The organism is Actinomadura sp. NEAU-AAG7 (genome assembly GCF_018603865.1).
In the GTDB taxonomy this organism is placed as follows: domain Bacteria; phylum Actinomycetota; class Actinomycetes; order Streptosporangiales; family Streptosporangiaceae; genus Spirillospora; species Spirillospora litoris.
The window spans coordinates 790,573-1,017,405 of the sequence record NZ_JAHFZY010000001.1 but is presented as its reverse complement, the minus strand read 5'-3'; the positions used below and the strand labels follow the sequence as shown (position 1 = coordinate 1,017,405).

Below are 226,833 nucleotides of genomic sequence, written 5' to 3'. Positions count from 1 at the left end.
GCTCCTGGTCGTATCGGACGACCGGGCCGCGCTCAGTCCCGCGCGGCCCGGGTGAGAGCATGCCGACGAAGCCCGGCGCGGGCCATATTCATCAACCCCCCTCGTCCCAGGAGCGGACAGCGACCAGGAGACTATGTCACGGCTTGGGGATGTACGGCGGAGCCACGCCCCAGTCCCAGTGCGGCATCGGGGCCTGGAGCGGCGGCCTGGCGTCAGGTTGGGAGTTCTCGACGGCGATCCGCGTGCCCCACTCGATGTAGCCGGTGAACGCGGCGCGGAACTCGGGGTCGGAGGGCAGGCCGACCTCGTCCGCGGCGTCCATGAGCAGGCTCACCCAGCGGCGCCGCTGCGGCTCGGTGATGGCCCGGCCGAGGTGCTGCCGCACCATGTGGTCGTAGCCGCCGCGCTCACCGCTGTAGCGCTCGGGACCGCGGAAGACCTCGGCCAGCCACAGCGCGACGTAGTGCGGATGCCCGGCGTCCATGTGGGCGAACAGCGGGCCGATCACGTCGTCCTCGACGACCCGCGCGTAGAAGACCTCGGTGAGCCGCTCGAACGCCTCGGCGCCGCCCGCCCACTCGTACAGGGTCGGGACGGACGAGCCGGTGCCGCGCACACCCGTCCGCTCGTAGTGCCGCATCTCCTCGATCCGCTTCACGTAGGGCTTGATCGCGGAGAAGAACGCGGGGAAGTGCTCGCCGCCGCGGAAGCCCTCCATGTGGTCCTCGGCGGACGTCCAGCGGATGCGCAGAACGTAGGACGCGGGCTCCTCGACGCACCGCGACAGCTCGTAGTCCACGCACTGCGGCGCGGCCGACAGCTGGACGGCGGCCTCGGCGTAGGCGGCCTCGAACGCCTCCGCCTCCCCGGGGTCGATCCGGTAGCGGACATATTCGACGATCATCGCGGCTCCCCCTGGCGTCCGGTCGGGTGACCAACGTAGCGTAATGGAAGTAACGGTGTAATCACCCGACCGGAGGCCCGGGTAGGTCACCCCCGGGCGCGCCTGGCCCAGACGACGCCGCCGCCCGCGAGCGCGACCAGCAGCGCGCCGAGCCCGACCCACAGCCAGCCGGACGAACCGCCCGAGCCGTCCTCGGGCTCCGGCGTCGCCACCCCGGCGGCCGAGACGCCGCCGCCCGCGCCCTGCACCGTGAATTTGAACGTGCCCGTGACGGGGTGGCCGTCCGACGCGACGACGCGCCACCCGACCGTGTACCGTCCGCCCGGCAGGCTCTCGGTGACCGGCACGGTGACCGTGTTGTCGACCGCCTCCGCCTTGCCCGCCGCGTGCCGCGCGCCCGCGCCGTCGGTCAGCACGATCTGCGGCACCATCACCGGGTCGGCGTAGGTCAGGACGATCCTGGACGGCGCGGCCCCGGTCGAGTTCGGCGCCGGGGTCGCCGACCTCAGCGTCGTGTGCGCTGACGCCGGGGCGGCGCCGAGCGCCGTCACCAGCCCGGCGGCGGCCGCCGCCGCCGCGACCCGCGCGATCATGCCCGGCCCCGCGCGCGGGACAGGCCGTACCCGCCGACGCCGAGCCCGATCACGCCGACCGCGACGCCGATGCCGCCGAGCACCCGCGCGGTGCCGTCGCTCGCGTCCTCCTCGGCAGGCGCCGCGGCGGCGGGCTTCACCTGGGCGGTCGGCCCGGTCGCGGCGGCCTGCGCGGCGCCCTTCGGCGTCAGCTTCAACTCCGGCGCCGGGTGCTCGGGCTCGTTCTGCCCGTCGCCCGGGTCCTGGTCCCACTTGACGACCTCGCCGCCCGTGTAGGTCTGCTCGGCCTTGAAGAGCATCCGGGTGGCGTTCGAGGGCAGCGGGCCCATCGACACGTCGAACTCCTGGAACTGCCCGGCGTCGATCTTGCCGCCGCTCCAGGTGATCCGCGAGACGGCCTCGGTGAGCTTGGACCCCTCCATCTCCACGGGGGTCTTGAGCTTGGACTTCTCCACCTTCACCGTCCAGCCGGGAACGGGCCGGACCGACACGAACGCGACCGGCGTGTCGGTCGGCAGGTCCACCTGGACCTTGGTGGTCGAGGCGTCGTCGCGCTCGTTCGGCACCCGGAAGGAGACCTTGGTGAACCCGCCCTGCTCGGCGGTCCCGGGGTTCACGGTGACATGGGCGGACGCGGCGGCGGCGAGCCCGAAGACCGACAGCGCGGCCAGGGCGCCGACCGTCGACAGGCGGCGGGCTGAGACGGTGGGCAGAGCGAAGACAGCAGGCATGGTCGTTTTCCGTTCGAGACGCAGGTGAAAGAGCCGGACGCGCGCCGCGTCCGGTGGCGTGTGGCGCTCAGCCCCAGGCGAGCGCCCTCGAACGGTCCGGCGGCCCGCGCCGGAAGACCTGGTGCCGCAGCACCTCGCCGATCGCCGCGACGGCGTCCGCCGCCACGACCCTGATACGGACGACCGGCGCGACCGGTTCGACCACGAGCAGCCTCGGCAGCGGGACCGGCCGCTCGGCCAGCCGCCGCGCCAGCGACCACGCCGCCCGCTCGCCCCGCCGCAACCACAGCGCCGCGAGGACGGCGGCGGCGACGTGCGCGAGCGTCATCGACACACCCGACCCGCGCGCCGCCGGATGCGCGTCCGACGCGTGGTGGATCATGGGCTGGGTCGCGGCGCCGAACAGCGTGTGCAGCGCGAACTGCCCGCCGAGGAGCCCGCCCAGGAGCGTCGCGAGCGACCGCTCATGCCCGGCGAGGGTCAGCGATACACCCAATACAGCAGCGAACCCGGTCAGCACCGCCCACGCGGGCACCACGTCCCGGGACGAGAGGGAGTGCCCCACCGCCGCCAGCGTCACGCAGACGGTGGCGAACACCGTCGAGCGCGCCGTGCGGAGCAGTGGTTGCGGGAGCACCGACCCATCGTCCCACCCGCGGCGCCGGATGTGGAGGCGCCCTTTGGAAGAAGCCGGGACACGCCCAACATCTGGGGCCCACCAAAGTGCGCTCGCCTACATGTAGGGTTTGAGGCCCGTGCTGGACCGCCCCCGCCGCATTCGGCGGGGGCGATGTGTTCAGAACTTTCCAGGCAGGGCATCCGTTGAACGGACAAGGCCAGGCCGAGGAGGCTGAACGTGGCATCTGCCATCGACCGCATCAGACGATTCATCAACAGCCCCCAGGGACGCAAGGCGCGCGCACGAGCCGAACGCGCCGCGAGGGACCCGCGCACGCAGGCGAAGGTGCGCGGCCTCCTCGCACGGGTGCGCGGCGGCCGCCGCCACTGACCACTCCGGAGCCCGGCCCCGACGGGGCCGGGCTCCGCCGCGTCCGGGGGTGCGAGTTAGACGTACCTGCAAGTCATTTGCAATAGTGGCGGTATGGCTGACTACACGCTTCCCGACCTTCCCTACGACTACGCGGCCCTGGAACCGGCGATCACCGGCGAGATCCTGGAGCTGCACCACTCCAAGCACCACGCCGCCTACGTCAAGGGCGCCAACGACACGCTGGAGAAGCTCGCCGAGGCACGCGACAAGGAGCAGTACGGCGGCCTGGTCGGCCTGGAGAAGACGTTCGCGTTCAACCTGTCCGGGCACGTCCTGCACTCGATCTTCTGGGACAACCTCTCCCCGGACGGCGGCGACCGCCCCGACGGCGAGCTGGCCGCCGCGATCGACGAGCACTTCGGCTCGTTCGAGGCGTTCCAGAAGCAGCTGTCGAGCGCCACGTCCCTGGTGCAGGGCTCGGGCTGGGGCATCCTCGCCTGGGAGCCCCTCAGCCGCCGCCTGGTCGTCGAGCAGGTCTACGACCACCACGGCAACGTCGGCCTGAACACCACCCCGCTGCTGGTCTTCGACGCCTGGGAGCACGCCTACTACCTCCAGTACCGCAACGTGCGCCCCGACTACGTCCAGAAGCTCTGGTCCCTCGTCAACTGGACCGACGTCAAGACCCGCTTCGACAACGCCCGCGCCTGACCCCCGAAGACCACGGCGCCCTCTAGGCCGGGATCGTGCTCAGAACCTTTCCCTCGCGTCCTAGAGGGCGCCGTGCCCTTTTCTCCACGCCCATTGTCGGCGTTGTGCCTTTCCCCGCGCCCCTTGTAGGCGTCGCGCCTTTCCCCCGGGTCGCCGGTCACATGCGGGGGTTGACGACCCTGCTGATCGCCCTCGCCGCCTCCCGCGCGTCGCCGCCGCCCGCGATGTCCTCGCCCCAGGACCAGACGCCCCGGACCCCTCCGCCGCCGTCGAGGCGGCGGGTGCGGACGGTCTCGGCGAACCGGCCGCCGCTCTCGCCCACGACGTGGAGGAAGGGCGCCCCGGTTCCGAACGGCTGCCTGATCGAGGTCTTGAACCCGCCGGCCGCGTCGAGCACCTCGACCACGGCCCGGAGCCAGCTCACCTCGACGTCGTACGGCTGCGCCTCGGCCGGCTGCGGAGTTTGTTGGGACGTGGGGGAATAGTTGTGATTGGTGATTTGTGGGGGGATTTCTCCGCTTTTGGACTGGTCTAACGTCATCGGAAACTCCGGGTCCGGGGGGATTCTGGTGGGGATCTTCGTTGGTGTGCTTCACTGCTTAAACGTTCGTTGTCTCGCTCAGAGTGCTGGACCCCGGACGGACTGGTCAACCAACCATGTCGGAAGCGGCATGAGCTTCAATCAGTTCGGCCACTGAGTGATTGTTCGGCGCAACTGATCGGGGAAGTTGCCGAAGAGTGGAGGAAGCACGCGCATGGCGGGTCTGAGTGCCAACGACATCGCGGCAGTCCTGCGAGATCGGATTCTCAGAGAGAACTCGCCGTACCCCCGGGGCTCGGATTTCCCCAGCCAGCGCGCGCTCGCGGCCGAGTTCGGCGTGAGCGACAGTACGATCAACCGCGCGCTTCAAGGACTGCGCAGGCAGGGCTTGCTCAGCTTGGGCCAAGGACGAAAGACGAAGGTGACCCACATGCCCCAGATCACCAGGGACGCACGCGATCGATACAACGAGGCGAAACGCGTCGAGGATCGCGGCGGGTTCGCCGCCGAGGTGCGCCGTCAGGGAATGACGCCGCGCTCGGAGACCAGCGTGCGCCGGGAGGTGCCGCCGGCCAGGATCGCCGAGTTCCTCGGCATCGACCAGGACGCCCAGGTCCTGGTCCGCGACCGCGACATGTACGCCGACGACACCCTCGTGCAGAAGGCGCCGTCCTACATTCCCGGCGAGATCGCGTTCGGCACTCGGCTGGAGGACCTCACCCAGCCGACCGGCGGCATGCTCACCACGATGAAGGACCTCGGGCACGAGGAGGTCTACGCCGACGAGTACCTGACGCTGTCCCGGCCTCCGACGGGCGGTGAGCAGGAATTCTTCGACATCCAGGACGACCAGCCGGTCTTCGAGCTCTACCACGTCGCCATCGACGTGAACGGTCGCGCGGTCGAGGTCTCCTGGCATCGCGGGCCGGTGCATCTGTGGGGCGAGTTCGTCTACCGCGTCCAGATCAAGAGGTCGTAGCCGGTCGCCGCGGCCCCAGCGGGAAACGTATCCCTGGGGCCGCCGCCACCGATGCGCCGTGCTCGGTCCGAAGCCGTTCCCGACCGCTTCGAATCATGCGGTCATTTGCGTCGGTGTTCGATTCCTTCGATGCCGACTTCCTCCGTCAACGGGACGTGTCCTCGGCGTTCAGGTGCGACCTGAAGCGGCTGTAGGCGAAGTAGACGAGGCAGCCGAGGGCGAACCACACCGCGAAGCGCACCCAGGTTTCCCACTGGAGGAAGGTGATCAGCCAGATCGAGAAGACGACGCCGATGACGGGCACGACCGGCATGCCGGGGGTGCGGAACTCGCGGGGCAGGTCGGGGCGCTTGTAACGCAGGACGATCACGGCGATGCAGACGACGATGAAGGCCAGCAGAATGCCGATGTTGGTGAGCTCGGCCGCTTCCGCGATGGGCAGGAATCCGGCGATGACCGCCGATCCGGCGCCGAGGATCCAGGTGATGCGGGTCGGGACGTGGCGGGTCGCGTGGGTCTTGGCGAACCAGGCGGGGAGCAGGCCGTCGCGGCTCATCGAGAACCAGACGCGGGTGGCGCCCATCATGAACGTGAACAGGACCGTCAGCACGCCGAGGATCGCGCCGACCGCGATGACGGCGCCGAGCGCGTCCATGCCGACGGAGTCGAAGGCGGAGGAGAACGCCGCGTTCGGGTCGATGTCGCGGTAGTCGACCATGCCGGTGAGGACCAGGCAGGCGAGGACGTACAGGACCATCGAGATCGCGAGCGAGTAGATGATCGCCTTCGGCATGTGCTTGCGGGCCTCCTGCGACTCCTCGGCGGCGGTCGACATCGCGTCGTAGCCGAAGACGGCGAAGAAGACGGTCGCGGCCCCGGTGAAGGCCCCCGACCAGCCGAAGGGCAGGAACGGCGAGTAGTTCCCGCTGTGGATCTTGAAGACGCCGACGACGATGACCAGCAGGACGATGCCGACCTTGAGGTAGACCAGCGCGGTCTCGAACCGGGCGGCGTTCTTCATGCCGAGGTTGAGGATCCAGGCGATCAGCAGGCAGAGCAGGGCGGCGAACAGGTTGACCTTGTAGCTGCCGTCCGCGACGCCCTTGGGTTCGGTGCCGGGCGCGCCGACCATCCACAGCGGCAGGTCGATGTCCAGGAAGCCGAGCAGGTCGTTGAAGTAGCCGGAGATGCCGATCGCGACCACCGCCACGATCGCGGTGTACTCCAGCAGCAGGTCCCAGCCGATCGCCCAGCCGGTGAACTCGCCGAGCACCGCGTACCCGTAGGTGTAGGCGGACCCGGCGCGCGGGATGAGGCCGGCGAACTCCGCGTAGGAGAACGCCGCCGCCGCGCTCGCGATGCCGGCGACGAGGAACGAGATCAGGACGCCGGGTCCGGCCTTCTCGTTCGCGACCGCGCCGGCCAGCGAGAAGATCCCGGCGCCGATGATCCCGCCGACGCCGATCGCGGTGAGCTGCCACAGCCCCAGCGTCCGGGTGAGGCCGGAGGGGGCGTTTTCGTCGTCGATCTGCTCGATGGGTTTGCGGCGGAGCATCCCGTCCAACACCGAGGCCATCCGTCTACCTCCCGACGTCTCCCGCGCCAGTGCGGGCCACCGTGACTCTGCCGAGGAATCCCTGACCGGACAAGGCCATCTAGATCACGATTCAGGCAAGTCGGCCCGTCCGCCCCCATCCTGTGTGTATCGACACCCAGGAGGAACCCGTGCCGCACATCGCCCTCGGAAACGACGCCCCGGGCATCCTGTCGCTGTTCGCCTACCGTCCCGAGACCGCGCGACCGATGAACGAGCTGGCCGAGATCCTGCTGCGGGGGCCGAGCACGCTGACGCGCGGCGCGCGCGAGCTGATCGCGGCCTATGTGTCCTCCCTCAACGACTGCGACTTCTGCGCGTCGTCGCATTCGGCGTTCGCGGCGGCGCAGCTTCCCGAGGGCATGGAGCTGGTCGACCGTGTCCGCGCCGATCTGGAGGGCGCGCCGATCCCCGAGAAGCTGCGGGCGCTGCTGCGGGTGGCCGGAGCGGTCCAGGCGAGCGGGCAGGACGTCCGTCCGGAGGACATCGCGGCGGCGCGGGCCGCCGGGGCGACCGATCTGGAACTGCACGACACCGTCCTGATAGCGGCGGCGTTCTGCATGTTCAACCGGTATGTGGACGGGCTCGCGACCACCGTCCCCGACAATCCGGCCGACTACGAGGCCGTCGCCAAGGTGATCGTCGAAGGGGGCTACCAGGCCCTGTGAGCCGGGACGCTCAGGAGAGCACCCTGTGCGTCAGCAGCTGCTCGAAGTCGGCCTCGAAGCGCTCGTAGAGGGAGCGCAGGTCGGGGCCCGGCCACTCACGGGGAAGCAGTTCCGGCGGCAGGATCGGGTCCCGCAGGAGGTGGCGGAGCGCGGCGGCCGCGAGCGTGAACTTCTCGGGCGTCGTGGCGGCGCGGTGGAGGGCGTCGAGCAGGGCGCGGGCGGAGGCCGCCCAGCCGCCCAGGTCCCACAGCGACGCGGCGAGCGCGACGGGGTCGGCCTCGGGGCGCGCGGTGAGGAACGTGCACTGCCGCACCACGGTCCCCGGACGCGGGCGGATCAGGTTCGCCGGACGCAGCCAGGTGCCCTCGCGGAGTTCGGCGAGCCGCAGCCCGGACATCGCCTGGCGGAGCGCGGCGCGCTCGGTGGCGGGACGGCGCTCGGCGGTGATGACGGCGATCTCCCAGGTGCCGTCCCAGTCGCGGGTGTGCGGCAGGCGGCTCTCGTCCTGGCGGGCCTGCCGGGCGAGGAGGCGCTCGGTCAGCGCGTACATGCCCTCGTCCTGGACGAGGTCGCCCGAGGCGACCATCCGCGACAGCGCCACCCGGATCGTGCCCTCCGCGATGCCGAACAGGTCACCGGCGCGCACGAGGTAGCGGGCGGGGAGCCGGGGCGGGTGGACGCCCAGCAGCGTGCTCAGCACCACCGATCGGGCGGTGAGCGGCCGGATCTCCAGGGGGTGAGAGGTCATGTCTGCCCAAAACCCTACCCGCCGGTCGTGCGCCGCGAGCGGGCCTCCGCTCTCTTCCGCACGCCGTCTTCCCCTGTGGCACGTGCCGACCGACCTCGGAGAACCGCCCTACCCGGCGGCGACGCGCGGAACGCGAGGTATGGCCATCCGCGCCGCACCCTGGAAAATGCGGTGAGGGCGCGCAGCGGTTCGCCCGGGGGTACGGCACGGTGGGTGCGCCGGGCCGGGAAGCGGCTCCCAGGTCCCGTTGCGTGCGGGCAACGACGGAGGAGCCGACCACATGATCTTGACCGTGGACGAGGCGGGCCGCGCGCTCGCGGACCCCGCCTGCTACGCCGACGAACGGCGGCTGCACGACGCGCTCGCGCTGCTGCGCCGCGAGTCGCCGGTGCACCGCGTCGAGGCGCCCGGGTACAACCCGTTCTGGGCCGTCACGCGGCACGCCGACATCATGGAGGTCGAGCGCGAGCACGAGGTGTTCCTCAACGCGCCGCGTCCGCTGCTCGCCACCGCCGAGTTCGACGAGATCAACCGGCAGCGGCAGGAGCAGGGCATCGCGCTGCGCACGCTCATCCACATGGACGACCCCGACCACCGGGTCATCCGAGCGATCGGCGCCGACTGGTTCCGGCCGCGCGCGATGCGGGCGCTGGAGCCGCGCGTCCGGGAGCTGGCCCGCCGCTACGTCGACCGCATGGTGGAGTTCGGCGGCGAGTGCGACTTCGCGCGGCAGGTCGCGGTGCATTTCCCGCTCTATGTGATCCTGTCGCTGCTCGGTCTACCTGAGAGCGACTTCGACCGGATGCTGAAGCTCACCCAGGAGCTGTTCGGCGGCGACGACGACGAGTTGCAACGCGGCACCACCAGCGAGGAGAAGGTGGAGGTGCTGCTGGACTTCTTCGCCTACTTCCAGGGGCTCACCGAGGCGCGGCGCGCGCGGCCGACCGACGACCTGGCCTCGGCCATCGCCAACGCCCGGGTCGACGGCGAGCCGCTGAACGACTTCGACACCGCGTCCTACTACGTCATCGTCGCGACCGCCGGGCACGACACGACGAGCGCGGTGATCGCGGGCGGGCTGCACGCGCTCGTCGAGCATCCGGACCAGCTCGAACGGCTCCGCGCCGAGCCCGGGCTGATGCCCCTCGCCGTGGACGAGATGATCCGCTGGGTCACGCCCGTGAAGGAGTTCATGCGGACGGCCGCGCGCGACTACGACCTGCACGGCGTCACGATCCCCGAGGGCGATTCGCTGCTGCTGTCCTACCCGTCGGCGAACCGCGACGAGGACGTCTTCAAGGACCCGTTCGCCTTCGACGTCGGCCGCGACCCGAACAAGCACCTGGCGTTCGGGTTCGGCGTGCACTACTGCCTGGGCGCGGCGCTCGCGCGGATCGAGGTCCGCGCGTTCTTCGAGGAGCTGGTGCCGAGGCTCGGGTCGATCGAGCTCGCCGGGACGCCGGAGAGCATCGCGACGACGTTCGTCGGCGGTCTGAAGCGGCTGCCCGTCCGCTACTCGCTGGTCTGAGGAGCGCGGTGTGCTGATCGACGCCGCGGTGCTGCGCGCGGCCGACGCGCCGTACGCGATCGAGCCGGTCGAGCTGGCCGACCCGGGGCCCGGGGAGGTGCTCGTCGCGATCGCGGGCACCGGCATGTGCCACACCGACCGGCTCGGACGCGTCCCCGGCGATCTCGTCGCCAAGCCGGTGATCCTGGGGCACGAGGGCGCGGGCGTCGTGGCGGCGGCCGGGCCGGGGGTGGCCGGGGTGGCGGCGGGCGACCCGGTCGTGCTGTCGATCGACTCGTGCGGGACGTGCGCGAACTGCCGTTCCGCCCGTCCGGGCAACTGCCGCGACATGGCCGCGCTCAACCTGACGGGCGTTCCGGTGGACGGGACGCCGCGCGCCACCGGCCCCGACGGCGCGGCCGTCCACAACCGCTGGTTCGGGCAGTCGTCGTTCGCGACGCACGCGCTGGCCTCGGCGCGGTGCGTCGTGCCCGTGCCCGGCGACCTTCCGCTGGAGATCCTCGGGCCGCTCGGCTGCGGTGTGCAGACCGGCGCCGCGTCGGTGCTGGTGTCGCTCGGCGTCCGGGCGGGCGACAGCATCGCGATCTTCGGGGCGGGCGCGGTCGGGCTCGCGGCGGTGCTGGCCGCGCGGGTCGCGGGCGCCACCGTGATCGTCGCCGTCGACCGGCACGCCGGGCGCCGCGAGCTGGCCCGCGAGCTCGGCGCCACCCACGTCCTGGACGGCGCGGACGGCGACCTCGCCGCGCGGGTGCGGGCGATCGCCGGGGGCGAGGGCGTCCAGTTCTCGCTGGACACGACCGCCGTCCCCGAGGTCGTCTCGGCCGCGGTCGCGTCGCTGCGCACGACCGGCGTCTGCGGGCTCGCCGGCCTCGGCGCGCCCGAGTACCGCCTGGACGCGACGCTGCTGCTGATGGGACGCACGGTCAAGGGGATCATCGAGGGCGACGCCGTCCCGCAGACGTTCGTCCCGAGGATGATCGAGCTGTGGCGGCAGGGGCGCTTCCCGTTCGACCGCCTGGTCAGGACCTATCCGCTCGCCGAGATCAACCGCGCCGAGGCCGACGCGCTCTCCGGGGAGGTGGTCAAACCGGTTCTGCTGCCGTCCTAGACGAGCCCGTTCCTGGACGAGCCCGTTTCCTAGACGAGGTGGAGAAGCTGCTCGCCGCTCGCCAGGCGGCGGCAGTTCTCGGCGGCGACCGCGAAGTAGCGGGCCCAGGTCTCGCGGGTCAGCCACGCCACGTGCGGCATCACGACGACGTTGTCGAGCGTGAGCAGCGGGTTGGCCGGGTCGACCGGCTCCTGCTCGAACACGTCGAGCCCGGCGCCGCCGAGATGCCCGGACGTCAGCGCGTCCACCAGCGCGGACTCCTCGACCACCGCGCCGCGCGCCGTGTTGACCACGATCGCGCCCGGCGGCAGCAGCGCCAGCCGCCGGGCGTCGAGCAGGTGGCGGGTCTCCTCGGTCAGCGGGATGTGCACGGAGACGACGTCGCTGATCCGGAGCAGGTCGTCCAGCTCCATCCAGGACGGGTCGTCGGGGCGCGGGCGGCGGGAGGTGAACACCACGCGCGCGCCGACCGCCTCCAGCATCCCGCGCAGCAGCCCGGCGATCTCGCCGCCGCCGAGCAGCCCGACCGTCCGCCCGCGCAGTTCGCCGCCGACCAGCGCGCGGCTCGCGGGCCAGCCCTCGCCGCGCCGCGTCCGCGCGTCGAAGGCGACGACGCGGCGCAGCACCGACAGCGCCAGCAGCAGGCTCGTCTCCGCGACGGCCTGGGCGTTGCGCCCCGGCATGTTCGCGACCAGGACGCCGCGCTCGCGGGCCGCGTCGAGGTCGATCGTGTTGACGCCGGTGCCGAGCTTCTGGATCAGGCGCAGCTTCGGCGCCCGGTCCATGTCGGCCGCCGTCAGGGGGCGCAGCACATGCCAGATGACCTCGGTGTCGGGGAGCAGCCGGGCGAGGCGGGCGTCGTCCTGCTCCGAGCAGCTCACGATGTCCAGTCCGGATTCGGAATGGTCCATGTCGTAGTGCAGCAACACCCGCATCCTGCGCCCCTTCGTTCGGCTCCGGTCAGCTATCTTGCCCTCGTGCCCGACTTCGTGAGGTTGGAGAGGCCGATCGTCCAGGCGCCCATGGCCGGGGGGACCTCCACGCCCGCCCTGGCCGCCGCCGTCTCCGACGCGGGCGGCGCCGGTTTCCTCGCCGCCGGTTACAAGACCGCCGCCGCGATGCGCGAGGAGATCGCGGCGACGCGGCGGCTGACGTCACGTCCGTTCGGGATGAACCTTTTCATGCCGTCGTCTGACGATATCGATCCCGGCGCGGTGGACGCCTATCGTCAGCGGTTGGAGCCCGAGGCGGAGCGGTTGGGAGTCGGGCTCGGCGTGCCGTCCAAGCGGGATGACGACTATGACGCCAAGGTCGTCGCGCTGCTCGCCGATCCCGTCGCCTATGCGAGCTTCACTTTCGGGTGTCCGACGCCGGATGTCATTCGCGCCTTCCAGGATCGCGGGATGACCGTCATCGTCACGGTGACCAGCGCCGATGAGGCACGCGCGGCGTCCGCGGCCGACGCGCTGTGCGTCCAGGGATCGGAGGCGGGGGCGCATCGCGGGTCGTTCGCCAATACGTTGGACGATCTGCTCGGCGTGCGGGAACTGCTCCGGCTCGTGCGCGCTGCCGTGCCGCTGCCGTTGATCGCCGCTGGAGGATTGGCCACCTCCGAGGACGTCGCCGAGGTCCTGTCGCTCGGCGCGATCGCGGCGCAGGTGGGGACGGGCTTTCTGCGGTGCCCGGAGAGCGGTGCCGGTGAGGTGCACAAGGCGGCACTCACCGATCCGCGTTTCACGTCCACCGCGATGACGCGGGCTTTCAGCGGACGCCCCGCCCGCGGTCTGGTGAACCGGTTTCTTGCGGAGCATTCGGAGTTCGCGCCCGCCGCTTATCCGGACGTGCACTACCTCACCTCGCCTCTGCGCAAGGCGGCGGCCGCACAAGGCGATCCGGACACCGTCAACCTGTGGGCGGGCGAGGGGTTCCGGCAGGCCACGGACGCGCCCGCCGCCGAGATCGTCGCCGCCCTGACGCCCTGACATGCGGTTCGGGATCCTCGGCGACACCCGGGCGTGGCGCGGCGGCGAGGGCGGGGACGGCGGCGGGGACGAGGTTCCGCTGGGCGGGCCCGCGCGCCGTGCCGTGCTCGCGCTGCTGCTCACCCGGCCCGGGGAGGTCGTCTCGGCGGGGCGGCTGGCCGAGGGCGCCGCGAGTCCGGGCGGCCACGCGTTGCAGGCGCAGGTGTCGCGGCTCCGCGCGGCGCTGGGCGCGGACGCGCCGATCGAGCGAGTCGGGGACGGCTACCGGATCATCGTCTCCCCCGACGCCGTTGACGCGTGCCGGTTCGAGCGCCTCGCCGCCGACGGGCGCGCCGCCCTGCGCGACGGCGCCACCGGACGCGCCGCCGACCTGCTCCGCGACGCGCTCGCGCTGTGGCGGGGCCCGGCGCTCGCCGACCTGCCGACCGCCGTGACCGCCGACGCCGTCCGGCTGGAGGAGCGGCGGGTGGCCGCGATCGAGGACCGGTTCGAAGCTGACCTGCGGCTCGGGCGGCACCGCGCCGCCGTCCCCGAGCTGCGGGAGCTGACCGTCGCGCACCCGCTCCGGGAGCGGCTCGCGGCGCTGCTCGTGCGGGCCCTGCGGGACGGCGGCGACCGCGCCGAGGCGCTCGCGGTGTTCGAGCGGACCCGGCGGCGGCTCGCGGACGAGCTGGGCGCCGACCCCTCGCCCGAGCTCACCGCGCTGCACGCCGCGCTGCTGCGCGCCGACCCGGTCCCCGCCGCGCCGCCCGCGCAGCTCACCTCGTTCGTCGGACGCGGCGCCGAGATGACCGGCGTCGGCCGGCTCCTCGCCGCGAACCGGCTGGTCACCCTGCACGGGCCGGGCGGGGTCGGCAAGACCCGGCTCGCCGTCGAGGTCGCCGCCCAGACCTCCTCGGCGGTGGGCGAGGTGTGCTTCGTGGAGCTGGCCCCGCTGCGCGACCCGGCCGGGCTGCCGCGGGCCCTGCTCGGCGCGCTCGGACTCCGCGAGGGCGGCCTCCGCCGGGACGGCCCTCGCGAAGGCGGTGGAGACGCGGCCGAGCGGCTGGCTGCGGCGCTGTCCGGCCGGGCGCTGCTGCTCGTCCTCGACAACTGCGAGCACCTGGTCGGGGGCGTCGCCGCGCTCGCCGCACGGCTGCTCGCCGCCTCCCCCGACCTGCGCGTCCTCGCGACGAGCCGGGAGCCGCTCGGGATCACCGGCGAGCACCTGTGGCCGGTCCGGCCGCTGGACGGCGACGCGGCGGTGCGGCTGTTCACCGAGCGCGCCGAGGCCGTCCGGCCCGGGGTCGCGGGCGACCCCGGCACGATCCGGCGGATCTGCGCGGCGCTCGACGACCTGCCGCTCGCCATCGAGCTGGCCGCCGCCCGGACGCGCACGCTGGACCTGGCCGACCTCGCGTCCCGACTGGACGACCGGCTGGCCGGTCGGCTGGGCGTCCCCACCCGCGGCGCCCGCACCGCCGACGAGCGGCACCGCACGCTCCGCTCCGTCGTGGCGTGGAGCTGGGACCTGCTCACGGCGGACGAGCGGCGCGCCGCGTCCCGGTTCACGGTGTTCGCGGGCGGCGCGTCCGCCGCGTCCGCACGGCGCCTGTGCGGGGACGCGGCGCTGGAGTCGCTCACCGACAGGTCGCTGCTGGAGTTCGCCGGCGGCCGCTACCGCATGCTGGAGACGATCCGCGCCTACGGGGCGGAGCGGCTCGACCCCGCCGACGGCATCGGGCGCGAGCACGCGTGCCACTACCTCGCGCTGGCCGAGGACGCCGACCCGCATCTGCGGCGGGCCGAGCAACTGGAGTGGCTGCCCGTCCTCGCCGCCGACCACGACAACCTCCTCGCCGCGCTGCACTGGGCGGCCGGGACAGGCGAAACACGGCTCGCGCTGCGGCTGTGCGCGGCGCTGTCGCACTACCTGTGGATCCGGGGGCTGTCGGCGTCGGCGGCGTCCGACGCCGCCACCGTTCTCGCCGAGCTCGGCCCCCACCCCCCGGACGGGCTCGACGAGGAGTACGTGACCTGCGTACTCCTCGCCGCGTACGGCGACGGGGCGTGGGTCCGGCACCGCCCGGCGGCCGAGGCGGCGCTGGCCCGGACGACGCCGCGCACCAGGTATGCGTCCGTCCCCTTCCTGTGGCTGATGCGCAACGCCGACGGCCCGGCCGCGACCGCCGCCTACGCGATCGCCACCGGGGCCCGCGACGAAGGCGACCCGTGGGCCCTCGCCGCCGCCCGGTTCGTCGCGGGCTTCCCCCGGCTCGCCTCCGGTGACACCGGCGGCGCCGGACGGGAGTTCACGGCGTCCGCCGACGGGTTCCGCGCGCTCGGCGACCGCTGGGGCACCGCGCTCGCCCTGGACGCGCTGGCCGGGCTGGCGGCGCTGCGCGGCGACCGCGCGCGGGCGATCGCGCTGACCGACGAGGCGCTCGCCCTCACCGAGCGGGTCGGCGCCCTGGACGAGAGCGCCGACCTGCTGGTCAACCGGGGCGACCACCGCGTCCACGGCGACGTGGCCGGGGCCCGCGCCGACTACCGGCGCGCCGCCGCCCTCGCCCGCCGCGCGGGCAGCCCCACCACGCTCGCGGCGGCGCTGCGCGGGCTCGGCGACCTCGCGCTCCGCGACGGCGACCTCGCCGAGGCGCGCCGCCTCTACGAGGACGCCCTCGGACGGTTCGCGCCGAACTGGGTCAAGAGCGTCGGCCACCGCGTCGGCGCGCTCTTCGGCCTCGGCCGGGTCGCCGCCGCGCACGGCGACCACGACACCGCCCGCGCCCGCTTCCGCGAGGCGGTCGCGTCGGCGGAGCGGTTCGGCGCGTCCGGCGACGGCGCCCGGGGCGTCGAGGCCCTCGCCGCGCTCGCCGCCGCCGAAGGCGACCCCGAGTCGCACGCGCGGCTGCTCGGCGCCGCCGCCGCGCTGCGCGGCGTCCCCGGCCCGGACGCGCCCGGGATCGACCCCGCGTACGCCGCCGCCCACGCCGGGGCCGCCCGGCTGGGCCGCGCGGACGCCCTCCGCCTCGCCGGGCTGCCCGAACCCCTCATCGCGGAGCTGACCGCACGGCAGGCAAACCCCCGGTGAGGCGACGGTGAGGGGACGGCGAGCGCCGCCCGGCAGGCTCAGATCCTGTACGAGGCCACCGAGCACGGCACCGAGTACGTCTTCGGCGACTCCATCACCTCGATCACCGAGGACCCCGGCGGCGTCGAGGTCACCTTCGAGCATGCCGCGCCGCGCCGGTTCGACCTGGTCGTCGGCGCGGACGGGCTGCACTCCAACGTGCGGCGGCTCGTGTTCGGGCCGGAGGAGCGGTTCGTCCGGCACCTCGGCCTGTACCTGGCGGTCTTCACCATGCCCAACCACCTCGGCCTCGACCGCGCCGCGCTCGGCTACCGCACCGCCGACAAGCTCGTCACGGTGTACAGCGCGCGGCACAACACCGAGGCCAAGTCGGTCTTCTACTTCGGCTCCCCACCGCTGGAGGTCGACCGCCACGACACCGGCGCGCAGCGGCGGATCCTCACCGAGCGCTTCGCCGGGAGCGGCTGGGAGACCGACCGGCTCCTCGACTGGATGCGCGACGCCCCCGACCTCTACTTCGACTCCGTCGGCCAGGTGCGCATGGACGCCTGGACGCGCGGCCGCGTCGCCCTCCTCGGCGACGCCGCCTGGAGCCCGTCCGCGCTGACGGGAATGGGGACGGGCCTCGCGATCGTCGGCGCCTACGTGCTCGCCGGAGAACTCGCCGCCGCGCGCGGCGACCACCAGGCCGCGTTCGCCTGCTACGACACGATCATGCGCGAGTATGTGGCGCGCTGCCAGAAGATCGGCGACGGCGTGGCGAAGATGTTGGTGCCCGGCAACCGCGTGGCGGTGGCACTGCTGAACCGTTACTACGCGCTCATCCCGTACCTGCCCGGGAAGAAACTGATGGCGAAGATGGCCCGCAGGACCGCCGAATCCGTCAATCTTCACAACTATCCTCGGGGCATTTCGGATTCTGGGGTCTTCCCGGCCTAGACCCGGCACGGTTACCCTGCTGGTGGCGTCCACGCCGGCCGTATGCGCCTTTCGCCTGGGAGGGTCCCGTCCGCGGGAACTGTTTGGCTCTACGCCGGCTCCTCTGTGTCCCCGCCAGTTGAGGAGTCGACCCGTGAACCACAAGTACAGGCGCTGGTCGGGCGCCGCGGCGGCGCTGGCCGCCGCGACGGCCGCCCTGGTGCTCTCGCTGGGCGCCGTGTTCGTGCTGTCCACCCCCTCGTCCGCCCGAGCAGTGATCACCTGCGACTTCGCGATGTGGGCGGAGGGAACCCAGTACACGGCGGGGACCAAGGTCCACTACCAGAACAACGGCTACGAGGCCCGCGTCACGCACACGGCCTACAACGGCGCCAACTGGACCCCCGCGTCCACCCCGACGCTGTGGCGCGACCTCGGTGCCTGCGAGAACAAGCCGCCGACCGACCCCACGACGCCGCCGACCGACCCGCCGACCGACCCCACCACCCCGCCGACCGACCCGCCCGGTGGCGGCGGTGACACCTGCGCGGTGAAGTCCCGCCCGGCCGGCAAGGTCATCCAGGGCTACTGGGAGAACTGGGACGGCGCGAGCAACGGCGTCCACCCGCCGTTCGGCTGGGTGCCGATCAACGACGCGCGGCTGAAGCAGCACGGCTACAACGTGATCAACGCCGCGTTCCCCGTCATCCTCTCCGACGGCACCGTGCTGTGGGAGGACGGGATGGACTCGACCGTCAAGGTCTCCACCCCCGCCGAGATGTGCGCGGCCAAGGAGGCCGGGGCCACCATCCTCATGTCGATCGGCGGCGCCGCCGCGGGCATCGACCTGAGCTCCAGCTCCGTCGCCGACAGGTTCGTCCAGACGATCGTCCCGATCCTGAAGAAGTACAACTTCGACGGCATCGACATCGACATCGAGACCGGCCTGTCCAGCAGCGGGAACATCAACCAGCTCTCGGCCTCGCAGTCGAGCCTGATCCGCATCATCGACGGCGTGCTCGCCCAGATGCCGTCCAACTTCGGCCTGACGATGGCGCCCGAGACCGCCTACGTCACCGGCGGCAGCGTCACCTACGGCTCCATCTGGGGCGCCTACCTGCCGATCGTCAAGAAGTACGCCGACAACGGCCGCCTGTGGTGGCTGAACATGCAGTACTACAACGGCAGCATGTACGGGTGCTCCGGTGACTCCTACAGCGCCGGGACGGTCCAGGGCTTCACGGTCCAGACCGAGTGCCTGAACAAGGGCCTCGTCATCCAGGGCACCACGATCAAGGTGCCCTACGACAAGCAGGTCCCCGGCCTGCCCGCCCAGCCGGGCGCCGGCGGCGGCTACATGTCGCCCGGCCTCGTCAGCCAGGCGTGGAGGGCCTTCAACGGGCAGCTGAAGGGCCTCATGACCTGGTCCTTCAACTGGGACGGCTCGAAGGGCTTCTCCTTCGCCGACAACGTCCGCTCCCTCCAGGGCCGCTGACGCGGTGACCGGGTGCGGGCGCGTCCCGCCCGCACCCGGTCCCTGAGAGCGCCCCGGTCCGCCTCGTGCGGGCCGGGGCATTCTCGCGTCCCGCGCGGGTTGACATTGACGTCGGTGTCAGGGGTTAGCGTCGTCACGGTCACCGAGAGCCGGGAGGGCCGATGCGGATCGGGGAACTGGCCGCACGGGCCGGGGTCAGCACGCGGACGCTGCGCTACTACGAGCAGCAGGGGCTGCTCTCGGCGCGGCGCGCCACCAACGGGTACCGCCAGTACGAGGAGTCCGACCTGCGGCTCGTCGCCGAGATCCGGACGCTGCTCGCGTCGGGTTTCACGCTGGAGGACGCGCGGCCGTTCGTGGACTGCCTGCGCGCCGGCCACGCGGAGGGCGCCTCCTGCCCGGAGTCGGTCGCGGTCTACCGGCGCAAGCTCGCGGAGATCGACGCCGACATCCGCTCGCTGATCCGGCTGCGGGCCGAGGTGACCGACCAACTGACGCGGGCCTGTCCGGGCTGCATGTTCTCTCAGGAGGCGACGGATGATCACACTGACGACGGAGAACTTCGACGAGCGGGTGCTCCGCTCCGACAGGCCCGTACTGGTCGAATTCTGGGCGGACTGGTGTCCCCCCTGCAAGATGATCGCGCCGATCCTTGACGAGATCGAGGCGGAGTACGGCGACCGGCTCGCGGTCGCCAAGCTCAACGGCGACGACCATCCCGAGGTCGCGGCCCGGTACAACGTGCTGGGCTTCCCGACGCTGAACCTCTACCGGGACGGCGAGGTCGTCCGGCAGATCGTGGGCGCCCGGCCGAAGCGCCGCCTGCTCGCCGACCTGGAAGGCCATTTCTGATTCTTCGGTCGCGCGCCGTCACATGGGCGCGGCGGGCTCCGTCAGTTCGATGCCACCACCGGTGCACGAGGACCGGTGCGACGACATCGATCTCATGGAGCGAGCATGCAAGCGCGAATGAAGAACCCGGCGTTCGTCCTTCCCGACGTGACGAAGGGGGTCGGCACGCTGAGCAAGGCCATCGCCGCCGGCGGCGTGCCCGAGGGGCTGATGGAGATCATCGCCCTGCGGGCCAGCCAGATCAACGGGTGCAGCGTGTGCGTCCACGGCCACGTGCTGAACGCCAGGAAGGCGGGAGAGTCCGAGGAGCGGATCGCCGCGGTGGGGGCCTGGCGGGAGGCGCCGTTCTTCACCGACGCCGAGCGCGCGGCGCTGTCGCTGGCCGAGCACGCCACCCGGCTGGCCGACCGGTCCGACGACGCCGTCCCGGACGCGCTGTGGAACGAGCTCACCGCCCATTTCGAGGAGAAGGAGCTGGCGGCGATCATCCTTCTGCTCGGCATGATCAACATGTTCAACCGGCTGAACGCCATCGTGCGGGAGCCCGCCGGCACGACCTGGTGACACGCCACTGAAAAGGCCCGGCGAACTCCGGCCCGCCGTCGCGGAGCGGAGTTCGCCGGGCGCGGGCACCGTTCGATGCCGCTTTCCGTTCGACTTTCCAGCGTTGCCGTTTCTCAGGACCAGCCGCCGTACGGAACGGTGAGAACTTCCATGGCATGACCACCGGGGTCGGTGAAGTAGACCCCGCGCCCACCGTCACGCGTGTTGATTTCACCCTCTCCGCTGCCGTCGGGATTGGCGTAGTAACGGGCACCCGTTTCCTTGATGCGTGAGAATATCCCGTCGAACTCCTCGTCCGGCACCAGGAACGCGCAGTGGTGCCAGCGGAAGTCGTCGGAATCCATGAAGTCGAGCGTCACCCCGTTCCCCGTCCGGACGGGAAGGAACGGGCCGACCTGCGCACCCACGTCCAGCCCCAGAATCCGGGCGAGGAACTCGGCGGACTCCCGCTTGTCCCTGGCCGGGACGATGATGTGATCAAGTTGGATGGGCATGCGGCCCCCTACCGCCAGGGCCCGGCCGCTCCGGGCCTCCACTTCGACCTTGCCTCCTCAACCGTACTTGAGGTCAACCACCTACTCCGAAAGATCACAAGCGGTGAAGGCGAGTTGACAACAGTCGGTCACCCCTGTTGCTGCGCTTAGTTCGACTGGTCACACTGAGCGCATGACGGGGTCGGAGACACGGTTGTTGGGCGAGTTGAGCATGATCGCCAGAGAGGGCGCGGGAACGGACGAGCTCGCGTGCGCACTGTCAAAGGCGATCGACGCCGTCGTGCCCCATGACGCGGCAAGGCTCGTCGGAACCAGCCCGGCCGCCCGCTCCATTCCGTCCGCCTTCAGCTTTTGGCATGGCTACGAGGCCGACTTCGGCCGGGCATTGCTGCGCGACTACTACGCCGGACACGATCCCGGCCCGCCGGACGAGCTGGCGCTGCGTCCCCTTCCCGTCGCGCTGCTGGGGATCGGGGACGAGCGGCGGCACCTCCGGTTCCGCTCGCTGATGTCCCGCTTCGGCGCGGGCAGCGTGCTCCGGGTGCTGCTGAAGGACGTCCGCGGCATCTGGGGGATGATGGACCTCCTGCGCGGCCAGGACGCCCGGCCCTTCTGCGAGGGCGACGCCGAACGGGCGGCGCGGCTGGTGCCCGAGCTCATCGAGTTCCTGCGCTCCTACGTGACGGGCGGCAGGCTGGCGAGGGTCGCCCCGCCACCGCCCCCGCCCCCGCCCCCTGGGGTGATCATCGTCGGCGCCGACGACGTGATCCGGTCGGCCACCCCGCAGGCGCACCTCTGGCGGGAGCGGCTGGAGTTCTGCTCCCGCTCCCCGCGCTGGACGGGCGAGGTGTTCATGATCGGGCTGGCGATGCAGACGCGCGTGCACGCCCTCGCCCCGCACACCGCCGAACCGCTGATCATCGGCCCCGCCGCCGCCTACGGCCGCTGGCTCGCCTGCCACGGCCAGCCGCTGGGCGACTCCGGGGACGTCGCGATCGTCATCCAGGCGGCGACGTCCAGCCAGATGCTGCCCTCGTTCTGCGACTGGTACGGCATCACGGCCCGCGAACGCCAGATCATCGGCCACCTGCGCGACGCGATGCCGCCCAAGCAGATCGCCCGGACGCTGGAGCTGTCCGTCCACACCGTCAACGACCACCTCAAGGCCGTCTTCCGCAAGACCGGCGCCTGCGGCCGCGACGAACTCCTCGCCGCCCTCGCCGGCTAGGAACGCGGAAGCCGCCGAACATGGCGGTGACCAGCTTGACAACAATGATGACGCAGGTCAGAAAGCCGCGATAAATGCATTGTTGCGAGCCGGACCACTAGATAGATTCCAGCCATGTAAATTTCCACCGCACCAGCGAGGAGAGGTGTCATGGTTCAACGCAGTGTGCTCGTCTCGGGCGCGAGCGTCGCCGGGCCGGCCCTGGCTTCGTGGCTGGCGAGATCGGGCTGGGACGTGACCGTGGTGGAACATTTCGATCACCTTCCCGACCAGGGGCAGAACGTCGACGTCCGGGGCGTCGGACGCCAGGTCCTCCGCCGGATGCGGATCGAGGAGGCCGTCCGCGCGGCGCACACCAGCGAGGTCGGCGTGCGGTTCGTCGACGAGCGCGGCCGCCCGGTGGCCTCGTTCCCGGCCGGCACCGACGACAGCGGCGGCGGCACCGCCGAGATCGAGATCCTGCGCGGCCGACTCGCCGAACTGCTCTACGAGCAGTCCGCCGACGAGGTGGAATACCGATTCGGCGACAGGATCAGCGCCCTGCACGACGACGAGGCGGGCGTGGACGTGGAATTCCGCCACGGCCCCGACCGCCGTTTCGACACGGTGGTCATCGCCGAGGGCCTCCGCTCCCGCACCCGCTCAATGATCATGCCGGACGCGCGCCCGCGCGAACTCGGCCTCTACATCGCCCACCTCGCCATTCCCCGCACCGACTCCGACTCCCGCTGGTGGCGGACGATGCTCTGCGGCCGCGGCCGCGCCATCTTCCTGCGCCCCGACAACGTCGGCACCACGCGCGCGGGCATGTTCTTCACCTCCAACGTGCGCGGCCTCGACCGCCTCGGCCGCGACGACATCGTCGCGATCCTCCGTGAGACCTTCGCCGACGTCGGCTGGGAGGCACCGCGCGTCCTAGAGGCCCTCGACAACGGCTCCCTCTACCTTGAGGACATCGCCCAGACCAGGCTGCCCACCTGGAGCCGGGGCCGGACGGCACTGGTCGGCGACGCGGCGTACTGCGCGACCCCGATCAGCGGAATGGGCACGACCCTCGCCCTCACCGGCGCGTACGTCCTGGCCGGAGAACTCACCGCCCGCGACGATCCCCGCGCCGCCTTCGCCCGGTACGAGCAGTTGCTGCGCCCCCTCGTCACCCAGGCCCAGCATCTGCTCCCCGGCGTCCCGAACGCCGTCGTGCCGCAATCCCGGGCGCAGCGCACCCTGATCCACACCGCCCTGCGCCTGGCCGGCACACCGCTCGCCCGCCGACTCCAGGCCACGGCGGGCAGGTTCACCACCCCGCGAGCCGAAGCGATCACCCTCCCCGACTACCCGATGCCCCCACCCCGCCCCATGGCCGCCTGACCCCGGGCGACGGAACGGCGGTCAGTCCCGGACGAGGATCAGCTGCTTTTCCCTGGTCGATGTGGCGCTGTCCGGGGTCAGCGCCATCAGGGTGGCGAGGGCGGCGCGCAGGGGGTGCGCCAGCTCTCGTGGCGCTCCTTCGCCGCTGACCAGTGCCGCGAGTACACAGGTGACCGCCGGCACCATGTCGCTCTGCCGGACGGGTCGGCTCCGGTCCCACAACGGGGCGGCCAGGCGCAGCGCGTTCTCGATCAGGAAACCCAGAACCGGCACGTTGTGCGTCCCCACGAAGTGCAGTGCGCGTTCGAGTGCCACCGCCGGATCGTCCGCCGGTGGCCACGAGTTGACCGCTCCCAGTTCCTGGTGGAGGAGGTCGGACATCGACGGCCTCAACTCCTGTCCTCTTCCTCTGCGCGGCGTGGTGCTCGTCAGGAGGTGGCGCATCAGCTGGTCGCATGCCCGGCCCAGTCCCATCAAGGAGCTGACGCCCAGGGAAGCGAGATCGCTTCTGGCCAGCGCGCGGGCGAAGGCCAGGTCGAAGTCGAGAGAGAAGTTATGGGTTCCGGCGGAATCAAGGCAGCGGATGAGGTTGAGGGTGTCGTCGACGTCGGCGGTGAGGTCGGGGTCGCGGGCGCGCTCGGAGCTGAGCCCGAAGGTGAAAGCGGACTCCAGGTCGAGCCTGAAGCCGCTGCTGTCCCTCGCGTGATAAGGCGATTCGGTGTTGAGGAAGGAGAGGCTGCGGCTGAGCGCGCGGGCGAGGATGTAGACGCGGTTGGGGTCTGTGTCGTCGATGGTGAGGGTCGGGTGGAGCTCGTGCGTCTTAGCGCGGGCGAAGTCGAGGACCTGGGCGCGGACACGGTCGAGGTCGCGCTCGAACGTGGCGACCCGGGCGCCACCGATATCGCCTCCGAGGAGGTAGCCCAGATCGTGGGCGAGGTCGAGGGCACGGCCGAGGGTGATCGCGCGCCCGCGTCCGAGACCGCGGTCGGCGACGGGGCTCCAGGCGTGCCGGGCGGCGCGGGCGTGGTCGAACAGACTGAGGCGGTCGAGGGTGTGCAGGAGATCGAGCGCGTGCAGGAGTTGGTGGTCGGGATTGGTCAGATCCCGGGCTTGGGCATAGGTGAGAAGCTGCGGGAATTCGAGGGCCGACTGCGGATAAAGCAGGCGGAAGAGAAGGTAGGTGTGATCGAGGATCCGGTCGGGGTAGTCGCGGATCTGCTCCGGAGTGGGACGGTGCGGATGAAGGTGCGGAGCGGCGGGAACGAGTTCGACCGAGCTGGCCCAGCCATAGGTCCCTCCCCACGGGCCGACCTCGGCGTAGAGGGTCGCCCCCGCGCAGAGGTCGCTGTTCAGGGCGAGGCGGGCCTCCGCCGAGGTCGGCAGGCGGTAGCTGATGCCGTCGCCGAACAGGCCGTTGAGCCAGATCAGAAAGTCTTTGAGGTCGGCGGTCCACAGGTCGGCGGGGCCGGACGGCCAGGCGCCGGTGCCGGTGTGGTTGAGGTAGCGGTTCCACAGGTCGGCGGAGATGGGGCGGGAGCAGATACGGGTTCCCTCGTCGTCCAGGGCTTGGGTGTCCTGCAACTCGCGGGCGGCGGCCACGCCGTCCAGGAGCCGCACCTCTTCTGGATTCGCGGGGTCGGTGGTGAGCAGCGCGTCCAGCCGGGCTCGCAGGGCCGGGTCCAGTTCGCCGGCTTCGGCCACGCAGGCGTAGGCGAGGTTGAGGGCGGTCACGGTGCGGACCCTCAGGCATGCCTCGACGACGGGGCCGGGGTCGGCACGGGCCGCCCACAGGAGGGTGGTCTCGCGCCACCAGGGGTCGCCGACGTGGTCGATCAGCAGTTGGCGGCGGGAGGGGTGCCCGGGGATGAGGGCGGCGGCCAGGTATTCCTGGAGGGTGAGGTGTGCGAATCCGTAGCGTCCGTACTGGCGTTCCATGAGCAGGCCGCTGCGCCGGGCCTGGGCCAGGAACGCCTCGGGGGTGAGGTCGGGGGCCGTGCGCTCCAGGATGGGGCGGATCGCGCGCTGGGCGTCCTGCACGGGGATGTCGCGCAGATGGTGCCGCATCATGAAGAGGGCCAGCTCTTGGACGATGCGCTCCTTCTTGTCGCCGTCCAGGCCGTCGGCGAGGTTCTTGGCCTCCTGGCGGCGGTGGAGGAGAACCTGGCAGACCTCCTCGTAGAGCGCGGCGCGGCTGCCGGGGAGGCTGCCCCGGTACCGGTGCACATTGGCGATCATGGTGAGCAGCAGCGGGTTCGCGGCGAGGTCGTAGAGGGCGGGTCGGCCGCTGATCCGCTGGAACAGGTCGTCGGCGGCCTGGGCGGCGAGCCGGTCGATCTCCTGCGGGTCGTCCTGGCGGGCGCGGCGCTCGATGGCGCGGTACCAGGCGTGCAGGAACGTGTGGATCTGGCGGTTGGTGAACCGCTGGACCTGGAGGACGTCGGCGCGGGTCAGCCGGTTGGCGTCGTATCCCTGGGGCCGTGAGGTGATCACGAAGGAGTTGCCGGGGTAGCGGCTGATCTGGGCCTCGACCCAGCGCACGACGCGGGTGCGGTGCCGGGCGTCGGCGACCTCGTCGAGGCCGTCCAGCAGGATCACGCACTGGCCGCGTTCCAGGCGCCGCTCCAGCCAGTCGGCGGAGATCACACCGTTCAGCCACCCTGCGGTGACGGCGACCTGCGGCAACCCCTCGGGCTGGTCGGCCTGGAGCGCTTCGGCGTGGTCGCGCAGGTACAACAGGACCGGCAGGCGGCGGCGAGGCCCGGAGGGCCAGCGGCGCTCGGCCATCTCCAGCGCGGTGTGGCGGGCGAGGGTGGTCTTGCCCGATCCTGCGGCGCCGAGGACGGCCAGGACGCATCCGCTGGTCAGGAAGTCCGCGAGCGGTGCGCGCCGGCCGACCGCCGGGGGTGCGGCCTGCGGGGTGGGGCCGATGCCGCTGTCGGTCTCGGCGGCGGACACGGTCTTGGGCTGGAGCGTCACGTCCACGTAGACCTGCTGGGTGCGCAGGACGAACTCCGCCTGGGTGACGAGGCCGATCGTCTCCATCTGCCCGACGGACGAGCGCACCCGCCGCAGGTAGTCGCGCTGCGATCCTCGTCGTCGGCTGGTGCCTTCCGGCGGTTCCGGCGCGGGCGGGGACGCTTGGGCGAGGGCGCCCAGGACGGTGAACACGAGCGCCAGGTAGCCCCAGCTCCAGCTCAGTTTCCCGCCGTCGAGGATCTGGTTGACCGCCACCCCGGCCACGACCATCAGCGACGCCGCGATGAGGGCGCGTCCCATGAATTTCAGCCGTCGCACAGCACCCGACTCCGGGCAGAGAGGTCAGTTCCCACGAACCCCACCCAATCGCGCGGAAGGCCCGCGTGTCCGGAGCGTCGCCGATCCGATACCGGCCACCGAGAACGGCACCGGGAAAGGGTGCGCGCCGAAACGGCACGCACCCTGGCCCGAAACGCGATTCGGCTAGATGAAGGTGCTGAGGAGGGCGGCCATGGCGAAGCCGACGACGGAGAGGATCGTTTCGAGAACGGTCCATGTTCTGAGGGTGTCGCGGACGGACATGTTGAAGTAGCGGGAGATGATCCAGAAACCGCCGTCGTTGACGTGCGAGGCGATGATGGAGCCCGCGGAGATCGCGATGGCGATGAGCGCGACGTGCTGCTGGGAGTAGTCCTTGTCCTGGACGAGCGGCGCGACGATCCCGCCCGTGGTGACGATCGCGACGGTCGCCGAGCCCTGGGCGACGCGGAGGCCGCAGGCGATCAGGTAGGCGAGGACGATCACCGGGAGCCCCGCGTCCGAGAGCGTGTCGGCGAGGGCCTTGCCGACGCCGGTCGCCGACACGACCGCGCCGAAGAACGCGCCGCCGCCGATGACCAGCAGGATCATGCCGACGGGACGCAGCGAGCGGGCGGCGAGGTCGGACAGTTCGGCGGAGGTGATGCCGCGCCGGATGCCGAGCAGGTACATCGCGAGCAGCACGGCGATCGTGAGCGCGACGACGGGGTTGCCGAGGAAGGTCAGCGTCGGCAGCGCGGGGCTGTCCTCCCACCAGACGGTGCCGAAGGTGGCGAGCAGGATCAGCACCAGCGGCACGGCGATGATCAGCCCGACCAGGGTGAGCGAGGGCTCGGGCTCCGGCTCCTTCGCGGGGACGTCGTCCTTGGAGGGCTCGCCCTTGGTGAGCCCGACCTTCTCCTCCTCGCCCACGACGTACTCCTCGGGCACGTCGACGATGACGCGCTTGCCGATCCACGCGCCCCAGGCGACACCGGAGACGAGGAACGCCGGGATGCCGCAGATCAGGCCGAACACGATGAGCCAGCCGAGCGGGACGCCGAGGAGTCCGGCGGCGGCGACCGGGCCGGGGTGGGGCGGCAGGAACGCGTGCGTCATCGACAGGCCGGACAGCAGCGGGAGCGCGTAGAGGACGAGCGACCGTCCGCCCTGCTTGGCGGTGATGTAGACGAGCGGCGCGAGGACGAAGATGCCGACGTCGAAGAAGACCGGGATACCGAAGATCAGTCCGGCGAGGCCCATCGCGAGCGGCGCGCCGCGTTCGCCCGCGACGCCGAGCAGGCGCCGGGTGAGGACGTCCGCGCCCCCCGAGCGCTCCAGGATCGCGCCGAGGATCGTGCCGAGGCCGACGATCGGCGCGATGTGCCCGAGAAGCCCGCCGAAGCCCGTCTCCAGCAGGGACTTCTTGGAGCTCAGCGCCGTTCCGACGATCTCGTCGACGCTGAGCCCGGCGACGAGCGCGAGCGCGAGGCTGGAGACGATCAGCGCGATGAACGGTTCCAGTTTGACCTTGATGATGAGGAACAGGAGCACCGCGATCGACACGGCGCACAGCAGCAGCAGGCCGCCCGTCTCGTGTTGCAGCCAATGGACCATGAACGTGACCTCTCGGGGGTGGAAGGGTGGATCAGCGGGTCGCCCCGTCGGGGCTCCGGCGGAGGGAGCGGCCCGGCAGGGCGCCGGTGCGGCGCCCCGCGTCGATGACGGCCGTCCCGGCGACGAACACGTGCGGCATGCCGTCGGCGGGCCGGCGCGGGTCGTCGAAGGTGGCCGTGTCACGGACGGTCGAGGGGTCGAACAGGACGAGGTCGGCGTGGTAGCCGGGCCGGATCAGCCCGCGGTCGGCGAGCCGCAGCCGCCGGGCGGCGCGTCCGGTGAGGTGGGCGACGCACTCTTCGAGGGACAGCACGCCGAGGTCGCGGACGTAGTGCCCGAGGTAGCGGGGGAAGGTCCCCCACGCGCGCGGGTGCGGTTTCGCGGCGGCGAGCAGGCCGTCGCTCCCGCCGGTGTGGCAGGGGTGCCGCATGATCGCCTGGACGTTCTCCTCGTGCCCGACGTGCTGGAGGATCGTGGTGGACAGGTCGTCGGCCGCCAGCAGCTCGCGGAAGACCTCGAACTCCGGGCGGCCGGACGCGGCGGCGAGGTCGGCGACCGTCCGGCCGATGACGGCGGGGTCGCGGGACCCGGAGATCTCGATGGTCTCCCACTCGGCGGGGACGCCGTGGCAGCCGTCCGACCCCTCGACCTCCATCGCGTGCCGGATCCGCGCGCGTTCGGCGGGGTCGGCGAGGCGGGCCGCGAGCGCCCGCGGGCCGCCCGCCGCCGCCCAGCTCGGCAGCAGCGCGGCGAGCGTCGTGGAGCCCGGCAGGTAGGGGTAGGTGTCGAGGGTGATGTCGCAGCCGTCGCCGATCGCCTCGTCCAGCAGGGCGAGCAGTTCGGGCGCGCGGCCCCGGTTGACGCCGAAGTTCATCGTGGCGTGCGCGAGGTGGAGCGGGCAGCCGGAGCGGCGCGACAGCTCGACCATCTCGGCGTAGGCCCCCAGCGCGCCCGCGCCGTACGAGCGGTGGTGCGGCGCGTAGAAGCCGCCGAGGGAGGCGACGACGCGGCACAGCTCGGTCAGCTCGTCGTCGCCCGCGTACATGCCGGGCACGTAGGTGAGCCCGCTGGACATGCCGACCGCGCCCTCGCGCATGCCCGCCGCGACGAGCTCGCGCTGCCGGTCGAGTTCCGCCGGGGTGGGCGGACGGTCGTCCCAGCCCATCGCGAGCATCCGCACCGCGCCCTGCGGGACGAGGTAGCAGGCGTTGACCGGGATGCCCTGGTCGAGCCGGTCGAGGTACCCGCCGACGGTCCGCCAGTTCCAGTCGAAGCCGGGCGGGTCGCCGTTCCAGCCCGCGATCGTGCGGCGGATCTCGGGCAGCGTGCCGCCGTCGACGGGGGCGTAGGACAGCCCGTCCTGCCCGATGACCTCGGTCGTCACGCCCTGGCTGACCTTCGCGAGATGCTCGGGGTCGGTGAGCAGCGCGAGGTCGGAGTGGGCGTGCATGTCGATGAACCCGGGGGCGAGGACGAGCCCGCCGCCGTCGACGGTCGTCGCGCCGGACGCGCCGGGGCCGATCTCGGTGATGCGCCCGTCCGCGAACGCGACGTCGGCGACCCGGCCGGGCGCGCCGGTGCCGTCGACCACGGTCGCGCCGCGGATGACGGTCGAGGGCATCAGAACCACGTCCTGATGTAGTCGACGACCACGGGGTGTTCGGCGCGCACGTCGTCCACGACGGGGATGAGCAGCCATTTGTCGAGCGCCGTGCACGGGTGCGACAGCCCGAGCCGGACGACGTCGCCGACCTCGGCGGTCGCGTCCACGACGAACGTGTGCTGGTCGTTGAGCGCGGTGACGCGCGCGTGCTCGACCGGCCCGGCGCCCCGGCCCCGGACGAGCTGCGGCTCGGGCAGCCCCTCGTCGTAGGACAGGTCGCGCTTGCCCGCGTCGACCAGCGCGAGCGCGGGTTCGGGGCGGGACACGACCCGTGCCCAGCCGTGCATCGCCGAGCGCAGCCGCGTCCCGGCCGTGCCGCCGGTGCCGCGCGAGAACGGGGAGCGCTCGCGGTAGAAGCCGTCGTCGTGCACGATGTAGGCGCCCGACCTCACGACGACCGTCCCGCCCCGCTCACCGGCCAGGCCGCCGAGCACGTCCGCGACGACGTCGAAGAACGCGCTGCCGCCCGCCGTCACGATCGGCTCGTCGGTCTCGTACTCCAGGTCGCCGAACAGGGACGCCATGCGGCGCAGGTAGGTCTCGACGGTCGCGAGCCCCTCGGTGTCGGCATCGTGCGCGAGCGCGCCCTCGTAGCCCGCGACACCGGCGAGCCGGAGCGTCGGCGCCTTGCGCACCGCGTCGGCGATCGCCCGCGCGTCGGCCTCGTCGCGCACGCCGGTGCGGCCGTGCGGGCCGCCGAGCTCCACGCACACCTCGATCGGGCGCTCCGCCCCGGCGGCGCGGAGCGCGTCGTCCATCAGCTCGACCGAGCGCGCGGAGTCGACCCACGACACGAACGCGAACTCCGGGTCCTCGGCCATCCGCGCGGCGAGCCAGCCGAGCCCGACCGGGTCGAGCAGCGTGTTGGCGAGCTGGATCCGGCGGACGCCGAACGCCCGCGCGACGCGGATCTGCGGCAGGTTCGCGAGCGTGATGCCCCAGGCCCCGGCGTCGAGCTGGCGGCGCCAGAGCTGCGGCGCCATCGTGGTCTTGCCGTGCGGCGCGAGCGCCAGGCCGGCCGCGTCCGCCCAGCCCGCCATCGCGTGCAGGTTGTGGTCGAGCGCGCCCGCGTCGAGCGTCAGCAGCGGCGTGCCGAAGTCGGCGAGGGGCAGCCGCGCGTCGCGGGCCTGCGCGACCGTCAGCCCGTGCGCGGACGCCGGAATCGCCTTGTGGCGCCAGTCGAGCCGCTCCTCGCCGAGCGCCGCCACCGCGCTGACGTCGATGTTCGCGACCATGATGACCTCCCAGATTGCACTATACGCAACCTCAATTGCGCTATGTGCTGTTGTGGTTGTAGCATCGCCCTCGGGTACGGGTCAACGGTCGGCCGACGATCGTGACCCACTCGGGAGGGCAGGAAGATGGAACGCTTGCCGGCCGCCGTCTGCGTGGGCGAATCGATGGCCGTGCTCCTTCCCGACCAACCCGGTCCCCTTGAGGACGTTTCCTCATTTCACCCTGCTTCCGGGGGCGCCGAGGCGAACGTCGCGCGCGGCCTCGTCGCGCTCGGCGTCCCCACGGCCTGGGTCGGACGTGTCGGGGACGACGGGTTCGGCCGCCGTGTGACACGCGACCTCGCGGCGGGCGGAGTCGACATCCGCGGTGTGTCCGTCGACTCGCGCCGCCCGACCGGCCTCTATGTGAAGGAGGTCGGGCTCGGCGGCAGTGTCCTGCATTACTACCGGGACGGGTCCGCCGGGTCCGCGATCGGCCCGTCCGTGCTGGACGACCCGTCCGCCGGGCCGCTGCTGGGCGGCGCGCGGCTCGTGCACCTGTCGGGCATCACCGCCGCGCTGTCGGACTCCGCGCTCGAACTCACCCGCGAGCTGCTGCTGCGCCCGCGCGACGGGCAGCTCGTGAGCTTCGACCTGAACTGGCGTCCCGCGCTGTGGCGGCGGCGCGGGCCCGGCCGCCCGGAGGCGGTGCTGGCGCCGCTGCTGAACGCGGCCGACATCGTGCTGCTCGGCGCGGACGAGGCCACCGCCGTGCTCGGCACCGGCGACCCCGCCGAGCTGCGCGCGCTGCTTCCCGGCCCGGCGACGCTCGTCGTCAAGGACGACGCCCACCACGCGACCGCGCTCACCCGCCGCTCCACCGGTGCCGGCGACGCGGTCTCCGGAGACTCCTCCGTCACCGAGCCCGCGCTGAACGTGGAGGTCGTCGAGCCGGTAGGGGCGGGGGACGCGTTCGCCGCCGGATACCTCACCGGTACGCTGCGCGGGTACGGTCCACGGCGCTGCCTGCGGCTCGGTCACCTCGCGGCGGCCGCGACGCTGGTCGTACCCGGCGACCACGGGCCGCCGCCCCCGCCCGACCTGGTGGACGGACTGCTCCGCGCGTCCGCCGCCGAGTGGGCGGCGACGACGGTCCGGGCCTCCGGCATCGGCCGCCCGCTGGTGACGGGCCACGCGGTGCCGATGGCGCGGGCCGAGGAAACGGATCGTTCCGGAGCGGCGGACCGCTCGGTGGAGGAGGGGAGCCGGTGAGCCAGAGCCTCGCCCGCGCGCTCGCCATCCTCGGCGACCTGGGCGAGGGCCCGCGCACCCTCGACGAGCTGGCGGCGAAGGTCGGCGTGCACAAGACGACCGTGCTGCGGCTGCTGCGCACGATGGAGGACGAGCGGTTCGTCCACCGCGACGCCGACCACCGCTTCCACCTCGGCGCCGGGCTGTTCGCGCTGGCGGGCGCGGCGCTGGAGCAGCGCGGCATCCGCGACATCGCGGCGCCGCACCTGGCGCGGCTGAACGACGCGACGGGCCAGACCGTCCACCTCGGCGTGTACGAGGGCGGCGACGTCGTCTACCTCGACAAGTACGACTCGCGGCACGCGATCCGCATGTACTCGCGGGTGGGGCTGCGGATGCCGCTGCACGCGACCGCGATCGCCAAGGTGCTGCTCGCCGACCTGCCCGAGCCGCGCCGCCGCCGCGCCGCCGCCGAGATCGACTACGTCCCGTTCACCGAGCACACGATCACCGGTCCGGACGCGCTGCTGGAGGAGCTGGCGCGCGTCGCGGGCCAGGGCTACGCGATGGACGACGCCGAGCACGAGACGTTCATCCGCTGCGTCGCGGCACCCGTCCGGGACGCCTCCGGACGCGTCGTCGCCGCCGTCTCCATCTCGGTGCCCGAGGTCGTGCTGAGCCGTGACGACGTCGTCGCGCTGCTGCCCGACCTCCTCGCGACCACCCGCGCCATCTCCGCCGACTGCGGCCACACCGAAAGGGATTCCCCATGACCGACAAGACGACCGTGCGCACCGACGGCGCCCCCACGCCCGCCTACGCGTTCTCGCAGGGCGTGCGGAAGGGCCCGCTTCTCCAGGTGTCCGGGCAGGGCCCGCAGGACCCGGCGACCGGCGAGTTCCTCTACCCCGGCGACGTGAAGGCGCAGACGCGGCGCGTCCTGCAGAACATCAAGGCGGTGCTGGAGGCGGGCGGCGCGAGCGTCGAGGACGTGCTGATGCTCCGTGTCTACCTGAAGACGCGCGACGACTTCCCCGCGATGAACGAGGAGTACGAGGCGTTCATCAAGGAGAACTGCCCGAGCGGCGTCCTGCCGTCCCGCACGACGGTCGCGGTCGAGCTTCCGCACCCGGCGATGCTGGTCGAGATCGACGCGCTCGCCGTCGTCGGCTAACGCCCGCCGTCAGGCGCGCGTCCGGGACAGCCGGCCGGTCGCGACCAGCTCCAGCGTGATGAGCACCGCGATCGCCTCGATGGCCAGCAGGCCGATGAGGACGAGGAGCTGCGTCGCGCCGGCCTCGACCGGGTCGGCGCCGCCGAGCAGCACGCCGACGAACGCTCCCGGCAGCGTGACGAGCCCGACCGTCCGCGTCTGGTCGAGGACGGGGAACAGCGCGAGCGCCGCCGCCGGGCGGCACACCTCCAGCGCCGCGTCCCGCGCGAGGAGGCCGAGTGCGAGGCCGCCCTCGTACTCGCCTCGGCGCGTGCTCAGCTCGTCCAGCGCACGGCGCCCGGTGAGGCCGGTCGCCGACATCGCGCCGCCGATGAAGATCCCGGCGATCGGCAGCACCGCTACCGGCCGCGCCGGGACGAGTGTCGAGGCCGTCAGCAGCGCGAGCACGGGCGCGACGCCCGCGACGATCGGCAGCGCCGCCCACCAGGCCGCCGTGAGGAAGGCGCGGCCGCGGGCCGAGCCGGTGACGCGGTGGCCCGCCGTCGCGGCGGCGACCACGACCATGCCCGCGATGAACGCCGACGTCCAGCCCGCACTGCCCAGCACCGCCGCGATGACCAGCGACACCGCCGCGAGCTGCGCGGCGGCGCGCACCGCCGCGACGAGCATGTCGCGGCCGAGGCCGAGGCCGCCGAAGCGCGCGAGGACCGCGGCGGCCGACGCGAGCGCGACGAGGACGAGCGCGAGCACCGGCCCGACCTCCGGCGCCGCGTCCACCGCCCCCGCCATGCCGGTCATTATTCCAATTGGGTTGCTTGTGATCTCATAGCGCCCTCCTACCCGCTTAAAACCCCGATAGCGTGGGACTTGTGGAGGATGAGGACGCGGGCGGGACGTCCCGCCGCAAAGCGCTCTGGTTGATGGGCGCGGCCGCCGCCGGGCTCGCGGCGCTCGGAGCCGACGAGGCCCATCCGTCCCAGGGGTCGCGGGCGGCGGCGCAGGCGGTGCCGACACCGCGCGCGCGCCCGGTCATCCATCCGACCCCGACGCCGACCCCCACCCCGACGCCGCGTCCCGCCGTGTGGACCCCGGCGAAGCTCACCGCGACGGAGACGCCGGTGCGTGAGCTGACGCAGCTCGTCCCGGCGCCGCCGCCGAACACGATCGCGCTGACCATCGACGACGGGCCGAGCCCGCTGTGGACGCCGCGCGTGCTGGACCTGCTCGCCGAGCAGCGGATCCACGCGACGTTCTTCATCATCGGCGAGCAGGTGCAGGAGTTCCCCAAGCTCACCCGCCGCATCGCCGACGCCGGTCACCAGATCTGCAACCACACGATGACGCACCCCATCACGATCGGGGGCCTGTCGCGCAAGCGCGTCAACAAGGAGGTCGTGGACGCGCACAAGCGGATCGCCGACGTCACCGGCGTCGTGCCGCAGTTCTTCCGGTCGCCGGGCGGCGCGTGGTCCAAGACCGTCCTTGAGGTGGTCGCCGAGCACTCGATGCTGCCGATCGACTGGGCCGTCGACCCGCGCGACTGGTCGCGGCCGGGCGTCGGGCACATCCGCAGGACGCTGCTGCACGCGAAGGCGGGCAGCATCATGCTCTGCCACGACGGCGGCGGCGACCGCTCGCAGACGCTCGCGGCGCTGAAGACCGTCATCCCGAAGATGAAGAAGCGCGGCCTGACGTTCGTCGCGCTCTAGTCCGCGATCCCGGCGAGCCCGGCGAACAGGTCGGTCTCGGGGGTGGGCGACGCGACGTGCGAGCGGGCCAGGTGGTAGTCCTCGGTCGGCCAGACGTCGCGTTCGACGTCGCGCGGATGCGTCATGAAGCCCGCGCCCGGGTCGATCTGCGTCGCGTGGGCGAGCAGGGCCCGGTCGCGGACGGCGAAGTACTCCGCGCAGCGCACGCGCGTGGTGATGCCGAGTTCGGGGGCGTCGGACGGCCAGCCCTCAAGGATCGGGCCGATCTCCGACGCGAGACCCCGCCCGGTCATGCCGTCGTGCAGCGCCTGGAACCACCGCCGGGAGAAGGCGCCCTGGTAGTAGAGCTTGAGCGGACGCCACGGACGTCCCGTCCCGGGATAGCGGGCGGGGTCGCCGGACGCGTCGAACGCCTCCACCGTCACCTCGTGGGTCCTGACGTGGTCGGGGTGCGGGTAGCCGCCCGTCTCGTCATAGGTCACCACGACGTGCGGACGGAACCCGCGCATCAGCTCCACCAGCGGGCGCGCCGCGTCGGCGAGCGGCGTCACCGCGAAGCAGCCGTCCGGCAGCGGCTCGCCCTCGCCCGGCAGCCCGGAGTCGGTGAACCCGAGGAAGCGGTGCCGGACACCGAGGATCGCGCGCGCCGCCTCCATCTCCGCGCGGCGGATCGCGGGGAGGTCGGCGCGGACGTCCGGCCGGTCCATCGCCGGGTTGAGGACGTCGCCGCGCTCCCCTCCGGTGCAGGTCGCGACCATGACGTCCACGCCCTCGGCCGCGTATCTGGCCAGCGTCGCCGCGCCCTTGCTCGACTCGTCGTCGGGATGGGCGTGCACGCTCAGCAGGCGGAACGTCATCGGGAGACCTTTCGGGCCGGGTAGAAGAAGGCGGGGACGAGCGTCACGGCGGAGAGCCCGACCGCCCACCAGAACGTCGCGCCGTAGGCGGCGGCACCGGTGCGGTGGTCCAGCGAGTGCTGGAGGACGACCGCGAGCACGGCCGTGCCCAGCGACCCGCCGACCCGGTTGACGGTGTTGACGGCTCCGGCGGCACGGGCCGACTCGTCCGGCCGGACCGAGGCGTAGATCGTCGCCATGCCGGGCGCCATCACGACGCCGAGCCCCGCGCCGCGCAGCACCAGCGAGGCGACCAGCAACCAGCCGGGCGGGCCCGCGCCGAGCTGCGTGAACGCGAGCGTCCCGGCGAGCGTCAGCACGATCCCGGTGAGGATGAGCGGACGCGGCGCCACGCGGTCGGTGAGCCGCGAGGCGAAGTACGTCGCGACGGCGGTGCCGAGCGCCTGCGGCGCGAGGAGCAGCCCGGCCTCCAGCGCGGACGCGTGCTCCACCTGCTGGTAGTAGAGCGGCAGCAGCAGCATGGAGCTGTAGAGCGCCGCGCCTTGCAGGAACGAGTTGGCCGTCGCGACCGCGAAGCCGCGCCGCGCGAACAGCCGCAGGTCGATGAGCGCGTTCCCGCGGCGGCGCAGCGCGTGCGCCACGTAGGCGGTGAGCAGGCACGTCCCGGCGGCGAGAGGGACGGCGACGCGCACCGGGGCCGCGCCGCCCGCGTCCCCCAGCTCGGAGAACCCGTAGACGATCGCGGCGAGGCCGGGCGAGAGCAGCGCCAGCCCGAGCGCGTCGAGCCGTCCGCCCTTCCCGCGCTCCCCCGCCGGGTCGGCCGGGACGTGCCGCTTCGCCAGCAGCAGCGTCAGCAGCCCGACGGGGACGTTCACCAGGAACATCCACCGCCAGTCGAGCCGTCCGACGACCAGCCCGCCGATCACCGGCCCGAGGACGGGCGCGAACGTCAGCGGCAGGACCGTGATGCCGAAGACCCGCCCGAGCCGCGCCGGACCGGCCGCGCGGACGACGATCGACTGCCCGATCGGCTGGATCAGCCCGCCGCCGACGCCCTGGAGCACCCGGAACGCGATCAGGCTCCCGGCCGACCAGGCGAGCCCGCACAGCGCGGACCCGGCGGTGAACAGCGCGACCGACGTCATCCACATCGTCCTCGCGCCGAACCGGTCGCTCGCCCAGCCCGCGAGCGGCATCACCATCGAGATCGCGAGCAGGTACCCGGCCGACACCCACTGGAGCGTGCCGACGGGGCTGCGGAACTCGCGGGCGACCGAGTCGAGGCCGACGGTGACGATCGTCGTGTCGAGCATCGCGAGGATCGGGCCGAGGACGAGGACGAACGACGTCTTCAGCAGCGCCGCGTCGAGCCGGTCCTGCGGCGCGGCCGCCTCGGGTGCGCGGCCGGCTGCGGTCTTCACGCGGGACCTCCAAGTAGTTGTGATGAACCTAAAAGTAGGCTCATCACAACTACTTGGTCAAGCAGATATTTATGCTCGTCCTAGATTTCTTGGACGACCGGTGCCGGGCGGCGCTCCCGCGGCGCCTCCTCCTGGACGGCCTCGCCGTGCGAGACGCGGGGCAGCCACTCCAGCCAGCGCGGCAGGTACCAGTTCGCGCGCCCCAGCAGGGACATGAGGGCGGGCAGCAGCACCACCCGCACCACGGTCGCGTCGATCAGCACCGCGACCGCGAGGCCCACGCCGAGCTGCTTGAAGTCCTGCATCGACAGCGTCCCGAAGATCGCGAATGTGGCGATCATGATGACGGCGGCGCTGGTCACCACGCCCGCCGTCGACCGGACGCCGTCCGCGACCGCCTGCGTGGTGGGCAGCCCCCGGTCGTATGCCTCCCGGATCCGCGAGACGACGAACACGTGGTAGTCCATCGACAGCCCGAACAGCACGACGAACACGAACAGCGGGATCCACGACTCCAGCGCCCCCGCGCCCTCCGTCCCGACCAGCGCGTCGCCCCAGCCGTGCTGGAACACCGCGACCATCACCCCGTACGCGGCGCCGACCGACAGCAGGTTCAGCGCGATCGCGCTGACCGCGATCACCACCGAGCGGAAGAACACCAGCATCAGCAGGAACGTGATCCCCATGACGAACAGGAACACGGGCACGATCGCCGACTTGAGCTGGGCGTTGTAGTCGGTCGAGGAGGCGAGCTGCCCGGAGACCGCCGCCTGCGCGACCCCTCCGACCGTCTCCGGGACGATCTTCGTCCGCAACGTCTCCAGCGCGTGCTTGGACGTGGCGTCCGCGCCGGATCCCGCCAGCGGCACGTCGATCCGCGCGATGTTCTCCCGCTCGTGGACGGTGACGTCGATCGGCTCGTTCATCTCCCCGGACGCGACCGCCCGCCGCTTCAGCTCCTCGATCGCCGCCCGCACCTCCGGCGCGTCGATGTCGCGCGCCTTCACCACGACGGCGGCGGGCTCCGGGTTGCCGGGGAAGGCCGCGTTCAACTTGGTGTAGGTGGCCACGATGGGCTCGCCGGAGGGGATCTGCTGGTCGATCGAGAGCCGCTCGGTCCGCATGCCGAGCGCGGGCGCGGCCAGCACCAGCAGCACCCCCGCCGAGACCACCGCCGCGATCCCCGGACGCGCCAGGACGGGCCGCAGCAGAGCCCCCACCACACCGCCGCCCCCGCGGTGACGGTGTGACAGGTGGCCCGGCAGGTGGCCCGACGAGCGGTGCATCCGGTGCATCCGGTGCAGCCGGCCCAGCCGGACGCGGCCGAAGTCGACCTTGTCGCCGAGCAGCGACAGCAGCGCGGGCAGGACGGTCACCGAGCCGAGCATGGCGATCAGCACGACGAGGATCGTCGCGACCGCGAAACCCTTGAACAGCAGCAGTCCGGACAGGAACATCCCCGACATCGCCACCATCACGGTCAGCCCGGACACCAGCACCGACCGTCCCGAGGTGGCCGCCGCGATCGCCAGCGCGGCCTCCCGGTCGCGCCCGCGCGCCCGCTCCTCCCGTTCGCGCTGGAGGTAGAACAGGCAGTAGTCGACGCCGACCGCGAGCCCCATCAGCAGCATCACCGAGTTCGTCGTCTGGTCGACGTGCAGGGCGTGGCTGGTCACCGCGAGCAGCCCGCCCGCCGCGAGGAACGCCGTGAACGCCAGCACCACCGGCAGCACGGCCGCGAGCAGCGCCCCGAACGCCACCAGCAGGATGCCGATCGCGAGCGGCACCGCGGTCAACTCCGCGCGCTCGAAGTCGCTGCCGAGCGCGTGCTCGAACCAGGCGTCGGCGGTCGCGCCGCCGAACTCCCCCATCTCCACCGAGGGGTTGGCGCGCTGGGCCTTCGCGACCGCGGCCTGGACGGCGGGCAGCGGGTCGGGCGCCCCGTCCGGCGCCTCCTTCAGCGTGAACTGGACGATGACGTGCCGGCGGTCCTTGGACACCACGTCCGGGCGGAAGCCGGTGACCACCCCGCTGGCCCGCACGTTCGCGCGGACGGCGGCGGCCGCGCGGGTCATCTCCGGCGACCCGGCGGCGTGGGCGCCACCGGAGATCAGCACGGTCTCCTGGTCGGGGTCCTCGATGCCCGCCTCGTCAAGGATCTTGGCGGCCCGCGCCGACTGGCCGGTGCCCTGCTCATGGTCGGCCATCGTGACCTGCCCGGTCATCCCGCCGAGCACCGCGGCGAGGACGACGAACAGCAGCCAGCCGGAGATGGCGAGGAGGCGGTGGCGCGCGCTCCAGCCGCCGAGCGCGGCGGCGAGGTTCCGTTTCATGGGTGTCCCCCCGAGGGTCAATGGGATGTGCTCGCAAAGGGGGATGCGGCACGCCTTGAACGCTAGGAAGCGGCCCGGGGGAGGCGACATGGCCCTAGATGCCGGACGGGGGTGCACCTGAGTACACCCCACGTCCGGGTTGCGGGCACACTGTGCAGGCAGGACGCCCGCCGGAGACTGGAACCCGGAACGAAAAGGGCGGACGACGGAGGATCTGGTGAACGGTCAACTGGCGCGGCAGAGCAGATATCGGCGGCATCTCCTGGCCCCGGCGCGGGGACTGCGGCTGTGGCTGCTCGCGATCCCCACGATTCTGGTCGCCAGCTGGTTCATCACGGTGGTCTCGATGATCACCGGGTTCCTGGGCGTGCTGCTGTTCCCGTCCGCGACGCTGCTGATGCGCAGGCAGGTCGACCGCTACCGCGACCTGATCAACCGCTGGACCGACGAGCACATCGAGCGGCCCTACCTGCCCGAGCCGCCCCGCGAGCACGGCGTCCAGGGCATCATCAAGCGGTTCGTCGCGCTGCTCACCGACCCGGCGACCTGGCGCGACTACCTGTGGGTGGCCGCCGACCCGGTCGTCGTCCTGTTCACCGCCGCGCTGCCTGGCCTGCTGATCCTGTACGGGGTCTGGGGGTTCCTGCTCGCCGCGTTCGCCGGCGGGATGATCGGCCACTACGGCGGCAGCGACTGGTACGCCTGGGTGCACGTCGACCCCGGCTACGACCGGGACGCCGAGCGCCTCGTCTCCACCCTCGTGATCGCCACCGCCTGCGTCGTCGCCGGCTTCCTCGCCGGCCCGCGGATGATGGCCGTGTACGGGCGCTGGGGCCGGCTGGTGCTCGGCCCGACCGAGAAGTCCCGGCTCGCGCTGCGCGTCCGGCACCTGTCGGAGACCCGCTCGGAGGCCGTGGACGCCTCCGCCGCCGAGCTGCGCCGCATCGAGCGCGACCTGCACGACGGCGCGCAGGCCCGGCTCGTCGCGATGGGCATGACGCTCGGCGCCATCGAGCACCTCCTCGACAAGGACCCCGCCAAGGCGCGGCTGCTGCTGGCCCAGACCCGCGAGTCCTCCGCGACGGCGCTGCACGAGCTGCGCGACCTCGTCCGGGGCATCCACCCGCCGGTCCTCGCCGACCGCGGCGTCGGCGACGCCGTCAAGGCCCTCGCGCTCGACCACCCGCTGAACGTCGAGGTCAACGTCGAGGTCCCCGGACGGCCCGAGCCGCCCGTCGAGTCCGCCGCCTACTTCGCGGTGTCGGAGATCCTCACCAACGCCGCCAAGCACTCGGGCGCGCGGCGGGTCTGGATCGACATGCGGCACGAGGCGGGAATGCTCCGCGTCACGGTCACCGACGACGGGCGCGGCGGCGCCAGCCTCGACGCGGGCACCGGGCTGCGCGGGATCGAGCGCCGGATCGGTACATTCGACGGCGTCCTCGCCCTCAACTCGCCCGTGGGCGGCCCGACCATCGTGACGCTGGAGCTGCCGTGCGCGTTGTCCTCGCCGAAGACCTCGCCCTCCTGAGGGAGGGGCTCGTCAGCCTCCTCGAAACGCACGACTTCGAGATCGCCGCGGCCGTCGACAACGGCCCCTCGCTCCTGAAGGCCCTGCTCGACCACCGCCCGGACGTGGCGGTGGTCGACGTGCGGCTGCCCCCGTCCTTCACCGACGAGGGGCTCCAGGCGGCGCTGGAGGCGCGCCGCCGGGTGCCCGGCCTGCCCGTCCTCGTGCTGTCGCAGTACGTCGAGCAGCTCTACGCCCGCGAGCTGCTCGCCGACGGCAGCGGCGGCATCGGCTACCTGCTGAAGGACCGCGTGTTCGACGCCGCCCAGTTCGTGGACGCGGTCCGCCGGGTCGCCGGGGGCGGCACCGCGATGGACCCCGAGGTGATCTCCCGGCTGCTCGCGAGCAGCACCCGCGACTCCCCGCTCGGCCGCCTCACCCCCCGCGAGGGCGAGGTGCTGGAGCTGATGGCGCAGGGCCGCTCCAACGCCGCGATCGCCGAGAAGCTCGTGGTCACCGAGCGCGCCGTCACCAAGCACACCGCCAACATCTTCGCCAAGCTCGACCTCCCGGTGACCGGCGACGACAACCGCCGTGTCCTGGCGGTGCTCGCCTACCTCAACCGGTGAGGCGTTCCGGGGGCCGGAGGGGCATGATGTAGCTCCGCGAGATGGCCCCTTTGGAGGGTGCGATGACCGTGGTCATGATCCTGCTCTGCCTGGCGATCGCCGGACGGGAGCTGTACCTGGCGTTCGAGCGCAGGCGCGGCGCGGGCGCACCCGAGATCGCCGACATCCGCACCCAGCTCGCCGCGCTGAAGGGCACCCGGGACGAGTTCGGCCGGTTCCGCTCGAAGGCCACCGGGTCGCTGGAGGAGACCGACGCCCGGATCCGCTCGCTGATCGCCCAGATCAACGACCGGATGGTGCCCGACGTCAACGAGCGCCTCGGCCGCCAGCGCGAGGCGGTGGAGCGGCTCGGCGGCGACGTCGCCGCCCTCCGCGCGCATCTCGTCAGGCGGCTCGACCAGGCGGTCGCCGCGTCCCTGGGCGCCGACCCGGTCGACTTCGTCGCGGGGGCGCTGGCGGCGGAGCCGGCCGCGCGTCCCGCCCTCGCCGAGCCGTACGAGCGCTTCGCCGCCCATTACGGGCTGCGCGTCGAGCTGGCCGACCATGACCGCTACTACCTGTCGGGCCGCAGCCCCCGCGCGCTGGAGAGCGACTTCCTCGACCTGCTGACCGCCCTGCGCACCCGGTGCGAGCAAACAGGGGGCGAGCGAACAGGGGGCGAGCGAACAGGGGGCGAGCGAACAGGGGGCGAGCGGTCGGCGAGCCCGCGGGCGGAGGGCACGGGCTCGGAGGGCACGGGCTCGATCGGCACGGGCTCGGACGGCTGGGCCGAGCCGCTGGTGTCGGCGCTGCGCGGCCTCGACCGCGGCGGCGCCGGGATCGGGCCGCTGCTGCTCGCCCGGACGCCCGGATCGCTGGTCTGCGGCGTCCTGCCGCTCGCCGAACTGCTCCGCCCCGAGACCGCCCGGCTGCTGGACGACCCGGACGGCGCCGTCCTCCGCCTGCGCGACCTCCCCGACACCCGCGCCTGCGACCTCTCCTCCTGGCCCGCCCTCCACTGACCCCCCGGACCGGGAATTCGCGGGCTGACCTGCGGATTCTAGATAGTGGGCGAACCCCCGAGGGAACGGAGTCCGTGGTGCCGGAGAGCACGCGCGTCCTCTGGACGATCGACCTGGACGACCCCCTGTCCACCGCGCCCGACCGGGCCGGAGCCGAGGCGGCGGGTCTGGCCCGCGCCGCACAGCACAGGCTGCCGGTCCTGCCCGGGTTCGTGATCCCCGCCCAGTGCGTCGCGCTCGACGGCCGGGCCCCCTGCGAGGACGCGGCGCCCCGCACCCGCCCGTACGTGAACACCCACGATCTTCGCGAGGCGTGGGCGCGGCTGAGCCATGACGGCGCCCGCCCGCTGGTCCTCCGGCCGTCGCCCGCACGGGAGGACGGCGCGGACCCCTCCTCCGCCATGGAGGCGCGGGACTGGTCCGCGTTCATCAAGGCGGCGATGGCGGTCGCGGCCTCGGCGGAGTCCGGGACGGCGGTGCTCGTCCAGCCGCGGCTCGACGCGGAGGTGGCCGGGGTGGTGCTCGGCGCCGACCCGGTGAGCGGACGCACCGACCGTACGGTCGTGTCGGCCGTCCCCGGTGACTCCCGGTACACCCTCACCCGGCGGGGCCATGTGATCAACGTCGACCGCGGCGGCGACACACCCGCCGCCGGCGCACCGCTGACGCCGTCGCGGCTGCGGACGCTGGCCCGGATGGCGGCGCGGGCCGCGTCGGTCCTGGGCGGGCCCCAGGAGATCGAGTTCGCGTTCGATCGCGACGGCCGCCCCTGGCTGCTCCACAGCCGCCGACTCCCCGCCGACCTCGGGGAATGCGCGACGGGCCCCGAGTGCTGTACATTGCAGGCAACGTCCTCGGCTTTCCGCCGTATGCGGCGAGGACGTCTTCACCTTCCCCGCCCGGGCCATCTGAGCGCCCGGTGATCACCGACCTGAGGCGCGCGTCCTTTCTCGCGCCAGGGTCGCGGCAGTAGGGAGCCGACGTCAGCTCTGAGAGCCGAGCTGCATTTCTTCCATTCCCCTCGCGTACGCGCCGCGGGTTCCGCCGCCGTACGCGGGGATCGACACCGGGCCACGCGGACCGTTCCGCGCGGGCCTGAGAAGGGACCCCCATGTCCACTTCCACCATCACCGAACCTTCCACCGCCACCGAGCACAAGCCGCGCCGCGCCGCCCCGCAGGGCTCCCGGCAGCCGGGCAGGCGCTCGGCGGCGGCACGGCAGGCCGCCGAGGAGCAGCCCGCCGTCCCGTTCCACGGCCTGCTCGCCGTCCAGGACAAGCACGCGTTCGTCCGCACCTCCGGCTACCTGCCGGGCCCCGAGGACGTGCACGTGTCGCTCACCCAGGTGAAGATGTACGGGCTGCGCCCCGGGGACGCCGTCTCCGGCACCGCCAGGGCGAGCAAGAGCGGCCGCGACAAGTTCTCCGCGCTCGCGTCCGTCGAGCTGGTCAACGGCCTCCCGCCCGGCGAGGCGGCGAACCGTCCCGAGTTCGCCAAGCTCACCCCGCTGTTCCCGGACGAGCGGCTCCGCCTGGACACCGGCCCGCTCGCGACCCGCGTCATCGACATCATCGCGCCGATCGGCAAGGGCCAGCGCGGGCTGATCGTGTCCCCGCCCAAGGTCGGCAAGACGATGATCCTCCAGGCCGTCGCGAACGCGATCGGCCAGAACAACCCCGACGTGCACCTCATGGTCGTGCTCATCGACGAGCGCCCCGAGGAGGTCACCGACCTCCAGCGGACCGTGCGCGGCGAGGTGATCCACTCGACGTTCGACCGCCCCGCGCAGGACCACACGATGCTCGCCGAGCTCGCGGTGGAGCGCGCCAAACGCCTGGTCGAGCAGGGCCGCGACGTCGTCATGCTGCTCGACTCGATCACCAGGCTCGGCCGGGCCTACAACCTGGCGGCCCCCTCCAGCAGCCGGATCCTCGCCGGCGGCGTCGCGACCACCGCCATCTACCCGCCCAAGAAGTTCTTCGGCGCCGCCCGCAACATCGAGAACGGCGGCTCGCTGACCATCCTCGCCACCGCGCTCGTCGAGACCGGCTCCCGCATGGACGACGTGTTCTTCGAGGAGTACAAGGGCACCGGCAACATGGAACTGAAGCTCGACCGCGGCCTGGCCGACCGGCGTGTCTTCCCCGCCGTCGACATCGAGGCCTCCAGCACGCGCCGCGAGGAGCTGCTGATGAGCCCCGAGGAACTCGCCCTCAACCAGCGCCTGCGCCGTGCCCTTTCCGGCATGGAGCGCCAACAGGCGCTCGAACAGCTCCTGGAGAAGATGAAGGGCACCTCGTCGAACGCGGAATTCCTCCTCCGCGTCCAGCAGACGACCTGATCAGCCCCTCCGCTCCGGCCTGAACGACTTCAGGACGCGGTCGTAGAGGCGCTGTCCGGGCGTCCACTGCGAATCGGGCGAGAAGAAGCAGAACTCATATCCCGCGGCGCGGCCGCACAGCACGTGCCTTTCCGCCGCCGAGCCCTTCTCCTCGTCGTCTTCATCGGAAACGCCGTCTCCCGCGGCGTCCCGTTCCGCGGTGGCGTCACGCCAGGTGAACTCCCATTCCGCCGCGCCCTCGGCGAGTTCGGGCACCGCCGCCAGCCGCAGCCGGCGGTAGCCGGGGTAGCGGTCGTCCGCCACCGCCGCGCGCTCGGCCGCGCGCAACCCCGTGAGGGGGTCGCCGGGAGCCGGGGCGATGCGCAGCACCTGCCCGGAGCCGCCGTCCCACCACTGCGTGATCGGCCCGTTCCGCACCGACCGCCAGCCCGCCGGGACCCGCACCGAGTAGCCGCCCGCCTCACGGTACTTCGCCGTCTTCGCGGGGACCCCCACGGCCGGACGCAGCGCGACGGCGTCGCTCTTGCCGATCGACGTCCAGCGCGCCGCCCACGTCCCCATCCCGGCCGCGATCGCCGCGAGCACGGCCACGCTGAGGACGGCCCCGGGCCGCCACCGCGCGCCGTACCGGCGCTCCCGCCCCCTGAACAGGGCGGGCAGGGACGGCACCGCCGGCAGCGCCGGAACCCGCGCTTCCGGCCGCGACGGGACGCGCCGCCGGGACGGGACGCGGCGCGGCGCCGCCACCAGCGTGGCGCCCGGCGTCTCGGAGGGTCCGGCCGCCTCCCGCAGCAGCGCCGCCGTGGCCTCGCCGGACAGCCGGTCCTCCGGGCGCTGCCGCAGCAGGCCCTCGATGACCGGCGCCAGCGGGCCCGCCCGCGCGGGCAGCGGGTACTCGCCGAGCAGCACCGCGACCATCGAGGCGAGCGCGTGGCAGCGCAGGAACGGGGAGAAGCCCTCGACCGCCGTGTAGAGGGTCGCGCCGAGCGACCACAGGTCCGACGCGGGGACGCTCGGGTGCCCGTTGACGCGTTCGGGCGGCAGGTAGGCGGGCGACCCCTCGATGCCCGCGACCAGCGTCTCGGCGGTCTCGCGGCCCGGGTCGGCGTGCACGGCGAGCCCGAAGTCGGTCAGCAGGACGCGGCCGTCCTGGCAGATCAGCACGTTGCTCGGCTTCACGTCGCGGTGCAGGATCCCGGCGGCGTGCGCGGCGCGCAGCACCGCCAGCACGTCCGCGCCGATCCGCGCGGCGCGCCGCACGCCGAGCGGGCCGCCGTCGGCGATGATCCGGTGCAGCGACCGCGACTCCACGAACTCCATGACGATCCAGGGGCGGCCGTCCTCGACGATCAGGTCGTGGACGGCGACCACGCCGGGGTGCTTCAGCGCGGCGGTGGCCCGCGCCTCGCCGAGCAGGCGCCGGCACAGCACCTTGCGCTCCGCCTCGGTGATGCGTTCGGGAAGGTGGACCTCCTTCACCGCGACGTCGCGGTCGAGCATCTCGTCGTAGGCCCGCCAGACGGTGCCCATTCCGCCCCTGCCGACCACGGACAGCAGGCGATACCGTCGCGCGAGCGGTATCAACCGATCCCCGCTCATGAGGCGGTTATGCGCCCGGAAGCGCTCAAGCCACGCCCCGTCGGCGACAATCATTTCTTGACCGCGCCGCGCTTGCGCCGGGCCCGCCCGGATGCATCCCCTTACCGCGGCGGGGACGGGACGGTAAAGGCGCGTTATGCCATCGCGTCCGCGAACACCTTCTTGGCCCATTTGTAATCGGACTTGCCGACGGCCGTGCGCGACACCTCGTCCACGATCTGGATCTGGCGCGGCAGCTTGTATCCGGCGAGCCGCCCCCGGCAGTGCCCGGTGAGGCCCTCCAGCGTGACGGTCGCGCCCGGCCGCGGCGCCACGACGGCCGCGACCCGCTGCCCGAACCGCTCGTCGGGCAGGCCGACCACGACGACGTCCGCGACGTCGGGGTGGCCCTTGAGGGCGACCTCGACCTCCTCCGGGTACACCTTCTCGCCGCCGGTGTTGATCACCAGGGAGCCGCGGCCGAGCAGCACGACCGTGCCGTCCTCCGCCGGGGTGGCGTAGTCGCCGGGGATCGACCAGCGGGTGCCCGCGGCGTCGGTGAAGAACGTCGCGGCGGTCTTGGCCGGGTCGTTGTAGTAGCCGACCGGGATGTGCCCGGACCGCGCGAGCCTGCCGATCTCCCCGGGCCGGACGGGCTTCAGGTCGTCGTCCAGGACGGCGATCCCCGGCTTCATCCTGAACCGGGCGGTCCCCTCCGTGCCGCCGTCCGCGGCGGGGGTCGCGCCGTCCACCGAGGGCCCGCACGCGCCGGTCTCGGACGCGCCGTAGTTGTCGCGGAACAGCAGGTCGGGCAGGTGGGCGCGCAGTTCGCGGCGTGCGCCCTCGGTCAGCGGCGCGCCGCCGGAGGCGACGGCGAGCAGCGAGGAGGTGTCGTGCCGGCCCTCCGCCATCGCCCGGGCCAGCGGGCGCGCCATGGCGTCCCCGATCACCATCAGCGCGTTCACGCCCTCCGCCTCGACCAGCCGGAGCACCTCGTCCGCGTCGAAGGCGTGCGGGGTGTAGAGGACGACCCGGCTGCCGCCGAACAGCGCCATCAGCACGACCCACTGCCCGGCGCCGTGCATGACGGGCGGGCAGATCAGGGTGGTCAAGCCGGGCTTGGCGGTGTTGGCGGCGAGGTCCTGCGGCGCGCCGACCGGCTCGCCGAGGGGGTTGCCGCCGCCGAGCGCGCCGTAGAAGGCGTCCTCGCAGCGCCACTCGACGCCCTTGGGGTAGCCGGTGGTGCCGCCGGTGTAGACGATGTAGCGGTCGTCGTCGGACCGCTCGGGGAAGGCGTGGCCCGGGTCGGCCGCGGCGAGGGCCTTCTCGTACTCGACCGCCCCCGGGACGTCGTCGTCGGCGCCGTCCTCCAGGACGACGACGTGCCGCAGGGCGGGCAGCTCGGCGCGCACCTCCTGCGCCGTCGCCAGCAGCGAGCGCTCACCGATCAGCGCCACCGAGCCGGAGTCGGCCAGGACGTGCCGCAGCTCGGCGGCGACGTACCGGTAGTTCACCGGGATCGGGACGGCGCGGATCTTGAAGGCGCCGAACATCGCCTCGATCCACTCGACCCGGTTGTAGGCGAGGATCGCGACGTGCTCGCCGGGCCGCACCCCCGCCTCCGCGAGGTGGTGGCCGACCCGGCTCGCCCGCTCGTCGAGCTCCCCGTAGGTGCGCCGCCGGCCCCCGCCCGCGAGCGCGGGACGTTCCGGCCCCGCAGCCGCCATGATCTCCAGCAGGTCGGCCAGATTGTAGGTTCGCGGCATGCCACGTCCTCGCGTCTCGGGGTCCGGTACGACTCCTGCGCATCATCTCCGATCGTACATAAGCGCTCAATTACCTCGGGGTTGTTTCGTGTCGACAGAACGGGTCACCCCGCGCTGGCGTTCCGGTGACCTCGACGAACGGCCGCGATCGGCCGCTATTCAGCGCGGCAGCGGCACGTAGGTGATCGAGGTGCGGATCCCGCTGTCGATGAGGCGGCCGTCGGGGCCGAAGGTCCCGAGCCCGAAGTCGTTGTCGTTGATCACCGCGAGCGTGCGGCGGTCGGCGAGCGCGAGGCCCTCGATCTTGCCGGGGATGCCGGGCACGGCGGCGAGGTCGACGGTCTGCCGCTTGGGCAGCGCGGCGACGCCCTCGGGCACCCCGGCGGACTTCTCCAGCGACGGCGCGGTCGCCGCGTCGTCCCAGCGCGAGCCGAGGATGTCGGTGGCCCCGCGCAGGTCGACGGTGTAGACGCGGGCGACCTTGTCGGTGCGCTCGTCCACCAGGATCCGGTGGTCGTCGAGCGCGGTCAGCCCGGAGATCTTCATCTCGTTCTGGTCGCCGCAGGCGGACGGGTCGAAGGAGCACACGTCCTCGAACCGGTAGACGTACTCGCCCGAGACCTTGCCCTCGCGCAGGTCGAAGCGCAGGATCCGGCCGTTCCGCGACGCCTTGTACGTCTTCTTGTCCGGGTTGGACAGCGGGCTCTGCACCGCCACGTACAGGGACTTACCGTCCGGTGAGATTGTTAGCCCCTCGAAGCCACGGTTGTAGGTCCGCTTGTTAAGGATCGCGGGCAGCGTCGCCTTGACCGGATAGTTCGGCCTGCCCGTCCAGCCCTCGGGGACGTACCGCTCGACCACCCGTCCGCGCCGGTCGAGGTGCAGCAGCGACGGCCCGTACTCCTCGGCGACCCAGAACTCACCGTCCCTGGTGCGGACGAGCCCCTCGGAGTCGATGCCGTCGGCGTTGAACGGGAGCCGCGTCCTGCCGTCGAACCCCCAGGGCGCCTCCTCGCGCCCCTCCACGTTCGGCAGGCCCGTCACCGGGCGCCCCGCGCGGTTCGTGATCGGCAGCGCCCGCGTGACCTTGATCGCGCCCTTGCGGACCCGGAGCTTGACGATCACCGGGTCGAACCCCGGGACGGGGAACGTCACGTGCTCCTCGCCGCCCACGTCCACGCTGCCGTTCGGGCCCCGGTCGGTGATCGCCCAGAACTCGTCCGGCCGGTCGCCGTCCGTGTGGAAGAGGTCGCTGCCGACGCCGCCGAGGGCCACGCCCCGGTCGTCGGCGATCGTTCCGGGCAGCAGCCTGTTCTGGAACTGCGCGAGCGGGATCCGGGGCAGGACGGCGGTCCTGCTCTCCGGGCGGGACTCGGGACGGGCTTGCGGGCGCGCGGCCGCCTGGGCCACACCGGGGACGAGGCTGAGCGCGATCCCCGCGGCGATGGCGGGGCGGAGCAATGAGCGATGTGTCACACGCGGACGTTACGGGCATCGGATGTCCGTCGGGTGAGACGCAGGTGAAGGCCGGGTTCGCGGCCCTGGCCAGGGCCGGACGGCCGGCGCACGCGGCGCGATCGCCGCCGCGCCGGATCCGGCCACGCCGGTCGTTCTTACACGGCTCTTATCCGGGTACCGGCATGCTTGGCCGTAACGATTTCGTATCAGACCGGGGGTAGTGGTGAGCGCAGGCGCGATGGCGTGGACTCCTCCGACTTGGGAGGAGATCGTCAGCGAGCACTCCACGCGGGTGTTCCGGCTGGCGTACCGCCTTACCGGCAACCGGCACGACGCCGAGGACCTGACCCAGGACGTCTTCATCCGGGTCTTCCGGTCGCTGTCCTCCTACAGCCCCGGCACCTTCGAAGGCTGGCTGCACCGGATCACGACCAACCTCTTCCTGGACCGGGCCAGGCGCAAGCAGCGCATCCGCTTCGACGCGCTCGCCGACGACGCCGCCGAGCGGCTCCAGGGCCGCGAACCCAGCCCAGCCCAGGCCTACGACGAGCGGCACCTGGACGCCGACATCCAGCGGGCACTGGACGGCCTGGCGCCGGAGTACCGCGCCGCCGTCGTCCTGTGCGACATCGAGGGCCTCACCTACGAGGAGATCGCCGCGTCGCTGGGCGTCAAGCTCGGCACCGTCCGGTCCCGCATCCACCGGGGCCGCGCGCAGCTCCGCGCCGCGCTGGAGCACCGCCGGCCGATGGAGCCTGTGACGAGCGCCACCGGCGACCTCTGAGCCCCGCCGCCAGGGGCCTGCGGCTCCTGCGGGCCACCGACCGCGCAACGGATCCGCTCCCGTGGGAACACGCCGGGATTGACATGTGTTTGAACCCTCAACTAACCTCCGAGCAGGTTGTTGAAGTTTCAAGCACTACCGCTCACCACCCACCGTCGAGCACCACGGAGATTCCCATGAGCATCGCCACCGTCGCCCCGGGCCTGACCGCCGGCACCTGGAACATCGACCCCGCGCACTCCGAGGTCACCTTCACGATCCGGCACCTGATGTCCAAGGTGCGCGGCAGCTTCACCGAGTTCTCCGGCGCCGTCCAGATCGCCGAGGAGCCCGCGGACTCCACCGCCACCGCCGAGATCACCGTGGCCTCGCTGGACACCCGCAACGCCGACCGCGACGCGCACGTCCGCACCGCCGACGTGCTGGACGTCGAGAACCACCCCACGATGACGTTCGCGACCAAGCTGGTCCGCACCGAGGGCGGCGAGCACCGCCTGGACGGCGACCTGACCATCAAGGGCGTGACCCGTCCGGTCAGCCTGGAGGTCGAGTTCAACGGCGTCGGCGAGGACCCCTGGGGCGGCACCCGCGCCGGGTTCTCCGCGTCCACCACGATCAACCGCAAGGACTGGGGCATCGAGTTCAACGTCCCGCTGAAGGGCGACAAGGCCCTGCTCGGCGACAAGGTCGACATCCAGCTTGAGATCCAGGCCGTCCGCGCCTGACACCCGCCGCACCTCGCCCCGCCTCCCCGGAATGGGCCGTCCGCATGGACGGCCCATTCCGTTTCTCATGTGTGCAGGGGCAGCCGCAGGGCAAAACGGGTGCCGTGGTCGCGGTCCTCGATGCGCAGCGTGCCGCCGTGCGCGTGGGCGATCTCACGGGCGATGGCGAGGCCGAGTCCGGTGCCGCCGGCGCCCCGGCTGCGGGCGGTGTCGAGCCTGGTGAAGCGCTCGAAGACGCGCTCGCGGTCGGCCACCGGGATGCCCGCCCCGTCGTCGGTGACGGCCAGCAGCGCGTGCCCGTCGCGGCTCGTCACCTCGACCGAGACGATCCCGTCGGCGTACCGCTCGGCGTTGTCGAGCAGGTTCCCGAGCAGCCGGACGAGCTGCATCCGCACCCCGCGCACGACGACGTCCCCGGCGAGGTCCGTGCGGATCTTCAGCGCGAACGTCCGGCGCGCGATCTCGGCGGCGGCCATCTCGGCGAGGTCGATGGACTCCTCGGCGGAGGCGCCCGTCCCGATCCGGGCGAGCAGCAGCAGGTCGGTGACGATCGACTCCAGCCGGTCGGTGTCGCGCAGCGCCGAGTCGACCACGGCCCGCAGGTCGTTGTCCTCGGGGTGCATCGAGGCGTCCTCCAGGTTGGCGCGCAGCCCGGCGATCGGCGTGCGCAGCTCGTGGGAGGCGTCGGAGGCGAACTGCCGCTGCCGCCCGACCGCGCGCTCCAGCCGGTCGAGGGTGGCGTTGGCGGTACGGGCCAGCAGCGCGATCTCGTCCTGCCCGGACGGCTGCGGGACGCGGCGGCTCAGGTCGCTGGCGCTGATCTCGGCGAGCTGGGCGCGGATGGCCGCGACGGGGCCGAGCGTCCGCCCGACGACATGCCAGGTGATCCAGGCGGCGAGCGCCGCGAACAACAGCACGCCGGTGCCGAGCAGCACCTCAAGCAGCCCGCTCACCAGGTAGGACGGCAGCGGCTCCCACGCGTACACGACGACGGAGTCGGGCGCGGTCGTCGCCCGGATCGCCTCGATGACCACGCACTCGCGGCGCGGCCACTCCCCCCGGCACTCGACGTAGTCGCGGACGCGCACAGTCGAGGAGGGCCACAGCCGGCTCACGGGCGGCCTGCCGGTCGCGGCGGGCGTCGCGTCCAGGACGTGCCCGCCCGGCCCGACGACCTGCACGAGGATGCGCCCGCCGGTGTCGTCGGGGATCGGGGTGACGAGGCTGCCGTCGCGCACGCCGCCGCTGGAGCGGCGCGCCGCGACCTGGATCTCCTGGAGCAGGTCGGCCTTCACGGTGGCCCGGACGGCGAGGTCGACGCCCACGGCCGTGATCCCCAGCACCAGGACGGCGAGCACCGCGGCGATCAGCGTGTCCCGCGTCCTGATGGACCGTGGGAGTATCCGCATCGACCCTCCCGTTCCGCCGCGCCGGTACGTCCTGCGGCGCCGCCCGGGGGTGGGCCGCCAGGGGGAACGCCCGGCGGCGGCGGTGGGCCTCGCCGTCCATCACAGAGTGTCACGTTTCGCAGTACGCGCACCCAGAAGTCCACCAACGCTACCCAGCGGTCACAAAACGGGGGCCCAAAAAGAGGCGCCGTGTTTTTACCTGCCCGTACCGGGACATCCCGTTTCATGACGGTTCCTTCACAGCACCATCTCCCAAGCACCACCTCCGTAGGCACCATCTCCTAAGCACAGGGACGGACACATGGGCAGGGACGTGGCCTCGGCCACCATCAGCGGCGAGGACAGGCGGCGGTACCGGAACAAGGTCCGCGCCTGCCTCGACGTGCTGGCCCGCATGCTGGGCGAGTCTCAGTTCGACTTCGAGCGACCCCACATCGGGCTGGAGATCGAGCTCAACCTGATCGACGCCCTCGGCGACCCGCTGATGCGCAACGAGGACGTGCTCAAGGCCATCGCCGACCCCGCCTGGGCGACCGAGCTGGGCCAGTTCAACCTTGAGATCAACATCCCGCCCCGAGAGCTGGGCGGGGAGGGGACGGGCGAGCTGGAGGCCGAGGTCCGCGACCAGCTCGAACACGCCGAGGCGCGGGCCCGCGAGGTCGGCGGCCGGCTGGTCATGATCGGCATCCTGCCGACGCTGCGCCGCTCCGACATCGGCGAGGAGATCCTCTCCGCCAACGCCCGCTACAAGATGCTGAACGACCAGATCTTCGCGGCGCGCGGCGAGGAGCTGCACATCGCGATCGACGGTCCGGAACCGCTGCGCATGCACGCCGACAACATCACCCCCGAGGCCGCATGCACGAGCGTCCAGTTCCACCTCCAGGTCAGTCCCGAGCAGTTCGGCGCGTACTGGAACGCCGCCCAGGCCCTGGCGGGCGCGCAGGTCGCGATGGGCTGCAACTCCCCCTACCTGTTCGGCCACCAGCTCTGGCACGAGACCCGCATCACGCTGTTCGAGCAGGCCACCGACACGCGGCCGGACGAGCTGAAGACGCAGGGCGTCCGCCCCCGGGTCTGGTTCGGGGAGCGCTGGGTCACCTCCGTCTTCGACCTGTTCGAGGAGAACACCCGCTACTTCCCCGCGCTGCTGCCGCTGTGCGACGAGGAGGACCCGAACGCCGTCCTGGAGGAGGGCGGGATCCCCGAACTCGGTGAGCTGACCCTCCACAACGGCACGGTCTACCGCTGGAACCGTCCCATCTACGCGGTCGTCAAGGGCCGTCCCCACCTGCGCGTCGAGAACCGCGTGCTGCCCGCGGGCCCCACCGCCGCCGACGTCATCGCCAACGGCGCGTTCTACTACGGCGTCACGCGGATGCTGGCCGAGGAGGAGCGCCCCGTCTGGACGCGCATGTCCTTCAGCAGCGCCGAGGTGAACCTGCACCGCGCCGCCCGCGACGGCCTCGAATCCAGCCTCTACTGGCCCGGCATGGGCGAGGTGCCCGCCGCCGAGCTGATCCTGCGCAAGCTCCTGCCCCTCGCCCACGAGGGCCTGGACCGCTGGGGCGTGGACCCGGCCCGGCGCGACCGGCTCCTCGGCATCGTCGAACGCCGCTGCCTCACCGGCCAGACCGGGTCCGCATGGCAGATCGACACCGTCCACGCGCTGGAGAACTCCTACGGAGCCTCCCGCCACGACGCCCTGCGCACCATGACGCGCGCGTATGCGGAGCACATCCGCGACAACGACCCCGTCCACACGTGGGAGGTCGGCCCCTAGAGGCGGCCTTCACGATTCCTCCACAACTCGCACGCTGAGCACACATCTCGGGCTTCTAGAGTCTGGGCTTGTGACAGCGAGAGCGCCCCGCGTCCTCCTCGTCGAGGACGAGCCGACGATCGCGCGGGCCGTGGTGGACCGGCTCGCGGCCGAGGGCTTCGCGGTGGACGTCGCCGCCGACGGCCCGGCCGCGGTCGACATGGCCCGCGCATGCGAACCCGACCTCATCGTCCTGGACGTGATGCTCCCCGGGTTCGACGGCCTGGAGGTCTGCCGGCGCGTGCAGGCCGAGCGCCCGGTGCCGGTGCTGATGCTGACCGCGCGCGACGACGAGACCGACCTGCTCGTCGGCCTCGCCGTCGGCGCCGACGACTACGTGACCAAGCCGTTCAGCATGCGCGAGCTGGTCGCCCGGATCCGCGCGCTGCTGCGCCGCGTCCAGCGGCCCGCGCCGGACGCGGCGGCCGCGCCACCGGTGCGGATCGGACCGCTGGAGCTGGACGCGCGGGCCCGCCGCGTCCGCCGGGACGGCCGCGAGGTGCACCTGACGCCGACCGAGTTCGACCTGCTCGCCTGCCTCGTCCGCAACCGCGGGACGGTGCTGACCCGCGCCGTCCTGCTCGAACAGGTGTGGGACTGGGCGGACGCCTCCGGGACGCGCGTGGTCGACAGCCACGTCAAGGCGCTGCGCCGCAAGCTCGGCCCCGACCTCATCCGCACCGTGCACGGCGTCGGCTACAGCCTGGACTCCGCATGAGCGTCATCCACAGGCTGTGGGCGAGCCTGCCGCGCCCCCTGGACCCGCTGCGCTCGATCAAGGTCAAGTTCGGCGTCGTGGTCGTGGTCACGGCGTGCGTGGCGGTGCTGATCGTCCTGTGGGGCTACCCGCTGGGGTTCCGCGCGCGGCAGACGATGCCGGTCGGCGTGCTGATCTCGCTCGTCGTGATCCAGCTGCTCGCGCACGGCATGACGGCCCCGCTGCGCGAGATGACCGCCGCCGCGCGGGCGATGGCGCGCGGCGACTACAGCCGCCGCGTCCGCGCCACCTCCCGCGACGAGGTCGGCGAGCTGGCCCACGCCTTCAACCGGATGGCCGCCGACCTCGCCGAGGTCGACCGGCAGCGCCGCGAGTTCGTCGCGAACGTCTCGCACGAGCTGCGCACCCCGATCAGCGCGCTGCGGGCCGTCCTGGAGAACGTCGCCGACGGCGTCACCCCGGCGACGCCCGAGGTCCTCGACTCGGCGCTCGACCAGACCGAGCGGCTCGGCCGCCTGGTGACGCAGCTCCTCGACCTGTCCCGGGCCGACGCGGGCGCCGCGCCGCTCGACCTGTGCCGCCTGGACGTCGCCGCGTTCGTCGCCGACGTGACCGCCGAGGCCGCCGCGAGCCATCCCGGCGCCCGCTTCGTCTCCGACGTCGCACCCGGCCTGCACGCCGCCGCCGACCGCGACCGCCTCCACCAGGTCATCGCCAACCTCCTCGACAACGCCGCCCGGCACGGCCCGCCCGGCACCCCGGTCACCGTCACCGCCCGCCCCGGCGCCGCCCCGGGCGGCCTCGTCCTGGAGGTCGCCGACGAGGGCCCCGGCATCCCGCCCGCCGAACGCGCCCGCGTCTTCGAGCGCTTCTCCCGAGGCGCCCCCGGCACCCGTGTCGCGGCGGCCGTCGGAACGTCCCAGGGCACCCCCGGCGGCGGCACCGGCCTGGGCCTCGCCATCGCACGCTGGGCCACCGACCTGCACGGCGGCGACATCACCGTGCTGGACACCCCCAAGGGGTGCCGCATCCGCGTCCGGCTGCCCGCCGCACCGCTCCCCTGAACCCGGGCGGGTCAGGGGTTCTCGTGGAGGATCAGCAGGGCGTAGGCGGCGACGGAGGAGTCGTCGGTGATACGGCCGTCGCGGATCATGGCCCTGACCTCGGCGCGGCTGAACCAGCGCTGCCGCATGTCCTGCTCCTCCGGCTCGCGGTCGGTCTCGCCCGCCCGCAGGTCGGCGGCGACGAAGACGTTGAAGCCCTGGCCGCTCGTCCCGTGTGAGCAGTTCAGGTAGCCGAGGTGGGTCAGCGACGCGGCGCGCAGGCCCGTCTCCTGGCGGAGTTCGAGGCGGGCGAGCTCCTCCGGGTCGCCCTCCCGGCGGCCTGGGAACGTGCCCTGGGGAAAGTTCCAGGTGCGGCGCCGGATGGGGTAGCGGTACTCCTCGACGAGGTGGAAACCGCCGTTCTCCATCGGGATCACCAGGACGAAGTCGGGCTTGTCGACGACGCCGTAGATGCCGCGCGAGCCGTCCGGCCTTTCGACCTCGTCCTCGCGGACGACCATCCACGGGTTCTCGTACACCACCCGCGTGGCGACCCGCCGCACCGCGTGCTCATCCCCGCCGTTTTCAACGCCGTCGTGCATTCAGGCTCCCGACCCGTATCGGTAGACGAGTTCGTGCCGGTCGCCCACCACCACGCGGTGGGTGACCTCGACCACCCGGTCGTCCTGGTCGCGGGCGCGGCGCCACACGGTCAGGACGGGCTGCTCGGCGCCGATCGCCAGCGTCCGCTGCTCGTCCACCAGCGGCATCCGGCAGGTGACCGCCTCCTCGAAGGTGATGCGGTGGCCGGCCTCCTCCAGCCGCGAGTAGAGCCCGCCCGGCCCCGTGTCGATCTCGCGCAGCACCGGGATCCGCGCGACGATCTCCATGATCACCCAGGTAGTCGCGGTCTGGACGGGCGGCTCCCCCTCGACGCCCTGGACGCGCGCCCGCTCCAGCACCCGCGTCCCGGCGGGCACCGCGAGCCGGCGGGCGACCTGCGCGTCGGCGTCGGTCTCGCGGACCTCGGTGCGGGTGAAGGGGCGCCGCCCGTCCGCCCGCACCGACACATGGAAGCCGCGCCACCCGCCGACCTGCCGGGTGACGTCGGACGCGGCGCGCCGCACCGGCCGCTCCGGCCGCACCTGCACGCCCGCGCCGCGCCTGGCCTGCACGAGTCCCTGTTCGGCGAGCATCCGCAGCGCCCGCCGGACGGTCGAGCGGTCGGCCCCGAACTCGCGCGCCAGCTCCCGCTCGGAGGGCAGCCAGGCGCCCGCCGCCATCTCGCCCTCGACGATCCGGGCGGCGAGCGCGCTCGTGATCGCCTGGGCCTTGGCGGGGGGACGCGGCATACCTGATCTGCTCCGAACTGCGTGCTTTGGTCGTCCAACCTACAGCGTGCCCCGGCGGCGCCGGCCCCCCGACCAGGGGTTGGACCGCCGGGGCGGGCCGGGGTCGGCCGTGGAGCACGGCCGCGCGGCGCCCGGCGATGACCGGTACCGGCCGCGCCGCGCGGGACGTCGCGGATGGGGTCTTCGTCCATAGCCCCCACCGCGTCGGGGCCGCCGACCTAGGGTAGACCTACCATGACACGACCAAGGAGTCCGCGGTGTCGTTAATGAGGTGCATGCCGGGTTGGCACGCCGAGCGTTCGGCGAGGGGGCTCCGGGCGACCCGGGTGACCTCGCTGACGAACTACCAGATCAGGAACGGCTGCCTGAGGGAGCTCGTCGCGGGCGACGAGGGCGAGCTGTGGCTGCTGTGCGACGCGCAGACCCGGCTCGCCGAACGCGTCGCCACCGCCGAGAGGCTGCGCGTCAACCGGAGCGACTCCTGACGCTCGCGTGGCCCGTGGGGGACGAAGCGCGGGCTGACGACCCTCAGGACGCGAAGTCCAGGTCGAGAAACGCCTAATTCGGCACGAAACTGTGAATAAGTACCACAAGCGGGACACTCTGGCTCATCTCACTACTCGGTGCGACAGTGAAGACACAACCGACCGAAGGCGTGAGATGCCATGTCCGGCGACCGCGAACGTCCGAGCGCCTTAGGAGCGACCGGACGCGCGCTGGACGACCGCTTCGGCGGCGCCGCGTTCCTGCGCAAGGCGATCCGCAAGGCGTTCCCCGACCACTGGAGCTTCCTGCTCGGTGAGATCGCGATGTACTCGTTCGCGATCATCCTGCTGACCGGGGTCTTCCTGACCCTCTTCTTCAGGCCGAGCATGCACGAGGTCGTCTACAACGGCTCCTACCGGCCGCTGCGCGGCGTCCGGATGAGCGAGGCGTACGCCTCCACGCTGAACATCAGCTTCGAGGTGCGCGGCGGGCTGCTCGTGCGGCAACTGCACCACTGGGCGACGATCATCTTCATGGCGGCGATCGTCGTCCACCTCCTGCGGAACTTCTTCACCGGCGCGTTCCGCAGGCCGCGCGAGCTGAACTGGCTGATCGGCGTGACGCTGTTCCTGCTGGTGATGCTCAACGGCCTGTTCGGCTACTCGCTGCCCGACGACCTGCTCTCGGGCACCGGCATCCGCATCCTGGAAGGCGTCATCGCCTCGATCCCGCTCGTCGGCTCCTACCTGCTGATGTTCCTGTTCGACGGCGAGTTCCCCGGCGAGATGATCGTCCCGCGCCTGTACGTCGTGCACATCCTGCTGATCCCGGGCATCCTGCTCGCGCTCATCCCGCTGCACGCCGTCGTGCTGACCTGGCGGCAGACGCACACCCAGTTCCCGGGCAAGGGCGGCTCCAACCGGACCGTGCGGGGCTACCCGTTCTTCCCCGTGTTCGTCGCGAAGACGACCGCGTTCTTCCTCTGGGTGTTCGGCGTGACGGCCCTGCTCGCGACGTTCTTCCAGATCAACCCGATCTGGCTGTTCGGCCCCTACGACCCGGGCGCGATCAGCTCCGGCTCCCAGCCCGACTGGTACATGGGCTGGCTGGAGGGCGCCCTGCGCATGATGCCCGCCTGGGAGATCACCACGTGGGGCCGTACGCTCCCGATGAGCGTGCTCGTCCCCGCGCTGGGCGTGCCCGGCCTCCTGTTCACCGGCCTCGCCGCCTACCCGTTCCTCGAACGCTGGGTGACCGGCGACCACGGCGTGCACCACCTCCTCGACCGGCCCCGGGACGTCCCCGCCCGGACCGGCGTCGGCGCCGGCGGCGTCGTCTTCTACGGCGTCCTGTGGGCGGCGGGCGGCAACGACGTGATCGCGGACCGCTTCTCCATCCCCCTGTTCTGGACGACCTGGTTCTTCCGCGGCGCGGTCCTCCTCGGCCCCGTCCTGGCCTACGTGATCGCCTACCGCGTCTGCCTGGGCCTCCAGCGCCGCGACCTCGCCCTCGCCGCGCACGGCCTGGAGACCGGCGTCATCCGCCGCTCACCGTCGGGCGGGTACTCCGAGGTCGAACGCCCGCTGGACGGGGAACGCCTGGCCCCCATCGCGGACGACCGCCCGCCCGCCGCCCTGGCGATCGCCGATGACGTCCGCCCAGGCCGCCTCCGCCGCACCCTGAACCGCCACTTCAGACGAGACCTGCGCGTCCCGCCATCGCGCGACTCCCTGCACTGAACGCCTTTCCAGGCATCGGTAACCACGGAAATCAATGTCCGATTCACCGGGACACGCCGCACACCAGGGATCTCCCCCGAATCCCCGGCACAAATACTTCGACCGCGATGCAATCAAGGCGGCACCGGTTGAAAAAGGCGTCTTGACCGGCTTCTCTGACACGGCTTACCTTCGCGGTGAACTCGCCGGTGCGATATCGCCGCTCGAAAACACACTTCTCGGCCGTCCGGAAACGGGTGGCGGGTGCACCGACCCGTCAATTCGCCACGGAGATCCCGGCCATGAAGAAGACCAGAAAGGCGGCGCTCGCCGCGATCGGCGCCGCCGCCCTGCCCGCCCTGACCGCGCTCCCCGCGTCCGCCGACCCGGCGCCGCCCGCCACCATCCAGGTGGTGTCCAGCCCGGCGTCCTGCCCGGTCGGCACGATGGTCGTCTCGTCCTCTCCGGGGGAGGGCAGGATCAGCCTCCACCCGTCGAACTTCAAGGCGTCCGCCGGGAAGGACGTGCCCGCCGAGGAGGCGCAGAAGTCCTGCGAACTCTCGCTGCGGCTCATCATGCCGGTGAGTTCCACCTGGGCGCTGGAGAGCATCGACTCACGCGGCACCGCGAACCTGGGCCCCGGCGTGGTCGGCGAGGTGTCGCAGTCCTACCACCTCCAGGGAAGCACGCGGCACCACAAGATCGTGCACACGCTCAAGGCCCCGAACGACACGTTGCGGTTCGAGGACGAGACCCCGCTGGAATTCGCCCCCTGCGGACAGCAGCGCGACCTCAACCTTGAGACACGGCTCCGGGTGAAGTCACCCGACGAGGCCGGTGCGGGCTCGGTCGCCATGGAGTTCCCCGGCGGCGGGACGACCTACAACTTCGTCTACAAATCGTGCAAGCCACAGGAGTGACCCACTCATGAAAGCCGCGCTCGCCGCGATCGGTGGCACCGCCCTCCCCCTACTGACGGCTCTGCCCGCGTCCGCCGACCCGCCTCCACGGGTCTCCATTCATGTGGCCTCCGCCAGGGGATGCGGTGGCAATATGGGGGCGGACATCCTCCTTACTCCCCCTTCGGTCGAGGGATTTGGAATCCGCATCTATCTTCCGCTCATGACAGTGTCCGCGGGAAAGGGCGTACCCGCCGAGGAAGCCCGGAAGACCTGCGATATTGCCCTGATCATTAACCTTCCTTTGAAATACACCTGGGCGCTCAAGAGCACCAGAATCAGCGGCATAGCGGACCTGGACCCCGAGGCCACCGGCGAGGTGGCGCACGGGTACCGGCTCCAGGGAAAGGATCCGGGCCGCGAGATCTCGCACCCGATTAAGGCTCCGCAACGCTCCTGGCGCTTCGAGGACGAAACGCCGCTGGAACATCCCTGTGTAGCAGAACGCGCTGTCACGCTTTCCACGCGGCTCCAGGTGAAGGCGGCTGACACAGCCAAGGTGAGCTGGATATCGATGGAGGAGTATCCCGATACCAGAACGGAATACACCTTCACCTTCAAACCCTGTCATCCGTAAAGCCCGCTATCCGGCGGGTGCTCCGGCCCCGCCGCCTCTCCAAGGAGGCCATCGCCATGAAGAAGAGCAGGAAAGCGGCACTCGCCGCGATCGGCGCCACCGCCCTCCCCCTACTGGCGGCACCGCCCGCCTCCGCCACCTCAAAACCGGGGATAAGCTTCGAAATAGTGATCACTCCAATGGCCTGCACGTCGATGGGATTCGACATCACCTCCACTTCGGAGGAAGCAAGGCTGCACCTTTCCATAGGCGGTCTCACCGCGTCCGTCGGACCGGATGTGCCCGCCAAGGAAGCCAGGAAGTCCTGCAAAATCATGCTGAAACCCCACTTCTCGGTGCCGTCCGCCTGGGCGCTGAAGAGCATCGACTCTCGCGGCACCGCCGACCTGGAGCCCGAGGTCACCGGCGAGGTGACGAACGGCTACCAGGTTCAGGGCGGACCGGCCCACGAGATCTCACACAAGATCAACGCTCCGACACGGTCCTGGCACTTCGAAGACGAAACACCGCTGGAATTCGTCCCTTGCGGGCAGGCGCGCAACCTCAATCTTGAAACGCGACTCCAGGTGACGACGACCGACCCGGCCAAGTCAGGCTCCATATCGCTGGACTCCCCTGGCGGCGGAACAACGTACAGACTCGTCTACAAGGAGTGTCGTTCATCATGAAGAACACCAAGAACGCAGCGCTCGTCGCAATCGGCGCCGGCATCCTTCCCCTGCTGACGGCACCGCCGGTTTCCGCGACCTCGAATCCAGGGATAAGCATCACGATAGGGACCATTTCGTGCGCGGTCGGCTCGATGAATCTCCTGCCTGACTCCGACCCAGGGCGATTCAGACTTCGCTTCTCTACGTGGGACTTCGCGGCGTCCGTCGGGAAGGACGTCCCCGCAGAGAAAGCCCGAAAGTCTTGCACGTTCAATTTGATATTCCACTTCTCGGTACCGTCCACCTGGGCGCTTGAGAGCATCAGCTCTCGCGGTACCGCCGACCTGGAACCCGAGGTCACCGGCAAGGTGACGAACGAATACCAAGTCTCGGGCACACCGGCCCACGAGATTTCACATGCGATCAACGCCCCGACCCGGACCTGGCAATTCGAAGACGTAACGCCGCTGGTATTCCTCCCTTGTGGGGCAGAACGCAGTCTCATCCTGAAGACGCAACTCCAGGTGGAGACGACCGACCCGGCCAAGGCGGGCTCCATATCGCTGGATTCCCCGGACGAGGGAGCAACATACAGCATCGCCTACAAGAAATGCCCTGCACCATGAAGAAGACCAAGAACGCGGCGCTTGTCGCGGTCGGTGCAGCCGCCTTGCCCCTGCTGACGGCGTTCCCCGCGTCCGCCGTGCCGGAACCGTCCGCCAAGGCCCAGGTCGTCCGGTCCGCATGTCCGGGCGAAGTCTCCGTCTCGGAAGACGGGGGCAGGGTCAACGTCAAAATCAAGAACTTCAAGGCGTCCGTCGGGGGTGACGTGAACCCCAAAGAGGCTCAGAAATCGTGCAGTTTCAGCATAAGCATCCGCATACCGCAGGGTTTCACCGGGGCAGTCGCGAGTACCGACACCCGCCTCGCGGCGGACCTGGACCCGGGAGTCGTCGGCGAACTCACGCAGAGCTATCGGTGGCGGGGAAGCCCGGGAAGCGACGTCAGCATGCACGCGGTCGCCGGTCACAAGGGCAACCTTCAATTCACCGATATGGTGCCTACAGCACAACTGAAATATGCTCGCTGCGACGCGCCGGAATTCCTTGATCTTGAGACGCGCATCCGGGTGAAGTCATCCGACCCGTCCGAGGAGGGCTGGCTCTCACTGGACTCCCCCGGGGGCGGGATGACGTACTCCTTCGCCTACAAGGTGTGTAACCGGTAGGAGTGGGACCCCTCCCGCGCAGGGCGGTCTACCGTCCGAGCCTGTCCCAAGGCAGGAGGCGGGCGTGGGAGCTACGACACTGGTCACCGTTGTACTGTTCGTGCTGGCGGCGGCGGGCGGCGCGTTCGCCGCTCAACGGCTCCGCGCCAAGTCGCGGCATCCTGGGGTCGCGGAGTTGGCGCGGGGCAAGGTCTGCCTGTTCTGCCTCAGTCCCGTGCCGGTCGACGGGCGCTTCGCCACCCTGACCGAGTCCAAGGCGCGGGAGTCCCTCGGCGCGGCGCCGCCCGAGGGGGCCTCGTTCACCGGCCCCCAAGGGGAGAAGCAGTTCCTCACTCACATCGAGTGCCTGCGCGACGCGCAGGAAGAGGTCTGCATGTTCTGCCTGCGGGGGATCCTGCCGGGTGAGGAGATGGCGTTCATCGAGCGGCCGTACGCGCGGGACGTGCTCGGCGAGGAGCCGGTCGAGCGGGCGGCGGGCGTTGACCCCGGCGGGAAGCCCTGCTTCTTCGGCCACGCGGACTGCACGCGCGAGGCGACGAAGGCGCTCTGCATGTTCTGCCTGACGGAGATGAAGGCCGGCGACATCAGCATCGGTTTCGAGAAGCCACGTGCGCGCGAACTGCTCGGCGCGGAGCCGTCCCCGCGATCCGAGACCACGGAGCCCGGCGGAAATGGATGTCACGTCGCCCACGCGGAATGCGCGCGCGCCGCCGGGGCGGATATCGGCTGAAAATGAATGTGGGGCTCCCGGCGGGGGTTCGGGAGCCCCACATCTGCGGGATGGCTACCGCTTCAGGGTGAGTCCCTGGGACTGGAGCGCCTCGTCCAGCGGCTGGAAGTAGGACTGGAAGCCGCTGCGGCAGCTCCCGGTCGTGCCGCCGGAGGTGATGCCGATGGCCGTGCTGCCCGACTGGAGCGAGCCGCCGCTGTCACCGGGCTGGACGCACGCGGTGGTCTCGATCAGGCCGCTGACCGCGCCCTCCTGGTAGTTGACCGTGCGGTTGTAGCCGCGGATGGTGCCGGACGTCGTGCCCGTCGTGGAGCCCTTCTTCTGGATCTGGGTTCCGGCCTGCGGCTTCCCGACCTGGGTGAGCTGGGCGTTGGTGAGGGAGACCGAGCCCGTCTTGCGGATCGTGCCGTAGTCGTTGCCCGGGAAGCTGCTCGCCTGGCGCGTGCCAACGGTCTGGCCGCCGGACGTCGTCCACGTCGAGCCGATGTTGGTGCAGTGCCCGGCGGTGACGACGTACTCCGTCCCGCCGCTGGCGCCGATCGCCGACACCGAGCACCGCGAGCCGCCGGTGAGGATCGCCTCGCCGGGGCCGAGGGTCAGCCGCGGCGCGGCCGCGACCCGCTTGATCTGGACCGTGTCGCCGAGCGCCCGCGCCCGCTTCACGAACGCCTTGGTCGCGGCGTCGTTGTCGCCCTGCGGGACGCTGATGACGACGGCGTTGGAGATGACGTCGACGCCCCAGGCGAGGCCGACCGTCCCGTCGGTCCCGGCGAGCCGGTCGAGCTTGGTCATCGACGCGGTGAGGGGGGCGATGCCGTGCTTGACGACGCGGGCCTTGGCGCCCGACGCCCTGACCTGCTGCGCTGCCGCCTCACTGGTCACGTTGACGACGAGGTTCCCGGCACCGTCGAGGTAGGTGCCCGCCTGCCGGCCGCCGAGACGGCCGGTGAGCTGGTCGGCCAGCGCGTTGTGGGGGAGTTGGGCGAGCCGAACCGTACCCGCCTCCTGCGGCTGCGCCGAGGCCGGGGCGATCGCCGACACCGACACCGCGATCAACGCGGCGGCGCCGAGCAGTGGGGGGACCACGCCTTTGAGGTGCTCTCCACGGTTCACTTCTGTCCGCCTTTCGCCACCGACCTCTGGGGAGCGTCGGCGGCAACTCGGGGGTTGCGGGGCACGTTCCCGACCGCCGAATCCGCTGGTGCGGGCCCGGACGGGAAAGGCAACGTGTGGTTGCAAAGTACTTCGCCATGCTGCCGCTGAACCAGCTTTCAAGGCACAACTGGAATTTCAACGGCCGGCGCGGGCGCCTGCGGCCGCCATCATCATCGACAGCGCGGCGAAATGCGCTTCGACCAGGTGGTTCGTCGCGACACGACGTCTACTCGCAGCAATTTCTAGGCTGGAATGCCGAACTGCGTTGCCGCCGGTCACGGCGCGTTTTCACAGCACGACGCCCCGTGCGCCTCGGCATGGCGAGGAGGCGCGTCCCCCTGGGGGACCGCGCCTCCTCGGATCGTGTGCGGTTACTTGTCGGGCGGGCAGGTGAGGTCGCGGGCCGGGAGCCGGCCGGTCAGCAGGTAGTCGTTGACGCGCTCACGGACGCAGGTGTTCGGGTATCCGCGCTGGTAGGGAGCGTGGACATTGGCGTCCAGCGTGATCATCCGGCTGCCGCGCATCAGCCGGTGGACGGTCTCGTTGCGCTCGTAGGTGGTGCGGGTGTCGCCGGTCGCGGCGACCATCAGCGCGGGCAGGTCCGCGCCGACCTTGGTCGGCGCCTCCGCCGGACGCGTCGGCCAGAACGCGCAGGGGCCGATGTTGTGGGCGAGCGCCCCGAAGACCGGCGCTCCGCCGCGGTGCGCCTGGACGTCGCGCCAGTAGAACGCGGGGTCGCGGGGCGCGGCGACGTCGCCGCAGATGATGGCGGCCTGACCGCTGCCCTCACGCGAATCGGCGCCGGTCAGCAGGTAGGCCAGTTCGTCGGCGAGGTCCGGCGTGGGCTTGGCGGGGCGTCCGGCCGCCGCGTCCCGCAGCACCCGCACGGACTCCGCGAGACCGGCCCGGGCCGGTTCGTCGTCGGTGCCGAGGTTGTCGACCAGGACGACCGGCAGCATCGAGGCGTCCAGCTTGTACTGACCGATCGCGAGCGGCGCGCGGGCGGACGCCGCGAGGATGCGGTGCACGAGCCCGACGACCTCGTCCCGGGTCTTGCCGAGGCCGTACTCGTCATCGCGCTCGGCCGCCCATCCGGCCCAGTCCGCGAGCGCCTTCTCGTTGGCGTTCTCGGTGCCCGCCAGCAGGCGCGGCCCCCAGCTGTAGGGGTCCTGCGAGCTGTCCAGGAGGACGCGGTCGAGCCGTCCGGGGAACATCGTCGCGTATACGGAGCCGAGGTAGGTGCCGTAGGACGCGCCGTTGTAGGACATCTTCCTCTCGCCGAGCGCGCCCCGGATGACGTCCATGTCGCGGGCGATGTTGCGGGTGCTGATGTGCGGGAGCACGCTCGTGTCGGTCCTCGCGCACCGGTCCGCGAGGTCCTTGGCGTACCGCACCGAGGCGTCGAACGCTTCCCTGGTCGCGCCCGGCCCCTTGATCCAGGTGGCGCTGGGCCAGCCGCAGTCGACACCGGCGCTGCGTCCGAGCGCCCGGGGGTCCATGCCGACCAGGTCGTAGCGCGGCCCGGCCTTCCCCATCAGCTCCCGCATGTAGGGCGGCAGGTCGATGGCCGCGCCGGGCCCGCCGCCGTTGAGCAGCATCATGCCGAGCCGCGGCTCATCGCCGGACGCCTTCAGCCGCGAGATCCCGACCGTGATCGTCCGGCCGCCGGGATCGGCGTAGTCCAGCGGGACGGTGACGTCCGCGCACCGGGCCCCGGCCTTGTCCAGCTCCTTGCCGACCTCGTCGTCCGGGCCCTGTGTGCACGCCTTCCAGTCGAGGCGCTGCTGGTAGAACCGGCCGAGGTCGTTCTTGGTGTGGGCGGTCGCGGACGGGGCCGACACCGCCGACATCGCCGCCGCTCCGGCGGCCGCGGCGCCGACCACCAGCACCGCCGCCCTTCGTGCGTTGATCATGCTCGCTTCCTTCCTCACTCGCACAGGGCGGTCTGGACGAGGTTCAGCTCGTCGTCGAACGCCTCCTGGGACGACGGGTTCTCGTTGAAGGCGAGGGCCACGCGGCGCCCGGACGGCGCGACGCCCGCCATCGAGGTGAAGCCGTCGATGTCACCGGCGTGGCCGAGCCAGGTCCCGCCGCAGCGCAGCGGCGTGCCGATCAGCCCGAGCCCGTACCGCGCGTCCGGCCAGACCTGGTCGGGGTTCAGCTCGACGGTCCGCTTCATCTCCGCCAGGAGCCCCGGGGGCAGCAGGCGCCCGCCGAGCAGCGCGCCGTAGAACGCGTTCACGTCCCGGGGGCTGGAGACCAGCGCGCCCCCGGTCCAGGCCACCGTGGTGTTCATCTCCGTGTAGTCGGCCCAGCGGAGCGTGCCGCCCTCCTCCTGCCGGACGTAGCCGCGCAGGCGGGAGCCCCTGAGCCGGACGTCGTCGCCCGGCCAGTACGTCTCGCGCAGCCCGAGCGGGGCGATGATCCGGCGCTGGATCTCCTCCTCCGCGCGGTGCCCGGTCACCTTCTCGATGAGGAGTCCCGCGATGACGTAGTTGGTGGTGGAGTACGACCACTCCTCCTCCGGCGCGGGCATCGACAGGGACAGCCTGACCAGCTCCTCGGGCTCGAAGTGCCGGAACCGCCATTCCTCGGTGGAGGCGAAGGCGTCCATGTGGTCGGGCAGCCCGCTGGTGTGCCGCAGCAGGCTCCGCACCGTGATCTCGCGCCCGTCGTAGCCGTTCTTGTCGATCAGGCCGGGCAGGTAGCGGTCGACGGGCGCGTCCAGCGCGATCCGCCCCTCGCCCGCGAGCGCGAGCACCGTGGTGGCGGTGAACGACTTGGTGATGCTGCCGACCCGGGTCCGCGTGTCGGCGGTCATGGGGCGCCCGGTCCGCCGGTCGGCGACGCCGCTCGCGGCCGTCCACGTCCCGCAGCGCGGATCGTCCACGCGGACGGCCGCGCCGGTCAGCTTGTGGACGCCGGTGAGACGGTCCAGCACCCGCCGGGTCGCGGCGTGGTCGCCGCAGCCCCGCGTCCCCTGGGTGGGGGCCGCCGCCTGGGCGGGCGCCGCCGCCACTCCGCCGAGCGCGGCGCCCGCGGCGACCACCGCGACCGTCCGGCGGACGCCGCGCCCCCGCTTCGATTCATTCGTTGAGGTCATTGCCGCGAGATTAGAAGTCGGCCCACCCGCGGCACACTGCGGCGATCTCCCCGAATTCGCCGGGGGATACCCGCATTGCGCACCCTGAGGACAGCCCTACTCCCGGAGCCGATCAGAACCAGAATTCGGCGGGGGCGAAGTTATGAATACCCCCATAACAGACTAATCCGGTCATGCTGGGCCCCGGCGCGACGACGCCGCCGCCCCGCTCGCATTGCGGGCGCGGCAGGGGTGTGGAGGGCCCGGCGGGTATCAGCGACGCGGCGACGATGAGGGCCACCACCGTGCCGACGACCACGAACCGCCTCATCGCCCGCCGCTTTCTGCCGTATGCCCCGGACCGCCCTCCTATAGCTACCCTTGGTAATAGCTGACGTACATATCGTCACCGATGCCTTTGTGTCGCCACCGCGAGCACTTAACTCACCGCGCAGGCGTGCTCGCCTCACCCGCGATCGCAGCGCGCGAGGGCAGGGCGACGACCAGCGCCGTCGCGACGAGGGCCCCGCTCGCCCAGAACGGCCCGGCGGTGCCGCCGCCGAGCGCGGCGGCGCCGATCAGCGGCCCGACCACGGCCCCGAGGTTGAGCGCCGCCGTCGCGTACGACCCGGCCATGCGGGGCGCCCCCGCCGCCTCGTACAGCACGCGCGCGATCAGCGTGCTGCCCAGCGCGAACGACAGCGCGCCCAGCACGAACACGAGGACGAGCAGGACGGCCCGCTGGTCGGCCAGCAGGGCCAGCGCGGGCCAGCCGATGAGCAGCGGCGGCCCGCCGACCGCGACGACGAGACCGGGACGCCGATCGGACAGCCGTCCGGCGACGCCGACCCCCGCGAACGAACCGGCGCCGAACAGCACCAGCACGACGGGCACCCACCGCTCGTCGGCCACGATGAGCGCGAGGAAGGTGAAGCCGCAGAACGTCCCCGCGTTGACCAGCGCCCCGAGCAGCATCACCAGGACCAACCGCGGACTCTTCAGCCGCGCCAGCTCGGGCCGCAGCGCCCGCCCGTCGGCCCCCTCCCCCTGGACGGGACGCCCGGGAACCCCCGCGACGATGCCGGCGAGGGCGGGCAGGCAGAGCGCGGCGACGGCCCAGAACGCGGCCCGCCACCCGAACAGCGCGCCGAGCACGGTCCCGCCCGGGACACCGGCGATCGTGGCGACCGTCGTCCCGGCCAGCAGCACGGCGAGCGCCCGTCCCTTCCGCTCGGGCGCGACCAGCGCGGACGCGGTCGTCAGCGCCACCGCGAGGAACCCCGCGTTGGCGAGCGCCGCGACGATCCGGGTCGCGAACAGCAGCGCGAAGTCCGTGGTGAGAGCGCCCGCGACATGCGCCGCCGCGAACACCAGGACGAACCCGGCGAGGCTCGTCCGGCCGGGCCGGTCGCGGATGAGCCCGGCCATGAGCGGCGCGCCGGCGCACATCCCGATCGCGAAGGCGGAGGTGAGGGTGCCCGCCGTCCCGGCGGACACGCCGAGGGAGCCGGCGATGTCCGGGACGAGACCGGCGAGCATGAATTCCGAGGTGCCCATGGCGAAGACGGCCAGGGCGAGCAGGTAGAGCGGCAGAGGCATCGAGTGGGCTCCGAGGTGAGGAGAGGCGAGGACGTCTCGTCACCGCGGTCAGCACCCCGAAGGCGCGCCGAACCCGTCCGGCCGCGAACGCGGCGGAACGGTGGAACTCAGTGGTGCGGGGGGCTGACGGCGTGACCGAAAGCCCCCGCCCTGGATGCCTCGGGGCTCGACATGGCCCGCAACCTACCTGACGTCCACCCGCCGAAGCACGTTGATTTCGCTCGTGACGGCCGTCCGGGCCCTCAGCGGGCGCGGGAGAGGCCCCGGACGGCCGCGGCGGCGGCCAGGACGGCGATCAGCAGGCCGGCCAGGACCGCGTTCAGGACGCCGGGGCCCGTGGTGCCGGTCAGGCACAGGTCGCGGGCGGAGTCGATGCCGTGGGAGACCGGGTTGTAGCGGGCGATCCGGCGGAGCCAGCCGGGGAGGCCGCCGACCGGGACGAACGCGTTGGAGGCGTACATCAGCGGGAACATGACCAGGCCCGCGGTGGCGTGCAGCGCCTCGGTCTGGTCGATCCAGCAGGCCAAAGCGATGAACAGCCAGCCCAGGCTCCAGCTCAGCGCCAGCGACAGGCCGGCGGCGGCCAGCACGCCCCGGACTCCCCCCGCCGGGTCGTAGCCGAACAGGACGCGGGCCAGCGCCAGCAGCACGGCCAGGCGGAGCGCGCCCCTGGCCAGCCCGGCGAGGCTGCGGGCGATGAGGATCGAGCCGGGCCAGACCGGCATCGAGCGGAGGCGGTCGAGGATGCCCGACTGGGCGTCGTCGGTGACCCCGATCCCGGCCTGGATGCCGCTCTGGAGCGTCGTGGTGAGCAGCAGGGCCGGTAGGAGGAAATCGACATAGCGGACGCCGGCGGGGAACCCGGGGGCGTAGGCGAGCCCGGAGAAGACCTGGCCGAAGGCGACCAGCATCACCAGCGATTCGAGCAGCCCGATGATCAGCAGCCGCCGGTTCAGGACCAGGGCGCGCATGGAGCGGGCGGTCAGTATCCCGATCTGGGTGGTCGTCGGCGCGCCGTGCCAGTCACCGGAACCGGTGAGCGGCTCGTGCGGTCGGTCGGTGGTGAGAGGGGCCCGGACGGTCATGGCGCCTCCGTTCGGCGGTGGCCGGTCAGAGCCAGGTACACCTGGTCGAGCCCCGGTTCGGCCAGGGTGAGGCGGGTGGGTTCGATCGCCGCCGCGTCCAGGGCGCGGACGACGGCGGTCAGGTCGCGGTCGCGGTTCAGCGTGACGGTCAGCGCGCGGCGGGGGTGGTCGCACTCGGGGTGCAGTCCCGCGCCGGCCAGGGCGTGGTCGGCGGCGAGCGTGTCGGCCGCCGTGGCCAGGTGGACGGTCGCGCTGCGGCGGCCGATGCGGCGCTTGAGCTCCTCGGGCGATCCGGTGGCGACCACCCGGCCGTCGGCGAGGACGGTGACCGCGTCCGCGAGTCGGTCCGCCTCCTCCAGGTGCTGGGTGGTCAGCACGACCGTGGTGCCGGTGGCGGTGAGCCGCCGCACCATGTCCCAGGTGGCGAGGCGGCTGGCCGGGTCCAGGCCGGTGCCGGGCTCGTCCAGGAAGACGACCTCGCTGCGCCGGACGAGGGTCATGGCGAGGTCGAGGCGCCGCCGCATCCCGCCGGAGTAGGCGCGGGCGGGACGGTCGGCGGCGGCGGTCAGCTCGAACGCCTCCAGGAGCCGGCCGGTCCGGGCGCGGGCGGCGCGGCGCCCGGCGCCCAGCAGCCGCGCGGTCATGTACAGGTTGTCGCGGCCCGACATCGTGAGGTCCAGCGTCGTCTGCTGGCCGGTGACGGCGATGCGGCGGCGGACCTGGGCGGGACGTTCGAGCACGTCGAGGCCCGCGACGCGGACGCTGCCCCCGGTGGGGCGCAGCAGCGTCGCCAGGATGCCGACCAGGGTGCTCTTCCCCGCGCCGTTGTGGCCCAGCAGGCCATGGACGGCCCCCTTGGGAACGGTGAGGTCGACGTCGTCCAGCGCGGTCACGCGGCCGAAGCGCTTGGTCACCCCGCGGACCTCGATCGACGGCGCGGCCGGGGCGGTCACGTCCGGGTCCTGGCGTGGACCCGTCCGAGGACGAGGGTGACGGCGCGGTCGAAGGAGCGCAGCAGCGCCGACGCGGCGGCCAGGCCGATCGCGAGCGCGAGGCCGCGGAGGGCGGGCCCCTCCCAGGCGGCACGGTCCCCGCTCGCGGCCAGGCCCGCCAGCGCGAGCGTCAGGAGCAGGGCGTTGCGCCCCAGCAGGGGGTAGCTCATGGCCGCGCTGCCGCCGAAGCACCCGCACTCGGCGAACACCCTGCCCCGGACGGCCCGGAAGACCACCCCGATGAACAGCGTGAGGAGCGCCGCCGCCGTCCACAGGCCCGCGGGGGCGGTGGCGGGCACGGCGATCAGCACGGCGGTCAGGGCCTCCACGGCCGCGAACGCCCCGGCGACCGCGGCGGTCTCCGGGCCCGAGCGCATCGTCAGCTTGCGGACGGTGGTGGCGAACCGGCCGAACTCCTCCCGGCCCCGCAGCTTGCTGAACGCGGCGAGCGCGAAGACCCCGGCCATCAGGCTCTGGGCCGCCAGCGAGAACACCTCGCGCATCGTCACCGCCCGCCCCGGCGCCGGGCGGGCACCGACATCGTCTTGTGGTAGAGGTGCATGTCGTCCAGCTCCCCGATCGCGGCGCCGTTCGCCTCGACCCACGCGTGCGCGCGGAAGGGCTCGACGCGGACGCCGGTGCACCAGTCCGGCCAGGCCCCGCCCATCCGGCACAGCAGCGCGACGGCGACCGACCGCCGCAGGCAGCCCTGCCCGGCGCACCGGATGCTGACCGCCACGACCGCCTCGCGCGCGGCCAGCGCCTGCGCGGCGGTGGCCGGACCGGCGCCCCGGCGCGCCGCTTCGAGGACGCGCCGCAGCCGCCGCGGCGGCAGCCGCTCCAGCAGCGTCGCGGCGGAGACGGCCGCGAGGGCGGCGGCCCGGCGCCGGCGGGAGACCCGCGGACGCGGTTCGAGGGCCACGGGCATCGTCATGGGAGCAGCACCTTCTCCTCCAGGAGCGATTCGATGAGGGCCTCCACGTCCGAGGCGACCCGGTCGGCGAAGTCGGGGTGCTGGAGCGTCAGGCTCTCCACCGCCTCTTCGGGCGTGGACCCGTCCGCGAGCATGAGCAGCACGGCGCGGGCCGTCCCGTTGAGCGACCAGTAGCGTCCGGTCCGCTCGTTGAGCAGCACCAGGCCGGCGCCGGTGTCGGTGACGGTCACCTCGCCGGACAGCCTCATCGGCCCGCCTCCGACGCGGCGCGCGAGCGCGGCCGGCTCGTGCCGACCGAGCGCAGCCACACCTCGCACGCGAAGGTGTTCAGCAGCGGCAGCAGTTCCAGCGAGATCGGCGGCGGGCTCAGCACGACGGCGCGCAGCGCGGCGGCGTCGACCAGGCCGAGCGAGGCCAGCCGCATCCCGTCGCACAGCTCCAGCAGTTCACGGCGGTTCGCGCGCAGGCCCGCGTAGATGTCGGCGCTGAACTCCGCCTTGGAGCGCCGCCCGAGGCTGCGGCGCGGGACGACGCCGCGCATCGCCTCGACCAGCGCGGGCTTGTACCGGTCGGCCCGCAGGCAGTCGGCGTAGTCCAGGGCCAGCGCCGCCTCGACCACCTGGTCGTCCAGGAAGGGCGCTTCGATGGTGACGCCGTGGCGGGCCGACAGCCGGTCGATCCGGCGCACAAGGTCGCCGCCCTGGCGGATCTGGTGCACGGTCAGGTGCCGCCCGCGCAGCGGCGAGAGCGGCGCCGGGCGTGCCCGCGCGACCTGCCGCAGCGTATGGCGGACCGAGTGCACCGCCTCCGAGGTGGCCCAGGCGGGCATCCGGTAGGCGGGCCCCCACCCCGACAGCGGGGCGGCGTTGACGCCGCGGATCGGGTTCCGCAGGTTCCAGCCGACCTCGTGCCCCAGCCAGTCGGCATAGGAGGTGCGGTCCAGCAGCGCGGCGACGGTGGGACCGGTCCTCCAGCGGTGCACCGCCCGTCCGGCGCGCACCTGCCCGAGCGCCCGCAGCGGCCGGCGGCGCAGCAGGTCGTGCAGGTAGGCGGGGGTGGGGAGGAACAGCTCGTCGCCGCCGTGGCCGGTCAGATGGCGGGTCGAGCCGGCCGCCGCCATCCGGCGCGCCTGGTCCAGCACCATCGCCCGCGTGTGGACGGACGGGAGCGGCGCCTCCAGATCGGGATCGGTGTCCAGCAGCCCGGTGAAGTAGCGCGGGCAGTCCTCCGCCCGGTAGGACGTGTGCTCGGCGCCGGGCAGGGACGTCGCGGCCAGGGCGGCCCAGCGGCCGTCGTCGCCGGCCGGATCGCCGGACTCGCAGACGACCGTCAGCAGCCGGTCGACCCGGCCGGCCGCCAGGAAGCACACGCTGGTCGAGTCCATCCCGCCGGACAGGTCGGCGCTCAGCGTCTTCTGGCCGTGCGTCCGGACCCGCACCGCCCCGGTCAGCGCCTCCCGCACCCGGGGGGCGCCCTCGGCGAGCGGGACCTCGGGCGCCGGCAGGGGTCGGCCGCAGGCCACGTGGCCGCGGCCGTCGGGCCCGATCAGCAGGTGGCCGCCGGGGGGAAGCGCCTGGATCCCCTCCCACAGGCAGTCCTCGCTCAGCGGCCACGGCACGGCGGGCGCCAGCAGCCTGACGGCCAGCGCCTCCTCGGCGATCCCCGCGTCCGTCAGCTCGGCGAGCCCGTCGGGGCGATCGGCCGCGACCGTCACCCCCAGCGCCCGGCCGTGGAAGACCTCCCGCACCGTCGAGAGGTCCCCCTGGACGAACACGACCCGGTCCATCACGGCGGCCGTGTGGTAGCTGCCCGGCAGCTCGCGGCGCAGGTCCGCCAGGGCTCCGAGGTCGCGCTGCCCGGCGATGTACTCGGTCAGCCATGGCGCGCTCGCCTGGACCCGCCCCAGCAGCGCGATCCGCCGGGCGCCCGCCGCGGCCCAGCGGACCTCCTCGTCCTGCCACCGGCCCACGACCCACGGACGTCCCGAGTCGTGCGGCAGCACCCGCAGGTCGGGCCACCGGGTGTGCAGGGACGCCGCGAGCAGGGCACCCTCGGAATTGTCGGGAACCACGAAGAACCGCATGCCTTCTCCCAGCGAGCGGGACGGCTCACCGTGAACGCGTCCCGCGCGAAAGCCGGGCCCGGCGGTGTTCGATGCCGGGCATTTCGAAAGGTGGGCGCCGGCCGTGCCGGTCTTTGACGACCGGCACGGCCCTTCCCCAGGCGCGGGTGCCGGCCGGGGAATCGCGAGCGGGCTACTGCACGCAGTTGTAGAAGGCGCACTGGTTGATGCGGTCGAATCCCCAGGTTTTATCTCCGAGGGTGACCTCGCGCAGGTCGCCGATCACCACGAAGGCGGGCGGCTCGTAAGCCATGCTCATGTCGGGTTCACCTCCTCTCCTGAAGTGGGCGGTCAGCGGTGAGCAACATAGAACCCGACGATCGCTCAGGGTGTATATATCACTACGGACAGTAGTGAATAGGAGTTCGGGTAGGGAGACCTCGCCACCGCCCCGCAAGCCCTTGCAGGTCAGCCGCTGCGCGGGTCACAGGATGTGGCCGGGAATGGCCGGGGTGTGGCGGCACCGCCAGCGCCACCCCACCGGCGGCAGGAGTACCGCCCTGCTCGGGGGTCAGTCGAGGAAGCGCGCCAGGAGTTCTTCGCGGGTGGAGACACCGGTTTTGCGGTAGATGGATTTCAGATGGTCATTGACCGTGTGCGGCGAGAGGCGCAAATGGCGGGCGATTTGTTTGCTCGATAGCCCTTTGAGCATGTGGTCGACGACCATGTGCTCTCTCGGGGTGAGGCCCCGCCAGAAGGCCACCGCCGGGAGCAGTTCCTTACCGGCGGCCGCCTGGATCGTCACGGCGACCGCGCCCGTGGGCATCGGTTGGGCCTGGATGGCGACCCAGCCGCGTCGCGTCGGCACGCGCGTCAGCGTGGCCCGCCCCGAGCCGTCGGAGCGGGCCGCCTGGGTGAGGTGCCAGATGGTGCTCTCCAACGGCAGGTCCGGCGCGGCCAGCGCGGCGGGAGGAAGCGTCTCCAGTTCGCGGATCCAGGCGCGCGCCGACGGGGTGGCGGCCGTGACCGTCTCGTCCGGGTCGATGACCAGCACCCCCGGTGGCGCGTCGAGCCTGTTCGGTTCCGGAGGCGCGCCCGTCGCGTAGCGCCGCAGCGCGGCGACGATGTCGCGGGCCAGACGCTGGGCGCGGGACGCCTCGTCCGGCGAGAAGGGGCGGGCGCCCCGGGGCCGGAGCAGCACCAGGCCGCCCCAGGTCGTCCCGCCGTCGACCAGCGCCAGGCGCAGCTCGCTGCCCACGCCGAGGTCGGTCATCACCGCGCGCATCGCGGCGTTGCGGCGGCGTCCCGGGGCGTCGGTGTTGAGCACGCCCACGTGGCACGGGCCCTCCACCAGGCGCTCGAAGGGGAACGGGTGGTCGCGTTCCCGGCGGTCGCCCAGGGTCAGCCGCCGCGCGGCCGCCGGCGAGTAGCCGTGCTCGCGCGCCAGGAAGCACCCCGCGCCGGTGACGGGGTCGACCGCGGCGAGCATGTAGCCCTCATGCGGCACCGCGCGTCCGACCCACCGGGAGACCACCGCCCCCAACTCGGCGGCCGAGCCGATCTCCGTCGCCGCGCCGGCCAGGGCGGCGGGTGCGCTCCGTCCAGCGCTCACGCGGCCCAGTATCGGCCACGCATTGAAAGCGAACAAGTACGCGTTGCATATCCCAGGATCTGGGGATGGCCGCCCGACCGGCGGCGGCGCGACCGTTGGGGCGGCGGGGAACGCCGGTCGGGCGGGCCCCACGGTCGAAACGGAGAGCACGATGCGCGGATCCTCGATGTTCGCCCTGCTGCCGGTCGTCGTCATGGCCGGCGGGCTGTGGGCCGGCTCGTCGGCCTCGGCGGCGCCCTCGCCCCGTCCGGAGACCCGGCGGGACCTCGCCGGCGTCCTGATCAAGCCTGTGGCGGCCAAGGACCTGTGCCTTGAGGTCGCGGACGACAACTCCGGCAACGGCGCCCTGGTCACCCTCTACACCTGCACCGGCCGCGACAACCAGCGGTGGACGCTCGACGGCGGCATGATCAGGACCGGCCTCCCCGGCCACCGGTGCCTGGACGTCCGGACCGGGAACGGGCGCAACGGGGCCGCCACCAACATCTACGACTGCAACAACACGCGGGGCCAGCAGTGGCACTTCGTCGGCGACAAGCTGGCGAGCGGGATCAACGGCACCTGCCTCACCGTCGTCGCCGGCAACTTCGCCCCCGGGGGCGGGGTCCTGAACTGGGAGTGCGTCGTCAGCCAGGACCAGGCGTGGGAGGTGTCCTGACCGCCACAGGTCACTTCTTGGCGGAGACGAACCACTGGCCCCGCGAGCCGGACGGCTTGGGGGGCCACTTCCTGCCGTAGATCATCACTTCCAGGGCGCCGCCGTTCGTGGCGACGACCTGGAGGGGGGTCTGCTCGTACTTGCGGGTGTCACCGGTGGACAGCAGGGCCTGGGTGAGGATCTCGCCGGTGGTGGCGACGCGGACGACGACGTTGGTCGCCGGGCCGGTCACCCGGATGACCAGGGGGAGCGCGCCCGACGCCGAGGAGGACGGGCTGCGGCTCGGGGCGGACCTGTTCTGGCCCCCGCCGTCCCCGGGGGACGGGGAGACGGTCGCGGGATCGTGGTTGTCGGAGTCGCCCGAGACCGCGTTCACTAGGGAGAGGCCGCCGGCCACGAGGAGACCCAAAGCGGCGACCACGGCTACTACCGCGATCAGTATGCGCGCGAGACCACGAGGGTCCGACCGATGACGTCCCACATGGGGAGGTTAGCGATAACTGTCACCGCTGAGCGACGGACGAGACTCTTCGGGGCCATTATTCTTCGGACGCGAGTGCTTGCCGCCCCCGCGTGAGGCCCGCCGCCCCTTCATGACCTCGCGGATGATCGGGATGACCGACAGCACGAGGATCACGGCGACGCCCGGCAGGATGTAGCGCTCGACGTCGGGCACCTCGGAGCCGAGGAAGTGCCCCAGCAGGAACAACGTGTCGGTCCAGATGACGCCGCCGACGACGTTCCAGATGAGGAACTTGCGGCTGTCCATGCCGAGCATCCCGGCGAGCGGGTTCAGGAACGTCCGGACGATGGGGATGAACCGGGCCAGCACGACCGCCTTCGCGGGGCCGAACCGGTTGAAGTAGTACTCGGCCTTCTCCACCCACTCCTGCCGGAAGATCTTGGAGTCGGGCCGTTCGAAGAGCTTGCGGCCGTAGCGGGCGCCGAGCCAGTGCCCGAGCTGGGCCCCGGCGATCGCCGCCAGCGGGCCGCCGATCAGCAGCCAGGGCAGCGACAGCGACTGGAACTCCTGGCCGTTGACGGTGGAGACCGCCGTGAGGATCCCGGCCGTGAACAGCAGCGAGTCGCCCGGCAGGATGCAGCCGATCAGCAGCCCTGTCTCCGCGAAGATGATGGCGAGGACGCCGATCGTCGCAAACGTGCCGAAGAGCTGCAACCAGGCGGTCGGATGCAGGTACTCGGTGATGTCCAGGGGAAGGGTCGTGAGATCCACATTGCGAGCGTACCCGTCCCGGCGCTCTTAGTACGCGCGAAACCGGCCTGTTCCGGGGGCATGGAGCCTCATCGGCGCCGGAGCGCCGGGCCGGACGCACCGCCCCAAAGCCCTCGACCGGACGCCGGAATCCGGGATACTTGTGCCACCTCGCGGGGCCCCTCTGGAGTGGGCGAGCGCCCCGACGAGATACTGACCGTGGACGGAACGCGCTGCCCGGAACCGCGTGACCAGGCGAATCGGCTGGGTAGGCGGGGGACGGGAGCTACCGCCCGGCCGGATGCCCGGCGGCACCCTGCGTAAGAAAGGACGCTGACAATGCCCATCGCAACGCCCGAGGTCTACGCGGAGATGCTCGACCGTGCGAAGCAGGACGGCTTCGCCTATCCCGCCATCAACGTGACGTCCAGCCAGACGCTGAACGCCGCGCTGCGCGGCTTCGCCGAGGCGGAGAGCGACGGGATCGTCCAGGTGTCCACGGGGGGAGCGGAGTACCTCTCGGGCGCCACGGTGAAGGACATGGTCACCGGCGCGAGCGCCCTCGCCGAGTACGCCCGCGTGGTCGCCGCCAAGTACCCGGTGAACATCGCGCTGCACACCGACCACTGCCCGAAGGACAAGCTGGACGGCTTCATGCGCCCGCTGGTCAAGATCTCGCAGGAGCGGGTGGCGCGCGGCGAGGAGCCGCTGTTCCAGTCGCACATGTGGGACGGGTCGGCCGTGCCGCTGGAGGAGAACCTCCAGATCGCCGCCGAACTGCTCGACCAGTGCGCGAAGGCGCGGATCATCATGGAGATGGAGATCGGCGTCGTCGGCGGCGAGGAGGACGGCGTCGCCAACGAGATCAACGAGAAGCTCTACACGACGCCGGGCGACGCCCTCGCGACCGCCGAGGCCGTCGGCGTCGGCGAGCGCGGCCGCTACATCCTCGCCGCGACGTTCGGGAACGTGCACGGCGTCTACAAGCCGGGCTCGGTCAAGCTCCGTCCCGAGGTGCTCAAGGGCATCCAGGACGCGGTCGGCGAGAAGTACGGCAAGGAGAAGCCGTTCGACCTGGTCTTCCACGGCGGCTCCGGCTCCACACTGGAGGAGATCCGGGAGGCCGTGTCCTACGGCGTCGTGAAGATGAACGTCGACACCGACACCCAGTACGCGTTCACGCGCCCGGTGGCCGACCACATGCTCCGCAACTACGACGGCGTCCTGAAGGTGGACGGCGAGGTCGGCAACAAGAAGCAGTACGACCCGCGCTCGTGGGGCAAGGCGGCCGAGGCGGCGATGGCGGCCCGGGTCGTCGAGGCGTCCGAGCACCTGCTGTCGGCGGGCAAGCGGCTGAAGTGACGTTCCGGCGGGGTCCGGGCCGATGGCGGCCGGGCCCCGCCGCCTTCTCCTCCAGCGGGTAGCCTCGCAGCGTGGCACTGCCCCGTACCTATGAGTCACAGAACTGCTCGATCGCCCGCTCGCTGGAGATCGTGGGCGACCGCTGGACGATGCTGGTGGTCCGCGCGGCGTTCGAGGGCGTCCGGCGGTTCGACGACTTCCAGGACGTGCTGGGCGTGGCCCGCAACGTCCTCACCGACCGCCTGTCGCGGCTCTGCGACGAGGGCATCCTGCGCCGCGTCCCCTACCAGGACCGCCCCGAGCGCTTCGAGTACCGCCTCACCCGCAAGGGCGTCGAGCTCTGGCCGACGATGATGTCGCTGATGGCGTGGGGGGACCGCCACTACGCCCCGGACGGCCCGCCGACGCTCATCGGCCATCGCGGCTGCCCGGGGACGCTCACGGCGAACTTCACCTGCGACGCCTGCGGCGCCTCACTGGGACCGGCCGACGTGGAACCCCGTCCGGGTCCGGGCCGCTGAAAATCGCCAGTTGCTTCACGCAACTCAATGCGGTCCAATGGGTTGCATGACGAAACTCGGTGTGCGGCCGACCGCCCACCTCGCCCCGCCCGCGCTGGAGGACGTACGGATCCGCCCGTACGGGATCACCGACGGGCCCCGGCTGCGCCGGATGTCGGAACGGCTCTCCAAGACCAGCCTCTACACGCGGTTCTTCTCCGGCACGCCGCACATCCCCGAGCACTACGTCCGCCTGCTGGAGCGGCTCGACCACTGGGACCGGGAGGCCCTGGTCGCACTGGACGGGGACGAGATCGCGGGCGTCGCCGAGTACAGCCGGGACCGGCGCCGGCCCTGGTCCGCCGACCTCGCCGTCCTCGTCACCGACCCCTGGCAGCGCCGGGGCGTCGGCAGCGCGCTGGTCCGCTGCCTCGCGCCGCTGGCCGCGCGGCGCGGCATCACCGAGTTCGAGGCCGACGTCATCCTCGGCAACCGGGACGCGCTCCGGTTCGTCCGGCACGGATGGCCCGCCGCACACGCGAGCAATGCGGACGGCGCCGCACATTTCCGGCTGCCGCTGCCCGTCCGGGCCTAGGGCTCGCGGCTCCGCGGCCGCGGCAGTCGGCGCCCCGGGGTGGGCGTGGCGAGGCGCGCCGACCTACGATGACCCGATGACCCACAACCTGCTCGGCGGCGTGCCTCCGACCGAACTGCCGGACAACGCCGAGGCCCGGGAGGCCCTGGCGAACGACGTCGACCCGTTCGAGGTGGCCGCGCGCCACCCGGACTACCCGGGGGCCTGGGCCGAACTGGCCGACCGCGCCTTCGCCAGGGGCGGTGTGATCGACTCCTACGCCTTCGCGCGCACCGGCTACCACCGGGGCCTCGACCAGCTCCGCCGCGCCGGCTGGCGCGGGCAGGGGCCCGTCCCGTGGGAGCACGAGCCCAACCGGGGCTTCCTGCGCGCCCTGCACGCCCTCGGCCGCGCCGCCGCCGCGATCGGCGAGGACGACGAGGCCGAGCGCTGCCGCACGTTCCTGAGCGACAGCAGCCCCACGGCGGCCGACGTCCTCGGCGGCTGATCAGCACCGCTGATCGTTTTCGCGGGGCCCACCCCCGGACGGCGTGCGTTTTCCTCTAGGTCCAGGTACGGGTACGCTTTGATCGCAAGAGGCCCCTTCGCTCTTGCGGCGACCGGGGCCTTCGTCGTGGGAAGGGAACAGCGGCATGCCGGCCATCGTTCTTGTCGGAGCCCAATGGGGAGATGAGGGCAAGGGCAAGGCCACCGACTTGCTGGGCGGGGACGTCGACTACGTCGTCCGCTACCAGGGTGGCAACAACGCCGGCCACACGGTGGTCATCGGCGACAAGAGCTACGCGCTGCACCTGCTGCCGTCCGGGGTGCTCTCCCCCGACGTGGTCCCCGTGATCGGCAACGGCGTCGTGATCGACCCGGCCGTGCTGCTCCAGGAGATCGACGGGCTGCGGGACCGCGGGATCACCTGCGAACGGCTGCTGATCTCGGGGAACGCGCACCTGATCATGCCCCACCACCGGGCCCTGGACAAGGTCACCGAGCGCTACCTCGGCAAGGCCAGGATCGGCACGACCGGGCGCGGCATCGGCCCCGCCTACGCCGACAAGATCAACCGGATGGGCATCCGCGTCCAGGACCTGTTCGACCCGAACATCCTGAACCAGAAGCTCGACCTGTCGCTGCGCGAGAAGAACCAGGTCCTGACGAAGGTCTACAACCGGCGCCGGATCGAGACGGGCCCGATCGTCCAGGAGTACCTGGCCTACGGGGAGCGGCTGCGGCCGTTCGTCGCCGACACCTCGCTCGTGCTGAACAAGGCCCTGGAGGACGACAAGGTCGTCCTGCTGGAGGGCGCCCAGGGCACCCTGCTCGACCTCGACCACGGCACCTATCCGTTCGTCACCTCCTCCAGCCCGACGGCGGGCGGGGCGTGCGCGGGCTCGGGCATCGGCCCCACCCGGATCAGCCGCGTGATCGGGATCCTGAAGGCCTACACGACCCGCGTCGGCTCCGGCCCCTTCCCCACCGAACTGCTGGACGAGCAGGGCGAGTTCCTGCGCACGACCGGCGGCGAGTACGGCGTCACCACCGGCCGCGACCGCCGCTGCGGCTGGTTCGACGCGGTGATCGCCCGCTACGCCACCCGGGTCAACGGGATCACCGACTACTTCCTCACCAAGCTGGACGTCCTGTCCGGCCTGGAGCGCGTCCCGGTCTGCGTCGCCTACGAGATCGACGGCGAGCGGGTCGAGGAGATGCCGACCACGCAGACCGACTTCCACCACGCCAAGCCCGTCCTGGAGCACCTGGACGGATGGAAGGAGGACATCACGGCCGCGAAGACGTTCGACGACCTGCCGAAGAACGCGCAGGCCTACGTCCGGACGCTGGAGGAGATGTCGGGCGCCCAGATCTCCGCGATCGGCGTCGGGCCCGGCCGCGAGCAGACGCTGTCGCTGCGTCCCCTCATCTGACCTCGCGCCTTTACCCCATGTCCACCAGGGCCCGAGGCGCCGGCGCTAGCGTGCGGTGACGTGACGCGAACCGTCGAGGTCCACGGCCACCGGGGGGCGCGGGGGCTTCGTCCGGAGAACACCCTCCCCGGCTTCGCCCACGCGCTCGCGCTGGGCGTGGACGCCGTCGAGCTCGACGTCGGCCTCACCTCGGACGGCGCGGTCGTCCTCGTCCACGACCAGGTCCTCTCGCCGGTGACCCTGTCCGACACGAGGCCGGCGCGTCCCGGTGACCCGGCGTTCCCCTATGTCGGCAAGGCGGTCGGGGACCTCACGCTGGAGCAGCTCAAGACCGTGGACGCGGGCGTCCGGCGACGCGACGACGCGTTCACGGCGACGCAGCTCCCGCTGCCGGGCACCCCGGTCCCGACGCTCGCCGAGACGTGCGCGCTGCTGGCGCCGTCCGAGGTGCGGCTGTCGGTGGAGCTGAAGACCGACCCCACCTGGCCCGACGAAGACATCGCCCTGTTCGTGTCGGCCGTCGCGTCCGTGTTGGAGGGGGCGGGGGTGACCCGTAGGAGCCGGCTGCTGGCCTTCGACTGGCGCGTCCTCGCGGAGGCCCACCGCCACCCGGCGCTCGGCCGCGTGGCACTGGTCGAGCGCAAGACGCTCGTCCCGGGCACCGCGTGGCTCGCCGGACTCGCGCCGGACGACCCGGTCGCCGCCGCCACGGCGATCGGCGCGACCGCGCTGTCGCCCGAACACACGCTGATCACCCCGGCCCTGGTCGATGACGCCCACGCCGCCGCGCTCCCCGTCATCGCGTGGACGGTCAACGAGCCCGAGGACATGTCGCGCCTGACCAAATACGGCGTGGACGCGCTCGTCACCGACTACCCGGACCTGGCTCTCGCCGTCCGCGCCTAGAGCGCGCTGCGAAGTGGCCTCAGCCACCGCGCGGGCGCGTGGCTGAGCGGTGGGGCGAAGCCGGAGGCGAGCCCCACCGGGAAGATCGCGAAGCGATGCCGCGCCCGCCAAGGCACGGTCAAGGTACGAGCCGCCAGGCGAGTGCCTTGGGCCGGGACTTGAATAGTCACAGCCAGCCGTTGCGGCGGAAGCCTCGGTAGAGGGAGAGACAGGCCAGGCCGATGACGGCGAGGATCAGCGGGTAGCCGTAGCGCCACTGCGTCTCGGGCATGAAGTCGAAGTTCATCCCGTAGACCCCGGCGATGGCCGTCGGGACCATGAAGATCGCGCCCCAGGCGGAGATCTTGCGCATGTCCTGGTTGTCGGCGACGGTCACCTGGGTCATGTGGGCCTGGAGTATGGGGTTCAGCAGCTCGTCGTAGGACTCGACCTGCTCGCGGACGCGGGTGAGGTGGTCCTCGACGTCCCGGAGGTACTCCTTGATCTCGGCGGGCACGAAGCGGCGGCCCGACAGGTTGCGCAGCGGGCCGGCGAGCGGGCCGACGGCGCGCTTGAGCTGGATGACCTCGCGCTTGAGGCGGTAGATGCGGCGGGACTCGTCGGTGCGCTCGGGGGAGAAGACGGCCTCCTCGACCTCGTCGATGTCCTCCTGGACGGCGTCGGCGACGCAGACGTAGCCGTCCACCACGCGGTCGGCGACGGCGTGCAGGACGGCCGCCGGGCCCTTGCCGAGGCGGGCCGGGTCGCGCTCCAACTGCTCGCGGACGGGCCCGAGGGCCCCGTGCGCGCCGTGCCGGACGGTGACGACGAAGTCCGGCCCGCAGAAGATCATGATCTCGCCGGTCTCGACGACCTCCGCGCCGCCCGGCCCGCTCGCGACGTAGCCGACGGTCTTCATCACGACGAAGTGCACGTCGTCATAGCGCTCCAGCTTGGGCCGCTGGTGGGCGTGGATCGCGTCCTCGACGGCGAGCGGGTGCAGGCCGAAGACCTCGGCCAGCTCGGTCAGCTCGGTCGCGGACGGCTCGTGGAGCCCGACCCAGACGAAGCCCGCGGAGTCGCCGTCGGCGGTGAGGCGGCCGTCGCGGATGAGGCGCACGGCGTCCTCGACGGTCGCCGTGGAGGCGCGGTGCCCGTCGATGTAGGCGGCCCAGTCGATGACGGCGGAGTCGCGGGGGCGGATCGGCGCGGCGGTGGGGCGCCCGCGCGTCTTGAACAAGCCGCTGGGACGGACTCTGGTCATGGCCATGAGGTGCTCCTAACCCTCCGGCCACACGCGTAACGCGCGCGCTCGACCCGGGCTGGATCAGCTCAGGGAGCGCACGCGAGCGACGGCCGGACGCCAGATGGAGGCGGACGGATGGACAGTCCTGCTCGGACTGTGAGGGTTTTCCGGCGAACCGCAAGGATCACCAGGACTCATCCCGACCACCTCCTTCCGCACCTTCGACAGCGGGCGTCAAGCCCGTCGCAGCTTACCAGCCGATATTTAGGACGCCGGGCGCAATGCGAAGGTTCACCCGTGACCCGTGTGACGGCCGCCTCACCGTCACGCGCCCGCCCCGCGCCCGGACGCGGGCGGCGCGGGACGCGGGCGGGGGGCGGGACCACTAAGCTCGCGTGACGTGCGAGTACTCGTCCTTGGATCGGGTGGCCGCGAGCACGCGCTCGCCCGCGCCCTGCACCGCGACCCAGCCGTCAGCGCCCTCCACTGCGCCCCGGGCAACCCGGGCACGGCGGCGATCGCGGACAACCACCAGCTCGACCCCACCGACCCCGTCGCCGTGACCGAGCTGGCCGGGCGGCTCAGCATCGAACTCGTCGTCGTCGGTCCCGAGGTGGTGCTGATGGCGGGGGTCGGCGACGCGCTGCGCGCGGCCGGCATCCCCTGCTTCGGGCCCGACCGCGCCGCCGCCCGCATCGAGGGGTCCAAGGCGTTCGCGAAGGAGGTCATGGCGGCGGCGGGCGTCCCGACCGCCGACGCGCGCGTCTGCGAGACGACCGCGCAGGTCGAGGCGGCGCTGGACGCGTTCGGCCCGCCCTACGTGGTGAAGGACGACGGGCTCGCCGCCGGCAAGGGCGTGGTGGTCACCGACGACCGGGCGGCCGCCGCCGCGCACGCCGCGTCCTGCGACCGCGTGGTCGTCGAGGAGTTCCTGGACGGCCCGGAGGTGTCGCTGTTCGCGCTGTGCGACGGGGTGCACGCCGTCCCGCTGCTGCCCGCGCAGGACTTCAAGCGCGCCTACGACGGGAACGAGGGCCCCAATACGGGCGGGATGGGCGCCTACACACCGCTCCCCTGGGCGCCCGACGGCCTCGTGGAGGAGATCATGGCGACGGTCGTCCAGCCGACCGTCGACGAGCTGCGCGGCCGCGAGACGCCCTATGTCGGCGTCCTGTACGCGGGTCTGGCGCTGACGTCCCAGGGCCTGCGCGTGATCGAGTTCAACGCCCGGTTCGGCGACCCGGAGGTGCAGGTCGTCCTGGACAGGCTGGCCACGCCGCTCGCGACGCTCCTCCAGGCGTGCGCGATCGGCGGGCTCGACCCGGCGCTGCGTCCCGAGTGGCGGCCGGGCGCGGCCGTCACGGTCGTGGTGGCCGCCGAGGGCTACCCGTCCGCGCCGGTCAAGGGCGACGAGATCACGGGGCTGGCCGAGGCGAACGTGGTCGAGGGCGCCTACGTGCTGCACGCGGGCACCGGCCGCGACGCCGAGGGGCGGCTCGTCGCCTCCGGCGGCCGCGTCCTCGACGTGGTCGGCTCCGGGCCGGACCTGGCCACCGCCCGCGCGGCGGCCTACGACGCCGTCGCCGAGATCTCGCTGCGCGGCTCCCACCACCGCACCGACATCGCGCTGGAGGCCGCCGAGCCGGCCGGCCGGGCCGGCTGAGACCCGGGCGCTCGGGCACGGCGGGCGACCTGGGACAATCGTCGGGTGATCGAGAGGTACACGCTTCCGGAGATGGGCCGCGTCTGGAGTGACGCGCACAAATACGAGCTGTGGTGCCAGGTGGAGGTCCTCGTCGCCGAGGCCCACGCCGAGGCGGGCACCATCCCGCCGGAGGTGGTCGAGCCGGTCCGCAAGGCGCCGCCGCCGACGCCGGAGGCGGTGCACGCGATCGAGGCGGTCACCCAGCACGACGTGATCGCCTTCCTGTCGGCGTGGGCCGACAACACCGAGCCGCGTGAGGCGGCCCGGTACGTCCACTTCGGCATGACCTCCTCGGACCTGCTCGACACCGCGCTCGCGCTCCAACTCGTCGAGGCCACCGACATCCTGCTCGCCAAGGCCGACACGCTCGTCGCGACCCTGCGCGACCACGCGCTCGCGCACCGGGCGACGCTGCGGGTGGGACGCACGCACGGCATCCACGGCGAGCCCGACGTGTGGGGCCACCGCGTCGCCGACTTCGCGTTCGCCATGGCCCGCTCCCGCGACCGCCTGCGCCGCGCCCGCGAGGCCGTCGGCGTGATGGCCATCTCCGGCGCCGTCGGCACCTACTCCAACATCGACCCGGCCGTCGAGCTGCACGTCGCGCGCAAGCTCGGGCTGAAGAGCGCGGACGTCTCGACGCAGGTCGTGATCCGCGACGGGATCAGCGAGTGGGTCTCGGCCCTGGCGATCATGGCGACGGTGTGCGAGGCGGTCGCGCTGGAGGTGCGGCACGGCCAGCGGACCGAGGTCCGCGAGCTGTGGGAGCCGTTCGGCAAGGGCCAGAAGGGCTCGTCGGCGATGCCGCACAAGAAGAACCCGATCATCTCCGAGCGGCTCGCGGGGATGGCGCGGATCGTCCGCGCGCAGGTCGTCCCGGTGCTGGAGGGCATCCCGCTCTGGCACGAGCGCGACATCTCGCACTCCTCGACGGAGCGGATCGCGCTCCCGGACGCCTCGATCGCGCTCGACTACATGCTGAACCTCACGAACCGGCTCATGTCCGGCCTGGTCGTGGACGAGGCGCGGATGCGGGCCAACCTCGACTCGACCGGCGGCCTGATCTACACCTCGACCGTCCTGCTGGAGCTGGTCGAGGCGGGCATGTCGCGCGACGACGAGGCGTACCCGCTCGTCCAGAAGGCCGCGATGGAGACCTGGGAGACCGGCGTCCCCTTCCGCGACACGCTGCGCACGCACGCCGCCGCCGCGGGCCTCACGCTGGACGAGGCGCGCCTGGACGCCGTCTGCCGCCCCGAGCGCTTCGTCGAGCGCCTGTCCCCCGTCTTCGACCGCCTCTCCGCCCTCGCCTGACCCCGCCCGGCGGGATGATCGGGACGGGCGGGGACGTTCGACACGGATGCAACGACCACTGGAGGGGACCTTGCCGGCGACGCTGACCGAACTGAACGTGTATCCGCTCAAGAGCGGCCGCGGCACATCGCTGGAGCGTGCCGAGCTGACGGACCGCGGGGTGCGGTACGACCGCGAGTTCATGCTCGTCACGCCCGACGGCCGCTTCATGTCGCAGCGGACCACCGCGTCGATGGCGTTGATGCGGCCGGCCTACAACGGCGAGGTCCTGTCGGTGGACGCGCCGGGCATGGAGACGCTCGTCCACAAGGCGGCGGACGACGGCGACGTCCTGGACGTGACCGTGCACCGGTACGAGTGCCAGGGCGTCGACCAGGGGGACGAGGCCGCCGCCTGGTTCTCCTCGCTTCTGGGGCGCGACTGCCGGCTGGTGCGCTTCACCGGCAGTCGCGCCACGGGGCGGGGCGGCGGCGTGCTGATGTTCGCCGACGCCTACCCGCTGCTGCTCATCTCCGCCGAGTCGCTCGCCGAGCTGAACGGGCGGCTGGACGAGCCGCTCCCGATGAACCGGTTCCGGCCGAGCATGGTCGTGGAGGGGCTCGGCGCGTTCGGCGAGGACGCGGTCCGGCTGCTGCGCGTCGGCGAGACGGTGGTCGAGCTGGTGAAGGCGCGCGGGCGCTGCGTCGTCACCACCACCGACCAGGACACCGCCGAGCGCGGCCGGGAGCCGCTGCGGACCCTCGCGTCCTACCGCACCAGGGACCAGGAGATCGTGTTCGGGCAGGACGCGATCCCCCGCGCGGTCGGCGCGCTCGCGGTCGGCGACCCGGTCGAGATCCTGGAGTACAAGTGAAGCACCTGCACAGCGGCAAGGTCCGGGACCTGTACGAGCTGCCAGGCGGCGAGCTGCTCATGGTGGCCCGCGACACGGTCTCGGCGTTCGACCACGTCCTGGACACCCCGGTCCCGGACAAGGGCCGCATCCTGACCCAGCTGTCGCTGTGGTGGTTCGAGCAGCTCGCGGACCTGCTGCCCAACCACGTCATCTCGACGGACCTGCCGGACGGCGCGCCCGCCGAATGGGCCGGACGGTCGGTCGTCGCGCGCCGCCTCGACATGGTCAAGGTCGAGTGCGTCGCGCGCGGCCACCTCACCGGCTCGGGCCTCAAGGACTACCAGGCGACGGGGACGGTGTGCGGCGTGCCGCTGCCGCCCGGCCTCGTGGACGGCTCCGCGCTGCCCGAGCCGATCTTCACCCCGACCACCAAGGCGCCGGTCGGCGAGCACGACGAGCCGATGACGTTCGAGCAGGTCGAGCAGGCCGTCGGCGCGGACGTCGCGGCCCGCGTCCGCGAGCTGACCCTCGCGGTCTTCCGGCGCGGCGCCGAACTCGGCCGCGAGCGCGGCATCATCGTCGCCGACACCAAGATCGAGCTGGGCTGGGCGCCGGACGGCGAACTCGTGCTCGCCGACGAGGTCCTGACGCCCGACTCGTCCCGCTTCTGGCCGCTGGACGGGTGGGAGCCCGGCCACGCGCAGCCGTCCTTCGACAAGCAGTTCGTCCGCGACTGGCTGCTGTCGCCCGCGTCGGGCTGGGACCGCGACTCCGGCGCGGCGCCGCCGCCGCTGCCGCCCGAGATCATCGAGCGCACCCGCGCCAAGTACGTGGAGGCCTACGAACGGCTGACCGGCCGCGCCTTCGCCTGAGCGGCGCGGGCGGCTAGCCGACCACCTCGCCGGTCTCGTTGCCGTAGCGGTCGCGCATGGCGGTGGGGACGATCTCGACGGTGAGGCCGGGCAGGGACGCCACCGCCATGCTCCCGGCGGTGGGGCGCAGCGTCGCGGTGAGGTCGTCGAGGGCGGACGGCGGGACGTGCACCTCCAGCACGCCCTCGCCCGGCTGCTCCACGGCGAACGCGTCGGCCGGGCGGAACGCGAGCACGGTGTCCTCGGTCTGGAGGAGCAGTTCGCGGCCGAAGGGCAGGCGTCCGCGCAGCGACTCGGCGACCGCCGTCGCCTGGAGAGCGCCGAGGCGAAGCGTGGTGGCTCCGGCGTCGCGCTCCCAGTGCGCGGTGGTCACGTACAGGAGGCCGCTGTTGGAGCCGTCCCGCGCGATCCCCTCCCGGACGGCTCGCGCCAGCTCCGGTGCGGCGAGCAGCGAGCGGCGGTCGACGTCGGTGACGAACAGCGGCAGGTGGGGCGCGAGCGCGTCCATGAAGGCCCCGGCGTTCCACTGCCGGACCGCCTCGTACTCCTCGGTCGCGAGCCCGACGACCTGCAAGAACTTGACGCTGCCGTGCGGGGTCGCGATCTCGCCCAGCTCGGGGTCGAGGACGAACCCGACGGCGCGGATGTCGGAGTCCTCGCGCTCGGCGGCGATCGGCCCGTTGACGCTCATGTGGTGGCCCGGCTCGAACCAGTTGCCCGAGTTGAACACGTACCGGCCGAGGTTCTGGAGCAGGTTCGCCGCCCAGACCGGCGGCGTCTCCTCGGCCGGGTCGCGGACGAGGCGGAAGGTGAACTCGAACCCCCAGCCCGACTCGTCGGGGTCCTCGGACTCCTTCTCGTACAGCTCCGACATCCCGTAGGACACGAAGTGCCAGTGCGGCACCGGCTCGGCGCGCGGGTAGACGCTGATGCCGTCGAGCGGGTCCGGACCGCCGAGCGACCACTTGTGCACGGTGCCCAGATGGTAGGGCGCGGTGTCCCCGTAGAGGGGGCGCAGGGCGGCGTCGATGGCGTCCCAGCCGGGGGATTCGTCCATGAAGATCACCCTAGTGGCGGGGCGGGCGCGGCGGGTCCGGGCGGTGAATTTGCCCCGGAGGCCGAACCTTTGCGAACCCCCGGGTATCTCACCGAACAGAGCGGCGCCGGGGTGGCGCGGACCGGACGCCCCATCTCCGCCTCGGTGGTTTACTGGGGTCCCGTTGGGCAGGGGGGACACGTTCGGCGCGCCCGGCCCTCGTGATCCGCCAGCAGACCCACGTGATCCGGTAGCACCGTTGACGGCACCCAAAAGGAGTTAGGCGGACATGAGCATGGGCCACGAGGTTCGGTACCGCGTGCGCGGCGGCCGGAAGTTGCAGGGCACGGTCTTCATCCAGGGCGCCAAGAACGCCGTCCTGCCGATGATCGGCGCCTCGCTGATGGCCTCCACGGGCCGCACCGTGCTGCGCAACGTCCCGATCATCGAGGACGTGCGGCGCGCGGTGGAGCTCGCGCGGGCGATCGGCGCGAAGGCCGAGCTGCACGAGACCGAGCGGACGCTGGTCATCGACGCGTCCTCGCTCAGCAGCCCGGTGCTGCCCGCCGACATCGCCTCCCGGTTCCGCGGCTCGTTCCTGTTCGTCCCGGCGCTGCTGCACCGGCTCGGCGAGGCCGTCATCGAGGGCGTCGGCGGGTGCAACCTCGGCAGCCGCAACCTGGACTTCCACTACAACGGCTTCAAGCGGATGGGCGCCACCGTCACCGAGCAGGTGGCCGACAACGGCGACGGGATCATCCACATCAAGGCAGGCGACCTGCGCGGCGGCACGCTGTACTGCGACACCCCCTCGCACACCGGCACCGAGAACCTGATCATGGCGGCGGCGCTCGCCCGCGGCACCACGCTGATCAAGAACGCGGCGCTGGAGCCGGAGGTGCTCGACAACATCGCGATCCTCCAGGCGATGGGCGCCAAGATCAGCGGCGGCGGCACCGGGTTCATCACCGTCGAGGGCGTGGACGAGTTGACCGCCGTCGAGCACAGCGTCATGCCCGACCGGATCGACGCCGGCGTCTTCGTGATGGCCGCCGCGATCACCGGCGGCGACCTGAGCCTCGTCGGCGCGAGCCTGGAGCACCTCGGCGTCGCCGCCGACAAGCTGGAGCAGATGGGCGTCGAGTTCCACCAGCGGGGCGCCGTCCTCCAGGTCCACCGCGACCGGACGCTCCGTCCGATCAACGTCATCACCGACGAGTACCCGGGCTTCGCCACCGACCTCCAGTCGCCGATCATGGCGCTGTCGTGCCTGGCCGAGGGCCCGTCCTACATCTACGAGCGGATCTTCGACGGGCGCTTCAAGCTGGCCCACGAGCTCGGCAAGATGGGCGCCGACATCGAGGTGGACGGCAACCGCGCCAAGGTCAACGGCCCGCGCGGCCTGCGCGGCGCCGAGGTCGAGGCCCACGACCTGCGCTGCGGCAGCGCGCTGGTGCTCGCCGGGCTCGCCGCCGAGGGCGAGACGACGATCACCTCCGCGTACTACCTCGACCGCGGCCACGCCCACACGGCCGAACGGCTGTCCTCGCTCGGCGCCGACATCGTCCGCGAAGCCGAGTAGTCCGCCCATCCCCGAGCCACCCCAAGCCACCCCGAGCCCGTGGGGGCCGCCTCCGGCGCCCCCGCGGGCTCGCGCGTTCTATTCAGTGTCATTTGTATTTCGTATGACAACTGACCTTTCTCGCATCATGACCGAACCTCGTTCGCGTGTCAGACGCGTGCACGGACGGTCACGGACGACCGAGCGGTCACTCGGGCTCCGAGGGCGGCCGCAAGTGGCCGGGCGCGGGGGCCCGACCTGACCAACTCCAAAGTGGGTCCTTACCGGGGTTGTAACCCCCGGCGGCGGTCCGCCCCCAAATCTGCCGACATGGCGTCACCGGCCAACTACACCTGGCTATGGAGTGACGGTTCCATGTCCGCCACGCCGACGCGTTGACCTGGGATGTAAGCTCTGGAACGCTCCCGATGGACCTGACCGTAACGCGGTAAAAAATCACCGCCCCGGAGAGTCACGGCCGCGCGAACGGATCACTCGTATTTCCGGCCGGTCCGACACCGGGTCGGTGGATTTCGGCCTGCGCGTAAACCGATCGGACCGCACAAGGGTCCCTTCAGTGCGCAACAGCGTCAGGAGGGCCCTCTAGCGGCGATTTCGGGTCTTGTTTTTCAACTTCGGACGACCGAAGATGCAGGATCAAGGCTGGCCGAATGGTGACAAATTACTGACTAGGGGGTCGCGTAGGTTACTTTTTCGCCGCACTCTTGATTCGATTTCGCGTCTGGGCGTCACACATCGTCGCCCTGACCCGATCTGCCCACTGAGGAACGAATCGCACGGGAACTGCGGTGCTGGGTCAGAAGGCAGGGGCGACGAGCCATGAGTCAACCGTTGGGCGAAACGTGCGCGAACGCGTGGCTGGGGCCACCGGGTCTCCGCCGAGAGGATGGACCGGAAGCGAGAGATCATCGATGACGGCCGCACGAACGGGGTCGGTGACACCCGATCTCACGATCGGCGTCGTAGGCCCGCATGACCTCGTCGAGAGGGTCATGTTGATGGGCCACGGCCCCACACCGGTACCAAGCCGGCTGGTGGCCGCCGCTTACAGGGACGAACAGGAGGCGGCCGACAAGGTCGTGCGGCTCGGATCGGGTGTGGACGTGTGTCTGTTCGCCAGCCCGGTGCCGTACGACTTCGCCCGCAAGGCGGGGGTTCTCACGATGCCCGCCACCTACGTCCCGTTGAACGGCGCCGCCCTGCAAGGCGCGTTGCTACGCGCATCACTGGACGAGCGCTTCGACCCGTCGCGGGTGAGCATCGACGTGCTCGGACGCGCCGAGGTCGAGGAGGCCTACGCCGAGATCAGCCTCGGCACCGAGCAGGTGCACCTGCGTGAGGAGGCCGCCGGGCCCGGCACGCTCGCCGCCTTCCACGAGCGGCTGTGGCGGCGCGGCGCGACCACGGTCGCGATGACCTGCGTGCACGCGACGGCGGAACGGATGGAGATGGCGGGCGTGCCCACCATCCGCGTCCGGCCGACCGGCGCGGCGATCCGCAGCTCCCTCCAGACGGCGGCGCTGCTCGGCGCCCACCACCGGCTGGAGGAGTCGCAGCTCGTCGTCGTGCTCGTGGACGTCCCGACGCTGCGCGAGACGCCCCGCCGCGTGACCCCCCGTTACTGGCGGGACGAGCTGAAGCTGGCGCTGCACCGCGTCCTGCTCCAGGAGGCGCACCGCATGAACGCCTCGGTGTGGCCGCTGGACGACCACAGCTACCTGGTCATCGCCACGCGCGGATCGGTCACCGCCTCCACCGAGGGCTTCCGGACGCCGCCGTTCGTCGAGCGGGTCCGGGAGGAGCTCGGCCTCGCGATCGAGGTCGGCATCGGCATGGGGCGCACCGCGCACGAGGCGGAGAACCACGCGCGCGCCGCGCTCGCCCGCTCGCAGAGCTCCCAGCGGGCGCAGGGCTTCGCGCTCGACCGCGACGGCCGGGCGCTGGTCCCGGCGCCCCGCACCCCGCCGCGCAGCCAGCCGCAGGCGAAGCCGAAGGGTCTGGAGATCCTCGCGCGCCTCGCCGACAAGCTCGGCGACCAGGACCAACCCCTCATCGTGGACGCGGAGAACGCGGGCAAGATGCTCGGCGTCACCCCCCGCACCGCGCGGCGCCTGCTGCGCACCCTCGTCGAGGAAGGGCTCGCCTGGCCGCTCCCGCCGAACCGGACGCCGCAGCCCGGCCGTCCGCGCCAGCTCTACCGCCTGATCGTCGAGAAGCTCGGCCCGAAGGCCACCACCGGCTGACGGCGGCGGTCACGCCGCCCCCGGACACCGCGGTCCGGGGGCGGGGAGGCGGCGAGGTCAGTTCCGGTGGGGAAAGGCCCTGGCCACGGCCAGGAACGCGTCGTTCTCCTCCGGCGAGCCGATCGAGACGCGGGCGCCCTCGCCCGCGAACGGGCGCACGCTCACGCCCTCCGCGTCGCACGCCTCCGAGAACTCCATGGTCCGCTCGCCGAGCCGCAGCCACACGAAGTTGGCCTCGGTCGGCGGGACCGTCCAGCCGTCCTCGACGAGGGCGCCGCGGACCCGGTCGCGCTCCTTCACCGTGCCCTCGACCCGCGCGAGCAGCTCGTCGGTCGCGGCCAGCGAGGCGATTCCGGCGGCCTGCGCGACGGAGTTGACGCTGAACGGCAGGAACGTCTTGCGGATCGACCCGGCCACCAGCGGGTGCCCGACCAGGTAGCCGATCCGCAGCCCGGCCAGGCCGTAGGCCTTGGAGAACGTGCGCAGGATCGCGAGGTTCGGGCGGTCGCCGATCAGCGTCAGCCCGTCCGGGACCTCCTCGTCGCGGACGTACTCGCGGTACGCCTCGTCCAGGACGACCAGGCAGTCCTCGGGGACGCGGTCGAGGAACGCCTCGATCTCGGCGCGGCCGACGACCGTGCCCGTCGGGTTGTTCGGGTTGCAGACGAAGACCAGCCGGGTGCGGTCGGTGATCGCGTCCGCCATCGCGGCGAGGTCGTGGGTCTCCTCGCGCAGCGGCACCTGGACGGGCGTCCCGCCCGACAGCGCCACCAGCAGCGGGTACGCCTCGAACGACCGCCACGCGTAGACGATCTCGGCGCCCGGCTCCGCGACGGCCTCAAGCAGCATCTGGGACACCCCGACCGAGCCGCAGCCGACCGCGACATGATCGGCCGGGACGCCGGCGTGGGCCGCGATCGCCTCGGTCAGCGCCGTCGCGTTGTTGTCGGGGTACCGGTTGATGTTCGCCGCCGCTTCGGCGATCGCGTCCAGCACCGAAGGCAGCGGGCCCTGCGGCGACTCGTTGGAGGACAGCTTGAACGAGCGGCCCTCGGGCGACACGACGACCTTGCCGGGCTTGTAGGCCACGAACCGGTCGAGGACGGAGCGGAAGCGCGGAGTGGTGACTTCGGACACCGTTGTCCTCCAGATGAACATGGGTGGTCGGCACCCAGCCTACGTATCGCCGCGCTTTGGACATAGTGGACGGTCACCCGAACCGGCGCGTGATCGGAACCGCGGCGTCACCGGAAGCGCGGCGTCACCGGTCCGACCGCAGCAGCCAGCAGACCGCGACGATCCGGACGAACTCCCAGTCGCGGGTGTCGCGCGGCCACCAGCCCCGGTTGAACGCCTGCTCGGCGAAGTCGCGGAGGTAGCCCATCAGCTCGTCGTCGCCGGCGGCACCGAGCTCGTCGCGGAGGGTGGCGACGTGCTGGTCCACCGCCGCGGCCAGGCCGGGCGAACCGGCCATCTCCGCGACGCCGGCGTCCCCGATGTCCCGGACGAGCAGTCCCAACACTTCGGACGAGTCACCGTTCATAGGGTGAGAACCTAGCAACGGCCGCACCGTGCTCGAAACGTCCCCCCAGGTCAAAGGGCCCTTCGCTCGGGCGGGGGGCGGAGCATCGGCGGCCGGAGCTGCTCGGCGGCGCCGCGTCCGTACAGGCGCGCCGGGCGCCCGCCGTCGCGGGTCGTCGTCCGGTCGGTCGGCACCAGGAACCCGTCGGCGCCGGTGACCTTCCGGTGGAAGTTCCGGGGGTCCAGGACGGTGCCCCAGACGATCTCGTACACGCGCCGCAGCTCCGCGACCGTGAACTCCGGCGGGCAGAACGCCGCCGCGAGCGAGGTGTACTCCAGCTTCGCCCGCGCCCGCTCCACCCCGTCGCACAGGATCCGCCGGTGGTCGAAGGCCGCCCGGTCGCGGGTGGTCAGCTCGTCGACCGACGTCCACAGCACCTGCGCGCGGCTGGAGGCGGGCAGGTCGGGCGCCAGCCCCAGATAGGCCACGCTGACGACCCGCTGCCTCGGGTCGCGGTCGGGGTATCCGTAGGTGGCGAGCTGCTCCAGGTGGATGCGGACGTCGGCCAGCCCCGCCCGCTCGGCCATCAGCCGCGACGCCGCGACCGGGAGGTCCTCGTCCAGCTGGATGAAGCCGCCGGGCAGCGACCACGTCCCGTCGTAGGGCGCCCGGTCGCGCCGCCACATCAGGGCGCAGAGGCGCTGCTCCCGCACGGTGAGGACGACAAGGTCGACGGTGACGGCGAGCCGCGGGACGGACATGGGGGAAGTCTATGGCGACCCTTGTGCGCCTCGGCTCCCAATGGCTCAGGCCCCGCCGGGGCGGCGGGGCCTGGGTGGACGGCTGAGGGAGGTCAGTTCTCCTTGGGGACCTCGACGGGCACGGTGGGGATCTGGGCGTTCGCCGGGGCGGCGCCGTTCTGGCCGGTGGGGCCGCTCATGCCGGCGAGGAGCTGGCGCGCGACGCCGAGGCCGGTGCCGCCCAGCGTGAGGGCCTTGGCGAGCATGTCCTCGATGCCCTCGGCGCCGTTGAGCACGACCATGTTGTCGACGTTGCCGAAAACCTTGGCCCCCGCCTCGACGATCTGGGGCCACTGCTCGGCGAGCTGCTGCGCGATGACCGCGTCGGTGTTGCGGGCGAGCGCGTCGGCGCGGGCCTTGATCGCCTCGGCCTCCGCGAGGCCCTTCTGGCGGGTGGCGTCGGCCTGCGCCTCACCGAGGATGCGGGTGGCCTCGGCCTCGCGCTGCGCCTTGAGCTGGATCTCGGTGGCGGCGGCCTGGGCCTGGGCGATGCGCTGCTCGCGGTCGGCCTCGGCCAGCTTGACCTGCTCGTAGGCGCGGGCGTCGGCGGGCTTGCGGACCTCGCTCTCCAGCCGCTTCTCGGTGCGCTCGGCCTCCAGCTCGGCGTTGCGGGTCTCCTTGAGGATGACCTCCTGGCGGGCCTGCTGGGCGGCCTGGTTGACCTGCCCCTCATACTCCGCCTTCTTGATCTCGGTGTCGCGGATCACCGCGGCGTTCTCGCGCAGGGCCTCCTGCTCGCGCTGGGTGGCCTCCTGGTCGCGCTCGGCCTCGGCGATGCGGGCGGCGGAGGCGATGCGGGCGGCGTGCGGGCGGCCGAGGTTGGTGATGTAGTCGGTCTCGTCGTCGATCTCCTGGATCTGGAGCGAGTCGACGACGAGGCCGAGCTTGCTCATCTCGTCGGCGGCGGAGCTGCGCGTCTCGCTGGTGAGCCGCTCGCGGTTGAGGATGAGGTCCTCGACGGTGAGGTTGCCGATGATCGAGCGGAGGTGGCCGGTGAACAGCTCGTGGATCGCGGCGTCCATCGACCCCTGCTGCTCAAGGAAGCGCCGGGCGGCGTTGGCGATCGACACGAAGTCGTCGCCGACCTTGTAGATGGCGACGCCGCGCACCTTCACCGGGATGCCCTGCTGGGTGACGCACTTGACCTCAAGGTTGGCGGCGCGGCTGTCGAGCCGCAGCCGGCGGGCGACCTGGAAGCCGGGCAGCACCGAGGTGCCCTTGCCCGTGACGATCTTGAACCCGAGGCTGTCCAGGCCGTCGATCGGCTTGGACTTGGCGCCCAGCCCGGAGATGATCAGTGCCTCGTTGGGCTCGGCGACCCGCCAGACCATCTTGAACAACACGATCAGCACGATGATGGCGACGACCACGGCTACCGCCGCGACGATCACGGGCATTCGGCTTCCTCCCCTCGGGCGACGGGCCTCTTCGAACGAGTCCGTACGCGTTTCCTCCTAGACGCGGAAAATGATCGAACGGTTCGCGTCCAGGGGAAACTTCGTAAATTTACCCATCCGCCCCCTCTCCCCGGACGGCTGAAACCGGCCAGCGGCAGGTGGAGACAGCGACCGGCCGCCGTGGTTCTCTGATGCACGCGGCAAGGGCCGGGGGGCTGATCCACGCCTGGGGAGTCACGTGAACACGATCGGATCTCCGACTCCGGACGCCCCGGCGGCCGCCGTCCAGCGGACCGCCAGGATCGCCGGTGTCTGGTTCGTCCTCACCTTCGCCTTCTCGATCCCGGCGGTGGTGCTGTACGACCCGGTCCTCAACGACGCGGACTACATCCTGGGATCGGGCGCGGACACGCAGGTGCGGCTGGGCGCCCTCCTGGAGATCCTCACCGCCGTGTCGAACATCGCGACCGCGGTCGTGCTGTTCCCCGTCCTGAAGCGGCAGAGCGAGAGCATCGCGCTCGGCTACTTCGGCGCGCGCATCCTCGACTCGACCTTCATCGTCGCGGGGGTCGCCTGTGTGCTCGCCGTCGTCGCCCTGCGGCACGACCTGGCGGGCGAGGGCGGCGCCGACGCCGTGCTGGTGGGCCGGGCGCTGACGGCGGTCAAGGACCAGACGTTCCTGCTCGGCCCCGCCTTCTGCGCGGGCTTCGGCAACGGGCTGCTGCTGGGCTACCTGATGTACCGGTCGGGCCTGGTGCCGCGCCCGATGGCGCTCATCGGGCTCATCGGGGGCCCCATCGCCTTCGCCACGGCGACCGCCGTGCTGTTCGGCGCCTACGAGCAGACGTCCCCGCTGAACGTCCTGTTCACGGTGCCGGAGATCATCTGGGAGGCGTCGCTGGGCATCTGGCTCCTCACCAAGGGTTTCCGCCCCGCTCCGATCATCGCGGGAACGGCCGCGGAGGCCCCGCGGGAGCCGGGTACGGCCTGACCGCCGTCTAGGCGAGCGCCTGCGCCACGTAGACGGTCCTCGGCGGGTGGTACTCGACCACGACGACGATCGTGCCGACGCCGAACTCCTCGCGCGGATCGACGGGATGCGCGTAGAACGCCTCGACGCCCCCGCGAATCGGGATCATGACCTCCCCGACCAGGCCGGCCCCGATCCTCCCGGTGACCCGCCCCTCCCGCCCGATCATGTGCCCCCTCGCGTTGTCCTCGGCGTCAGGCGCGGAGCGCCTTCCCTCGGCGGGCACCGCGGCGCTCGCCGGCACCGCTTCGAACCCGCCCGGCGGTTCGCTCCGCGAACAGGTTGTCGCAAGCTCGAACCTGCCTTCGGAAGCGGTCGCGCGGCGGGTGTCCGCCGGTTCAGATTACTGGCTCAGGTTGTCGATCACAGCCCCGGCGCCGGGACCGGGGGGCCTTGCTAGCCGAGGATCCGGCGGGCCTGGGTCAGGGACTCCCTGGCCAGGCGTTCGGCCTCCTGGCGGGTGGCGCGGGGGCCGAACACGCTGACCGTGCCCAGGTAGCGCTGGTCCTTGAACACCACGTACCAGGTGTAGGCGCGGTCGCGGCCGGTCACGGTGGTCACCCCGACCGCCCGCGAGCCGCCGCCGATGTCGCCGCGCACGGTCTCGGTCACCCGGTGCTCCGACCACTGCCGGCCCATCCTGGTGTGGAAGGTCAGGCAGCCCGGGGGGACGCGCGCGTTCACCTGCTTCTCGGCGTCGGCGTCCGGGACGCCCATCAGCGTCTCGGTGACCAGTTGGCCGTTGGGGGCGGTGAAGGCGGCCAGCGCGGCGGGGGTGTCGGCCTCGACGTTGCCGACCGGGCCTCCCACGGCGCCCGTCCCGCCGTTCTGGCAGCGCGGCTTGTCGACCGTGAGCTGCTTGCGGAGCTGTTCGAGGTCCTGGAACGCCTTGATCGTTCCGTACTCCCCGGAGTCGGGCTCGCCGTTGCGGCGGTAGCCGGGGGTCTCGACCAGCAGCGCCTGTTCGAGCTGCGCGGCGGTGTACCCGCCGGTGAGGACGGCCTTTCCGGCGCGGACGGGTTGCGCGCGCTCCTCCCCGCCGCCTCCGCAGGCGGACACCGCCGCCAGCGTCGCGACCAGGGTGACCGGGAGCATGAACGGGAGGAGCCTGTGGGCCATGCGGGCGACACTACGGCCCGAATCGCGCGAGATCCTCCGGCGACACGCCCTGGCGCCCGTTCCGGTGGGATCAGCCCTTCTGGTCGGCCCGCTCGTTGTAGACCCCGGCGTACTCCTGGCCCGACATCTTCTGGATCGTCTCGACGATCTCGTCGGCGATGGCGCGGCGGGCCTTGGCGGGCGGCAGGTCGTCGTAGTGGGAGAAGTCCATCGGGGGGCCGATGCGGACGGTCGGCCGGGGCCCGAACACGCGCGGCAGCGAGGCGCCGAGCGGCTGGATCTTCTCGGTGCCCTCCAGCGCGACCGGCAGGACGCGGGCGCCGGAGGTGAGGACCAGCCAGCCGACGCCGGTGCGGGCGCGGTAGAGGCGCCCGTCCGGGGAGCGGGTGCCCTCGGGGTAGATCGCGAACGCGCCGCTGTTGTCGAGGATCTCGGCGGCCTGCTCCAGGGCGCCCATCGCGGCGCGCCGGGCGCCGCGCCGGACCGGGACGTGCCCGAGGTTGGTGAGGAACCAGCGGACGAAGCCCTTCTTCAGCCCGCCGCCCTCGAAGTAGTCGGCCTTGGCGATGTAGGTCACCGGACGCGGGACCGCCAGCGGGATGATGAAGCTGTCGATGAACGACAGGTGGTTGCTGGCCACGATGAGCGGGCCGTAGCTCGGCACGTTCTCGCCGCCCTCCACCCGGGGGCGGAAAAGCAGCCAGAGGATCGGACGCACCACGCGCGTCATGAACGTGTAGAACACCAAGCCTCCCGAATTCGGCACCGCCACTGTAACCTCTGCGCCGATCCGGGCCCGGGTCACCGCCTGCTTTTCCCGCGGGGGTGCCGGTCAACAATGGGCCTGCCGCAGGTCACGTGCGCACCGGCAAGCCTATACTGGGCGGGTCCGTACCGGGGAACGCGGGTCGGCGCCATTGGCCGGGGGCTTCGGGCGGCCACCATTCTTACCGATAAGTAAGTTTCTCTACAGTAGGTTATTGCGCCGTTTCCGCGGCCGCCCGGCGGCGGGACGCGGCGTCCCGCCGCCGGGGCGGGGGCCCGGGGCCGGGCCAGGCGACCTGGTCCTTTGCCTGCACGTTCTTCAAATGCGGGCACGGGTGCGCGATCCTGAGGAGGCACCTGGGACGGGCTCTGGGCCCTCCCAAGTCGGGGCATGAGGTGTCCAAATGGACTTCGACATCCATCTGATGCGCGACGAGCGCTGCACCCTCGCCCGGGTGCGGGGCGACATCGACGTGGTGTCCCGTCCGCGCTTCGAGCAGGCGTTGTTCGAGGTCGTGGACGTGGGCGACCCCCTCGTCGTCGACATGCGGCAGGTCACGTTCTGCGACTCCACCGGGCTGAACGCCATCGTGGCCGCCAACCGGCGCGCCCTCGAACGCGGCACACGGGTCGCACTCGTCGCACTGCCCCCGCGCGTCCAGCGGGTCTTCCAGATCACCGGGGTGGACAAGTTCATCCCGATCCACGAGACGCTCGGCGAGGCGCTCGGGTCGCTGACCGCCGCACCGGAGGACCACCGCACCGGCAGCACCTGACCTCCGCCTTCCGTCCGGCAATTGGCCGTCGCGAAAGGCCGGTTCCGCCATCCCGCGATACGGAAAACGCGCGGCCAAGCTGGCAAATCATGTAATAAGTGGAAACGGCGGCTTTTCCCACGGCAAAATGTCAGGCAAATCGACAGCTTGTCATGCGAGCATCGACTGGCCTGGAGGGAGACGCCCCGTGAGATTCTCTGTCCTGGGTGAGCTGACGGTCACCGACGCCGAAGGGCGGCCACTCGGCTTCGGCGAGGGGCGGGTGCGCAAGCGCGGCGTCAGACACCTGCTGAGCGTGCTCGCGTTACGCGACTGGGCGCTGTCGGCCGAGCAGCTCCGCTCGCTGCTGTGGGACGACGACCCGCCGGAGAGCACGTCCGCCCCGCGAACGCTCGTGTACCGGGCGCGGCGGCTGCTCCCGCGCGGCGAGGAGAGCCTCGCCACCGAGGTCGACCACGCGGGCGTGCAGCGGTACCGGCTCGTCCGCGGCCCCGGGGACGAGTTCGACGTGGAGGAGTTCGGGAACGCCGCGACGCTCGCCGACAAGGAGCGGCGCCGGGGGAACCTGGAGCGGGCCGCGAGCCTGTACGAGGAGGCGCTCGCGCTGTGGCGGAACCGTCCGGGCGAGGCGCCGCTGCCGGACTTCCCGCCGACCGCGGCGATGGACGCCTACCTCGCGCCGCTGCTGACCCGCCGCGTCCAGGTGACCGAGGCGCTGGTCGAGACGCGGCTCGACCTCGGACGGCACGGCCCGGGGCTCGCCGAGCAGATATCGGGGTTCCTCGCCTTCGACCCGCTGAACGAGCGGCTGCACGCGCTGCGCATGCTCGACCTGCACCGCACGGGACGCCGCGCCGAGGCCCTGCTCGCCTTCCGGCACGCGGCCGAGTCGTTCGAACGCCTGCTGGAGACCTCGCCCGGCGCGCGGCTGGAGCGCATGCGGGACCGCATCCGCGCCGACGACCCCGCGCTGCTGTGGCGACCCCGGCAGAAATCTCCGCAGTGCGAGGACGAGCGCCCTCCCGACCTCCGGGCCCGCCCGACCGCGCGGGGGGTCGTGGACGTCACGCTCGGCGGCAAGGACAACTACGCCGCCGACCGCGCGTTCATCGCCAGGATCATCAAGGAGACCGGCACCGACACCTGGAAGCTGTCGGGGGAGAAGCGCGACTGCGTCGTCCGGATGATCCGCTACATCGGCGGGCGCGGCGTCCGGCAGTTCCTCGACCTCGGCACCGGCATGCCCGACCCGGAGGGGCGCGACGTCCACCGGATCGCGCGGCAGGTCGCGCCGGACGCGCGGCTCCTGCTGGTCGACAACGACCCCAACGTCGGCGCCTACGCGAACGCGCTGATGGCCGACGGCGAAGGCATCGTGTTCCGCGAACTCGACCTGCGCGACGTCGACGCGGTGCTGCGCGAGGCCCGCTCGCACCTGGACTTCGGCGAGCCGGTCGGCCTGCTGTGCGTGAACACGCTCCAGCACCTCGGCGACACCGGCGAGGACCTCGGCACCGGCGCGCTCGTCGAGGCGCTCGGCCGCTACTCCGGGGCGCTGCCGCCGGGCAGCCTGATGGCGGTCACCCATATCAGCGACGACGGCCTCGACCCGCGCCTGCGCCCCTACCTGGACGCCCGCGACCCCGGCAGCGTCTTCTCGCTGTACCTGCGCAGCCCCGCGCAGATCGAGCGGCTGTTCTGCGGGCTGCCGCTGGTCGAGCCGGGCCTGGTCGACGTCGGCCGGTGGCGTCCCGACCAGCCGTGGACGGAACGCAAGATGCGCATCATCGGCGGCGTGGCGGAAGTGCGCGGGGGTGCGCGCGCCGCTCGATGACCGCGCGCGTGCGCGGTTCCCGGGCGCCGACGGTGTGACCGACCGTGTGACGGAGGCGGCCTATCGTCCGAGTCATGTCTGGTCTAACTCGCTCCTTCCGGGGCGCGATGAAGCCACGACCCAACGCGGGGGATCAACGGGGGCCGACATCCAGGCCGGCGCACAGCGCGCGCGTATGGGACTACTGGCTGGGCGGAAAGAACTTCTACAGCACCGACGCGGAGGTCGCCATCGAACTGACGGAGATGCTTCCGCATCTCGGCCGGGCCGCACGGGCCCAACGGGGTTTCCAGAGCAGGGCCGTCCGCCATCTGGCGGAGAGCGGCGTCGACCAGTTCCTCGACATCGGCGTGGGGCTGCCCGCCCGGTACGGCACGCACGAGGTCGCGCAGGCCGTGGTGCCCTCCGCGCGGGTCGTGTACGCCGACAAGGACCCGGTCGTCATGGCGCACGCCCGCGCGCTGATGACGGGACGCCCCGAGGGCGCCGTCGCGCACCTGCTCGCCGACCTGCGCGACCCCGACGCGATCCTCCTGGGCGCGGCGGAGACCCTGGACCTCCGGCGCCCGGTCGCGCTGCTCCTGCTCGGGGTGCTGGAGCACGTCGGCGACGGCGAGGAGGCGCAGTGGATCGTGAAGCGGCTGCTGTCGGCGCTCGCGCCCGGAAGCCATCTCGTCGTGGGACACCTGACCGGGGTGCTGAGCCCGGCCGCGATGGAGCGGGCGGTCGCGCACTGGAACACCACGACCGCGCCGGGGGTGGTCAGCCGCACACCCGAGGAGATCTCGGCGTTCTTCGGGGGGACGGAGCCGCTGACCCCGGGCATCGTGACCTGCTCGCGGTGGCGGCCGGGGGCGGGGTCGCGGGTCCCGGCCGTCCACCGCTACGGCGGCGTCGGGCTCCTCTCCCACTAGGCCCAGGCCCTCGCCCGGCGGCGGAGGCCGCGGAGGGCCTCCTAGGTGCAGCCCTCGAACTGGGGGACGCTCGTCGTCAGTTTGAGGCCCGAGTCGCCGAACCACTTGTCGAGCAGGCGTCCGGCCGTGCCGTCCTGGTACATGCGGGTGAGCGCGCGGTTGACGGCCTCGCAGCCCTCCAGGTCGCCCTTGCGCAGGCCGACGCCGTACTTCTCGTCGGTGAACGGCGCGTTGATGATCTTTCCGCCGCGGCCGGCGGCGAAGCCGGCGAGGATCAGGTCGTCGGTGGAGACGGCGTCCAGGCGTCCGGCGGCGAGGTCGTCCATGCAGGCGCCGTAGGTCGGCGCGGTGACGGGCGTGGCGGCGATCTCGCGCTCCTCGACGACGCGCCGCCACGAGTTGGACCCGGTCACCTCGCAGATCCGCTTGCCCTTCAGGTCGCGGACGTCGCGGATGGCGGCGCCCGGCCGGACGAGCGTGTCCTGGTGCGCGACGTAGTACGGCCCGGCGAACGTGACCGCCTTCTTGCGCCGGGCCGTGATCGAGTACGTCGCGAAGATCAGGTCGACGTCGCCCGCCGCCAGCGCCGCCTCCCGGACGGAGGAGTTCGTCGTCCGGAACCGGATCCGGCTCCTCGGCACGCCGAGCCTGCCCGCGACGTAGACGGCGACATCGACGTCGAACCCCGTGTAGACGCCGTCGGGGCCCCGCCGTCCGAGCCCGGGCTGGTCGGCCTTCACGCCGATGACCAGGGACTTCCGGTCGGCGACGGAGCCAGGCCCCGAACTGCCGCACGCCGGGGCCAGGAGCAGCGTTCCGGCCGCGGCGGCGGCGAGGCGGGTGGCGCGCATGGGGTCACTCCTGTCAGCGGAACTCGGCCAGCCGGGGACGGACGCCCGCGACGACCAGCACGGCGATGAGGGCGCCGGCGAGCGGCGGCAGCGCGGTCCAGCCGCGCAGCCCGCCGTCGGCGTCGGCGATCTCGGTGTCGAACGCGCGCTGGTGCACGGCGGTCAGAGCGCTGAGCGAGGCGTCGTAGGTGCCGAAGTCGCGGATCACCGTGGACGTGCGCCCCATCCGCAGGTCCACGGCCCCGGCGCGGTCGCCCTTGGCCGCGAGGTCGCGCATCCGCCGGTCGTAGTCGAGGACGACCCGGTACGCCCGGAGCACCTCCGCGAAGTTCACGCTCGCGCCGCCCCGGGCGCTCGCCCGCGCCTCGTCCCCGAAGAAGCCGAGGAAGGGGTCGGGGTCGCCCGGCCTGTAGCCCGCGATGCCGCCGTTCACGGCCGCGTAGAAGCTCTCCAGGTTCACCGGCCTGGCGCCCATGTCGGGGTAGATCACGGCGAGCGACTTGTCGAGGTAGGTCTGCTCGTAGGTGTCGGCGCGGCCGGGGTCGAGCAGGTAGCGGCTCTCGTCGGCGAACGCGCTGTGGCTGATCGCGCGGGCCCGCGACAGCGCCAGGACGGAGTCGAAGCCGTCCTGCTTGGCCGTCCTGATGTGCCCGGCGAGCGCCGACAGCAGGCCCGCGCCGACCAGGACGAGCGCGAGCGTCACGACCGTCGCCAGCACCAGCGCCGGGTTGAGCAGGCGGCGGAACGTGCGGGCGAGGTACACCTGCCCGGCGATGAGGACCAAGAGCGCGATAGCGCCGGTGACCGCGACCCACGTCCGTCCCGACAGCACCGCCGAGCGCTTCGTCTCGTACGCCTGCCGGACGGCCGCGCCGCTGTCGAGCGTGATGTTGTAGGCCTTCGGCAGCAGTTCGAGCCGCATCAGGTCGGTGGCCTGCCGGTAGGCGTCGATGACCTGTTTCGGCAGCTCCCCGGGCGCGTGGTCGGCCTGCCGGTCCAGCAGCATCGCCCCGCCGACGAGCCGTTCGTAGCGTCCGAGGCCCTGGAGGACCTCCTGGACGGTCGTCCGCAGGTCGGTGTCGCGGCCCGCGAGCTGCGCGGCCTGCACGGCCGCCGCGACCGCCTCCCCGCGGCGCCGCTCGTACAGGCGCAGCGACTCGTCGTAGCCGATGCCGAGCCGGTGCTCGCGCCCGATCAGCAGGATGTTGGCGACCTGCGCGTCCATGTCGCTGAGCGAGAAGTAGAGCGCGCTGGTCGCGACCACCTGCGGGCCCGCGTCGTGCCCGATCGTCTGGACGGAGTCGCGCGCGTTCCCGACCGCCATGGTGAGCACGCCCAGCAGCGCGGCGACCGCGAGCAGCGCCACCACCGCGTAGGCGCGGATCTGCCCGGGGATGGTGCGCAGCCATCGTCCGCGGGCGAAGGTGACCGCCCTGGTCTCCGGCTCGGCCGGCGGGACGGGTGGCAGCGCGCGGGAGACCGGCCGCCTCCGCGTCGTCGTCATGACGGGCCCCCGGGCGGCGCCAGCGTGATCGTCGTCCAGGCGCCGACGTGGATCCGGTCCCCCGCGCCCACCGGGACGGGCACGTTCACCGGGATCGGTTCGGAGCCGCCGTTGAGGGTCGTCCCGTTGGTGGACCCGGGATCGACCAGCACCCACGTGCCGTCGGGCTGCCCGAGGAGGACCGCGTGCAGGTGCGAGACGCCCGGGTCCTCCGGAAGCACGCCGAGGTCGATCTCCGAACCGCCGCGCCGCCCGATCCGCACCTCGCCGCCCGACAGCCGGACGCGCCGCTCCGGGCAGTACGGCGGGAACACCAGCCCCGCCGAGTCGGGCCCCTCCAGCGCGATCACCGAGGTGTGGTAGTCCCGGTCGGCGTTGATCACGGCCGTCAGGGGACCCGGCCTGGCCCTGCCCGGACGCGGCGGCGGGATCATCGGCCTGAGCCAGGTGTGCCGGGGGGCGGCGGGCATCTCGAACGTGGGCGCGCCCACCCGGCCGGGGGTCTCGAAGTCGTGGCCGTCGATCTCGCAGTAGCGGCCCGAGCGTGGCGCGCCGCAGTTCGGGCAGTCCGACATGGGCTCAGCCTCCGCCCTCGTTCGCTTCCCGGTCGCCGTGGCGGGTGCGCACCGTCCGCACGGAGCGCGTGTCCAGCGACATCTCGTCGGCCTTGGACACCCCGCGTTTCAGCCGGACGGTGCCGGTCTCGGGATCGACGACGTCCACGACCCGGTCCAGCAGCCCGGCGATCTGCTCGTTCCCGACCCGCTGGGCCAGCACGACCGCGCGGCCGAGGCGGGTCGTCGCGGTGTCCTCGTCGCCCTCGCGGCGCGCCTCCAGCCCCTCCCGGATCGCGTCGGCCAGCTCGGACTGCCCGGTGTGGTGCGCGACGCGCCCGTTGATCCGGGTGGACTTGCCCTCGTCCTCGGTCCATTCGGCGAGGACGCTGCCGTGCGCCAGCTCCCGCTCGGGCTCCTCGCCCGCCGCCGGGACGACGATCTTCACCCAGGCCGCGCGCATCTGCCGCCCGACGTCGCCCGGCGGCACCTCGACGCACAGGTGGTACTCGCGTTCCTCGGTGCCCCACGCGCCGGTCGGGTAGTCGCCCGTCTGGCGGCCCGACTCGCTCCGGCGGCCGGTGAGGTCCTCCACGAGCGGCACCATCTGCTTCACGAACCGCAGCCGCGCGTGCTGCGGCGTCCACACGCGCAGCGCCACGTCCGCGACCTCCTTGCCCATCGCGTCCCGCGTCATCGACAGGAAGTCGGACTCCAGGTCGGCCGGGTCGGGGACGTCGAGGAACCCGCCGAGCAGCACCGAGGTGATCTTGCGCAGCTCGGCGACGTCCCAGTCGGTGCCGACGCCGCGCGCGTCGCAGACGAAGGCGTCCGCGCAGTGCCGGAGCGCCGCGTCCAGCTCGGCGGCGCTCTCGTGCTGGTTCTTGCCGTCGGTCAGCAGGATCGCGTGCCGGACGGCGTCGCGGTGCCCCTCGAACAGCCTCCCGGCGAGCCGCAGCCACGAGCCGATCGCGGTGCCGCCCGCCGCGTCCAGCCGCCCGATGGCGACGAGCGCGCCGCGCCGCGTCCGGTCCCCCGCCCGGACGAGCCGCTCGCCCTGCGGGTAGATCATCCTCGGCTGGTTCGCGCCGCCGACCACGGCGAAGTGCACGCCGTCGCGCAGCGCCTTGACGGCGGCGCGGGCGGCGCGCTTGGCCGCGACCAGCTTGCCGCCGTAGGACATCGACCCGGAGGTGTCGACGATGATGATCTCGGCCCCCGGGCCGCGGCGCGGCGCCTGCGCCCGCACCGGCGGGCCGGCGCTCGCGGCCTCCACCGAGACGATCGCGTGCATCTCCCGGGCGCCCGCCGGCAGGTAGGGGTTCTGGTCGACGCGGATCGTGAACTCGGGAAGGTCGCTCATGCCGGGCTCCCTGATCGGGTCGGGCAGCGGTTCACACCACGGGGGTTCACAGCACGGGGGTTCACAGCACGGGGGTTCACAGCACGGGGGTTCACAGCACGGGGGTTCACAGCACGGGGGTTCACAGCAGGGTCCTCGGGCGGACGGCGTTGGCCCGCTTCACCATCGCGTGCCGCCGCTCGGGGCCGCCCGCGAGCTTGGCCAGCACCCGGTAGCTCTCCTCCAGCCTCCTCCGGAGTCTCGCCTCCCGCATCGGCACGCCGAGGATCGTCTGCCCCCGCGCCGGACGCGCCGGGTCGCGGTCGGCGCGCACCCACGCCAGCGCCGCCTCCAGCACCTCGGCGGCGAACGCCGCGCGCCGCTCGGTGTCGAGCCGGAGCGCCTGCAACCGGCGGCCGGCCTCGATGAGCGAGGCCGCGTCCAGGTCGCGGGGGCGGCGCCCGCGCACCGCCGCCGCGACCGCCGCGAGCTGCGCGGCGAGGTGGTGGCTGGAGACCCGGGGGATCGAGTCCAGCACGCGCTCGGCCCCGGCCCGGTCGCGGACGCCCAGCCTGACGCGGGCGAGCCCGAACGCGGCGCTCACGTGGGTGGGGTCGGTGCGCCAGACCGTCTCGTAGAAGCGTCCGGCCTCGGCGGTGTCGCCGCGGCACTCGTGGCAGAACGCGAGCGCGAGCTTGGGTGCGTGCTCGCCCGGCATCAGGTCGTACAGGTCGGCGAAGACGGCGGAGGCGTCGCCGGCGCGCCCGTCGGCGAGGGCGCGGACGCCGCGGTACCAGTCGACGCGCCAGTCGTCCGGGCCGTCCCGGGCCAGCTCGTCGAGCAGCGCGCCCGCCTCCGCGAGCCCGCCCAGCTCGATCCTGACCCGGACGAGCGCGAGCCTGACCTCGCGGGAGGCGACCGGCGCCGCCTCCAGCGCGGCGGCCAGGTCGCCGGGGTCGCGGGCGGTGAGCCCCGCGAGGAACGCGGCGGCCGGGTCCGAGCCGTACACCAGCGGGACCGGCAGCGCCACCGCCGCCGCCCGCGCCTCCAGCGGCACGAGGACCGACGCGCAGCCCGCGTCGGGACGCAGCCCCGCCGGTGTGCCCGCGTCCTCGCGGCGGTCCTCGCCGGGGCTGGCGACGACCTCGGCCCCGGCGGTGTGCTGCTCGGGGCCGAACAGCGCCGAGGGCGCCGGGCGGGGACGCCCGTCCTCGGCCGACAGCACCTCCCGCAGCACGCCCGTGAGCTGCTGCGCCATCTCCGCCGCGCTCTGGAACCGGCGCGCGGGGTCGGGGTGCGTCGCCCGCCGCAGCAGCCGGTGGTAGGACTCGTGCCGCTGGAACAGCGGCACCTCCTCGCGCGGCGGCAGGCTCCGCAGGTGCCGCCGGGTGTAGCCCGCGAACGGGATGCTGAGCACGGCGAGCGTACGGCCGACCGTGTAGAGGTCGGAGGTGATCGACGGGCCGCGCGAGCCGATCTCGGGCGCCTGGTAGCCGGGCGTCCCGAAGATCGGGCTGTCGACGTCGAACGCGCGCCGCACCCCGCCGAGGTCGATCAGCTTGAGCTGCTCCTCGGACTGGATCGCGTTGTCGGGCTTGAAGTCGCAGTACAGCAGCCCGACGCCGTGCAGGTAGCCGAGCGCGCTGAGCACCTCAAGGCCGTAGGCGATCACCTGGCCGAGCGGCAGCGACGCCTGCTCGCCCTCCGCGTCGCGGCGCGAGAGCAGGATGTCCTTCAGCGACCGCCCGCCGACGTACTCCATCACGATGTAGCCGGACCCGGCGTGCTTCACGAAGTTGTAGATCTTGACGATGTTGGGGTGCTCGACCTCGGCCAGGAACGCGCGCTCGGCGGTCGCGGCGGCCAGCGAGTCGGCGTCGCCGGTGTCGAGCATGCCCTTCAGCACGACCCAGCGCTCGCTGACGTTGTGGTCGCGCGCCAGGTACACCCAGCCGAGGCCGCCGTGCGCGAGGCAGCCGAGCACCTCGTACTGGCCGCCGATCATCTCGCCCGCGCGCAGCTTCGGCGTGAACGAGAACGGGTGCCCGCAGCTCTTGCAGAAGCCCTCGGTGCGTCCCGGGCGCCCGTCCCGGCCGCGGCCGACCGCCGCGTCGCAGCGGCTGCAGAAGCGGCGGCTCTCCGGCACCCGCGGATCCTGCATGATCGCGGACGCGGGGTCGCGGGCCGGGACCGGCGGCACCTCCACCAGCCCGGCCCCGAGCATGCCGCGCCGCGTCGAGCCGGTGGAACCGGCGGAGCCCGCCGAGCCCGTGGAACCGGTCGGGCCCGTGGAACCCATGGAGCCCGCGGAGCCGGTCGGGCCCGTGGAGCCCGTGGAGCCCGTGGAGCCGCTCGGGCCGGAGGACTCCGAGGCGGGGGCCTCGGGTCCGGCGAGCACCACGACCGGCGCCGACCCGGACGCCCCGGACGCCCGCGCGGCCTCGGTCGCCTCCACCGCCGCCGGGTTCGCCGGCGGCGGCTCGGGCAGCGGCGCCATCCCGCAGACGTCGCAGAAGCCGTCGGCCTCGACGCCGCCCGCGCAGCCGTCCTGGGCGCATCGGATCATGGCGGGGTCCCCGTCTCCTCGGGCCCGCACTCCCTGATCGCGCGCTGGTACTCCGCCACCGCGACCGTCGATCCGCGCAGGTCGCACGGCGCCGTCCACAGCAGGTCGCGGGCCTGCCCGTAGAGCAGGGTGAGCTTGTCATCCTCGGCGAGCCCGAGGCGCGCGGCCTTCGCGCGGTAGGCCTCCAGCCGCCCGCGCAGCTCGTTGCGCCGGTCGAGCAGCCCCGCGCCCAGCCGGAGATCGCTCCAGGCACGTTCCCTGGCGTCCTCCGCCGCGCGCTCCAGCTCGGCGACCCGGCCCGCCATCTCGACCCAGCGGCCCGCCTCGCGGAGCCGCTCCAGCGCGCCGAACCGGTCGCGCAGCCCCGCGGCGAGGCCGAGCCCCGGCTCGGGCAGCATCGGCGACTCGATCTTCTCCAGCACGATCGTGTAGGTGGCGAGGACCCGCCGCTCCAGCGCCTCGACCTCGTCGATGGCCGCGGTGACCTGCTCCATCTGCTCGGCGTAGCCGTCGCGCAGCCGGGCCACGCCCGACAGCTCGCCGCGCAGCGACGACAGCGTCGAGCGGACGCGGTCCAGCCGCGTCGTGTCGGCCTTCCCGTTCTTGACGAGCGACAGCGGGTCGGTGCGGACGAGCCTGCCGAGCGCGGTCAGCTCCCGTCCCAGCCGGTCCAGCTCGGGGTGGCGGGTGCCGTCCAGCGAGTGGGCCAGCCGGGCGGTCTCGCGCCAGCCCTCCTCGGCCTCCTCCAGCGGGACGAGCAGCGCCGACCATGCCGCGTCCGCCGCCGCGACCTCACCGGCGACGAACGCGTACGCCTCCGACATCAGCGCCACCGCCTCGTCCAGGGTCACCCGGCGCTCGCTCGGGCCGAGCAGCGTCCGCGCCTCCAGGGGGATCTCGCCGTCCGGCATCTCCACCGACAGCCCCGACAGCATCCCGGTCAGCTCCACCAGCGTCGCCGCGTCCAGGCGGGAGGCGCGCTCGCGCAGCTCCGACGCCGCGTCCAGGACGCGCTGGTAGGCGTCGAAGATCCGCCACAGCACCGCGAGCCTGGCCTGCGCCGCCTGCCAGCGCCGCCACGTCTCGCCGGTGAGCCGGGCGCCCTTGAGCAGCCGGATGCCGTGGTGGCCGTCGAGGTCGAGCAGGGAGGAGGCGATCCGCTCCCGCTCCTCGTGCAGTCCGCGCAGGGCATGGTCGACGCCCTCCCGGCTCATGGGCGCGGCGGCCCCTGCCCCGCTTTCTTCCACGTCAGTCCCGCGGTCGGCTCTCTCGGTCCCCGTGAGCTCCCCCGGTCCTGGCGGCTCGGGAGCGGGAACCGCTTCCAGGATCGGGCTTGCGCTCACCCATAAGTGTGATCCGTGACACTCTATGAAACAAGCGTCCATCTCCGGCCGCCACCCTCCCCTTTCGCCCCGTTTTCGGGCTTTTCGCCGTCCGGCCGTTCCGCTGCGTACAGGGCGGTGAGCGGAGTGTGTCGGCGCCGCTTTCGGCGGGTGTCCAGCGCGTCCTCGGCCGCCGTCCGGTCGCGCCCATACCCTTGTGCTTCAGGAACCTCGCATCGCAAGGTGGCGTTACGCAGGTAGGTCGTCTACGAGAGGAGTGGTGAGTCCGCGGTGTCGGACCCCAGTCATAGACCCGGTGCCCGATGGTGAGCGCGGCCCTGGGGGTGCTCGCGGTGGTCATCCTCACCGCCGCCACCGGATACTTCGTCGCACAGGAGTTCGCCTACGTCGCCGCCGACCGCGCGGCGCTCCAGCAGGCCGCCGAGCGCGACGCCGCCGCCCGCCGGGCGCTGCGGGTGATCGGCCGGCTGTCGTTCATGCTGTCGGGCGCGCAGCTCGGCATCACGATGACCACCCTGGTCGTCGGCTTCATCGCCAAGCCCGCGCTCGCCGAGCTGATCGAGCCGCTGCTGGAGGTGGCGGGCGTCCCGACCGGCGCGACCGGCGCGATCGCCCTCGCCACCGGCTTCGTCCTGGCGACGCTCATCCAGATGCTGCTGGGCGAGCTGTTCCCCAAGAACCTCGCGCTCGCGCGCGCCGAGACGCTGGCGCGCGCGCTGGCCGCCTCGACCCTCCTCTACCTGGCGGTCGCGGGCCCGCTGATCCGGCTGTTCGACCGCGCCGCCGAGCGCCTGCTGCGCGCCGTCGGCGTCGAGCCCGTCGACGAGCTGCACAGCGGCGCGACGCTGGAGGAGCTCGGCGACATCATCGGCAAGTCGCACAGCTCCGGGCACCTGCCCGCCGACCTGTCCGGCCTGCTGGAGCGCGCGCTGTCGTTCGGCGACCTGACCGCGGACGAGGTCATGGTGCCGCGCCCGCAGGTCAGCACGCTGCCGGGCACCGCCACCGCCGCCGACCTCGTCGACCTGATCCGCGAGAGCGGGCACAGCGTCTACCCCGTCTACGGGCAGGAGGTCGACGACGTCATCGGCGTCGCCGGCGTCCGCGAGGTCGCCGACGACGCGCTCGACCCCGCGACGCCGCTCGCGCGGATCGCCCGTCCGGCGCTGCTCGTCCCGGGCAGCCAGCCGCTGTACGGCGTGATCGAGCACATGCGCGACGCGAACGAGGAGTTCGCCTGCGTCGTGGACGAGTACGGCGGCCTCGCCGGCATCCTCACCTTCGAGGACGTCGCCGAGGAGCTGGTCGGCGAGATCTCCGACGAGACCGACGCCCGCGAGGACGCCCCGACCTCGGGCCCCGACGGCTCCTGGCTGGTCGACGCCGGCATGCGCATCGACGAGGTCGGCCGGCTGACCGGCCTCGACCTGCCCGAGGGCGACGCCTACGACACCCTCGGCGGCCTCGTCATGGCCGAGCTGCGCCGGCTGCCGAGCCCCGGCGACCGCCTCACGGTCGCGCTGGACGGCGCCGGGCAGGTCGAGCTGGAGGTCGTCAGCGTGGCGCGCCGCGTCGCGGAGAAGATCCGCATCCGCGGCTCGGCGCCGCGTCCGGCCGACCCCGGCCCGGTGGCGGTTCCGGCGGAGACCGGACAGGCGGATTCCGGAGAGACCGACGTCGAGCAGGAGGTGTCGTGGACCCGCTGACCTCGCTGCTGATCACCGTCCTGCTGCTGATCGGGAACGGGTTCTTCGTCGCGGCCGAGTTCGCGCTGGTGGCGGCCAACCGCCCGCAGCTCGAACGCGCGGCGGCCAAGGGCAGCCGTCCCGCCGTGGCGGCCGTCGCGGGCGTCCGCGAGCTGTCGCTGATGCTGGCGGGCGCGCAGTTCGGGATCACGATGTGCTCGCTCGGCCTCGCGATCGTCACCGAGCCCGCGTTCGAGCACGTCCTGGAACCGCCGCTGCACGCCGCCGGGGTCCCCGAGGCGGGCTCGAAGGCGATCGCGCTGACCTGCGCGCTCGCGGTCGTGACCTTCCTGCACATGGTCGTGGGGGAGATGGCGCCGAAGTCCTGGGCGATCACCCACCCGGAGCGGTCGGCGCTGCTGCTGGCGCTGCCGTTCCGCGGCTTCGCGAAGGTCTCCCGCCCCGTCCTGTCGGCGCTGAACGCCACGACGAACGCGCTGCTGCGGCTGATCGGCGTCACGCCCCGGGACGAGCTGGACAGCCACACCGACCCGGCCCGCCTCAGCCACCTGCTCGGCGAGTCGCGCCGCCTCGGCCTCATCGGCAGGCACGACCACGAGCTGCTCGGACGCGCCATCTCCGCGCGGGTCGCGACGGTCGGGCCGCTGGTCGTGCCCGCCACGTCGGTGACCACGATCGGCGCGGACGCGACCGCCGCGCAGATCCGCCGCACGGCGACCGCCAGCGGCCACAACCGGCTGCTCGTCCGCGAGGCCGACGGCACGATGACCGGGATCGTGCACGTCCGCGCCGCCATCACCGAACCCGACGGCGAACGCCGCGCGGCCGACCTGGCGCACCCGGCGCCCGTCCTGACGGCGGAGACGACCGTGCTGGACGCGGTCAGCCGGATGCGCCGCACGCGCGCGCCGCTCGCCGTCGTGAACGACGCGCGGAACGAGTTCGCGGGCATCGTCACGCTGGACGACCTCCTGGCGGAGCTGCTGGCCACCAACCCGCACTGACCACCGATCTGTAGCGGCCACCGTGCCGCACCTGCGAGAACACCGCTGTTGTCGAGGTGCTGCAACGCGACTTCTGGGTCATCGTGGGGGGATGAGCGAGCATCGGCACGGGCGGCTGCGCCACGTTCTGCGGCCGCATTCCCACGGGACGGCGGACAGGGTCGGCTCCGCGCTGGAGGGCGGCGCCGATGGCATGCGGGCGCTGTGGATCTCGCTGGCCGGGCTCGGCGCCACGACGCTCGTCCAGGCGGTGGTGTTCGCGTTCTCCGGGTCCGTCGCGCTGCTCGGCGACACGCTGCACAACGCGGCGGACGCGCTGACCGCTGTCCCGCTGGGCGTCGCGTTCGTGCTGGGCGGGCGCCCGCCGACGCGCCGCTACACCTACGGCTACGGCCGCGCCGAGGACCTCGCGGGTGTCGTGATCGTGCTCGCGGTCGCCGCGTCCTCGGTGGCGGCCGGATACGCGGCCGTCCACAGGTTCGCCCATCCACAGCCTGTGGAAAACCTTGGGGCGGTCGCGGCGGCCGGGCTGGCCGGGTTCGTGGGGAACGAGCTCGTCGCCCGCTACCGCGTCCGCGTGGGCCGCCGGATCGGCTCGGCGGCGCTGGTGGCCGACGGCCTGCACGCCCGCACCGACGGCTTCGCCTCCCTCGCCGTCCTGCTCGGCGCCGGGGGCCTCGCGCTCGGCCTCCCCTGGGCCGACCCCGCCGTCGGCCTGCTGATCACGCTCGCGATCCTCGCCGTGCTGTGGCAGACGGCCCGCGAGGTGTGGCGCCGCCTGATGGACGCCGTCGATCCCGGCCTCGTCGACCGCGCCGAGGAGGCCCTGGCGGGGACGCGCGGCGTCCTCGGCGTCGGCTCGGTCCGGCTCCGCTGGATCGGGCACCGCCTGCGCGCCGAATGCGACGTGATCGTCGATCCGCTCTCGACGATCGTCCAGGCCCACCGGGTCGCCGTGGACGCCGAGCACAGCCTCCTGCACGCGCTGCCCCGGCTGTCGGGCGCCCTCGTCCATCCGGATCCGCGGCCGGGCCCCGGCGAAGATCATCATGCCGTTCTCGCCGCACACCGCTGATCCATAAGCTGTGAGACGTTAGTCCGGAGCAGAAGGGGAGAAATACGGCCCCGGGGTCGATCTGGAACGGGATGGCGTCGGTGAAGCAGTCAGCAGAGCCCAACGAGCCGCACGAGGACGAGCGATCTCCTCACGCTCCGGATCCCGTCCCGCTCCCGGAGCGGGCGGCGGAGCCGACCGCGGAGGTCGAACCGCTCGCGGAGCCGGTCGCGGAGCCGGTCACGCAGGACGAACCGGTCTCGGAGCCCGCGCCGATCGCGCAGGTCGAGCCGGTCGCGGAGCCGGTCGCGGAGCCCGAGCCGGTCGCGGAGCCCGCGCCTGTCGCGGAGCCAGAGCCCGTCGCGCGGACCGCGCCGCTCCCGGAGGTCGAGCCCCTCGTGGACGACGAGGCGGGCGTGATCCTGGAGGACGGCTGGGACGGCGCCAATCTGGTCGAGTCCACCTACGGCGCGCTGACCGAGGGTTTCGAGGAGCGTGAGGCGCGGCTGCGGGAGTCCTCGTCCGAGGCGGTCGGGTGGGCGCCCTACATCGCGGCCGTGCGCGCGTTCCGGGAGGGGCGGGTCGCCGGCGACTGGGAGAGCCTGGCCAGGCTGCTCGTCGCCCCGGGCTCCCTGACCTCCGGCGATGACGTCCAGATCGTGGAGACGCGGGACGAGGACGCCGCCGTCCGCGCCGCCGTCCAGGAGTCGCTGGACGCCGGCCAGCGGGCGCTCCTCCTCGCCCCCGACCAGGAGCGGGCCGCGGAACTGCTGCGGAGCATGCGGGACGACGTCTTCGCCCTCCTGATCGAGACGCGCCCGGCGGCGCCCCCGGCCGAGCCGGACGGCCCCACCCCGCGCGGCGAGTTCGGCTCCAACGGCACCGTGGAGTTCAGGCCGCTGAGCTTCGACGACGAGGGCGCCCTCGACATGACCCTCCCCGACCTCCCGAACCCGGCGGAGCCGCCCCGCGAGCCCGAGGAATGGGTGCGCGACGCGGTCGTCCGGCCCGTGGCGGAGGCGTGGCGGCAGTCGTGGGAGACCGAGGCGCGGCTGCTCAAGCGCGGGTTGATGTGGCTGGAGCAGTGGCCCCGCGACGCGGCGGCGCTGCGCGCCGTCCAGGACGAGAACACGCGGCGCCGCGCGGAGCTGGAAGCCGAACTGGCCGCGCTCACCAAGGAGATCGAGGACGCGGGCGCCGCGGAGGCGGCGGCCGAGCAGGGCGCGGTCGACGCCGAGGCGGCGGCGGAGCGGCTCATCACCGTCCAGGACGAGGCGGAGGCCGAGCTGGCGGGCCCGAAGGCGGAGGCCGAACGGCGCCAGGCGGTGGCGGACGCGGCGGCGGCCGACGCGAGCGACCGCACCCGCGACGCCGACGCCGCCCAGGCCCGCTGCGCCGAGCTGCACGCGCGCGACACGACCGCGCAGGCCGAGCTCCAGGCGGCGCGCGACCTTGAGGCGTCGCTGACCGACGAGCTGGAGCGGGCGAAGGAGGCGCTCCCGGGCGTCGCCGCGGAGGCCGAGCGGCTGACGGCGGCCGACGCGGACGCCTCCGGGGAGGGCCACGCGGCCTACTACCGGCTCGTGTCGGCGGAGTCGGCGCTGTCGGCGATGAAGCGGAAGATGACGCTCGGGCAGCGCATGCACGTGGCGTCCCCGCCGTCCGGGCTGAGCGGCATGCGCGCCGAGGTCAAGGCCCGCGCCAGGGAGGCGGACGAGGCGGCCAGGCGCGCCCAGGAGGCCAAGGACGCGGCGGAGAAGGCGGGGCGGCGCCACCAGGAGCTCGCGGCGTTCGTGTCCGACGGCGGCACGCGGCTCGCGCACGCGCGGGAGGCGCAGGAGCGCCTCGGCACGGAGCTCATCTGGCTCGCGTCCGAGCGGGAGAGCGCGGCGGCCGCCTACCAGGAGCAGGCGAGGCTGGCCGCCGAGTCCGTGGACAAGGCGACGCAGATGAGCATGGAGGCCCGCGTCGCGCAGCAGGCCGCGCGGGCGATCGAGGAGCGGGTGGAGGCCGCGCGCGTGGCCCGGGAGGAGGCCCTCGCCACCGCCGGGCGGGCCAAGGCCGCCGCGGAGGCGGCGGCCTCGCACGCGGTCGAGACACGTTCCGCTCTGGAGCGGCGCACGGCGGAGGCCGAGCGGGAGCTGGCGTCCCGCGAGCGGGACCTGGAGACCGCGGTCGAGGCGGAGGCGCGCTCCCGCGAGAACGTCCGGGAGATCTGCGGCGCCGACCCGGTCGGCGATCCCGAGCTGATCAGCACGCACCAGACGCGGGCGATGGCCAGGATCGAACGGCTCACCGCCTACCTGGACGGCGGGGCCGCCGCCGACGGCGCGGCCGAGGGCCTGCTCCGCACCGCCGACCTGGTCGTCGGCACCCCGCTCGGCGCCGGGCTCACCGCCGCCGGGGAGGAGTTCGACACTCTGATCGTGGCTGACGCGGGACGCCTCACCGACGCGGAGCTGCTGGTCGGCGCCGTCCGCGCCCGCCGCTGGATCCTCGTCGGCGGCGCCGGGCCGGAGGAGGAGGACAGTCCCTTCGCCCGAGCCCGCGCCGCCTCGCTCACCTGGGGTTAGCGGCCGGGTCAGTCGTCTTCGCCGCCGAGGACGAGGTGGAGGAGCCAGCCGACGACGCCGACGACGATCGCGCCCCAGAAGGCGGGCCAGAAGCCGGTGACGTGGAAGGGCAGGTCCAGGCGGTCGGCGACGACGCTGGTCAGCCACAGCAGCAGCCCGTTCACCACGAGCCCGATGAGCCCCAGCGTGAGGACGTAGAGGGCGCAGCCGAGCGTCTTGACGATCGGCTTGATGATGGCGTTGACAAGGCCGAAGATGGCCGCGACCGCGACCAGCGTCAGCGCCCGCCGCCCGGCCGTGTCGCCGGAGACCGTGATGCCGTCCAGCAGCGCGGTGGCCACCGCCAGGGCGGCCGCCGTAATGCCGATCTTGAGAAGTATCCGCACACCACGATCATGCTGGTCGGGGACGCGCCTGCCATCCCTCTACATGGCGATTTCGCCGTGCGGCTCACTCATCATCCGGTACGAGGAGGGCTCATTCGTTGCGGTGGAAGAAGGGCGACGCGGCGGGGTTCTGCTGCCGGGACGCGGCCGCGACGGGACGCGTCGCCGCACCCGCCGCGACCGGGACCCCGGTCTCCGGGGCCGCGGGCTGCGCGGCGGCGGGCTGCGCGGCGGCGGCGCTCTGCCGGATGCGCGCGAGTTCCCGCTGGAGCTGGCGCTTCTCCATCTCCAGCGTGCTGAGCGACTCCTCGTGCTCCTCGCGCAGGTAGCGCAGGTCCCGCCGGGCGCGCATGACCCGTCCGGCACCGAGGAACGTGAGCATCGCCCCGGCGATGAAGACGAGGGCGACGGCGGCGCCCGCCAGGAAGACCTGCCACTGGTCGTCCACCCCCGGCACGGTCTCGCCGAAGAGGGTGAGGTGCACGGGACCGGTGTTGTCGAGGACGACGCCGACCGCCACCACGAGGGCCGCCGCGACGAGTAGGAAACCGAGGAACACCATGGGCAGATCTCCTCTGCTGTGACTCCGGAGGGGGGACGGAGGCCCCCCACCATGCCAGAGACCCCCCGGACGACGCCTCCCCCGCGGGAGAACTTCCGTTCGGCTCGTACGGGGGGTTCCCCGGCGATCGCACCGGGTAGTGATCGTTGCCGGGAGACCACGCCGAGCGAGGAGGGGCCCATGCCCGTGCAGGCCATCGTGTTCGACCTGGACGGCGTCCTGATCGACTCCGAACCGCTGTGGGAGGAGGTCCGCCGCGGCTACGTGTCCGCCCGCGGCGGGCGCTGGCTCCCGGACACCCAGGAGCGGCTGATGGGCATGAGCACCCCCGAGTGGGCCGACTACATCGCGACCGACCTCGTCGAGGGCGTCACGGCCGACGAGGTCGCCTACGAGGTGATCGACCAGATGTCCCAGCGCTACGCGGACGGGCCGCCGCTGCTGCCGGGCGCGCGGGAGGCCGTCCAGCGGATGGCCGAGTACCGTCCGCTGGGGCTGGCCAGTTCGTCGCCGCGCGCGCTGATCGACCTCGCCCTCGGCAAGCTCGGGGTGGAGGCCCTGTTCCGCGCCACCGTGTCCACCGAGGAGGTCGACCGGGGGAAGCCGGAACCCGACGGCTACCTCACCGTCGCGGCGCGGCTGGAGGTCCCGGCCGGGGCGTGCGTCGCCGTCGAGGACTCCGCGAACGGCCTGCGCTCGGCGCACGCGGCGGGGATGGCGGTGATCGCCGTGCCGCGCGAGGCGCACCCGCCCGCCCCGGAGGCGCTGGACCTCGCCGCGCACACCGTCCGGCACCTGGACGAGATCACGCCGGAGCTGGTCGGGCGGCTCGGTTCCTGAGGCGTTCCCGGGGACGGGTGTCGGTGGCGGCTCCTAGGATGGGGCGATGGCTTCCCCCGAGGCGCTGGAGACGCTGCGGCGCGTGTTCGGCTACGACGCGTTCCGTGACGGGCAGGGCGAGATCATCGACCACGTCGTCGACGGCGGCGACGCGCTCGTGCTGATGCCGACCGGCGGCGGGAAGTCGCTGTGCTACCAGATCCCCGCGCAGGTCCGGAAGGGCACCGGGATCGTCATCTCGCCGCTCATCGCCCTCATGCAGGACCAGGTGGACGCGCTGCGCGCCCTCGGCGTCCAGGCCGGGTTCCTCAACTCCACCCTGGACCACGACGAGCGCCGCGTCGTCGAGGCCCAGTTCGCGGCGGGCGAGCTGGACCTGCTCTACCTGGCCCCCGAGCGGTTCCGCCTCGGGTCCACGATCGAGCTGCTCGACCGCGGCACGATCGCGCTGTTCGCGATCGACGAGGCGCACTGCGTCTCCCAGTGGGGCCACGACTTCCGTCCCGACTACCTGATGCTGTCGGGCCTGCACGAGCGCTGGCCGGACGTCCCGCGCATCGCGCTCACCGCCACCGCCACCGAGGCGACCCGCGCGGAGATCGCCTCCCGGCTCGGCCTCGAACAGGCCAAGCACTTCGTCGCGAGCTTCGACCGGCCGAACATCCAGTACCGCATCGAGCCGAAGACCGACGCGAAACGCCAGCTCCTGCACCTGCTGCGCAACGAGCACCAGGGCGACGCGGGCATCGTGTACTGCCTGTCGCGCAACTCGGTGGAGAAGCACGCCGAGTTCCTCACCCAGAACGGCATCGAGGCCCTCCCTTACCACGCGGGCCTGGACGCGCGGACCCGCGCCGAGCACCAGTCCCGCTTCCTGCGCGAGGACGGCCTCGTCATCGTCGCGACGATCGCGTTCGGCATGGGCATCGACAAGCCCGACGTCCGCTTCGTCGCCCACCTCGACCTGCCCAAGTCCGTCGAGGGCTACTACCAGGAGACCGGGCGCGCCGGACGCGACGGCCTCCCCTCCACCGCCTGGCTCGCCTACGGCCTCCAGGACGTCGTCAACCTCCGCAAGATGATCGACGGCGGCGAGGGCGACGCCGCGCACCGCCGCCGCCAGGCCACCCACCTCGACTCGATGCTCGCCCTCTGCGAGACCGTCGAGTGCCGCCGCGTCCAGCTCCTCAACTACTTCGGCCAGGCCGGCGGCGAACCCTGCGGGAACTGCGACACGTGCCTGTCACCCCCGCAGACCTGGGACGCGACCGTCGCCGCGCAGAAGGTCCTGTCGGTGATCGTCCGGCTCGACCGGGAGCGCCGCCAGAAGTTCGGCGCCGGGCACATCATCGACATCCTGCTCGGCAAGAAGAGCGCCAAGGTCATCCAGTTCGACCACGACTCCCTCAAGCCGTTCGGCGTCGGCGCCGACCTCCGCGAGGCCGAGTGGCGCGGCGTCGTCCGCCAGCTCCTCGCCCAGGGCCTGATCGCCGTCGAGAGCGACCACGGCACCCTCCTCCAGACCGAGGCCAGCGCCGAGGTCCTGCGCGGCGAGCGCAAGGTCATGATGCGCCGTGAGGCCGAGCGCCCGGCGGCCAAGGCCGCGAAGACGTCCAAGGCCGCCAAGGCCGTGGTCGAGCTGGCCCCCGAGGCCGTCCCGGTCTTCGAGCGCCTCCGCGCCTGGCGCGGCGCCACCGCCAAGGAGCAGGGCGTCCCCGCCTACGTGATCTTCCACGACGCGACGCTGCGCGAGATCGCCACCGCCCTGCCGTCCTCCCTGGCCGAGCTGGGCCGGATCAGCGGCGTGGGCGAGAACAAGCTGGCCAAGTACGGCGACCAGGTCCTGGAGGCCCTGGCCGCCGGCTGATCCGGGGTCAGGTCGTCCGGTCGTAGATGCCGACGGCCCAGGCGCCGTCCCACAGCCCCGTCTCGGACGCGATGAGCGCGACGCTGGCCGGGCTGGTCTCCGTGGTGACGGGCGCCTGCGGCGGCAGCACCCAGACCTCCAGGGTCCGTACCGACCCGACCCACCCCGGCCCCGCCGACCGCTTGTCGAGCTGCGACACGTTGTCGTCCGGGCCGCACCGTCCGACGCTCCCGGGACGTCCGGGCGTGTCGAGGCGGGTGATCAGCCAGGAGTTCGGCACCGCGCACCGCACGTTGAACAGCGTGTTCGCGCTCCGCGCGGTGAAGCGGAGCGCGGCCATCTCCCCCATCCGCTGCCGCCGCACGCTCTGCACCAGCGACAGCGCCTCGCTCCGCCGCGTCGCCTCGGGCGCCGCGACCCTGAGGGGCAACCGGACCGCGACCGGCACGGCGTCGTCCACGGGCCGGTTCCCCGTCCCGGGGCTCAGGGTCAGCGCGGCCACGGCGGCGACCGCCATCGTCCCGGCGGCCAGCCCCCCGCCCCGCCGCCGGCGCCGGATGGCCCGCCCTCTGCGCACGACCTGGTCGACGCGGCCAGGGTTGGGGGAGGCGCCCCCGCTGAGATCCCGTAGAACGGTCGCCAGTTCTTCCTCTGCGTAAGGCACCGCTACCTCGTTTCCTTCAACACGTGCAGGGACGGATCCACCCGCAACCGGATAAGAGCCCTACGGAGCTGCGTCTTCACCGTGGAACCCGTGCATCCGAGGACGACCGCGACGTGCTCGACCGACATCTCCTCGAAGTAGTGCAGGACGACCACCGCACGCTGCCGGGGCGAGAGCCGCCCGAGCGCGTCCCACATGACCTCGCGGTCGTCCACGGCCTGCGAGATGTCCGCGCCGGGCACCTCGGGCAGGTGCTCGGTCGGCACCTCGCCCCGCCGCCGCAGCCGCCACCAGGACGCGTGCGTGTTCGTCAGGATCCGGTAGACGTACGGGCCCGGGTCGTCCTGGATCCGCCCCCACGCGACCCACGCCTTGGCCAGCGCCGTCTGGAGCAGGTCCTCGGCGCGAGCCCAGTCCCTGGTCAGCAGGTACGCGGTCCTGAGCAGACGTTCCGAATGCTCCTCGACGTAGTCGGTGAAACAGGCACGATCCGTCATCCCGTCCTCCGCCCCTCGTTCACCGTCCCTACTCCCGGCGCACCCGGAACGGAGGACACCTCACCCCAAACTGAGACCCACATCACAATCCCCTCGAAGGAGGCACGCTCCCTCTTCGCCGCGCCTTCCACGAAACCGAGCGCCGATTCCCAGGGTTCTCCCAGGATTCTGGGAGGGCTTCTGCCAGGCATCCCCGGTTACATGTGGCCATGCGCACCAACAAGAAGACCCTCGCGGCCGGGATAGGGTCGGCGGGCCTCCTCGGCCTCGGCCTCTACCTGGCGGTACCGGCGGCGGCGAACCCGACCCCGAGCCCGTCCGCATCCGAGTCGCCCTCGTCCAAGCCGTCGGGGGCGCCCTGGAGAATGCACCAGCGAAACGGCGACGCCCACCCCAGGTGGCACGGCATGGGCGACTTCCGAGGCGTCCACGGCGAGGCGACCGTCCGCCGCGAGGACGGCTTCCACCTCTCCACCTGGCAGCGCGGAGCGGTCACCGCCCGCTCCGGCGCCACCCTGACCGTCCGGAGCGAGGACGGCGTGTCCTGGACCTGGACCACCGACGCGAAGACCGTGATCCGCAAGGAGGGCGACAAGTCCGCGCTCTCCGCACTGGCCAACGGCGACCAGGTCCTCGTCTTCGGCGAGCGCTCCGGAAACACCCGCATCGCCAAACTGGTCCGCGCCCCCAAGAAGCCCTGACCGGCCCGCCCCAGCGTGCGCCGGCACTGGACGGGAGGCGGTGGCGGGCACCAGGCTGAACCCGAGACCGGCCGCGGAGCCCTGGAGCCGGTGAGCGGACGACAGGCGTGAAACCGAGGGCGGGCGGGGGCCGATGAGCGAGAGCCGGCGGGTGCTCGTCGTGGACGACGAGGCGAACATCCGCGACCTCATCGAGGTGGCGTTGCGCTTCCACGGCTTCGCGACCGCCACCGCCGCCACCGGCGAGGACGCGCTGCGGGAGGTGGCCGAGAGTCGGCCCGACCTCGTCCTGCTGGACGTGATGCTCCCCGACTTCGACGGTTTCGAGGTGTGCCGGCGGCTGCGCGCGGACGGCGACCAGGTCCCGGTGGTCTTCCTGACGGCACGGGACACGCCGTCCGACACCGTCCGGGGGCTGACGCTCGGCGGCGACGACTATGTCACCAAGCCGTTCTCGATCGAGGCGCTCGTCGCGCGGGTCCGGGCCGTCCTGCGGCGGACGGCCCCGGCGGGCACCTCCCCGCCCGGCGACGACGGGGTGCTGCGCGTCGGCGACCTCGAACTCGACGAGGCGCACTGGACGGTCCGGCGCGGCGGCGCCCGGGTCGACCTGTCGCCCACCGAGTTCAGGCTGCTCGCCCACCTGATGCGCAACGCCGGGAAGGTCCTGTCGCGCACCCAGCTCCTGGAGAGCGTCTGGGGCTGGGAACACCATGGCAACGCCCAGGTCGTCGAGACCTACGTCAGCTACCTGCGCCGCAAGCTCGACCCGCTCGGCACGCCGATCATCCACACCCAGCGCGGCGTGGGCTACGCGCTGCGGCCATGACCCTCAACGCGCGGCTGCTGACCGGGCTGCTGGCGGTCACGCTCGCCGGGCTGGCGATCATGGGCCTGGTGAGCGCGCTCGTCCTGCGCGGCTACCTGATGCACCGGGTGGACGGGCAGCTCCAGGCCACCCGCGACCGGGCCATCGGGCGGATCGCCCACTTCGGCCCGCCCCAAGGGGGCGCCGCCCCAGCGCAGTTCGTGGTGCTCGCCGTCACGCCCACAGGCCAGGTGCGGGTGCTCAGCGGCGACGCGCCGAACCCCGACCGGGCCGTCGCCGAGGTGCGGCGGATCGACCGCGCCACCCTCGACGCCCGCGCGAGCGACCTCGCCCCCTTCTCGCTCCCGGGGCTGCGCGCCGTGGCGCGCCCCTGGCGCAACGGCATCGTGATCGTGGCCGCGCCCCTGACCGGGATCACCTCGGCGGTCCGCAACCTCGTCCTCACCGAGGTCGCCACCGCGGCCGTCCTGCTCGCCGCCCTGGCGCTCCTGGGCCGCCGCCTGATCGGCCGCGGCCTGCGTCCGCTCGACCAGATGGCCGCCACCGCCCACGCCATCACGACCGGCGGCGACCTGCGCGCCCGCATGCCGGGCCCCGGCAGGCGCACCGAGGCCGCCCGCCTCGCCGGTGCGATCAACGTGATGCTCGACCGGATCGAGCAGGCGTTCTGGGCCCGGAGCCGCTCCGAGGCGCGCGTCCGCGAGTTCGCCGCCGACGCCTCGCACGAGCTGCGGACACCGCTCACCACGATCCTCGGATATGCCGAGCTGTACCGGCACGGCGCCCTCGGCCCGAACGAGCTGCCCGACGCGATGCGCCGCATCGAGGACGAGGCGCACCGCATGAACAACCTGGTCAGCGACCTGCTGGAACTCGCCCGCCTGGATCGCGGGGCGGCGCTCCACCCCGTCCCCACCGACCTGGTCGTCCTGGCCCGGGACGCCGTCGCCGACGCGACGGCCGCCTCACCCGACCACCCCGTGCGGCTGGACGCCCCGGACACCCTCATCGCGACCGTGGACGAGGCGCGCCTGCGCCAGATCTTCGCGAACCTCCTGGCCAACGTCCGCGCCCACACACCCCCCGGGACACCGGCGACCGTCCGCCTCGCCCCCGGCGTCATCGAGGTCGCCGACGAGGGCCCGGGCATGTCCCCGGACGACGCAGCCCGCGCGTTCGAACGCTTCCACCGAGCCGAGCAGGGCGCCACAGGCGCGGGCCTGGGCCTCCCCATCGTCGCCGCGATCGCCGCCGCCCACCACGGCCACGCGCAACTCCTCTCCGCCCCCGGCACCGGAACCACCGTGAGAATCACCCTCCCCCCACCCCCCTGACCCCCAAACACCCAGCCCTCCCGACCCCCCACCGGCGACCCGGCGCGAGAGCGGTGTCCATCAGCGTTGGGCGGCGCCGCCTCCGTCACTGGCGAAACAGCCCAAGCTCCCGCCAGGCAGCGTCCTCAAGCCGCCCTAGCCCTCCCGGTGAGGGCATGCAGGCAGCTATGGCACCGCCAAGGACCGGACGCCACCATCCCCCCACGACAGGCCCCTCGCCGAGCCGCCGATCGCCTCGGCGCCGCGACCGTCCAGCCGACGGGACTCTCAGACGACACCAGCGAAAAGACGTGGACGGGTACGTCACCGGATGCGACGTCACCCGTAGCGCGCCGTCCGCGCGCTCATGGGCCTGTCCGGCCGGTACGCCGCACGGCGCCAAGAACCTGGAGAGGCTCGGACGCGGCCACCGCCACACGCGGCCCTAGGCGCCGTAGAAGACGCCGGCAAAGGCACCTTGGCGATACTTCGCCCCCATGCTGTGCCTCTGAGCCGCCACAGACGGCGCCTCGGCGCCGCAACCGTCCGGCGCCCTTCGCGCAACGCCTCCCGGCGGAGGGGGTGATCACCCACCCTGGGCCCGGGCGCGGGTCGGGACGGCGGGCGGGTGGTGTTCGAGGGGACGTCCGGGGATCTGGTCGCGGCGCGCCAAGCGGGACCCGCAGGCGGCACCGACTTATGTGGGCGGAGAATTCGCTCCTCATGCTGCGGCCTTCAGGCGTCCCAGACGCCACCTCGGCACTGCTGCCGGCCGGCGGAGGGTCGGTGGCGAAGCCGGGCGTGACGGCTAGGCGTCGTAGACGGTCACCTCGACGCCCCGCTCGGTGAGATGCCGCTCCACCAGCGGTTCGACCAGCTCCCACTTCCCCCCGGCGAGCCCGCAACCGACACGTGGCATGTGGACGCTCGCTTCGAGTTCGACCGCTCTGCCTCCGAGCACCTCCAGACACCGTCCGAGCGCCTCGTACCGGATCGGCGGCCCCCTACGGCTCCGCTTGACCCCCCGCTGCGCGACCATGTTCGCGACCCACACGTACTTCTCGACCTGGACGAACTGCACGGCCCCCAGCCCGAACCCGCTACTCGCCCGCTCCCGGTACCAGCGGCGGTACTCCGCCTCGGGCTCCTTCCAGCGCCGCGACACCGCCAGGACGAAGCCCTTCCCCCAACCGCCCAGGTCGTTGCAGACATGGGCGACGATCTTCACCCCCTTCGCCTGCGGGGACGTCGCGTCCCCCTTGAGATACCTGACCCCCACGTGTCGGCACGCTACCCTCCGCCACCGACATTTCAGCTGACGGGCGCGTCCCAGGCGGCCCGCCACGTCGCGGGCCCGACGACGCCGTCCACACCGAGGTGCTTCTCCTGCTGGAACGCGCGGCAGACCCGCTCCGAATCCGCGCCGTACGCACCATCGACGCTGATCCGCCACCCGCGCTTGTGCATCTGCCTCTGCCACGTCCGGACGTCATCACCGTGCATGACGGGCGGCTGCGTGAGGTGCCGGCCGGGCCACTTCGGCGCGTGCGACGAGGGAGGCTTGGGGGCCCGGTCGACCTGCCACTGCCCGTAGTCGTCCTTCATGGCCCGGTTGTAGTCGACGCCCACACCGTTGACGGTGTGATCGTTCGAGTACTGCTGGAGGTGCGCCCGCGAGTCCCAGCGCCCGCCCGACCACGCGTACGTCTGCCACCCGTAGGTGATCTTCTTGGCGTCGAACGCCCGCTTGATCGGCCCGTATCCCGCGTAGAGACCGATCCGCTTGCGTCCGAGAACGGACGCCGCGCCGTCCAGATAGGCGTTGATCGCCGACTGGTGGCCGGACTCGGCGTCGAAGTCCACGGCGAAGTAGATCGGACGATCCGACGGCATCCCGCAGGCCCGCGCCTGCTTGGCGGCGTCCTCCGCGTCCGCGACGCCGCCGTCCTTGCCGGACAGCGCCCGCGACGCCGCCGTCTCCCAGACCACGACCAGCCAGAGGCCGCCCTCCGACAGCTGCTCCGCCTCGGCGCGCGTCAGGTTCTTCCCGGTCGCGTCATGCGACAGGTAGCGGCAGACGAACTTCGCCCCCGCCTTCCTCAGCGCGGACGGGCCGGGCCGTCCCCACGCGTAATCCACTCCGAAGACGCTCATTCCGCCATCCCTTCTGTCATGACGGGCAGGCAACACCGCGTCGGGCAACGCACGCAGGCATATTGACAAACTCACACAATTCGTTCAACCCATGTCCACCCCGAAGTCTGGGCAGGCACACCCTAAAAAGCGAAATAGAGGTCGACACCACCACATAACCGACAAGCCAGGAGCCCCAACGCAGCGCACGTCCGGGGCCCAACCCACCGGGCATGTTGATCAGAACGCCACACCCATCGATCAACTCCCAAATATGAAACCCACCCTGGTAGACAACTACCTTCCAACCCCTCCGGCTGATCATTTGCGGTAAAACACCTGAACAACCTCCGCATATCCCCCGACCACGACGAACGCTGAGGCGGCCTAAGCCCGGAGACACGGTCGGGCGCCACGTCGGCCTACAGCGCCCAACCGAAGGCCGACTCGCCACCAAGCCGGTTCATCGGAGGATCGGGGCAGCACCGGTCGCCGCGACGGAGAGGTCCCAGAGCCGCGCGGCCGACTCGGGAGCGATGGCGTATTCGCGGACGCCGCCGTCGTCCATGGGCTCGCCGGGGGCGGAGACGCGGGCGACGTCGCAGTCCTCAAGGTAGATGCCTCCGCGGTCGGCCAGCAGCGGAGAAGTGGCTGCCCAGAGACCGGTCGCGACGCCCTGGGAGGGCGTCTTGAAACCGGCGCCGACCACGTTGCCGCACTCGTCCACCCAGCCGCGGTCGATCTGCTCCTGGAGGCTCATCTCCCGCTGGAGACCGGTGATGATCTTGCCCGGATGCAGGGCGAACGCCCGGATGCCGTCGTCGCGTCCGAGGGCGTCGAGGTGGACGGCGAACAGGGTATTGGCGGTCTTGGCCTGACCATAGGCAAGCCATTTATCATAACCGGTTTGAAAATGCGGGTCAATCCAGCGGATGTCGGTCAGAGTATGCCCGGCAGAACTGTTGACGACAACACGCGCACCGCCAGCGACCAGGAGCGGATAAACCTCACACGCGAGAGTGAAGTGTCCGAAATGATTGGCGGTGAGCTGGCCCTCCCATCCACCGGGGCCGATGCGCAACTCAGGAGTGGCCATGACCCCGGCAAGGGCCATAAGGAAGTCGATCCTGTCGAGGGATTCGCTGATTCGCGCGCCGGCAACGCGGACGCTACCGAGGTCCGTCAGATCCATAGGGATCACTTCGCAGCCGTCCAGGCCCTCAAGGGCGGCGCGGGCGACACCGGGCCGGCGTGCCGGAATGATGACGCGGGCCCCCGCGGCCGCCATGGCCCGAGTGGTCGCCAGGCCGAGCCCGGAGTATCCGCCGGTCACGACGGCGGTCCTGCCGGAGAGGTCGATGCCGGCCATGACGTCCTCGGCGGTACTGGCAGCGGAGAACGGGGAGCCGAGCGACTGCTGATCAGTGGTGGTCATGCCGACGACGCTACGAGCTAGAGCGAGGTCTAGATCAAGCCCTAGGCTGGACGGCATGGAAACCGCCGAAACCCGCGCGGAACAGCTGAGCATCGGCGAGGTGGCCGAACGCACCGGGCTCAGCGTCCACGCACTGCGCTTTTACGAACGCGAAGGGCTGCTCGTCGGGCCCGTCCAGCGCACCGCGGGCGGACGACGGCGCTACACCCCCGTCGATGTCGACTGGCTGCTGATCTGCGTCAAACTCCGCGAATCCGGCATGCCGCTCGCCGACCTCAAACACTTCGCCGAGCTGGTGCGCCTCGGTCCGGGCAACGAGGCAGACCGCCTACGGCTCCTCGACGCCCATCAGCAACGCGTGGAGGCACAGATTCAGGCCCTGGAGGAGTGCCGCACCCTCATCGCCTGGAAAGCCGGTGTCTATGCCGAACACCTCGCTCGCGGCGAGGCGGGCGGCCTCTGGGACCCGACGGGCTGAGCCGGCGCCCCTGCCGTGCGCAGGCTCGTTGTGCAAAAGTGGATCATGGTTCGCTGTTTCAGCGGAGGAGGCAGCCGGAGATGTACGAATCGGACCAGACCTGGCGCGAGGTCGACGCCTACTTCGAGGACGCCCTCGTCGCCGAAGACGACGCGCTGACCGCGGCCCGAGCATCCGGGACGCGCACCACCATGCCGCGAGCGGAGGTGTCCCCCAACCAGGGCAAGCTACTGGGGATGCTCTGCCAGATGGCCGATGCCACTCGCGTTCTGGAGTTCGGCACCCTCGCCGGATACAGCACGGTCTGGTTGGCACGCGCCGTCGGCGAGGGCGGCCATGTGACCACCCTGGAACTGGAGGAACAGAACGCCGAGGTCGCCCGGCAAAACCTCGAACGCGCGGGCGTCACCGACCGTGTCGAGATTCTGACGGGCCCCGCCACCGAATCGGCACAGCGCCTCATCGACGACGCGGTTGAGCCCTATGACTTCGTGTTCATCGACGCCGACAAACCGAATAACCCGGCCTACCTCCGGGCCTCACTGGCACTGACACGCCCCGGCGCCGTGATCGTGATCGACAACGTCGTCCGCAACGGCACGGTCACCGATTCCGAGACCCTCGACGCCTCCGCTCAGGGCGTGCGCGCGGTCGTGGCGGAGATCGCCCGTGATCCACGTCTGCACGCCACGGCGATCCAGACAGTGGGCGCCAAAGGCTGGGACGGCTTCCTCCTGATCCGCCGGACAGCCTGACCGCCGCCCCGCTGTTGCCACAAGCACGGCGCGCGAGCCAGGATCCGATGTGGCCTACCACCTGTCATTCTTCTGCCGCAGCGGCGAGGAGAACGCCTCGTCCGCACTCGTGAACCTCACCGAATCGGCGGGGCCTCCCATCCTGGCGAAACCCGGCACGGGCGACTACGTCGACGAGATCGCCGCCTGCCATATCGCCACGGGCTGGATCGGACTGGAGACGCATGCGGGTGTCGCCTTCATCGCCGAAGAGGTGATCGACGCTTCGCCGGACAACGCTCACGGAGTCTGGGGAAGCGACCCCAAAGTGCAGCTCACCCTGAGCGGCGAGATGGACGACGCCCTCGTCGATCGCATCTGGCGGACGTTGACCAACAGATGGGCAGCCGTCGCCTGGGACGAGTCGTCCGGATTCGACATCAACAAGGACCCCCACCAGTCGTCGGGAAGCGCCATGGTCACAGGCCATCCCGAGAAACGTCCTTGTCGAGGGATACCTTCGGGCTCTTGGACAGGGAGCGCAGATGAGCTACCACGTGCAGTTCTTCGCCAACGGGGCGAGGTCGCGGCCTCTGACGCCCTCGATCAACTCATCGCGGCGGTCTCTGAGAGCGGTGGCCCCGTCCTGGTGCGGGAAAGGGGCGAGGAGCCCGGCGCTTCCTGGTGCGATCTCTTCGACAAGAAGACGACGACCAGCCCGCTCATCATCGAGCTGTGGACCGGCGCACGTGAGCTGGCCGAGGAGATCCTCGAACTCACGCCGGACGGCGACACCCACGGCATCCGGGGAAGTGACCTGATGGTCTCCGTCCAACTCCTGAGGGAAGCCGACTGGTCACTGATGCGCCGCGTCTGGGATGTCCTGGTGAAGCAGTGGGGCGCCGTCCCCTACGATTCCATATCGGAGTTCTCGCTCACCTTCTAAGGCACCGAGCGCGCCCGGCGGTCCCGCCGCGTCGTCCGCGCGATGGGTTTCCTACGATGCGTGCGTGCGAACCTTGGTGCTCTGGGACATCGACCACACGCTGATCAGTGTCCGCGGACTCAGCGCTGAGATCTATGCCACCGTGTTCCACCAGCTCACCGGCCGCGCCATCGAGCGGGTCGCGGACATGGCCGGTCGCACGGACCGGGCGATCACCGCTGAGACCCTGCGCTATCACGACGTCGAGCCCACGGTCGACCTCATGCTCAGCTTCACCGACGCGCTGGGCAGGGCGTTCGCCGCCAGGCAGGACGAGATCAAGGCGCGGGGCAGCGTCCTGCCAGGAGCACGGGCAGTGCTGGAGGCGCTCAGCGCAAGGTCCGACGTGGTGCAGTCCGTGCTGACCGGCAACATGAGGCCGATAGCGGAGTGCAAACTGAGCGCCTTCGGGCTGGAGCGGTTCGTCGACGTCGAGGTCGGCGCGTACGGCCTGGACCACGCCGACCGCCCTCCCCTGGTGAGGCTCGCGCAGGACCGCGCGGCCCTCAAGTACGGCGAGACGTTCGACGCGTCCAGGACGGTCCTGGTGGGCGACACCCCTCATGACGTGCACGCCGGCCACCAGGGCGGCGCCCGCGTGGTGGCGGTCGCGTCCGGCGCCAGCAGCGAGGCCGACCTGAGAGCGGCCGGCGCGGAGATCGTCCTGACCTCCCTGACCGACACCGACGCCGCGGTGCACGCCATCCTGAACGTCAGCCGCCCATGACCCACGTCCCCGAGGCTCCGAAGGACGTCTCGACACGTCCGACCGCGTCGCCCCACCAACACCAAAATCCCTCGCGATGATCGCCAGGAGCCTCTGACCAGTGCGCGCCCGAAGGGATTCGAACTCCTAAGGGAGCCACCGCCCAACCCCGCGTGGCCGACGTCCCTCCTTCCGGATCGTCCGAAGTGCAGGGGAGGCTGTTCGCCGTGATGTGCTCGGTGAGCCGTACAGTTCTGGCGGTCAAGGCCCGTGGGCCATGGCTGGTCCTGGTGGGCAGCACGTGGGCCGTGGACACCGAGAACGAGTCCCGCGTTCGACTCAGCCGGGGCCGCATGTGGTTGCTACCGCTCCTGGAGCGTCCACGGATTGACGTCGAGTCCGAAGCGCGGGCCCGCCTTGGGGCCGGCGATCCCGACGTAGGCGAAGCGCTGAGGGCCGTGATCGACATGGGCCTGAACGCTTGGTCGGACCACTGGCTCTCCAAGGCCGTGGCCTGGACGACGGACGAGGAAGTCGTCATCTTTTCCGAGCGTCTCCACGAGATCGCACTGGAAAGTACCGGGCCTCAGTCCCAAGACACCCGGCACGCGGCGAAACGACGGCTCAAGCGACTCGGACTGTGGTCGCCTAGTCGCGGGTGAGCTGTGAACGCCGTCCTCACCGAGGCAAGCGGGAAGCGTCGCAGCTCCTCACGAGGCGGCCGAAGAGGGGCGAACGCCCACGATCGACCAGGCAAGAAGTCGCCGTTCATCGCAATCACAACTGCCTCGACCTGAGGTGCGGGGAGGGCGCGGTCGCACGTCGTCCGCCGATCCTTGGGCCCACGTCCATCGCGCTCACGACGAATAGGTACGGCCATCGGCTCAACCAGGCGGCGGCGGAGGCCACGAATGGAGCCCTCTTCGGGACCTGATCAAATCCCAAGCCCCACGCAAGAAGCCCCTTCCAAGATCGGAAGAGGCCTCTGAACTGTGCGCACCCGAAGGGATTCGAACCCCTAACCTTCTGATCCGTAGTCAGATGCTCTATCCGTTGAGCTACGGGTGCTTGCCGCCTGGCTCTCACCAGGAGTTTTACCAACGGGGCGAGAGTCTAGCAGCTCTCACGTGGGTGATTGCGCATATGATTCCTCGGCCCCGCGCCCCTCCAGTGTAGGGCACTCGCACCTGTGGACCGTCCCGCTGTCGCCACCGACCCGCGCTCGGGGACGTCACGCCCCGCGACTCAACGTCCAGCGCCACGGCGACACCGGCCGCCCTGCGTGCTGCCTCCCGAGCGCCCGATGACCCGACGCATTGTGATCTGGGTCACGGAACCGTTTGTGGCGGGATGGCGCCAAAGGGGTAATCGAGACGTGAGTGACCTGCGAGGTCTACCCTCGTCCGATGTCCCAAACCCCCCTAGAAGGAGAAACCCCTATGCGCATGTCTGCCACCAAGCTCGTCGGCGTCCTCGCCATCGGTGGCGTGCTGCTCGGTTCTACGGCGTGCGGGCCGATCGACTCCGTGACCGGCGGAGGCAAGAAGAAGACCGCGTGCAAGAACATCGAGTCTGAGCTGCGCAGCGTCGCCTCCGGCGGCGCGTCGAGCGGGTCCGCGGCGAACGCCCAGAGGTTCGCGGACGCGGCGTCCAAGATCCGCACCGAGGGCCAGAACGCGGGCGGCGACGTCCAGACCGCCGCGACCAAGTTCGCGAGCGACCTCGACGACACGGCCGCCACCCTGCGACGTCTCAGCTCCGGCAACCTCTCCGGCGGCTCGCCCAACTTCACCGCGATGCAGCAGCACGGCAACGAGCTCGGCAAGGCCTGCGGCTACACCGGCTTCCGCCTGGGCTGAATCGCGACGCTCCGCTCCCGCGGCCCCGGGAGCGGAACCCCGCGATCCGGACTAAGCTCAGGCCACCCCGGGCCAGACTTTGCCGGTAGGCGCGCCGAACCGGTAGCCTGTCCTGAGCCTGAGGGCAACTGGAGGATTCGCCTAGTCCGGTCTATGGCGCCGCACTGCTAATGCGGTTTGGGTTTACCGCCCATCCGGGGTTCAAATCCCCGATCCTCCGCCACCTGACCAGGGGTTTCGCCGAAGATCGCATTCTCCGGCGAAACCCCTGTCGCGTTCCATATGTCCGTTTTGCTGGCCCTGGATAGCACATGGTGAGCACGAGATGTCGTGGCGGTGTCACCGAGCCCAGGTCAGAGCCACCGAACTGGATCATGAAGTGACTACCCTGCGTGTTCATCTCGCTTCTTGCGTCGATCGGCCAGCGAGATCACGTTCGGTGGGACAGGAGGAGCGTCCGCGTGCGGCTCTCCGACCAGGTCGGCGCCGTAGGCCAGATACAGATCCTGCCGCGCGTCGGCGGACCCGATCATCGGCTGAAAGCTGTACAGGAACTCCACGCTGCGAGGGCGCCAGCCGGTCTCCTCCTCGGCCTCCCGCACAGCGGCGGCGGCCGGATCCTCTCCCGGATCGACGTACCCGCCGGGCACCTCCCAGTCCCAACGGTCGATGATGAACCGATGCCGGTAGATCAGCAGGATGTTCTCGCCGGCCTCGTCCAGCACGGCGGTCATGACGCAACGGGGCAACCGGATGACGTACTGATCGAACCGGACTCCGGTGGGCAGCTCGACGCTGGCCACCGACAGGCGGATGTGGCGGTTCTCATCGACCGCTCCGGAGGCACGTCCGCGGCCGCTTCCGAATCCGAAAGAACCTCGTCGATCGCTCGCGGGAAGCCCTCACCTGCGGGATCCAGCCGCGCGTCCTCCGCTTCCGTCAGCTCCGCGACCACATTCTGGACGGGCGGCGGGAGTTCCCCGGCATCCGAACCGTGGATGGGAGCGAGCGCGCTTGCCGCCCGACGGAAACTGTCTCGAAGCTCGGCCGATTGCTCGACCGCCCGACCAAGCACATCGTGCGCGGTCGTCACAGCGGCAACGGGATCCTCTCCACGGTCGTGCCCGAGCCGACCGGCTTCAAGTTCCCGCGTCAGGAAGGCGTCGATCTGCTCGGCCGTCTCGGCCAGCTCGTAAGACGTCTGGGCAAGGTTTCCCAGAATCGTGTAGGCAGCGGCCGGCTCCGTGAGGCCGGGCAGGCCCTGGGCCAGCCGGTTGAGCGACCGGACACGCTCAGGCAGGTCACCGGCAAGGAACTCGATGTTCTCATCCGAACTGATCTCGTGTTCGTCCACGTGAGGTGTTCTAGGAAGCTGCGCCAGCAGGTGCCTGGCTGCCCCGACCGACGCCGGGTCGGAGATCACCGATGGGCGCATGCTGTTCGAGCGGGCCGGGGTGAGCTTCCTTGCGTAAGCTCACCCCATGCACGACGACCGCCGACCCCGCACCCGTTCATCTCAAAACGGTAACGACCCCACGTAACCCCAGGTCGCCAAGTGTTCTCCCCGCGCGAGCGGGGGTGGTCCGGCGATCAGGTCTAGCGGCGCCGGTGCCTTCCCGTTCTCCCCGCGCGAGCGGGGGTGGTCCGATTCTGGAGAGCCTGCCGCGCGACATCTGGCGGTTCTCCCCGCGCGAGCGGGGGTGGTCCGCGGACACGGCGCTGACGCCCACGGTCAGGAAGGTTCTCCCCGCGCGAGCGGGGGTGGTCCGGAGGGGACGCTCACGCTCCCTCCCGCATCTCGGTTCTCCCCGCGCGAGCGGGGGTGGTCCGATCCTGGCTCTGATCGATGACGCCGACACCCGGTCCCCGCGCGAGCGGGGGTGGTCCGCCGGGCTCTCCGAGGCCTCCGAGGCCGACCTGGTTCTCCCCGCGCGAGCGGGGGTGGTCCGGCGTTGTAGCGGTCCTGGGGCGCGGGCTCGGTGTTCTCCCCGCGCGAGCGGGGGTGGTCCGCCGGAGCCCCCTACCTGCGGATCTATGTCAACGTTCTCCCCGCGCGAGCGGGGGTGGTCCGTTCACGCACCGTCCATCACCATCGCCTCCTGCGTTCTCCCCGCGCGAGCGGGGGTGGTCCGAAGGCGGCCGGGTCCTCCGACGGGGCCCGGACGTTCTCCCCGCGCGAGCGGGGGTGGTCCGCGCTGAACCTCGCCGTTCGTGACCTTCCCCGGGTTCTCCCCGCGCGAGCGGGGTGGTCCGGTGGCCTGCGCGACGCGCTCGGTGGCGTAGGCGTTCTCCCCGCGCGAGCGGGGGTGGGCCGCTGTGGACGGGCGCCACGGCGGCGCGTCGCCTGTTCTCCCCGCGCGAGCGGGGGTGGTCCGGGCGAGAGCGTGCAGTGGTGGACGGCGGAGCGGTTCTCCCCGCGCGAGCGGGGGTGGTCCGGCGGGGTGTCGTCGAACGTGATCGTGGGTGGGCTCCCCGCGTGCGCGGGGGTTGCCTGGGTTGGAACCAGCTTGGGCTGGCGCCGCCGTAGTTCTCCCGATGCAGCGGGAGTTTCTACGATCCGCTGCGCCTGCAGGGTGGTCTTCGGCGGGGGTTGGAATGCGTCCTATTGGCGTGGTGACGTTAGGTGGTTTCGGGGTCGTTTGTTGTTTCGGCGGGGTTGAGGGCGATGAGGGTGAGGCCGTCGAAGTCGATGGGGACGCGTCGGCGTTGGCCGGCGGTGTGGAGGGTGAAGCCTTGTTCGTTGGCGTCTGGGTGTAGGAGGAGGGCGGCGCCGTCGTCGATGGAGGCGGCGACGGCTGTCCAGAGTTCGGTGCGGACGCGGGCGGAGACGGTGCCGACGTAGAGGCCGGGCATGGGTTCGGTCATCCATCGGGTGAGGGCGCCGCGCAGGTGGTCGGGGATGGCGGTGGTGGCGATGACGGTCATGTTGGCCATGTCAGTCGAATCCGTAGTTGGTGCCGCCGCTGACGCGTCCGAAGTCGGGGTCCCAGAGGTCGACGAGTTCTTCGGTGGCTTCTTCGGCGCCTTCCCGGCGGGTGCCGTCGTCGGGTTCGAGGAGGGTTTGGATGTCGGCGACGATGCGGGGCAGTAGACGGAAGAGGCGCAGGCCGTCCCGGAATGAGCGGCGTGCTTGGCCGTCGGGGTCGGTGGAGTCGTGGAGGGTGAAGGCCAGCGGGAGGGTGAGTTCGGCTTTGTAGAGGTCGGCGATGTCGTATACGAAGGAGTTGCTGGTGCCGGTGTGGACGAAGCCGAGTCCGGGGGAGCAGCCGATGGCGTTGATCGCGGCGTGGGTGATGCCGTACAGGCAGGTGTTGGCGGCTGAGAGTGCGCGGTTGACGGGGTCTTGGGAGTCCCAGTCGTCGGGGGCGTAGGAGCGTTTGAAGGGGCGGACGCCGTTGCGTTCGGCGAGGAGGCGGTAGAGGGCCTTCATGCGTTGGCCTTCGAGGCCGCGGAGTTGGGCGATGGTGGCGTCGGCGGGTGCGGTGTCGCCGAAGCGTTGGAGGTACATGCGGCGGGCGACGGCGGTGCGTTGGGTGTCGTCGGCCCAGGCGCGGGCTTGGGTTTCCAGCCAGCGGGTGGGCAGGGAGTCGGGGACGGTGGCGGCGTAGCAGCGCACTCCTGCGGTTCCGGTGCAGACCACGGTGGTGCCGTGGCGGGCGAGGGTGGATAGCGCTCGGGTGGTGATGGAGACGCCTGGGCCCAGCAGGAGGCAGCCGAGCGCGGCGGTGGGCAGGGCGACGCGGCGGACGTCTTCGCCGATTTGGAAGTGGGCTTTGACGCCGGTGTCGTCCTGGACGATGCGTGCGACGTCGATGTAGAGGAAGGACAGCGAGTCGCCGATGCGGGGCAGCATCGCGGCGGTGGGGGCGGCCAGCCGTTGCCGTGCGGTGCGGGGCGCCGAGGTGCTCATGCGGGTGCGATGGTGAGTAGGCCGCAGCCGAAGGATTTGCCGCGTCCGATGCCGGTGCGGATTCTTTCGGTCAGCGCTTGGGGGTCGGTGACGGTGGCGGTGCCGTCGAACCGGGTGCGGGCATGGGTCATGCGGGCGTCGCCGCGGCGGCCGGTGGCGCTGGGGAGTGGGCTGCTGTGCAGGCTATGCAGGACGAGCCCGGCGGTGGCGGCTTGCCGCTGCCACCAGTGGTCGAGGTCGGTGCCGGTGAGGGGGACGACCTGTTTTGGACGTCCGGCGGTGGTGTTCTTGCCGAGTTTGCTGGTGGCGTTGGCGATGATCCGGTAGTGGACGTTGACGCCTTCGCTCAACCGCCCCAGGAGGGGGGTCAGGGATTTGGTGCGGGCGGTGCCGTAGCCGGTGGGCAGGTTCGCCAGGACGGGCTTGATCCCGCTCTGTACGAGGATCCCGAACCCGGTGGGCTGCTCTTCGAGTCGGAACAGGGCTGCGGCTTGGTGGCGGGCCTGGGTTCCGAGGCCCTCGGGGAACAGGGTCATGATGCGGCGATGCAGGTGCGTCGCGTCGCGGAGGTCTTTCAGGACGGCGCGGTCGCGGGTGTTGGGGATGATCTGTGTGATCCACAGGTCGGTGGTCATGGGGTGGTCTTCCCGGTGGGCTGGTCGAGGTAGGCGGTGAGGCTGGTCAGGTAGTCGATCCCGAGGCCGGCGCATTGGGCGGCGGGGAGCGGGAGGTGGCGCCGGTAGATGGGTCGGGTCCGGTAGTGGCGGCTGCTGGGCGCGAACGAGACGGGGTCGTCCTGGATCTGAGTGTGCGCTTGCTGGTGTTCGGAGGGGTCGGGGCCGTCCGGCCAGGAGCCGGTGAAGGCGGCGTCCGCCTGGAATTCCACGTTGACCGACTCGGTGTGCGCGGGGGCGGTGCGGGCGAGCGGCAGCCTGATCAGGTGGGTGATGGGGTCGTCGTGGACCGCGTCGATCAGGAGGGGGGCGTTGGGTGGGCAGGACCGGCGGCCGAGGTAGGGCGGCCACGTCGGTGCGCGCAGTGCGCGGGCGCAGGTGTCGAGGAGGTCGGGGTCGGGTGCGGTGACGGCGACGGTGAACGCGGCGTCCTGGAGGTAGTAGCGGTTGGAGACCAGGGTCGCGGTGTCGGCGGAGCGACGTTTTCCCTCGGCGGTGATCACGGTGAGGTGGCGGGGCATACCGCCGCCGACGGTGTGGAAGTCGCGTAGAAGGGTGCCGGGGCGGTCGATGCGGGTGGTGAACCGCAGCGGGGTCAGGTCGTCGAGGGGCTGGTCGCGGCGGCGGCCGAGGGCGGCGGCGATCAGGCCGATCAGGCCCGACCGGGTGGGGGCACGGGAGGTGTCGCGCTGGTTGAAGCGAGACCGCTCCCCCCATGACTGAAGAGGCCCGCTCAGGTGCAGCAGCAGTGCGGTGGTGGGCCGGGCGTCGGGCTGGGCGCTCACACGGTTTCCTTCACCAGCACGGCGCCGTCCAGTGCGCTGTCGAGGGCGCCGTCGATGAGCGCGTCGAAGGAGGGGACGCGTTCCCCCAGGCCGCTGGTGTCGGCGGTGGAGAGGGTGGCGTGGGCGTGGTGGAGGAGTCCGCTCGTGCCCAGCAGGCCGTTGACGGCGGTGGCGTAGTCGCTGAGCGCCTTGACCGAGGGATCGGTGTGACCGCCGCCGGAGTAGCCCGCGGCGACCGGCTTTTCGAAGGCGGCGGCGTAGGAGACCGGGCGGTCGGCGCGCACGGTCAGGTGCGCCAAGGCCGGGATGGTGTTCGGCGCCGTCGAGTTCTTCTTGGCGTGGGGCAGTGACAGCAGCGCGGCACGGATCACGCCGGCGGCCAGTTCACGTGTGTCGGCCAGGCCGCCTCCGAGGTTGCGGTGCAGATCCTGCAGGTCGACCACGATGTTGCGGTAGAGCACGCCGGCGCTGTGCTCGGCGTGACCCATGTGGGCGCTGCCGGTGGTGTCGGCCCATTCGGAGGTGACGTCGTCGACGGCGCTGAAGTAGTCGACCTCGGTGTCGGTGGCGTGGGTGGTGAAGCAGTGGGCGACCTGCACGGCGCCATCGACCTTGGCCTCGTCGACCTGGGCGAGCATCCGCCCGAACAGGTTGATGATTCCGTTCCGGCTCCGCAGGATCGCGTCGACCTTATCGGTGGGAATGACCACGTGCTTGCGCTCGAACTTGGCGGGCTCCTTGGCGTCCTCCAGCTTCTCGCGGTGCTCGATGGCCAGTTCGGCGAGTTCGGCTACTGCCGCGGCGGGGATGTAGACCATCGCGGCGGTGGCCCAGGCGTTGGAGGCACCGTTGGATTCGGCGTTCTCGTCCTTCTTCTTCTTGGGTGCCTCGGCGCCGACGCTGCTGGCAACGGCGATGTGTCGTCCGGCGCGCTCGGCCAGGTCGGCGGGCCAGGCGTGGTGGTTCTGCAGGTGCTGGGCGATGAGTTCGGGCAGGCGGCGTGTGCGCAGGGCGGTCTGCCCGAGGTGCTGCTGAAGGTGCAGCCGCATCGCGCGCTTCCAGCACTGGCTGCTGACGCGGGTGCGGTCGGCGCCTCCCCACCGCACCGTCTTGATCGCGTTGGTGTCGTCGCGGTTGAGATTGGCGAACGGGATGGGCTGCAGGACGTGAACCTCGATGAAGCGGCCAGGGATTGGCGTCATGGTGTCTCCGACATTCGGACGTGGATAAGGGGAAGGACGAGGGCTATTCGGGGACGGACTCGTCGTTTTCGGCGCGGTCGGCCTCTTGGGCCGCTCGCATTTCGGCGGCGGACCGGGTGCGGTAGAACGACTGCAACCAGCGGCGCGTGATCTGGTCGCGGTACCTGTCCCACCAGCACAGATCGACCAGGAGTTGCACCCAGTCCACCGCCGTCGGGCGGTCGGCGAGGATGCGGACGGCGGCGGGCAGGTGTCGGTGCACACCGTCGAGGCTCTGTCGGGTGAGCAGGCTCAAGCGCGCCTCGGCGGTGTTCTCCCGCAGCACGCCGCGCCCGACACCTTCGGCGAGGCACTGGCCGAAGGTGCGTCGCCGCGTCGCGCCGTCCTCAGGTCCGGAGTCGTCCTGGGGGGCGGACTCGGCAGTCGTGGGTTCTTCGGGGGCATCCGGTGCGGGCCTGCGGGCCTGGGGCGGGAGTGCGGCGATCATGGCGGCGACCGCGTAGTACGCGCGTTCGGTGTTCGGGTTTCCTTCAGGGACGCGGGCGGCGATGACCTGGTGCATCCGGTGGCAGCGGTCAAGGGGGCGTCCCAGCCCGCTGCGAAGCGCGGCTCGTTTGCCGGGGTCTTCGCACAGCTTGAAGACGGCGGTGACGAACTCGTCGGCTTTGGTCGCGGTGCTCTTGGTACTCGTGAGAGGTGGCGTGGTCATAGTTCCTGCCAGTGAGGGGACGGGCCGACGTCAGCTCTGCGGCTTGGGCTTCCCTGCGGTTTTGCGGCGCCCGCCGTGGAGCTCCAGGCGGGCCTGCTCGATGGCGCGGGCGTTGCGGACGTCACGAGCGTGTTCCCGGGTGATTTCCTCGAACGCGGCCGTGGCCGCTTGTAGGAACGGTCGCCAAGAATCGGTGTAGTCCTCGCGGCGCATCCGATCCCAGAAGATGTCGGCGGCCGGCGGCCAATAGGCGGCTGCGGCTTGTTCAGCCCAGGCGCACTCGGCGACCTTGTCCTCTTTGTTCACCAGGGCCCACGCCCGCTTGGCAGCGTATTCGAGGCGCCTTCCGTAAAGCTCTCCGTACATGCGCAGATCCCCGATCCGCCGCGCGACGTGAGGCTCCTTCTCCTGGATCTCGAACACCAGATGCGGGGTGGTCGCCGACACGAACTGGACGTCCTTGGTCTTGCCGTCCTGCTCGAACCCCAGCGCCCGCACCTTGAAATCCCCCAGATCATCAACGGTCGCGAACACCTCCGGGCGACGTGGATTAGCGGAGCTGGTGGTCTGGAGCTGCAAGAGTCCGTCCAGGTCACGCCACAGGTCCCGGTTCGCGTCGGCCGGCCGCGCGTACGGGTTGCCCTGCTTGCTGATCTGGTGGATCAGATACGCGTCATTGGTGGACGGCTGCTTGTCACGCCGCCCCCAGGTGATGAAGGCGTCGGTCACGTGGTCGCCCGTCCGGTCGGGCACCAGCAGGAGCGCGTGCTGCCAACCACCGGTCAGGCGGCTCCGCGGCCCCGGATAGGGCTCGGGCACCCGTGGCGGGGCCAGCGGATCGGGCAGCTCGGCGAGCTCCCAGGGGCACAGGTCGTCGTCTGGGTTCAGCTTGCGAGGCGGAGGCGTCAGGCCCGCCAACAGCGTGTCCAGCAGCGTCGCGCCTTCGGGGTGGTAGGAGAGGCTGGAGCGGAGCGGTCCCGCCGACACATCCGCAGCCGAGACCGAGCCGTGATTGCGGGTCGCGCACCGGCCGGACGGCCCGTAGTAGAGCCACACCAGCAGCGCGGCGAACGCTTCCACGGTCGGGACCGGAGTCGGCGCGGCATCCCAGTGGTGTCCGAACCACACCGAGTTGTTCCCTGCCGGACGGCCCAGCGCCAGCTTGTTCACCCCGGCGCTCTTGGGACACACCTGCGGATCAGCCAGCCGTGGATCCTGGAGGAAGGGACGCTCGGAGTCGAACAGATCCAGCCGCCCGTCCATCTCCTCGAAGTAGCGATCGACCGCAGCCGGATTCAGGGGGCGGCCTGCAAGCTCTTCCCGGCGAGCCAGCCAGTCCCCCTCGTGCTCGCCGAGAGTGTCCAGCCCCGTGATGCGTGACGTCATCGCGTACAACAGCCGATACATCGCCGACAGGACGGGCGCCGGAGTGAGCGTCAACGCCTCAATCTCATGAGCGTGGACGAACAGATCCCGCAGACCGACCCGCGACGGACGCTCCGCCGAAGGCTCCAGCCAGGAGACGTCCGCCCATGGCCTTTGAGTGAGATCGAAGCTGACCCCACGTACCATCAGCCCTCCTTTCTTGTGGAAAAACCAGCCGGTAGGCTGCCGCATGGCCGCCGAGCCGGAGAGTCACCCTTATCGGCGGCAGTAGTCCCGCCGTCCTACAACCGCCGACGTCATAGGACGGTGAGCCCGGGTTCTGGCGGGCTATGTCCCTGCTAAGCGGGGGTGAGCCAACTGTCAGGGGCAGCCTTGCGGTGGCTCTGCTACCAGTCCCTGCGCAAGCGGGGGGCGCACCCGAGGCGGCCTGGAGTGATGTATCCGGACGCCTCGGCTGTCACTGCCTAGAACACTGGGGGTAGAAAGATCCAATCCAGCGGATTCCCCATACTCGACCGGGCCTGACCGGACTCGGCCACGCCACCGACCTGCGGGGTCGAGGCGCATCGGCAGCAGGGACCAGTCCGCCAACACAGAGTTCGCCTCCCACGCACGCGGAGTAGGCAACAGCTCGGTGTCACCCTCGATCCACGCTCCCCGGACGGGGATCATGTGGTGGGCGATCAGCCGCGCGTCGGCAGCAGACACCTTCGCGACACCGCGTATGCCCGGCACCGGGATCTCACCTTGCTCGTCCAGCGTCCAGCGACCGGGTTCCTGCTCGTAGGCGCACACCAACCGCGCCGAATCCGGCGACAGCCGGGTCTTGACCAACGACGGATCGGTTCCGGCTTCGGCGTTGCTCATATTCCACAGGTCGTTCAGCAGCCAGTTGTCCGGCGGCTTGATCTTGGCCAGTTTGGACAGTTGCAACTGGGCGGCCTGGTCGGCCAGTCGCTCACCGTCCGCGCGCCAGAGCTTGGCCTTCGTTGCCTCGTCCATCTCCACGACGCGCGCGAAGTCTGCGGCGTACACCGCGTCCACCAACTCCTGCACGGCGCCGGGCACCGCGATCGGAGCATCGCACCGGTCATGCAAGAGCCGGCTGGTCCGGTGCAACAAGGACTCGTCGTAGACGTCGCCCCAGCACCCCGGGACTTCGAACGTGCCGTCGGCGTTCACAGGATCCAACACCACGATCCGCGGATCAGCCCCGATCCAATCCGGCCGCAGTTCGCGATGCAGATCGTGGTGCCTCCCTCGGTGGCGCTGACACCGTCCCGCGCGCTGTAGCAACAACGCCATGGGGGCCAAGTCGGTGATGAGCAGATCGAAGTCCAGGTCCAGGGACTGCTCAATGATCTGGGTGGACACCAGCACCGTCCTCGGCCGAGCGCCCGTCTTTCCGAAGTCGGCCTCACATCCGTCGGTGATCGCGGCACGGTCCCGAGCCCGGAACCGCGAGTGCAGGAGCCGCAGCTCAGGCGGCCGCTCACCGGCATCACGCAGCCGGGAGAACCAGGCTGCGAGCTCCGTGTAGGTCTCCTGGGCTTCCTTGACCGTGGTGCAGCACACCAGCACACAGCCCCGATCGCCGCGCACGACCGGTTCCAACAACTCCTGGATCACAGCGATCCGGTGTCCAGAGCGGCTGGAATCCTCGCCCCGCCGCACGGGTACCACGTCGAACGTCAGATCACGCTCCCGCTCACTGGGCACTTCACGCGGTTCGCACACCTCACCCGTGACCGCGTCGGCGAACAACCATCCCGGGTAGCACGGACGTACCTGCCCGCCGTCGTCATGACCGCTGCCACGCAGATAGGCGTCCACCAGCGACCGAGCGGACGAACCGGTAAGCGTCGCCGACAGCAGCACCACAGGGACCTTCAACGCCCCCAGCCACTCCAGCAAGCGCACCAACAGCGCATGCATCCACACGTCATAGGCGTGGGCCTCATCGACGACCACGACCTTGCCCGCCAACCCCAGCAGCCGCAGCATGTTGTACTTCACGGGCAGCACACCGGTCAGAGCCTGATCGATGGTGAAGGTGCTCAACGGAGCCAGCAGACCCCGCCGACTGGAATGCAGCCACTGGGCCGCCTCCACCGACGCCTCAGGATCAGACACCACCGCCCCGGCGTCCGCGGCCGACCCCGCCGCATCGGCTGCCGCGTCCTGCGACAACCACGCCATACTGTGCACCCGCGTCAGCGCGGCGTCCCCCAACAGCGCCCGACTGGCAAACTCAGCCACCCGTTTGTGCATCGCATCGGTCGTCGCCATCGTCGGCAAGCAGAATCCAAGCCCGCCCACACCGCAGGCCCGGGCCAGGACCGTCGCCGCGTAGAGGGCGACCTCGGTCTTACCATCGCCAGGCGGAGCGGTCACCAGCAGCAGCCCCGGCCCGCGAACCAAGCTAGGAAGATTTTTCGCCACCGACGCCTGCAACGCGTTGGGCTCGAACGGGAACAACTCGCTGAAAGAGCGCTCGCCGAACCGCGCCCGCCCCAATCCAGCGGCCCGAACCACATCCGGTGCCTCGGCCACCGCCCGCTCCCAGTGAGCGCGCACCTCAGCTTGCGTGGCCCGCCACCCCGGGGCAGGGAGCCGAGCGGAGATGAACTCCTCCTGACTCGCCAGCCAGTCCGCGACGATCACGATCCCCAGCACCACGACGCCCGCAGGGATGGCAAGCCGCTCCCCCAAGGGTTCATACGCCCCCGTCAACTCCTGGAGAACCTGGGCATGAGCCTCACACTGCTGCCTCCACGCCCCCTTCCCCACGCCGTCGCGCTGAGGATTCCGAAGCTCGGCACGACTCAGCGCGGGACAGAAGCGCCCATGGTGCCCCCCGAGTAACTGGGCGATCTGATGCGCCACACTCAGCCGGAACGACGTGTCGCCCGGGTACCCCAGACTCCGAAGAATTTCGACGAGCACCCACTGCGTCACCTCGTTGTGCCGCAAGCCGGCGACCGGCTTGTTCGCCTCCCCCGCGTACTCCGGCGCCTCCCGCAGCAACTGCTGGTAAAGATCAGCCACCGACACCTGAAACGACGGCGAGACCTTCCCGAGGTCATGCAGTCCTGCCCAGAAGCAGACCAGCTTCCGCATCTCGGAGTCAGACGGCACCTCGGTCCCCGCGCCGTCCCGCAGAACCGCGATCCCCTCAACCCACGCATCCCACAGCGCACCCGCGATCGCGGCCGTGTCGATCAGATGACAGATCACCGGGTATGGGGCCAGCAGCCCTTTTTCCTTCCCCCACAGGCGGGCATCCACAGCCGGCACCGATCGGTCCGCCTGATCATCTTGCGGCATGGCCCCAACTCCAAGTCCGTCCTGCGTGCTGCTCCCGCCACTGGACCACACGGCACCGACAAAACCATCGCCCTTGCGTAGGCTCACCCCATGCGCAACACACACCATCCCGCGCCCCATTCATCTCAGAACGGTAACGGCCTCACATAGCCCCAGGTCGCGAAGTGTTCTCCCCGCGCGAGCGGGGGTGGTCCGGCGCCGAGCGCGGCGGCCGCCGACCCGTAGGCGTTCTCCCCGCGCGAGCGGGGGTGGTCCGGGACCGGCCGGGTCGCTGGAGGCCGATTTCGAGTTCTCCCCGCGCGAGCGGGGGTGGTCCGGCGCCGAGCCCGTCCGCGTCGCGGCGTTCAACGTTCTCCCCGCGCGAGCGGGGGTAGTCCGCGCCGTGACGCTAGGACGCCCGCCAGGAGGCCGTTCTCCCCGCGCGAGCGGGGGTGGTCCGCCATTTCATGGCGTCACCGGGGGTGACCATGTGTTCTCCCCGCGCGAGCGGGGGTGGTCCGGCAATGCCGTGTCCGCGTGGGAGACCTACATCGTTCTCTCCGCGCGAGCGGGGGTGGTCCGGATCTCGCCGCCGCTGAGGACGCCGCTTACGAGTTCTCCCCGCGCGAGCGGGGGTGGTCCGCGCCCTTGCGGCCCGTAGCCCGGTGTGATCCCGTTCTCCCCGCGCGAGCGGGGGTGGTCCGGCGTCCGGAATCGCGATGGCGATGTTCAGGACGTTCTCCCCGCGCGAGCGGGGGTGCTCCGATGGCCCACCACGTCAGGTCGTGCTTGATCTGGTTCTCCCCGCGCGAGCGGGAGTGCTCCGTTCGACTTCGCGGCGTTCACGCCCGCGCTGCTGTTCTCCCCCGCGCGAGGGGGGGTGGTCCGATCTAGCAGACGCTCGACTCGTCGGACCTGTCGTTCTCCCCGCGCAACCGGGGTGGTCCAGCGGGACGCGCGGACGGCCCGTCGGTGGTGGTGTTCTCCCCGCGCGAGCGGGGGTGGTCCGAAACCCTTCGGACTTCGGCGTGTCGCTAGTCAGTTCTCCCCGCGCAAGCTGGGGTGGTCCGCGGTCCACGACCGTGACGCGAAACGCGACGGGGTTCTCCCCGCGAGCGGGGGTGGTCCGAGCGCGAGAAACGTTGCGGGGAGGCAGCTTTCCGTTCTCCCTGCGCGAGCTGGGGTGGCCCGGTCATCCGGCCCGAGCAGATTGCCGTGGTCGGGTTCTCCCTGCGCGAGCGGGGTGGTCCGTCCTTCCGCAGCCAGTGGCCGAGGCCGTCCGGGCTCTCCCCGAGCAAGTGGGGAGTGTCCGTGCTCGATAGGGCGTCTCGGTGGGCTGCGGGCTACAGCCGGAGGTAGGCGTTGGCCGGAGCCACTCCATGCACGTCTCGGCGATTACGGAGAGTGATTGGTGGAGGTGGTCGTCGGGGCGGGGTGGTGAGCACAGGGTGGGCACCAACTGTGGTGGATCATGGTGAACTGGGGTGCACCTTGTGGAGTTTTGACCTGCAGAAACGTGAATACGAAGGACGACGAATTACGTCATAGTACGCGTGACATGGAACTGCTAATGCGGTTTGGGTTTACCGCCCATCCGGGGTTCAAATCCCCGATCCTCCGCCAGCTGACCTGCGGGGATGCATCGCTAGACGCATCCCCGCAGTCGCGTTTCGGGGCCCGGAACAGGCCCGTGGCTGCGCAATCGGGTCAACAGCGGAAAATCCGCAGGTCACGCCCCTAGCTGGGCTGCACACGAGGTGCACAGCCGCACGTCGGCGCTGTGCTCGGGAGCCGGGGCGAGCGCCGACCTTCCCGGCGCTGGAGAAAGCCGGAGATCGACATTGCGGCCTGCTCGGCGTTTCCTCCGCCACCACCGCGTAGACGTTCGCGGTGAACGCCTCGTCCGCATGCCCGAGGATTTCCGAGACGACCTTCATGCTGACTCCGGCCGCGTGCGCCATCGTCGCCGCGCCATGGCGCAGGTCGTGGAAGCGGACCGGCGCAGAACGGGCCCGTTGATCGCGGCCTGAACCCGTTCGGGCGTCGTGCGATGCCAGCGGGAGATCTTGTCGAGGTCCCAGCCTTCCTCCTGGTGACGGCGGCCGATGGCGTTGTAGAGCTTGAAGACCTCGTTGAACAGCTCGGTGCTATAGCGGGGCAGACAGGCATACGGCTCGGTGCGAAAGCCCGACAGTCCGGCCAGGTCCGCGTTCGCCGGAGTGCGGGTGTTATCGCAGGTCGTGACGCTTGGGCGAACGGCTGCCAGAGGGGGGTGCACGGCCGTCGTCTCCGTTCTCGGTGGTCCTTCACACAGACCCGCGAATGAGACGACGGCCGCCCGGCGACGAGCCGTCCCGACCGAGATATCACTTATGCGGCATTGATTCAGGTCAGGCGTTATCAAAAGGCTAAGGATAGTTAGGACCCCCATAGCCGTGGGAACGACAGACACTCCTGGCGGCCACGAAAAGGGGGGCTTGTGACTGGCATCGACTGTAGTGCCGGGCCGGGGCCGTGAACACCGCTCCCGACGGCCTCGTGGGCCCTGTGATCGGCGCCTGGCCACATGCTTGGACGTGACCGGCGTCGCGGCGGCGCGACCGCCGTACCCGCCTTTCCGGCGAGGCTCTGGCGGGCCCTGGAGCGAGCGCGCCCGCCCGGGTTCGGCCGGACCCGGGCGTGGCGCAGCCCGTTGCGCGGGCCGTGGCTGACTTCGATGTTCGGGTCGGTTCTGCTGGCGGCGCTCCCTGTAGTGATCGTCACAGGGCTGGTCTCCTACGTGGCGTATGCGCCGTGGTTCGGGCAGGCCTACCCGGCCCATGTCGGCTGGCTGCGCCTGCCGTACTTCACCTGGCCTACGCGGCCGATCTGGTTGTACCGGCTGAACCAGGGTCTGCACGTCGGCCTGGGACTGGTCCTGATACCGGTCGTCCTGGCCAAGTTGTGGTCGGTGGCACCGAGGCTGTGGGCTTGGCCGCCCGCTCGTTCGCTCGCCCAGGTCCTGGAACGGCTCTCGCTGTTGTCGCTGGTGGGCGGCATCCTGTTCGAGATCGTCACCGGCGTCCTGGACATCCAGTACTGGTACGCGTTCCCGTTCGACTTCTACACCGCCCACTATTTCGGCGGATGGGTGTTCACCGGCGCGTTCCTCGCCCACGTCACCATCAAACTGCCGAAGCTCGTCCGCGCGCTGCGCTCACGCTCCCTCCGCCGGGAGCTCCGGACCTCCCGCGCCGACACCCGTCCCGAACCCCCCGACCCCGACGGGCTGGTAGCGGCCGAACCGGCGCCGGCGACCCTCAGCCGCCGCGGCGCGCTGGCCGTGGTGGGCGGCGGCAGCACCCTGATCGCCGTCATGGTCGCGGGCCAGAGCATCGGCGGTACCGCCCGGCGGGTGGCGCTGCTGGCTCCCCGGGGCGGCTACCGGGACACACCGGAGGACTTCCCGATCAATCAGACCGCGGCCGCGGCCGCGATCATGCCCGCCGACATCGGCTCGGGCTGGCGCCTGACCTTGACCAGCGGCACGCGCACCGTTCAGCTGGAGCGGCCGCAACTGCTCGCCATGGCCCAGCACACCGCCGCGCTGCCCATCGCCTGCGTCGAGGGCTGGTCCACCATGCAGACCTGGACCGGTGTACGGCTGCGCGACCTCGCCGCCCTGGTCGGCGCCGGGCACCCGTCCTCGGCGCACGTCCGGTCGCTCCAGCGCGGCGGGGCCTTCAACCAGGCCACGCTTCAGCCCAACCAGATCCGCGCCCCTGACGCGCTGCTGGCCCTGAAGGTCAACGGCACTGACCTGCCCCTGGACCACGGCTATCCCGCCCGCGTCATCGTGCCCGCGCTGCCGGGCGTCCACAACACCAAATGGGTACGCTCCATCGACTTTCGGGATAGCTGACATGCGGCACAGGCTGGCGGCGATCAAGAACTTCTACGGCGCCGCCCCGCTACACCTGCTCGCCTTGGCGGTGTGCTTCGCGCTGGCCGGATACGCGGCCTCGCAGGTCCTCTCCGCTCCGCACTGGCCGTGGATCTTCGTCTGGTTCGCCGGTGCCGTCATCGGCCACGACCTCGTGGCGTTCCCCCTGTACGCCCTCGCCGATCGTTCCCTGGTCCGGGCCCTGCGGGCACTGCACCGCTCCCCCGCCCCGACACCGCCGCTCGTATCGGCGGTGAACCACGTCAGGCTGCCGGCGCTGGGAGCCGGGCTGTTGTTGCTGCTCTTCCTCCCCGTGATCATCCAGCGGGGGCGTCCGAGCTACACCGACGCCACCGGACGCACCCAGCAGGACTATCTCGGCCACTGGTCGCTGGTCACCGCCATCCTGTTCGCCGTCAGCGCCGTCGTCTACGCCCTGCGGCTCGGCCGCGCGCTACACCACCGCCGTGCCCCGGACGATGATCCGGCACCACTGTGACGCGGCGTCGGCGTGCCATGGGTGCCGCCGGTCGTGACGCGGTCTTTGCCAGGCCGACCCGGTAGGTCAGCGGCAGGCCGGGGCAAGGCGCGATTGAATAGAAAGGGGGCGTTTTATCCTAGCCGGGGAGAGTTCCACCCTTGAAATCATCAGTACCCGGAACGCGCAACCACGGTCTGGGGGCTGAATACGCATCGGCGGAGAATGGCGTCCCAGCAGACGCGGCAGCGCATCCTGCCCAGTTCGACGACCCCGTCCCAGCTAGGAGCATCACAGACTCACCGGAGCCGGGCACCTATTCCTCGATCTGCTCGCCAAGGGAGGCGCTCAGCTTCAGGGCCTTACACGTCCAGTACGAGGGTGCCGAGCAACGCCGCCGCGACCGAGAGGTTCGGGTGCGCGTAGTTGAGCCGATCTTCGAGCCCGTCGACGAACCCGGCGGGCTTTGAGCTTCGTCGGAGCGTGTGCAGTGCCCTGGAGGGCGTACAGGCGATGGCGGGCCGGCGAGCAGGCCCAGGACAGCGAAGTTTGCGAACGCGTAGTAGGTGAAGAAACGCTGCGCCGATCCGCGGCTGATCAGGTAGGTGGTGTGTGTGACGCGGACGCCGTCGAACCACCAGAATCCGCCGATGGTGGGCAAGGCTGGGACGGCGACCAGGCCGCAGGTCAGCGCGACCAGGATCGGGAGGCGCGGGCGGCCGAGCACCACCACCGTCAATGGCACGGCGTAAAGCGGCAGCAGGCCGTAGCTGAGGCAGGGAAGCGCGCCGAGCAAATTCCCGCCGAGCATGGCGGCTACAAGAGCGCCGGACCGGGAGCTGCGGCAGGCCGCCGCCATGCGCGAGCCGCTCGCCCAAGCCGTCGCCGCGCTGCGCGACCACGTGGAACCCCTCCAGCAGCCACGCCCCGAGGATGCCAGCGAGCGCGAGGGTGCGGCGGCTGGCGGCGACCGCGGCGAGGGTGTCGGCCAGCGCCGCCTCAGGCAGCGCCGCGGGCGGCTAATGCGGTTTGGGCTTACCGCCCATCCGGGGTTCAAATCCCCGATCCTCCGCCACCTGACCAGGGGTTTCGCCGAAGATCTCGTTCTCCGGCGAAACCCCTGTCGCGTTCCATGCTGGCTCTGGATGGCACATGGTGAGCACGAGACGTCGTGACAGGGCAACCGAGCCCAGGTCAGGGCTCCCGGCCGGGTCCTGGAAGTGGCTAGCCTGCGCGCTCGACTCGCCTCTCGCGTCGAGCCACCAGCGAGATCACATCCGGCGGGGCAGCGGAACGGGAGCCGTGTCGGCCTTCGTCGAGGCAGGCGTCGCTCCGGCGGCGAGGCGCTCCTCCTCTCGGTGCCTGTGCCAGGCCAGCAGCACCGATACGGCCGTCGTGTCTAAGGCGACCGTGCGCTCCTCGGCGGCACCGGCGAGAGTCACGCCCTCCTCATCGAGGAAGGCGTTCTATAACGTTGCAAGTCAAAGCTCCCGGGGGGTCAGGGTGTCGCCTGTTTGACCGGTGTGCGGAGGGTCTGGTCGAGGGCATCGGCGAGCAGGCCGATCTGCCGGGGGTCGCCCGTGCAGGGCAGCAGTACCAGGTCGTCGGCGCCCGCCGCGGTCAGGCGGTCGATCTCCAGCCGTAGTCGCTCGGGGTCGGTCAGCACGTCGGGCTGGATGTGAGGAAGGTAGTCGGGGCCGTAGTAGTGCGTCACGTAGGCTTCGGCGGTTTCGGCCGCGCCGGGTCCCAGGCAGAAGTAACGCTCGACGATGACGCGGGGCCGTCCGGGGCGTGCGGCCTTGGCCCATTCCCGATGGACGGCCTCGACGCCCTGTTCGAGGGTTTGCAGGCCGAAGGACGGGGCCACCCAGCCGTCCGACAGGCGGGCGGCGCGAGCGAACCCGGCGGGGACCAGGCCGGCCAGGAGCAGTCCGGGTCGGCCTTCGGGGAGGGCGGGGACCGGGCCGGAGGCTCCGGTCGTCTCGCCGCGCCACACGGCGCGCATCGCCGCGAGGCCGGCCTCGAACGCTGCGCCGCGCCCGGTCATCGACACACCGCTGGCGGCGTAGTCCTCGGGCCAGCCGCCCATGCCCAGGCCCACGGTCAGCCGTCCGGCGCACAGCCGCTCCAGCGAGTCGATCTGCTTGGCCAGCAGTACGGGGTTGGCGCGGTAACCGGCGTTGAGGACGGTGGTCAACAGCTCGATGCGTTCGGTGCGGGCCGCCGCGGCGGCCAGCGCGACCAGCGGGTCCAGGTTGTCGTACACCAGCCGGTCGATCACCCCCAGGGAGGCGAAGCCGCGCTCCTCGCTCTCCGCGGCCCAGTTCCCGATGACCGTGGCGTCCGTGTCCGGCACTGCGGCGGGCAGCCCTATTCCGACTCTCAAGACTTCTCCAAGTGATTGTGAACGTGTGCAAGTTCGAATGCGGTGCCGTAGGGGTCGGCTCGTCTAGGGCGCCGACGTGGCCCCTATCGCGTCAGAGCGGGGCTGACCTGAACTGGATCCGGCCGCGCCGTCATTCCGGCGTCCCCTTCGGGGGGATGTTGAAGTTGATGCGGAAGACGTTGCCGGGGTCGTGGACGGCCTTGAGTTCGGTCAGGCGGGTGTAGTCGGCGGGCCGGTAGGCGGTGCGGACGATGTCGGGGGCGGTGTCCTCCACGCCGGCGAAATTGATGTTGGTGCCGCCGGTGCTCCAGGGACGCAGGTCCATCAGGAGCCGGTCGCGCGACTCCAGAGCTGGCGTCGCCTCGGTGAGCGTCGCACCGGTGAACAGGCAGAAGGTCGCGTCCCGGCCGCCGACGCAGTTGGGGACCTCGGGTGGACGGGCGTAGGCGCCGCCGAAGTGCCGCAGCTCGGTGATGAACGGGGGCTGCGCGTCCGGCCCCGCGTGGGCCAGGAGCGTGTCGGCCGCGTCCTTGTCGATGTCGTGTAGGAAAACGTTTCGGTCATAGGCCACGTAAGGGGCGTCGGTGGGCTCGTGGTGGATGGTGCCGACCTCGGTGTAGGGCATGTCCCGCACCGTGTCCATCAAGGTGGGGCCGATCTCTCGCAGCGGCCGCACCAGTTCCTCTCCGCCTTCGGCACCGCTGAAGGCGATCCGTACATGGGTGACGAACCTGCCGCGCAGCGGCTCTGGCACAGCGGGCAGGTCCGGGTTCTGCGCCAGCAGCACCGAGGAGGCCATGTGCTCGGGCAGTGATCGGGTCCATTCGGTGTAGGCGTGCAGGACGTCGCCGGTGGCTTCGGCAGGGAAGTAGAGACCGCCGCCATACAGCCGCGCCACTGGGAACAGCTCGACCTCCATGCCGACCACGACACCGAAGTTGTCCTTGCCGCCGCGCACCGCCCAGAACAGGTCAGGGTCGCTGTCGGGACCGACCTCGCGTAGACGGCCGTCGGCGGTGACCATGCGCAGCCGTCGCACGTGGTCGGCGGCAAAACCGAAGCGGCGGCCGAGCAGACCCGCGCCACCGCCTGTCGTGTAGCCGACCGCGCCCACATTCGGGCTGGAGCCGTTGAGCGGCGCCAGGCCATGCGCGCCGGCCCGCTCCACGACCTGCCGCCACCGCGTCCCCGCCTCCACCCAGGCGGTCCTGGCCTGCGGGTTCACCTCCACACCGTTCATCCGCCCGGTATTGATCAGCACGGCGCCGTCCGCCGCCACCGTCGGGCTGTGCCCGGTGGCCATCACGCCGACGGCCCGTTCCTCCGCCACCGCCATCCGCACAGCGGCGACCACATCGTGTTCGCTCGCGGCGCCGACCACGTATTCCGGACACGACTCCACCGCCCGGTTGAGCCCCAGCCGCTCGTCGTCATATTCAGGCTCACCAGGTCGAAAGACCTGGCCCAAAGGTAGGTTCATGCAGGTCAACGTATTCACGCAGGGGACGCCGGTCTTGTAGGAATCGGACACCAGGCGCCCGGCGAAGCCACCGGCCCCCCGATCCGCACCGCCCGAAAACAACGCCCCTCGCGGCTCCAGCGTTCTGCGGGGGCTGCGCTGCTGCTCTTGGAGCTTTCGATCCGCGGGGCCTGGCCGTGCGGCCGCTTCGCGCCCAATGACGTCGCGAAGCTCCCGAGGGTCGGAGCCTGCGGCACCCTAGCCCCGCCGCTGTCCCCCCGGCCCCAAGGCCCAGACGGCCAGCCCCGGCCTCCACCCGGTCCGCTCCGCCTCCTGGGCCGGCAAGCTCCGGAGCGACGCTCGGGCCCACACCCGTCCGCCCACGCGGATGGCAGCCTTGCGGCACGCGAGGACTAGCGCCTGGACGTCGGCGAGGCGGATGTTGTCCGTTCCTCCAGAGGGCGGCGTCCTGATCTGGAGTTGGTAGGTCTCTGGATCAGTACGGCACGACGATGCCGAACTCGCGGAGACTCGGCAGCGCTTGGGAGAGGCATTCGCCTACAGTGCGGTCGTCGTTCGGACACCGGAGCTCAACGGGCCACTGTTGGCGGCGAACGTCCAGGCGGGCTTGTTCTGGGCCAGCTGTTCCGGATCCATCCTGATGAACGCGTTGACGCCCTGCTCGCTCAGCCGCTCCAGGATGGGCAGACGCGCAGCGATGAAGTCAGCGGCCGCGTTCCGGAGAGTTCGCGCGCGGCCGGACCAGGCTCCGGCCGCTCAAACCGACCATGTCCGCGCTCTTGGCCGGCTGCGTGGCCCACGGCAGGCCATAAGTTCTGCTACTTCTCTGACGGTATTCGGTGATTCAACATTTTCGGACCCAACTTTAAGTGATCACTCGTATGGCGCGGCAGCGAAAGTACAGGTTTACCACGATGACCATCGGGGCGAGCAATGGTCACCGTTGTGTCCATCCGACAGGAAGGACAAGCATGGCCATCAAGAGGGCGATCTCCTACGCTGTCGCCACAGTGGCGGCCGTGGCTCCACTCGCGATCACGTCCAGTGCATCGGCCGATACGCCGGCAAGGACAGCCACCGCACCGGCCGCCGCGTGCCACTTCGGGGCCAACCCGCCGTACTTGTCCGGCAGGGAAGTCTCCGCCAGCGTCTGGTCCACGCGCGGTTGCCCGAAGTCGGGCAGTTACACGGGCAACCTCCAGCGCAAACGCTGGTACGGATGGCAGACCCTGCGCCACAAGAAATGGTGGGGCGCTGGAGGCTACTCCTTGACCAAGGGCTGCAAGAAGGGCAGCACCTACACCTACCGGTCCTACATATCCAGGTGGCCGGATGGCCGCCATGTATACAGCGCCCAGCGCAGACTCAAGTGTCGCTAGCGAAAACGGACAACTGAGGTCAGCCTCGATGCGGCAGCGCACCGGGCGGCCATGGGAACGGCGCCGACCGCAGTGGTCGGCGCTGTTTTCGATCAGGAATTGTTGCGTCCGTTTCCTGCCTGGTGGGCGCGGGTCAGGAGTGGTGGGCTTGGTGGACGGCTTCGCGGACGGTCCAGATCAGGTCCGGGACGAAGGCGGCGCGGGCTGAGCCGGCCCGGTCGAGGAGGCCGCCCGCGACGAGCAGGGCGCCGTGGCGGTCCTGCTCGTCGATGAACGCGCTGTCGATCGGTGCCAGGCCCCACGGCATGCGGCGGAGCATCGCCTCCCAGGTGCGGGCGGAGCCGCCCCAACTCGCCGCGTCGTAGCGCCGTTCGGCGGCGCGCCGTTCGGCGGCGCGGGCGTGGTCGGCGACCACCCAGCGGTTCGCCCGCTCCATCGCGGTGAGGACGGTGCGCAGCGTGTCCCGGCTCTCCTCCGCGAAACGCCTGGTGGCGGCGAACAGGTGCCGGTTGGACACCGCGCTGTCGGTGGGCACGAGGTGCCGCACCCGGCCGGTCTCCTCCGCCTCGATGAGGCGGGGGCCGAGGATCGTGGCGGCGTCGATCTCGCCCGCGAGGAGCCGTTCGAGGTCGGCGTCGCCCGCCGATTCGACGGTCTCGACGTCCCTGATCGTCAGCCCGGCCTGGTCGAGCGCGCCCGCGACGAGTTGGGCGGGCCAGGCGGGCGGGGGGAAGGCCACCCGGCGGCCTTTCAGGTCGGCGGGGGTGTGCACCGGGCCGTCGGCGCGGACGACCAGCGCCCCTTGCAGCGGCCGGTTGGCGGACGAGGCGACGTACACGAGGGGCAGGTCGTCGGCGTGCGCGCGGAGCATGGGGGTCTGGCCGCAGCCGACGAAGTCCAGGTCGCCGCCCAGCAGCCAGGGCGCGCGGGGGCCGGGCGAGTACGGCACCCATTCGACGTCCAGTTCGGGCTCCAGCAGCCCGAGCGTGGACAGGAAGTACAGCACCGGGTCGTGCCCGTTGACGCCGATCCGGACCGTCATCGGGAACCCCCGGCGGTCCGTTCGCGGACGAGCGGGAGCAGCCGTTCGCCGAGTTCGGTGTGGGTGTGGTGGCGGGCGCCGAGCACGAACCGGGTGGCGCCGGTCTTCCGGTGGTAGTCGGTGATCGTGTCCGCGACCGTTCGCGGCGTGCCGACCAGCAGGGTCCCGGGGGCGACGTCGGGGCCTGTCGCGTTGGCGCGTTCCCGCGCCTCCTCCTCGGTGTCGCCGAGGACGGGGTCGAGTTCGATCGCGAACTCGATGGTGCGGCCGTGTTCCGTGGCCGCCTGCCGGATCCTCGCGAAGTCGGCGAGGGGTTCGGCCGGGGTCACGTGGACGTCGGAGTACCGGGCCGCCAGTTCCAGGGCCTCGGGCGACGTGCCGTCGGAGAAGATCAGCGGGGTCTGCACCGGGCGGATCTCGGAGAAGGCGTCCCGCACCTGGTAGTGCACGCCCTCGTAGTCGAACGGCTCGGGTTCGGTGAGTTCGCGTCCGAGGATGTCCAGGTACTCGCGGGCGCGGGCGTACCGGTCGTCCTCGGGGAGGAAGTCGCCGTCACGGTGCCGATCGTCGGTGGACCACCCGGCGATGACCTGGAGGGACGTCCGGCCGCCGGAGAACTGGTCGAGGGTGGCGAGCTTGCGGGCGGCCACGGTCGGGGCGACGACCCCGGGCCGGTGCGCGATGAGGATCTTCAGCCGGGTGGTGGCGCGCAGGGCCTCGGCGGCGACCAGCCACGGGTCCGGCGAGGAGCTCCCGGACGTCAGTATCACCCGGTCGAACCCGGCGGCCTCGGCCTCCTGCGCGGCGCGGCCGCCAGGGGCCGGCCCGTCGTCCACATGACCGATGAACTCGATCGTCATCTCTCGGCCTCCTTTCAGTTCCGGCCGGCCGGAGCGGACGCCCGGGCAGCGATCCGTTCCCGGGCGAGCGGCAGCAGTTCCCGGCCGAGTTCGGGGGCGGGCGTCCCGTAGGTCATGATCAGGAAGTGGTGGACGCCCAGCTCGTGGTAGTCCGCCAGGGCCTCGGCGACGGTCTCGGGGGTGCCGACCAGCGCGGAGTGGTTGACCGGGGAGCCGGTGGCGCGGGCGATGCCGAGGAACAGGGCGCGGTCGTGCCGGTCGGCCCGTTCGGAGAACGCGACGATGCGGCGGGAGCCCTCGTTCTCGGGCTGCTGCGTTCGCTTGGCCTTGGCGCGACCGTCGGCTTCGGCCGCCGCCCGCAGTTCGTCCGCCCGCCGCCACGCCTCCTCCTCGGTGTCGCCGAGGATGGGCCGGAAGCTGGACATGAACCCGATCTCGCGGCCGTGCGCGGCGGCCAACTCGCGCACCCGGGCGATCTGCGCGGCGGTGTCGGCCAGCGGCTCGCCCCAGGTGGCGTACACGTCGGTGTGCCGGGCGGCCAGCTCCAGCGCCTCGGCCGAGGACCCGCCGGAGAAGATCGTCGGGTGCGGGGTCTGCACCGGCCGGATCTCGGAGAAGGCGTCCCGCACCCGGTAGTGCTCACCCTCGTAGTCGAACGGCTCGGTGGCGGTCAGCTCGCGTTTGAGCAGGTCCAGGTACTCCTCGGCGCGGGCGTAGCGCTCGGCCTTGGGCAGGAAGTCGCCGTCGCGGCGCTGGCCGTAGTCGGTGGAGCCGGCGATGACGTGCAGCGCCGCCCGTCCGCCGGAGTACCGGTCCAGGGTGGCCAGCGAGCGGGCGGCCAGGGTGGGCGCGTGGAAGCCGGGCCGGTGCGCGACCAGGGTGCGCAGCCGGGTGGTGGCGGCCAGCACCTCGGAGCCGACGAGGAAGGTGTCCGGCCAGTTGCTCTCGTACACCAGCAGCGCCTGGTCGAACCCGGCGTCCTCGACCGCGCGGGCGGTCTCGGCGATCTCGCCCTGCCGGTAGTCGCGGATCCGCCGGTCGCCGGGCACGAACGCCGAACCGCCGGACATGTCCAGGCCGGAGCCGACGACGGTGGTGAAGCTGACCTCGCTCATGCCTTCGGCCCCCCGAAGATCGCGGTCCACCGCGGCTGGTTCTGCTTCAGCAGCCCGGAGAAGTCCTTGGCCGGGATGGACTTGAGCTTGTAGCCCGACAGGTCGGGGAACCCGGGCGGCGCGGACGAGCCCGGGATCGTGCCGTAGTTGTAGGAGTACTCCGCGATCTGCTTCTGGGCGGTCGGGGTGAACAGCCACGTCTCCAGCAGCTTGGCCGCGTCCGCGTTGGGGGCGCCTTCGAGGACGCCGTAGCCGGGGCCGTTGAGCACCCAGGCGTCGGTGAGCGAGCCGACGGCGATCGGGGCGCCCCGCTCCTTGGCGTTGGCGGCGATCTGGCTGGGGCCCCAGATGGTGAGGCCGTACCGGCCCTGCGCGACGGCCTGCACGGCGTCGACGACGCTCTTGTACCGGTTCTCCACCGGGACGAGCGTGTTGAGCTGCTTGAGCTGGTCCTCGTTGAGGAGGCCGTTGGTCTTCAGGGTGGCCAGCGAGAAGTCGGTGGGGCTGACCCCGTTCGGCTGGCCGAACGTCAGCCTGCCCTTCCACTTCGGGTCGAGGACGCCGGCGAGCGTGGTCGGCGCCTCGCCCTTGCGCACCAGCCGGGTGTTGTAGACGAGGCCGAACAGGCTCTGGAACGGGACGTTGTAGCGGTGGTCCGGCTCCTTGAAGTCCGCGGCGAGCTTCGCCGCCGTCGGCGGGTCGTAGGCGGCCAGGCGCTTTTGACCGAGGAAGTAGCCGACGTCGCTCGGGCCGCTGAGCACCGCGTCGGCGGTGCGCTTGCCGCTGGCGAACTCGCCGTCCACCTTGGCGAACAGCTGCGCGCCGGACAGCAGTTGGGCGTCGACCTTGATGCCGGGGTAGGTGGCGGCGAACGTGGCGAACACCTTGCCGAGGGCCTCGTTCGGGTCGGACGGCGCGTACGGCGAGTACAGGTGGACGGTCGTCTTCCCGGACGACTTGGCCGCCTTGTAGAGCCGGTCGAGTTCGGCCTTGCCGGCCGCGTCGACCCCGGCGAGGTCGTCCGCCTTCGCGGGGCCGGCCGAGCCACCGCCGCCGGCGGCGTCGGAGCCGCCGCAGGCCGCGAGCAGGGCGATCAGCGGTGCGATCGCCGCGCCGGCGAGCAGCTTCCTGCGTCGTATCCTGGTCACTTCGTCTTCCTTAGGGTTGTGCGGCCCGGTGCAGGCGCGGTCAGATCCGGTTCAGGCCCGGAGCAGGACGAGAGCCGAGGGGTCGAGGCGGAGATCGACGGGGTCGCCGACGGCGGAGGGCGGCACCGCCCCGGACGTGGGGACGTGGGCGGACAGCCGGATCGGGCCGTCCGTGCCGTCCGGGCTCAGCGCGTAGTGCACGGCGTCGCCGGAGTAGGCGGCGTCCTCGACCCGTGCGCGCAGCGCGTTCGGCCCGTTCGCGGACGTGCCGGCGATGCTGAGGGCCGAGCCCCGGAAGGCGACGGTGACGCTGTCGCCGGCCCGCACCTGGCGGTCCGAGGACACGTGCAGCTCGCCGGGGAATCCGGTGGGGCGCACGGTGACGGCGTCGCCGTCGGTCCGGGTGACGGTGCCGCCGACCAGGTTGTCGTAGCCGAGGAACCGGGCCACGAACTCGGTCTCCGGGCTCTGGAACACCTCGGCGGGCGTGCCGGTCTGGAGGATCCGTCCGGCGTCCATCACGACCACCCGGTCGGACATGGTGAGCGCCTCGACCTGGTCGTGCGTCACGTACAGCGTGGTGCGCGGGCTCGCCCGGTGGATGCGGCGCAGTTCGGCGCGCAGCTGGGCGCGGCGCTGCGCGTCCAGGTTGGACAGCGGCTCGTCCAGCAGGAGGACGGCCGGGTCGGCCACGATCGCGCGGGCCAGCGCGACCCGCTGCTGCTGGCCGCCGGACAGCGCCATCGCCTGCCGCCGCTCGGTGCCGGCCAGCCCGACGAGGGCGAGCGCGTCCGCGACCTTCGCCCTGATCTGCGCCTTCGGCGTCCTGCGGACCTTCAGCGGGTAGGCGACGTTGCCGAACACGGTCAGGTGCGGCCAGAGCGCGTAGCTCTGGAACACCAGGCCGAGGTTGCGCCGGTTCGGCGGGACGCGGACGCCGCGTCCCGGGTCGGAGACGGTCTCGCCCGCGAGGCTGATCACGCCGCCGTCGGGATGCTCCAGCCCGGCGAGGCAGCGCAGGATCGTGGTCTTGCCGCAGCCGCTGGGGCCGAGCAGGGTGACGAACTCCCCTTCGGCGATGTCCAGCGAGAAGTCGGGGACGACGACGGCCGCGCCGTAGGACTTGCGGACGCCGGTGAAGCGGACCTCGCTCATGCGGAGACTCCTGTGGGGAGGGGCTGCTCGGGCGCGACGAGACCCGGCTCCACCAGGGGGACGTTCCTGCGGGACGCGGCGCGCCGGGCCACCGCGCGGACCGCCGCCGCCACCAGGCCCAGCAGGACGCCGGCGCCGACGGTGAGCGTGAGCAGCGCCGCCGACTGGCCCTGGTTCTGGTCGTTGAAGAACAGGTAGGTCTGCACGGAGACGGTCCGCGTGCCCGACCCGGACAGCACCAGCGGGGCGTCCAGGTTGCCGGTGATCAGGATGGCGGCCAGCAGCCAGCCGGAGAGCAGGCTGGGCAGCAGCAGCCGCACGGTGACCGTGAGCAGGGCGCGCAGGGCGGTGGCGCCCGCGATCCGGGCGGCGTCCTCCAGCTCGCGGTGCAGCTGGGCGATCGCGCCGGAGGCGATCTGCACGGTCACCGGCAGCACGGCGACCACCACGGCGATCATCAGCAGCCAGACCGTCCCGTACAGCTCCCGCAGGCCGGGGACCGTGGCGTACGCCCAGGTCATGGCGATCGCGGCGATGACGCCCGGCATGGCGAGCGGGAGCAGCGTGACACCGCGCAGCACCGCCCCGCTCCGCCGTCCGGCGCGGGCGCCGAGCACGGCCAGCAGGAAGGACAGCGACGCGGCGGCCAGCCCGCCGAGCACCGCGAGCAGCAGCGTGGTCCGGACGACGCCGGGGATCTCCGGGTTGTTGAACAGCGCCGTGTAGTTCTTCGTCGACAGGTCCCCGACCACGCCGGGGAACGGCTGGAACGAGGCGAACACCACCGACCCGAGCGGCAGCAGGACGGCCAGCACCCCGTAGGCCGCGACGAACGCGCCGCCGAGGATGCGGGCCCGGCCCAGATGCCAGACGTCCGTCCGGTACGACTTGCCGGTGACGATGGTGTAGGACCGGTGTGCCAGCACCCGGTGCTGCACCACGGCCAGCAGCACCACGACCAGGGCGAGGCCCAGCGCGATCGCGCTCGCGTCGGCGTACCGGGGCGGGTTGTGCTCGGTCAGCAGGTCGTAGATGCGCGGCGACAGGAACCCGAGATCGGCCGGGGTGCCGAGGATCAGCGGCTCGTCGAACGACTCCAGCCCGCTGACCAGGCCGATCAGGACGACGCTGGACAGGATCGGGGCGAGCAGCGGCAGGTTGATCCGCGAGAAGGTCCGCCACCGTCCCGCACCGGCGGCCGCGGACGCCTCCTCGTGGGTGCGGTCCAGCGCCCGGAACGGTCCAACCAGGTACAGGTAGACGAACGCCGAGGCGTGCAGCGAGGAGACGCACACGATGCCCGGCCAGCTCTCGACGTTCACCACGTGCCCGTCGGTGCCGAGCAGGTCCTGCGCGGCGACGTTGAGCGTCCCGGTGTACTTGTTGGCGAGCAGGTCGTAGGCGATGGCGTAGAACGCGGGTGAGATCAGCACCGAGACCAGCACCATCGGCCGGATCAGCCGGCGCAGCCAGGTGTCGGTCCGCTCCGACAGGAACGCCAGCACGACCGCCAAGGCCACCCCGAGCACGGTGGACAGCACCGCGAGGATCGCCGAGTTGCGCAGCGCGCCGTTCCTGGTGGCCTCCTCGTCGACCCGGCCCAGCGCGTCGGCGCTCCACCCGCCCGGCACCAGCGGCGAGCTGGTTCGAAACGTTCCAACACCGAGCATCACCAGGGGCCAGAGCAGCAGAAGGAACAGCAGCAGGCCGAGCAGGACGACCCCGACGGCGCGACCGGGCGACGTCCGGGCGGCGCGGAACACCCTCATGGACGAGCACCCCTCGCGTCTCTCAGGCCAGAGAACGCCCGTTCTGGGACGAACTTCGCCATGACCATATACCAACTATAACTATAGGAAAACTATGAAATCGGTCGCGACCAGGTGCCGCTGCTCACATACGCCCCCACGCCCCCGGTCCCGGCCACCCTTCCGGCCGCGGAGGAGCCATCGCTCAGCGCCGCCGCGTCCGCCCGCACTCCCTCCGGCACGGGGCAGTGGGGGGAACGCGAAAACGCGGAGGGGCGGTCCTTTCGACCGCCCCTCCGCGCGCCGCGGGATCAGGTCATTCGACCGGTTTGAGGGCTCCGGCCGTTCGCGCGAGGTGGGCGCGTGCCGCCTCCGCCGCGCCCTCGGCGTCGCCGCGCTCGATGGCGTCGACGATGGCGCGGTGCTCCGCGACGACCGCCTCCAGGCGGCGCGGAAGGCTCAGCGCCTCGTAGCCGATCAGCCACATCGCGCCGCGCAGGCCGACCATTGTCGCGTGGGTGCGTTGCAGACCGAGGATCTGCGTCTGCAACAGGTGGAACCGCTCGTCCAGCGACAGGAACTCGGACTGGTCGCCGGTGGCGGTGAGGGCCTCCTGCGCGTCGATCAGTTCGCGCAGCCGGCTCACGTCCTCGCCGGTGGCGCTGTGGGCCAGGCGGCTCGCGGTGAAGCCTTCGAGCAGGGCGCGCAGGTCGAAGATCTCCTGCCGCTCGGCCTCCGACAGCTCTCGGAGCCGGAACCCGCGCTGGGACTCGATGACGATGATCCCCTCGCGGTTGAGGGAGATCAGCGCTTCGCGCACGGGAGTCCTGGACATGCCGAGGGACTCGGCGAGTTCGTTCTCCGAGTACAGCGCCCCGTGCGTGATGAGACCGTCCCGGATCGCCTGCTGTATCTGGAGATAGGCACGCCTGCCCAGGGTCGGTGGACGCTCGACCGCCTCGATGCCGCTCAGCCTCGCCATCGACTCAGCATATCAGGCGTAGCGCATCACGTACTTGTATACTACGTACCAGTTACAGTAGCGTGCGTCGCGTCACAGTCCATCCCGGCACCAGGAGCGTTCCACGATGGCTCTCCCTGTTGAAGACAAGCTGGCGATCATCGAGCTGTCCAACGCGCAGATGCGGTCGCTCGACGACCACGACGTCGACGCCTGGGTCGGGGCCTGGGTCCCCGACGGCTCGTTCGTCGCCACCTACGGCACGTTCACCGGGCACGACGCGATCAGGGACTTCATCAACGGCCACATCGCCGCGGGCAAGGAGGACGGCGCCCGGCACCTGATGACGAACTACGTCGTCGACGGGGACGGCGACACCGCCACCGCGACCTGCGCGGTCACCAAGCTCCAGGTCGAGAAGCCCCCGTTCGTCATGGCGACGGGCATCTACACCGACATCGCGGTGCGCACCCCCGAGGGCTGGAGGTTCCAGTCGCGCCGGCTCGACATCGACAACGGCGCCTTCGCGCGGGCCAAGGCCGAAGCCGAGGCGCAGGCCGCCGACGCGGCCTCGCGGCGCTGAGAGGAGTGTTCTCGTGACCGAACTCGCAGCGGAGCGGTGGGGGGACTCCGGCCCCCGTGTCGTCATGGTGCACGGGAGCCTGAGCTCGGCCGCCGCCGCCTTCGGTGAGCAGCGGGTCCTGGCGGACCGGTTCCAGATCATCGCCCCCTACCGCCGGGGGTACAGTCCCAGCCCGGGCACGGAGCGCATCGACCCCGACCGCGACGCGGGCGAGATCGTCGAGCTGCTCGGCGACGGCGCCCACCTCGTCGGGACGTCCATGGGCGGCGTCGTCGCCATGCGGGCCGCCGCGCTGGCGCCGGAGAAGGTCTGGTCGCTGACGGTGGTCGAGCCGCCCGCGATGCCCAACGGCGCCGGCCGGCCCGCGGCGGACCGGCTCATCGCGGCACTGCGCGACCACTGGGCCGCGGCCGACGGCACCGATCTCGCGTCCTTCGCCGACGGCTTCCTCAAGGTGCTCGGCGTCGACCTGCGGCTGCCGTCGCCGCTTCCGCCGCCGCTCGCGGAGGCCGTCCGCAACCTCACGACCGAACGGCCGTGGGAGACGGGCGCCCCCGCGGAGGAGCTCGCGCGGGCCCCGTTTCCCAAGCTCGTGGTCACGGGCGGCGGGACGCCCGGTTTCGAGGACGTCGCCGACGCCCTGGCCGAGGCGTTGCCGGCCGAGCGCGTCCTGTTCGAGGGGAGCCCGCACGCGGTGCAACGGATCGGCCGGCGGTTCAACGAGCGACTCCTCGCCCATCTGGAAGCCGCGGGAATCCCGTCGGCGTAAGCCGCTCACGTGGGCCGAGGCCGATTTCGGTACCGCCCGGAAAGGAAGGGTCGATGCGCGTAGCGCTCCTCCAGGTCGCCAGCCCCGATGACGAATCCGTGGCCGATCGGGTGCGCCGGGTCGGCGATGCCGTCCGCCATGAAAGCGGTTTGGGCGCGACCGACCTTCTGGTGCTGCCCGAACTGTGGAACGTCGGCTATTTCGCCTTCGACGAGTACGGCGCGCGGGCCGAGCCGCTGGCGGGCCCGACGGTCACGGCGGCCCGCGCATGGGCGACGGACCTCGGCCTGTACGTGCACCTGGGCAGCATCGTGGAGGTCGACGAAGCCCGGCGGCTGCACAACACCTCGGTGGTGATCGCCCCCGACGGATCGGTGCTGAGCACGTACCGCAAGGTGCACGTCTTCGGTTACGGCTCGCGCGAACAGGAGCTCCTGACCCCGGGCGCCTCCGTGTCCGTCGACCCGATCGCCGGCATGCCCACGGGCATCACCACCTGCTACGACCTCCGGTTTCCCGAGCTCTACCGGAGCCTGGTCGACCAGGGCACGGAGTCGGTGGCCGTCTGCGCCGCGTGGCCCGCCGGACGCCTTGAGCACTGGCGGCTGTTCACCACCGTGCGCGCGGTGGAGCAGCAGGCGTACCTGGTGGCGTGCAACGCCGTCGGCGAGCAGCACGGCGTGCTCCTCGGCGGCCGGAGCCGCGTCGTCGACCCCTGGGGACAGGTGCTGGTCGAGGCCGGCACCGAGGAGGGGTTCACCTTCGCCGACCTCGACCCCGACCTGCCCGAGCGCGTGCGCGCCGAGTTCCCGGCGCTGGCGGATCGCCGCTGGCCCGCCGTCCCGACGACGCAGGAGAGATACGCGTGACCACCGCGACCACCAGGCTCCGGCTGCGGACCGACGCGGGGGACGAGCTGCCCTTCGCACCGTCCCACCTCGTCGTGGCCGGATACACCGGCCGTGACCTGGACGCCGTCCGGCGCCACATCGAGGAGCTCGCCGCGATCGGCGTCCCCGAGCCGGACGGCGTCCCGGCCTTCTACGAGATCGCCGTCGACCGGCTGACCACCGACGCCTCGATCACGGTGGACGGGAGGTCGACCTCGGGCGAGATCGAGCCGGTCCTCCTGCGCGCCGGAGGCCGCCACTACCTCACCGTCGGCTCCGACCACACCGATCGCGAGCTGGAGCGCCAGGACGTCCACCTGTCCAAGGCGGCCTGCCCCAAGCCCATCGCGTCCACCGTGATCGACCTCGGCGACGACCCGGCCGCGGTCGCCTGGGACGACATCGTCGCCCGCAGCTGGGTGGACGGCACCCCCTACCAGGAGGGCACCCTCGCCCAGATGCTGCCGACCGGCCAGGTGCTCGCCGAGTGGGACCGGCGCGGTGCCGGCGGCACCGCACTGGCGCTCTTCGGCGGCACGATGCCGCTGCTGGACGGCGGCTTCCGCTACGGCACGGACTGGCGCATGCGCCTCCAGGTCCCCGGCCGCGCCCCCCTAGAACTGGCCTACTCCGTCACTGTAAGGAATGGATGATGCGCACCAGCACCGACTATCTGGCCTCGCTCGACGACGGCCGCCGCGTCATTGTCGACGGCGCCCCCGTCGGACACGTCGCGAGCCACCCCGCGTTCGCTCCGATCGCCCGCACCATCGGCGGCCTCTTCGACCTGGCCGCCGACCCCGCGAACGGCATGCAGGTCGCGGACGAGGCGTCCGGCCGTCCGGTCAACCGGCTCTTCCTGCCCCCGCGCGGCCCGGAGGACCTCCGGGCCTTCCGCGCCGCCGCCCAGGTCTGGGCCGACCACACCCACGGCTGGGTGGGCCGCTCCCCCGACCACGTCGGGGCCTTCGTCGCCGCGTTCTCCGCCCATCCCGAGGCGTTCGCCGAGGAACGCGGGCTCCGCGGCAACGTCCTCGCCTACCACCGCAGGATCGTCGAGAACGACCTCTACGTGTCCTATGCGATCATCCCGCCGCAGGTCTCCCGGGCCACCACCGCGCACGCGTGGGAGGGCGACTTCATCCAGGTCGGGGTCAAGGAGGAGCGCGAGGACGGCATCGTCGTCCGCGGCGCCCAGATGCTCGCCACCGGCGGCGCGGTCGCCGACGAGATCCTGGTCTCCTGCATCAAGCCGCTCCAGCCCGAGGACGAGGACTTCGCGGTCAGCTTCACCGTCCCGGTGAACGCCTCCGGTCTCGCCCTCTACTGCCGCCGCCCCTACGCGCCCGGCGCGACCAGCGGGTTCGACTACCCGCTCAGCTCGCGCTTCGACGAGAGCGACGCGCTGCTCGTCTTCGACGACGTGTTCATCCCGTGGAAGGACGTCTTCGTCTACAAGGACGTCCCGGGGCTGCGGAAGCAGTTCTTCGACACCGCCGCGCACGTGCTCGGCAACTGGCAGGCGCAGATCCGCTTCGCCACCAAGCTGAACTTCCTCGCGGGCATCGCCCGCAAGGTCGCGGCGGTGAACGGCGTCGACAGGTTCCCCGGCGTGGTCGAGAAGCTCGGCGAACTCGCCGGCCTCGTCTCCGTCGTCGAGTCCGGTGTGCTCGCCGCCGAGCACACCGCGGCGCCCGACGCCCAGGGCCTCTGGCGCCCCGGCGCCGCGTCGCTGTACGGCGCGATGGGCCTCCAGTCCGAGATCCACCCGCGGGTCATCGGCATCGTGCGCGACCTGGTCGGCGGGGGCGTCCTCCAGGTTCCCTCCAGCGTCCACGAACTGCTCAACGCCGGCACCCGCGAGGACATGGAACGCTACGTCAGCAGTCCCGGCGTCTCCTCGGTGGACCGGGTCAAGCTGTTCAAACTCGCGTGGGACGCGGTGGGCAGCGAGTTCGCCGGACGGCACCAGCAGTACGAGCTATTCTACGCCGGCGCCCCGTTCGTCGTGAAGGGCTACGCGTTCCGCAACTTCGACTACGACACCCCGGTGCGCACGGTCGAGGAGTTCCTCGCGTCCTACGACGCGCCCGGACTGCCCGTCGCGGACCTGAAGGAGGAGGCGCCGGCGTGAGCAAGCCCGAGTACGAGTTCTTCCCCGTGACCGACGTCGAGTTCACGGTCTGCCCCGGCGACGACCCGCTCATCACCGAACGGATCCTGAGCAGGGACCCCGAGAGCGGCGTGGCCACCCGGATCCTCCGCTACGCCCCGGGCGCGGACTCGACGCCGATGGGCGTGCAGAGGCATGACTTCTGGGAAGAGGTCTACATCCTCGAAGGCTCGTTCGTGGACCTGACGCTGAACCGGACGTTCTCCGCGGGCGAGTACGCGTGCCGTCCGCCGGGCATGCCGCATGGTCCCTGGCGTTCCGAGCAGGGCGTCCTGACCTTCGAGGTCCGCTACCCGGCAGGCGGTAAGGAGTAGGAGATGACCACGGCACCGTCACTGATCGACCCGCTGCTGATGCGCCAGACCATGGGCAGGTTCGCCACCGGCGTCGCCGTGGTCACCACCGAGTTCGACGGCGTCCCGCACGGCATGACCGTCAACTCGCTGACCTCGGTCTCCCTCGACCCGCCGCTGCTGCTCGTCTGCTTCAACCACGGCGCCCGCAGCGTCGAGGCCGTGACGACCGCGGGCGGATTCGTCGTGAACGTCCTCTCCCGGCGGCACCAGGAGATCGCGCTCCGCTTCGCCCGGCGGGGAGAGGACCACTTCGCCGGACTCGGCCTGGAGTACGAGGGCCACCGCGTGCCCGTCGTCCCGCAGGCACTGGCCCACCTCGAATGCGATCTGGAGCGCACCGTCGAAGCGGGCGACCACACGGTCGTGTTCGGCGCGGTGACCGGCGTCTGCACCCGCGAGGGCGATCCGCTCGGCTTCTACGGCGGCCGGTTCAGCGACATCGTCCCGCACGGCCAAGCCCTGGACCCCTGGTTCTTCTGACCCACCCGGCGCGGAGAGGCGCGCCGTCACGCGCGTGCCGCGCGGCTGCCGGGCCATGGTCGAGCGGTCAGGCGGGCTGCCACAGCTCCACCCGGTTGCCCTCCGGGTCGGTGACCCAGCCGAACCGGCCGACACCTTCCATGTCCTGCGTTTCCTCCGCCACGTCCGCTCCCTTGGCGCGCAGTTGCGCGAGCATCGCGTCCAGGTCGCGGACGCGGAAGTTGAGCATGGCCTGCTGGGTGCGGGACCCGAAATAGTCGGTCTCGGACTCGAACGTCGCGAATACCGTCGGCCCGTCATCCTGGCGCCACAGGCCGTTGTTGTCCGTGTCCAAACCCAGGCAATCGCGATACCACGCGTTGAGGGCCGCCGGGTCGGCGGCCCTCATGAAGTACCCACCGATTCCAAGCACACGTTCCATGCCGCGGATTGTGCCAGCAACGGCGATCGGACGGGCGGAAGCCAGGGGAAAACGTTTGGCTTCCGCTCTATGGCGAGCCCTAGAGGATGTCGGTGGGGGCGGGTTCGGCGGCGCCCCAGGCGTGGCGGACGGGGGTTGTTCCTGGTGGGAAGGTGTAGACGATGACGTTGTCGTAGGTGAGGTCCAGGAGGGTTTCGACCTCTGATTGGAAGCGGCGTAGTTGGGCGGGGGTGACCTGGCCTTCGAAGACGCTTCGCTGGACGTGGTGCAGGTACTTGCGGCAGGTTCGCAGGATGCGGGGGTTCCGCTCGGCGGCGGTGTCGTAGACGACGATGACGTGCACGGTTCACCACCAGATCCGGAAGGGTTTGTAGGGGGTGCCTTCGAGGCATCGCCGGGTGAGGGCCAGGGCGTCGAGGTAGAGCAGTTCGTCGTAGGCGACGGGCCGGTTCAGGGTGCGGTGGGCGACGGTGACGGACAGTTCGTCGCGGACGGCCTGGACGACCAGTTTGCGACCGGTTTCGCTGAGCATGGCCTGGTTGGCTCCGCTGTCGAAATGGTGCTCCTTGAGTTGGTTCCGTTTGCTCATCCGCAAAAGCAGGCGTTCGGCGAAGAGGGGCCTGAACATCTCGGAGATGTCGAGCACCAGGGAGTGGCGCTGGCGTTCCATGCTGCTGTGCAGGAAGGCGATACCGGTGTGCAGGGGTGTCAGGCGCAGGGCCGTGAGGGTTCGGGCGTAGGTGATGCCGTTCACGTAGCTGACGAACGCGTTGCCGGCGTTCTTGGGCGGGCGGCGGCTGCGGCCGCAGAGCTGGAGCCAGCCGGGGAGTTCGGTGTCGAGGACCTCCCATGCCGATCGGCGGAAATTGCCCTCGATGCCCATGAGGCGGGCGGAGCTCTCGGCGGCTTCGAGTTCCTTCCGCAGGACGTCGTAGGGGTGGGCGAGGAGCTTCCGGTCGATGACGCGGCGGACGTTGAAGGCGGTGGAGGCGACGATGGCGCGGGCGACCTGGAGTGCGGCCTCGGGGTCCTCGGCCAGCCGAGCCTGGGCGAGGACGGTCTCGCCGGACGTGCTGGTGTCGGAGGTGAGGAGCGATCCGGCGTAGTCGCCGTAGTGGCTCAGGAAGTGGACGTTGACGCGGTGGCGGTTCAGGAGCGCGATGACCGAGGTGTTGATGTCGGTCTCGGCGCAGGCGACGATGTCGCGGACGTCGGTGATCGGGATGTGGACCTTGCCGGTGCCCTCGCGCTCGATGACGAGCGACTCGTCCTTGCGGCGAATGCGGCAGGGGCCGGTGAGCCAGTAGGTGCGTGCGGCGGCGGGCATGTCATTCCGTCCAGCAGTAGTCGGTGTAGCCGCAGCCCCGGCAGGCCGAGCGTGCCAGGCGGGTGGGTGAGGTGCTCTCGGCGGCGACGGCGAGGACCTGGGCGATGTCGGCCTGGGCCAGCCGGGCGGCCTCCGGTGTGTAGGGATGGCGGTGGGTGCGGCGGGTTCTGGGGTAGTGCAGGATCGCGCCTTGGGCGTCGATGCCGATGTGTTCGAGCCGGTAGCAGTAGTGCCGCCCCTGCGCCTCGTCCGCGGGGGTCGGACGGGCCGATGACTTGACCTCGTGGACCCAGCGCCGGCCGTCGATAAAGTCGAGTCTGGCGGCGCCGAGGTCGACCGGGCCGCGGCGGGTGTACGAAGTCTCGTGTACGGCCTCGCCGAGCCGCACGCTGCCGCTCAGATGTTCGGGGCGGACCCCGCGCAGGTAGAGCCACAGTTGGCGGCGGCAGTGGTAGAGGTATTTGATGTGGACGCCGCCGACATCCTCGGCCTCGATCAAAGGATCTCACCCGGTTCGTATTTTTGATGTGGATCGGGATGGATGGCCCGTAAGCCCAGGTGTTCGTCATAGTCGCCTTCTACGACGCATATCTTGAGACGTTTGTCATAGCCGCCAAGGGATGTGCACCATGACGGGACGGGGATGAGGTACTGGTCGGCGTGCAGGCGGGAGACCGCCTTGTCGTCCGCCTGCTCCAAGGAAGTTCTGTAGTCGTCATGGTCTTGCCGAAGAATCACTTCGGATCCTTCGAATTGGCGGTCGAACACCTCTGCGAGGTGGGAGCGGTCGTCGAAGGGGTGCGAGAATTCCAGGAATGCATCTTCGAACTCCTGGCGGTGGTATTCGACCCTTTCGGCCCAGGTGCGGCCCCAGGGGCCGGCGTAGATCTCGTCGAGCCACCCGGTGATGACCTGTTCGTCGATGGTCCGGCCGTCGTGGCGGGTGAGGATGTCCCAGCCGTGCAGGGTGGGCTCGGCCTCGTAGACGCCGTCGGCCCACAGCTCGCCGCCGCGGGTGGCATAGGCGGGCTGGTGGACGACCACCGGGACGGGTGCCAGGGCGCCGAGCCTGTTGGCTCTGCCGAAGCGCTGGACGAGGGCTTCCAGGTCGGCGGCCGAGGTGTGGCAGGAGTCCAGGTCGAGGTCGAGGGAGACTTCGAGTGCCTGGGTCCCGACCAGCAGGCCCGGTCGGCGGGGCGTTCCGCTGGCGAAGCGTTTCCGAACGGCGGTCTCGATGGCGGTCCGGTCCATGCGGCGGTAGCGCGAGTGCAGTAGGTGAGCGGAGCCTTCGCCGTGGAGTTCTGCGCAGAAGGGACCGAGGGCTTCGTAGAGGCCGATCGCGTCGCGGATGTTGTTCGCGACGACGAGAACGGATTGGCCGTGGGTGAGTCGTTGACGTATCTCGGCGAGAGACCTCTCGTCCGTGAGGTGGGCTTGGCGGGTGTGCAGCCGGTGACGGACGGGAGGCTGGAGCTCCGCCGGCGGTTGGACCAGGGTCGTCCGGCCGTCCAGGGCTCGGGTGACCAGGTCGGCGAGGGCGGTGGGCATGGTCGCGGAGAGCACGGCGACGCGTCCGCCGATGCGGTGCCAGAAGCCGAGGATGGCGAGGATCATGCCGAGGCGGCGCGGGTCGTAGGCGTGCAGCTCGTCCAGGATGAAGACCGAGTTGGCGCTGTCGGTGAGGATGCTGGAATGGACGGGCCCCGCCAGCGCGCCTCGGAGGAGTTGGTACGGGGTGCCGATGCGCAGGAGTTCGCGGAAGTTCTTGGTGGCCTCCGCGCGGGAACGCGCTTTGGCGGCGGCGTCGGTGAGGTCGGTGTCATCACCGGTGCATCCGTCCGAAAGGGACCGGGCGAGGTGGTAGGAGGCCGCCTTGGAATGAGCGACGCCGATTCCGTCGGGTGAGTGCAGGTCCTCGGCGAGGCGACCGGTCATGGCGTTGATGCTGGCCAGGTAGGGCAGTAGGTAGAAGACCCGGGGATTTCCGTTCGTGCGGGCTGCCAGGTCGTCGATCTGGGTGGTCGCCCACAGGAGAACCGCTTCGGTTTTGCCGCTTCCCGTCCAGGAACGCAGGAGGAGGTTGCCGAGGGTGGCGGCGGCCTGTCGTTGCTGCGGGCGCAGGGCGTGGCCTTGGCCGGCGAGGCGCTCCGCCAGCCGGACGGGATAGTTCTCGTTCAGCGGGTTCCGGCCGGCCAGGGGCGCGTGCGCGGAGGACAGGTGGTCGGCCATGGTGACCGCGCCCAGCAGCAGGACGGCCGTCGTGCCGCCGGCGTCGCCGGGCGGGAGTTCCCATTCCCAGCGGTCCATGACGTTCTGGAATTGCCGATGGGCGGCGTCTGTCAGTTGCCGGATGTCATGGGCCGGGACCGTTTCGGGGAACGGCAGCCGGTAGCGGCGGCCGGTGGCGTGCAACCATTCCATGAGTGCGGTGAGGCGTTCCGGGGACGCGGGTGTGAACTTGCCGGCGAAGTCCTCGGGGCGGTCGTCGGCGTACTGCGTGAACAGCGGCAGCTTGGACACCCTTTCCAGACCCGAGGTGAAAGGGCGGTGATGACCGGCCACCACCGCCGCCACACGGTCACGTTGCTCGGCGGGCAGGTCGGTCAGGAGCAGGCGCACGAATCCCAGGGACAGCACTTCGTGCCGTTCACCCCAGACGACCGGCTTCTGCCGGGCGAGGTTGCCGATCATCCTTTGGAAGCCGTCCGGCACCTTGCCCGCGTCGTGGAGCAGCGCGGCGAGCGCCGCCGACGTCCAGAATTCGGCTGGCATGCCGGGGATGTCACCCACCCGGGCGCGGATCACCCGCACGGCGTCCAGGGTGGTGAGCAGATGGCTGGTCAGCAACTCGCCGGGGACTCCCGGCCTGGGCGAACTCTTCGCTCTGAGGTCCGTCACGGCCACGGTCTCAGGTGCTCCGGTCCGGGTGGACGGGTGGGAGGAGCGCGAGGGCCTGCCCGCCCCCGGTGGCGAGGCCGGTGTCGATCTCGGTGCGCGCGCCGGCCGGGTCGTACCGGTAGTCGTCCCAGGTGAAGCGGGCGCGGTCGGCGGAGATGGCGGTGGTCAGCCGCATCGCCGTGCCGGTCGCGTTCGGCAGGCCGAACGGGACGACGGCGCGGTTCTGGCGGCCGGTGGACGTGGTCAGCTCGACGCGGCGGGCGGTGACGGCGACCAGGTCCTGGCTGCGTCCAAGGCGCAGCGGCCAGACCGGGCGGCGGATCGCGCGGGCCCACAGGCCGATGTCCTCGGTGAGCCAGACCGTCAGCGTGACGAGGGCCAGGAAGTCGCGGTCCTTGATGGTGGCGTTGGTCGTGGTGCCGGGGCTGCCGAGCGGGTGGTAGGTCTCCAGGTCGCGGCCCGATCCGGCGGCGTGGAAGGTCATGGCGAACCGGGTGTGCGGGGGGACCCGGTCCCATCCTCCGGCGGCGGCGGCCAGCATCCCGCCGACGGTGGACGGCGGCGGGCAGGGCAACTCGATTTGCAGCCCGTCATAGAGGGGGTTGCGAAAGCTGACGACCGGAGCCGTGACGGTCACTTCCAGGGCTTCGGACATGGGCGTACTCCTAGCGGACGGCGCGGGCGCGCTATCGCGGGTCGTCGAACCAGTGGTCGTGGTCGCCGCGTTCGATCTCGTCGGCCAGGGTGTTCAGGACGGTCCGGGGGTGCCCGAGGACGAGCCGCCCCTCCTTGACCAGGTCGGCGAGGTCGCTGCCGGCGCGGTCGCGCTGGCTGCCGAGGAACCCGGGAGCCCACCCGACGCGTACCGGGCCGTCCAGCTCGTCGGCCCACGCCTCGATCTCCTCGCGCAGGACGTCGGCGTCGAAGTGGGTCGCCTTCTCGCGCTCCCGGACGACCCGGGTGAACGGGTTGGTCCCGCCCTTGACCGGCGCGAGGATCACCAGGCCGGGCGTCCGGTCGCCGTAGTGGGCGGACCGCTTGGCACCGCCCTTGACCACCGTCATCGTCCGCAGCAGCACCGCGATCCGGCGGCGCCGCTCCTCGATCGGCAACCGCACGCACCGCACGTCGCGCAGGACGACCTCGCTGCCGCCCCGCTCGACCACCTCCTTCGCCAGGCCGCCGGGCAGCGCGGCCTTGGTCGTCCTGCCGCCGGTCTCGAAGGTTCCGGCGCGCGGCAGGTCGAGGAGCAGGTCACCGGCCAGGTCGGCGGTGTACATCTCGTGCTCGTGGATGACGGGGTTCGTCCCTGGCCCGAAGTCGCGGCTCATCGTGCCGAAGTCCATGACCGGGTTGCTGGGGACGACCGAGACCAGGGTGCCGGTCGCCAGCACCGTGTCGCGCATGAACGTCTGCGACCTGCCCGCCTCGTCCGCCCTGACCGCGATCATGTAGCCGAACAGGTCGTCGTCCAGGTAGAGGTCGGGACGGCCGCGCGTGTACGCCTGCTGCTTCTTCCCCTCCCCGCTGCGGATCACCGGCGAGGTCGGCTCACCGGCGGGCAGGCTGTCACGCAGCCACCGGCGTCCTGCCTGCGCGGACACATACGGATACCTGTCCCCCCGGCCGGTCGAGAACTTCTTGACCATGCCCCGGTTGTCCTCGCCCCGCCCGTTGTTGGGCGCACCGGCCTTGATCTGGAGAACCTGCTGCCCCACCAGGAACGTCACCGCTGTACCCCTTCCTCCTGGCCGCCGCCGACGGCGTCGACCAGTTCCTTGATCTCCTGGAGTTCCTCCTGCGGGCCCTTCGGCTCCCATCCCGCCTCGGCCAGCGCCTCCAGCACCGCGAAGACCAGCAGCCGCCGCCAGGACCAGGACCGCTCGTCCTCGAACAGCAGCCGGTAGTCCCGCACCGGCAGCAGGACGGGCGGGGTGTCCTTCGGCCGCTCGAAAAGGAGCCAGTCCACGCCCTTGGAGCGGAACCAGCCGTGCAGGTTCCCGCCCTTGCCGTTGGCCTGGATGAATTCGCGGAACGGCCCTCGGCGACTGTCCTGCCCCAGCAGGGCGGCCAGACGGCGGGCCAGTTCCCTTATCCGCTCGACGTCCTTGTCGTCCATGGTCAGTACCTCACGGCAGTAGGCGTAAAGGAGTGGGCCCAACACGGTCGTTTCGGCGGGAACCAGGGCCGCCGCCGAGATCTGCTTCAGCACATGTCCGATCGCGAAGTCCAGAACCTGCGCCGGACGGGTGAAGGCGCGCTTCGCCAGAAACGCCTCTCCCGGAACCTGCTTCGTCCCCTGGGTCGCTACCAGCACCGGATACGCGGCACTGCGCTTGGGGTTCTTGTTGGTGGACCGGAGGAATTCCGCGACCGGCTGGCTCAGTTCCTGCGTGGCGAGCAGCTGCTCCTTGTTGGAGTTGGACAAGACGATCAGCTCCACACCGGAGGTGATCCGCTGGCCGTAGGCCCGCACGGCTTGCAGCACCCACAGCTCACGCGCGTACGGGCCGGGCTTCTGCTTCTCGGACGGCCCGGCGGAGGCCTGACGCAGGGTCCGCGTGACCGTCGTCGCGGTCATCCTCGCCAGGAAATCGTCGTCCCAGGAATGCATCAGCGCGGCCCGGCCGCCCGACAGCGACGCCCCGTACGGGAAGGCCCACAGGCTCGCGACACACGGGTAGCACAACGGCGTGCCCTCGTGACCTGGCGCGGTGGTGTTGCGGTGCGCGGCGCTCGCGCCCAGGGGGATGTCGACCTTTCCGTACCAGTCGCAGGCCGGGCGTCCGCAGTACGCGCACGGCGCCCCCGGCCATCCCGCCGGATCCGGATATGCCCGCCACTCCCGGATCAGCCGGTCGCGCTCCGAAAAGGACTGCTTCCCGCGTGCGGTCGGGTTCAGCTTCGAATTCGGCCACAGCAGGTAACTGGCGCCGAGCCAGAATCCGCCGGGATCCGCCGCCTTCGCCACCTTGACCGTCTCCAGGAGATGGCCTGTCATCCGTCCGACGGCGTCGTGGAGGACCTCACCTGACACCTCACGTGGGTGCCCCGCCTTGGCGAGTGCCGCCAAGGCGAACGCCCCTACGCGCTGCAAAGGGCTCGCGGTCAGCACCAGGGCCGGGTTCGACGCGGTGTCAGGCACCGATCCAGCCCATGCCGGTGCTGTTGGCCTGTCCGAGCCCCCACGAGTGCAGGGCCGAGAGGGTCTCCGGCGCGCCGGACACCATCACCTCGACCCTGGCGCCCGGCTTCTTTCCGCCGCCGCCGCTCCCCACCGCGAATGAGCGCTTCGGCCCGATCCAGCCGACGCTTTCGAGGGTGACCTCCGGATCCAGGCCGAGGGTCGCCGCCTTGCGCCGCAGATTGCCCTGCATGTAGACGTCCCACTCGGGCTCGCCCGGAAGGCACCACGACTGCCGGTGCGTGCGGGCGCCGGAATCATCCCGTCCGGAGCTCTTCATCACCACCGGCGTCTCGGTGCGGAAGACGGCCTTCCCGGACTCGAACCTCGGCGCCTCGACCGGCTCGACGCCGTCGACGATGAACGCGGTCGCTCCCCAGGCCAGCACGGGGATCGACGCCAGCGCGGCCGCCCACCCCTCGACCACCGCGACCAGCGGGCTGCCGAACTCCACGATGCCGGGGCCGTCCGCGGCGTAGACGCCACGCCGCCGCCGCGCCGCGGGGAACACCGGGGCGCCGTACCCGAACGGGGCGAGCCCGAGCGGACCCCACCCGTTCGCGTGGAGGGCCTTCCCCAGCTCGGGGGCGCCCCGCTCCAGCAGCGCATACGACAACGCCCGGCCAGGCGCCAACACCTCCTCCCACGGAAGCTCCCGGGCCCCCGTATGAACAGTTACTCGCAAACGCATCAAATCGGTCCTTTCTCGCGAACAGGAGACATGAACTTCAGGAGGGACTGATGGACGACGTTTTGTCAGACCCCCGTGCGAGCGTGGATCCCGGCTCTTCGACCACGTCGCGGGACGTTACGCGGCCCCCGGCGCGCACGATCGGCCTTCAATAAACTCGATCACGACATCGCCTGTCCGGATGTGGCCTGGCGCGCGGGAGTGGATATGCTGACCTGGGAGATCGACCCACTCGAACGGCATTTGCCGGGGTCGCAACTGATCGAGTTTTTTGTCGGATTCGTCCGCAGGCTCGTGCTCATCGCCCCTCAGAGGGGTCACCACAAATCCCCACTTTTAGTGAAATCCAGACCTTTACGCGCTATCGGACGGGAAGGGCGTATAGGTGCTGGAGGCGTTGTCGAAGTCGAAGGCCGTCCAGCGGTCGGGCTGGATGTGCGCGAGCCGGGCGCCGAGGGCGATGGAGACGGCGACCGGCCCGGTGAGGAAGGCGGAGTGCCGCCCGGTGCGGGCCGCCGCCGGCAGGGCGGCATCCCGCCACGCACGGCAGACCTGCTCCACGATCGCGGTGTAGGTCTCGGCGGTCTCGTCCAGCAGGCCGGTGGTGTGCCGGCGGAGGAGCAGCAGGTTGCCGATCCCGTGCTCGCGGCAGGCGGCGCGAACGGGCTGGACGAAGTCGGCACCGAGATTCTGCAGGTCCACGGCGAGCGCCGCACGCGACTCGTCCCCGCCCCCAATGGCTTCCACCGGCTCCACGGTGAGAGGTCCGGTCGTGAGCGGGCCCTCCCGGAGACTGATCGCCGCGAAATAGGACGGGTCGCCGTCCCCCTGCCGGACCGCGTGGACGACGATCTCGCGAGGGTGGGTGTGGCCGATCCTGGCGCCGAACCGGAACCCGGCCGGCAGCGGCATCGTCGGGATCACGTTGACGCGGGTGGCGCCGCTGACCAGCCGTTCCGCGATGTCCGCCGCCGCGAGCGTCTCGTCGGCGAGCGCGTCGACGCCCTCCGCGGGCCACGGCCGGGTCTCGGAGAGCGCGAGCCGGGTCCGGACGGTGACCGAGCAGGTCCGCCGGCTGTACTCCACGGCCTTGTTCTCCAGCGCCGCGGCGCGCGTGGCACCGCGTCCGCTGTCGGAGGCGGTGACGACGAGCCCGATCCGGGTCCTGCCGGACGCGCGGACGCGCAGCCACCCGCCGAGCCCCAGACAGGCGAGCCCGGCGAGGCAGCCGAGCACGAACCACCCGCGTCCGGCCGGGGCCCCCGTCATGATCGACTTGGCGGCCTCGATACCGAACCCGCCCGCGCCCGCACCACCGAGTCCGCTCCAGGTGGCCCCGTCGGTGATCACGCGGTGGGTCCGCGACGGGGTCGCGGCGGGCCCCCCGACCACCGTCATCGTCGGTGCGTTCGTTGTCTCGGTCATCGCGCCTCGCCTCCGTCGCCGTGGACGCGACGTACTGATGGACGGAGGCCGCACCCAGGGCCCGCTGCGGCGCCGGCGCCGTGCAACGGCTCGGGCGGCCACCGTTCTGATGCCAGGGAGACCCACGGGGACGGACCGTGCGTCCCGGGGGCCGGAGTCGGTCACCGTCGGTGTTCGGCGGAAGGCGGTCGATCGGCGCGTTCAGCACGCCGCTCTGAACGACCGTCGGGGCCCGTCGCGGGTCCGTCCATCAGTCCCTGTCGATGGTGCCGGTGAGAAGGGGGCGCGGGTGGACGTGTACGCGGTCGTGTTGAGCACGGCGGGCAACCAGAACTACATCTTCGGGTCGAACAAGCGTCGCGAGAACGTCGGCGCTTCGCATCTGATCACCTGCGTCGAGGGCGAGTGGCTCGACAGAGCCCTGGCGGAGGTGGGGGCGCCCGGCGTGGACGGCCGCGAGCAGCGCGTCGAGGAGCACGGCATCGAGGTGGTGACCGCGAACGCGGGCGGCGTGACGATGCTGGTCAGGGACGAGAACGTCGGCAGGAAGGTCGTCGGGATCATCACCGGGGCCGCCTTGCGCGAGGCGCCGGGCCTGGACGTGTGCGGTGCGGTCAGCGAGGCCGTCACATGGGGCGACACCGAGGTGGTCGCCCGGTGCATCGCGGACGCCCGGGAGCTTCTCGTGGTCGCCCGAGCGGGCAGGCGCGGGCCGAGGCTGCGGTTTCCCGGCGTGCCGATCGCGGCGCGGTGCGGGTCCAGCGGGCTTCCGGCTCGCGGTGTCGTCGAGTTCCCCGAGGGCGGGCCACCCCCGGGCAGACGGCCTCCCGCGGCAGGAGAGCGGCCTGTGGAAGAACAGCCGCTCATACAAGGGCGGCTGCCTGCCGAGGGACGGCCACCTGCGGAAAAGCAGCCGTCCATGAAAGCGCGGCCACTCACGGAACGGCGGTTGCCTGCGGAGGGGCGGTCGCCTGCGGACGGGCGGCCACTCACGGAACGGCAGTCCCCTGCGGAGGAGCGGCCGCCTGCGGACGGGCGGCCACTCACGGAACGGCAGTCCCCTGCGGAGGAGCGGCCGCCTGCGGACGGGCGGCCACTCACGGAACGGCAGTCCCCTGCGGACGGGCGGCCACTCACGGAACGGCGGTTGCCTGCGGAGGGGCGGGTGCCTGAGGCTCGGTCGGCGCCGAGCCTGGCGAAACTGCACGCCTTCGATCGGGCGCTGCTGCGGCTGGCGGTCAAGATGGGGCTCTGCGTCGAAGCCGACGACGAGGCGGTGGCGCGTCGCAAGCTCTCCTCGATCGTCGACCATCTGAACCACAAGGCGGAGTGGGTCGCGGTGGTCCATGCCGACGGCAACGGCATGGGGAAGGTGTTCGAGCGCTTCCCGTCCCTCATGGCGGCGCAGGGCGTCAGGCTCGCGGCGGACTACGTACGGAGGTACCGCGCCCTGTCCGAAGGCGTGGACGAGTGCGCACGGGACGCCTTCCGGTCGGCGCTGGAGAAACTGCGCGGCGCCGGATGGTCGGCGGGCACGGACGAACCGCCGGTCCTCCCGCTCGTTCTCGGCGGCGACGACCTCACCGTGGTCTGTGACGGTGAGCTGGCTCTGCGGTTCGCACGCGACTACCTGGAGGGGTTCACCCGGCTGGCCGGCGAGCACGACGCGGTCGGCGGGGTGCTCGAACATGTGGAGGACCTGCGCGGGCTGGGTGCTTGCGCCGGGGTCGCCATCGTGAAGCGCGCCTATCCGTTCCACCGCGCCGTCCATCTGGCCGGCGAGTTGACCGACGAGGCGAAGGTGGTGAAGAAGGAGCTCGGGCAGGACAGGAGCGCCCTGTCGTTCCAGGTCCTCTTCGAGAGCGCGTACGCCGACCTGGAACGCCTGCGCGAGCAGCAGACCGTCGATGGCGGGGGCACGTGCCTGACCGGGCAGCCCTACGTCGTCGGGGACGGCGGCGATGCCGAGTGGGCGCGGCACCGGCACTGGCGCGACCTGGAAAGACAGGTCGCCGCCCTGACCGCCAGGGAGGACGGGGGCCTCGTCATCTCGGCGGCCCAGGCGCACGAACTGCGGTCCGCCCTGTTCCGTGGACGCGAGGCCGCGCAGTCGCGATTCCAGATGGTCTCCACATGGCTGGGGAAGGACGCGGTGCAGGGGCTCGCCCACGATGGCTCACTGTTCTGGCAGGACGGGAGTACGCACCGCACGGGGCTCCTGGACGCGTTGAACGCCGCCCCCTTCCTGCGTTCGAAGGACGCGTCATGAGCCATTCCGTATCGCTGACCTTGCGCATGCTGAGCGACTGGCACATCGGCGCGGGCACCGGGCAGTACGGCCGGCTGAGCCGGCAGGTGCTGAAGGACGAGCAGCACGGGCTGCCGTTCGTCCCGGCGAAGTCCCTCAACGGCGTCTGGCGGGACGGTTGCGAGATCGCCGCACGCGCCCTCGACACCGAGACCACGACCGGCATCTGGCATTCCTGGGTGGACTACCTGTTCGGCTACCAGCCGGCCTTCCTGAGCGCCGAGGCGGGCGAGACACCGGCGGCACCGGCGCGGCACCCGCGCCCGGCCGCGCTGCGCTATCTGGGTCCGCTGCGCCTTTCCGGCGGACTCGGCCCGGCCATCGCGGGGGACCGGCGCCTGCTCGACGCGGTGACGTTCGTGAAACCCGGTGTCGCGCACGACCCGTCGACCGGCGCGGCCAGGGACGACATGCTGCGCTTCGACGAGATGGCGCGCGGCGGTGTCACGCTGGAAGGCGCGGCGGAGCTCCCGGCCGGGCTTACGGAGGAGGAACTCGGCTGCGCTCGCGCGCTGCTGTGGGCGGGGGCGCGGCTGGTGGAGGGGATCGGCGCGAAGCGGCGCAGGGGGTCGGGCCGGTGCCGTCTCGATCTCGGGGGCGCAGGGCTGCCTCCGAGCGGTGACGATCTCGCGCGCCGGACGGCGAGCCCGGTGCCGCCGCCGGACCCCGAAGGCCCTCCGCAACCCGACTCCGCTGGAAGACCCGTGGCGGGCGACGGCTGGGAGCACGTCGTCATGCGCATGACGCTCGACGCACCGCTGCTCGCGCATCACCGCACCGTCGGGAACCTCGTCGAGGGCCGTGACCATGTACCCGGCTGGATACTGCTGGGGCCGGTGCTGAAGCGGCTCGGCTCGCCCGCCGCCGCCGCGGCGGCGCGCTGCGGCGATCTCGTGGTGACGCCCGCGACCCCGCAGGTGGGCGGGGCGCGGGGGCGACCGGTCCCCCGCGTCTTCGAGCGCGACAAGGAGGACAGGGACGTCTACCTCAACCGCATGGCCGAGGGGCACCCCAAGGGCAGGTCGTTCAAGCGGGTGCGTGAGGGCTATGTCACCGCCGCGCCGAACGTGGCGGTCGAGACACCCGAGTTCGTCCTGAGGATGCACAACACGATCGAGGACAGGTCGCAGCGTCCCGCCCAGGCGCTCGGCGGCGTCTACGTCTACCAGGCGCTCAAGCCCGGGACCGTGCTGGTGGCGGAGGTCAGGGCCCGGCGCGGCATCCTGGCCGACGGCTGGTGGACGAGCCTGGAGGGCCGGTGGCAACTGGGGCGGTCCCGCAAGGACGACTACGGCCTGGTGTCCGTCACCGCCGAGCCCGCCGAGCCCGTCGAGCCGGCGTCCGAGGCGGTGCCGATCACGACCGGGGACCGCCTGAGCGTCTGGCTGCTGTCGGACGTCCTCGTCCGCGACGGCAGGCTCGCGCCGAGCGACGACCCGCGTGACCTCGCCGCTCTCCTCGTCAGAACGTTCGCGGCCGCCGGAGCGGAGGGGGTGAAGCTCGTACCGGTCCTGCACGAGCGCGACCGGACGCCGACCAGCTACGAGGTCGCCCGAACCGATTCCTGGCACCGGAAATGGCGGTTGCCGAGGCCGGTCCTGCTCGGGTTCGCGGCGGGCGGCTGCCTGACCTTCGCGGTGAAGGCGGGCCGCATCGGCGCGGACGTCCTGGCGGAGGTCGAGCGGTCGGGCATCGGCGAGCGGCGCGGCGAGGGCTTCGGCCAGATCCGTATCAACGACCCCCTCCTCATGAACAAGGTGCCGGAAGGCGGCGGCGGGCGGCCGCACGAGCAGCCGGGTCCGGCGGCGCGAAAGCTGCCCACGACCGACCCGGGGCACGCCGGAGCGCGGCTGATCGAGACGGCCGCGTGGCGCTCGGAGATCTGGCGGCTCGCCGAGGAGCGGGCCGCCCGGCCGGACGAGGTGCTCGGCGCGATCGTCGACCTCTCGGCGACCCGGCTGAACGCGCTCCGCCGCCTGTTCGACCACCTCGGCGAGGAGCCGGACGCGCTTGAGGCCCGCGTCGTCCGCCTCACCGGACGGTGGAACGCGCCGCACATCACCACGGCGATCCGCACCCTGCTGGCCAGGCAGGACGTCTGGGAGACGTTGGGATTCGACGATCGGGGCGGCCTGTGCCTGACCGTCGACGGCCCGGACGCCCTCCCCCGCGAGCTGCGAGCGGAGGCGCTGCGCTCGCTGCTCACGGCATGCCTGGCCGCCCACGTCCGCAGGAACGCCCACGCCCGCAGGAACGCGCACGGCCGCAGGGAAGCCGGCACCCGGAAGGAAGCCCGCCCCGAGGAGGCACGCGCATGACCGGACGTCCGATGGACCGGAGGCTCCGCGTGCGCGGCTGGCTGCGCACCCAGACGCCGCTGCACGTGGGCGGTGTCGCACTCGATCCGGCCGAGGCGCTGCCCGTCGCCGTGGACGGGCAGGACCGCGTCTACGTCCCCGGCACCAGCCTCGCCGGGGTCCTGCGCGACTGGATGCGCGGCGCCGATCCCGAAACTTCACTGCTGGACGACATGTGGGGATACATCCGGGACGGGGAGCCGGACTCCGGCCAGGCCAGCCGGATCGTCGTCCGCGACGCCGTCGTCACCACCACGACCGGGACCGACGGAGACGGAATCCCGAACGAACCCCTCAGACCGCATGCGCTGCCGGTCGTCCACGGCGTCGGCATCGACCGTGTCACCGGCGCCGCCGCCTCGGCCTTCCTGTACGCGCGCACGATCGTCCCGGCCGGGCACTTTCTGTCGTTCGACCTCGACGTCGAGACGACCGGCCACACCCTCGACCGTGACCGCGCCCGCCTGCACGCCTTGCTGGCCGCCCTGAAGGCCGAGGAGATCGGGGTCGGCGCCGCCAACGGCAGGGGCCTCGGCGTCGTGACGCTGATGGCGTCGCCACTCGACGTCCACGAACACGACTTCACCGGCCGAGCCGGCCTCCTCGCCTTCCTCGGCGGCGAGCCCGAGGTGTTCGAGGAGTCGCGCGTGGACGCGGGGGCCGCCGCCCTGCCCGCGCGCCGCGAGACGTTGACCGTCCAGCTCCGGTGGAAACCGGACGCGCCCGTCATGGTCCGGGCCGCCGGTGAAGGCGCGGCGATCAAGACGCTGCCGCTGACCACCCGGCTCGGGTCCGACATGCTGAAGCTCACGCTGAGCGGCGGCTCCATCAAGGGCGCCCTCCGCAGCCACGCCGAACTCATCGAACGCACCGCCCGCGGCCTCGACGCCCCGCGTCCTCCGATCGAGGACGCGGCAGGCGACACGGCAGGCGACGCGGCCGCGCGGCGGCACGCCGAAGCCTTTCTCGAACAGCTCGACGGGCTGGACGCCGTCTGCGTCCTGTTCGGGGCGGCCCGCCGCGAACCGTCCACCCACCCGTGGGGCGCGGGGGCGCTGACCGTCCACGAGTGCGTGAGCGAGACGGTCGTCCCCTCCGAGGTGTGGGACGTCGTGGTGAACGGCGCGCCGGACCCCGACGACGCGAAGGACCTGCCGCCCTCGATCCGCGACGCGCTCGCGGCCCGCGGGCTCGACCAGGCCGACCACGTCGCGATCGACCGCTGGACGGGAGGCGCCGCCGACCACCTGCTGTTCAGCGTCCTCGAACCGCACGGCGTCGACTGGGAGCCGATCCGGCTGACCGTCGATCTCACCCGGCTCGGAGGCCACAGAAATGTGGCCCTGGCGCTGCTCCTGCTGGTCCTGCGAGATCTGGAGCAGCGCCGTGTCCCGCTCGGGGGCATGGTCAACCGGGGTTTCGGCGATGTCGCGATCGAGTCCATCGAGTTCTCCGGCAACGGCTGGACGTCGCGGACCACTCTCGAAGACGCCCTTCGGCACGGCGACATCGCGGCCGCGTGGCGCGAATACGCGGGAGGGGCGCGATGACCGGCACGACCTTGCACGTCGCCGCATGCGACGGCCTCACCTTCACCGCGGCCATGGAAAGCGCACCGGACGGGTTCGCGCTGCTCACCACGCCATGGCGCTATGCGATCGTCACCACCGCCGAAGCACGTCGCTCCACTTTCCAGGGTGTCTTCGAGGCCCGCGCATTCGACGAGCACACCGAACTGCGCTGGCTTCAGGATTCCGGACGCACGGTCCTGCTCACCGAGGACCCGACGGCGTTGCCTCCGTCCTTCACCCCGTGCGATCCGGTGAACGCCGCCGGCACCGTGGACGGCGGCTACCTGCTGTGGGGGAAGGCCGTCATGACGTCGGACGGCTGGACGACGCTCGCCACGGAACGCATCGGCAGCCTGCGCGTTCCAGGCGAATTCGGCCGAGGCGACCGCGTGGAGTTGGCGACCCGCGAGTACATCGCCCACGACAGCGCGCACGGCAACGCCTACATCGCCGAAGAACGCCTGCTGTCCTTCGAAGTCTCAGAACCGCTGCGCGGAGGGAAGGTATGACCGAGGCAAGGCCGCCCAAGCCCAGCGATGTCTTCTTCCGCAGAAAGCCCGTCGGAGGATCACAGCCGCCGAGGGCCAGGAAGGCGCCCACCAAGAAGGCACGTGCGACGCCGTCCGCCAAACCCGATCCGCGCGGACGCGGAGAGCCGTTCCTCAACCCCTACACCTTCGTCCCCGCCTTCTCCCGCGAGGGTATGACGGATTCCTTCGCCGACGCCGTCCCGCAGGGCGCCGACCGGCTGCACGAGGAGAACTGGACGGGCACGATCGGCGTCCGGCTCACCGTCCGAACACCCTTGTTGCTACTCGACACAGCCCGCGCCCACAACACGCCGGGCGCCGAGGAAGGACACCTCACCTACCCGGTGCTGCTGCGCGACGGCCGCCCTCATCTACCGGCCACCGCGCTCAAGGGAATGCTGCGCACCGCCTACGAGGCGATCACCAACAGCCGGTTCGGTGTGTTCAACGGCCACGACGAACCGCTGGGCTGGCGGCGAATCGCCGACGACGCGCGCTACATGCGCCCGGTCCGCGTCGGCGCCGACGGCAGAACGCTGGAGTTCTGGGGCGCCGTCAAGCTCTCCTCCTACCGGGACAGGCCCGGCCCCCGGTATTCGCCGAAACGGCCCCCGGAACACGGCGATCGCGTCTGGGTCAAGACGAGGCGCGGCAAGAACGCCGAAGAGGTCACCGACATCAGGCCGTACTCCGGCAGCAGACCCGGCGGCTGGGTGGAGGGGTATGTATTCATCACCGGCCAGAACGCGGAGAAGAAGCTTGATGAGCGGGTCTTCATCAAACAGAATCCGAACCGGGTCAAGCTGACCGACGAACTCCGGGAACGCTGGGACGCTCTCATGGAGCACCACCGCCGACATGAGCAGGACATCGAGACCGGCGGCGAACTCGACATCAGCCCCCACCGGAACAACGAGGACCGGCGCAGGCTCACACCGGGGACCTTCTGCTGGGCGTACATGCCCACAGGGCGAATCGAGGCGCTCTATCCGGTCATGATCCCGCGCGACCTCGCCAGTGCGAGTCCGGCCGAACTGGTTCCGCCCAAGGTGGAGCCCGCCCCCTCTTTCCGAGACCTGTCCCCGGCCGACCGCGTGTTCGGCTGGGTCGCGCAGGAGGGATCCGGCACCCGTCCGGCCGCGTACCGGGGCAGGGTGCGCGTCAACGGCGTCACCTGCGTCACCGCCCCCGGCCAGGCCGTCAGACGGTTCCCGGGAGACGGGCTGCCGCTGTCGATCCTCGCCCAGCCGAAACCCACCCAGGGCCGCTTCTACCTCTCCGAGAGCGCCGCCGAACCGGACCGGCCGATCAAAGACGGCACGCCCAAGAACGAGGTGCACCGCGACCCCGACCGTGCCCTCCGCGGACGCAAGGTCTACTGGCATCATCGGCGGGCGGCGACGGCCGAGTCCTACTGGAATGAGCCCGAATCGACGGGCGACCCCACGCAGGAACTCATCGACGGCGAACTGTACCGGGAGTACCGGCGGCCGAACGCGCCCGCCGACGAACGCCTCACGCGCGACGGGACGGCGTTCCAGACGACCGGCGAGCCGCGGCGCGACAAGCAGAACCGCTCCGTGCGCGGCTGGATCGCCGAGGGCACCGAGTTCACCTTCGGCATCGGCGTCCGCGACATTCCCGAGGTGGAACTGGGCGCTCTGCTCTGGCTGCTGACACTCGGCGACGACCACCACCACCGCCTCGGCCTCGGCAAACCGCTCGGGTTCGGCAGCGTCCGCCTTTCCCTGGACCCGAGGGAAACGAAACTCCACACCGGCGCGCAATGGTCGGAGTACTATCGCGACCTCGCGGGAGAGCTCCCCGACCCGTCCGCCGAAACCGTGGTGGAGAACTGCGTCCGGGCCTTCGAGCGGGAAGCGGCGAACCAGCCGGGGTTCGCCACGATCGAAGGCGCGTTCCGCGCGGCCGCGCGGGGCAGAGCCGATCTCCCCGTCCACTATCCCCGTGCGCGTCCCAAGGGCCTACGGACGCCGCGCACACCCCCGAATCCCGCCGGAGAGTCATACGCCTGGTTCACCGCCAACGAGAAGGTCAAGGACGGAAGCGTCGCCCCAGGCCGAGGCCGCTCCCTCCCCTCCGCGGGCGACCCCCGAGGCCGCGATCTTGACGTCCACGACGAAGAGAGTTCCTGAGCCGGACGCGGCGCCGCTGCTGATCCACCCGATCGGCGGCGGCGACCTCGGCCGGCCCCCGCTCGCGACGACCCCCGGCCCGATCGACTTCCACGGAAGCGCCGGCGACCGCAGACCCCTGCGCAAGGTCTTCGACGGCCTCGCCGAGACCGGCACCGACATCAGCGGCCTGCTCATCATCGCGACCACGAACACCCACAATTTCTCGCGCCGCCCCTTCGCGGAACACGCGCGGCACATGAAGGAGCTCCTGTGCTCCGCCGACGGCCTCTGCGGCCGCACGTTCGCACGCGACAGGCTCCACATCGTCCAGGTCGCCGAGCCCACCGTCCGGCACGGCGTCGATTCGCTCAAACCCGTGCTCACCGCGCTCGCCCCCGGCGAATGCCTGCTGACCTCGGGGGCCGGCTCCTACGCCCTCGGCGCCGGGGTCCTGCTCGCGGGCATCGAGACGGGTGTGCCGATGACCCTGCTGCCGGTGGACGATCCGTCCGCCGCCTACCGGCTCCGCGACCTGATCGACCCGCATGACACGCTTCGCGACTGGCTGCTCCGGCATCGCTTCTGGGACGAACTCGCCACGGTCGACCCGTCGAACGCGGACCTCTGGCGGCTCCTCGCCGCCCGCCAGCGCGCCGACATCAGCCTGGCCGAGGGCACCGTCCCCGGCATGGACGCGGGGACGCTCACCAAGTTCCGCGAACTGTGGCCGACCGTCCAGGCCGCCTTCTTCGAGCGTCTCGCGCGAGGCGAGGCCATCGACCACGCCCTGCTCCGCACGTGGTTCACCCAGCGGATCAGCAAGCCGTCCCGCAAAGAGGACGCCGCGGTCTCCGAATCGGCACGACGACTACTGCAAGAACTCGCGAGAAAGCTGAGCGACCCGGAGCGCCACGGCGGCGCCGCTCTGATCGGAGAAGCACGCCGCAGGCTCTCGCCCATTCCCCGAACGCACCACGCGGCCCTGGTGGGCGACGCGCAGTTCATCAGCCTTTTCGAGGACAGCGCCAAGCACCAAGCGCACCTCGCCCCGCCCGAGGCGCGCCGCCTGCCCGGCTCGCTGCTCGCGAACGCCGACCAGTGGGAGAAGGCCGACCCGGTGCCCGGCCTGGTGAAACAACGGGGCATGACGGCATGGCCCGTCCTCGGGTCGGGCGACGTCCTCGTCCTGATGTGCGTCGGGAAGACCCCCGAGGACGACCCGGCCGACAGGGACGGGCACGCCGCCGTCCACAAGGTCATGGACTGGGCGTCCCACCGCTGCGGCGCCCTCGCCCGGCCCGGCCGGATCAGGCTGCGCCTGCTCGCCAGCGGCGAGACGATGGAGCGCGCCCGGTCCTGGGTGACGCTCGCCCGCGCCACCGCACCCGCCGGCAGCCTCGACGCCGCGGCCCTCGGCCCCTTCTCCACCGAGTCGGGCGACGCCGCCGCGATCAACGCCGCCCTCCTCGCCGCGCTCGGCGAGGCTGAACCGACCGGCCGGTACGGCTCGACCAGCCTCCGGGACGTGGACGAGGTCCTGCTCGTCATCAACTCCGGAAAGCCGGTCGCGGTCAACGGCATGGTCGCCGCGGGCGTGCAGTGGTCCCTGAACGCCGCCTGCCCGCTGCGCGTCGCCGAACTCGGCCGCGACCGGGCGCTGCGCACGGTGCTCAACGAGGCCGGCCTCGCCCTCTGCCGCCTCGGCATGGACGCCCGCCTCGCCCGGCTCGCCTCGTCGGCCGTCCGCCGCCTCGACACACGCACCGCCTGGCAACTCCTCGACACCGGCTCACCGGCCCTCGCCGCCGCCCGCGACACGGCAGCCCGACTCCACCACGACCTGTACGGCCACGCGGCGCCGACCACGAACATGGACACCCGCCGCGAAATGGCCCGCCGACGCCTCGAACTGATCGCGCACGTCCTGGCGGACGAGCCATGGCCGGCCTGCTACACAGCCGTGGAGGTGCTCCGCCCGGGCCTCTTCGACTGGGACGCATGGAAATCCCTGAGGCAACGCCTCACACCGCTCGCAAGACTGAACGCCTACCGCAACGAGACCCCCTACGCGCACCTGCTCGACAGACTCCGCGAAGAACAACTCGGCCGGGGCACACGAAGACCGTCGAAGAAGCCACCCGCCCCCGAGGCGGTCCTCGAAGAGCTACGTCGAGCCATCGACGCACTCGACCGGCCACGCAGCGACCCGGGCCCGATGCTCGTCGCCGACTACACACGCCTCCGCTCCCAACTCGAAGAACTGGGAGCGGACGCCCGGTGATCACGCACGGCCCCGGATCCGGTAAGCCGCTTGACGTTAACGGAGGGTCACTCCGATACTGGTGAGCGTTCGACGGCTGCGGCCGAAGAGCGTTTCGAGGCCCTCGCGCCTCCTGAGGAAGACCGGGTCCCCGGATTCATGTCCGTGGGACGGCCGGTCTGTTCGGACTACCTCAGGAGGTTCCGTGCGGCCCCTCTCCCACCTGGCCCACCCCGATGGCGACATCGCGTTCGACGCGTTCCACGCCTTCATCTCCCCGGCGCTGCGCGCGGCAGCGCGCGGACCACTGCTCCGGGCAAGGCATGCCGGCCGTGCCTGCGGCGCGCCGACCGGGTCGAGGTGGTGCGCCGACTGCGAGGCGACGGCCGACGACCTGCTCATGGCGAGCTTCAAGCGGCTGCGTTCCGCCCTGGACAAGGTCCCGGCGACCCGCGCGGGGCGGCCCGTCCGAGAAATGGCCCTGCTGGGGGACCACCTGCTGTCAGCAGACGCACAGGGTCAGGACTCCAGCGCGTGGGCGCCCAGGCTTCGGGAAGCGGGGAACATCGCCGAACCCGCGTGGCTGCGGGCCGCACGGGCGCAACTCGTCCACTACCCGTTGCGGCATCTGGAGGCGCAGACGCGACGCGCGGACGCGGTTCGCCGGGGCGCGGCGGCGCGTCCGGACCGGGACCTGCGCCAGGCGGTCTGGGCCGCCCCGTTGCGCGAGGATCCCGCGGGTCTGGAGATGCTCATCATGGTCGTGTTCCGCATACGCCGCAGGGTCTCCGACCCGTTCCAAGTACCGGACGACCTGCGGGAACGCCACGGCCTGACGCACGCGGAGGCGTCCCGGCGCATGGGAAGGGCGCTGTCCGCCCTCCGCACGGCCAACCCGGGCTTCTTCGCCGCCAACATCGAGGAGCCGGTGAACATCGAGCCGCCCACAGACCCGCAGGACGCCTTCGCAGCGGACCGGCTCCATGCCCGCGCGACGCTGACCCGCCTGCTCACAACCCGCGCAGACGAGCCCGACCCGCACGCGACGCGCCGCAGAACGTACCGGAAGGTCACCACCGCCGTATGCGCGATCGGTATCGGCCACCAGGCCGACCCGGTCGCCGTGGCGACCCAGGACCTGGGCCTCGCACCAGAGCCGGCCGGACGGATGGTGCGCCGCCTCGCGCTCCTGGTCGCCACCGCGGGCGTGGACTGGACGGACCGGGTAGCGGAGTTCGCCGACACGTCCGTCCGATGACCGACGTCCGCACACGGCCTCCCGTACTCGACGACGGCACACCTCAGAAGACCAGTGCCGACCACGAAGCCGCCGATCTCAGCTCGAACGGCCAGAACTCGGCGCACCGCAGGTGTAGATTTCAGCACCCCACCGGGCCCAACGGCACAACCAACGGATCGCTGCAAAACCCGCTCCAACCCGCCCCCTCTCCCCACAACCGACGTGCAGCTTTACCGTGGGCTCCTCATCGCCCCTACGAGGGTTCGCAACATGACGATCAGGCCGGATCCGTAGCCCCGGATCATCCACCTCCTCATCGCCCCTACGAGGGTTCGCAACGACACGATGATCCTGGGCTGCCCGTCGCGGGAGATGAGTCCTCATCGCCCCTACGAGGGTTTGCAACAACGAGACGATGTTGCCGTCGTACCCCTCGGCTGGTGTCTTCATCGCCCCTACCTGGGTTCGCAGCCTCCACCCTCGGACGTCTATGTGGAAGTCCTGGAGCGTCTGCGGTCGCCGGTGTCAGCAAGCAGGCCATGTACAGCGACTTACGGGGTCCTGGAGTTGGCCGAGGCCGCGCGGGTCGCACTATTGCGGTGCGGCTATCGCGAACCGTTCCGGCTTCACGAGTCGAGCTCCGCATCAGGATCGCCGAGCTGAACCGCCATCCCGAGTTGCAGCGAATGTGGCGGGACAATGAGGGTTCCGCCGCCCATGAAGGGCTGGCCGAGTACTCGGCCGGATGCGCTCAGGACGGTCGGCTCGACGTGCCCGCGCCTGGTCGCGGTGCCCGCCAGTTCCTCCTGCTCCTTGGCGGCGAGTCCGGGTTCGGCTCGCAGCCGCTCCCACTTCGGCAGCAGCGAGACCACGGATTTGATCCTGCGCGCTCACCGTCCGCGATAGGGGAGCAGGGCACGCGAAGGGTCCCGACACGACGGGAGCCGCGCCCCCGGCTGCCATGGGCGTTCAAATCCCCCCGCCAGGGGCCGCGACCACTCCTCATCCGCCCTGGCGAAGGTCGGCAGGGCGGATGGCCTCGGCGGTGCCTCGGTGTTGAGCGCCGAGCGGGCGGGTGTGTGCACGGAGAGTGATCGATTCAGGACTTGTTGTCAACGGAACTGTGCCATTCAGGACAGCCCACGTAAATATGCAGTGGCTGACACTTCTAACCGCCAAGGTATTCAACGGTCGGCGCCGTCGGATTTGGGCGCCGAACCGCTCGGCACGGAAAGCCGCCTCGGCCAGGAACAGGGCGAGGACCAGCGGAAACATCGCTCGGCGTGCGTCGCCGATGACGTCGCGGAGACTCATCGGTAGGGCTCCGCCCTGATTCTCCGCTTCCGATGATGATCAAGGAACGGCCATCATCGGTTATGATCTTGGTTAGAGGCGGGCGCGTTCGGCGCGGCGCCGCCCGCCTCAGGCATGTTCGGCGCAAAAAGACCCCCGAGGAGAGGACAGCGCCGCGAAAGCGCCGCTGCCTGGCCATCAGGGGCGCGCCACTCGCCCTTCATCCGCTGCACATACGTCGCGACCATCGCGCTACCCACACATCTCATTGGAATGCCTGGATAAGTCGGCGTGCCCGGATGTGATCCAGCTATCGGTCCGTCATCAACGGCATAGCCGACTTCCGCGCGCCCAATTTCTCATGAAAGGTGCAAGAGTTGCCTCGCAACATTCATAAAAGGCTGCTGGTAGGGGCCGTTCTGGGCGTGACCACCCTGTCCTTGACGGGGCTCGGTCCTGCCGCGTCGGCCGCGGCGCCAGCCCCGGCGGACGGCGGCCAGGCGATTGCCACCGGCGGGCCGCAGCGGGCGCAGCGCGCCGGCGTCGAGGCGCCCGTGCTGGCCGGAGACGTCACGTACTTCAGGACCAGGGGCGACAACCCACACATCACGCGCGGGGAGGTGTCGGTCCACGGCTGGTGGGAGAAGATCTCCGGCAAGGCCACCAAGGCGAAGGTCACCGTCTGGCTCCAGGCGCACAAGGGCGCGAAGTGGAAGACGGTCGCCACGGGCAAGCGCACCGTCGGTCCGGGGAGCAGCAAGCGAGCGAACGCGCGGGAAAAGTGCAAGAATCGTACGACCAAGGTCAAGTTCCGTACCGTGGTCGATGTCGACATCATCGGTTACACCGACGGTCCAGAAAAGTGGTACTCCAATGGCTTCACCCTTAAGTGCAAGGTCTGACGCCGAACCCTTGTCGAGAGTGAGGCGCCGTGGCCCGGGGTCCAAGATATGCCGACGTGGAGCGGCACGAACTGTTCCTTGGGCTGCATGGGGTGCTGCGTGTGAACCCCGTCGTCACCGAGCGCTGGCGGCTCGATGATGTGGAGAGCGTTGAGGATGGTGTCAACGCTCTCGCCCTGAGCCGGGCGGACGCCTACGGATGGCCGTCCGTCCGGCGTTGGTCGCATCTGGAGGCCGGTGGAGACTGGACACAGGACCGGCGAATCCGTGAAATCGCCTGGTACCAGGTCAGGGTCGGCCCCCATCCCGCCCAGCGGCTTCCGTTTCATCCGCTCGCGGCGGTCCTCAGGGACACGCTCGACGCCGTCGGCACGTGGGAGCTGGCCGGAGTGCACGCGGTCGTGCCCATGAAAGTGGCCGCCGACGCTCGGGAGGCGCTTGCCTCGATCAACGAGTGGCATGAACTGACGGACTTCCTTCAGCCGGAGAACGAGGTGACCGTCACCGTCGCGGGCCTGCCTCCCGGCGTGGACGTCCATGCCATCGCATCGGCGGTCGAGGAGGCGGGGCAGGGGAAGATCCGCGTCAGCGCCAGGGGCGACCTCGCGCATCCCCTGGGAGCGGTCACGGGTTGGGAGGATCGGCAGGGCGACCGTGCCAAGTCTTTCGGCTGCTCCGTTCGCGGATGGCGGTGGGACGTCGCGGCCTGGGTCATCGAGGTCTTCACCGAGGCCCTGCGCCGGGCTTCGCTCTCGTCGCACGTCCTGGTCATGGTGGCGCGGAACGCGGTCAGCCGCTAACTTGCGGGGGTTTCGTCGTCGTAGAGCCGGGTGGTGATCTTGCCGTCCGCGGTGATGTAGCCGTTGATGATGCCCTTGGTGCTGTGCGGGGTGGCGAGGTTGCCTCTGGGGTCCAGGGCGATGACGCCGCCGGTCGCGCCTAGTGCGGGGACCTTTTCGTTTACCACCGTCGCGGCGGCCCTGGCCACGGGCATGTGGGCGTACTGCATGAGCGCGGAAATGTCGTGGGCGGCGACGCTGCGGATAAAGGCTTCGCCGGTGCCGGTGGAGGAGATGGCCGCGGTGCGGTTGTCGGCGTATGTTCCGGCGCCGATGACCGGGGAGTCGCCCACCCGGCCGGGTTGCTTGTTGGTCAGGCCGCCGGTCGAGGTGGCGGCGGCGAGGTTGTGCGAGCCGTCCAGGGCGATCGCGCCTACCGTGCCACCGGTTTCGGTCTTCGCGCCGGGCTTCGGGTGCTTGGCCTCCATGAGCTGGTTCCAGCGGCGCTGCGTCCAGAAATAGTCCTGGGTGGTGTACGGGACGCCATTGCGGAGTGCGAAGTCGTCGGCGCCCTTGCCCGCCATGAAGACGTGCGGGGATTTCTCCATCACCAGCCGGGCGAGCGAAATGGGGTTCTTGGTGTGGTGGACGCCGGCGACCGCGCCCGATCGCAGGTCGCGGCCGTTCATGATGGAGGCGTCCAGTTCCTGTTCGGCGTCGGCGTTGAACACGGCGCCCTTGCCCGCGTTGAAGTTCGGGTCGTCCTCCAGGACGTTGACGGCCTTTTCGACCGCGCCCAGTACCGGTTCACCCTTCTTGATCTGCGCGTAGCCGGTTCGCAGGGCCCTGGTCAGACCGTCGCGGTACGCCTTTTCCTCTTCGGGTGTCAGGCTGCCGCGGGGCAGGGAGCCGGCTCCGCCGTGGACCGCCAGCACGACGTGTGCCAGAGGCGCCCGGGTGGGCGTCGCCGTGGCGAGTTGGGAGCCGGACAGGGCGATGACCAGCGCGGCGAGGCCGGCGGACACGGGCAGGGAGCGGCGCATGGGAGACCTCCTGAGGTGAACGACCACCGACGTCGTCCCCGGCCCGGCTCCCGCAACACGTTCAATACCTGCCAAACGTCGTGCTCATCGGCGGCGGCGGATGTCATGATCGGCGGTGTGCTGTTCTGTGTCGTGCGGGGGTGCCATGGTTGAGCCTGCGAACGTGCTGCTGTCGGGCATTGTCGGGTCCACCGCCTATGGGCTGGCGGGGCCCGGTTCCGATATCGACCGGCTCGGCGTGTACGCGGCGCCGACCGTCGAGTTCCACGGTTTGACCCCGCCCGCCGGACGCGCGGCGACGACGGTCACGACGAAACCCGATGTGACCTTTCATGAGGCGGGGAAATTCGCCGCGCTCTCCCTTCAGGCGAATCCGACCGTCACCGAGCTGATGTGGTTGCCCGACGAGCTGTATGAGGCCCGTTCCGCTCTCGGCGACCAGCTCATCGGGATTCGGACGGCGTTTCTGTCGGCGGCGCGGGTGAAGGACGCCTATCTGGGATACGCGACGCAGCAGTTCAAGCGAATGGAGACCCGCGGGGACGGGTCCTTCAGCGCCGACACCCGCAAGCGGACCGCCAAGCACGCCCGCCATCTCGCGCGGCTCGTCCACCAGGGGCTCGGCCTGTACCGGACGGGTGAGCTGGACGTGCGGCTGTCCGATCCGGGGTGGTATCTGGGCTTCGGGGAGCGCGTCGCCGCCGGTGACCTCGCCGAGGCCCGCCGGGTTCTGGCGCAGGCCGAGGACGATTTCGCCGCCGCCCGCACGCCGCTGCCGGACGAGCCGGACCGCGACCGTGTCGAGAGCTGGCTGCACGACGTCCGCGCCGCGCATCTGGCGAGGCCCGCCGCGCGGGGGCTCTACCTGGTCGATCTCGACGGGACCGTGGCCCTCCGGCAGGACACCGACGACGTCCGCTCCCCTTATGACTGGAGCCGCGTCGGAGAGGACGTCCCGCACACGCCGATCGTGGAGGTCGTCCGCGCGCTGGACGCGGCCGGGCACCGGATCATCTACCTGTCGGGCCGGTCGGAGGAGTGCCGCGCGGCGACCGGTGTGTGGATCGCCGCGCACGTCGGTGTCCCGGGTGAGGCGCTGCTGATGCGGCCGGCCGGGGACCACCGGCCCGACCGGGTCATCAAACGCGCCCTCTATGAGAGGTTCGTGGCACCGGTCGGGCCCGTGACGGCGGTCCTGGACGATCGCGCGTCGGTCGTGCGGATGTGGCGCGCCGACCTGGGCCTCACCGTGCTGCAGGTCGCCGAGGGCGACTTCTGACCCTGCTCAGGCGTGCGGGCCCGGCGCGGCACTTCCGCTGTATTCGCCCAGGTCGGAGACGAGGCGGGTGAGTTCGGGGACGCGGTCGTAGCGGCGCTGGTGCAGGGCCGCGATCTTGGCGCCCATCCCGGGGTCGAGGTCGTCGGTGATGTCGAACGAGGCGAACCTGTCGACGAGCGGCAGGCCGATCCGGTCCGTCCGCAGGTGGGAGGGATGGGTGAGGTACTCCCAGTAGCCGTCCAGGTCCTCGATGAGGAAGGTGGCGCCCCATTCGTACTCGCCACCGTGGTCGCGTCCGACGGTGAAGGACGTCACGGCCGGGATGGACCGCCCCTGGTTTCGCAGGCTCTCCAGGGCCTCCTCGACCTGCTCGGGGGAGGCGCCGGGCTTGAACGTGAAGCGGTTGCCGTGCACGATCATGATCCTTTTCCCTTCGGGCGAGAGAGTGAGTGGCTGGTCACTCACTCCTACTGAGATTCAGAACCTGGAGCGAACGCGTCCTATTCCTGGGCTACGGGTGGCGGATTCCGGCGTCCAGCAGCCGCGCCCATCCCTCGGGGATCTCGTCGACCCCGGCCGTCACGATCAGGTGGCAGAGTTGGCCGTAGGCCATGAACCGCTGGACGGCCTCGTCGGGCGCTCCGGAGCGGGCCCTGGCCAGCTCGACCACCCGCTTGAGCCCGGCGCGCAGGCCCGCGCCGATCTCGGGGACCTCGGCGACCGACTGCGCGTGCACCTGGAGGAGGAGCAGCGTGCGGTCGGCGATGAGCTGCGCGTAGGCGTCGCCCATCGCGTCGAGGATGTCCGCCGGGTCCGCCGAGGCGGCGGCGCCCGCGCCGCGTTCGAGCGCGTCCACGACCTGGTCGAAGCAGGATTCGAGGGCGGCGGCGAACAGCTTCTCCTTGCTCGGGAAGAACTTGAAGACGTAGGCGGGCGAGATCTTGGCCGCGCGCGCGACGTCCGCGACGGTCGTGCCGTGGTAGCCGCCGTGGGCGAAGGCCCGGACGGCGGTCGCCGCGACGACCGGTCGGCGGAGTTCGGCGGTGGAGAGGATGCCTCGGGCCATGTGAGTGACCGTACAATCACTCATGGCTCTCGTAAAGCGAGACCTCGGCGGCGGCACACGGTGAAAACGAAGCCGGCAAGCGCCCGGCTATGGCGAATCGGCCGCGCCGGCGGCATGCTCAGACCATGATCGATGACGCTGGACCGAGGGGGACGCGGCGGTCCGTGGCGTCGATGTTCGTCACCGCGGCGAGCCTCGCCCTGCCGCTGGCGCTGCTCGCGGGGGCGGTGTACCTGCTCGTCTTCGCGGTCGAGGAGGGCGGCGCGACGCGTGACGCCGCCGCCGGGCGCGGGCGCCCCGGCGTCCTCCTCGCGGAGAAGTGGCGGTGCGCGCGGCGGTGCTCCTGGTACGGCCGTTTCACGCCGCAGACCGGGAACGAGGTGAGGTACGGCGTCGAACTGCGAGGAGCGGACGACGGCGCGGTCAAAGCGGGAAACCGGCTGCCGGGACGCGACGTCGGACGTTTCGTCCAGGCGGACGGCGGCAAAGGCGAATGGGGCTCCACCATCGGCGCCGCCGTCGGCACCTTCCTGCTTCTGGCCTTCGCGGTGGGCAGCCTGGTCGCCTTCTTCGCAGGCAGGGACACCGCGCCCCGGCGACGATCGGTCACGTGATCGGGGACGGCAGGGCCCCTCGCGTCCTCACCGAAGGCCATGATCCCGCCATTGCGGGCCTCGCTGAGAATGCCGTGCGAGTGGGTGGTCAGGGAATCCACATCCAGGCGTCCGTGTGCGTCTCCTTCACGTCGACCGGGATCTTTTCGAGCTGCGTGTCGTCGAGCAGCCGGTAACCGCGGACGACCTCGTGGAGTTCGTTCGATGTGATCACAGCGAACTCGGCCTTCCGCGCGGTCATCCTCGCCTTGAACTCGGGCGCGTCCAGCATGCGGCACGCCCGATTGAGCGCGATCCCCGAAAAGCCTTCGGCGTCTTTGAGGAGATGGCCCGCGTCCAGGGCCAGACGGAGTTGTATCTTCTCGGCGGGCGAGGCGAGCATGTTGTATCCGCGCACCGCGCCTCCGAGTTTGGCGATGAAGTCGCGGAACAGCACCTCGACCCCGACCCTTCCGGTGACGACCAGGACGCCGTCGCCCCGGTCGATGTTCTTCTGCGACCGCCAGGGGACGTTCGCGGCGTCGGACGCCGCCTTGACCATCTCGTGCATGGCGGTGCGGACCTGCGCCTGGTGCACCGCGTCCCGGCTGGTGAAACGCGAGATGTCGACCGCGAAGCAGGTCCTGTACCGGGGTTTCATGACCTCGTGTCCTCGGTGGTCTCGCTCGTCGGCGCCTTCCAGGGCGCCGTCCCGTCCGCGGCCTCGGCCCAGAATTCGATCAATTGCTCGGAGTCCAGGCCGTGCAGGGCGGGGTACTGGTGGAGCCGTCTGCCGGTGACCAGCATCCAGGTCGTGGTCAAGACGATCGCCAACTCGACCTCCTCTGGGCAGCGTGGCGCCGCGCCATGGCGGCGGCTCACGGTAAAGAAGCTTTTTCGTAAGGCGTGACCATTGCCTCTGCCAAGGAGGAGGTTCAGCATCGTGGGGAGACTCCGGACGAGCGAATGAACACCCATACCCTTGCGCACCGACCCTGGATTATGTACCGGTTTGGCCGGAAAAAACAAAGTGAACCACCAGGTCGCGGCAGGAAAAGCCACGAAACGCCAAGAAACGCTGATCGGGCTGACGAGAACAGATCACGAATCGAACGGGTCAGTCCTCAAGGAGCGGCGCCGTCTTCCTGGCCCCGGGAATGACGGCGCGGTCGACGCAGCCGGAGAAGAAGAGCGCGGCGTCCTCGTCGCCCGAGTAGGCGGCGGCATGCTCCAGGACCCGCGCCTGCTGGACGGTCAACTGCGCCCGCGCGGCGCAACCCACCTTGCAGGCCATGAGCAGATCGGTGGCGGGCGACACCCCGGCGGCGGCCGCGTTCGCGGCGAACGACTCCGCGCGCTGGTCATAGGGGTCGCCCGAGGCGAACAGGGCGAGGGCCACCTCGAACAGGACGCCGGGGTCGCCGGTCGCGGCCCGGACGGCGAGCGATCGGGCGTAGGGCCCGAGCGTCGTCAGGCCGTGCAGCTCGATGCTGGTCATCTCGACCGGCTCGGCCCTGGTCAGCGCGCGGGACGGCTCGGAGCCCGGCCCCGGGACGGGCAGCCGCACCGGCTCCTCGGGGTAGGGTCGCGCGTCCCGCAGGAAGATCCCCTGGCGTTCCTGCTCCTTGTCCAGGGTCCGCGCCTCGCTCAGCAGCGCCTGCCAGCCGGGCAGGGTCGAGAGCCCGGGATTGCTGCGGAGCACGCCGTCGGCCCAGGCCAGGTGCTGGAAGGCGAGGATCAGCCGGGACAGCTGCACCGCGCTCGGCAGGCTGTGGTGCGAGCCCATGATGATCTTCTGGATGTTCGCGGTGGACGACAGGCCGGTGCCGTCGGCGGCGCCGGCGAAGTCGGTGTACAGCTCGGGAAGCCGCTTCAGCGTCCGCAGGATCTGTGGAAGCGGGGGTTGTCCGTGCTGGATGTGCGAGTGGTACAGGCAGTTGACCATCAGCTGGTGGGCCGGGGTCCGTCGCGGCGTCGTTGCCATCGGTCCGTCCTTGCGCTGGCGTGCGGACAGGTGCTGAACGTTGCACGTCGCCTCGGCGCGCCGCGTCCACTCGGCATCGGAGGATACGTCCGTCGAGGCTGTCGGTGAAGCGAGCGGGATCGCCGCGCACAGGTGATCGTCCAGGACGGGATGGCCCTGTCGCCACTGGCCAGCCTGTCACGCCCGCCGAGTCAATTCTGTGGCATACGAGACATTTGTCCCCAGCCGGATCACAGCGCGGAGATCATCTCCCGCAGCAGGCCGGGCGTGTGGGCGGGGGGCTCGGCGATGACCGCCAGCAGGTCCATCGCGTACAGGTGCCGCTTGTGATCATCCGGATAGTAGGCGGCGTTGAACTGTTGCAGGAAGACCACCTGCCGGACGTCCTGGTCGTGCAGCACCCGCACCAGCGTGATCGGGCTGCGCGGCAGGTCATGCCCGACGGTCAGCGGGATGATCTGGATCGTCACATGCGGCAGCTCGCACAGGTCCAGCAGGTGGTCGAGCTGGCGGTAGGTGGTCTCGGGGGTCCCGACCCGGCGGCGGAGGGCGGTCTCGTCGATGATCGCCCACAGCCGGGGCGGGTTGCGCTCGTGCAGGACGCGCTGGCGCCGCATCCGCAGTTCCAGGCGTTTGGCCAGCTCGCCGGCGTCGGCCCCCGGGTTGGCGCCGCGGATCACGTGCGCGGCGTAGGCGGGATGCTGGAGCAGGTCGGGGACGGCGCCGACCGTGTAGCAGCGGATGATCTCGGCGGCCTGCTCCGCGCCGAGGTAGGGCAGGAACCACGAGCGGATGAACGGGCGGTACGGCTGCCACCAGCCTTCCTGCCGCGAGCTGAGGGCAAGTTGCAGAAGTTGCAGGCGGGCGGCGTGGTCGGTCAGGTCGTACAGGGAGGCGAGCGCCATCACGTGGTGCGGGTCGGACGCGGTCACCCCCCGCTCCATCGCCTTCAGCAGGGGCAGCGACCCGATGGCCGCGCCCGCCGTCTCGGACGTCACGCCGTTGCGTTCGCGCAGGTCACGTAGCTTGGCCGCCAACAGCAGCCGGGGGCGCGTCAGCGCGTCGGGGTCTTCCGTCGGCAGCCACAGTGTGTGCACGCCTCACCTCCCCTGGACGCACCGCCGGTCGAGCCCCGGTTGCCACCGGTTTCCGACGGCCGACCCCGGTTGCCGCCTGGCCGACTCCGGTTGCCGTCGGTCGCCCCGCAAGCTTGCCTGATCGCCGCGCGCCTGGAAACCCCGACCGAAATACGGGCAGGAATGCGCAGGCGGTCATGCCGGGAAGGTCAGGGCTTTCGGCCCACGCCACCGAACTGGTCGACCTCATCCGGCAGGAGGTCGGTGGTTTCGGGCCGCCATCGATTGCAGGACACGATGCCCGGCTCCAGCAATTCCAGGCCCACCGCGCCGAACAGATCCTCCAACTGGCGCTTGGAACGCCAGACGCCCTTGGGGGTGGCGTCCCGGTTCCACATCTCGACGGCGTCCCGCGCCCGCACGCCGGTGACCTCGTCGGTCTGGTGGCTGATCGCCAGATGGCTGCCCGGGGCGAGCCGCCCCATCAGCCGGCCCAGGATCCGGCGCGCCTGCTCGTCCTCCATGATGTGCCAGACGACGCCGAGCATGGTGACGGCCACGGGCCGGTCGAGGTCGAGCGTGCGGCCCGCCTCGTCCAGGATGTGGTCCGGGTCGTGCAGGTCGGCGTCCAGGTAGGCGGTGACACCCTGCGGCGTGCTGGTCAGCAGCGCGCGCGCATGCGCCAGTACGAGGGGGTCGTTGTCGACGTAGACGACCCGGGCGTCGGGGCGCAGGCGCTGGGCGACCTCGTGGGTGTTGTTGGAGGTCGGCAGGCCCGTCCCGATGTCGAGGAACTGGCCGATGCCCGCCTCTCCCGCGAAGAACTCCACGACCCGGCTCAGGAACAGCCGGTCGGCCCGCGCCTGCGCGACGATATCGGGCAGCACCCGCTCGATCTCGTCGGCCATCGCCTTGTCGGCCTCGTAGAACTGGTGGCCGCCGAGCCAGTAGTCCCACACGCGAGCGGAATTGGCGACGTTCGGATCGAGGCCCGGAACCGATGGCAGATGCTCCTCGAAACGCTCACCCATGATCATCCCACCAAACCAGACAAAAGTTGTTTTCAGGCTAAACAATCCGAGCGGCGGGCGCGAGGGCCTTAAGTGGAGGGCACCGCCGATTGGCAGAGGACAACGGTCTCACCCGGCACAATACAGCGCCGCCGCCTCACCCCTTGGCCGATCCCCCTCCGTGACTCCCGGCATTCATCGCGCCATGGCCCCCAATGCGCCGATTGGACAACAGCAGCCGCAGGTCCACCCGCGCGGCTCCCACCTGCGCACCCCGGGGACGCGGACGGCTTCGATTAACTTCAAGGGCCGGGACGCCGGGCTTGGACGGGTCCACCTTCGCCGGACCGGCCCATGGAGACCTATCGATTTTATGGAGAAGACGCTCACCCGCGAAGAAGCGCTTTTACGAAAACAGCCCATCACCTTCGGCCACGAGCGCCTTTCGATGCGTGAGCACAAGCAACCGTTTGCGTGATTGACCGATCACCGGGAGTCGGTCGCGCGGCGGTCGGGCGGCCCTCTGGAAGCGCTGCTTCGGTCAGCGATCAACAGGAGTTTCGGCCGCCCCTTTCCAGGAGGATGGAACGTTCGAGGCTGGTGGGGCGGGTGGGAGCATGAGATCGAACTGCCTGGGACGCCGATGTTTAAAAAAGTTAAGACAGAAAGTCTATCGAAAAAGACGCCGTTGACCCCCTTCCTCGGATAGGAATACGGTCACGAACGATTACCGGCTGCGAGGTGATCGCAGGAGAAGTCGCGAGCGACGGCAGCCAGGAAATGTCCGGGCGACCAGCAGGGCCGCGCCGGTCCCCCTCCCGATTCGGTTGGAAGCCCAACACATGATGAATTCCAAACCTGCGGCGACGGCGTTAGCGGGTACCCTCGGCCTGACCGCCCCGACGGCTGCTCCCACGTCCGCGGCACCGGCGCCGGCCATGCCGGAGGGCGCTAGCATCGAGGTGGTCTCCGTCAACGGCTCCGGCTGCGCGAAGGGGTCGGGGACGGTCGTGATGTCCGAGGACAGGACCGGCTTCACCGTCAACCACAGCCGCGATCTCGCCTACGCCGGCAATGACGCGCCGGCGACGGCCTCCCGGAAGAACTGCCAGATCAGCCTCCTGGTCAAAGCCCCGCACGACTACACCTACGCCATCGGCGGCGCCGACTACCGCGGTTTCGCCGGGCTGGAGCGCGGCGCGAGCGTCCGGCTGCGAACGCGCTACTATTTCCAGGGACTACGGGACGATTCGAAGGTCGATCACGCGCTCCAGGGCCCGTATTTCGATGGTTGGCAGTTCACCGACGTGATCTCCACCCCCCACCTCGCCTACAAGGCATGCGGCGAGGATCGCGCCCTTAACATCAACACCGAGCTGCGCGTGGATCCCGGAACCTCGGGCAGCGACAAGATGAGCTTTGTGTCGATGGAATCCACGAGCAGTAGTGCACGCTATGACTTCGCGTGGAAGCGCTGCCCCTGACTCCTGGACCTGGTCCCCTGGCAAATGATCCACAGGTGTTTCGGCTGCCCTCTTTTCGGCCGCCCCCCAGTGGGGCCGGTCGGGCGGCCGTGAGTTCGAGATCGGGCGGCCCCGGACCCGGGTGTTTAAAACAAGTTACGACAGAAACTTTATCGAAAAAGCCGATGTTGACCCCCTTCCGTCCGCGGGAATACCGTGACAAACGATTACCGGCTGCGAGGTGATCACCGGTAAATCCGTAAGCGACAGCAGCTAGGAAATGTCCGGCCGACCAGCAGGGCCGCGCCGGAACCCTCCCCGATTCGCGTGAAAGACCAACACATGATGAATGCAAAACGAACGGCGATCGTGCTGGCAGGCGCACTCGGCCTGGCCGCCCTGACGACTGCTCCCGCGTCCGCCGCCCCGCCCATACCCGACGGCGTCAGTGTTGAGGTGGCGGCCGTCAACGGCTCCGGCTGCCCGCAGGGCACGTCGTCGGTGGTGATCTCCGAGGACAGGACCGCCTTCACCGTCAGCTACAGCGACTACCTCGCCTACGACGGCGGCAACGCGCCACCGGCCGACTCCCGGAAGAACTGCCAGATCAGCCTGCGCGTCAACGCTCCCGACAACTACACCTACGCCATCAGCGGCGTCGAGCACCGCGGCTTCGCCGGGCTGGAGCGCGGGACGAGCGGCCTGCTGCGCACGAACTACTACTTCCAGGGACACCCGGGCAACCAGCTGGTCGATCACGCGCTCAAGGGCCCGTATGTCGACGGCTGGCAGTTCGACGACCAGATCCCCGTCCAGCAGCTCGTCTACAAGCCGTGTGGCGAGTCCCGCAACCTCAACCTCAACACCGAACTGCGCGTGGACGCCGGAAGCTCCGACGGCGACAAGATGAGCTTCCTGTCGATGGACTCCACCCACGGCAGCGCGCGCTACGACTTCGCTTGGAAGCGCTGCCCCTAGCTCCCAGATCGAGACCCTCGGCGAATGGCCGGGGCGACCGGCAAAGGCCGCCCCGGCCTCCCACCCGATTCGCGCGGAAGACAACACATGATGAATGCCAAAAGTACGACGGTCGTGCTGGCAGGCGCCCTCGGCCTGGCCGCCCTGACGACCGCTCCCGCCTCCGCGGCCCCGGCTGCCCCGGAAGGGGTCAGCATCGAGGTCGCCTCCGTCAACGGCTCCGGCTGCCCGCAGGGGACGTCGTCGGTGGTGATCTCCGAAAACAGGACCGCCTTCACCGTCAACTACAGCGAGTACCTCGCCTACGCCGGCGGTGAGGCGCCACCGACGGCCTTCCGGAAGAACTGCCAGATCAACCTGCGCGTCCGCCACCCGGCCAACTACACCTACGGCATCATCGGCGCCGACCATCGCGGCTTCGCGGGGTTGCAGGCCGGGGCCACCGGCCTGGTGCGGACGAGCTACTACTTCCAGGGATCGCCGACGAACCAGGTGGGCGACCACCAGCTCAAGGGTCCCTACGCCGACGACTGGCAGTTCAGCGACAGGTTCTCAGACGTGCGCTACAAGCCGTGTGACGAGGAGCGCAATCTCAACCTCAACACCGAACTGCGGGTGAACGCGGGAGGCTCCGACAGCGACAAGATGAGCTTCCTGTCGATGGACTCCACCCACAGCAGCGCGCGCTACCTCTTCGCGTGGAGGCGCTGCCCCTAGTTCTCAGTGCGAGGCCCCCGGCGAATGGTCGCAGCGACATGGCCGCGCCGGGGGCCCCTCCCGCTTCGTGTGGAAGGCGGAGACATGATGAATGCCGAACGCACAGCGATGGAATCCCTTCGCAGCAGCGCACGCTATCTCATCGCGTGGAAGCGCCGCCCCTAGATTTCAGGTCGAGGCCCCCGGCGAATGCCGGGGGCCTCCCTGTCGGCGGAGCCATTCGTGCATGGCGGAATAGTCGGCCCCGGTGAGCCCTTCCCGGGCGTCGACACGGTGGAGGAGGGCCTTGCCTTCATGGTGGGCGGCAACCCAGGAACGGTCGGCCGGGGTGATCTCGTCATCGACCCACACGAACGGCCGCCCCGCGGCCCAGGCGACAAGCGGCCGGGTCTTCCAGTGCATCCCGCGACGCGCGTCCAACTCGTCCAAGTCGCTGGGCTCGGACAGCTGTGTTCCTATTGGATTCCAACGGGGTTCCAGCGGGGCTGCGCGATCATCTTTGCTGCCTGCGCGGTGCGGGTGGGAAAGGTGAACCCCGACTCTCCTGGGAAATGGCATGGGACGCGTTTCGTCCATGCCGGTGAAGGCGGCCTTGTGTGCGGGCCGCCTTCACTCTTGGTGACGCCCGGTGACGGCGGTTCGGCCCGGTCCCGTTCACCGCGGCGTTGCCTCCCTTCATTGAGCCGTCGCCTTCCTGTGGCGTTCGCGTACGCGTCGCGGGGTGTTCCCCGGCACCTGCTGCTCTGGTGCCCCTCAGTCGCTCCAGAAAGGCACCCCGGCCATGGCTGAACTCGATCGGCGGCGTTTTCTGCAACTGGCAGGCGGGACGGCGGCGCTCTCGGCGCTGCCCGAGAGCATCGCGCGGGCGGAGGCGATCCCCGCGCACCGGCGTACCGGCACCATCCGCGATGTCGAGCACATCGTGGTCCTCATGCAGGAGAACCGGTCCTTCGACCACTATCTCGGCGCGCTGCGCGGGGTTCGGGGCTTCGGCGACCCCCGGCCGGTGACGCTGCCGAACGGCAGGACGGTCTGGCACCAGCCGGACGGCGGCCGGGAGGTGCTGCCCTTCCGCCCGGACGCCGACGACCTCGGGCTCCAGTTCATCCAGGGCCTCAACCACGATTGGACCGGTGGGCACAAGGCGTGGAACCAGGGAAGGTACGACCAGTGGATTCCCGCCAAGGGAACGACCACGATGGCGTATCTGACGCGCAAGGACATCCCGTTCCACTACGCGCTGGCGGACGCGTTCACGGTGTGCGACGCCTACCACTGCTCGTTCATCGGGAACACCGACCCGAACCGCTACTACATGTGGACGGGATACACGGGCAATGACGGCAAGGGCGGCGGCCCCGTCCTCGCCAACGATGAGCGCGGTTATGACTGGACCACCTATCCCGAGCGGCTGGAGCAGGCCGGGGTGTCGTGGAAGGTCTACCAGGACGCGGGCGACGGCCTCGACGCCAAGGGCTCATGGGGTTGGACGAACGATCCGTACATCGGCAACTACGGCGACAATTCGCTGCTCTACTTCAACAGGTACCGCAACGCCGCCCCGGGCGATCCGCTGTTCGAAAAGGCGCGGACTGGCACGAACGCCAAGGCCGGTGACGACCTGTTCCGCATTCTCCGCTCAGATGTCCAGAACGGGAGGCTCCCCCAGATCTCGTGGATCGCGGCGCCCGAAGCCTTCAGCGAGCACCCGAACTGGCCCGTCAACTACGGCGCCTGGTACATCGCGAAGGTGCTGGACGCGCTGACCGCCGATCCGGAGGTGTGGAGCAGGACCGCCCTGCTCGTCACCTACGACGAGAACGACGGCTTCTTCGACCACGTCCCGCCGCCCTATCCGCCCGACTCGCGGGAGCGGGGCGGCTCGACGGCCGACATCACGACGGAGATCTACCCGGGGTCGTCCACGTACGCGCGCGGGCCGTACGGGCTGGGGCAGCGCGTTCCGATGTTCGTGGTGTCGCCGTGGAGCAAGGGCGGCTGGGCGTGCTCGCAGGTGTTCGACCACACGTCCGTCATCCGGTTCATGGAGCGGCGTTTCGGCGTCCGGGAGCCGAATATCTCGCCGTGGCGGCGCGCCATCTGCGGTGACCTCACCTCGGCGTTCGATTTCGCGCGCCCGGACAAGCGGCCCGCGACGCTGCCCGACACCAGCCGTTACGCGCCCAAGGACCACGACCGGCACGAAGACTACGTGCCCAAGCCGCCGGCGAATCCCGCTCTCCCCAAGCAGGAGCCCGGTCTGCGTCCGGCGCGGCCGCTGCCGTACACGCCGTCGGTGGACGGAAAGGCCGCCGGCAACGAGTTCACCCTCCGCTTCTCCTCGGGCAGCGGCGAGGGAATCTGCTACCTGGTGACCTCGGCGAACCGGACGGACGGCCCGTGGAGCTACACCGTCCACAACAGGCGGACGTTGACGGAGACCTGGAGCACCGGCGGCGCCTACGAGTTCTCGGTGTTCGGCCCCAACGGGTTCCTCCGCCGGTATTCGGGCGAGGGCGCCGGGCCCGAGGTGTCGGTGCATCACAGCGGCGGCTCGCTCCGCCTCGTCCTGGTGAACAACGGACGGGCGTCCCGCCGCCTCACGGTCAGCGACGGCTACAACGACCGCTCGGTGAGCTACTCGATCCGGCCGGGCGGGCGCGCCGTCCACCGCGTGCCCCTGCGCCGGACCGGTTCCTGGTACGACGTGTCCGTGACCTGTTCCGGCGACGCGTCCTTCCTGCGGCGGCTGGCCGGTCATGTCGAGCACGGCAGGCCGAGCACCACCGATCCCGGGATCGGCTGAGAAAACCTCCGGCGCGATGTCGCAAACGCGGTGTCCGGTTCGACCTATGTGTGCAGCAACCCTCTGAGAAGGAGCCCATCATGCACGCAGGAACCGCCGCCGCCGTCCGCGACCTCCCCCTCTGGCTGGTCGGAGCCGTCGCGGGCGCCGCGGCCTGCGCCGCCACCGAGGTGTACGGCCTGGCCGCGCGGGTCGCCGGCGTCCCGATGGAGGCCGGGAGCATCGGCGCCTCGACCGCCGACCCGGTCACCGTCGGGATGTTCGCGATGGGCACGGTCATCGGCACCGTCCTCGGCACCGTCCTGGCGCTAATGCTCGCGCGCTACGCGTCCCGTCCGGCCCGGATCTTCGTGGCCGTCACCGTCGCGCTGGCGGCGCTGTCGCTGGTCAGCCCGCTCGCGGCCGGCGACACCGCGGTCTCGACCAAGGTCATGCTCGCGCTCGCGCACGTGCTGGCGGCGGCGATCGTCATCCCGATGATCGCGCGCCGCCTCGCCCGTTCGTGACCGCGCGCCGCAGCAGGCGGGGGCGGACCCTGCCGAGCCCCTGGAGCGGGCGGGGGCGCAGATCCGTCACGTCGTACCCGCCGGACGGGAGCGCCGCCGCCAGCGCGCCGTCGACCAGCACCGTCCCCGCGCGGGCGGTCGCGGTGAGGCGCGCGGCCAGGTTGACCGGCGTGCCGAAGACGTCGCCGAGGCGCTGGATGACCTCGCCGTACGCCATCCCGACACGGACCTTGGGGACCTCGGGGTCGGCGTTGAAGCGCTCGGCGATCCGCAGGCCGATCTCGGCGGCGGCTCCCGGGTCGGACGCGACGAACAGCACCTCGTCGCCGAGGGTCTTGACGACGCGTCCGCCGTGCTCGGCGACGGCCTCGGCGGCCGTGGACTCGAAGCGCTCCACGAACGCGGCCAGCGCGTCGCCGTCCAGGCGGCGGCTGAGCTGGGTGAACGAGACGACGTCGGCGAATCCGACCGAGAGCCAGGCGACGCCCGCGGCGGGGTCGGCGCTCGCCGACGCGGTCGTCGCGGCGGCGCGCATCCCGGCGGCGGCGAGCTGGCGCCGCCAGCCGTGCAGCAGCAGGCGCTCGAACGCCGGGCGCAGCTCGCCCGTGGCGGCGAGCGCGGCGGCGACGTCGGCGGTGGCGGCCTCGCCGAGGCGCTGGAGCCACACGTCCCCGAGCCAGCTCGCGAGCCGTCCCATCGTCTGCCCGACCGCGCGGGCGAGCTGGAGCACCATCTCCTCGTCGATCAGGTCGTCCCGGAGGAGGTCCTTGATCTCGCGGAGCGCGTCGGCGTCGCCGTCGGTGAAGGCCACCTCGTCGTCCGGCGGCGTGGGGAAGCCGAGGGCCTGCCAGATGCGGCGCGCGTAGTCGTCGGACACGCCGCTGAGGCGCTCGACCTCCGCGCGCGTGTGGCGGAGCGGGCCGCCGAGGAGGATCTCCTCGATGTCCTGGGGACGGCCGTCATGTGTCATCAGTCGATGTAACACCAGCGCGCGGGACGATCACCAGCCGCCCCGGCGGATCACAGGATGCTGGCGCCCCACACGACGCTCACGGTCTGCTCGGTGCCCTCGGCGTCCGTGAACGTGAGCGTGCCGCGTCCGGGCAGCCCGATCAGCGTGGTGTGCAGGGTGAGCGTCAGCTCGCTCGTCCCGTCCTTGGGCATGCCGCCCTCCGTCTGCGACAGCGTGATCCGCTCGCTGGAGGAGCCCGCCGTCCAGGTGACCGGGCCGCTCTTGGCCGCGAGCCGCACGGTGGCGGTCTTGGTCCCGTACAGCTCGACCTTCGCGGGGGAGACGAGGAGGTCGCCCGGCCCCTGCTGCGGGGGGTCGGACGAGGGAGGCGGCGTCGGCGAGGGGCCGCCGGGCGCCGTCGACTCCTGCCCCTCCGTCCCCTGCCGGAGGGTCGGCGACCCCGCGCCCGGACCCGGCACGACGGGCGCCGCCTGCCCCTGCCCCTGCCCCTGCCCCTGCCGCTTCGGCTCGCGCGGGTCCCGGCCGGGGCTCGGGCCGCTCGACGGGACCTGGTGGGTGATGGACGGCTGCGGACGCGTCCGCAGCGGCGGCCACGACAGCGGGTCGCCGCCGAGGCCCGGCCCCATGACGAACACGGCCACGAGCGCGGCGACCAGCGCGCCCGCCATCCCGCCGCCGGTGATCAGCCACTTGCGGGTGAACGGGGAGGGCACGTCCGGCTGGCTCGGCAGCCCCTCGGGCGTGAGCGTGCCGCCGCGCGCGGCGATGTCCGCGCGGTATCCGGCCAGCTCGGGGTCGGTGGCGGTGTGCATGACGCGGTGCCGGAGCGCCGCCGGGAGCACCGGCGCGGGCGCCCTGCCGAGCAGCGCGGCGGCCCGCACCTGCGCGCGCCTGCGGCAGTCCGGGCACTGAGCGATGTGCGCGTCGAGCACCGGGTCGCCGGACGACTCGGGGATCTCGCCGCGCCGGTGGGCGGTCCGCCAGAGCGCGCCGGACCGCGGGCCGCGGCGGTGGGGGACGGGTTCGCGTAGGGCGGGGGCGGCGTCCGTGCCACCGGCGGCACAGGCGGCGACGGCGTTGTGCAGCTCGTCGGCGACCGCGGCCTCCAGCGCGTCCCCGCCCCGCCGGATCCGCAGCGCCGCCCGCCGGGTGGACAGGCCGAGCGCGGCCCCCAGCCTGGTCGGACGCAGGCCATGCCGGAAGGCCAGCACCACCACCTCCTGGTCGACCGGCTCCAGCCGCGCCATGCCCGCGCGGAGCAGCTCGTGCAGCTCCTCCGACGGCGGCCACTCGTCGTCGGGCTCGCCGGTGCCCGCGCGGTCCATGAACGGGGCGTCGGGGAACTCGGCGTCCGGGTCCCAGTACGGCTCCTCCGCGCGTCCCTCGCGAAGGCACCGGCGCCGGGACGCGCCGTACAGCCACGAACTCAGATGCAGGTGGTCGCGCATGCGCGGCGCGCGGCGGCAGGCGTCGATGAAGGTGTCGTGGACGATGCCCGACGCGGCCTTCTCGTCCCCCGTCATCGACAACGCGTAGTCGTAGAGGCGCTCCCCGTACTCGTCATAGAGCGCGGCGAGAGCGGCCTCGTCGCCTTCGTTCAGCCCTTTGACCAACCTGCGGTCGGCCACGGGCTCGGAGGGGGACACCCTGGGCATTCACGCTCCCGGCAACGGCGTGGAAGTCCGCCCCAGTGGGGTCGTCCGGACACTCGGCCCACCCTGCATACACCCGACCACCCCTTAACCACCACAAGATCGCCAAAATCGACATGGACGATGACAGCGGGATCAATCCCCGCCCCACAGCGTGACCGTTCAACCAACGCACCGGCGAGCCCCGCGGCGCCCACCCGGACGCGCGCGGGGGTCAGCCGACGGTGTCGTCGTTGCGCAGGCGGGTCATCGCCCGGGAGACCGTGCTCTTCACCGTTCCCACGCTGACGCCGAGGATTTTGGCGATCTCGGTCTCGGACATGTCCTCGTAGTAGCGGAGCATGACGGCGAGGCGCTGGCGTTCGGGGAGGCGGCGGAGGGCGCGGGTCAGGACGTCGTGGAGTTCGCTGCGGCGGGTGTGGTCGTCCACGGGGCGGTCGGGGAGTTCGTCGGTGGGATAGATCTCCAGTTTGCGGCGGCGCCACCAGGAGATCTGCGTGTTGACCATGGCGCGGCGGACGTAGCCGTCGACGGCGGCGCGGTCGTTGATGCGGTCCCAGGCGAGGTAGGTCTTGGCGAGGGCGGCCTGGACGAGGTCCTCGGCCTCGGCGCGGTCGCTGGTCAACTGGGACGCGGCGCGCAGGAGCGCGGGGCCTCGGTCGGCCATGTACTCGCGGAACTCCTCGTGGCGCGTCCTGTTCACGTCATCACCGAGCCAGGGGTTGTGGAGCGGCGCCCCGCCGGACCTTTCTGGATCTTGACTGCGCGTGCTTCCGGTACAGTTGACGATCTCAGCCCGAGCGTAATTGTGGGCCTACTAAAACCATAATTTCGGGTCAACCAGTGCATAATTTACAACCGACGTCTATGCATCGTCCCCCGCCGAACGACTTATCGCGACAAATCCGTCGACTGCGAGGTCACGGCGCGTGAAGCTTGACTCGCCGTCCTAACTACCGTGACCGAGTCAAGATCGATGCCGGAGTCCCCGCCATGCCGCTACCCCGCCCTCGTGGAGCAAGGCGCCGCCGACACCGTGAGGCCGTGTTCGGAGGGGCCCCCGCCCTCCGCTCCGGCCTGCCGGAGAGATCGGATCCCGCGCTGGAGGTCACCACCGGGATGATCTTGGACGCGAGCCCGCACCTGCTCGTGCTGCGCACCGCCGACGGCGAGGCGCGGCTCCCGATGACCGATGCCACCAGGATCTGGCATGGCGGGCGCGGGGGCCTCGCCGCGCTGCGTCCGGGACGCGAGGTGATCGTGCGGCCGAAGGCCGACGGGCTCGGCGCCGACCGGGTGTGGGTGGACATCGCGCGGGTGACCGGCACGATCCTGGCATGCGGGGACGACACCGTGGACGTCGACATGGGCCCCCATCGCGGACGCGCGCACGTGGTGATCCCCCCGCATGCCCTCGGACGGGTGCTGGTCCGGCATCCCCGGCTGGAGCCCGGCTACCTGATCGACGTGGTGTGCGTGCGGTCCGCCGGAGGACCGCAGGCGGTGCGTCCCGGTACCTCCCAGCCGGGGTACCGTGCCGACGATCTCGCCTCGCCCGAGGCGTCCACGCCCGTCCCGGACGTGCTGCACGGGACGGCGACCTGGTTCGGCGACGTGGCCACCCGCGGCGGCACCTGGCCCGACGCCGGGCAGAGGGGGTCCGACGTCGGCCAGGTGCCGGGGGGCTTCGGGGCCGCCTATCCGGCGGTCGATCCCGAGGGGGACGGCGGCGGGTGCCCGGACGCGCCGTCCGGGTGTGTGGCGCTCCCCTACCTCTCGCTCGGCAGCGAGGTCACGGTCCACAACGAGTGCGGCGGACGGACCGCCACGGTGCCCGTCGTGGAGTGCGGCTGCGTGGCCGCCCGGTACTGCGACCGGTGCGTGGAGTGCGGGACGTCGCCGCGCGGGCGCATCGCCGAGCTGACCCCGGCCGCGTTCGTCGCCCTCGGCGGCGACCTGGAGGCGGGCTGCTTCAACGCGGTCGTGCGGCCCCACGTCCCGGCGGCGACCGCGGCCTCGGCCGAGGGGAGGGCGCGGTAATGGTGACCTCGATCCAGAACACGCAGGTCCTGCTGCTGGCGACCGTGCTGCTGGCCGCCTGCCTGGCCAAGCTGATGATCCGCGAACGCGCGCTGGACGTCCCCGACCACGTGCACGGGGTCCCGGTGCCCGCCGGGCTGACGGCGCTGCGCCGCAGCCGGGGGCTGAACGTGGGCCTCGGGCTCGGCGAGGGCCTGCTCGGCCTCGCGCTGCTGGTGACCTCGCACGTGTCGGTGCGGCTGGCGACGACGGTCGCGTTCGCCGCGGCGACCTGGGTGGTCGGCGAACTCCGGGCGCACCGGCCGGACGCGGGGTGCGGCTGCTTCGGCGGGCTGAGCGGCAAGCGGGTCGGTGTGCGCACCGTCCTGCGGGCCGTGCTGTTCACCGCCGCCGCCGTCGCCTCGCTCGGCGCGCCGCTCGCGGGGCTCCAGGTGCTGCGCGACGTCCAGGCGCAGGTCGGGGTCGTGCTGCTGGCGGAGCTGGCGCTGTTCGCGGCGCTGTCCCCCGAGCTGTCGGCGCTGCTGGAGCGGGGCGGGTTCGCGCCGGGGCGGGGCCGGCCGCCGATGCCGTGCGAGCGGCGGCGCAGCCCGATCGCCGAGACGTACGCGACGCTCTATGAGAGCGGGGCGTGGGCCGAGCACGAGAACCTGGTCTCCAGCGCCCTGCCGCTGGACGTGTGGCGCGAGGGCTGCTGGCGGTTCGTCGTCTTCCCGGCCCGGGTGGACGGGCGCGACACGGAGATCGTGTTCGCCGTGTCCACCGGCGAGCGCGACCGGGTCGTCCTGTCGGCGTTCGCGCAGCCCGAGGAGGCGGGCGCGGGCCCGCTGTCCGCGGTTCTCTAGCCGTTTCTTGGACACGTCCAAGAAACGGCTAGAGAACGCTCGTCACCAATCCTCGTCCTCGGCGCGGATGCCGTCGTCACCGTGGGGCGGCTCGTCGTCGCGGGACGCGAGGCGGCCGTCGCCCATCGTGTCCTCGTCGCCCATGCTGCCCACGGAGTACGACATCGCGTCCCCGGTCGAGTACTCGTCGTCCGGGTCCTTGTTTCGGTACTTGTACTGGTCAATGGTCATGTTTCCCCCCGCGTCACCTACGCCATACCCACCTGGCCCGGCACGACGCCCCACCGGGGTCTGCTGCTCTATAAGCCTTGCTAGTAAAAACGCTAGAAATACTTAGAAAGGCCCAGAGGCATGCCAAGGAGAATCTACGACTATCTACGTCCAGAGCTAGAGAGTCGAATATTCACCGGACGCGCGAGCGTCGATGCGACTTTCTACGGCCTTCTAGCCGGTCGTCTAGAGGGCTGTAGAGAGCGGTAGGGCTAGGCGGGCTGGGAGCGGAGGAACTTGCCGAAGTGCGGCACCGTGAACGCGACCATGCCGCGCTCGGCGCTGTAGATGAGCCCCTTCTTGATCAGGCCGTCGCGGGCGGGGGAAAGGCTGGACGGTTTGCGGCCGAGCTCGTCGGCCACGGCGGCGGTGGGCACGGGGTCGTCGCCGAGCCCGGCCATCGCGCGCATGTAGTCGCGCTCGGCCGGGGTCGCGCGCTCGTAGCGGCTGCCGAAGAAGCCGACCGCCAGCTCGCTCTCGGCCTCCGGGGCCGCGACCTTGATGTCGTCGGCGGTGATCGGGGTGTCGGGCGCGACGTCCCAGACGACCTTGGCGTAGGCCTGCACGAAGTAGGGGTAGCCGTCGGCGGCGCCGTACAGCGCGTCGAGGGCGTCCTCGGTGAAGGTGACCTCCTCGCGCTCGGCCGGGGCCAGCAGCGCGACGTCGGCCGACTCGCGGTCGAGCCGGTCGATGCGGGCGTAGCGGAACAGCCGCTCGGAGTAGGACTTGCTCGCCGACAGGACGGCCGGCAGGTGCGGCAGCCCCGCGCCGACCACGATCAGCGGGCCGCCGACCTGCGACAGCTCGTGGCAGGCGGCGCACAGCGCGGAGACGTCGTCGGCGGGGATGTCCTGCATCTCGTCGACGAACAGGGCGATCCCGACGCCGACGTCGGTGGCGACGGACGCGGCGTCCACGAACAGCTCGGTGAGGTCGATCTCCAGGTCGCCGGAGTCGGCCCGGCCGCGCGAGGCGGGGACGTCGATGCCCGGCTGCCAGCGGTGCACCCGGGCCTTCGACCTGCCCGACGGCTCGGGCCCCGCCTGCGCGAACGCCTTCAGCACGCCGAGGAACCCCTCGATACGGTCGGGCGCGCGGTGCCGGGGCGCGAGCTCGCGGACGGCCATGTGCAGCGCGGAGGCGACCGGCCGCCGGATCGACTGGTCGGGCCGGGCCTCGATCTTGCCCGTCCCCCACAGCCGCTGGATCGCCATCGACCGGAACGCGTTGAGCAGGACGGTCTTGCCGACCCCGCGCAGCCCGGTGATGATCATGCTGCGCTCGGGCCGGCCGCGGGCCACCCGTTCGAGCACGACCTCGAACTGCTTCAGCTCGCGGTCGCGTCCGGCCAGCTCCGGGGGTCGCTGCCCGGCTCCGGGGGCGTAGGGATTGCGCACGGGGTCCACGCTCTCGGACTCTATGAGGCGATATAGCTGCGGCCGTAGATTTGCGTAGAAACCGCTGCGGCGTGTCGCGTGCGGCTCCTGCCGCCGGCACCGCGCCGTGGCCACCGTCGCCACCATGCCGCCTCCCGGGCGAACGCGCTGAGATCGAGCAAGTCGAATCTCTGTTCGACCATTCGAACACAGTAGCGCACGCCCGCCCGGTCCGTCAGCCGGACTCCGGTCACGGCGCGAGCGGCTCGTCCTCGGAGGAGCGGTGCGGGATCGCCTCGGCCGGGATCGTCCCCATCCGTCCGGCCTGGAAGTCCTCGAACGCCTGGACGATCTCCTCGCGGGTGTTCATGACGAACGGCCCGTAGCGGGCGATCGGCTCCCGGATGGGCAGGCCGCCGAGGACGAGGATCTCCCAGCCGTTCGCGCTCGCCTGGGGCTGCTCGGCGGCGGCGCGGACGACCAGCCCGTCCTCCGAGCCCTGGTGGTGGGAGCCCCCGAAGATCGCGAGCTGGCCCTCGTCCACCGGCGCCTCCTCGACACCGGCCGTGCCGCGCCCGGACAGGACGTACACCAGCGCGTTGAACTCGCGCGGCCACGGAAGCGTCAGGCGGCCGCCCGGGGCGACGGTCGCGTGCAGGTAGTTGATCGGCGTGTAGGTCACGCCAGGCCCGTCGAACCCCGCGAGCGAGCCCGCGATGATCCGGACGAGGGACGAGCCGTCGTCGGCCGCGAGCAGCCGGACGTCGCGCGCCTTGATGTCCTGGTAGCGCGGCGGGACCCACTTCTGCGAGCGGGGCAGGTTGACCCACAGCTGGACGCCGTGGAACAGGCCGCCCTTGGCGACGAGGTCCGGCGGCGGCTGCTCGATGTGCTGGATCCCGGACGCGGCGGTCATCCACTGCGTGGCGCCGTCGGCGATCAGGCCGCCGCCCCCGGTGGTGTCCTGGTGCTGGAACGCGCCGTCGATGATGTAGGTGACGGTCTCGAACCCCCGGTGCGGATGCCACGGGGTGCCCTTGGCCTCACCGGGCGCGTACTCGACGGCGCCCATGTGGTCCAGGAGCAGGAACGGGTCGGCGAGGGACAGGTCGATCCCCGGGAACGGGCGGCGGACCTGGAAGCCCTCCCCTTCCACGTGGCGCTTGGCGGTCACGACCTTGGCGACGCGGCGCCAGCCGGTGCCCTCCTCGGGGAGTCGGGGCAGGCGGGGCAGGGTCAGCGGGTCGGCCATCACGGCGGGCATGGGGTGCCTCCCATCGGTTCCGTGCCGTCCTCGCGGGCGGCTCGACCGCTCCGGGGCGGAGCGTTCATCCGTCCCCAACCTAGTTGATGGTTCAACTATTTCCGGAGCAGGGCGCCGGTTGCGGTAGCGTCGTCGGCACGGGGATCCCGCCACGATCCGTGAGCAAACTAGTTGAAGCTTCAACTTTTATCGTATAGTGGACCCCATGAGCGAACCACGCTGGCTCGATGCCACCCAGCAGCGCGATTGGCGGGCCTACGTGGACGGCAGCGTCCGGCTCACCGAGATCATGGACCGCGACCTCAAGGCCAAGCACGGGCTGTCGGTCTCCGAGTACGAGATCCTCGTCCGGCTGTCGGAGGCCCCCGAGCGGCGGCTGCGGATGGCCGAACTCGCCGCCAACGCCAGCCAGTCGCGCAGCCGGCTCTCCCACACCTGCTCGCGGCTGGAGTCCAAGGGCCTGGTCAGGCGCGACAGCTGCCCGAGCGACAAGCGCGGCGTCATCGCCGTGCTGACGGCCGAGGGCTTCGCGGCCCTCGAACGGGCCGCGCGCGACCACGTGGAGACCGTCCGGAACCACTTCATCGACGTGATCGAGCCGGACGACCTGGAGGCCATCGGGCGCGCGTTCACCGCCGTCCTGAAGAAGATGACCGGCGGCGCCTGACCGCCGCGACGATCACAGCGCGAGGATCACAGCGCGACGATCACAGCGGGACGCTGAGGCCGGTCAGGAAGCCGACCGAGACCAGCGTCAGGAACACCCACGCGATCATCATCCCGAGACCGAACGCGCGCCACCGCCCGCCGACCTTCACCACCAGCAGCCCGCCGAGCCCGAACGCGAGGACGAGCAGCGTCACGAACTGCGGCGCGAGGCTCTGCCGACGGCTCATCATCAGCGGCGCCCACATCATCAGCGCGTCCACGAACGTGAAGATGCCGAAACCCGCCGCCAGCGCGCCGACGTCGCGGCCGACGAACTCCCGGGTGCGCTCCGCGAGGTCCTGCGCCCGCTCGGAACTCAGCCGCAGGCGCGGCTGCCCCTGCGCCGCCTGCTCGACCTCCACGCTGTGCGCCACGGCGAAGATGTCGTCTTCGAGGCTCGGGAGGTCGCTCCCGTCCGAATCCGCCATGCCCGCTCCCCTAGGCCGGTGGTCGTCGCCGGATGACATGCCCGGCGTACGGACGAGTTCACGGCGCGTCCGCCCCGGCCCCGTCTCGGCGGAAACGCCCTCCCTCGAACGGTAGCGAATCAAGGGTCCGACGCGAAGGGCACCCGACGTGCGATCCTGCGAACATGCCAGGCAGAGGGCCCCTTCGCAGCATCGCGTTCGCCGCCGTGTTCCTGACCGCGTCGTCCGCCGCGACCGGTTGCGGACGGGGATCGGACGAGTCCCACGAGAGCGGGTCGCCGAGCCCGTCCAGCCCGCCGGGGACGGCGGCCTCCCCGTCCCCGACCCCGACCGCGTTCAGCGCGCGGGTCAAGCGGGTCACGGCCCGCGACCTGAAGTACTCCTGGCGCAAGGGCTGCCCGGTCGCCCCGTCCGGGTTGCGGATGATCGAGATGACCTATTGGGGCATGGACCGCAAACCCCATCCGGACGGGAGGCTCGTCGTCAACGCCAAGGCGTCGGGCGACCTCGTCAAGGTGTTCAGGAAGCTGTACGGCATGCGCTACCCGATCAGGCGGATGGAGCCCGTCGACGTCTACAAGGGCAGCGACTTCGACTCGATCGAGGCGGGCAACACCTCGGCGTTCAACTGCCGCAACGCGACCGGCTCGACCTCGTTCTCCCAGCACGCCTACGGCCTCGCCGTCGACCTCAACACCTGCGAGAACCCCTACGTCTACGCCGACGGGCACGTCGCGCACAAGGACTGCCGCAAGTACCGGAACCGCAGGAACGACGACCCGGGCGTCATCCACGCGGGCGACAGGGTCGTCAAGGCGTTCGCGTCGATCGGCTGGGGCTGGGGCGGCGAGTGGAGCGGCGCCAAGGACTACCAGCACTTCTCCAGCTCGGGCCGCTGAGGGTCCGCTGAGGGGTCCGCTGAAGGATCACAGCATCAGCAGGGCGGCCACGGCGATCGCGACGACGGCCACCACGGCGACGGCCCCGATGATGAGGCCCATGTTCGGGCCCGAGGACTTCTCGGCCTGGCCCCGGTTCTGGAAGTTCTGGAACTGGTGGGTGGTACCGGCCGGATCGTTCGGTGTCTGCGCCATGCCGAAGAGGGTAACGGACGACTCCGTACGGATTCGTGGCGATTCGTCCGACCGGCACGTCACGGGCGGCGATCCGTTCGGCGGAGAGTGTGGGATTCGAACCCACGAGGACTGTCCCCAGCCCTGGGCGCTTTCAAGGCGCCTGCACTAGTCCACTATGCGAACTCTCCAGGTGACCACCGCCCACGATAGCGGTCCCCGACACCCGCCATCGACCGCATAACGGGTGTTCATACGAGGTGTGACGCAGGGTCAGGCGTCCCCGGCCGGGACGGCGTAGCCGGGGATCGACGGCCAGCGGACGGTCATGACCACCGACTCCTCCTCGGCGTGCCAGGAGTGGTCGACGCCGCGTCCCCACACGACGTAGTCGCCCTGCTCGCTGAGCACGACGTCGCGGCCCGGGAACCGCATCCGGAACCGTCCGCTGATCAGGACGAGCAGCGCGGTGCGCTTCTCACCGCTCGTCCAGCGGGCGCGGGCCTCGCCCTTCGGGTGCACGCCCCACTTGACCTCGACCTCGTCGCTGTTGCGCGGGTCGCCGGACGGCTTGAAGTGCCCGAGCAGCCAGCCCCGGTCGGCGGCCGCGTCGACGGCCGCCCTGCCCACGTACACGCCGTCCTCGTCCGCCACGGGCGTGACTCTAGCGCCCGCCGCCCCTCACCGCTCGGGACGCGGGAACGCGAACCCGTCGCCGACCACGGCCGCCAGGTTCAGGTACGCCTCGCGCGTCGCGGGGGCGAGCTGCTCCAGCTCCACCTCGGCGCCTTCCTCCAGGTGGTCGTCGTAGGGGATGCGGACGACCGCGCGGCAGCGGCTCTCGAAGTGGGCCTGGAGCTTGTCCAGGTCGACCTGGCTGCGCGTCCTGTTGCGGACCATCGACAGCACCACCACGCCGTTGCGGACGAGGTGGCCGTGGTCGTGCGCCTCCAGCCAGTCGAGCGTCGCGCTGGCGGACCGCGCGCCGTCCACCGACGGGGAGCTGACGAGGACGAGCTGGTCGGCCAGGCTGAGCACGCCCGCCATCGCCGAGTGCAGCAGACCCGTCCCGCAGTCGGTGATGCAGATCGAGTAGTACTGCTCCAGGACGACGGCGACCGCGGCGTAGTCCTCGGCGCTGAACGCCTCGCTGACCGCCGGGTCGCGGTCGGAGGCGAGCACCTCCAGCCGCGCGATGTTCTGCGAGGTGAAGTTCCGCACGTCGGCGTAGCGGGTGATCTTGTCGCGGTTGTTCAGCAGGTCCCGGACGGTCGCGGCCGTCTCCAGCTTCACCTTGTCCGACAGCGTGCCGCGGTCGGGGTTGGCGTCCACGGCGATGACGCGGTCGCCCCGGTAGGTGCCGAGCATCGAGCCGAGCCCGGTCGTCGTGGTGGTCTTGCCCACGCCGCCCTTCAGCGACATGACCGCGACCCGGTGGTGGCCGCCCGCGACGGTCGTCCGCGCGCGGGCGACGAGGTCCTTGCGGCGCAGGTCGCCCTGGGACTCGCCCGGGTGGATGCCGCCCGCCGTCGCCTTGTAGACGGCCCGCCGCCAGCCCGATGACGGCGCGATCCGCCGCTCGCCCAGGAGGTTCTCGGAGCTGAGGCTCTCCGCGTCGTGCGGGCCCTGTGGCTGCTGCTGTTGTTGCTGTGCCGGGTAGCCCTGCTGCGGCGGGGCGGGCATCTGCTGGTACGCGCCGTGCGGGCCCTGCGGGGGCGGCCCCGGGGGTTGGCCCTGGGGCGAGCCCTGCGGCGGCCCGTAGGCGTAACCCTGCTGCCCCTGGGGGTAGGGCTGCCCGGTGTTGGGGTCGTAGGCGTAAGCCTGCTGCCCCTGCTGCCCCATCGCGTTCGGGTCGGGCGCGTAGGGCTGGCCCGTGTTCGGGTCGACCGTGGGGTAGTTCGGCGGGAGAGGCGCGTTGGGGCCCTGCGGGTACGGCTGCCCGGCGTTGGGATCCACCTGCGGAAACTGCGGCGGGACGCTTGCGTTCGGATCCTGCTGGTACGGCTGGCTCGCATGCGGATCCTGCTGGAACTGCGGGGGAACACCCGCGTTCGGGTCCGGCGGGTACGGCTGGCCCATGGTGGGGTCGGCCGGCGGGAACTGCGGCGGGGCGCCCATGGACGGGTCGGCGTAGGGCCGGCCGGTGTTCGGGTCGACCGGCGGGTGGCCCGGGGGGTGGTTCGGGGGTTGGTTCGGGGGTTGGTTCGGGAGGTGGTTCGGCGGGACGGGAGCGTTCGGGTCGGGGGCGAACTGCTGCTGCCCGGCGGCCGGGTCCATCTGCGGGTACTGCGGCGGGACGGGGGCGTTCGGGTCCGGGACGACGAACTGGTCGGACCGGTAGGGCGGGAGCTGGTCCAGCGGGGGCGCGCCCTCGCCGGGCGCGTCGGCGGGCGGCGGCGGCGCGACCTCCCACGGCGGCCGAGGCTGGATCGAGGGGTCACCGGGAGGCGGCGGCCCCTGGAATCCGGCGGGCGGTGGGGGGAGCATGCTCGGGTCGAAGGGCTGCGGAGCGGGCCCGCCCTCGAAGGGCGGCCCGTCCTCGAAGGGCGGGGGCGCCGGGACGCCGGGGAACGCCGGCGGCATGGCCTGCTCGGGAGTGGGCGCGCCCAGCGGCGGCGGACCCTCCGGCGGCGGCCCCTGCGGCGGGCCGAAGCTCTCGGGAGGCCCCTGGAAGGGCGGCGGGGCGGCGAGCCACGGGTTGTCGTGCTCGGCGGGCTCGGCGGGCGGGTCCGCGACGGTCTCGCTTTCAGTGGCGGACGGGGCGGCGGGCGGGGCGGCGGGCGGAGTCGCGGGCGGTTCGGCCTGGCCGGGCGGGTCGTCGCTCATCGCGTCCAGCGAGGCCAGCCGCTCCTCCAGGGAACGCCCGTCGTGCTCGTTCCTTGCCACCGTTTCTCCCTCGGCACTCATCGACGATCACTTGCGGAGCAGGTAGGCAAAACGGCCCCTTTGCAGCTTACCGGTGCGCCAATACCACGCATCCCTCGCGTAGATCCACATTGCCCAGAGAACGGGCACGGACGGCACGGCCGGTAGCGTGCACGTATGCGTGCGATCGTGATCCGCGAGCCGGGGGACCCCGAGGTCCTGGAGTGGACGGACGTCCCCGACCCGGCGCCGAAACCAGGCGAGGTGCTGATCGAGGTGGCGGCGAGCGCCGTCAACCGCGCCGATGTCATGCAGCGCAAGGGCTTCTATCCCCCGCCGGAGGGCGCCCCGCCCTATCCGGGCCTTGAGGTGTCCGGACGGATCGCCGAGGTCGGCCTCGGCGTGACGGACTGGCGGGCCGGGGACGAGGTGTGCGCGCTGCTGTCCGGGGGAGGGTACGCCGAACGGGTGGCCGTGCCCGCCTCGCAGGTGCTCCCGGTGCCGCGCGGGGTGGGCCTCGTCGAGGCCGCCGGGCTGCCGGAGGTGGCGTGCACGGTGTGGTCGAACGTCTTCATGCTCGGCGGGCTGTCGGCCGGGGAGCGGCTCCTCGTGCACGGCGGCGGCAGCGGGATCGGCACGCTGGCGATCCAGGCCGCCAAGGCGCGCGGCGCGCACGTGACGTGCACGGTCGGCAGCGCGGAGAAGGCGGAGCGCTGCCTGGAACTCGGCGCGGACGTCGTCGTTAACTACCGCGAGGACGACTTCGTCGAGAGCGGGCCCTTCGATGTGATCCTGGACCTGATCGGCGCCAAGTACCTCGCCCGGAACGTGGAGGCCCTCGCCACCGGCGGACGGCTGATGGTCATCGGCCTCCAGGGCGGCGCGCGGGCGGAGCTGGACCTCGGGAGGCTGCTGACCAAGCGGGCCCTCGTCCACGCGACCAGCCTGCGGGCGCGTCCGGCGGAGGAGAAGGCGGAGATCGTGGCCGCGGTCCGGGCGTATCTGTGGCCGCTGCTGGAGGCGGGCGACGTGCGTCCGGTGATCGACCGGGAGGTGCCGATGGCGGACGCGGCGCACGCGCACACGCTGCTCGAACGCAGCGGACATGTCGGCAAGATCCTGCTGACCGTGTGAGGATGAGGGGATATGAACGAGCCTTCGAAGAACCAGTCTGACCAGGAACCGCAGGTTCTCATCGTCGGCCCGGGCGGCATCGCCATGGAGGGCACCGGTGACGGCGGATCCGAGGGCAAGTCGGTCACCGAGATGGTCGAGCAGCCCGCGAAGGTGATGCGGATCGGCGGGATGATCCGGCAGCTCCTGGAGGAGGTCAAGGCCGCCCCGCTGGACGAGGCGTCCCGCGCCCGGCTGCGCGAGATCCACAAGTCGTCGATCGCGGAGCTGGAGGACGGCCTCGCCCCCGAGCTCGTCGAGGAGCTGGAGCGGCTGTCGCTGCCGTTCACCGAGGGGACGATCCCGAGCGAGTCGGAGCTGCGGATCGCGCAGGCGCAGCTCGTCGGCTGGCTGGAGGGCCTGTTCCACGGCATCCAGACGACGTTGTTCGCCCAGCAGATGGCGGCGCGCGCGCAGCTTGAGCAGATGCGCCGGGCGCTTCCGGCGGGCATGGTCCCGCCCGAGGACGAGCAGCCTGGTCCGCGCCACTCGTCCGGCCCCTACCTGTAGCCCCTGTAGCCCTGTCGACCGCGCGGCCGTGCCTCAGGGCACGGCCGCCGTCACGGGAAGAGGCGTTCGAGCACCTCGGCGACCCCGTCGTCGTCGTTGCGGGACGTGGTGTGCGTGGCCGCCGCGAGCACCAGCGGATGCGCGTTGGCGACCCCGTAGGAGGTGCCCGCCCAGGTGAGCATCGGCAGGTCGTTGGGCATGTCGCCGAACGCGACGACGTCCCCGGACGGGATGCCGTGCTCCCCGCACAGCTCCGCCAGCGCGCTCGCCTTGGTGACGCCGTGCGCGCTCATCTCCAGCAGCCCGCGCCCGGACGAGTGGGTCACCGTGACGAGGTCGCCGACCGCCTGGAGGGCCTTCTCCGCGAGCGGGTCGGGGTCGGCGCTGGGGTGGAAGGCCAGCAGCTTGGTGCCGCCGCGGGCGACCAGCTCCTCCTCGTCGACGGGGCGCCCGCCGAAGCCCTCGGCGTCCCAGCCGCCGAGGTCGTAGTGCCGCTCGAACACGAACCCGTGCGGGTACTCGACGGCGAACCTCAGCTCGGGCGAGATCATGCGGAGCCGCCCGACGGTCTCGGCGAGCACATCCGGCTCGATCACGTGCGCGCGGACCACGGACTCGTTGTGCAGGTCGTAGACGACGGCGCCGTTGGCGCAGATCGCGACGCCGCGGTGGCCGACGGCGGCGGCGATGTCGGTCATCCAGCGCGGCGGCCGGCCGGTGACCATGACGAGCATCCGGCCCGCGCGCTCGACGCGGGCGAGGGCGGCGACGGTGCGGGCGGAGATCGTCCCGTCGGTGCGCACGATCGTGCCGTCGAGGTCGGTGGCGATCACACGGGGCGAAATCTCGGTCATGTCACCTTCCAGTGCGGATGGGACACACCCTAGGCGACGCCGTCCAGCTCACAGCCGCGGCCCCGGCCCTTGCGAACGGCGAAAGCCCGCCCCCTGCCGGAGGCGGGCTTCGCGCGGGCCTCAGCGCTTGACGGGCTCCAGCACGTCCAGCCCGATGAACTTGCGGAGCGCCTCGGGGACGTGGACCGACCCGTCCGCCCGCTGGTGGTTCTCCAGGATCGCGACCATCCACCGGGTGGTGGCCAGCGTCCCGTTCAGCGTCGCGACCGGCTGGTTCTTGCCGTCGGCGTCGCGGTGCCGCACCGCGAGCCGCCGCGCCTGGAACTCGGTGCAGTTGGACGTCGAGGTGACCTCGCGGTAGGTGTTCTGCGTCGGCACCCACGCCTCGCAGTCGTACTTGCGCGCCGCGCTGGCGCCGAGGTCGCCCGCCGCGACGTCGATCACCCGGTAGGGCAGCTCGACCTTCGCCAGCATCTCCCGCTCCCACTCCAGCAGCCGCAGGTGCTCGGCGTGGGCGTCGGCCGGGTCGCAGTAGGAGAACATCTCCACCTTGTCGAACTGGTGGACGCGGATGATGCCGCGCGTGTCCTTGCCGTAGGACCCGGCCTCGCGGCGGAAGCAGGACGACCACGCCACGTACCGCCGCGGCAGCTCGTCGAGGATCTCGTCCATGTGGTAGGCGGCCAGCGGCACCTCGGACGTGCCGACGAGGTACAGGTCCTCCTGGCGGAGCTGGTACACCTCGGCGGCGTGCGCGCCGAGGAACCCGGTGCCCTCCATCGACTCCGGCTTCACCAGCACCGGCGGGTACATCGGGACGAAGCCCGCCTCGATGGCCTGCTCCATGGCGAGGTTCAGCAGCGCGTGCTGG

214 protein-coding genes, 3 tRNA genes, 3 pseudogenes and 3 CRISPR repeat arrays (1 of these 223 only partly in view) are annotated in these 226,833 nt (G+C 71.5%); of the genes and pseudogenes, 103 read left to right on the top strand and 117 right to left on the bottom strand.

Features of this window, described 5'->3' with window-relative positions:
• Positions 1–136: 136 nt before the first annotated feature.
• From KLI87_RS04785 to KLI87_RS04770, 4 genes are all read right to left on the bottom strand, one after another.
• The gene (locus tag KLI87_RS04785; protein WP_214615961.1) at positions 137–904 is read right to left on the bottom strand and encodes a group II truncated hemoglobin; all 768 of its coding nucleotides are present in this window, start codon (positions 902–904) and stop codon (positions 137–139) included.
• Positions 905–990: 86 nt separating this feature from the next.
• Positions 991–1,497, bottom strand: coding sequence for a copper resistance protein CopC (locus KLI87_RS04780; RefSeq protein ID WP_214615960.1), 507 nt, complete (start codon positions 1,495–1,497; stop codon positions 991–993).
• Positions 1,494–2,228 carry a YcnI family protein gene (locus KLI87_RS04775; RefSeq protein WP_214615959.1) on the bottom strand — a complete coding sequence of 245 codons (735 nt, stop codon included), beginning with the start codon at positions 2,226–2,228 and terminating at the stop codon, positions 1,494–1,496. Before KLI87_RS04775 ends, KLI87_RS04780 begins: the two co-directional genes overlap by 4 nt.
• Positions 2,229–2,295: 67 nt before the next feature.
• On the bottom strand, positions 2,296–2,865 hold the full coding sequence (locus tag KLI87_RS04770) for an MFS transporter (protein ID WP_214615958.1): 570 nt from the start codon (positions 2,863–2,865) through the stop codon (positions 2,296–2,298).
• 219 nt (positions 2,866–3,084) lie between these two features.
• On the opposite strand from KLI87_RS04770, the gene KLI87_RS04765 reads away from it, so the two are divergent.
• On the top strand, positions 3,085–3,237 hold the full coding sequence (locus tag KLI87_RS04765) for a hypothetical protein (RefSeq protein WP_173390635.1): 153 nt from the start codon (positions 3,085–3,087) through the stop codon (positions 3,235–3,237).
• Between the two features lie 93 nt (positions 3,238–3,330).
• Entirely contained in the window at positions 3,331–3,930 is a 600-nt protein-coding gene (locus KLI87_RS04760; RefSeq protein ID WP_156214665.1) for a superoxide dismutase, read from the top strand.
• A gap of 157 nt (positions 3,931–4,087) precedes the next feature.
• Here the strand turns inward: KLI87_RS04760 and KLI87_RS04755 are convergent, their stop codons facing one another.
• A complete protein-coding gene (locus KLI87_RS04755) occupies positions 4,088–4,354 on the bottom strand; it encodes a hypothetical protein (protein ID WP_156214666.1) in 267 nt (88 codons plus the stop codon).
• A gap of 331 nt (positions 4,355–4,685) precedes the next feature.
• Between KLI87_RS04755 and KLI87_RS41825 the strand changes: the two are divergent.
• A pseudogene (locus tag KLI87_RS41825) lies at positions 4,686–4,883 on the top strand (GntR family transcriptional regulator); the annotation flags it as partial.
• Between the two features lie 18 nt (positions 4,884–4,901).
• Positions 4,902–5,450, top strand: coding sequence for a UTRA domain-containing protein (locus KLI87_RS04750; protein WP_242882412.1), 549 nt, complete (start codon positions 4,902–4,904; stop codon positions 5,448–5,450).
• Positions 5,451–5,595: 145 nt separating this feature from the next.
• Here the strand turns inward: KLI87_RS04750 and KLI87_RS04745 are convergent, their stop codons facing one another.
• Positions 5,596–7,026 carry an amino acid permease gene (locus KLI87_RS04745; RefSeq protein WP_214615956.1) on the bottom strand — a complete coding sequence of 477 codons (1,431 nt, stop codon included), beginning with the start codon at positions 7,024–7,026 and terminating at the stop codon, positions 5,596–5,598.
• 149 nt (positions 7,027–7,175) lie between these two features.
• Between KLI87_RS04745 and KLI87_RS04740 the strand changes: the two genes are divergently transcribed.
• Positions 7,176–7,712, top strand: coding sequence for a carboxymuconolactone decarboxylase family protein (locus KLI87_RS04740; RefSeq protein ID WP_214615955.1), 537 nt, complete (start codon positions 7,176–7,178; stop codon positions 7,710–7,712).
• 10 nt (positions 7,713–7,722) lie between these two features.
• Here the strand turns inward: KLI87_RS04740 and KLI87_RS04735 are convergent, their stop codons facing one another.
• On the bottom strand, positions 7,723–8,460 hold the full coding sequence (locus KLI87_RS04735; RefSeq protein WP_214615954.1) for a PaaX family transcriptional regulator C-terminal domain-containing protein: 738 nt from the start codon (positions 8,458–8,460) through the stop codon (positions 7,723–7,725).
• Between the two features lie 280 nt (positions 8,461–8,740).
• Here KLI87_RS04735 and KLI87_RS04730 point away from each other — a divergent pair, with 280 nt between their 5' ends.
• Positions 8,741–9,988, top strand: a complete 1,248-nt coding sequence (locus KLI87_RS04730; RefSeq protein WP_214615953.1) for a cytochrome P450 — start codon at positions 8,741–8,743, stop codon at positions 9,986–9,988.
• A gap of 10 nt (positions 9,989–9,998) precedes the next feature.
• A complete protein-coding gene (locus KLI87_RS04725; RefSeq protein ID WP_214615952.1) occupies positions 9,999–11,096 on the top strand; it encodes an NAD(P)-dependent alcohol dehydrogenase in 1,098 nt (365 codons plus the stop codon).
• A 29-nt stretch (positions 11,097–11,125) separates the two neighbouring features.
• Here the strand turns inward: KLI87_RS04725 and KLI87_RS04720 are convergent, their stop codons facing one another.
• Entirely contained in the window at positions 11,126–12,031 is a 906-nt protein-coding gene (locus KLI87_RS04720; RefSeq protein ID WP_214615951.1) for a 2-hydroxyacid dehydrogenase, read from the bottom strand.
• Between the two features lie 42 nt (positions 12,032–12,073).
• On the opposite strand from KLI87_RS04720, the gene KLI87_RS04715 reads away from it, so the two are divergent.
• From KLI87_RS04715 to KLI87_RS04685, 7 genes are all read left to right on the top strand, one after another.
• Entirely contained in the window at positions 12,074–13,078 is a 1,005-nt protein-coding gene (locus KLI87_RS04715) for a nitronate monooxygenase (protein ID WP_308165846.1), read from the top strand.
• Position 13,079: 1 nt separating this feature from the next.
• Positions 13,080–16,151 carry a BTAD domain-containing putative transcriptional regulator gene (locus KLI87_RS04710; RefSeq protein ID WP_214615949.1) on the top strand — a complete coding sequence of 1,024 codons (3,072 nt, stop codon included), beginning with the start codon at positions 13,080–13,082 and terminating at the stop codon, positions 16,149–16,151.
• A gap of 42 nt (positions 16,152–16,193) precedes the next feature.
• Positions 16,194–17,090 carry an FAD-dependent monooxygenase gene (locus KLI87_RS04705; RefSeq protein ID WP_214616615.1) on the top strand — a complete coding sequence of 299 codons (897 nt, stop codon included), beginning with the start codon at positions 16,194–16,196 and terminating at the stop codon, positions 17,088–17,090.
• A gap of 133 nt (positions 17,091–17,223) precedes the next feature.
• Positions 17,224–18,564, top strand: coding sequence for a glycosyl hydrolase family 18 protein (locus KLI87_RS04700; protein ID WP_308165845.1), 1,341 nt, complete (start codon positions 17,224–17,226; stop codon positions 18,562–18,564).
• Positions 18,565–18,725: 161 nt separating this feature from the next.
• Positions 18,726–19,220 (top strand): MerR family transcriptional regulator, encoded by a 495-nt coding sequence (locus KLI87_RS04695; RefSeq protein ID WP_156214676.1) that lies wholly within the window; start codon positions 18,726–18,728, stop codon positions 19,218–19,220.
• Entirely contained in the window at positions 19,102–19,416 is a 315-nt protein-coding gene (gene trxA, locus KLI87_RS04690; protein WP_156214677.1) for a thioredoxin, read from the top strand. Before KLI87_RS04695 ends, trxA begins: the two co-directional genes overlap by 119 nt.
• Positions 19,417–19,521: 105 nt before the next feature.
• Positions 19,522–19,980, top strand: coding sequence for a carboxymuconolactone decarboxylase family protein (locus KLI87_RS04685; protein WP_156214678.1), 459 nt, complete (start codon positions 19,522–19,524; stop codon positions 19,978–19,980).
• Between the two features lie 113 nt (positions 19,981–20,093).
• On the opposite strand, the gene KLI87_RS04680 is transcribed toward KLI87_RS04685, so the two are convergent.
• Positions 20,094–20,474 (bottom strand): VOC family protein, encoded by a 381-nt coding sequence (locus KLI87_RS04680; protein WP_156214852.1) that lies wholly within the window; start codon positions 20,472–20,474, stop codon positions 20,094–20,096.
• A 211-nt stretch (positions 20,475–20,685) separates the two neighbouring features.
• On the opposite strand from KLI87_RS04680, the gene KLI87_RS04675 reads away from it, so the two are divergent.
• On the top strand, positions 20,686–21,702 hold the full coding sequence (locus KLI87_RS04675; RefSeq protein WP_214615948.1) for a helix-turn-helix transcriptional regulator: 1,017 nt from the start codon (positions 20,686–20,688) through the stop codon (positions 21,700–21,702).
• A gap of 150 nt (positions 21,703–21,852) precedes the next feature.
• Positions 21,853–23,070, top strand: coding sequence for an FAD-dependent monooxygenase (locus KLI87_RS04670; protein ID WP_156214680.1), 1,218 nt, complete (start codon positions 21,853–21,855; stop codon positions 23,068–23,070).
• A gap of 21 nt (positions 23,071–23,091) precedes the next feature.
• Here KLI87_RS04670 and KLI87_RS04665 read toward each other — a convergent pair whose 3' ends face one another.
• The 4 genes from KLI87_RS04665 to KLI87_RS04650 form a co-directional block, all read right to left on the bottom strand.
• The gene (locus KLI87_RS04665) at positions 23,092–26,346 is read right to left on the bottom strand and encodes an NACHT domain-containing NTPase (RefSeq protein ID WP_214615947.1); all 3,255 of its coding nucleotides are present in this window, start codon (positions 26,344–26,346) and stop codon (positions 23,092–23,094) included.
• Between the two features lie 183 nt (positions 26,347–26,529).
• Positions 26,530–27,960: a GntP family permease gene (locus KLI87_RS04660; protein WP_156214682.1), complete on the bottom strand. Its 1,431-nt coding sequence runs from the start codon at positions 27,958–27,960 to the stop codon at positions 26,530–26,532.
• A gap of 31 nt (positions 27,961–27,991) precedes the next feature.
• Positions 27,992–29,581 (bottom strand): amidohydrolase family protein, encoded by a 1,590-nt coding sequence (locus tag KLI87_RS04655; protein WP_214615946.1) that lies wholly within the window; start codon positions 29,579–29,581, stop codon positions 27,992–27,994.
• Positions 29,581–30,858, bottom strand: a complete 1,278-nt coding sequence (locus tag KLI87_RS04650) for an alanine racemase (RefSeq protein WP_214615945.1) — start codon at positions 30,856–30,858, stop codon at positions 29,581–29,583. The genes KLI87_RS04655 and KLI87_RS04650 overlap by 1 nt, the downstream gene beginning before the upstream one ends.
• Before the next feature lie 126 nt (positions 30,859–30,984).
• On the opposite strand from KLI87_RS04650, the gene KLI87_RS04645 reads away from it, so the two are divergent.
• Genes KLI87_RS04645 through KLI87_RS04635 form a run of 3 tightly spaced genes read left to right on the top strand, consistent with a single transcriptional unit; the run spans position 30,985 to position 33,262 of the window.
• Positions 30,985–32,109 (top strand): sugar kinase, encoded by a 1,125-nt coding sequence (locus KLI87_RS04645; RefSeq protein WP_156214685.1) that lies wholly within the window; start codon positions 30,985–30,987, stop codon positions 32,107–32,109.
• A complete protein-coding gene (locus KLI87_RS04640) occupies positions 32,106–32,861 on the top strand; it encodes an IclR family transcriptional regulator (protein WP_214615944.1) in 756 nt (251 codons plus the stop codon). The genes KLI87_RS04645 and KLI87_RS04640 overlap by 4 nt, the downstream gene beginning before the upstream one ends.
• Positions 32,858–33,262 (top strand): RidA family protein, encoded by a 405-nt coding sequence (locus KLI87_RS04635; protein ID WP_156214686.1) that lies wholly within the window; start codon positions 32,858–32,860, stop codon positions 33,260–33,262. Before KLI87_RS04640 ends, KLI87_RS04635 begins: the two co-directional genes overlap by 4 nt.
• Positions 33,263–33,271: 9 nt before the next feature.
• On the opposite strand, the gene KLI87_RS04630 is transcribed toward KLI87_RS04635, so the two are convergent.
• Positions 33,272–34,051: an ABC transporter permease gene (locus KLI87_RS04630; protein WP_156214687.1), complete on the bottom strand. Its 780-nt coding sequence runs from the start codon at positions 34,049–34,051 to the stop codon at positions 33,272–33,274.
• Positions 34,052–34,131: 80 nt separating this feature from the next.
• Here KLI87_RS04630 and KLI87_RS04625 point away from each other — a divergent pair, with 80 nt between their 5' ends.
• Positions 34,132–34,971, top strand: coding sequence for a polysaccharide deacetylase family protein (locus KLI87_RS04625; RefSeq protein WP_308165844.1), 840 nt, complete (start codon positions 34,132–34,134; stop codon positions 34,969–34,971).
• Here the strand turns inward: KLI87_RS04625 and mca are convergent.
• The 3 genes from mca to KLI87_RS04610 all read right to left on the bottom strand — a co-directional run bounded on the left by mca (position 34,968) and on the right by KLI87_RS04610 (position 39,582).
• Positions 34,968–35,828: a mycothiol conjugate amidase Mca gene (gene mca / locus KLI87_RS04620; RefSeq protein ID WP_156214688.1), complete on the bottom strand. Its 861-nt coding sequence runs from the start codon at positions 35,826–35,828 to the stop codon at positions 34,968–34,970. The two genes, KLI87_RS04625 and mca, sit on opposite strands and share 4 nt — an antisense overlap.
• Positions 35,825–37,249, bottom strand: coding sequence for an MDR family MFS transporter (locus KLI87_RS04615; RefSeq protein WP_214615943.1), 1,425 nt, complete (start codon positions 37,247–37,249; stop codon positions 35,825–35,827). Before KLI87_RS04615 ends, mca begins: the two co-directional genes overlap by 4 nt.
• Before the next feature lie 80 nt (positions 37,250–37,329).
• Entirely contained in the window at positions 37,330–39,582 is a 2,253-nt protein-coding gene (locus tag KLI87_RS04610; protein WP_214615942.1) for an MMPL family transporter, read from the bottom strand.
• Between the two features lie 217 nt (positions 39,583–39,799).
• Here KLI87_RS04610 and KLI87_RS04605 point away from each other — a divergent pair, with 217 nt between their 5' ends.
• The 5 genes and pseudogenes from KLI87_RS04605 to rho all read left to right on the top strand — a co-directional run.
• Positions 39,800–41,113, top strand: a complete 1,314-nt coding sequence (locus tag KLI87_RS04605; RefSeq protein WP_308165843.1) for a histidine kinase — start codon at positions 39,800–39,802, stop codon at positions 41,111–41,113.
• Entirely contained in the window at positions 41,077–41,721 is a 645-nt protein-coding gene (locus tag KLI87_RS04600) for a response regulator transcription factor (RefSeq protein WP_214615941.1), read from the top strand. The genes KLI87_RS04605 and KLI87_RS04600 overlap by 37 nt, the downstream gene beginning before the upstream one ends.
• A 62-nt stretch (positions 41,722–41,783) precedes the next feature.
• Entirely contained in the window at positions 41,784–42,722 is a 939-nt protein-coding gene (locus KLI87_RS04595) for a hypothetical protein (protein WP_214615940.1), read from the top strand.
• 77 nt (positions 42,723–42,799) lie between these two features.
• Positions 42,800–43,645: a hypothetical protein gene (locus tag KLI87_RS04590; protein ID WP_214615939.1), complete on the top strand. Its 846-nt coding sequence runs from the start codon at positions 42,800–42,802 to the stop codon at positions 43,643–43,645.
• Positions 43,646–43,902: 257 nt separating this feature from the next.
• Positions 43,903–45,063 (top strand): annotated as a pseudogene (rho, locus tag KLI87_RS04585) (transcription termination factor Rho); the annotation flags it as partial.
• Here the strand turns inward: rho and KLI87_RS04580 are convergent.
• From KLI87_RS04580 to KLI87_RS04570, 3 genes are all read right to left on the bottom strand, one after another.
• A complete protein-coding gene (locus KLI87_RS04580; RefSeq protein ID WP_214615937.1) occupies positions 45,064–46,662 on the bottom strand; it encodes a serine/threonine-protein kinase in 1,599 nt (532 codons plus the stop codon).
• A 134-nt stretch (positions 46,663–46,796) separates the two neighbouring features.
• Complete coding sequence (locus KLI87_RS04575) at positions 46,797–48,407, bottom strand: acyl-CoA synthetase (RefSeq protein ID WP_156214694.1); 1,611 nt, start codon at positions 48,405–48,407, stop codon at positions 46,797–46,799.
• Between the two features lie 159 nt (positions 48,408–48,566).
• A complete protein-coding gene (locus KLI87_RS04570) occupies positions 48,567–49,883 on the bottom strand; it encodes an esterase-like activity of phytase family protein (RefSeq protein ID WP_214615936.1) in 1,317 nt (438 codons plus the stop codon).
• A gap of 220 nt (positions 49,884–50,103) precedes the next feature.
• On the opposite strand from KLI87_RS04570, the gene sigE reads away from it, so the two are divergent.
• Positions 50,104–50,649, top strand: a complete 546-nt coding sequence (sigE, locus tag KLI87_RS04565) for an RNA polymerase sigma factor SigE (protein WP_156214859.1) — start codon at positions 50,104–50,106, stop codon at positions 50,647–50,649.
• A gap of 176 nt (positions 50,650–50,825) precedes the next feature.
• Positions 50,826–51,374 (top strand): YceI family protein, encoded by a 549-nt coding sequence (locus tag KLI87_RS04560; RefSeq protein WP_156214695.1) that lies wholly within the window; start codon positions 50,826–50,828, stop codon positions 51,372–51,374.
• Between the two features lie 65 nt (positions 51,375–51,439).
• Here KLI87_RS04560 and KLI87_RS04555 read toward each other — a convergent pair whose 3' ends face one another.
• On the bottom strand, positions 51,440–52,783 hold the full coding sequence (locus tag KLI87_RS04555; protein ID WP_156214696.1) for an ATP-binding protein: 1,344 nt from the start codon (positions 52,781–52,783) through the stop codon (positions 51,440–51,442).
• Between the two features lie 301 nt (positions 52,784–53,084).
• On the opposite strand from KLI87_RS04555, the gene KLI87_RS04550 reads away from it, so the two are divergent.
• From KLI87_RS04550 to KLI87_RS04540, 3 genes are all read left to right on the top strand, one after another.
• Positions 53,085–54,566: a glutamate--cysteine ligase gene (locus KLI87_RS04550; protein WP_156214697.1), complete on the top strand. Its 1,482-nt coding sequence runs from the start codon at positions 53,085–53,087 to the stop codon at positions 54,564–54,566.
• A 70-nt stretch (positions 54,567–54,636) separates the two neighbouring features.
• The gene (locus KLI87_RS04545; protein WP_308165842.1) at positions 54,637–55,323 is read left to right on the top strand and encodes a response regulator transcription factor; all 687 of its coding nucleotides are present in this window, start codon (positions 54,637–54,639) and stop codon (positions 55,321–55,323) included.
• Positions 55,320–56,387 (top strand): HAMP domain-containing sensor histidine kinase, encoded by a 1,068-nt coding sequence (locus tag KLI87_RS04540; RefSeq protein WP_214615934.1) that lies wholly within the window; start codon positions 55,320–55,322, stop codon positions 56,385–56,387. The genes KLI87_RS04545 and KLI87_RS04540 overlap by 4 nt, the downstream gene beginning before the upstream one ends.
• Positions 56,388–56,398: 11 nt before the next feature.
• Here KLI87_RS04540 and KLI87_RS04535 read toward each other — a convergent pair whose 3' ends face one another.
• Positions 56,399–56,968 carry an NUDIX hydrolase gene (locus tag KLI87_RS04535; protein ID WP_214615933.1) on the bottom strand — a complete coding sequence of 190 codons (570 nt, stop codon included), beginning with the start codon at positions 56,966–56,968 and terminating at the stop codon, positions 56,399–56,401.
• Complete coding sequence (locus KLI87_RS04530; RefSeq protein ID WP_214615932.1) at positions 56,969–57,718, bottom strand: GntR family transcriptional regulator; 750 nt, start codon at positions 57,716–57,718, stop codon at positions 56,969–56,971.
• A gap of 275 nt (positions 57,719–57,993) precedes the next feature.
• Between KLI87_RS04530 and KLI87_RS04525 the strand changes: the two genes are divergently transcribed.
• The 8 genes from KLI87_RS04525 to KLI87_RS04490 all read left to right on the top strand — a co-directional run bounded on the left by KLI87_RS04525 (position 57,994) and on the right by KLI87_RS04490 (position 64,066).
• Complete coding sequence (locus KLI87_RS04525; protein ID WP_156214702.1) at positions 57,994–58,203, top strand: hypothetical protein; 210 nt, start codon at positions 57,994–57,996, stop codon at positions 58,201–58,203.
• Positions 58,204–58,383: 180 nt separating this feature from the next.
• Positions 58,384–59,943, top strand: a complete 1,560-nt coding sequence (locus KLI87_RS04520; RefSeq protein WP_214615931.1) for a ubiquinol-cytochrome c reductase cytochrome b subunit — start codon at positions 58,384–58,386, stop codon at positions 59,941–59,943.
• 281 nt (positions 59,944–60,224) lie between these two features.
• Positions 60,225–60,842 carry a DUF4360 domain-containing protein gene (locus KLI87_RS04515; RefSeq protein WP_214615930.1) on the top strand — a complete coding sequence of 206 codons (618 nt, stop codon included), beginning with the start codon at positions 60,225–60,227 and terminating at the stop codon, positions 60,840–60,842.
• A gap of 7 nt (positions 60,843–60,849) precedes the next feature.
• Entirely contained in the window at positions 60,850–61,458 is a 609-nt protein-coding gene (locus tag KLI87_RS04510; RefSeq protein ID WP_214615929.1) for a DUF4360 domain-containing protein, read from the top strand.
• Between the two features lie 56 nt (positions 61,459–61,514).
• Positions 61,515–62,126 carry a DUF4360 domain-containing protein gene (locus KLI87_RS04505; RefSeq protein WP_214615928.1) on the top strand — a complete coding sequence of 204 codons (612 nt, stop codon included), beginning with the start codon at positions 61,515–61,517 and terminating at the stop codon, positions 62,124–62,126.
• On the top strand, positions 62,123–62,734 hold the full coding sequence (locus tag KLI87_RS04500; protein ID WP_214615927.1) for a DUF4360 domain-containing protein: 612 nt from the start codon (positions 62,123–62,125) through the stop codon (positions 62,732–62,734). Before KLI87_RS04505 ends, KLI87_RS04500 begins: the two co-directional genes overlap by 4 nt.
• Complete coding sequence (locus tag KLI87_RS04495) at positions 62,731–63,336, top strand: DUF4360 domain-containing protein (protein WP_173390637.1); 606 nt, start codon at positions 62,731–62,733, stop codon at positions 63,334–63,336. The genes KLI87_RS04500 and KLI87_RS04495 overlap by 4 nt, the downstream gene beginning before the upstream one ends.
• A 64-nt stretch (positions 63,337–63,400) precedes the next feature.
• Positions 63,401–64,066 carry a hypothetical protein gene (locus KLI87_RS04490; RefSeq protein ID WP_214615926.1) on the top strand — a complete coding sequence of 222 codons (666 nt, stop codon included), beginning with the start codon at positions 63,401–63,403 and terminating at the stop codon, positions 64,064–64,066.
• A 54-nt stretch (positions 64,067–64,120) separates the two neighbouring features.
• Here the strand turns inward: KLI87_RS04490 and KLI87_RS04485 are convergent, their stop codons facing one another.
• From KLI87_RS04485 to KLI87_RS41410, 13 genes are all read right to left on the bottom strand, one after another.
• Positions 64,121–65,179, bottom strand: a complete 1,059-nt coding sequence (locus KLI87_RS04485) for a S1 family peptidase (RefSeq protein WP_156214710.1) — start codon at positions 65,177–65,179, stop codon at positions 64,121–64,123.
• Positions 65,180–65,592: 413 nt separating this feature from the next.
• Entirely contained in the window at positions 65,593–67,134 is a 1,542-nt protein-coding gene (locus tag KLI87_RS04480; protein WP_156214711.1) for an alpha/beta hydrolase, read from the bottom strand.
• A gap of 14 nt (positions 67,135–67,148) precedes the next feature.
• A complete protein-coding gene (locus KLI87_RS04475; RefSeq protein ID WP_214615925.1) occupies positions 67,149–68,324 on the bottom strand; it encodes a serine hydrolase in 1,176 nt (391 codons plus the stop codon).
• A gap of 112 nt (positions 68,325–68,436) precedes the next feature.
• Positions 68,437–68,622, bottom strand: a complete 186-nt coding sequence (locus KLI87_RS04470; protein ID WP_156214713.1) for a hypothetical protein — start codon at positions 68,620–68,622, stop codon at positions 68,437–68,439.
• 125 nt (positions 68,623–68,747) lie between these two features.
• On the bottom strand, positions 68,748–69,902 hold the full coding sequence (locus tag KLI87_RS04465; RefSeq protein WP_214615924.1) for a Cmx/CmrA family chloramphenicol efflux MFS transporter: 1,155 nt from the start codon (positions 69,900–69,902) through the stop codon (positions 68,748–68,750).
• Positions 69,903–70,144: 242 nt separating this feature from the next.
• Positions 70,145–70,987 carry an ABC transporter permease gene (locus KLI87_RS04460; protein WP_250903478.1) on the bottom strand — a complete coding sequence of 281 codons (843 nt, stop codon included), beginning with the start codon at positions 70,985–70,987 and terminating at the stop codon, positions 70,145–70,147.
• Positions 70,984–71,940 (bottom strand): ABC transporter ATP-binding protein, encoded by a 957-nt coding sequence (locus tag KLI87_RS04455; protein ID WP_214615923.1) that lies wholly within the window; start codon positions 71,938–71,940, stop codon positions 70,984–70,986. Before KLI87_RS04455 ends, KLI87_RS04460 begins: the two co-directional genes overlap by 4 nt.
• Positions 71,937–72,482: a MauE/DoxX family redox-associated membrane protein gene (locus KLI87_RS04450; RefSeq protein WP_250903613.1), complete on the bottom strand. Its 546-nt coding sequence runs from the start codon at positions 72,480–72,482 to the stop codon at positions 71,937–71,939. Before KLI87_RS04450 ends, KLI87_RS04455 begins: the two co-directional genes overlap by 4 nt.
• A gap of 2 nt (positions 72,483–72,484) precedes the next feature.
• Positions 72,485–72,913: a lasso peptide biosynthesis B2 protein gene (locus KLI87_RS04445; RefSeq protein ID WP_156214717.1), complete on the bottom strand. Its 429-nt coding sequence runs from the start codon at positions 72,911–72,913 to the stop codon at positions 72,485–72,487.
• The gene (locus KLI87_RS04440) at positions 72,910–73,161 is read right to left on the bottom strand and encodes a lasso peptide biosynthesis PqqD family chaperone (protein ID WP_156214718.1); all 252 of its coding nucleotides are present in this window, start codon (positions 73,159–73,161) and stop codon (positions 72,910–72,912) included. Before KLI87_RS04440 ends, KLI87_RS04445 begins: the two co-directional genes overlap by 4 nt.
• The gene (locus tag KLI87_RS04435; RefSeq protein WP_214615921.1) at positions 73,158–74,996 is read right to left on the bottom strand and encodes an asparagine synthase-related protein; all 1,839 of its coding nucleotides are present in this window, start codon (positions 74,994–74,996) and stop codon (positions 73,158–73,160) included. The genes KLI87_RS04440 and KLI87_RS04435 overlap by 4 nt, the downstream gene beginning before the upstream one ends.
• A gap of 172 nt (positions 74,997–75,168) precedes the next feature.
• The gene (locus KLI87_RS04430; protein ID WP_156214720.1) at positions 75,169–75,294 is read right to left on the bottom strand and encodes a lasso RiPP family leader peptide-containing protein; all 126 of its coding nucleotides are present in this window, start codon (positions 75,292–75,294) and stop codon (positions 75,169–75,171) included.
• A gap of 252 nt (positions 75,295–75,546) precedes the next feature.
• Positions 75,547–76,587 carry a helix-turn-helix transcriptional regulator gene (locus tag KLI87_RS41410; RefSeq protein ID WP_156214721.1) on the bottom strand — a complete coding sequence of 347 codons (1,041 nt, stop codon included), beginning with the start codon at positions 76,585–76,587 and terminating at the stop codon, positions 75,547–75,549.
• 151 nt (positions 76,588–76,738) lie between these two features.
• Between KLI87_RS41410 and KLI87_RS04420 the strand changes: the two genes are divergently transcribed.
• Entirely contained in the window at positions 76,739–77,245 is a 507-nt protein-coding gene (locus KLI87_RS04420) for an RICIN domain-containing protein (RefSeq protein ID WP_214615920.1), read from the top strand.
• A gap of 10 nt (positions 77,246–77,255) precedes the next feature.
• Here the strand turns inward: KLI87_RS04420 and KLI87_RS04415 are convergent, their stop codons facing one another.
• Positions 77,256–77,642: a hypothetical protein gene (locus tag KLI87_RS04415; protein ID WP_214615919.1), complete on the bottom strand. Its 387-nt coding sequence runs from the start codon at positions 77,640–77,642 to the stop codon at positions 77,256–77,258.
• A gap of 93 nt (positions 77,643–77,735) precedes the next feature.
• A complete protein-coding gene (locus KLI87_RS04410; protein WP_214615918.1) occupies positions 77,736–78,479 on the bottom strand; it encodes a DedA family protein in 744 nt (247 codons plus the stop codon).
• Between the two features lie 318 nt (positions 78,480–78,797).
• Between KLI87_RS04410 and fbaA the strand changes: the two genes are divergently transcribed.
• The 6 genes from fbaA to KLI87_RS04380 all read left to right on the top strand — a co-directional run bounded on the left by fbaA (position 78,798) and on the right by KLI87_RS04380 (position 83,737).
• Positions 78,798–79,820 carry a class II fructose-bisphosphate aldolase gene (fbaA, locus tag KLI87_RS04405; protein WP_156214724.1) on the top strand — a complete coding sequence of 341 codons (1,023 nt, stop codon included), beginning with the start codon at positions 78,798–78,800 and terminating at the stop codon, positions 79,818–79,820.
• Positions 79,821–79,891: 71 nt separating this feature from the next.
• Positions 79,892–80,341 carry a helix-turn-helix domain-containing protein gene (locus KLI87_RS04400; protein WP_214615917.1) on the top strand — a complete coding sequence of 150 codons (450 nt, stop codon included), beginning with the start codon at positions 79,892–79,894 and terminating at the stop codon, positions 80,339–80,341.
• A gap of 46 nt (positions 80,342–80,387) precedes the next feature.
• On the top strand, positions 80,388–80,915 hold the full coding sequence (locus tag KLI87_RS04395; RefSeq protein WP_214615916.1) for a GNAT family N-acetyltransferase: 528 nt from the start codon (positions 80,388–80,390) through the stop codon (positions 80,913–80,915).
• A gap of 76 nt (positions 80,916–80,991) precedes the next feature.
• Complete coding sequence (locus KLI87_RS04390; RefSeq protein ID WP_156220199.1) at positions 80,992–81,402, top strand: DUF3151 domain-containing protein; 411 nt, start codon at positions 80,992–80,994, stop codon at positions 81,400–81,402.
• 145 nt (positions 81,403–81,547) lie between these two features.
• On the top strand, positions 81,548–82,831 hold the full coding sequence (locus tag KLI87_RS04385; RefSeq protein ID WP_156220200.1) for an adenylosuccinate synthase: 1,284 nt from the start codon (positions 81,548–81,550) through the stop codon (positions 82,829–82,831).
• A 60-nt stretch (positions 82,832–82,891) separates the two neighbouring features.
• The gene (locus tag KLI87_RS04380; protein WP_214615915.1) at positions 82,892–83,737 is read left to right on the top strand and encodes a glycerophosphodiester phosphodiesterase family protein; all 846 of its coding nucleotides are present in this window, start codon (positions 82,892–82,894) and stop codon (positions 83,735–83,737) included.
• A 166-nt stretch (positions 83,738–83,903) separates the two neighbouring features.
• Here the strand turns inward: KLI87_RS04380 and KLI87_RS04375 are convergent, their stop codons facing one another.
• On the bottom strand, positions 83,904–84,986 hold the full coding sequence (locus tag KLI87_RS04375) for a magnesium and cobalt transport protein CorA (protein WP_214615914.1): 1,083 nt from the start codon (positions 84,984–84,986) through the stop codon (positions 83,904–83,906).
• 376 nt (positions 84,987–85,362) lie between these two features.
• Here KLI87_RS04375 and purD point away from each other — a divergent pair, with 376 nt between their 5' ends.
• From purD to KLI87_RS04355, 4 genes are all read left to right on the top strand, one after another.
• On the top strand, positions 85,363–86,625 hold the full coding sequence (gene purD / locus KLI87_RS04370; RefSeq protein WP_214615913.1) for a phosphoribosylamine--glycine ligase: 1,263 nt from the start codon (positions 85,363–85,365) through the stop codon (positions 86,623–86,625).
• A 45-nt stretch (positions 86,626–86,670) separates the two neighbouring features.
• Complete coding sequence (gene purB, locus KLI87_RS04365; protein ID WP_214615912.1) at positions 86,671–87,981, top strand: adenylosuccinate lyase; 1,311 nt, start codon at positions 86,671–86,673, stop codon at positions 87,979–87,981.
• A 70-nt stretch (positions 87,982–88,051) separates the two neighbouring features.
• Positions 88,052–88,834, top strand: a complete 783-nt coding sequence (locus KLI87_RS04360) for an MOSC domain-containing protein (RefSeq protein WP_214615911.1) — start codon at positions 88,052–88,054, stop codon at positions 88,832–88,834.
• Positions 88,831–89,688, top strand: a complete 858-nt coding sequence (locus KLI87_RS04355; RefSeq protein WP_214615910.1) for a phosphoribosylaminoimidazolesuccinocarboxamide synthase — start codon at positions 88,831–88,833, stop codon at positions 89,686–89,688. Before KLI87_RS04360 ends, KLI87_RS04355 begins: the two co-directional genes overlap by 4 nt.
• Before the next feature lie 13 nt (positions 89,689–89,701).
• On the opposite strand, the gene KLI87_RS04350 is transcribed toward KLI87_RS04355, so the two are convergent.
• Positions 89,702–90,745 carry a suppressor of fused domain protein gene (locus KLI87_RS04350; RefSeq protein ID WP_156220204.1) on the bottom strand — a complete coding sequence of 348 codons (1,044 nt, stop codon included), beginning with the start codon at positions 90,743–90,745 and terminating at the stop codon, positions 89,702–89,704.
• Between the two features lie 274 nt (positions 90,746–91,019).
• Between KLI87_RS04350 and murA the strand changes: the two genes are divergently transcribed.
• Together murA and KLI87_RS04340 are read left to right on the top strand one after the other, a co-directional pair.
• The gene (gene murA, locus KLI87_RS04345) at positions 91,020–92,306 is read left to right on the top strand and encodes a UDP-N-acetylglucosamine 1-carboxyvinyltransferase (RefSeq protein WP_156220411.1); all 1,287 of its coding nucleotides are present in this window, start codon (positions 91,020–91,022) and stop codon (positions 92,304–92,306) included.
• Positions 92,307–93,217: 911 nt separating this feature from the next.
• The gene (locus tag KLI87_RS04340) at positions 93,218–94,549 is read left to right on the top strand and encodes a transcriptional regulator (RefSeq protein WP_156220205.1); all 1,332 of its coding nucleotides are present in this window, start codon (positions 93,218–93,220) and stop codon (positions 94,547–94,549) included.
• A gap of 57 nt (positions 94,550–94,606) precedes the next feature.
• Here the strand turns inward: KLI87_RS04340 and hisC are convergent, their stop codons facing one another.
• From hisC to KLI87_RS04320, 4 genes are all read right to left on the bottom strand, one after another.
• Entirely contained in the window at positions 94,607–95,707 is a 1,101-nt protein-coding gene (gene hisC, locus KLI87_RS04335) for a histidinol-phosphate transaminase (protein WP_214615909.1), read from the bottom strand.
• 103 nt (positions 95,708–95,810) lie between these two features.
• The gene (locus KLI87_RS04330; protein WP_214615908.1) at positions 95,811–96,092 is read right to left on the bottom strand and encodes a DUF6401 family natural product biosynthesis protein; all 282 of its coding nucleotides are present in this window, start codon (positions 96,090–96,092) and stop codon (positions 95,811–95,813) included.
• Positions 96,093–96,142: 50 nt separating this feature from the next.
• Complete coding sequence (locus KLI87_RS04325) at positions 96,143–96,832, bottom strand: NUDIX domain-containing protein (RefSeq protein WP_156220208.1); 690 nt, start codon at positions 96,830–96,832, stop codon at positions 96,143–96,145.
• 92 nt (positions 96,833–96,924) lie between these two features.
• Entirely contained in the window at positions 96,925–98,268 is a 1,344-nt protein-coding gene (locus KLI87_RS04320) for a flotillin family protein (protein WP_156220209.1), read from the bottom strand.
• Between the two features lie 238 nt (positions 98,269–98,506).
• Here KLI87_RS04320 and KLI87_RS04315 point away from each other — a divergent pair, with 238 nt between their 5' ends.
• The gene (locus KLI87_RS04315) at positions 98,507–99,259 is read left to right on the top strand and encodes a DUF4386 domain-containing protein (RefSeq protein WP_214615907.1); all 753 of its coding nucleotides are present in this window, start codon (positions 98,507–98,509) and stop codon (positions 99,257–99,259) included.
• 7 nt (positions 99,260–99,266) lie between these two features.
• Here KLI87_RS04315 and KLI87_RS04310 read toward each other — a convergent pair whose 3' ends face one another.
• The 3 genes from KLI87_RS04310 to KLI87_RS04300 all read right to left on the bottom strand — a co-directional run bounded on the left by KLI87_RS04310 (position 99,267) and on the right by KLI87_RS04300 (position 101,162).
• Entirely contained in the window at positions 99,267–99,467 is a 201-nt protein-coding gene (locus KLI87_RS04310) for a hypothetical protein (protein ID WP_156220211.1), read from the bottom strand.
• A 227-nt stretch (positions 99,468–99,694) separates the two neighbouring features.
• A complete protein-coding gene (locus KLI87_RS04305; RefSeq protein WP_156220212.1) occupies positions 99,695–100,417 on the bottom strand; it encodes a hypothetical protein in 723 nt (240 codons plus the stop codon).
• 70 nt (positions 100,418–100,487) lie between these two features.
• Positions 100,488–101,162, bottom strand: a complete 675-nt coding sequence (locus tag KLI87_RS04300) for a 1-acyl-sn-glycerol-3-phosphate acyltransferase (RefSeq protein WP_214615906.1) — start codon at positions 101,160–101,162, stop codon at positions 100,488–100,490.
• A gap of 424 nt (positions 101,163–101,586) precedes the next feature.
• Here KLI87_RS04300 and KLI87_RS04295 point away from each other — a divergent pair, with 424 nt between their 5' ends.
• The 3 genes from KLI87_RS04295 to KLI87_RS04285 all read left to right on the top strand — a co-directional run bounded on the left by KLI87_RS04295 (position 101,587) and on the right by KLI87_RS04285 (position 104,706).
• Positions 101,587–101,958 carry an STAS domain-containing protein gene (locus KLI87_RS04295; RefSeq protein WP_156220213.1) on the top strand — a complete coding sequence of 124 codons (372 nt, stop codon included), beginning with the start codon at positions 101,587–101,589 and terminating at the stop codon, positions 101,956–101,958.
• A gap of 187 nt (positions 101,959–102,145) precedes the next feature.
• Positions 102,146–103,792: an SAM-dependent methyltransferase gene (locus KLI87_RS04290; RefSeq protein WP_214615905.1), complete on the top strand. Its 1,647-nt coding sequence runs from the start codon at positions 102,146–102,148 to the stop codon at positions 103,790–103,792.
• A 74-nt stretch (positions 103,793–103,866) separates the two neighbouring features.
• Entirely contained in the window at positions 103,867–104,706 is an 840-nt protein-coding gene (locus tag KLI87_RS04285) for an SAM-dependent methyltransferase (RefSeq protein WP_242882490.1), read from the top strand.
• Positions 104,707–104,747: 41 nt separating this feature from the next.
• Here the strand turns inward: KLI87_RS04285 and KLI87_RS04280 are convergent, their stop codons facing one another.
• The 6 genes from KLI87_RS04280 to KLI87_RS04255 all read right to left on the bottom strand — a co-directional run bounded on the left by KLI87_RS04280 (position 104,748) and on the right by KLI87_RS04255 (position 112,737).
• Positions 104,748–105,557, bottom strand: a complete 810-nt coding sequence (locus KLI87_RS04280; RefSeq protein WP_214615904.1) for a glutamate ABC transporter substrate-binding protein — start codon at positions 105,555–105,557, stop codon at positions 104,748–104,750.
• Between the two features lie 13 nt (positions 105,558–105,570).
• Complete coding sequence (locus KLI87_RS04275; RefSeq protein WP_250903476.1) at positions 105,571–107,061, bottom strand: hypothetical protein; 1,491 nt, start codon at positions 107,059–107,061, stop codon at positions 105,571–105,573.
• A complete protein-coding gene (locus tag KLI87_RS04270; protein ID WP_156220217.1) occupies positions 107,058–107,636 on the bottom strand; it encodes an FHA domain-containing protein in 579 nt (192 codons plus the stop codon). The genes KLI87_RS04275 and KLI87_RS04270 overlap by 4 nt, the downstream gene beginning before the upstream one ends.
• Before the next feature lie 4 nt (positions 107,637–107,640).
• The gene (locus tag KLI87_RS04265; RefSeq protein WP_214615903.1) at positions 107,641–108,978 is read right to left on the bottom strand and encodes a VWA domain-containing protein; all 1,338 of its coding nucleotides are present in this window, start codon (positions 108,976–108,978) and stop codon (positions 107,641–107,643) included.
• Positions 108,979–109,099: 121 nt separating this feature from the next.
• The gene (locus KLI87_RS04260; RefSeq protein ID WP_214615902.1) at positions 109,100–111,523 is read right to left on the bottom strand and encodes a serine/threonine-protein kinase; all 2,424 of its coding nucleotides are present in this window, start codon (positions 111,521–111,523) and stop codon (positions 109,100–109,102) included.
• Positions 111,520–112,737 carry a hypothetical protein gene (locus tag KLI87_RS04255; protein ID WP_156220220.1) on the bottom strand — a complete coding sequence of 406 codons (1,218 nt, stop codon included), beginning with the start codon at positions 112,735–112,737 and terminating at the stop codon, positions 111,520–111,522. The genes KLI87_RS04260 and KLI87_RS04255 overlap by 4 nt, the downstream gene beginning before the upstream one ends.
• Before the next feature lie 431 nt (positions 112,738–113,168).
• On the opposite strand from KLI87_RS04255, the gene KLI87_RS04250 reads away from it, so the two are divergent.
• From KLI87_RS04250 to KLI87_RS04235, 4 genes are all read left to right on the top strand, one after another.
• Positions 113,169–114,572: a hemolysin family protein gene (locus KLI87_RS04250; protein WP_156220221.1), complete on the top strand. Its 1,404-nt coding sequence runs from the start codon at positions 113,169–113,171 to the stop codon at positions 114,570–114,572.
• On the top strand, positions 114,560–115,576 hold the full coding sequence (locus KLI87_RS04245; RefSeq protein ID WP_214615901.1) for a hemolysin family protein: 1,017 nt from the start codon (positions 114,560–114,562) through the stop codon (positions 115,574–115,576). Before KLI87_RS04250 ends, KLI87_RS04245 begins: the two co-directional genes overlap by 13 nt.
• Positions 115,577–115,667: 91 nt before the next feature.
• Positions 115,668–116,651 carry a cation diffusion facilitator family transporter gene (locus KLI87_RS04240; protein WP_156220222.1) on the top strand — a complete coding sequence of 328 codons (984 nt, stop codon included), beginning with the start codon at positions 115,668–115,670 and terminating at the stop codon, positions 116,649–116,651.
• 80 nt (positions 116,652–116,731) lie between these two features.
• Positions 116,732–119,203: a hypothetical protein gene (locus tag KLI87_RS04235; protein ID WP_214615900.1), complete on the top strand. Its 2,472-nt coding sequence runs from the start codon at positions 116,732–116,734 to the stop codon at positions 119,201–119,203.
• An 8-nt stretch (positions 119,204–119,211) separates the two neighbouring features.
• On the opposite strand, the gene KLI87_RS04230 is transcribed toward KLI87_RS04235, so the two are convergent.
• Positions 119,212–119,589, bottom strand: coding sequence for a phage holin family protein (locus tag KLI87_RS04230; RefSeq protein ID WP_214615899.1), 378 nt, complete (start codon positions 119,587–119,589; stop codon positions 119,212–119,214).
• A gap of 91 nt (positions 119,590–119,680) precedes the next feature.
• Positions 119,681–120,151, bottom strand: coding sequence for a hypothetical protein (locus KLI87_RS04225; protein WP_214615898.1), 471 nt, complete (start codon positions 120,149–120,151; stop codon positions 119,681–119,683).
• A gap of 180 nt (positions 120,152–120,331) precedes the next feature.
• Here KLI87_RS04225 and KLI87_RS04220 point away from each other — a divergent pair, with 180 nt between their 5' ends.
• Positions 120,332–120,991, top strand: coding sequence for an HAD family phosphatase (locus KLI87_RS04220; protein WP_156220224.1), 660 nt, complete (start codon positions 120,332–120,334; stop codon positions 120,989–120,991).
• 46 nt (positions 120,992–121,037) lie between these two features.
• On the top strand, positions 121,038–122,858 hold the full coding sequence (gene recQ, locus KLI87_RS04215; RefSeq protein WP_156220225.1) for a DNA helicase RecQ: 1,821 nt from the start codon (positions 121,038–121,040) through the stop codon (positions 122,856–122,858).
• A 7-nt stretch (positions 122,859–122,865) separates the two neighbouring features.
• On the opposite strand, the gene KLI87_RS04210 is transcribed toward recQ, so the two are convergent.
• Both KLI87_RS04210 and KLI87_RS04205 read right to left on the bottom strand, forming a co-directional pair.
• On the bottom strand, positions 122,866–123,522 hold the full coding sequence (locus tag KLI87_RS04210) for a hypothetical protein (RefSeq protein ID WP_214615897.1): 657 nt from the start codon (positions 123,520–123,522) through the stop codon (positions 122,866–122,868).
• A 2-nt stretch (positions 123,523–123,524) separates the two neighbouring features.
• Positions 123,525–124,019, bottom strand: coding sequence for a SigE family RNA polymerase sigma factor (locus KLI87_RS04205; RefSeq protein ID WP_156220227.1), 495 nt, complete (start codon positions 124,017–124,019; stop codon positions 123,525–123,527).
• A 209-nt stretch (positions 124,020–124,228) separates the two neighbouring features.
• On the opposite strand from KLI87_RS04205, the gene KLI87_RS04200 reads away from it, so the two are divergent.
• The 4 genes and pseudogenes from KLI87_RS04200 to KLI87_RS41820 all read left to right on the top strand — a co-directional run.
• Complete coding sequence (locus KLI87_RS04200) at positions 124,229–124,720, top strand: DUF5666 domain-containing protein (protein ID WP_214615896.1); 492 nt, start codon at positions 124,229–124,231, stop codon at positions 124,718–124,720.
• Positions 124,721–124,853: 133 nt separating this feature from the next.
• Positions 124,854–125,549 (top strand): response regulator transcription factor, encoded by a 696-nt coding sequence (locus KLI87_RS04195; protein ID WP_214615895.1) that lies wholly within the window; start codon positions 124,854–124,856, stop codon positions 125,547–125,549.
• Positions 125,546–126,883, top strand: a complete 1,338-nt coding sequence (locus tag KLI87_RS04190) for a cell wall metabolism sensor histidine kinase WalK (RefSeq protein WP_214615894.1) — start codon at positions 125,546–125,548, stop codon at positions 126,881–126,883. Before KLI87_RS04195 ends, KLI87_RS04190 begins: the two co-directional genes overlap by 4 nt.
• A gap of 574 nt (positions 126,884–127,457) precedes the next feature.
• Positions 127,458–127,667 (top strand): annotated as a pseudogene (locus KLI87_RS41820) (hypothetical protein); the annotation flags it as partial.
• Between the two features lie 3 nt (positions 127,668–127,670).
• Here KLI87_RS41820 and KLI87_RS04185 read toward each other — a convergent pair.
• The 3 genes from KLI87_RS04185 to KLI87_RS04175 form a co-directional block, all read right to left on the bottom strand.
• Positions 127,671–128,141, bottom strand: a complete 471-nt coding sequence (locus KLI87_RS04185; RefSeq protein WP_214615893.1) for a macro domain-containing protein — start codon at positions 128,139–128,141, stop codon at positions 127,671–127,673.
• 32 nt (positions 128,142–128,173) lie between these two features.
• Positions 128,174–129,016, bottom strand: a complete 843-nt coding sequence (locus tag KLI87_RS04180) for a glycoside hydrolase domain-containing protein (protein WP_214615892.1) — start codon at positions 129,014–129,016, stop codon at positions 128,174–128,176.
• A 442-nt stretch (positions 129,017–129,458) separates the two neighbouring features.
• Entirely contained in the window at positions 129,459–130,430 is a 972-nt protein-coding gene (locus KLI87_RS04175; RefSeq protein ID WP_214615891.1) for an SDR family NAD(P)-dependent oxidoreductase, read from the bottom strand.
• 46 nt (positions 130,431–130,476) lie between these two features.
• Here KLI87_RS04175 and KLI87_RS04170 point away from each other — a divergent pair, with 46 nt between their 5' ends.
• The 4 genes from KLI87_RS04170 (at position 130,477) to KLI87_RS04155 (ending at position 133,354) form a co-directional block, all read left to right on the top strand.
• The gene (locus tag KLI87_RS04170; protein ID WP_374225429.1) at positions 130,477–130,908 is read left to right on the top strand and encodes a MerR family transcriptional regulator; all 432 of its coding nucleotides are present in this window, start codon (positions 130,477–130,479) and stop codon (positions 130,906–130,908) included.
• 80 nt (positions 130,909–130,988) lie between these two features.
• Positions 130,989–131,663 carry an O-methyltransferase gene (locus KLI87_RS04165; RefSeq protein WP_214615890.1) on the top strand — a complete coding sequence of 225 codons (675 nt, stop codon included), beginning with the start codon at positions 130,989–130,991 and terminating at the stop codon, positions 131,661–131,663.
• Positions 131,664–131,712: 49 nt separating this feature from the next.
• Complete coding sequence (locus tag KLI87_RS04160) at positions 131,713–132,588, top strand: hypothetical protein (protein ID WP_214615889.1); 876 nt, start codon at positions 131,713–131,715, stop codon at positions 132,586–132,588.
• Between the two features lie 64 nt (positions 132,589–132,652).
• The gene (locus tag KLI87_RS04155) at positions 132,653–133,354 is read left to right on the top strand and encodes a haloacid dehalogenase-like hydrolase (protein ID WP_214615888.1); all 702 of its coding nucleotides are present in this window, start codon (positions 132,653–132,655) and stop codon (positions 133,352–133,354) included.
• Positions 133,355–134,328: 974 nt separating this feature from the next.
• Here the strand turns inward: KLI87_RS04155 and KLI87_RS04150 are convergent.
• Positions 134,329–134,401: transfer RNA gene (locus tag KLI87_RS04150), tRNA-Arg, on the bottom strand.
• A 377-nt stretch (positions 134,402–134,778) separates the two neighbouring features.
• On the opposite strand from KLI87_RS04150, the gene KLI87_RS04145 reads away from it, so the two are divergent.
• Positions 134,779–135,192, top strand: coding sequence for a hypothetical protein (locus tag KLI87_RS04145; protein WP_246250787.1), 414 nt, complete (start codon positions 134,779–134,781; stop codon positions 135,190–135,192).
• Between the two features lie 130 nt (positions 135,193–135,322).
• Positions 135,323–135,415, top strand: a tRNA-Ser gene (locus tag KLI87_RS04140).
• A 160-nt stretch (positions 135,416–135,575) separates the two neighbouring features.
• Here KLI87_RS04140 and KLI87_RS04135 read toward each other — a convergent pair.
• The 12 genes from KLI87_RS04135 to KLI87_RS39725 form a co-directional block, all read right to left on the bottom strand.
• Complete coding sequence (locus tag KLI87_RS04135) at positions 135,576–135,926, bottom strand: NUDIX domain-containing protein (protein ID WP_250903475.1); 351 nt, start codon at positions 135,924–135,926, stop codon at positions 135,576–135,578.
• Positions 135,923–136,546, bottom strand: coding sequence for a hypothetical protein (locus tag KLI87_RS04130; RefSeq protein WP_214615887.1), 624 nt, complete (start codon positions 136,544–136,546; stop codon positions 135,923–135,925). The genes KLI87_RS04135 and KLI87_RS04130 overlap by 4 nt, the downstream gene beginning before the upstream one ends.
• Positions 136,547–136,749: 203 nt before the next feature.
• Positions 136,750–137,682: direct repeats of the CRISPR family, unit length 25 nt; unit sequence GTTCTCCCCGCGCGAGCGGGGGTGG.
• Positions 137,683–137,811: 129 nt separating this feature from the next.
• Positions 137,812–138,126, bottom strand: coding sequence for a type I-E CRISPR-associated endoribonuclease Cas2e (gene cas2e / locus KLI87_RS04125; RefSeq protein ID WP_214615886.1), 315 nt, complete (start codon positions 138,124–138,126; stop codon positions 137,812–137,814).
• 1 nt (position 138,127) lies between these two features.
• Positions 138,128–139,102 (bottom strand): type I-E CRISPR-associated endonuclease Cas1e, encoded by a 975-nt coding sequence (cas1e, locus tag KLI87_RS04120; RefSeq protein WP_214615885.1) that lies wholly within the window; start codon positions 139,100–139,102, stop codon positions 138,128–138,130.
• On the bottom strand, positions 139,099–139,737 hold the full coding sequence (cas6e, locus tag KLI87_RS04115; RefSeq protein WP_214615884.1) for a type I-E CRISPR-associated protein Cas6/Cse3/CasE: 639 nt from the start codon (positions 139,735–139,737) through the stop codon (positions 139,099–139,101). The genes cas1e and cas6e overlap by 4 nt, the downstream gene beginning before the upstream one ends.
• Positions 139,734–140,561 (bottom strand): type I-E CRISPR-associated protein Cas5/CasD, encoded by an 828-nt coding sequence (cas5e, locus tag KLI87_RS04110; RefSeq protein WP_214615883.1) that lies wholly within the window; start codon positions 140,559–140,561, stop codon positions 139,734–139,736. Before cas5e ends, cas6e begins: the two co-directional genes overlap by 4 nt.
• A complete protein-coding gene (gene cas7e, locus KLI87_RS04105; protein WP_214615882.1) occupies positions 140,558–141,763 on the bottom strand; it encodes a type I-E CRISPR-associated protein Cas7/Cse4/CasC in 1,206 nt (401 codons plus the stop codon). The genes cas5e and cas7e overlap by 4 nt, the downstream gene beginning before the upstream one ends.
• Before the next feature lie 43 nt (positions 141,764–141,806).
• A complete protein-coding gene (gene casB / locus KLI87_RS04100; protein WP_214615881.1) occupies positions 141,807–142,472 on the bottom strand; it encodes a type I-E CRISPR-associated protein Cse2/CasB in 666 nt (221 codons plus the stop codon).
• Between the two features lie 30 nt (positions 142,473–142,502).
• A complete protein-coding gene (gene casA, locus KLI87_RS04095) occupies positions 142,503–144,044 on the bottom strand; it encodes a type I-E CRISPR-associated protein Cse1/CasA (protein WP_214615880.1) in 1,542 nt (513 codons plus the stop codon).
• A gap of 174 nt (positions 144,045–144,218) precedes the next feature.
• Positions 144,219–147,185, bottom strand: coding sequence for a CRISPR-associated helicase Cas3' (cas3, locus tag KLI87_RS04090; protein WP_214615879.1), 2,967 nt, complete (start codon positions 147,183–147,185; stop codon positions 144,219–144,221).
• Positions 147,186–147,351: 166 nt separating this feature from the next.
• Positions 147,352–148,471: direct repeats of the CRISPR family, unit length 29 nt; unit sequence GTTCTCCCCGCGCGAGCGGGGGTGGTCCG.
• 294 nt (positions 148,472–148,765) lie between these two features.
• Positions 148,766–149,125: a hypothetical protein gene (locus KLI87_RS04085; RefSeq protein ID WP_250903474.1), complete on the bottom strand. Its 360-nt coding sequence runs from the start codon at positions 149,123–149,125 to the stop codon at positions 148,766–148,768.
• Positions 149,098–149,442: a hypothetical protein gene (locus KLI87_RS39725; RefSeq protein WP_250903473.1), complete on the bottom strand. Its 345-nt coding sequence runs from the start codon at positions 149,440–149,442 to the stop codon at positions 149,098–149,100. Before KLI87_RS39725 ends, KLI87_RS04085 begins: the two co-directional genes overlap by 28 nt.
• 438 nt (positions 149,443–149,880) lie before the next feature.
• Between KLI87_RS39725 and KLI87_RS04080 the strand changes: the two genes are divergently transcribed.
• Together KLI87_RS04080 and KLI87_RS04075 are read left to right on the top strand one after the other, a co-directional pair.
• Positions 149,881–151,065, top strand: coding sequence for a molybdopterin-dependent oxidoreductase (locus tag KLI87_RS04080; RefSeq protein WP_214615878.1), 1,185 nt, complete (start codon positions 149,881–149,883; stop codon positions 151,063–151,065).
• 1 nt (position 151,066) lies between these two features.
• Complete coding sequence (locus tag KLI87_RS04075; RefSeq protein ID WP_214615877.1) at positions 151,067–151,585, top strand: hypothetical protein; 519 nt, start codon at positions 151,067–151,069, stop codon at positions 151,583–151,585.
• A 295-nt stretch (positions 151,586–151,880) separates the two neighbouring features.
• Here the strand turns inward: KLI87_RS04075 and KLI87_RS04070 are convergent, their stop codons facing one another.
• From KLI87_RS04070 to KLI87_RS04020, 11 genes are all read right to left on the bottom strand, one after another.
• On the bottom strand, positions 151,881–152,375 hold the full coding sequence (locus tag KLI87_RS04070) for a hypothetical protein (protein ID WP_214615876.1): 495 nt from the start codon (positions 152,373–152,375) through the stop codon (positions 151,881–151,883).
• A gap of 460 nt (positions 152,376–152,835) precedes the next feature.
• Positions 152,836–153,006 (bottom strand): hypothetical protein, encoded by a 171-nt coding sequence (locus tag KLI87_RS04065; protein WP_214615875.1) that lies wholly within the window; start codon positions 153,004–153,006, stop codon positions 152,836–152,838.
• A 56-nt stretch (positions 153,007–153,062) separates the two neighbouring features.
• Positions 153,063–153,950 (bottom strand): LLM class flavin-dependent oxidoreductase, encoded by an 888-nt coding sequence (locus KLI87_RS04060; RefSeq protein ID WP_214615874.1) that lies wholly within the window; start codon positions 153,948–153,950, stop codon positions 153,063–153,065.
• A gap of 130 nt (positions 153,951–154,080) precedes the next feature.
• Positions 154,081–155,481, bottom strand: a complete 1,401-nt coding sequence (locus tag KLI87_RS04055; protein ID WP_214615873.1) for an FAD-binding oxidoreductase — start codon at positions 155,479–155,481, stop codon at positions 154,081–154,083.
• A gap of 1,461 nt (positions 155,482–156,942) precedes the next feature.
• Positions 156,943–157,851: an ABC transporter substrate-binding protein gene (locus tag KLI87_RS04050; RefSeq protein WP_214615872.1), complete on the bottom strand. Its 909-nt coding sequence runs from the start codon at positions 157,849–157,851 to the stop codon at positions 156,943–156,945.
• A complete protein-coding gene (locus KLI87_RS04045; RefSeq protein WP_214615871.1) occupies positions 157,848–158,711 on the bottom strand; it encodes an LLM class flavin-dependent oxidoreductase in 864 nt (287 codons plus the stop codon). Before KLI87_RS04045 ends, KLI87_RS04050 begins: the two co-directional genes overlap by 4 nt.
• A 14-nt stretch (positions 158,712–158,725) precedes the next feature.
• Positions 158,726–159,826 (bottom strand): LLM class flavin-dependent oxidoreductase, encoded by a 1,101-nt coding sequence (locus KLI87_RS04040; protein WP_214615870.1) that lies wholly within the window; start codon positions 159,824–159,826, stop codon positions 158,726–158,728.
• A complete protein-coding gene (locus tag KLI87_RS04035) occupies positions 159,823–160,974 on the bottom strand; it encodes an ABC transporter substrate-binding protein (RefSeq protein WP_156220250.1) in 1,152 nt (383 codons plus the stop codon). Before KLI87_RS04035 ends, KLI87_RS04040 begins: the two co-directional genes overlap by 4 nt.
• Before the next feature lie 51 nt (positions 160,975–161,025).
• Entirely contained in the window at positions 161,026–162,129 is a 1,104-nt protein-coding gene (locus KLI87_RS04030; protein ID WP_214615869.1) for an ABC transporter ATP-binding protein, read from the bottom strand.
• Positions 162,126–163,898 (bottom strand): iron ABC transporter permease, encoded by a 1,773-nt coding sequence (locus KLI87_RS04025; protein WP_214615868.1) that lies wholly within the window; start codon positions 163,896–163,898, stop codon positions 162,126–162,128. Before KLI87_RS04025 ends, KLI87_RS04030 begins: the two co-directional genes overlap by 4 nt.
• A 295-nt stretch (positions 163,899–164,193) precedes the next feature.
• Entirely contained in the window at positions 164,194–164,859 is a 666-nt protein-coding gene (locus KLI87_RS04020) for a GntR family transcriptional regulator (protein WP_214615867.1), read from the bottom strand.
• 106 nt (positions 164,860–164,965) lie between these two features.
• Here KLI87_RS04020 and KLI87_RS04015 point away from each other — a divergent pair, with 106 nt between their 5' ends.
• The 7 genes from KLI87_RS04015 to KLI87_RS03985 are packed head-to-tail and all read left to right on the top strand — an operon-like array spanning position 164,966 to position 170,089.
• Positions 164,966–165,421, top strand: coding sequence for a nuclear transport factor 2 family protein (locus tag KLI87_RS04015; RefSeq protein WP_156220254.1), 456 nt, complete (start codon positions 164,966–164,968; stop codon positions 165,419–165,421).
• A gap of 13 nt (positions 165,422–165,434) precedes the next feature.
• Complete coding sequence (locus KLI87_RS04010; protein WP_214615866.1) at positions 165,435–166,190, top strand: alpha/beta fold hydrolase; 756 nt, start codon at positions 165,435–165,437, stop codon at positions 166,188–166,190.
• A 53-nt stretch (positions 166,191–166,243) separates the two neighbouring features.
• Positions 166,244–167,059, top strand: coding sequence for a carbon-nitrogen family hydrolase (locus KLI87_RS04005; RefSeq protein WP_214615865.1), 816 nt, complete (start codon positions 166,244–166,246; stop codon positions 167,057–167,059).
• Positions 167,056–167,733: a DUF2848 family protein gene (locus KLI87_RS04000; protein WP_214615864.1), complete on the top strand. Its 678-nt coding sequence runs from the start codon at positions 167,056–167,058 to the stop codon at positions 167,731–167,733. Before KLI87_RS04005 ends, KLI87_RS04000 begins: the two co-directional genes overlap by 4 nt.
• Complete coding sequence (locus KLI87_RS03995; protein ID WP_214615863.1) at positions 167,733–169,214, top strand: 4-hydroxyphenylacetate 3-hydroxylase family protein; 1,482 nt, start codon at positions 167,733–167,735, stop codon at positions 169,212–169,214. Before KLI87_RS04000 ends, KLI87_RS03995 begins: the two co-directional genes overlap by 1 nt.
• Positions 169,211–169,567 (top strand): cupin domain-containing protein, encoded by a 357-nt coding sequence (locus KLI87_RS03990; RefSeq protein WP_214615862.1) that lies wholly within the window; start codon positions 169,211–169,213, stop codon positions 169,565–169,567. Before KLI87_RS03995 ends, KLI87_RS03990 begins: the two co-directional genes overlap by 4 nt.
• 3 nt (positions 169,568–169,570) lie before the next feature.
• Positions 169,571–170,089, top strand: a complete 519-nt coding sequence (locus tag KLI87_RS03985) for a flavin reductase family protein (protein ID WP_156220258.1) — start codon at positions 169,571–169,573, stop codon at positions 170,087–170,089.
• Between the two features lie 67 nt (positions 170,090–170,156).
• Here the strand turns inward: KLI87_RS03985 and KLI87_RS03980 are convergent, their stop codons facing one another.
• From KLI87_RS03980 to KLI87_RS03930, 11 genes are all read right to left on the bottom strand, one after another.
• The gene (locus KLI87_RS03980) at positions 170,157–170,510 is read right to left on the bottom strand and encodes a VOC family protein (RefSeq protein WP_214615861.1); all 354 of its coding nucleotides are present in this window, start codon (positions 170,508–170,510) and stop codon (positions 170,157–170,159) included.
• 79 nt (positions 170,511–170,589) lie between these two features.
• Positions 170,590–170,853 (bottom strand): CRISPR-associated endonuclease Cas2, encoded by a 264-nt coding sequence (gene cas2, locus KLI87_RS03975; RefSeq protein ID WP_214615860.1) that lies wholly within the window; start codon positions 170,851–170,853, stop codon positions 170,590–170,592.
• 3 nt (positions 170,854–170,856) lie between these two features.
• Complete coding sequence (gene cas1, locus KLI87_RS03970; protein ID WP_214615859.1) at positions 170,857–171,837, bottom strand: CRISPR-associated endonuclease Cas1; 981 nt, start codon at positions 171,835–171,837, stop codon at positions 170,857–170,859.
• Position 171,838: 1 nt separating this feature from the next.
• Positions 171,839–172,336 (bottom strand): CRISPR-associated protein Cas4, encoded by a 498-nt coding sequence (locus KLI87_RS03965; protein ID WP_156220261.1) that lies wholly within the window; start codon positions 172,334–172,336, stop codon positions 171,839–171,841.
• Positions 172,333–174,684: a CRISPR-associated helicase Cas3' gene (gene cas3 / locus KLI87_RS03960; protein WP_214615858.1), complete on the bottom strand. Its 2,352-nt coding sequence runs from the start codon at positions 174,682–174,684 to the stop codon at positions 172,333–172,335. The genes KLI87_RS03965 and cas3 (KLI87_RS03960) overlap by 4 nt, the downstream gene beginning before the upstream one ends.
• A 61-nt stretch (positions 174,685–174,745) precedes the next feature.
• Positions 174,746–175,390: a CRISPR-associated protein Cas5 gene (gene cas5 / locus KLI87_RS03955; protein ID WP_214615857.1), complete on the bottom strand. Its 645-nt coding sequence runs from the start codon at positions 175,388–175,390 to the stop codon at positions 174,746–174,748.
• A gap of 31 nt (positions 175,391–175,421) precedes the next feature.
• Positions 175,422–176,465, bottom strand: coding sequence for a type I-B CRISPR-associated protein Cas7/Cst2/DevR (gene cas7i / locus KLI87_RS03950; protein WP_214615856.1), 1,044 nt, complete (start codon positions 176,463–176,465; stop codon positions 175,422–175,424).
• Entirely contained in the window at positions 176,462–177,880 is a 1,419-nt protein-coding gene (locus KLI87_RS03945) for a hypothetical protein (RefSeq protein WP_214615855.1), read from the bottom strand. The genes cas7i and KLI87_RS03945 overlap by 4 nt, the downstream gene beginning before the upstream one ends.
• Positions 177,873–178,556 (bottom strand): CRISPR-associated endoribonuclease Cas6, encoded by a 684-nt coding sequence (locus KLI87_RS03940; RefSeq protein ID WP_308165841.1) that lies wholly within the window; start codon positions 178,554–178,556, stop codon positions 177,873–177,875. The genes KLI87_RS03945 and KLI87_RS03940 overlap by 8 nt, the downstream gene beginning before the upstream one ends.
• Positions 178,557–178,964: 408 nt before the next feature.
• Positions 178,965–180,035, bottom strand: coding sequence for an SAVED domain-containing protein (locus KLI87_RS03935; RefSeq protein WP_214615854.1), 1,071 nt, complete (start codon positions 180,033–180,035; stop codon positions 178,965–178,967).
• Positions 180,036–180,368: 333 nt separating this feature from the next.
• Entirely contained in the window at positions 180,369–180,698 is a 330-nt protein-coding gene (locus tag KLI87_RS03930; protein WP_156220268.1) for a hypothetical protein, read from the bottom strand.
• Positions 180,699–181,200: 502 nt separating this feature from the next.
• Here KLI87_RS03930 and KLI87_RS03925 point away from each other — a divergent pair.
• The 10 genes from KLI87_RS03925 (at position 181,201) to KLI87_RS03880 (ending at position 195,434) form a co-directional block, all read left to right on the top strand.
• Positions 181,201–182,304, top strand: coding sequence for a hypothetical protein (locus KLI87_RS03925; RefSeq protein WP_214615853.1), 1,104 nt, complete (start codon positions 181,201–181,203; stop codon positions 182,302–182,304).
• The gene (locus KLI87_RS03920) at positions 182,301–184,661 is read left to right on the top strand and encodes an RAMP superfamily CRISPR-associated protein (protein ID WP_214615852.1); all 2,361 of its coding nucleotides are present in this window, start codon (positions 182,301–182,303) and stop codon (positions 184,659–184,661) included. The genes KLI87_RS03925 and KLI87_RS03920 overlap by 4 nt, the downstream gene beginning before the upstream one ends.
• Positions 184,658–186,250, top strand: coding sequence for an RAMP superfamily CRISPR-associated protein (locus tag KLI87_RS03915; RefSeq protein ID WP_214615851.1), 1,593 nt, complete (start codon positions 184,658–184,660; stop codon positions 186,248–186,250). Before KLI87_RS03920 ends, KLI87_RS03915 begins: the two co-directional genes overlap by 4 nt.
• Positions 186,247–186,780 carry a CRISPR-associated protein Csx19 gene (gene csx19, locus KLI87_RS03910; RefSeq protein WP_214615850.1) on the top strand — a complete coding sequence of 178 codons (534 nt, stop codon included), beginning with the start codon at positions 186,247–186,249 and terminating at the stop codon, positions 186,778–186,780. The genes KLI87_RS03915 and csx19 overlap by 4 nt, the downstream gene beginning before the upstream one ends.
• Positions 186,777–188,957 (top strand): TIGR03986 family CRISPR-associated RAMP protein, encoded by a 2,181-nt coding sequence (locus KLI87_RS03905; RefSeq protein WP_214615849.1) that lies wholly within the window; start codon positions 186,777–186,779, stop codon positions 188,955–188,957. Before csx19 ends, KLI87_RS03905 begins: the two co-directional genes overlap by 4 nt.
• Positions 188,929–191,220 (top strand): hypothetical protein, encoded by a 2,292-nt coding sequence (locus KLI87_RS03900; protein WP_214615848.1) that lies wholly within the window; start codon positions 188,929–188,931, stop codon positions 191,218–191,220. The genes KLI87_RS03905 and KLI87_RS03900 overlap by 29 nt, the downstream gene beginning before the upstream one ends.
• Before the next feature lie 184 nt (positions 191,221–191,404).
• Complete coding sequence (locus KLI87_RS03895) at positions 191,405–192,457, top strand: hypothetical protein (RefSeq protein WP_214615847.1); 1,053 nt, start codon at positions 191,405–191,407, stop codon at positions 192,455–192,457.
• Positions 192,458–192,679: 222 nt separating this feature from the next.
• Positions 192,680–192,911: a CRISPR direct-repeat array (repeat unit 30 nt; unit sequence CTCCTCATCGCCCCTACGAGGGTTCGCAAC).
• A gap of 67 nt (positions 192,912–192,978) precedes the next feature.
• Entirely contained in the window at positions 192,979–193,533 is a 555-nt protein-coding gene (locus KLI87_RS41815; protein ID WP_374225411.1) for a TetR/AcrR family transcriptional regulator C-terminal domain-containing protein, read from the top strand.
• A 624-nt stretch (positions 193,534–194,157) separates the two neighbouring features.
• Positions 194,158–194,634: a hypothetical protein gene (locus tag KLI87_RS03885; protein ID WP_214615845.1), complete on the top strand. Its 477-nt coding sequence runs from the start codon at positions 194,158–194,160 to the stop codon at positions 194,632–194,634.
• 56 nt (positions 194,635–194,690) lie between these two features.
• Entirely contained in the window at positions 194,691–195,434 is a 744-nt protein-coding gene (locus KLI87_RS03880) for a hypothetical protein (RefSeq protein WP_214615844.1), read from the top strand.
• On the opposite strand, the gene KLI87_RS03875 is transcribed toward KLI87_RS03880, so the two are convergent.
• Complete coding sequence (locus KLI87_RS03875) at positions 195,431–196,456, bottom strand: isoaspartyl peptidase/L-asparaginase family protein (protein WP_214615843.1); 1,026 nt, start codon at positions 196,454–196,456, stop codon at positions 195,431–195,433. The two genes, KLI87_RS03880 and KLI87_RS03875, sit on opposite strands and share 4 nt — an antisense overlap.
• Before the next feature lie 145 nt (positions 196,457–196,601).
• Here KLI87_RS03875 and KLI87_RS03870 point away from each other — a divergent pair, with 145 nt between their 5' ends.
• A complete protein-coding gene (locus KLI87_RS03870; RefSeq protein ID WP_214615842.1) occupies positions 196,602–197,735 on the top strand; it encodes a DNA polymerase beta superfamily protein in 1,134 nt (377 codons plus the stop codon).
• Between the two features lie 6 nt (positions 197,736–197,741).
• Here KLI87_RS03870 and KLI87_RS03865 read toward each other — a convergent pair whose 3' ends face one another.
• Together KLI87_RS03865 and KLI87_RS03860 are read right to left on the bottom strand one after the other, a co-directional pair.
• Positions 197,742–198,155 carry a Dabb family protein gene (locus KLI87_RS03865; protein ID WP_214615841.1) on the bottom strand — a complete coding sequence of 138 codons (414 nt, stop codon included), beginning with the start codon at positions 198,153–198,155 and terminating at the stop codon, positions 197,742–197,744.
• A gap of 91 nt (positions 198,156–198,246) precedes the next feature.
• On the bottom strand, positions 198,247–198,801 hold the full coding sequence (locus KLI87_RS03860) for a TetR/AcrR family transcriptional regulator (RefSeq protein ID WP_214615840.1): 555 nt from the start codon (positions 198,799–198,801) through the stop codon (positions 198,247–198,249).
• A gap of 125 nt (positions 198,802–198,926) precedes the next feature.
• Here KLI87_RS03860 and KLI87_RS03855 point away from each other — a divergent pair, with 125 nt between their 5' ends.
• Positions 198,927–199,415: a hypothetical protein gene (locus KLI87_RS03855; protein ID WP_156220283.1), complete on the top strand. Its 489-nt coding sequence runs from the start codon at positions 198,927–198,929 to the stop codon at positions 199,413–199,415.
• An 88-nt stretch (positions 199,416–199,503) separates the two neighbouring features.
• Here KLI87_RS03855 and KLI87_RS03850 read toward each other — a convergent pair whose 3' ends face one another.
• The 5 genes from KLI87_RS03850 to KLI87_RS03830 form a co-directional block, all read right to left on the bottom strand.
• Positions 199,504–200,055 carry a hypothetical protein gene (locus KLI87_RS03850; RefSeq protein ID WP_214615839.1) on the bottom strand — a complete coding sequence of 184 codons (552 nt, stop codon included), beginning with the start codon at positions 200,053–200,055 and terminating at the stop codon, positions 199,504–199,506.
• A complete protein-coding gene (locus KLI87_RS03845; protein WP_156220285.1) occupies positions 200,052–200,228 on the bottom strand; it encodes a hypothetical protein in 177 nt (58 codons plus the stop codon). The genes KLI87_RS03850 and KLI87_RS03845 overlap by 4 nt, the downstream gene beginning before the upstream one ends.
• 283 nt (positions 200,229–200,511) lie before the next feature.
• Positions 200,512–201,378 (bottom strand): hypothetical protein, encoded by an 867-nt coding sequence (locus KLI87_RS03840; RefSeq protein WP_156220286.1) that lies wholly within the window; start codon positions 201,376–201,378, stop codon positions 200,512–200,514.
• Positions 201,379–201,608: 230 nt separating this feature from the next.
• Positions 201,609–202,475, bottom strand: coding sequence for a DUF5753 domain-containing protein (locus tag KLI87_RS03835; RefSeq protein WP_156220287.1), 867 nt, complete (start codon positions 202,473–202,475; stop codon positions 201,609–201,611).
• 188 nt (positions 202,476–202,663) lie between these two features.
• Positions 202,664–203,485: an SAM-dependent methyltransferase gene (locus KLI87_RS03830; protein ID WP_214615838.1), complete on the bottom strand. Its 822-nt coding sequence runs from the start codon at positions 203,483–203,485 to the stop codon at positions 202,664–202,666.
• 821 nt (positions 203,486–204,306) lie between these two features.
• On the opposite strand from KLI87_RS03830, the gene KLI87_RS03825 reads away from it, so the two are divergent.
• The 3 genes from KLI87_RS03825 (at position 204,307) to KLI87_RS03815 (ending at position 206,622) form a co-directional block, all read left to right on the top strand.
• Positions 204,307–204,948, top strand: a complete 642-nt coding sequence (locus KLI87_RS03825) for a DUF4360 domain-containing protein (protein ID WP_214615837.1) — start codon at positions 204,307–204,309, stop codon at positions 204,946–204,948.
• Between the two features lie 348 nt (positions 204,949–205,296).
• Positions 205,297–205,905: a DUF4360 domain-containing protein gene (locus KLI87_RS03820; protein ID WP_308165840.1), complete on the top strand. Its 609-nt coding sequence runs from the start codon at positions 205,297–205,299 to the stop codon at positions 205,903–205,905.
• Between the two features lie 87 nt (positions 205,906–205,992).
• Complete coding sequence (locus KLI87_RS03815; RefSeq protein WP_246250790.1) at positions 205,993–206,622, top strand: DUF4360 domain-containing protein; 630 nt, start codon at positions 205,993–205,995, stop codon at positions 206,620–206,622.
• Positions 206,623–206,790: 168 nt separating this feature from the next.
• On the opposite strand, the gene KLI87_RS03810 is transcribed toward KLI87_RS03815, so the two are convergent.
• The gene (locus KLI87_RS03810; protein WP_214615836.1) at positions 206,791–207,051 is read right to left on the bottom strand and encodes a hypothetical protein; all 261 of its coding nucleotides are present in this window, start codon (positions 207,049–207,051) and stop codon (positions 206,791–206,793) included.
• A 352-nt stretch (positions 207,052–207,403) separates the two neighbouring features.
• Between KLI87_RS03810 and KLI87_RS03805 the strand changes: the two genes are divergently transcribed.
• Both KLI87_RS03805 and KLI87_RS03800 read left to right on the top strand, forming a co-directional pair.
• A complete protein-coding gene (locus KLI87_RS03805) occupies positions 207,404–209,428 on the top strand; it encodes a phosphocholine-specific phospholipase C (protein WP_214615835.1) in 2,025 nt (674 codons plus the stop codon).
• 80 nt (positions 209,429–209,508) lie between these two features.
• Entirely contained in the window at positions 209,509–209,934 is a 426-nt protein-coding gene (locus tag KLI87_RS03800; protein ID WP_214615834.1) for a DUF6069 family protein, read from the top strand.
• On the opposite strand, the gene KLI87_RS03795 is transcribed toward KLI87_RS03800, so the two are convergent.
• From KLI87_RS03795 to KLI87_RS03785, 3 genes are all read right to left on the bottom strand, one after another.
• On the bottom strand, positions 209,897–210,904 hold the full coding sequence (locus tag KLI87_RS03795; protein WP_156220294.1) for an adenylate/guanylate cyclase domain-containing protein: 1,008 nt from the start codon (positions 210,902–210,904) through the stop codon (positions 209,897–209,899). The two genes, KLI87_RS03800 and KLI87_RS03795, sit on opposite strands and share 38 nt — an antisense overlap.
• 50 nt (positions 210,905–210,954) lie before the next feature.
• Positions 210,955–212,562: an RNA polymerase sigma factor gene (locus tag KLI87_RS03790; RefSeq protein ID WP_214615833.1), complete on the bottom strand. Its 1,608-nt coding sequence runs from the start codon at positions 212,560–212,562 to the stop codon at positions 210,955–210,957.
• A gap of 211 nt (positions 212,563–212,773) precedes the next feature.
• Positions 212,774–213,262 carry a SigE family RNA polymerase sigma factor gene (locus tag KLI87_RS03785; protein WP_214615832.1) on the bottom strand — a complete coding sequence of 163 codons (489 nt, stop codon included), beginning with the start codon at positions 213,260–213,262 and terminating at the stop codon, positions 212,774–212,776.
• 341 nt (positions 213,263–213,603) lie between these two features.
• On the opposite strand from KLI87_RS03785, the gene KLI87_RS03780 reads away from it, so the two are divergent.
• Both KLI87_RS03780 and KLI87_RS03775 read left to right on the top strand, forming a co-directional pair.
• A complete protein-coding gene (locus tag KLI87_RS03780; protein ID WP_308165839.1) occupies positions 213,604–214,599 on the top strand; it encodes a hypothetical protein in 996 nt (331 codons plus the stop codon).
• Positions 214,599–215,441 (top strand): MauE/DoxX family redox-associated membrane protein, encoded by an 843-nt coding sequence (locus KLI87_RS03775; RefSeq protein WP_156220297.1) that lies wholly within the window; start codon positions 214,599–214,601, stop codon positions 215,439–215,441. Before KLI87_RS03780 ends, KLI87_RS03775 begins: the two co-directional genes overlap by 1 nt.
• Before the next feature lie 42 nt (positions 215,442–215,483).
• On the opposite strand, the gene KLI87_RS03770 is transcribed toward KLI87_RS03775, so the two are convergent.
• The 3 genes from KLI87_RS03770 to KLI87_RS03760 all read right to left on the bottom strand — a co-directional run bounded on the left by KLI87_RS03770 (position 215,484) and on the right by KLI87_RS03760 (position 218,351).
• A complete protein-coding gene (locus tag KLI87_RS03770) occupies positions 215,484–215,672 on the bottom strand; it encodes a hypothetical protein (protein WP_156220298.1) in 189 nt (62 codons plus the stop codon).
• A 251-nt stretch (positions 215,673–215,923) separates the two neighbouring features.
• Complete coding sequence (locus tag KLI87_RS03765; protein ID WP_214615830.1) at positions 215,924–217,117, bottom strand: ATP-binding protein; 1,194 nt, start codon at positions 217,115–217,117, stop codon at positions 215,924–215,926.
• A 220-nt stretch (positions 217,118–217,337) separates the two neighbouring features.
• The gene (locus KLI87_RS03760; protein WP_214615829.1) at positions 217,338–218,351 is read right to left on the bottom strand and encodes a pirin family protein; all 1,014 of its coding nucleotides are present in this window, start codon (positions 218,349–218,351) and stop codon (positions 217,338–217,340) included.
• A 205-nt stretch (positions 218,352–218,556) separates the two neighbouring features.
• Between KLI87_RS03760 and KLI87_RS03755 the strand changes: the two genes are divergently transcribed.
• Positions 218,557–219,018, top strand: coding sequence for a MarR family winged helix-turn-helix transcriptional regulator (locus KLI87_RS03755; RefSeq protein ID WP_156220300.1), 462 nt, complete (start codon positions 218,557–218,559; stop codon positions 219,016–219,018).
• Between the two features lie 40 nt (positions 219,019–219,058).
• Here KLI87_RS03755 and KLI87_RS03750 read toward each other — a convergent pair whose 3' ends face one another.
• Complete coding sequence (locus tag KLI87_RS03750) at positions 219,059–219,487, bottom strand: hypothetical protein (protein ID WP_156220301.1); 429 nt, start codon at positions 219,485–219,487, stop codon at positions 219,059–219,061.
• A 164-nt stretch (positions 219,488–219,651) separates the two neighbouring features.
• On the opposite strand from KLI87_RS03750, the gene KLI87_RS03745 reads away from it, so the two are divergent.
• A complete protein-coding gene (locus KLI87_RS03745) occupies positions 219,652–220,386 on the top strand; it encodes a M15 family metallopeptidase (RefSeq protein WP_214615828.1) in 735 nt (244 codons plus the stop codon).
• Positions 220,387–220,413: 27 nt separating this feature from the next.
• Here the strand turns inward: KLI87_RS03745 and KLI87_RS03740 are convergent, their stop codons facing one another.
• From KLI87_RS03740 to KLI87_RS39715, 4 genes are all read right to left on the bottom strand, one after another.
• Entirely contained in the window at positions 220,414–220,581 is a 168-nt protein-coding gene (locus tag KLI87_RS03740) for a hypothetical protein (RefSeq protein WP_173390943.1), read from the bottom strand.
• A gap of 81 nt (positions 220,582–220,662) precedes the next feature.
• Positions 220,663–220,751: transfer RNA gene (locus KLI87_RS03735), tRNA-Ser, on the bottom strand.
• Between the two features lie 82 nt (positions 220,752–220,833).
• Positions 220,834–221,214 (bottom strand): signal peptidase I, encoded by a 381-nt coding sequence (locus tag KLI87_RS03730; RefSeq protein ID WP_242882726.1) that lies wholly within the window; start codon positions 221,212–221,214, stop codon positions 220,834–220,836.
• 27 nt (positions 221,215–221,241) lie between these two features.
• Complete coding sequence (locus KLI87_RS39715; protein ID WP_308165838.1) at positions 221,242–223,446, bottom strand: AAA family ATPase; 2,205 nt, start codon at positions 223,444–223,446, stop codon at positions 221,242–221,244.
• A gap of 156 nt (positions 223,447–223,602) precedes the next feature.
• Between KLI87_RS39715 and KLI87_RS03720 the strand changes: the two genes are divergently transcribed.
• Positions 223,603–224,559 (top strand): NAD(P)H-quinone oxidoreductase, encoded by a 957-nt coding sequence (locus KLI87_RS03720; protein WP_214615827.1) that lies wholly within the window; start codon positions 223,603–223,605, stop codon positions 224,557–224,559.
• 12 nt (positions 224,560–224,571) lie between these two features.
• On the top strand, positions 224,572–225,108 hold the full coding sequence (locus tag KLI87_RS03715; RefSeq protein ID WP_214615826.1) for a bacterial proteasome activator family protein: 537 nt from the start codon (positions 224,572–224,574) through the stop codon (positions 225,106–225,108).
• 50 nt (positions 225,109–225,158) lie between these two features.
• Here KLI87_RS03715 and KLI87_RS03710 read toward each other — a convergent pair whose 3' ends face one another.
• Together KLI87_RS03710 and serS are read right to left on the bottom strand one after the other, a co-directional pair.
• On the bottom strand, positions 225,159–225,962 hold the full coding sequence (locus KLI87_RS03710; protein WP_214615825.1) for an HAD family hydrolase: 804 nt from the start codon (positions 225,960–225,962) through the stop codon (positions 225,159–225,161).
• 120 nt (positions 225,963–226,082) lie between these two features.
• Positions 226,083–226,833, bottom strand: the 3' portion of a protein-coding gene (gene serS / locus KLI87_RS03705) for a serine--tRNA ligase (RefSeq protein ID WP_214615824.1). The gene runs 509 nt beyond the window's last position; the window shows 751 of its 1,260 coding nt (coding positions 510–1,260); its start codon lies beyond the right edge, outside the window — the gene reads right to left on this strand; its stop codon occupies positions 226,083–226,085.

Coding starts and splice junctions, on each gene's coding strand:
- KLI87_RS04785 (WP_214615961.1), bottom strand. CDS start 904: ATGATCGTCGAATATGTCCGCTACCGGATCGACCCCGGGGAGGCGGAG.
- KLI87_RS04780 (WP_214615960.1), bottom strand. CDS start 1,497: ATGATCGCGCGGGTCGCGGCGGCGGCGGCCGCCGCCGGGCTGGTGACG.
- KLI87_RS04775 (WP_214615959.1), bottom strand. CDS start 2,228: ATGCCTGCTGTCTTCGCTCTGCCCACCGTCTCAGCCCGCCGCCTGTCG.
- KLI87_RS04760 (WP_156214665.1), top strand. CDS start 3,331: ATGGCTGACTACACGCTTCCCGACCTTCCCTACGACTACGCGGCCCTG.
- KLI87_RS04750 (WP_242882412.1), top strand. CDS start 4,902: ATGCCCCAGATCACCAGGGACGCACGCGATCGATACAACGAGGCGAAA.
- KLI87_RS04745 (WP_214615956.1), bottom strand. CDS start 7,026: ATGGCCTCGGTGTTGGACGGGATGCTCCGCCGCAAACCCATCGAGCAG.
- KLI87_RS04735 (WP_214615954.1), bottom strand. CDS start 8,460: ATGACCTCTCACCCCCTGGAGATCCGGCCGCTCACCGCCCGATCGGTG.
- KLI87_RS04730 (WP_214615953.1), top strand. CDS start 8,741: ATGATCTTGACCGTGGACGAGGCGGGCCGCGCGCTCGCGGACCCCGCC.
- KLI87_RS04720 (WP_214615951.1), bottom strand. CDS start 12,031: ATGCGGGTGTTGCTGCACTACGACATGGACCATTCCGAATCCGGACTG.
- KLI87_RS04710 (WP_214615949.1), top strand. CDS start 13,080: ATGCGGTTCGGGATCCTCGGCGACACCCGGGCGTGGCGCGGCGGCGAG.
- KLI87_RS04695 (WP_156214676.1), top strand. CDS start 18,726: ATGCGGATCGGGGAACTGGCCGCACGGGCCGGGGTCAGCACGCGGACG.
- trxA (WP_156214677.1), top strand. CDS start 19,102: ATGATCACACTGACGACGGAGAACTTCGACGAGCGGGTGCTCCGCTCC.
- KLI87_RS04685 (WP_156214678.1), top strand. CDS start 19,522: ATGCAAGCGCGAATGAAGAACCCGGCGTTCGTCCTTCCCGACGTGACG.
- KLI87_RS04680 (WP_156214852.1), bottom strand. CDS start 20,474: ATGCCCATCCAACTTGATCACATCATCGTCCCGGCCAGGGACAAGCGG.
- KLI87_RS04675 (WP_214615948.1), top strand. CDS start 20,686: ATGATCGCCAGAGAGGGCGCGGGAACGGACGAGCTCGCGTGCGCACTG.
- KLI87_RS04670 (WP_156214680.1), top strand. CDS start 21,853: ATGGTTCAACGCAGTGTGCTCGTCTCGGGCGCGAGCGTCGCCGGGCCG.
- KLI87_RS04665 (WP_214615947.1), bottom strand. CDS start 26,346: ATGGGACGCGCCCTCATCGCGGCGTCGCTGATGGTCGTGGCCGGGGTG.
- KLI87_RS04660 (WP_156214682.1), bottom strand. CDS start 27,960: ATGGTCCATTGGCTGCAACACGAGACGGGCGGCCTGCTGCTGCTGTGC.
- KLI87_RS04655 (WP_214615946.1), bottom strand. CDS start 29,581: ATGCCCTCGACCGTCATCCGCGGCGCGACCGTGGTCGACGGCACCGGC.
- KLI87_RS04650 (WP_214615945.1), bottom strand. CDS start 30,858: ATGGTCGCGAACATCGACGTCAGCGCGGTGGCGGCGCTCGGCGAGGAG.
- KLI87_RS04645 (WP_156214685.1), top strand. CDS start 30,985: ATGGAACGCTTGCCGGCCGCCGTCTGCGTGGGCGAATCGATGGCCGTG.
- KLI87_RS04635 (WP_156214686.1), top strand. CDS start 32,858: ATGACCGACAAGACGACCGTGCGCACCGACGGCGCCCCCACGCCCGCC.
- KLI87_RS04630 (WP_156214687.1), bottom strand. CDS start 34,051: ATGGCGGGGGCGGTGGACGCGGCGCCGGAGGTCGGGCCGGTGCTCGCG.
- mca (WP_156214688.1), bottom strand. CDS start 35,828: ATGACGTTCCGCCTGCTGAGCGTGCACGCCCATCCCGACGACGAGTCG.
- KLI87_RS04610 (WP_214615942.1), bottom strand. CDS start 39,582: ATGAAACGGAACCTCGCCGCCGCGCTCGGCGGCTGGAGCGCGCGCCAC.
- KLI87_RS04595 (WP_214615940.1), top strand. CDS start 41,784: ATGACCGTGGTCATGATCCTGCTCTGCCTGGCGATCGCCGGACGGGAG.
- KLI87_RS04580 (WP_214615937.1), bottom strand. CDS start 46,662: ATGAGCGGGGATCGGTTGATACCGCTCGCGCGACGGTATCGCCTGCTG.
- KLI87_RS04575 (WP_156214694.1), bottom strand. CDS start 48,407: ATGCCGCGAACCTACAATCTGGCCGACCTGCTGGAGATCATGGCGGCT.
- sigE (WP_156214859.1), top strand. CDS start 50,104: ATGGCGTGGACTCCTCCGACTTGGGAGGAGATCGTCAGCGAGCACTCC.
- KLI87_RS04560 (WP_156214695.1), top strand. CDS start 50,826: ATGAGCATCGCCACCGTCGCCCCGGGCCTGACCGCCGGCACCTGGAAC.
- KLI87_RS04555 (WP_156214696.1), bottom strand. CDS start 52,783: ATGCGGATACTCCCACGGTCCATCAGGACGCGGGACACGCTGATCGCC.
- KLI87_RS04550 (WP_156214697.1), top strand. CDS start 53,085: ATGGGCAGGGACGTGGCCTCGGCCACCATCAGCGGCGAGGACAGGCGG.
- KLI87_RS04540 (WP_214615934.1), top strand. CDS start 55,320: ATGAGCGTCATCCACAGGCTGTGGGCGAGCCTGCCGCGCCCCCTGGAC.
- KLI87_RS04535 (WP_214615933.1), bottom strand. CDS start 56,968: ATGCACGACGGCGTTGAAAACGGCGGGGATGAGCACGCGGTGCGGCGG.
- KLI87_RS04530 (WP_214615932.1), bottom strand. CDS start 57,718: ATGCCGCGTCCCCCCGCCAAGGCCCAGGCGATCACGAGCGCGCTCGCC.
- KLI87_RS04525 (WP_156214702.1), top strand. CDS start 57,994: ATGCCGGGTTGGCACGCCGAGCGTTCGGCGAGGGGGCTCCGGGCGACC.
- KLI87_RS04520 (WP_214615931.1), top strand. CDS start 58,384: ATGTCCGGCGACCGCGAACGTCCGAGCGCCTTAGGAGCGACCGGACGC.
- KLI87_RS04515 (WP_214615930.1), top strand. CDS start 60,225: ATGAAGAAGACCAGAAAGGCGGCGCTCGCCGCGATCGGCGCCGCCGCC.
- KLI87_RS04510 (WP_214615929.1), top strand. CDS start 60,850: ATGAAAGCCGCGCTCGCCGCGATCGGTGGCACCGCCCTCCCCCTACTG.
- KLI87_RS04505 (WP_214615928.1), top strand. CDS start 61,515: ATGAAGAAGAGCAGGAAAGCGGCACTCGCCGCGATCGGCGCCACCGCC.
- KLI87_RS04500 (WP_214615927.1), top strand. CDS start 62,123: ATGAAGAACACCAAGAACGCAGCGCTCGTCGCAATCGGCGCCGGCATC.
- KLI87_RS04495 (WP_173390637.1), top strand. CDS start 62,731: ATGAAGAAGACCAAGAACGCGGCGCTTGTCGCGGTCGGTGCAGCCGCC.
- KLI87_RS04480 (WP_156214711.1), bottom strand. CDS start 67,134: ATGATCAACGCACGAAGGGCGGCGGTGCTGGTGGTCGGCGCCGCGGCC.
- KLI87_RS04475 (WP_214615925.1), bottom strand. CDS start 68,324: ATGACCTCAACGAATGAATCGAAGCGGGGGCGCGGCGTCCGCCGGACG.
- KLI87_RS04465 (WP_214615924.1), bottom strand. CDS start 69,902: ATGCCTCTGCCGCTCTACCTGCTCGCCCTGGCCGTCTTCGCCATGGGC.
- KLI87_RS04460 (WP_250903478.1), bottom strand. CDS start 70,987: ATGACCGTCCGGGCCCCTCTCACCACCGACCGACCGCACGAGCCGCTC.
- KLI87_RS04450 (WP_250903613.1), bottom strand. CDS start 72,482: ATGCGCGAGGTGTTCTCGCTGGCGGCCCAGAGCCTGATGGCCGGGGTC.
- KLI87_RS04445 (WP_156214717.1), bottom strand. CDS start 72,913: ATGACGATGCCCGTGGCCCTCGAACCGCGTCCGCGGGTCTCCCGCCGG.
- KLI87_RS04440 (WP_156214718.1), bottom strand. CDS start 73,161: ATGAGGCTGTCCGGCGAGGTGACCGTCACCGACACCGGCGCCGGCCTG.
- KLI87_RS04435 (WP_214615921.1), bottom strand. CDS start 74,996: ATGCGGTTCTTCGTGGTTCCCGACAATTCCGAGGGTGCCCTGCTCGCG.
- KLI87_RS04430 (WP_156214720.1), bottom strand. CDS start 75,294: ATGAGCATGGCTTACGAGCCGCCCGCCTTCGTGGTGATCGGCGACCTG.
- KLI87_RS04420 (WP_214615920.1), top strand. CDS start 76,739: ATGCGCGGATCCTCGATGTTCGCCCTGCTGCCGGTCGTCGTCATGGCC.
- fbaA (WP_156214724.1), top strand. CDS start 78,798: ATGCCCATCGCAACGCCCGAGGTCTACGCGGAGATGCTCGACCGTGCG.
- KLI87_RS04395 (WP_214615916.1), top strand. CDS start 80,388: ATGACGAAACTCGGTGTGCGGCCGACCGCCCACCTCGCCCCGCCCGCG.
- KLI87_RS04390 (WP_156220199.1), top strand. CDS start 80,992: ATGACCCACAACCTGCTCGGCGGCGTGCCTCCGACCGAACTGCCGGAC.
- KLI87_RS04385 (WP_156220200.1), top strand. CDS start 81,548: ATGCCGGCCATCGTTCTTGTCGGAGCCCAATGGGGAGATGAGGGCAAG.
- KLI87_RS04375 (WP_214615914.1), bottom strand. CDS start 84,986: ATGGCCATGACCAGAGTCCGTCCCAGCGGCTTGTTCAAGACGCGCGGG.
- KLI87_RS04350 (WP_156220204.1), bottom strand. CDS start 90,745: ATGGACGAATCCCCCGGCTGGGACGCCATCGACGCCGCCCTGCGCCCC.
- murA (WP_156220411.1), top strand. CDS start 91,020: ATGGGCCACGAGGTTCGGTACCGCGTGCGCGGCGGCCGGAAGTTGCAG.
- KLI87_RS04340 (WP_156220205.1), top strand. CDS start 93,218: ATGACGGCCGCACGAACGGGGTCGGTGACACCCGATCTCACGATCGGC.
- hisC (WP_214615909.1), bottom strand. CDS start 95,707: ATGTTCATCTGGAGGACAACGGTGTCCGAAGTCACCACTCCGCGCTTC.
- KLI87_RS04330 (WP_214615908.1), bottom strand. CDS start 96,092: ATGAACGGTGACTCGTCCGAAGTGTTGGGACTGCTCGTCCGGGACATC.
- KLI87_RS04325 (WP_156220208.1), bottom strand. CDS start 96,832: ATGTCCGTCCCGCGGCTCGCCGTCACCGTCGACCTTGTCGTCCTCACC.
- KLI87_RS04320 (WP_156220209.1), bottom strand. CDS start 98,268: ATGCCCGTGATCGTCGCGGCGGTAGCCGTGGTCGTCGCCATCATCGTG.
- KLI87_RS04310 (WP_156220211.1), bottom strand. CDS start 99,467: ATGATCGGGCGGGAGGGGCGGGTCACCGGGAGGATCGGGGCCGGCCTG.
- KLI87_RS04305 (WP_156220212.1), bottom strand. CDS start 100,417: ATGGCCCACAGGCTCCTCCCGTTCATGCTCCCGGTCACCCTGGTCGCG.
- KLI87_RS04295 (WP_156220213.1), top strand. CDS start 101,587: ATGGACTTCGACATCCATCTGATGCGCGACGAGCGCTGCACCCTCGCC.
- KLI87_RS04285 (WP_242882490.1), top strand. CDS start 103,867: ATGTCTGGTCTAACTCGCTCCTTCCGGGGCGCGATGAAGCCACGACCC.
- KLI87_RS04280 (WP_214615904.1), bottom strand. CDS start 105,557: ATGCGCGCCACCCGCCTCGCCGCCGCCGCGGCCGGAACGCTGCTCCTG.
- KLI87_RS04275 (WP_250903476.1), bottom strand. CDS start 107,061: ATGACGACGACGCGGAGGCGGCCGGTCTCCCGCGCGCTGCCACCCGTC.
- KLI87_RS04270 (WP_156220217.1), bottom strand. CDS start 107,636: ATGTCGGACTGCCCGAACTGCGGCGCGCCACGCTCGGGCCGCTACTGC.
- KLI87_RS04265 (WP_214615903.1), bottom strand. CDS start 108,978: ATGAGCGACCTTCCCGAGTTCACGATCCGCGTCGACCAGAACCCCTAC.
- KLI87_RS04260 (WP_214615902.1), bottom strand. CDS start 111,523: ATGATCCGATGCGCCCAGGACGGCTGCGCGGGCGGCGTCGAGGCCGAC.
- KLI87_RS04255 (WP_156220220.1), bottom strand. CDS start 112,737: ATGAGCCGGGAGGGCGTCGACCATGCCCTGCGCGGACTGCACGAGGAG.
- KLI87_RS04250 (WP_156220221.1), top strand. CDS start 113,169: ATGGTGAGCGCGGCCCTGGGGGTGCTCGCGGTGGTCATCCTCACCGCC.
- KLI87_RS04240 (WP_156220222.1), top strand. CDS start 115,668: ATGAGCGAGCATCGGCACGGGCGGCTGCGCCACGTTCTGCGGCCGCAT.
- KLI87_RS04225 (WP_214615898.1), bottom strand. CDS start 120,151: ATGGTGTTCCTCGGTTTCCTACTCGTCGCGGCGGCCCTCGTGGTGGCG.
- KLI87_RS04220 (WP_156220224.1), top strand. CDS start 120,332: ATGCCCGTGCAGGCCATCGTGTTCGACCTGGACGGCGTCCTGATCGAC.
- recQ (WP_156220225.1), top strand. CDS start 121,038: ATGGCTTCCCCCGAGGCGCTGGAGACGCTGCGGCGCGTGTTCGGCTAC.
- KLI87_RS04205 (WP_156220227.1), bottom strand. CDS start 124,019: ATGACGGATCGTGCCTGTTTCACCGACTACGTCGAGGAGCATTCGGAA.
- KLI87_RS04200 (WP_214615896.1), top strand. CDS start 124,229: ATGCGCACCAACAAGAAGACCCTCGCGGCCGGGATAGGGTCGGCGGGC.
- KLI87_RS04195 (WP_214615895.1), top strand. CDS start 124,854: ATGAGCGAGAGCCGGCGGGTGCTCGTCGTGGACGACGAGGCGAACATC.
- KLI87_RS04190 (WP_214615894.1), top strand. CDS start 125,546: ATGACCCTCAACGCGCGGCTGCTGACCGGGCTGCTGGCGGTCACGCTC.
- KLI87_RS04180 (WP_214615892.1), bottom strand. CDS start 129,016: ATGAGCGTCTTCGGAGTGGATTACGCGTGGGGACGGCCCGGCCCGTCC.
- KLI87_RS04175 (WP_214615891.1), bottom strand. CDS start 130,430: ATGACCACCACTGATCAGCAGTCGCTCGGCTCCCCGTTCTCCGCTGCC.
- KLI87_RS04165 (WP_214615890.1), top strand. CDS start 130,989: ATGTACGAATCGGACCAGACCTGGCGCGAGGTCGACGCCTACTTCGAG.
- KLI87_RS04145 (WP_246250787.1), top strand. CDS start 134,779: ATGTCTGCCACCAAGCTCGTCGGCGTCCTCGCCATCGGTGGCGTGCTG.
- KLI87_RS04135 (WP_250903475.1), bottom strand. CDS start 135,926: ATGACCGCCGTGCTGGACGAGGCCGGCGAGAACATCCTGCTGATCTAC.
- cas2e (WP_214615886.1), bottom strand. CDS start 138,126: ATGGCCAACATGACCGTCATCGCCACCACCGCCATCCCCGACCACCTG.
- cas1e (WP_214615885.1), bottom strand. CDS start 139,102: ATGAGCACCTCGGCGCCCCGCACCGCACGGCAACGGCTGGCCGCCCCC.
- cas6e (WP_214615884.1), bottom strand. CDS start 139,737: ATGACCACCGACCTGTGGATCACACAGATCATCCCCAACACCCGCGAC.
- cas7e (WP_214615882.1), bottom strand. CDS start 141,763: ATGACGCCAATCCCTGGCCGCTTCATCGAGGTTCACGTCCTGCAGCCC.
- casB (WP_214615881.1), bottom strand. CDS start 142,472: ATGACCACGCCACCTCTCACGAGTACCAAGAGCACCGCGACCAAAGCC.
- casA (WP_214615880.1), bottom strand. CDS start 144,044: ATGGTACGTGGGGTCAGCTTCGATCTCACTCAAAGGCCATGGGCGGAC.
- cas3 (WP_214615879.1), bottom strand. CDS start 147,185: ATGCCGCAAGATGATCAGGCGGACCGATCGGTGCCGGCTGTGGATGCC.
- KLI87_RS04085 (WP_250903474.1), bottom strand. CDS start 149,125: ATGGCGCACGCGGCCGGAGTCAGCATGAAGGTCGTCTCGGAAATCCTC.
- KLI87_RS04080 (WP_214615878.1), top strand. CDS start 149,881: ATGTTCGGGTCGGTTCTGCTGGCGGCGCTCCCTGTAGTGATCGTCACA.
- KLI87_RS04075 (WP_214615877.1), top strand. CDS start 151,067: ATGCGGCACAGGCTGGCGGCGATCAAGAACTTCTACGGCGCCGCCCCG.
- KLI87_RS04070 (WP_214615876.1), bottom strand. CDS start 152,375: ATGCTCGGCGGGAATTTGCTCGGCGCGCTTCCCTGCCTCAGCTACGGC.
- KLI87_RS04050 (WP_214615872.1), bottom strand. CDS start 157,851: ATGACGGTCCGGATCGGCGTCAACGGGCACGACCCGGTGCTGTACTTC.
- KLI87_RS04045 (WP_214615871.1), bottom strand. CDS start 158,711: ATGACGATCGAGTTCATCGGTCATGTGGACGACGGGCCGGCCCCTGGC.
- KLI87_RS04040 (WP_214615870.1), bottom strand. CDS start 159,826: ATGAGCGAGGTCAGCTTCACCACCGTCGTCGGCTCCGGCCTGGACATG.
- KLI87_RS04030 (WP_214615869.1), bottom strand. CDS start 162,129: ATGAGCGAGGTCCGCTTCACCGGCGTCCGCAAGTCCTACGGCGCGGCC.
- KLI87_RS04025 (WP_214615868.1), bottom strand. CDS start 163,898: ATGAGGGTGTTCCGCGCCGCCCGGACGTCGCCCGGTCGCGCCGTCGGG.
- KLI87_RS04020 (WP_214615867.1), bottom strand. CDS start 164,859: ATGGCGAGGCTGAGCGGCATCGAGGCGGTCGAGCGTCCACCGACCCTG.
- KLI87_RS04015 (WP_156220254.1), top strand. CDS start 164,966: ATGGCTCTCCCTGTTGAAGACAAGCTGGCGATCATCGAGCTGTCCAAC.
- KLI87_RS04005 (WP_214615865.1), top strand. CDS start 166,244: ATGCGCGTAGCGCTCCTCCAGGTCGCCAGCCCCGATGACGAATCCGTG.
- KLI87_RS03995 (WP_214615863.1), top strand. CDS start 167,733: ATGCGCACCAGCACCGACTATCTGGCCTCGCTCGACGACGGCCGCCGC.
- KLI87_RS03985 (WP_156220258.1), top strand. CDS start 169,571: ATGACCACGGCACCGTCACTGATCGACCCGCTGCTGATGCGCCAGACC.
- KLI87_RS03980 (WP_214615861.1), bottom strand. CDS start 170,510: ATGGAACGTGTGCTTGGAATCGGTGGGTACTTCATGAGGGCCGCCGAC.
- cas1 (WP_214615859.1), bottom strand. CDS start 171,837: ATGCCCGCCGCCGCACGCACCTACTGGCTCACCGGCCCCTGCCGCATT.
- cas5 (WP_214615857.1), bottom strand. CDS start 175,390: ATGTCCGAAGCCCTGGAAGTGACCGTCACGGCTCCGGTCGTCAGCTTT.
- KLI87_RS03935 (WP_214615854.1), bottom strand. CDS start 180,035: ATGACCGAGACAACGAACGCACCGACGATGACGGTGGTCGGGGGGCCC.
- KLI87_RS03930 (WP_156220268.1), bottom strand. CDS start 180,698: ATGCACCGGGCGACCACCTCGGTGTCGCCCCATGTGACGGCCTCGCTG.
- KLI87_RS03920 (WP_214615852.1), top strand. CDS start 182,301: ATGAGCCATTCCGTATCGCTGACCTTGCGCATGCTGAGCGACTGGCAC.
- KLI87_RS03915 (WP_214615851.1), top strand. CDS start 184,658: ATGACCGGACGTCCGATGGACCGGAGGCTCCGCGTGCGCGGCTGGCTG.
- csx19 (WP_214615850.1), top strand. CDS start 186,247: ATGACCGGCACGACCTTGCACGTCGCCGCATGCGACGGCCTCACCTTC.
- KLI87_RS03905 (WP_214615849.1), top strand. CDS start 186,777: ATGACCGAGGCAAGGCCGCCCAAGCCCAGCGATGTCTTCTTCCGCAGA.
- KLI87_RS41815 (WP_374225411.1), top strand. CDS start 192,979: ATGTACAGCGACTTACGGGGTCCTGGAGTTGGCCGAGGCCGCGCGGGT.
- KLI87_RS03875 (WP_214615843.1), bottom strand. CDS start 196,456: ATGCGCCGCTCCCTGCCCGTGTCCGCCGGCCTCGCCGCGCTGGTCATC.
- KLI87_RS03870 (WP_214615842.1), top strand. CDS start 196,602: ATGGTTGAGCCTGCGAACGTGCTGCTGTCGGGCATTGTCGGGTCCACC.
- KLI87_RS03865 (WP_214615841.1), bottom strand. CDS start 198,155: ATGATCGTGCACGGCAACCGCTTCACGTTCAAGCCCGGCGCCTCCCCC.
- KLI87_RS03860 (WP_214615840.1), bottom strand. CDS start 198,801: ATGGCCCGAGGCATCCTCTCCACCGCCGAACTCCGCCGACCGGTCGTC.
- KLI87_RS03855 (WP_156220283.1), top strand. CDS start 198,927: ATGATCGATGACGCTGGACCGAGGGGGACGCGGCGGTCCGTGGCGTCG.
- KLI87_RS03850 (WP_214615839.1), bottom strand. CDS start 200,055: ATGAAACCCCGGTACAGGACCTGCTTCGCGGTCGACATCTCGCGTTTC.
- KLI87_RS03840 (WP_156220286.1), bottom strand. CDS start 201,378: ATGGCAACGACGCCGCGACGGACCCCGGCCCACCAGCTGATGGTCAAC.
- KLI87_RS03830 (WP_214615838.1), bottom strand. CDS start 203,485: ATGGGTGAGCGTTTCGAGGAGCATCTGCCATCGGTTCCGGGCCTCGAT.
- KLI87_RS03825 (WP_214615837.1), top strand. CDS start 204,307: ATGATGAATTCCAAACCTGCGGCGACGGCGTTAGCGGGTACCCTCGGC.
- KLI87_RS03815 (WP_246250790.1), top strand. CDS start 205,993: ATGATGAATGCCAAAAGTACGACGGTCGTGCTGGCAGGCGCCCTCGGC.
- KLI87_RS03805 (WP_214615835.1), top strand. CDS start 207,404: ATGGCTGAACTCGATCGGCGGCGTTTTCTGCAACTGGCAGGCGGGACG.
- KLI87_RS03800 (WP_214615834.1), top strand. CDS start 209,509: ATGCACGCAGGAACCGCCGCCGCCGTCCGCGACCTCCCCCTCTGGCTG.
- KLI87_RS03795 (WP_156220294.1), bottom strand. CDS start 210,904: ATGACACATGACGGCCGTCCCCAGGACATCGAGGAGATCCTCCTCGGC.
- KLI87_RS03790 (WP_214615833.1), bottom strand. CDS start 212,562: ATGCCCAGGGTGTCCCCCTCCGAGCCCGTGGCCGACCGCAGGTTGGTC.
- KLI87_RS03775 (WP_156220297.1), top strand. CDS start 214,599: ATGGTGACCTCGATCCAGAACACGCAGGTCCTGCTGCTGGCGACCGTG.
- KLI87_RS03770 (WP_156220298.1), bottom strand. CDS start 215,672: ATGACCATTGACCAGTACAAGTACCGAAACAAGGACCCGGACGACGAG.
- KLI87_RS03760 (WP_214615829.1), bottom strand. CDS start 218,351: ATGCCCGCCGTGATGGCCGACCCGCTGACCCTGCCCCGCCTGCCCCGA.
- KLI87_RS03755 (WP_156220300.1), top strand. CDS start 218,557: ATGAGCGAACCACGCTGGCTCGATGCCACCCAGCAGCGCGATTGGCGG.
- KLI87_RS03750 (WP_156220301.1), bottom strand. CDS start 219,487: ATGGCGGATTCGGACGGGAGCGACCTCCCGAGCCTCGAAGACGACATC.
- KLI87_RS03745 (WP_214615828.1), top strand. CDS start 219,652: ATGCCAGGCAGAGGGCCCCTTCGCAGCATCGCGTTCGCCGCCGTGTTC.
- KLI87_RS03740 (WP_173390943.1), bottom strand. CDS start 220,581: ATGGCGCAGACACCGAACGATCCGGCCGGTACCACCCACCAGTTCCAG.
- KLI87_RS03720 (WP_214615827.1), top strand. CDS start 223,603: ATGCGTGCGATCGTGATCCGCGAGCCGGGGGACCCCGAGGTCCTGGAG.
- KLI87_RS03715 (WP_214615826.1), top strand. CDS start 224,572: ATGAACGAGCCTTCGAAGAACCAGTCTGACCAGGAACCGCAGGTTCTC.
- KLI87_RS03710 (WP_214615825.1), bottom strand. CDS start 225,962: ATGACCGAGATTTCGCCCCGTGTGATCGCCACCGACCTCGACGGCACG.